The organism is Stenotrophomonas sp. 107298_Sma, from assembly GCF_056480345.1.
In genome coordinates this window covers 891,480-1,113,461 of sequence record NZ_CM151094.1, presented here as the reverse complement: position 1 = coordinate 1,113,461, position 221,982 = coordinate 891,480, and the positions used below count along the sequence as shown (strand labels likewise).

General features: G+C 65.9%; 217 protein-coding genes, 14 tRNA genes and 1 other RNA gene (2 of these 232 running past the window's edge). 108 read left to right on the top strand and 124 right to left on the bottom strand.

Annotated features, from left to right (window positions below; all coding sequences use genetic code 11):
- Both ACZK2G_RS05285 and ACZK2G_RS05280 read right to left on the bottom strand, forming a co-directional pair.
- On the bottom strand, positions 1-776 hold the 5' portion of the coding sequence (locus ACZK2G_RS05285; protein WP_005408369.1) for a PilT/PilU family type 4a pilus ATPase. 367 nt of this gene lie to the left of the window's left edge; only the first 776 of its 1,143 coding nucleotides appear in the window; it begins with the start codon at positions 774-776; its stop codon lies beyond the left edge, outside the window.
- An 84-nt stretch (positions 777-860) separates the two neighbouring features.
- Positions 861-1,898 (bottom strand): type IV pilus twitching motility protein PilT, encoded by a 1,038-nt coding sequence (locus ACZK2G_RS05280; RefSeq protein WP_004147099.1) that lies wholly within the window; start codon positions 1,896-1,898, stop codon positions 861-863.
- Positions 1,899-1,985: 87 nt separating this feature from the next.
- Between ACZK2G_RS05280 and ACZK2G_RS05275 the strand changes: the two genes are divergently transcribed.
- Positions 1,986-2,663 carry a YggS family pyridoxal phosphate-dependent enzyme gene (locus ACZK2G_RS05275; RefSeq protein ID WP_295382330.1) on the top strand — a complete coding sequence of 226 codons (678 nt, stop codon included), beginning with the start codon at positions 1,986-1,988 and terminating at the stop codon, positions 2,661-2,663.
- Between the two features lie 18 nt (positions 2,664-2,681).
- Positions 2,682-3,503: a pyrroline-5-carboxylate reductase gene (proC, locus tag ACZK2G_RS05270; RefSeq protein WP_478474861.1), complete on the top strand. Its 822-nt coding sequence runs from the start codon at positions 2,682-2,684 to the stop codon at positions 3,501-3,503.
- 46 nt (positions 3,504-3,549) lie between these two features.
- Here the strand turns inward: proC and ACZK2G_RS05265 are convergent, their stop codons facing one another.
- Positions 3,550-4,425 carry a LysR family transcriptional regulator gene (locus ACZK2G_RS05265; RefSeq protein ID WP_046982745.1) on the bottom strand — a complete coding sequence of 292 codons (876 nt, stop codon included), beginning with the start codon at positions 4,423-4,425 and terminating at the stop codon, positions 3,550-3,552.
- Between the two features lie 99 nt (positions 4,426-4,524).
- Here ACZK2G_RS05265 and ACZK2G_RS05260 point away from each other — a divergent pair, with 99 nt between their 5' ends.
- Complete coding sequence (locus ACZK2G_RS05260) at positions 4,525-5,127, top strand: short chain dehydrogenase (RefSeq protein WP_046982746.1); 603 nt, start codon at positions 4,525-4,527, stop codon at positions 5,125-5,127.
- Positions 5,128-5,177: 50 nt separating this feature from the next.
- On the opposite strand, the gene soxR is transcribed toward ACZK2G_RS05260, so the two are convergent.
- A complete protein-coding gene (soxR, locus tag ACZK2G_RS05255) occupies positions 5,178-5,612 on the bottom strand; it encodes a redox-sensitive transcriptional activator SoxR (protein WP_046982747.1) in 435 nt (144 codons plus the stop codon).
- 29 nt (positions 5,613-5,641) lie between these two features.
- Between soxR and ACZK2G_RS05250 the strand changes: the two genes are divergently transcribed.
- A complete protein-coding gene (locus tag ACZK2G_RS05250; RefSeq protein ID WP_478474860.1) occupies positions 5,642-7,063 on the top strand; it encodes an MFS transporter in 1,422 nt (473 codons plus the stop codon).
- 46 nt (positions 7,064-7,109) lie between these two features.
- Here the strand turns inward: ACZK2G_RS05250 and ACZK2G_RS05245 are convergent, their stop codons facing one another.
- Both ACZK2G_RS05245 and ACZK2G_RS05240 read right to left on the bottom strand, forming a co-directional pair.
- Positions 7,110-9,134, bottom strand: a complete 2,025-nt coding sequence (locus tag ACZK2G_RS05245) for an esterase/lipase family protein (protein WP_295382339.1) — start codon at positions 9,132-9,134, stop codon at positions 7,110-7,112.
- The gene (locus ACZK2G_RS05240) at positions 9,134-10,108 is read right to left on the bottom strand and encodes an Lnb N-terminal periplasmic domain-containing protein (protein WP_046982750.1); all 975 of its coding nucleotides are present in this window, start codon (positions 10,106-10,108) and stop codon (positions 9,134-9,136) included. Before ACZK2G_RS05240 ends, ACZK2G_RS05245 begins: the two co-directional genes overlap by 1 nt.
- A 171-nt stretch (positions 10,109-10,279) precedes the next feature.
- Between ACZK2G_RS05240 and ACZK2G_RS05235 the strand changes: the two genes are divergently transcribed.
- Entirely contained in the window at positions 10,280-10,684 is a 405-nt protein-coding gene (locus ACZK2G_RS05235; protein WP_478474859.1) for a GFA family protein, read from the top strand.
- A gap of 270 nt (positions 10,685-10,954) precedes the next feature.
- Here the strand turns inward: ACZK2G_RS05235 and ACZK2G_RS05230 are convergent, their stop codons facing one another.
- The gene (locus ACZK2G_RS05230; protein ID WP_478474858.1) at positions 10,955-14,056 is read right to left on the bottom strand and encodes an efflux RND transporter permease subunit; all 3,102 of its coding nucleotides are present in this window, start codon (positions 14,054-14,056) and stop codon (positions 10,955-10,957) included.
- A 4-nt stretch (positions 14,057-14,060) separates the two neighbouring features.
- Entirely contained in the window at positions 14,061-15,239 is a 1,179-nt protein-coding gene (locus ACZK2G_RS05225; protein WP_478474857.1) for an efflux RND transporter periplasmic adaptor subunit, read from the bottom strand.
- Positions 15,240-15,391: 152 nt separating this feature from the next.
- Here ACZK2G_RS05225 and ACZK2G_RS05220 point away from each other — a divergent pair, with 152 nt between their 5' ends.
- The 3 genes from ACZK2G_RS05220 (at position 15,392) to ACZK2G_RS05210 (ending at position 19,627) form a co-directional block, all read left to right on the top strand.
- Positions 15,392-16,075, top strand: a complete 684-nt coding sequence (locus ACZK2G_RS05220) for a response regulator transcription factor (RefSeq protein ID WP_046982754.1) — start codon at positions 15,392-15,394, stop codon at positions 16,073-16,075.
- A complete protein-coding gene (locus ACZK2G_RS05215; RefSeq protein WP_478474855.1) occupies positions 16,053-17,438 on the top strand; it encodes a sensor histidine kinase in 1,386 nt (461 codons plus the stop codon). The genes ACZK2G_RS05220 and ACZK2G_RS05215 overlap by 23 nt, the downstream gene beginning before the upstream one ends.
- Positions 17,439-17,536: 98 nt before the next feature.
- Entirely contained in the window at positions 17,537-19,627 is a 2,091-nt protein-coding gene (locus ACZK2G_RS05210) for a TonB-dependent siderophore receptor (protein ID WP_478474854.1), read from the top strand.
- Between the two features lie 157 nt (positions 19,628-19,784).
- Here ACZK2G_RS05210 and ACZK2G_RS05205 read toward each other — a convergent pair whose 3' ends face one another.
- The 3 genes from ACZK2G_RS05205 to ACZK2G_RS05195 all read right to left on the bottom strand — a co-directional run bounded on the left by ACZK2G_RS05205 (position 19,785) and on the right by ACZK2G_RS05195 (position 22,605).
- Positions 19,785-20,663 carry a LysR family transcriptional regulator gene (locus ACZK2G_RS05205; protein ID WP_253078959.1) on the bottom strand — a complete coding sequence of 293 codons (879 nt, stop codon included), beginning with the start codon at positions 20,661-20,663 and terminating at the stop codon, positions 19,785-19,787.
- A 38-nt stretch (positions 20,664-20,701) separates the two neighbouring features.
- The gene (locus ACZK2G_RS05200; RefSeq protein WP_478474853.1) at positions 20,702-21,583 is read right to left on the bottom strand and encodes an SDR family NAD(P)-dependent oxidoreductase; all 882 of its coding nucleotides are present in this window, start codon (positions 21,581-21,583) and stop codon (positions 20,702-20,704) included.
- A 158-nt stretch (positions 21,584-21,741) separates the two neighbouring features.
- A complete protein-coding gene (locus ACZK2G_RS05195; protein WP_478474852.1) occupies positions 21,742-22,605 on the bottom strand; it encodes a DMT family transporter in 864 nt (287 codons plus the stop codon).
- Positions 22,606-22,736: 131 nt separating this feature from the next.
- Here ACZK2G_RS05195 and ACZK2G_RS05190 point away from each other — a divergent pair, with 131 nt between their 5' ends.
- Both ACZK2G_RS05190 and ACZK2G_RS05185 read left to right on the top strand, forming a co-directional pair.
- Positions 22,737-24,116: an aminotransferase-like domain-containing protein gene (locus ACZK2G_RS05190; RefSeq protein WP_295382351.1), complete on the top strand. Its 1,380-nt coding sequence runs from the start codon at positions 22,737-22,739 to the stop codon at positions 24,114-24,116.
- Positions 24,117-24,214: 98 nt separating this feature from the next.
- On the top strand, positions 24,215-24,889 hold the full coding sequence (locus tag ACZK2G_RS05185) for a class I SAM-dependent methyltransferase (RefSeq protein WP_046982761.1): 675 nt from the start codon (positions 24,215-24,217) through the stop codon (positions 24,887-24,889).
- A gap of 3 nt (positions 24,890-24,892) precedes the next feature.
- On the opposite strand, the gene smqnr is transcribed toward ACZK2G_RS05185, so the two are convergent.
- Positions 24,893-25,540: a SmQnr family pentapeptide repeat protein gene (smqnr, locus tag ACZK2G_RS05180; protein ID WP_136638911.1), complete on the bottom strand. Its 648-nt coding sequence runs from the start codon at positions 25,538-25,540 to the stop codon at positions 24,893-24,895.
- A 160-nt stretch (positions 25,541-25,700) separates the two neighbouring features.
- Here smqnr and ACZK2G_RS05175 point away from each other — a divergent pair, with 160 nt between their 5' ends.
- Together ACZK2G_RS05175 and ACZK2G_RS05170 are read left to right on the top strand one after the other, a co-directional pair.
- Positions 25,701-26,477 (top strand): DeoR/GlpR family DNA-binding transcription regulator, encoded by a 777-nt coding sequence (locus ACZK2G_RS05175; protein ID WP_478474850.1) that lies wholly within the window; start codon positions 25,701-25,703, stop codon positions 26,475-26,477.
- An 11-nt stretch (positions 26,478-26,488) separates the two neighbouring features.
- Positions 26,489-27,622 (top strand): MFS transporter, encoded by a 1,134-nt coding sequence (locus ACZK2G_RS05170; RefSeq protein WP_308517387.1) that lies wholly within the window; start codon positions 26,489-26,491, stop codon positions 27,620-27,622.
- 9 nt (positions 27,623-27,631) lie between these two features.
- Here ACZK2G_RS05170 and ACZK2G_RS05165 read toward each other — a convergent pair whose 3' ends face one another.
- The 5 genes from ACZK2G_RS05165 to ACZK2G_RS05145 all read right to left on the bottom strand — a co-directional run bounded on the left by ACZK2G_RS05165 (position 27,632) and on the right by ACZK2G_RS05145 (position 32,503).
- Positions 27,632-29,131, bottom strand: a complete 1,500-nt coding sequence (locus ACZK2G_RS05165; protein WP_478474849.1) for a PepSY domain-containing protein — start codon at positions 29,129-29,131, stop codon at positions 27,632-27,634.
- An 11-nt stretch (positions 29,132-29,142) separates the two neighbouring features.
- The gene (locus ACZK2G_RS05160) at positions 29,143-31,281 is read right to left on the bottom strand and encodes a TonB-dependent receptor (protein ID WP_478474848.1); all 2,139 of its coding nucleotides are present in this window, start codon (positions 31,279-31,281) and stop codon (positions 29,143-29,145) included.
- 119 nt (positions 31,282-31,400) lie between these two features.
- Positions 31,401-31,796 carry a DUF2946 family protein gene (locus ACZK2G_RS05155; protein ID WP_478475559.1) on the bottom strand — a complete coding sequence of 132 codons (396 nt, stop codon included), beginning with the start codon at positions 31,794-31,796 and terminating at the stop codon, positions 31,401-31,403.
- 216 nt (positions 31,797-32,012) lie between these two features.
- Positions 32,013-32,267 (bottom strand): hypothetical protein, encoded by a 255-nt coding sequence (locus tag ACZK2G_RS05150; RefSeq protein WP_046982767.1) that lies wholly within the window; start codon positions 32,265-32,267, stop codon positions 32,013-32,015.
- 11 nt (positions 32,268-32,278) lie between these two features.
- Positions 32,279-32,503, bottom strand: a complete 225-nt coding sequence (locus tag ACZK2G_RS05145) for a hypothetical protein (protein ID WP_046982768.1) — start codon at positions 32,501-32,503, stop codon at positions 32,279-32,281.
- A 490-nt stretch (positions 32,504-32,993) separates the two neighbouring features.
- Between ACZK2G_RS05145 and ACZK2G_RS05140 the strand changes: the two genes are divergently transcribed.
- The 25 genes from ACZK2G_RS05140 (at position 32,994) to ACZK2G_RS05020 (ending at position 51,815) form a co-directional block, all read left to right on the top strand.
- Positions 32,994-35,330: a VapE domain-containing protein gene (locus tag ACZK2G_RS05140; protein WP_478474846.1), complete on the top strand. Its 2,337-nt coding sequence runs from the start codon at positions 32,994-32,996 to the stop codon at positions 35,328-35,330.
- Complete coding sequence (locus ACZK2G_RS05135) at positions 35,330-35,605, top strand: DUF7696 family protein (RefSeq protein ID WP_478474845.1); 276 nt, start codon at positions 35,330-35,332, stop codon at positions 35,603-35,605. The genes ACZK2G_RS05140 and ACZK2G_RS05135 overlap by 1 nt, the downstream gene beginning before the upstream one ends.
- A gap of 73 nt (positions 35,606-35,678) precedes the next feature.
- Positions 35,679-35,906 carry a hypothetical protein gene (locus ACZK2G_RS05130; protein WP_426354205.1) on the top strand — a complete coding sequence of 76 codons (228 nt, stop codon included), beginning with the start codon at positions 35,679-35,681 and terminating at the stop codon, positions 35,904-35,906.
- Positions 35,907-35,948: 42 nt separating this feature from the next.
- Positions 35,949-36,587, top strand: a complete 639-nt coding sequence (locus ACZK2G_RS05125; RefSeq protein WP_428709577.1) for a deoxynucleotide monophosphate kinase family protein — start codon at positions 35,949-35,951, stop codon at positions 36,585-36,587.
- 168 nt (positions 36,588-36,755) lie between these two features.
- Complete coding sequence (locus tag ACZK2G_RS05120; protein ID WP_478474843.1) at positions 36,756-37,139, top strand: hypothetical protein; 384 nt, start codon at positions 36,756-36,758, stop codon at positions 37,137-37,139.
- 92 nt (positions 37,140-37,231) lie between these two features.
- Positions 37,232-37,399, top strand: a complete 168-nt coding sequence (locus tag ACZK2G_RS05115; RefSeq protein WP_478474842.1) for a hypothetical protein — start codon at positions 37,232-37,234, stop codon at positions 37,397-37,399.
- 96 nt (positions 37,400-37,495) lie between these two features.
- Complete coding sequence (locus ACZK2G_RS05110) at positions 37,496-37,924, top strand: Mor transcription activator family protein (RefSeq protein WP_478474841.1); 429 nt, start codon at positions 37,496-37,498, stop codon at positions 37,922-37,924.
- A complete protein-coding gene (locus tag ACZK2G_RS05105; RefSeq protein ID WP_046982774.1) occupies positions 37,921-38,271 on the top strand; it encodes a hypothetical protein in 351 nt (116 codons plus the stop codon). The genes ACZK2G_RS05110 and ACZK2G_RS05105 overlap by 4 nt, the downstream gene beginning before the upstream one ends.
- Entirely contained in the window at positions 38,268-38,753 is a 486-nt protein-coding gene (locus tag ACZK2G_RS05100; RefSeq protein WP_253078975.1) for a glycoside hydrolase family 24 protein, read from the top strand. Before ACZK2G_RS05105 ends, ACZK2G_RS05100 begins: the two co-directional genes overlap by 4 nt.
- Positions 38,753-39,124, top strand: a complete 372-nt coding sequence (locus ACZK2G_RS05095) for a hypothetical protein (RefSeq protein ID WP_253078976.1) — start codon at positions 38,753-38,755, stop codon at positions 39,122-39,124. Before ACZK2G_RS05100 ends, ACZK2G_RS05095 begins: the two co-directional genes overlap by 1 nt.
- Positions 39,063-39,371, top strand: coding sequence for a hypothetical protein (locus tag ACZK2G_RS05090; RefSeq protein ID WP_253078977.1), 309 nt, complete (start codon positions 39,063-39,065; stop codon positions 39,369-39,371). Before ACZK2G_RS05095 ends, ACZK2G_RS05090 begins: the two co-directional genes overlap by 62 nt.
- Before the next feature lie 116 nt (positions 39,372-39,487).
- Positions 39,488-40,042: a hypothetical protein gene (locus tag ACZK2G_RS05085; protein ID WP_430766454.1), complete on the top strand. Its 555-nt coding sequence runs from the start codon at positions 39,488-39,490 to the stop codon at positions 40,040-40,042.
- Entirely contained in the window at positions 40,039-40,629 is a 591-nt protein-coding gene (locus tag ACZK2G_RS05080) for a phage baseplate assembly protein V (RefSeq protein ID WP_478474838.1), read from the top strand. The genes ACZK2G_RS05085 and ACZK2G_RS05080 overlap by 4 nt, the downstream gene beginning before the upstream one ends.
- Before the next feature lie 52 nt (positions 40,630-40,681).
- On the top strand, positions 40,682-41,020 hold the full coding sequence (locus ACZK2G_RS05075) for a GPW/gp25 family protein (RefSeq protein ID WP_046982780.1): 339 nt from the start codon (positions 40,682-40,684) through the stop codon (positions 41,018-41,020).
- A 2-nt stretch (positions 41,021-41,022) separates the two neighbouring features.
- Entirely contained in the window at positions 41,023-41,919 is an 897-nt protein-coding gene (locus ACZK2G_RS05070) for a baseplate assembly protein (protein ID WP_478474836.1), read from the top strand.
- A complete protein-coding gene (locus ACZK2G_RS05065; protein ID WP_308517376.1) occupies positions 41,912-43,213 on the top strand; it encodes a phage tail protein I in 1,302 nt (433 codons plus the stop codon). Before ACZK2G_RS05070 ends, ACZK2G_RS05065 begins: the two co-directional genes overlap by 8 nt.
- Before the next feature lie 7 nt (positions 43,214-43,220).
- The gene (locus ACZK2G_RS05060) at positions 43,221-44,738 is read left to right on the top strand and encodes a tail fiber protein (RefSeq protein WP_136638925.1); all 1,518 of its coding nucleotides are present in this window, start codon (positions 43,221-43,223) and stop codon (positions 44,736-44,738) included.
- 4 nt (positions 44,739-44,742) lie between these two features.
- Positions 44,743-45,327 carry a hypothetical protein gene (locus ACZK2G_RS05055; RefSeq protein WP_308517374.1) on the top strand — a complete coding sequence of 195 codons (585 nt, stop codon included), beginning with the start codon at positions 44,743-44,745 and terminating at the stop codon, positions 45,325-45,327.
- Between the two features lie 107 nt (positions 45,328-45,434).
- Positions 45,435-46,634 carry a phage tail sheath C-terminal domain-containing protein gene (locus ACZK2G_RS05050; protein WP_046982785.1) on the top strand — a complete coding sequence of 400 codons (1,200 nt, stop codon included), beginning with the start codon at positions 45,435-45,437 and terminating at the stop codon, positions 46,632-46,634.
- 2 nt (positions 46,635-46,636) lie between these two features.
- On the top strand, positions 46,637-47,140 hold the full coding sequence (locus ACZK2G_RS05045) for a phage major tail tube protein (protein WP_046982786.1): 504 nt from the start codon (positions 46,637-46,639) through the stop codon (positions 47,138-47,140).
- A gap of 80 nt (positions 47,141-47,220) precedes the next feature.
- Positions 47,221-47,511: a phage tail assembly protein gene (locus ACZK2G_RS05040; protein WP_106467222.1), complete on the top strand. Its 291-nt coding sequence runs from the start codon at positions 47,221-47,223 to the stop codon at positions 47,509-47,511.
- Positions 47,512-47,631: 120 nt separating this feature from the next.
- A complete protein-coding gene (locus tag ACZK2G_RS05035; RefSeq protein ID WP_046982788.1) occupies positions 47,632-50,082 on the top strand; it encodes a phage tail tape measure protein in 2,451 nt (816 codons plus the stop codon).
- A gap of 2 nt (positions 50,083-50,084) precedes the next feature.
- The gene (locus ACZK2G_RS05030) at positions 50,085-50,552 is read left to right on the top strand and encodes a phage tail protein (protein ID WP_046982789.1); all 468 of its coding nucleotides are present in this window, start codon (positions 50,085-50,087) and stop codon (positions 50,550-50,552) included.
- Positions 50,536-50,751, top strand: coding sequence for a tail protein X (locus tag ACZK2G_RS05025; protein ID WP_046982790.1), 216 nt, complete (start codon positions 50,536-50,538; stop codon positions 50,749-50,751). Before ACZK2G_RS05030 ends, ACZK2G_RS05025 begins: the two co-directional genes overlap by 17 nt.
- On the top strand, positions 50,742-51,815 hold the full coding sequence (locus ACZK2G_RS05020; protein ID WP_136638928.1) for a phage late control D family protein: 1,074 nt from the start codon (positions 50,742-50,744) through the stop codon (positions 51,813-51,815). Before ACZK2G_RS05025 ends, ACZK2G_RS05020 begins: the two co-directional genes overlap by 10 nt.
- A 29-nt stretch (positions 51,816-51,844) precedes the next feature.
- Here ACZK2G_RS05020 and ACZK2G_RS05015 read toward each other — a convergent pair whose 3' ends face one another.
- The gene (locus tag ACZK2G_RS05015) at positions 51,845-52,225 is read right to left on the bottom strand and encodes a tautomerase family protein (RefSeq protein ID WP_136638929.1); all 381 of its coding nucleotides are present in this window, start codon (positions 52,223-52,225) and stop codon (positions 51,845-51,847) included.
- A gap of 166 nt (positions 52,226-52,391) precedes the next feature.
- On the opposite strand from ACZK2G_RS05015, the gene ACZK2G_RS05010 reads away from it, so the two are divergent.
- Positions 52,392-52,550 carry a hypothetical protein gene (locus ACZK2G_RS05010; RefSeq protein ID WP_169050344.1) on the top strand — a complete coding sequence of 53 codons (159 nt, stop codon included), beginning with the start codon at positions 52,392-52,394 and terminating at the stop codon, positions 52,548-52,550.
- A 52-nt stretch (positions 52,551-52,602) separates the two neighbouring features.
- Positions 52,603-53,166 (top strand): hypothetical protein, encoded by a 564-nt coding sequence (locus ACZK2G_RS05005; protein WP_478474833.1) that lies wholly within the window; start codon positions 52,603-52,605, stop codon positions 53,164-53,166.
- Positions 53,167-53,250: 84 nt separating this feature from the next.
- Here the strand turns inward: ACZK2G_RS05005 and ACZK2G_RS05000 are convergent.
- From ACZK2G_RS05000 to ACZK2G_RS04935, 14 genes are all read right to left on the bottom strand, one after another.
- A tRNA-Val gene (locus ACZK2G_RS05000) sits at positions 53,251-53,325 on the bottom strand.
- Positions 53,326-53,437: 112 nt separating this feature from the next.
- The gene (locus ACZK2G_RS04995; RefSeq protein ID WP_046982794.1) at positions 53,438-53,791 is read right to left on the bottom strand and encodes a PilZ domain-containing protein; all 354 of its coding nucleotides are present in this window, start codon (positions 53,789-53,791) and stop codon (positions 53,438-53,440) included.
- Positions 53,788-54,744, bottom strand: a complete 957-nt coding sequence (locus ACZK2G_RS04990; RefSeq protein ID WP_136638931.1) for a DNA polymerase III subunit delta' — start codon at positions 54,742-54,744, stop codon at positions 53,788-53,790. Before ACZK2G_RS04990 ends, ACZK2G_RS04995 begins: the two co-directional genes overlap by 4 nt.
- Positions 54,741-55,406, bottom strand: a complete 666-nt coding sequence (gene tmk / locus ACZK2G_RS04985; RefSeq protein WP_005408317.1) for a dTMP kinase — start codon at positions 55,404-55,406, stop codon at positions 54,741-54,743. The genes ACZK2G_RS04990 and tmk overlap by 4 nt, the downstream gene beginning before the upstream one ends.
- Positions 55,403-56,464 (bottom strand): endolytic transglycosylase MltG, encoded by a 1,062-nt coding sequence (mltG, locus tag ACZK2G_RS04980; protein ID WP_426354221.1) that lies wholly within the window; start codon positions 56,462-56,464, stop codon positions 55,403-55,405. Before mltG ends, tmk begins: the two co-directional genes overlap by 4 nt.
- A 159-nt stretch (positions 56,465-56,623) precedes the next feature.
- Complete coding sequence (locus ACZK2G_RS04975; RefSeq protein ID WP_337302122.1) at positions 56,624-57,988, bottom strand: aminodeoxychorismate synthase component I; 1,365 nt, start codon at positions 57,986-57,988, stop codon at positions 56,624-56,626.
- 92 nt (positions 57,989-58,080) lie between these two features.
- A complete protein-coding gene (gene fabF, locus ACZK2G_RS04970) occupies positions 58,081-59,343 on the bottom strand; it encodes a beta-ketoacyl-ACP synthase II (RefSeq protein WP_004146925.1) in 1,263 nt (420 codons plus the stop codon).
- Between the two features lie 143 nt (positions 59,344-59,486).
- Complete coding sequence (acpP, locus tag ACZK2G_RS04965; RefSeq protein ID WP_012510218.1) at positions 59,487-59,726, bottom strand: acyl carrier protein; 240 nt, start codon at positions 59,724-59,726, stop codon at positions 59,487-59,489.
- A 152-nt stretch (positions 59,727-59,878) separates the two neighbouring features.
- Positions 59,879-60,622, bottom strand: a complete 744-nt coding sequence (fabG, locus tag ACZK2G_RS04960) for a 3-oxoacyl-ACP reductase FabG (protein WP_478474832.1) — start codon at positions 60,620-60,622, stop codon at positions 59,879-59,881.
- A gap of 82 nt (positions 60,623-60,704) precedes the next feature.
- Positions 60,705-61,649: an ACP S-malonyltransferase gene (gene fabD / locus ACZK2G_RS04955; protein WP_046982844.1), complete on the bottom strand. Its 945-nt coding sequence runs from the start codon at positions 61,647-61,649 to the stop codon at positions 60,705-60,707.
- A gap of 168 nt (positions 61,650-61,817) precedes the next feature.
- Positions 61,818-62,600 carry a BUD32 family EKC/KEOPS complex subunit gene (locus ACZK2G_RS04950; RefSeq protein ID WP_046982799.1) on the bottom strand — a complete coding sequence of 261 codons (783 nt, stop codon included), beginning with the start codon at positions 62,598-62,600 and terminating at the stop codon, positions 61,818-61,820.
- Between the two features lie 76 nt (positions 62,601-62,676).
- Positions 62,677-63,654 carry a beta-ketoacyl-ACP synthase III gene (locus tag ACZK2G_RS04945; RefSeq protein ID WP_046982800.1) on the bottom strand — a complete coding sequence of 326 codons (978 nt, stop codon included), beginning with the start codon at positions 63,652-63,654 and terminating at the stop codon, positions 62,677-62,679.
- 91 nt (positions 63,655-63,745) lie between these two features.
- Entirely contained in the window at positions 63,746-63,940 is a 195-nt protein-coding gene (gene rpmF, locus ACZK2G_RS04940) for a 50S ribosomal protein L32 (protein WP_004154640.1), read from the bottom strand.
- Between the two features lie 108 nt (positions 63,941-64,048).
- The gene (locus ACZK2G_RS04935) at positions 64,049-64,558 is read right to left on the bottom strand and encodes a YceD family protein (RefSeq protein WP_046982801.1); all 510 of its coding nucleotides are present in this window, start codon (positions 64,556-64,558) and stop codon (positions 64,049-64,051) included.
- Positions 64,559-64,671: 113 nt separating this feature from the next.
- Here ACZK2G_RS04935 and ACZK2G_RS04930 point away from each other — a divergent pair, with 113 nt between their 5' ends.
- On the top strand, positions 64,672-65,241 hold the full coding sequence (locus tag ACZK2G_RS04930; protein WP_337302124.1) for a Maf family protein: 570 nt from the start codon (positions 64,672-64,674) through the stop codon (positions 65,239-65,241).
- 96 nt (positions 65,242-65,337) lie between these two features.
- Here the strand turns inward: ACZK2G_RS04930 and ACZK2G_RS04925 are convergent, their stop codons facing one another.
- Positions 65,338-67,173, bottom strand: coding sequence for a glycosyltransferase family 39 protein (locus ACZK2G_RS04925; protein WP_136638934.1), 1,836 nt, complete (start codon positions 67,171-67,173; stop codon positions 65,338-65,340).
- 42 nt (positions 67,174-67,215) lie between these two features.
- Between ACZK2G_RS04925 and ACZK2G_RS04920 the strand changes: the two genes are divergently transcribed.
- The 4 genes from ACZK2G_RS04920 to ACZK2G_RS04905 are packed head-to-tail and all read left to right on the top strand — an operon-like array spanning position 67,216 to position 71,582.
- Positions 67,216-68,169, top strand: a complete 954-nt coding sequence (locus tag ACZK2G_RS04920) for an AAA family ATPase (RefSeq protein WP_046982804.1) — start codon at positions 67,216-67,218, stop codon at positions 68,167-68,169.
- Between the two features lie 32 nt (positions 68,170-68,201).
- The gene (locus ACZK2G_RS04915) at positions 68,202-69,116 is read left to right on the top strand and encodes a DUF58 domain-containing protein (RefSeq protein ID WP_046982845.1); all 915 of its coding nucleotides are present in this window, start codon (positions 68,202-68,204) and stop codon (positions 69,114-69,116) included.
- Positions 69,109-71,058: a transglutaminase TgpA family protein gene (locus ACZK2G_RS04910; protein ID WP_478474828.1), complete on the top strand. Its 1,950-nt coding sequence runs from the start codon at positions 69,109-69,111 to the stop codon at positions 71,056-71,058. Before ACZK2G_RS04915 ends, ACZK2G_RS04910 begins: the two co-directional genes overlap by 8 nt.
- On the top strand, positions 71,055-71,582 hold the full coding sequence (locus tag ACZK2G_RS04905; RefSeq protein WP_004154632.1) for a Slp family lipoprotein: 528 nt from the start codon (positions 71,055-71,057) through the stop codon (positions 71,580-71,582). The genes ACZK2G_RS04910 and ACZK2G_RS04905 overlap by 4 nt, the downstream gene beginning before the upstream one ends.
- Positions 71,583-71,662: 80 nt before the next feature.
- On the opposite strand, the gene ACZK2G_RS04900 is transcribed toward ACZK2G_RS04905, so the two are convergent.
- From ACZK2G_RS04900 to dnaX, 4 genes are all read right to left on the bottom strand, one after another.
- Entirely contained in the window at positions 71,663-72,022 is a 360-nt protein-coding gene (locus ACZK2G_RS04900) for a histidine triad nucleotide-binding protein (protein ID WP_046982806.1), read from the bottom strand.
- Positions 72,023-72,089: 67 nt separating this feature from the next.
- Positions 72,090-72,689: a recombination mediator RecR gene (gene recR, locus ACZK2G_RS04895; RefSeq protein ID WP_046982807.1), complete on the bottom strand. Its 600-nt coding sequence runs from the start codon at positions 72,687-72,689 to the stop codon at positions 72,090-72,092.
- A gap of 130 nt (positions 72,690-72,819) precedes the next feature.
- Positions 72,820-73,140 carry a YbaB/EbfC family nucleoid-associated protein gene (locus ACZK2G_RS04890; protein ID WP_004154630.1) on the bottom strand — a complete coding sequence of 107 codons (321 nt, stop codon included), beginning with the start codon at positions 73,138-73,140 and terminating at the stop codon, positions 72,820-72,822.
- 6 nt (positions 73,141-73,146) lie between these two features.
- Positions 73,147-75,204 (bottom strand): DNA polymerase III subunit gamma/tau, encoded by a 2,058-nt coding sequence (gene dnaX, locus ACZK2G_RS04885; RefSeq protein ID WP_447782954.1) that lies wholly within the window; start codon positions 75,202-75,204, stop codon positions 73,147-73,149.
- A 143-nt stretch (positions 75,205-75,347) separates the two neighbouring features.
- On the opposite strand from dnaX, the gene ACZK2G_RS04880 reads away from it, so the two are divergent.
- Positions 75,348-75,440, top strand: a tRNA-Ser gene (locus ACZK2G_RS04880).
- Positions 75,441-76,203: 763 nt separating this feature from the next.
- Here ACZK2G_RS04880 and ACZK2G_RS04875 read toward each other — a convergent pair.
- Positions 76,204-76,986: a hypothetical protein gene (locus ACZK2G_RS04875; protein ID WP_478474825.1), complete on the bottom strand. Its 783-nt coding sequence runs from the start codon at positions 76,984-76,986 to the stop codon at positions 76,204-76,206.
- 790 nt (positions 76,987-77,776) lie between these two features.
- Positions 77,777-78,571 carry an isocitrate lyase/PEP mutase family protein gene (locus ACZK2G_RS04870; protein WP_211195228.1) on the bottom strand — a complete coding sequence of 265 codons (795 nt, stop codon included), beginning with the start codon at positions 78,569-78,571 and terminating at the stop codon, positions 77,777-77,779.
- A gap of 123 nt (positions 78,572-78,694) precedes the next feature.
- Here ACZK2G_RS04870 and ACZK2G_RS04865 point away from each other — a divergent pair, with 123 nt between their 5' ends.
- On the top strand, positions 78,695-79,138 hold the full coding sequence (locus ACZK2G_RS04865) for a GNAT family N-acetyltransferase (protein WP_478474823.1): 444 nt from the start codon (positions 78,695-78,697) through the stop codon (positions 79,136-79,138).
- Positions 79,139-79,193: 55 nt separating this feature from the next.
- Here the strand turns inward: ACZK2G_RS04865 and ACZK2G_RS04860 are convergent, their stop codons facing one another.
- Together ACZK2G_RS04860 and ACZK2G_RS04855 are read right to left on the bottom strand one after the other, a co-directional pair.
- Positions 79,194-90,077 carry an autotransporter-associated beta strand repeat-containing protein gene (locus tag ACZK2G_RS04860; RefSeq protein ID WP_478474821.1) on the bottom strand — a complete coding sequence of 3,628 codons (10,884 nt, stop codon included), beginning with the start codon at positions 90,075-90,077 and terminating at the stop codon, positions 79,194-79,196.
- Positions 90,078-90,435: 358 nt separating this feature from the next.
- Positions 90,436-90,753, bottom strand: a complete 318-nt coding sequence (locus tag ACZK2G_RS04855; RefSeq protein WP_046982829.1) for a DMT family transporter — start codon at positions 90,751-90,753, stop codon at positions 90,436-90,438.
- A gap of 300 nt (positions 90,754-91,053) precedes the next feature.
- Between ACZK2G_RS04855 and ffs the strand changes: the two genes are divergently transcribed.
- Positions 91,054-91,150, top strand: an RNA gene (gene ffs / locus ACZK2G_RS04850) — signal recognition particle sRNA small type.
- Positions 91,151-91,228: 78 nt separating this feature from the next.
- Here the strand turns inward: ffs and ACZK2G_RS04845 are convergent.
- The 3 genes from ACZK2G_RS04845 to ACZK2G_RS04835 are packed head-to-tail and all read right to left on the bottom strand — an operon-like array spanning position 91,229 to position 93,131.
- Complete coding sequence (locus ACZK2G_RS04845; protein WP_478474819.1) at positions 91,229-91,618, bottom strand: nuclear transport factor 2 family protein; 390 nt, start codon at positions 91,616-91,618, stop codon at positions 91,229-91,231.
- Positions 91,615-92,382, bottom strand: a complete 768-nt coding sequence (locus tag ACZK2G_RS04840) for an MBL fold metallo-hydrolase (protein ID WP_136639930.1) — start codon at positions 92,380-92,382, stop codon at positions 91,615-91,617. The genes ACZK2G_RS04845 and ACZK2G_RS04840 overlap by 4 nt, the downstream gene beginning before the upstream one ends.
- Positions 92,382-93,131: a 3-deoxy-D-manno-octulosonic acid kinase gene (locus ACZK2G_RS04835; protein ID WP_046982832.1), complete on the bottom strand. Its 750-nt coding sequence runs from the start codon at positions 93,129-93,131 to the stop codon at positions 92,382-92,384. Before ACZK2G_RS04835 ends, ACZK2G_RS04840 begins: the two co-directional genes overlap by 1 nt.
- Before the next feature lie 20 nt (positions 93,132-93,151).
- Here ACZK2G_RS04835 and ACZK2G_RS04830 point away from each other — a divergent pair, with 20 nt between their 5' ends.
- The gene (locus tag ACZK2G_RS04830) at positions 93,152-94,198 is read left to right on the top strand and encodes a glycosyltransferase family 9 protein (RefSeq protein WP_478474818.1); all 1,047 of its coding nucleotides are present in this window, start codon (positions 93,152-93,154) and stop codon (positions 94,196-94,198) included.
- A 48-nt stretch (positions 94,199-94,246) separates the two neighbouring features.
- On the opposite strand, the gene ACZK2G_RS04825 is transcribed toward ACZK2G_RS04830, so the two are convergent.
- Positions 94,247-94,651 (bottom strand): DUF6165 family protein, encoded by a 405-nt coding sequence (locus tag ACZK2G_RS04825; RefSeq protein ID WP_046982834.1) that lies wholly within the window; start codon positions 94,649-94,651, stop codon positions 94,247-94,249.
- 267 nt (positions 94,652-94,918) lie between these two features.
- Positions 94,919-95,009, bottom strand: a tRNA-Ser gene (locus ACZK2G_RS04820).
- A 166-nt stretch (positions 95,010-95,175) separates the two neighbouring features.
- Here ACZK2G_RS04820 and ACZK2G_RS04815 point away from each other — a divergent pair.
- Entirely contained in the window at positions 95,176-95,880 is a 705-nt protein-coding gene (locus ACZK2G_RS04815; protein WP_046982835.1) for a PP2C family protein-serine/threonine phosphatase, read from the top strand.
- Positions 95,881-95,949: 69 nt separating this feature from the next.
- Here ACZK2G_RS04815 and dnaQ read toward each other — a convergent pair whose 3' ends face one another.
- Genes dnaQ through ACZK2G_RS04800 form a run of 3 tightly spaced genes read right to left on the bottom strand, consistent with a single transcriptional unit; the run spans position 95,950 to position 97,796 of the window.
- Entirely contained in the window at positions 95,950-96,681 is a 732-nt protein-coding gene (dnaQ, locus tag ACZK2G_RS04810) for a DNA polymerase III subunit epsilon (RefSeq protein ID WP_136639929.1), read from the bottom strand.
- A 4-nt stretch (positions 96,682-96,685) separates the two neighbouring features.
- Positions 96,686-97,138: a ribonuclease HI gene (gene rnhA / locus ACZK2G_RS04805; protein ID WP_046982837.1), complete on the bottom strand. Its 453-nt coding sequence runs from the start codon at positions 97,136-97,138 to the stop codon at positions 96,686-96,688.
- A gap of 13 nt (positions 97,139-97,151) precedes the next feature.
- Positions 97,152-97,796 (bottom strand): methyltransferase domain-containing protein, encoded by a 645-nt coding sequence (locus ACZK2G_RS04800; protein ID WP_136639928.1) that lies wholly within the window; start codon positions 97,794-97,796, stop codon positions 97,152-97,154.
- 11 nt (positions 97,797-97,807) lie between these two features.
- On the opposite strand from ACZK2G_RS04800, the gene gloB reads away from it, so the two are divergent.
- Together gloB and ACZK2G_RS04790 are read left to right on the top strand one after the other, a co-directional pair.
- Positions 97,808-98,572 carry a hydroxyacylglutathione hydrolase gene (gene gloB / locus ACZK2G_RS04795; RefSeq protein ID WP_136639927.1) on the top strand — a complete coding sequence of 255 codons (765 nt, stop codon included), beginning with the start codon at positions 97,808-97,810 and terminating at the stop codon, positions 98,570-98,572.
- On the top strand, positions 98,569-99,768 hold the full coding sequence (locus ACZK2G_RS04790) for a lytic transglycosylase domain-containing protein (protein WP_136639926.1): 1,200 nt from the start codon (positions 98,569-98,571) through the stop codon (positions 99,766-99,768). The genes gloB and ACZK2G_RS04790 overlap by 4 nt, the downstream gene beginning before the upstream one ends.
- Positions 99,769-99,978: 210 nt before the next feature.
- Here the strand turns inward: ACZK2G_RS04790 and ACZK2G_RS04785 are convergent, their stop codons facing one another.
- From ACZK2G_RS04785 to ACZK2G_RS04710, 16 genes are all read right to left on the bottom strand, one after another.
- Positions 99,979-101,934, bottom strand: a complete 1,956-nt coding sequence (locus ACZK2G_RS04785) for a peptidyl-prolyl cis-trans isomerase (RefSeq protein ID WP_136640033.1) — start codon at positions 101,932-101,934, stop codon at positions 99,979-99,981.
- Between the two features lie 193 nt (positions 101,935-102,127).
- Positions 102,128-102,204: transfer RNA gene (locus tag ACZK2G_RS04780), tRNA-Asp, on the bottom strand.
- 106 nt (positions 102,205-102,310) lie between these two features.
- A tRNA-Asp gene (locus ACZK2G_RS04775) sits at positions 102,311-102,387 on the bottom strand.
- A gap of 87 nt (positions 102,388-102,474) precedes the next feature.
- Positions 102,475-102,551 (bottom strand) — tRNA-Asp (locus ACZK2G_RS04770).
- Positions 102,552-102,634: 83 nt separating this feature from the next.
- A tRNA-Asp gene (locus tag ACZK2G_RS04765) sits at positions 102,635-102,711 on the bottom strand.
- 26 nt (positions 102,712-102,737) lie between these two features.
- Positions 102,738-102,812 (bottom strand) — tRNA-Val (locus tag ACZK2G_RS04760).
- 11 nt (positions 102,813-102,823) lie between these two features.
- Positions 102,824-103,096 carry an HU family DNA-binding protein gene (locus tag ACZK2G_RS04755; protein WP_004146343.1) on the bottom strand — a complete coding sequence of 91 codons (273 nt, stop codon included), beginning with the start codon at positions 103,094-103,096 and terminating at the stop codon, positions 102,824-102,826.
- Positions 103,097-103,313: 217 nt separating this feature from the next.
- Entirely contained in the window at positions 103,314-105,764 is a 2,451-nt protein-coding gene (lon, locus tag ACZK2G_RS04750) for an endopeptidase La (protein WP_046988260.1), read from the bottom strand.
- Positions 105,765-105,906: 142 nt separating this feature from the next.
- On the bottom strand, positions 105,907-107,196 hold the full coding sequence (gene clpX / locus ACZK2G_RS04745) for an ATP-dependent Clp protease ATP-binding subunit ClpX (protein WP_004146319.1): 1,290 nt from the start codon (positions 107,194-107,196) through the stop codon (positions 105,907-105,909).
- Between the two features lie 126 nt (positions 107,197-107,322).
- The gene (clpP, locus tag ACZK2G_RS04740; protein ID WP_004146318.1) at positions 107,323-107,949 is read right to left on the bottom strand and encodes an ATP-dependent Clp endopeptidase proteolytic subunit ClpP; all 627 of its coding nucleotides are present in this window, start codon (positions 107,947-107,949) and stop codon (positions 107,323-107,325) included.
- 76 nt (positions 107,950-108,025) lie between these two features.
- Positions 108,026-109,321 (bottom strand): trigger factor, encoded by a 1,296-nt coding sequence (gene tig, locus ACZK2G_RS04735; RefSeq protein ID WP_136640032.1) that lies wholly within the window; start codon positions 109,319-109,321, stop codon positions 108,026-108,028.
- Positions 109,322-109,509: 188 nt separating this feature from the next.
- Positions 109,510-109,594 (bottom strand) — tRNA-Leu (locus ACZK2G_RS04730).
- 155 nt (positions 109,595-109,749) lie between these two features.
- Positions 109,750-110,196 carry a hypothetical protein gene (locus ACZK2G_RS04725; RefSeq protein WP_248298526.1) on the bottom strand — a complete coding sequence of 149 codons (447 nt, stop codon included), beginning with the start codon at positions 110,194-110,196 and terminating at the stop codon, positions 109,750-109,752.
- 78 nt (positions 110,197-110,274) lie between these two features.
- Positions 110,275-110,350, bottom strand: a tRNA-Lys gene (locus ACZK2G_RS04720).
- A gap of 197 nt (positions 110,351-110,547) precedes the next feature.
- Positions 110,548-110,623, bottom strand: a tRNA-Lys gene (locus ACZK2G_RS04715).
- Between the two features lie 79 nt (positions 110,624-110,702).
- Positions 110,703-110,779, bottom strand: a tRNA-His gene (locus ACZK2G_RS04710).
- Between the two features lie 704 nt (positions 110,780-111,483).
- Here ACZK2G_RS04710 and ACZK2G_RS04705 point away from each other — a divergent pair.
- Entirely contained in the window at positions 111,484-112,404 is a 921-nt protein-coding gene (locus ACZK2G_RS04705; RefSeq protein ID WP_046988263.1) for a hypothetical protein, read from the top strand.
- A gap of 9 nt (positions 112,405-112,413) precedes the next feature.
- Positions 112,414-112,905, top strand: a complete 492-nt coding sequence (locus ACZK2G_RS04700; RefSeq protein WP_426354248.1) for a hypothetical protein — start codon at positions 112,414-112,416, stop codon at positions 112,903-112,905.
- 142 nt (positions 112,906-113,047) lie between these two features.
- Here ACZK2G_RS04700 and ACZK2G_RS04695 read toward each other — a convergent pair.
- A tRNA-Arg gene (locus ACZK2G_RS04695) sits at positions 113,048-113,124 on the bottom strand.
- A 38-nt stretch (positions 113,125-113,162) separates the two neighbouring features.
- Positions 113,163-113,239 (bottom strand) — tRNA-Pro (locus ACZK2G_RS04690).
- A gap of 180 nt (positions 113,240-113,419) precedes the next feature.
- Here ACZK2G_RS04690 and ACZK2G_RS04685 point away from each other — a divergent pair.
- Entirely contained in the window at positions 113,420-114,178 is a 759-nt protein-coding gene (locus tag ACZK2G_RS04685; RefSeq protein WP_337302129.1) for a Bax inhibitor-1/YccA family protein, read from the top strand.
- Positions 114,179-114,238: 60 nt separating this feature from the next.
- On the opposite strand, the gene ACZK2G_RS04680 is transcribed toward ACZK2G_RS04685, so the two are convergent.
- The 7 genes from ACZK2G_RS04680 to grxC all read right to left on the bottom strand — a co-directional run bounded on the left by ACZK2G_RS04680 (position 114,239) and on the right by grxC (position 119,524).
- Positions 114,239-114,988, bottom strand: a complete 750-nt coding sequence (locus ACZK2G_RS04680; RefSeq protein ID WP_046986961.1) for a sulfite exporter TauE/SafE family protein — start codon at positions 114,986-114,988, stop codon at positions 114,239-114,241.
- A gap of 25 nt (positions 114,989-115,013) precedes the next feature.
- Positions 115,014-115,922, bottom strand: coding sequence for a LysR family transcriptional regulator (locus ACZK2G_RS04675; protein ID WP_253079173.1), 909 nt, complete (start codon positions 115,920-115,922; stop codon positions 115,014-115,016).
- Between the two features lie 53 nt (positions 115,923-115,975).
- Positions 115,976-116,719, bottom strand: coding sequence for a cysteine hydrolase family protein (locus tag ACZK2G_RS04670; protein WP_426354251.1), 744 nt, complete (start codon positions 116,717-116,719; stop codon positions 115,976-115,978).
- Between the two features lie 220 nt (positions 116,720-116,939).
- A complete protein-coding gene (locus ACZK2G_RS04665) occupies positions 116,940-117,341 on the bottom strand; it encodes a hypothetical protein (protein WP_136639745.1) in 402 nt (133 codons plus the stop codon).
- 141 nt (positions 117,342-117,482) lie between these two features.
- A complete protein-coding gene (locus ACZK2G_RS04660; protein ID WP_136639746.1) occupies positions 117,483-118,487 on the bottom strand; it encodes an isocitrate dehydrogenase in 1,005 nt (334 codons plus the stop codon).
- A 357-nt stretch (positions 118,488-118,844) separates the two neighbouring features.
- On the bottom strand, positions 118,845-119,237 hold the full coding sequence (locus ACZK2G_RS04655) for a carboxymuconolactone decarboxylase family protein (RefSeq protein WP_046986956.1): 393 nt from the start codon (positions 119,235-119,237) through the stop codon (positions 118,845-118,847).
- Positions 119,234-119,524 carry a glutaredoxin 3 gene (gene grxC / locus ACZK2G_RS04650; RefSeq protein WP_004146039.1) on the bottom strand — a complete coding sequence of 97 codons (291 nt, stop codon included), beginning with the start codon at positions 119,522-119,524 and terminating at the stop codon, positions 119,234-119,236. The genes ACZK2G_RS04655 and grxC overlap by 4 nt, the downstream gene beginning before the upstream one ends.
- Before the next feature lie 142 nt (positions 119,525-119,666).
- Here grxC and ACZK2G_RS04645 point away from each other — a divergent pair, with 142 nt between their 5' ends.
- The 4 genes from ACZK2G_RS04645 to ppk1 all read left to right on the top strand — a co-directional run bounded on the left by ACZK2G_RS04645 (position 119,667) and on the right by ppk1 (position 125,649).
- Positions 119,667-121,313, top strand: coding sequence for a M48 family metalloprotease (locus tag ACZK2G_RS04645; RefSeq protein WP_046986955.1), 1,647 nt, complete (start codon positions 119,667-119,669; stop codon positions 121,311-121,313).
- 116 nt (positions 121,314-121,429) lie between these two features.
- Positions 121,430-122,119 carry a phosphate regulon transcriptional regulator PhoB gene (gene phoB / locus ACZK2G_RS04640; protein WP_004146035.1) on the top strand — a complete coding sequence of 230 codons (690 nt, stop codon included), beginning with the start codon at positions 121,430-121,432 and terminating at the stop codon, positions 122,117-122,119.
- A 106-nt stretch (positions 122,120-122,225) separates the two neighbouring features.
- Positions 122,226-123,557, top strand: a complete 1,332-nt coding sequence (phoR, locus tag ACZK2G_RS04635; RefSeq protein ID WP_046986954.1) for a phosphate regulon sensor histidine kinase PhoR — start codon at positions 122,226-122,228, stop codon at positions 123,555-123,557.
- 4 nt (positions 123,558-123,561) lie between these two features.
- Positions 123,562-125,649: a polyphosphate kinase 1 gene (gene ppk1 / locus ACZK2G_RS04630; RefSeq protein WP_046986953.1), complete on the top strand. Its 2,088-nt coding sequence runs from the start codon at positions 123,562-123,564 to the stop codon at positions 125,647-125,649.
- Between the two features lie 429 nt (positions 125,650-126,078).
- Here ppk1 and ACZK2G_RS04625 read toward each other — a convergent pair whose 3' ends face one another.
- The 22 genes from ACZK2G_RS04625 to ACZK2G_RS04520 are packed head-to-tail and all read right to left on the bottom strand — an operon-like array spanning position 126,079 to position 137,159.
- Entirely contained in the window at positions 126,079-126,435 is a 357-nt protein-coding gene (locus tag ACZK2G_RS04625) for a Mor transcription activator family protein (RefSeq protein ID WP_158230915.1), read from the bottom strand.
- Positions 126,432-126,896: a regulatory protein GemA gene (locus ACZK2G_RS04620; protein WP_242875610.1), complete on the bottom strand. Its 465-nt coding sequence runs from the start codon at positions 126,894-126,896 to the stop codon at positions 126,432-126,434. Before ACZK2G_RS04620 ends, ACZK2G_RS04625 begins: the two co-directional genes overlap by 4 nt.
- A complete protein-coding gene (locus ACZK2G_RS04615; RefSeq protein ID WP_241900857.1) occupies positions 126,893-127,069 on the bottom strand; it encodes a hypothetical protein in 177 nt (58 codons plus the stop codon). The genes ACZK2G_RS04620 and ACZK2G_RS04615 overlap by 4 nt, the downstream gene beginning before the upstream one ends.
- The gene (locus tag ACZK2G_RS04610; RefSeq protein WP_099605524.1) at positions 127,059-127,685 is read right to left on the bottom strand and encodes a hypothetical protein; all 627 of its coding nucleotides are present in this window, start codon (positions 127,683-127,685) and stop codon (positions 127,059-127,061) included. Before ACZK2G_RS04610 ends, ACZK2G_RS04615 begins: the two co-directional genes overlap by 11 nt.
- On the bottom strand, positions 127,678-128,595 hold the full coding sequence (locus ACZK2G_RS04605; protein WP_099605523.1) for a recombination-associated protein RdgC: 918 nt from the start codon (positions 128,593-128,595) through the stop codon (positions 127,678-127,680). Before ACZK2G_RS04605 ends, ACZK2G_RS04610 begins: the two co-directional genes overlap by 8 nt.
- The gene (locus ACZK2G_RS04600; RefSeq protein WP_099605522.1) at positions 128,582-128,827 is read right to left on the bottom strand and encodes a hypothetical protein; all 246 of its coding nucleotides are present in this window, start codon (positions 128,825-128,827) and stop codon (positions 128,582-128,584) included. The genes ACZK2G_RS04605 and ACZK2G_RS04600 overlap by 14 nt, the downstream gene beginning before the upstream one ends.
- Complete coding sequence (locus ACZK2G_RS04595; RefSeq protein ID WP_478474809.1) at positions 128,827-129,552, bottom strand: hypothetical protein; 726 nt, start codon at positions 129,550-129,552, stop codon at positions 128,827-128,829. Before ACZK2G_RS04595 ends, ACZK2G_RS04600 begins: the two co-directional genes overlap by 1 nt.
- On the bottom strand, positions 129,509-130,120 hold the full coding sequence (locus ACZK2G_RS04590) for a DUF3164 family protein (RefSeq protein ID WP_478474808.1): 612 nt from the start codon (positions 130,118-130,120) through the stop codon (positions 129,509-129,511). Before ACZK2G_RS04590 ends, ACZK2G_RS04595 begins: the two co-directional genes overlap by 44 nt.
- Positions 130,117-130,371, bottom strand: a complete 255-nt coding sequence (locus ACZK2G_RS04585) for a hypothetical protein (RefSeq protein ID WP_099605519.1) — start codon at positions 130,369-130,371, stop codon at positions 130,117-130,119. The genes ACZK2G_RS04590 and ACZK2G_RS04585 overlap by 4 nt, the downstream gene beginning before the upstream one ends.
- Positions 130,371-130,850, bottom strand: coding sequence for a hypothetical protein (locus tag ACZK2G_RS04580; protein ID WP_478474806.1), 480 nt, complete (start codon positions 130,848-130,850; stop codon positions 130,371-130,373). Before ACZK2G_RS04580 ends, ACZK2G_RS04585 begins: the two co-directional genes overlap by 1 nt.
- The gene (locus tag ACZK2G_RS04575; protein ID WP_478474804.1) at positions 130,847-131,068 is read right to left on the bottom strand and encodes a hypothetical protein; all 222 of its coding nucleotides are present in this window, start codon (positions 131,066-131,068) and stop codon (positions 130,847-130,849) included. The genes ACZK2G_RS04580 and ACZK2G_RS04575 overlap by 4 nt, the downstream gene beginning before the upstream one ends.
- Complete coding sequence (locus ACZK2G_RS04570; protein WP_478474802.1) at positions 131,061-131,336, bottom strand: hypothetical protein; 276 nt, start codon at positions 131,334-131,336, stop codon at positions 131,061-131,063. The genes ACZK2G_RS04575 and ACZK2G_RS04570 overlap by 8 nt, the downstream gene beginning before the upstream one ends.
- Positions 131,326-131,715: a hypothetical protein gene (locus tag ACZK2G_RS04565; RefSeq protein WP_478474800.1), complete on the bottom strand. Its 390-nt coding sequence runs from the start codon at positions 131,713-131,715 to the stop codon at positions 131,326-131,328. The genes ACZK2G_RS04570 and ACZK2G_RS04565 overlap by 11 nt, the downstream gene beginning before the upstream one ends.
- Position 131,716: 1 nt before the next feature.
- On the bottom strand, positions 131,717-132,019 hold the full coding sequence (locus ACZK2G_RS04560) for a hypothetical protein (RefSeq protein WP_478474799.1): 303 nt from the start codon (positions 132,017-132,019) through the stop codon (positions 131,717-131,719).
- On the bottom strand, positions 132,019-132,261 hold the full coding sequence (locus tag ACZK2G_RS04555; RefSeq protein ID WP_099605513.1) for a hypothetical protein: 243 nt from the start codon (positions 132,259-132,261) through the stop codon (positions 132,019-132,021). Before ACZK2G_RS04555 ends, ACZK2G_RS04560 begins: the two co-directional genes overlap by 1 nt.
- Positions 132,254-132,490, bottom strand: coding sequence for a hypothetical protein (locus ACZK2G_RS04550; RefSeq protein WP_478474797.1), 237 nt, complete (start codon positions 132,488-132,490; stop codon positions 132,254-132,256). Before ACZK2G_RS04550 ends, ACZK2G_RS04555 begins: the two co-directional genes overlap by 8 nt.
- A 1-nt stretch (position 132,491) precedes the next feature.
- Positions 132,492-133,667, bottom strand: a complete 1,176-nt coding sequence (locus tag ACZK2G_RS04545) for an AAA family ATPase (protein WP_478474795.1) — start codon at positions 133,665-133,667, stop codon at positions 132,492-132,494.
- Positions 133,664-135,478 carry a hypothetical protein gene (locus ACZK2G_RS04540; protein WP_478474793.1) on the bottom strand — a complete coding sequence of 605 codons (1,815 nt, stop codon included), beginning with the start codon at positions 135,476-135,478 and terminating at the stop codon, positions 133,664-133,666. Before ACZK2G_RS04540 ends, ACZK2G_RS04545 begins: the two co-directional genes overlap by 4 nt.
- 1 nt (position 135,479) lies before the next feature.
- Positions 135,480-136,430: a hypothetical protein gene (locus ACZK2G_RS04535; RefSeq protein WP_478474791.1), complete on the bottom strand. Its 951-nt coding sequence runs from the start codon at positions 136,428-136,430 to the stop codon at positions 135,480-135,482.
- Positions 136,430-136,723 (bottom strand): helix-turn-helix domain-containing protein, encoded by a 294-nt coding sequence (locus ACZK2G_RS04530; protein ID WP_049449813.1) that lies wholly within the window; start codon positions 136,721-136,723, stop codon positions 136,430-136,432. The genes ACZK2G_RS04535 and ACZK2G_RS04530 overlap by 1 nt, the downstream gene beginning before the upstream one ends.
- On the bottom strand, positions 136,720-136,953 hold the full coding sequence (locus tag ACZK2G_RS04525; protein WP_478474789.1) for a hypothetical protein: 234 nt from the start codon (positions 136,951-136,953) through the stop codon (positions 136,720-136,722). The genes ACZK2G_RS04530 and ACZK2G_RS04525 overlap by 4 nt, the downstream gene beginning before the upstream one ends.
- The gene (locus tag ACZK2G_RS04520; protein ID WP_024957605.1) at positions 136,950-137,159 is read right to left on the bottom strand and encodes a hypothetical protein; all 210 of its coding nucleotides are present in this window, start codon (positions 137,157-137,159) and stop codon (positions 136,950-136,952) included. The genes ACZK2G_RS04525 and ACZK2G_RS04520 overlap by 4 nt, the downstream gene beginning before the upstream one ends.
- 113 nt (positions 137,160-137,272) lie before the next feature.
- Between ACZK2G_RS04520 and ACZK2G_RS04515 the strand changes: the two genes are divergently transcribed.
- From ACZK2G_RS04515 to lpxH, 38 genes are all read left to right on the top strand, one after another.
- Positions 137,273-137,647 carry a helix-turn-helix domain-containing protein gene (locus ACZK2G_RS04515; protein ID WP_099590020.1) on the top strand — a complete coding sequence of 125 codons (375 nt, stop codon included), beginning with the start codon at positions 137,273-137,275 and terminating at the stop codon, positions 137,645-137,647.
- 102 nt (positions 137,648-137,749) lie between these two features.
- Positions 137,750-138,367 (top strand): hypothetical protein, encoded by a 618-nt coding sequence (locus tag ACZK2G_RS04510; RefSeq protein WP_478474787.1) that lies wholly within the window; start codon positions 137,750-137,752, stop codon positions 138,365-138,367.
- 192 nt (positions 138,368-138,559) lie between these two features.
- Positions 138,560-139,078 carry a lysozyme gene (locus ACZK2G_RS04505; protein WP_478474785.1) on the top strand — a complete coding sequence of 173 codons (519 nt, stop codon included), beginning with the start codon at positions 138,560-138,562 and terminating at the stop codon, positions 139,076-139,078.
- The gene (locus tag ACZK2G_RS04500) at positions 139,078-139,584 is read left to right on the top strand and encodes a lysis system i-spanin subunit Rz (protein WP_478474784.1); all 507 of its coding nucleotides are present in this window, start codon (positions 139,078-139,080) and stop codon (positions 139,582-139,584) included. Before ACZK2G_RS04505 ends, ACZK2G_RS04500 begins: the two co-directional genes overlap by 1 nt.
- 8 nt (positions 139,585-139,592) lie before the next feature.
- Entirely contained in the window at positions 139,593-139,898 is a 306-nt protein-coding gene (locus tag ACZK2G_RS04495) for a hypothetical protein (RefSeq protein ID WP_478473448.1), read from the top strand.
- Complete coding sequence (locus ACZK2G_RS04490; RefSeq protein ID WP_478473449.1) at positions 139,895-140,218, top strand: hypothetical protein; 324 nt, start codon at positions 139,895-139,897, stop codon at positions 140,216-140,218. Before ACZK2G_RS04495 ends, ACZK2G_RS04490 begins: the two co-directional genes overlap by 4 nt.
- A gap of 4 nt (positions 140,219-140,222) precedes the next feature.
- On the top strand, positions 140,223-140,780 hold the full coding sequence (locus ACZK2G_RS04485) for a DUF3486 family protein (protein WP_478474782.1): 558 nt from the start codon (positions 140,223-140,225) through the stop codon (positions 140,778-140,780).
- The gene (locus tag ACZK2G_RS04480; RefSeq protein WP_478474780.1) at positions 140,781-142,517 is read left to right on the top strand and encodes a hypothetical protein; all 1,737 of its coding nucleotides are present in this window, start codon (positions 140,781-140,783) and stop codon (positions 142,515-142,517) included.
- Positions 142,514-144,040, top strand: coding sequence for a DUF935 domain-containing protein (locus ACZK2G_RS04475; RefSeq protein WP_478474779.1), 1,527 nt, complete (start codon positions 142,514-142,516; stop codon positions 144,038-144,040). The genes ACZK2G_RS04480 and ACZK2G_RS04475 overlap by 4 nt, the downstream gene beginning before the upstream one ends.
- A 3-nt stretch (positions 144,041-144,043) precedes the next feature.
- The gene (locus ACZK2G_RS04470) at positions 144,044-145,321 is read left to right on the top strand and encodes a phage head morphogenesis protein (RefSeq protein WP_478474777.1); all 1,278 of its coding nucleotides are present in this window, start codon (positions 144,044-144,046) and stop codon (positions 145,319-145,321) included.
- Positions 145,321-145,890 (top strand): phage virion morphogenesis protein, encoded by a 570-nt coding sequence (locus ACZK2G_RS04465; protein ID WP_478474775.1) that lies wholly within the window; start codon positions 145,321-145,323, stop codon positions 145,888-145,890. The genes ACZK2G_RS04470 and ACZK2G_RS04465 overlap by 1 nt, the downstream gene beginning before the upstream one ends.
- A gap of 296 nt (positions 145,891-146,186) precedes the next feature.
- Entirely contained in the window at positions 146,187-147,392 is a 1,206-nt protein-coding gene (locus ACZK2G_RS04460) for a hypothetical protein (protein WP_478474773.1), read from the top strand.
- A gap of 22 nt (positions 147,393-147,414) precedes the next feature.
- The gene (locus ACZK2G_RS04455; RefSeq protein ID WP_478474771.1) at positions 147,415-147,756 is read left to right on the top strand and encodes a capsid cement protein; all 342 of its coding nucleotides are present in this window, start codon (positions 147,415-147,417) and stop codon (positions 147,754-147,756) included.
- A 25-nt stretch (positions 147,757-147,781) separates the two neighbouring features.
- Positions 147,782-148,726, top strand: a complete 945-nt coding sequence (locus ACZK2G_RS04450) for a major capsid protein (RefSeq protein WP_478474769.1) — start codon at positions 147,782-147,784, stop codon at positions 148,724-148,726.
- A 162-nt stretch (positions 148,727-148,888) separates the two neighbouring features.
- Positions 148,889-149,383, top strand: coding sequence for a hypothetical protein (locus ACZK2G_RS04445; protein WP_478474768.1), 495 nt, complete (start codon positions 148,889-148,891; stop codon positions 149,381-149,383).
- 9 nt (positions 149,384-149,392) lie between these two features.
- Positions 149,393-149,926, top strand: coding sequence for a gp436 family protein (locus ACZK2G_RS04440; RefSeq protein WP_478474767.1), 534 nt, complete (start codon positions 149,393-149,395; stop codon positions 149,924-149,926).
- On the top strand, positions 149,923-150,399 hold the full coding sequence (locus ACZK2G_RS04435; RefSeq protein ID WP_478474766.1) for a phage tail terminator protein: 477 nt from the start codon (positions 149,923-149,925) through the stop codon (positions 150,397-150,399). The genes ACZK2G_RS04440 and ACZK2G_RS04435 overlap by 4 nt, the downstream gene beginning before the upstream one ends.
- Positions 150,396-150,608: a hypothetical protein gene (locus ACZK2G_RS04430; protein ID WP_478474764.1), complete on the top strand. Its 213-nt coding sequence runs from the start codon at positions 150,396-150,398 to the stop codon at positions 150,606-150,608. Before ACZK2G_RS04435 ends, ACZK2G_RS04430 begins: the two co-directional genes overlap by 4 nt.
- A gap of 3 nt (positions 150,609-150,611) precedes the next feature.
- Entirely contained in the window at positions 150,612-151,367 is a 756-nt protein-coding gene (locus ACZK2G_RS04425) for a phage tail tube protein (RefSeq protein WP_164255626.1), read from the top strand.
- Positions 151,367-151,876 (top strand): DUF6631 family protein, encoded by a 510-nt coding sequence (locus ACZK2G_RS04420; protein WP_478473467.1) that lies wholly within the window; start codon positions 151,367-151,369, stop codon positions 151,874-151,876. The genes ACZK2G_RS04425 and ACZK2G_RS04420 overlap by 1 nt, the downstream gene beginning before the upstream one ends.
- Positions 151,877-151,917: 41 nt before the next feature.
- Positions 151,918-152,058 carry a hypothetical protein gene (locus ACZK2G_RS04415; protein ID WP_447384212.1) on the top strand — a complete coding sequence of 47 codons (141 nt, stop codon included), beginning with the start codon at positions 151,918-151,920 and terminating at the stop codon, positions 152,056-152,058.
- Between the two features lie 2 nt (positions 152,059-152,060).
- Positions 152,061-154,406, top strand: coding sequence for a phage tail length tape measure family protein (locus tag ACZK2G_RS04410; protein WP_478474762.1), 2,346 nt, complete (start codon positions 152,061-152,063; stop codon positions 154,404-154,406).
- A gap of 154 nt (positions 154,407-154,560) precedes the next feature.
- Positions 154,561-155,526, top strand: a complete 966-nt coding sequence (locus tag ACZK2G_RS04405) for a hypothetical protein (protein ID WP_478474761.1) — start codon at positions 154,561-154,563, stop codon at positions 155,524-155,526.
- A gap of 2 nt (positions 155,527-155,528) precedes the next feature.
- Positions 155,529-156,503, top strand: a complete 975-nt coding sequence (locus ACZK2G_RS04400) for a hypothetical protein (RefSeq protein ID WP_478474760.1) — start codon at positions 155,529-155,531, stop codon at positions 156,501-156,503.
- Positions 156,504-156,510: 7 nt separating this feature from the next.
- Positions 156,511-157,488, top strand: coding sequence for a hypothetical protein (locus ACZK2G_RS04395; protein ID WP_099605488.1), 978 nt, complete (start codon positions 156,511-156,513; stop codon positions 157,486-157,488).
- Positions 157,488-159,188 (top strand): hypothetical protein, encoded by a 1,701-nt coding sequence (locus tag ACZK2G_RS04390; RefSeq protein WP_478474759.1) that lies wholly within the window; start codon positions 157,488-157,490, stop codon positions 159,186-159,188. Before ACZK2G_RS04395 ends, ACZK2G_RS04390 begins: the two co-directional genes overlap by 1 nt.
- The gene (locus ACZK2G_RS04385) at positions 159,185-159,967 is read left to right on the top strand and encodes a phage BR0599 family protein (protein WP_478474758.1); all 783 of its coding nucleotides are present in this window, start codon (positions 159,185-159,187) and stop codon (positions 159,965-159,967) included. Before ACZK2G_RS04390 ends, ACZK2G_RS04385 begins: the two co-directional genes overlap by 4 nt.
- Positions 159,968-159,978: 11 nt before the next feature.
- Complete coding sequence (locus ACZK2G_RS04380; protein WP_478474757.1) at positions 159,979-160,209, top strand: hypothetical protein; 231 nt, start codon at positions 159,979-159,981, stop codon at positions 160,207-160,209.
- The gene (locus ACZK2G_RS04375) at positions 160,209-160,436 is read left to right on the top strand and encodes a hypothetical protein (RefSeq protein ID WP_478473477.1); all 228 of its coding nucleotides are present in this window, start codon (positions 160,209-160,211) and stop codon (positions 160,434-160,436) included. The genes ACZK2G_RS04380 and ACZK2G_RS04375 overlap by 1 nt, the downstream gene beginning before the upstream one ends.
- A complete protein-coding gene (locus ACZK2G_RS04370; protein WP_478474755.1) occupies positions 160,429-162,687 on the top strand; it encodes a hypothetical protein in 2,259 nt (752 codons plus the stop codon). The genes ACZK2G_RS04375 and ACZK2G_RS04370 overlap by 8 nt, the downstream gene beginning before the upstream one ends.
- Before the next feature lie 5 nt (positions 162,688-162,692).
- Positions 162,693-164,204 (top strand): tail fiber domain-containing protein, encoded by a 1,512-nt coding sequence (locus ACZK2G_RS04365; protein WP_478474754.1) that lies wholly within the window; start codon positions 162,693-162,695, stop codon positions 164,202-164,204.
- A 143-nt stretch (positions 164,205-164,347) separates the two neighbouring features.
- Complete coding sequence (locus ACZK2G_RS04360) at positions 164,348-165,109, top strand: DNA adenine methylase (protein WP_478474752.1); 762 nt, start codon at positions 164,348-164,350, stop codon at positions 165,107-165,109.
- A gap of 246 nt (positions 165,110-165,355) precedes the next feature.
- Positions 165,356-166,882, top strand: a complete 1,527-nt coding sequence (gene ppx / locus ACZK2G_RS04355; RefSeq protein ID WP_046982497.1) for an exopolyphosphatase — start codon at positions 165,356-165,358, stop codon at positions 166,880-166,882.
- A 318-nt stretch (positions 166,883-167,200) separates the two neighbouring features.
- The gene (locus ACZK2G_RS04350) at positions 167,201-170,134 is read left to right on the top strand and encodes a TonB-dependent receptor domain-containing protein (protein WP_253079312.1); all 2,934 of its coding nucleotides are present in this window, start codon (positions 167,201-167,203) and stop codon (positions 170,132-170,134) included.
- A 330-nt stretch (positions 170,135-170,464) separates the two neighbouring features.
- Entirely contained in the window at positions 170,465-173,389 is a 2,925-nt protein-coding gene (locus tag ACZK2G_RS04345; protein WP_046982499.1) for a TonB-dependent receptor domain-containing protein, read from the top strand.
- 144 nt (positions 173,390-173,533) lie between these two features.
- A complete protein-coding gene (locus ACZK2G_RS04340; protein ID WP_046982500.1) occupies positions 173,534-174,679 on the top strand; it encodes a glycosyltransferase family 4 protein in 1,146 nt (381 codons plus the stop codon).
- Entirely contained in the window at positions 174,660-175,199 is a 540-nt protein-coding gene (locus tag ACZK2G_RS04335) for a phosphatase PAP2 family protein (protein WP_478474751.1), read from the top strand. The genes ACZK2G_RS04340 and ACZK2G_RS04335 overlap by 20 nt, the downstream gene beginning before the upstream one ends.
- 160 nt (positions 175,200-175,359) lie before the next feature.
- Positions 175,360-176,106, top strand: coding sequence for a UDP-2,3-diacylglucosamine diphosphatase (gene lpxH / locus ACZK2G_RS04330; RefSeq protein WP_478474750.1), 747 nt, complete (start codon positions 175,360-175,362; stop codon positions 176,104-176,106).
- Positions 176,107-176,193: 87 nt separating this feature from the next.
- On the opposite strand, the gene ACZK2G_RS04325 is transcribed toward lpxH, so the two are convergent.
- Positions 176,194-177,447: a zinc-dependent metalloprotease gene (locus ACZK2G_RS04325; protein ID WP_295382155.1), complete on the bottom strand. Its 1,254-nt coding sequence runs from the start codon at positions 177,445-177,447 to the stop codon at positions 176,194-176,196.
- A gap of 225 nt (positions 177,448-177,672) precedes the next feature.
- Here ACZK2G_RS04325 and ACZK2G_RS04320 point away from each other — a divergent pair, with 225 nt between their 5' ends.
- Positions 177,673-179,130 carry a T6SS phospholipase effector Tle1-like catalytic domain-containing protein gene (locus ACZK2G_RS04320; RefSeq protein ID WP_337302137.1) on the top strand — a complete coding sequence of 486 codons (1,458 nt, stop codon included), beginning with the start codon at positions 177,673-177,675 and terminating at the stop codon, positions 179,128-179,130.
- 70 nt (positions 179,131-179,200) lie between these two features.
- On the opposite strand, the gene ACZK2G_RS04315 is transcribed toward ACZK2G_RS04320, so the two are convergent.
- The 7 genes from ACZK2G_RS04315 to ACZK2G_RS04285 form a co-directional block, all read right to left on the bottom strand.
- Positions 179,201-180,025, bottom strand: a complete 825-nt coding sequence (locus ACZK2G_RS04315) for a ferritin-like domain-containing protein (protein ID WP_337302138.1) — start codon at positions 180,023-180,025, stop codon at positions 179,201-179,203.
- A 9-nt stretch (positions 180,026-180,034) separates the two neighbouring features.
- Positions 180,035-181,501 carry an amidophosphoribosyltransferase gene (gene purF, locus ACZK2G_RS04310; protein WP_012510177.1) on the bottom strand — a complete coding sequence of 489 codons (1,467 nt, stop codon included), beginning with the start codon at positions 181,499-181,501 and terminating at the stop codon, positions 180,035-180,037.
- A gap of 30 nt (positions 181,502-181,531) precedes the next feature.
- The gene (locus ACZK2G_RS04305) at positions 181,532-182,311 is read right to left on the bottom strand and encodes a CvpA family protein (RefSeq protein ID WP_046982505.1); all 780 of its coding nucleotides are present in this window, start codon (positions 182,309-182,311) and stop codon (positions 181,532-181,534) included.
- 46 nt (positions 182,312-182,357) lie between these two features.
- Complete coding sequence (locus ACZK2G_RS04300; RefSeq protein WP_478474749.1) at positions 182,358-183,398, bottom strand: SPOR domain-containing protein; 1,041 nt, start codon at positions 183,396-183,398, stop codon at positions 182,358-182,360.
- 81 nt (positions 183,399-183,479) lie between these two features.
- Positions 183,480-184,751 (bottom strand): bifunctional tetrahydrofolate synthase/dihydrofolate synthase, encoded by a 1,272-nt coding sequence (gene folC / locus ACZK2G_RS04295; protein ID WP_478474748.1) that lies wholly within the window; start codon positions 184,749-184,751, stop codon positions 183,480-183,482.
- A 41-nt stretch (positions 184,752-184,792) separates the two neighbouring features.
- On the bottom strand, positions 184,793-185,437 hold the full coding sequence (locus tag ACZK2G_RS04290; protein WP_010483945.1) for a histidine phosphatase family protein: 645 nt from the start codon (positions 185,435-185,437) through the stop codon (positions 184,793-184,795).
- A gap of 200 nt (positions 185,438-185,637) precedes the next feature.
- Complete coding sequence (locus tag ACZK2G_RS04285; protein WP_253079319.1) at positions 185,638-187,800, bottom strand: S46 family peptidase; 2,163 nt, start codon at positions 187,798-187,800, stop codon at positions 185,638-185,640.
- Between the two features lie 292 nt (positions 187,801-188,092).
- On the opposite strand from ACZK2G_RS04285, the gene tdh reads away from it, so the two are divergent.
- Positions 188,093-189,115 carry an L-threonine 3-dehydrogenase gene (gene tdh, locus ACZK2G_RS04280; protein WP_032952044.1) on the top strand — a complete coding sequence of 341 codons (1,023 nt, stop codon included), beginning with the start codon at positions 188,093-188,095 and terminating at the stop codon, positions 189,113-189,115.
- A 131-nt stretch (positions 189,116-189,246) separates the two neighbouring features.
- Here tdh and ACZK2G_RS04275 read toward each other — a convergent pair whose 3' ends face one another.
- Positions 189,247-189,942 (bottom strand): TorF family putative porin, encoded by a 696-nt coding sequence (locus ACZK2G_RS04275; protein ID WP_136639885.1) that lies wholly within the window; start codon positions 189,940-189,942, stop codon positions 189,247-189,249.
- Between the two features lie 205 nt (positions 189,943-190,147).
- Between ACZK2G_RS04275 and kbl the strand changes: the two genes are divergently transcribed.
- Complete coding sequence (gene kbl, locus ACZK2G_RS04270) at positions 190,148-191,356, top strand: glycine C-acetyltransferase (protein WP_046982510.1); 1,209 nt, start codon at positions 190,148-190,150, stop codon at positions 191,354-191,356.
- Between the two features lie 87 nt (positions 191,357-191,443).
- Here the strand turns inward: kbl and ACZK2G_RS04265 are convergent, their stop codons facing one another.
- The 4 genes from ACZK2G_RS04265 to ACZK2G_RS04250 form a co-directional block, all read right to left on the bottom strand.
- On the bottom strand, positions 191,444-191,779 hold the full coding sequence (locus tag ACZK2G_RS04265) for a hypothetical protein (protein ID WP_005412356.1): 336 nt from the start codon (positions 191,777-191,779) through the stop codon (positions 191,444-191,446).
- 88 nt (positions 191,780-191,867) lie between these two features.
- Entirely contained in the window at positions 191,868-192,674 is an 807-nt protein-coding gene (locus ACZK2G_RS04260) for a pseudouridine synthase (protein ID WP_253079321.1), read from the bottom strand.
- A gap of 20 nt (positions 192,675-192,694) precedes the next feature.
- Positions 192,695-193,213, bottom strand: coding sequence for a hypothetical protein (locus ACZK2G_RS04255; protein WP_046988125.1), 519 nt, complete (start codon positions 193,211-193,213; stop codon positions 192,695-192,697).
- A 229-nt stretch (positions 193,214-193,442) separates the two neighbouring features.
- Positions 193,443-194,534 carry an OmpA family protein gene (locus ACZK2G_RS04250; protein ID WP_046988126.1) on the bottom strand — a complete coding sequence of 364 codons (1,092 nt, stop codon included), beginning with the start codon at positions 194,532-194,534 and terminating at the stop codon, positions 193,443-193,445.
- 357 nt (positions 194,535-194,891) lie between these two features.
- Here ACZK2G_RS04250 and ACZK2G_RS04245 point away from each other — a divergent pair, with 357 nt between their 5' ends.
- The 5 genes from ACZK2G_RS04245 (at position 194,892) to ACZK2G_RS04225 (ending at position 200,304) form a co-directional block, all read left to right on the top strand.
- Entirely contained in the window at positions 194,892-195,911 is a 1,020-nt protein-coding gene (locus ACZK2G_RS04245; protein ID WP_478474746.1) for a zinc-binding alcohol dehydrogenase family protein, read from the top strand.
- A gap of 174 nt (positions 195,912-196,085) precedes the next feature.
- Complete coding sequence (yczE, locus tag ACZK2G_RS04240; RefSeq protein WP_136640046.1) at positions 196,086-196,715, top strand: membrane protein YczE; 630 nt, start codon at positions 196,086-196,088, stop codon at positions 196,713-196,715.
- Positions 196,716-196,821: 106 nt separating this feature from the next.
- Complete coding sequence (locus ACZK2G_RS04235) at positions 196,822-198,852, top strand: FAD-dependent oxidoreductase (RefSeq protein WP_478474744.1); 2,031 nt, start codon at positions 196,822-196,824, stop codon at positions 198,850-198,852.
- 297 nt (positions 198,853-199,149) lie between these two features.
- Positions 199,150-199,608 carry a cell wall hydrolase gene (locus ACZK2G_RS04230; RefSeq protein WP_004145661.1) on the top strand — a complete coding sequence of 153 codons (459 nt, stop codon included), beginning with the start codon at positions 199,150-199,152 and terminating at the stop codon, positions 199,606-199,608.
- An 84-nt stretch (positions 199,609-199,692) separates the two neighbouring features.
- Positions 199,693-200,304, top strand: a complete 612-nt coding sequence (locus ACZK2G_RS04225; RefSeq protein ID WP_136640048.1) for a glutathione S-transferase N-terminal domain-containing protein — start codon at positions 199,693-199,695, stop codon at positions 200,302-200,304.
- A gap of 119 nt (positions 200,305-200,423) precedes the next feature.
- On the opposite strand, the gene ACZK2G_RS04220 is transcribed toward ACZK2G_RS04225, so the two are convergent.
- From ACZK2G_RS04220 to ACZK2G_RS04195, 6 genes are all read right to left on the bottom strand, one after another.
- Positions 200,424-201,479, bottom strand: a complete 1,056-nt coding sequence (locus tag ACZK2G_RS04220) for a suppressor of fused domain protein (RefSeq protein WP_136640049.1) — start codon at positions 201,477-201,479, stop codon at positions 200,424-200,426.
- Positions 201,480-201,524: 45 nt separating this feature from the next.
- Positions 201,525-202,028, bottom strand: a complete 504-nt coding sequence (locus ACZK2G_RS04215; protein ID WP_136640050.1) for a hypothetical protein — start codon at positions 202,026-202,028, stop codon at positions 201,525-201,527.
- Positions 202,029-202,250: 222 nt separating this feature from the next.
- The gene (gene prpE / locus ACZK2G_RS04210) at positions 202,251-204,131 is read right to left on the bottom strand and encodes a propionate--CoA ligase (RefSeq protein WP_136640051.1); all 1,881 of its coding nucleotides are present in this window, start codon (positions 204,129-204,131) and stop codon (positions 202,251-202,253) included.
- A gap of 653 nt (positions 204,132-204,784) precedes the next feature.
- Positions 204,785-205,399, bottom strand: a complete 615-nt coding sequence (locus tag ACZK2G_RS04205; RefSeq protein ID WP_426354266.1) for an RluA family pseudouridine synthase — start codon at positions 205,397-205,399, stop codon at positions 204,785-204,787.
- Positions 205,400-205,491: 92 nt separating this feature from the next.
- Positions 205,492-206,478, bottom strand: a complete 987-nt coding sequence (locus ACZK2G_RS04200) for a malate dehydrogenase (protein ID WP_136639360.1) — start codon at positions 206,476-206,478, stop codon at positions 205,492-205,494.
- Between the two features lie 118 nt (positions 206,479-206,596).
- Positions 206,597-207,088 carry a peptidylprolyl isomerase gene (locus ACZK2G_RS04195; protein ID WP_136639359.1) on the bottom strand — a complete coding sequence of 164 codons (492 nt, stop codon included), beginning with the start codon at positions 207,086-207,088 and terminating at the stop codon, positions 206,597-206,599.
- A 274-nt stretch (positions 207,089-207,362) separates the two neighbouring features.
- Here ACZK2G_RS04195 and typA point away from each other — a divergent pair, with 274 nt between their 5' ends.
- Genes typA through ACZK2G_RS04180 form a run of 3 tightly spaced genes read left to right on the top strand, consistent with a single transcriptional unit; the run spans position 207,363 to position 211,353 of the window.
- Complete coding sequence (gene typA / locus ACZK2G_RS04190; protein WP_012510162.1) at positions 207,363-209,210, top strand: translational GTPase TypA; 1,848 nt, start codon at positions 207,363-207,365, stop codon at positions 209,208-209,210.
- A gap of 11 nt (positions 209,211-209,221) precedes the next feature.
- The gene (locus ACZK2G_RS04185) at positions 209,222-209,689 is read left to right on the top strand and encodes a DUF2127 domain-containing protein (protein WP_012510161.1); all 468 of its coding nucleotides are present in this window, start codon (positions 209,222-209,224) and stop codon (positions 209,687-209,689) included.
- 41 nt (positions 209,690-209,730) lie between these two features.
- The gene (locus tag ACZK2G_RS04180) at positions 209,731-211,353 is read left to right on the top strand and encodes an amidase (RefSeq protein WP_136639358.1); all 1,623 of its coding nucleotides are present in this window, start codon (positions 209,731-209,733) and stop codon (positions 211,351-211,353) included.
- Positions 211,354-211,413: 60 nt separating this feature from the next.
- Here ACZK2G_RS04180 and ACZK2G_RS04175 read toward each other — a convergent pair whose 3' ends face one another.
- Both ACZK2G_RS04175 and ACZK2G_RS04170 read right to left on the bottom strand, forming a co-directional pair.
- Positions 211,414-212,553, bottom strand: a complete 1,140-nt coding sequence (locus ACZK2G_RS04175; RefSeq protein WP_136639357.1) for a mechanosensitive ion channel family protein — start codon at positions 212,551-212,553, stop codon at positions 211,414-211,416.
- A gap of 634 nt (positions 212,554-213,187) precedes the next feature.
- Positions 213,188-214,579 carry a class II 3-deoxy-7-phosphoheptulonate synthase gene (locus tag ACZK2G_RS04170; RefSeq protein ID WP_295379044.1) on the bottom strand — a complete coding sequence of 464 codons (1,392 nt, stop codon included), beginning with the start codon at positions 214,577-214,579 and terminating at the stop codon, positions 213,188-213,190.
- A 221-nt stretch (positions 214,580-214,800) separates the two neighbouring features.
- Here ACZK2G_RS04170 and ACZK2G_RS04165 point away from each other — a divergent pair, with 221 nt between their 5' ends.
- A complete protein-coding gene (locus ACZK2G_RS04165; RefSeq protein WP_136639355.1) occupies positions 214,801-216,927 on the top strand; it encodes a TonB-dependent receptor in 2,127 nt (708 codons plus the stop codon).
- 65 nt (positions 216,928-216,992) lie between these two features.
- Here ACZK2G_RS04165 and ACZK2G_RS04160 read toward each other — a convergent pair whose 3' ends face one another.
- The 7 genes from ACZK2G_RS04160 to secY form a co-directional block, all read right to left on the bottom strand.
- Entirely contained in the window at positions 216,993-217,499 is a 507-nt protein-coding gene (locus tag ACZK2G_RS04160) for a disulfide bond formation protein B (RefSeq protein WP_046983713.1), read from the bottom strand.
- Between the two features lie 260 nt (positions 217,500-217,759).
- Complete coding sequence (rplQ, locus tag ACZK2G_RS04155) at positions 217,760-218,143, bottom strand: 50S ribosomal protein L17 (RefSeq protein WP_004145464.1); 384 nt, start codon at positions 218,141-218,143, stop codon at positions 217,760-217,762.
- A 197-nt stretch (positions 218,144-218,340) separates the two neighbouring features.
- Entirely contained in the window at positions 218,341-219,339 is a 999-nt protein-coding gene (locus ACZK2G_RS04150) for a DNA-directed RNA polymerase subunit alpha (protein WP_004145453.1), read from the bottom strand.
- A 55-nt stretch (positions 219,340-219,394) separates the two neighbouring features.
- Positions 219,395-220,024, bottom strand: coding sequence for a 30S ribosomal protein S4 (gene rpsD / locus ACZK2G_RS04145; protein WP_004145446.1), 630 nt, complete (start codon positions 220,022-220,024; stop codon positions 219,395-219,397).
- A 15-nt stretch (positions 220,025-220,039) separates the two neighbouring features.
- Positions 220,040-220,429 carry a 30S ribosomal protein S11 gene (rpsK, locus tag ACZK2G_RS04140; RefSeq protein ID WP_004145443.1) on the bottom strand — a complete coding sequence of 130 codons (390 nt, stop codon included), beginning with the start codon at positions 220,427-220,429 and terminating at the stop codon, positions 220,040-220,042.
- 11 nt (positions 220,430-220,440) lie between these two features.
- A complete protein-coding gene (rpsM, locus tag ACZK2G_RS04135; protein WP_004145437.1) occupies positions 220,441-220,797 on the bottom strand; it encodes a 30S ribosomal protein S13 in 357 nt (118 codons plus the stop codon).
- A gap of 347 nt (positions 220,798-221,144) precedes the next feature.
- Positions 221,145-221,982: the 3' portion of a preprotein translocase subunit SecY gene (secY, locus tag ACZK2G_RS04130; protein WP_004145436.1), read on the bottom strand. The gene runs 530 nt beyond the window's last position; the window shows 838 of its 1,368 coding nt (coding positions 531-1,368); its start codon lies off the right edge, out of view; its stop codon occupies positions 221,145-221,147.

Genomic DNA, 221,982 nt, shown 5'->3' with positions numbered 1-221,982 from the left:
AACTGGTTGCGACGGTCTTCCGGGAAGAAGTTGACGATGCGGTCCATCGCCTGGTTGGCGTTGTTGGCATGCAGGGTGCACAGCACCAGGTGGCCGGTTTCCGCGAACGCGATGGCGTGGTCCATGCCCTCGCGGGTACGCACCTCGCCGATCATGATCACGTCCGGCGCCTGGCGCAGGGTGTTCTTCAGCGCTGCTTCCCAGCTGTCGGTATCGATGCCGACCTCGCGCTGGGTGATGATGCAGCCCTCGTGCTTGTGCACGAACTCGATCGGATCTTCGATGGTGATGATGTGGCCGGTCGAGTTCTGGTTGCGGTAGCCGATCATCGCCGCCAGCGAGGTCGATTTACCGGTACCGGTGGCGCCGACGAACAGGATGATGCCGCGCTTGGTCATCGCCAGCGTCTTGATGATCGGCGGCAGGCTCAGTTCTTCCACCGTCGGAATGCGCGTCTCGATACGACGCAGCACCATGCCCACCTGGTTGCGCTGGTAGAAGCAGCTGACACGGAAGCGGCCGACACCGGACAGGCCGATGGCGAAGTTGCACTCGTGGGTCTTCTCGAATTCCTCGCGCTGCGCCGGGGTCATCACGTTCAGCACCAGATCGCGGCTCTGCTGCGGGGTCAGTGGTGTCTGCGTGATCGGCGAGATCTTGCCGTTGACCTTCATCGCCGGCGGCATGCCTGCGGTGATGAACAGGTCCGAGGCGCGCTGGTGCGCCATCAGCTTGAGGAACGATGTGAAATCGATGGTGGTGGCAGTGGTGTTCACGAAAGGCTCCAGGAATCGGTCGGTGGAGGGAACATCGCGGGGACAGCCGCGCCTTGCTGCGCGCTGCCCCGCCATTGCCTCGCCTTACTCGAACAGACGCTTGTCCTTGGCGTACTCGCGGGCCTGGTTGCGGGTGATCAGGCTGCGCTTGACCAGGTCCTGCAGGTGCTGGTCCAGGGTCATCATGCCGTACTGCTGGCCGGTCTGGATGGCCGAATACATCTGCGCCACCTTGTCCTCGCGGATCAGGTTGCGGATGGCCGGGGTGCCGACCATGATTTCCCACGCAGCGGTACGACCGCCGCCGACCTTCTTCAGCAGCGCCTGCGAGATCACTGCACGCAGCGACTCGGACAGCATCGAACGCACCATCGGCTTTTCGCCGGCCGGGAACACGTCGATGATGCGGTCGATGGTCTTGGCGGCCGAACTGGTGTGCAGGGTGCCGAACACCAGGTGGCCGGTTTCCGCCGCGGTCAGCGCCAGACGGATGGTTTCCAGGTCACGAAGTTCGCCGACCAGGATGATGTCCGGATCCTCACGCAGTGCCGAGCGCAGCGCTTCGTTGAAGCCATGCGTGTCGCGGTGCACTTCGCGCTGGTTGATCAGGCACTTCTGCGAGGTGTGCACGAATTCGATCGGATCCTCGACGGTGAGGATGTGGCCGTATTCGTTCTTGTTGATGTAGTCGATCATCGCCGCCAGCGTGGTCGACTTGCCCGAACCGGTCGGGCCGGTGACCAGGATCAGGCCCTGCGGCTGCTGGATCACTTCGCGGAACAACGGCGGGCAGGCCAGGTCCTCGAGGGTCAGCACTTCGGACGGAATGGTACGGAACACCGCACCAGCGCCGCGGTTCTGGTTGAACGCATTGACACGGAAGCGCGCCAGCGACGGGATCTCGAAGGAGAAGTCCACTTCGAGGAATTCCTCGTAATCGCGGCGCTGCTTGTCGGACATGATGTCGTACACCAGCGCATGGACCTGCTTGTGGTCCAGGGCTGGGATGTTGATCCGGCGAACGTCGCCGTCCACGCGGATCATCGGCGGCAGGCCTGCAGACAGATGCAGGTCGGACGCTTTGTTCTTTACGGAAAACGCCAACAGCTCGGCGATATCCATGAGCGGCTACTCCCCAATAACGGCTTCGACTGGAAGGATCTTTCCCCGGGCGGCAGTATAGCCTCCTGATTCAACGGAACGCGTTACGTGGCCACTCCCCTGCCCCAGATCCTGAGCAACCTGCATGCCGCCGCCGAGGCCGCTGGCAGGCCCGATCCACGCCTGCTGGCGGTGTCCAAGACCCAGCCGGCCGAGGCCGTGGCCGCGCTGGCCGCACAGGGCCAGCACGCCTTCGGCGAGAACTACGTGCAGGAAGCACTGGCCAAGATGCAGGTGCTGCAGCACCTGGAACTGGAATGGCACCTGATCGGCCACCTGCAGTCGAACAAGGCCGAGGCCGTGGCCAGCCACTTCGACTGGGTACAGAGCGTGGACCGGCCCAAGCTGGTGACCGCACTGGCACGCCATCGCCCGGCCGCGCGCGGCCCGCTGAACGTGCTGGTCCAGGTCAACATCGACGATGAGTCCAGCAAACACGGCTGCGCGCCGGAGGCGGTGGACGCATTGGCCACTGCGATCGCCGCCGAACCCCAGCTGCGCCTGCGTGGCCTGATGGCGATTCCCGCGCCGTGGCCCGAGGCCGAGCGCCGCCGGGATGCATTCGTGCGCATGCGCACACTTTTCCAGTCGCTGGCTGCCCAGCACGCGCACGTCGACACGCTGTCGATGGGCATGAGCAGCGACTACGCCGAGGCCATCGCCGAGGGCGCCACCCTGGTGCGCATCGGCACCGCTCTGTTCGGCGCGCGCCCGCGCCCGGCCTGATATTCCAAGGAGACTTCCATGGCAGCTGATTCCATCACCTTCATCGGCGGCGGCAACATGGCCCGCAGCCTGATCGCCGGCCTGATCCGCCAGGGCGTACCCGCCGCGCACATCCACGTGGCCGAACCGGTGGCCGCATTGCGCGAGTCACTGGCCACCGATTTCGGCGTACAGGTGCACGACAACGCCGCAGATGCTGCCACACAGGGCAATACTTGGCTGCTGGCGGTGAAGCCGCAGGTACTGCGCGATGTGTGCCAGTCGCTGCAGGCGCTGGCGCAGGCGAACCGGCCGCTGGTGGTGTCCATTGCCGCCGGCATCACCAGCGCCCAGCTGGAACGCTGGCTGGGCGGCAACCTGCCGGTGGTGCGCGCGATGCCAAACACCCCGGCCCTGCTCGGCGCCGGTGTGACCGGGCTGTACGCCACGCCATCAGTGGATGCGCAGCAGCACGCGCGCGCCGAACAGGTACTGGCCAGTGCCGGGCGCACGGTGTGGATCGATAGTGAGGCGCTGATGGATTCGGTGACTGCTGTATCCGGCAGCGGGCCGGCCTATGTGTTCCTGCTGGCCGAAGCGATGGAAGCAGCGGGTATCGCCCAGGGCCTGCCTGCAGAAGCAGCGCGCACGCTGGTGGTGCAGACACTGCTGGGTGCTTCGCGCATGCTCGATGAAGCCGGCGAAAGCCCGGCCGAACTGCGCCGCCGAGTGACCTCGCCGAACGGCACCACCCAGGCGGCGATCCAGAGCTTCCAGGCCGGTGGTTTCGAGGCGCTGGTGGACACGGCGCTGCGCGCCGCGCAGGTGCGTGGGCAGGAGCTGTCTGCGGCGAATGATTGATCCAGGTCGGTGCCGACCAACGGTCGGCAACCACCCACGCTTGTGATCAGTCCGCCAATGTGGCCATGACGAAATCGACGAAGCACTGCAGGCGCGGACGCGGCCGTCGATCCGGCAGGTAGATCAGGTGCATCGGCCGCGGTTCCGGCAGGTAGTCGCGCAGCAGGGGCTTCAACCGCCCGGCCGCGATCTCGCCGGCCAGCAGCGCGGTCGGTTGCAGCACCAGCCCTGCGCCGGCCACGGCGGCCTCGCGCAGTGCAACACCATCGTTGCAGGTCAGCCGCGCCTCCCAATCAACCTGTTCACCGTTGGCCAGCTGCCAACCATGGCCGCCGCGCCAGGCCAAATGGCTCAGGCAGTCATGCCCGACCAGATCCCCAGGGGTGTGCGGCGTACCACGCCGACGCAGGTAGGACGGTGCCGCGCACAGGCTCATCGCGTACGGCGGCAACGGCCGCGCCACCACTTCCTGTGACGGCAGCGGCCCAACGCGGATTGCCACGTCGAAGCCGTCCTCGATCAGGTCCACGCGGCGGTTGCTCAGGTCCAGCTCGATGTTCAACTGCGGCTGCGCGCGCAGCAGGCCGGCAAGCTGCGGCGCCAGCACGCAGCTGCCCCAGGTAGTCGGCGCGCTGACCCGCAGCAGGCCACGTGGCTGCACCTGCAGGCCGGCGACATCGGCCTCGGCCTGCTGCACCTGCTCCAGCACCTGCCGGCACCCGGCCAGGTAGGCGCTGCCGGCTTCGGTCAGGCGCTGGCGGCGGGTGTTCCGTTGCAGCAGCGCGGCCCCCAGGTGCGCCTCCAGCTGCTGGATGTACTTGCCCACCATCACCGCCGAAACCTGCAGCTGATTGGCGGCGCCAGTGAAGCTGCCGCGCTCGGCCACCGCGACGAAGGCCTGCATGCAGCGAAGCGTATCCATTGCTAACCCTTAGTTAGGAATCTTCGAAGCATACGCCCCTTACCGAACCCATATGTGAGGGCGCAGACTGCGCTCATCCCCCTCTCGCAAGGAACCGCCATGAAGATTCTCCTTGTGGGTGCCAGCGGCACCCTCGGCCAGGCAGTCGCGCGCCAGCTTGGCCAGCAGCACCAGATCCTGACCGCCGGCCGCAACAGCGGCGATCTGCGCGTCGACCTGACCGACGACGCCAGCGTCGCCGAACTGTTCGCGCGCACCGGCCCGGTCGATGCGGTGATCTCCACCGCCGGCAAGCTGCACTTCGGCCCCCTGCAGGACATGACGCCCGAGCAGTTCAACGTCGGCCTGCAGGACAAACTGCTGGGCCAGGTGCGGCTGGCACTGACCGCGCAGCACCATCTCAGCGCCGGGGGCTCGATCACCCTGACCAGCGGCATCGTCAGCGCACAGCCGATCAGAGATGGCGCCAACGCCACCTCGGTGAATGCCGCGCTGGAAGGCTTCGTGCGTGCCGCTGCGCTGGAACTGCTGCCGCGCGGCCTGCGCATCAACGTGGTCAGCCCGAACGTGCTGATCGAATCGATGGCCGCCTACGGGCCCTACTTCCCCGGCTTTGAAGCGGTGAGCGCACAGCGCGCGGCACTGGCCTTCCAGCGCGCGGTGGAAGGCATCCAGAGCGGCGAGACGATCACGGTCTGGTGATCCGCCGGGCATGGCCCGGCGCTACCCGGAGCCGGGCCCTTTCCCGTGCGTCATTCCCAGCGCATCGGGCCGTCACCGCGTTCGCCGAGGACGTCCCCCGGGTTGGCCAGGCGGCAGTGCTGCAGCGACAGGCAGCCACAGCCGATGCAGCCGGTGAGTTCGTCGCGCAGCAGCTGCAGCATGTGGATGCGCTCCTCCAGTTCGGTGCGCCAGCGTGCGGACAGCTTGGCCCAGTCGGACTTGGTCGGTGCGCGGCCCTCGGGCAGGCTTTCAAAAGCGCGGCCAACGGCTTCCAGTGGCATGCCCACCCGCTGCGCCACGCGGATCACGGCCAGCCGGCGCAGCACGTCACGGCTGTAGCGGCGCTGGTTGCCCGAGGTGCGCAGGCTGCTGATCAGCCCCTTGCGCTCATAGAAATGCAGCGCGGAAATGGCCACGCCACTGCGCTGGGATACCTCGCCAACGCTCAGATCCTGGGACACCATTGCTTGACCTCAACTGCAGTTGAGGTGTCATGCTGCTATCTTCGCCGCCAGTTGACAAGCACGGCCCGCACCTGACCCGTATGACCCCCACTGCCTCTTCCATCGACGCCAGCACGTCGGCCGACACTTCGATCCTGTCAGCACGCTACCGCGCCACCACCGTCGGCATGGTCGCGCTGGTCGCGCTGCACGCCTTCGAGGCGTTGGCGGTAGCCGCAGCCATGCCAACCGTAGCCGAGGCGCTGGATGGCCTGCGCCTGTATGCACTTGCGTTCGGTGGAACGCTGGCCACCAGCGTGATCGGCATGACCCTGGCCGGGCGCTGGGCCGACCGCCAGGGGCCGGCGCGGCCGCTGTGGTATGGGCTGGCCTGCTTCGTGCTGGGCCTGCTGCTGGCCGGCTTCGCGATGCGCATGGGCATGCTGGTGGCGGGCCGACTGCTGCAGGGCCTGGGCGCAGGGGCGATCTCGGTGTCGCTGTATGTGATGGTCGGGCGCAGCTACCCCGAGCACCTGCGGCCAAAGGTATTTGCCGCGTTCTCCGCAGGCTGGGTAGTGCCGTCGATGATCGGCCCGGCACTGAGCGGCCTGATCGTGCAGCACCTCGGCTGGCGTTGGGTGTTCCTGGCGGTGCCGCTGCTGGCGGTCCCGGCCGCGCTGCTGCTGCGCCCGGCACTGGCACGCATGCAATCCACTGATGCTGCCAGCAGCGACGATGGACGCGGCAACGTGGTGCGCTGGGCCGGCGGTGCCTCGCTGGCGGCCCTGCTGCTGTACTTCGGTGGCCAGCAACGCGGCGTGCCGGCCCTGCTCTGCATCGGCGTGGCGCTGCTGGCGCTGCTGTTCTGCGTGCACCGCCTGTTGCCAGCCGGCACGTTGCTGCTGCGCCGCGGCCTGCCCAGCGTGATCGCCCTGCGCGGCATCGCTGCAGCAGCATTCTTCGCCTGCGAGGCCTACCTGCCACTGCTGTTGCAGCGCGAGCGCGGACTCTCGCCCAGCTGGGCCGGTGCCGTGCTCAGCCTCGGTGCGCTGGGCTGGTTCGCGGGCTCCTGGCTGCAGGGCCATCAACAGCGCGGATGGTCGCGCCAGCAGCTGCTCCGCGTGGGCACGCCGCTGATGACGATCGGTATCGCCGCCACCCTGGCGGTGCTGTTCAATGCGGTGCCGTTGCCGGTCGCACTGGTCGGCTGGGCGTTGACCGGCTTCGGCATGGGCATGATCTACGCCAGCCTGTCGGTGCTGACGCTTTCGCTGTCGGCGCCGCATGAGCAGGGCGCCAACACCTCGGCGCTGCAGCTGAGCGAAGCGTTGTCGGTGACCACCGCACTGGCGGTGTCCGGTGCGCTGTTCGCGTTGTTCGTGGAAACCGCACCACACACCGGCTACTTGCTGTGCCTGGTGATTACCTTCGGCCTGGCACTGCTGGCCACGGTGATCGCGCGGCGGGTGTAGCGCCGCCGGACGGATTCCGCCGGGCATGGCCCGGCGACCTCAGCGGTCAGGGTCTCGCGCCGGTCCCCACATCATCGACGTCGCGATGCAGGATGCGCCGCACCTCCAGCACCGCCTGCGGGGTTTCCTGCACGCTGTGGCCGGAAATGATCACCTTCTCGGACAATGCACCCGGCAGGTGCGCGCTCCAGTACGGCACCAGCCCATCATCGGACTTCTCCACCGGCAGCTCCGGCTTGCGCTGGGCGATGATCGAGTGGTACTTCAGGCCGGCTTCAATCGGCAGCTGCGCGGCGGCCTTCACGAACGGGTCGCTGGCCTTGAGGTTGTCGATGCTGTTGGGAATCTTCGGCTTGGCGGTACCGTCGACCTGCTGCTCGGCCTGCGCCAGCGCCAGGAACACATCCTCGAACTTGCCGAGGATGGTCAGCGGCAGCCGCACCAGGCGACCGATCAGGCGCCCGACCTTGTTGCCTGCGATGTCGGTGCCCTGGTGCGGGGCAGCGATGAAGATCGCACGCTCCACGTTCGGCTGTGCCTTGAAATGCAGCAGCGGCCCCAGCTTGTTCTGCACCCGCTTCAACCGTTCACCCTTCAGATCGTAGTTGGCCAGCAGGTCGTTCCACAGTACATCGCCGGAATCGCTCACCAGCAGCCGCGCCAGTACGCCACCCATGCTGTGGCCGATGTAGACCATGTCCTTCGACGCACGCGTGCTGCCATTGGGATCAAAATGCTTCAGCGTGTCGTTGAACGCGTTGGCGATCTCGTACCGGTTCAACGCAATCGGCGCATTGGTCGGGTAGTAGACCTGCCACACCTGGAACTGCTGGCGCAGCTCGGGATCACCCATGATTTCGTTGGCCAGGTTCACCCACGCTTCCGGGCTGCTGGCCAGGCCGTGCAGCATGAAGATGATGCGGCGGTTCGGATCCCACGGCTGCATCAGGTAGATGTGCGGCTCGCCGATGCCCTCGCTCATGCCGAACAGGGTGCGCAGCGACTGCCGGGCGAAGCCACTCTGCGCCAGCCACAGGCCGTAGGCGGCAGTGAAGTTGCCGGCCAGCGGCACCTGCTCGCCGTGCAGGGTGATGCGCTCGGTGGCTTCCGGCGAATAGGCATCGAGCTCGACCCGGCGCGTGCGCATCACGTCTTCCAGGCTGCTGCCTTCGAACCGCAGCAGCGCAGTGACGTTGATTGAGGACATCTCACTGAACTCGGGCACCGAATCGTCATGGCGATGACGGCGGCCACGACGCTCGTCGTTCTCGTCGTCCTGCGTGGTTTCGGCCTTCGGGCCATCCGGCGCGATCACCGGTGCGACCAGCTTCGGCGGATCCATCACCATCACCAGCTCGGCACCGAAGCCATCGCGGCGATAGGTGCTGCGCAGGCCGACAAAGCTGACGGTGCCGGCCGGAACCAGCTGCGCGGGAATGCTCTTCAGACCCAGCTGCTGGTAGTTGGACGCCAGCGACCAGGTGCCAACCGTGATCGGCTTCGTATAGTCCTCGCCGGCCAGTGCAGCGGCACGCGCGCGCACGAACAACACCACTGCCGCCTTTTCGGCCGCGTAGTTGTAGTAGTCACGCACCTGTGTCTGCCGGTCCTCGAAGGCACGATCGGACGGCGAGCGGCCGCTGTAGAACAGGTACGCGTACGCATAGCGCGCGGCCTCCAGCCACGCATCCAGCGCCGCATCGCTCATCGGCGGATCACCGGCAGCGGTCTTCTTCGGCGTCAGCGCCAGCGCGGCCTTCACCCACAACTCGGACAATGCTGACAGGCGCTGTTCGACGTTGAGGTCGTCGGTCATCAGCAGTGTGCTGCGGCAGACCAGGAAGTCCTTCTCGCACTGCGATTCGTCCAGGCCCGCTGCGCTGAGCGTTTCACGCGCGGCCGGGCTGAGCTTGCCGGTGTTGAGCACATCCGCGCGCTTGTTGACCAGCGAATCGCTGGACTTGACCTGCTTGACGGTGACCATCGCGCAGCCGCTGCTTCCCAGCAGCAGGAAGGCGGCGAACAACACCGGCAGCAGGCGCTGCCAGCGGGTCAGAAAGAGTTGGGTCATTACTGCGGGTCCTGCTCGGTGCCGGGCACGCCCTGGCGGATTACGGTGGAGAAATTGGCGCCATCACCGAGATCCAGCGCGCGCTGGGTGATGCGGCCCTTGGCATGCAGTTCGGTGTACGGCACACCCGGCGTGAGCGCACCGACCTCCTGCGCGTACTCGGCCAGGTAACCGGACAGCAGCAGGCGGTAATCCAGCGGCAGGCGCGGTGCGATATGCCGGGCCAGGTCGAAGACGATGGTCGTGCAGTTGCTGGTCAGCGTGTTGTAGAAGCCCGGCTTCGCATCCAGCTCGCGCGCCTGCGCGATATACGCAGCGAACAGTTCCTTCAGCTGCGCGCGGTCCATGCCGTGCAGGCGGTACAGGTAGACATCTTCGCCACGGGCGTTGGTGCGGGTGCGGATGATGTCGGTCTCCTCCGAAGCCACCAGGGTCATCTCGAACTTGCGGAAGAAGCCGCCAAGCGCCGAGAACGACTCACCGCGCTCCTTGCGGATCTCCAGCGAAAACACCACGTGGCGTCCATCCTCGAAGCCGAACGAGATCAGGGTGTGGGCGATCGCCGGGCCCATCCAGTACGACAGCACCAGGTCGGCCGAGCGCAGCTGGTCCAGGTCGTATTCGCGGCGCACCCAATGCGCGTCGTAGTCGGTTTCGCTGCGCCAGGTGAAGTCACGCACGTTGTCCAGCACCACGTGGCGCCCGTCGAAGGACACCACGTGCAGGCGTTGGGCCACGTCATCGGCCCACACGCGGTCCTGGCGCGGGGTCAGCAGCAGCCACCACAGGCCGGCCAGTGCCAGCGATGCCCCGAAGGCCAGGCCCAGTCGGCGCGAGGCACGGCCCCGCGCGACCCGCCACGATGCCCACAGCGCAACCAGCAGCCACAGCACGGCCACGCCGTTGGCCAGCCAACCCGGCCCCGGCAACTGGTAGGCCAGCAGCCCGCTCACCCACAGCGCCAGCAGCACCATGGCACTTCCTGTCATCCAACGTCCTGCGGCTTTCACTGGCATCCTGTCGCGGTCTCGAAGCCGCATAGTTAGCCACAAGCGGGTTCACCGTGGCATCTACGGTCCGTTCAGGCAGGCTGGCGCAGCGTCGGCAGCGGCCCTGCGGTCGCGTTCCATCCCCGAGGAGAAACCATGGGCATCACTTCCGTGGCCGGCGTTCCGGTCCAACCCCTGCACCGCGCCAGCTGTCATTGCGGCACGGTCGAACTGCTGCTGGACCTGCCGGACGGTATTGTCGAACCTCGCCGCTGCGACTGCTCGATGTGCCGGCGCCGCGGCGCCATTGCCGCCAGCGTCACCCGCCAGGGCCTGCAGGTGGTACGTGGGCAGGACCACCTGCAGCTGTACCAGTTCAACACCCATGTGGCCGAGCACTATTTCTGTGGTATCTGCGGCATCTACACCCACCACCGGCGGCGCTCCAACCCCGACCAGTACGGCTACAACGTGGCCTGCCTGGAGGGCATCGACCCGTTCGCGCTGGGCGTGATACCGGTCAACGACGGGGTCAACCACCCGGCCGACCGCCGCACCTAGTGGCGGGTGCGCCGAGGCGGTGCGGCGACCTTCTGCCACGGTGCCATGCCACTGCGCCCGGCGCGCACCGGGCGCTTCAGCCAGGGCCGTCGCGGCGCGGCCTGGGGCTGCGCTTCAACCGGGGCAGGTGACGGCCTGCGGCCAGGCCAGAGATGGTCGAGCAGCCACATGGCGGGTCTCCGTGGGGGACGGGGACCTGTACGCTAGCGATGCCTGGGCAAAGAACCGGTGAGGGCCCTGCGGCAGTCAGATGACAACCGCGGCCCACTCTCAGTGCTGCAGCCGTGATCGTCCCAGACGGCGTACCAGCACGAAGAACAACGGCACCAGCACCACCGCCAGCACAGTGCCGGAGAGCATGCCGCCGATCACGCTCATGCCGATTTCACGGCGGCTGACCGCACCGGCACCGGTGGCCAGCGCCAGCGGTATCACGCCGGCCACGAAGGCCAGTGAGGTCATCACGATCGGGCGCAGGCGCAGGCGCGCGCCCTGCAGTGCCGCTTCCACCGCTGAACTGCCGGCGCGGTAGCGTGCTTCGGCGAACTCAACGATCAGGATCGCGTTCTTCGCCGACAGGCCGATGGTGGTCAGCAGACCGACCTGGAAGTAGATGTCGTTGACGAACCCGGCCGCGGTGGTCGCCAGCACGGTACCGATCACGCCCAGGGGAATCACCAGCACCACCGCCACCGGCACCGTCCAGCTCTCGTAAAGCGCGGCCAGGCACAGGAAGATGAAAGCAATGGAGGCGGTGTACAGCCACAACGTCTGGTTGCTGGCCAGTTGTTCCTGGTAGGACAGGCCACTCCACTGCAGGTCGAACCCGGGTTGATCGGCAACCAGCGCCTGCATGCGCTGCATCGCTTCACCCGAGCTGCGCCCCTCGGCTGCGCTGCCCTGGATCTGCATCGCCGGCAGGCCGTTGAAACGCTGCTGCAGCTGCGGCCCACGCGCCCAGTGGCTGCTGGCAAAGCTGGCGAACGAAGCCATCTGGCCGTTGCCGCCGCGCACGTACCACTGGCCAATGTCGTCGGGCACGCTGCGGTAGGGTTGGTCGCCCTGCATGTAGACACGCTTGACCCGGCCGCGGTCGAGGAAGTCGTTGATGTAGCTGCCACCCCAGGCGGCAGACAGCGTGGAATTGATGTCGGCCTGTGCCAGGCCCAGCGCACTGGCCTGGGCGTGGTCGATGTCCAACCGCAGCTCGGCCTTGTCGCCCAGCCCGTTCAAGCGCACGGAGGTCAGCCCGTCGTCTTCGCCCGCCGCGCGCACCACCTGCTCCTGCGCAGCCTGCAACGCCACGCGTCCGGCCGCGCTGGTGTCCTGCAGCCACAGTTCGAAACCACTGGACTGGCCCAGGCCGCGCACTGCCGGTGGCGCCAGCACGTTGACCTTGGCATCGGGCAGCTTGCGGAAATAGGCATTGGCGCGCGCGATGATCGCCGCTGCGGTGTTGTCGCCCTTGCGCTCGTCCCATGGCTTGAGTGCCAGGAAGCCCTGCCCCGCATTCTGGCCGGTACCGGCGTTGTTGCGACCGACCACCACGAACACCACGTCCAGGTTCTGCTTCTCGTGCTCCATGAAGTAACGGCTGATCTGCTCGCCCAGCGCCTCGGTGCGCGCCATCGGCGTGCCTTCCGGCGTGGAGAACTGGAAGGTCACCTGGCCCTGGTCCTCCACCGGCAGGAAGCCGGTGGGCATGCGTGCGTACAAGGCAATCATGGCGATCACCAGCAGCAGGTAGAACGCCATCCAGCGGCGCGGACGTGACACCACGCCACCGAGCTTGCCCTGGTAGGCCGACTGGCTGCGTTCGACGCCGCGGTTGAACGCGGCGAAGAAGCGCCCCGGTGGCTTCTGCGCCGACGAGGGCTTGAGCAGGGTCGCGCATAGCGCCGGTGTCAGGGTCAGCGCGACCAGCGCCGACAACGCCATGGCCGATGCAATCGTGATCGAGAACTGCCGGTAGATGATGCCGGTGGAACCGCCGAACAGCGCCATCGGCAGGAATACCGCACCGAGCACCACGGTGATGCCGATCAGCGCACCGGTGATCTCGCCCATCGACTTCTCGGTTGCCTCGCGTGGCGGCAGATGCTCTTCGTGGATGATGCGTTCCACGTTCTCCACCACCACGATCGCGTCATCGACCAGCAGGCCGATCGCCAGCACCATCGCGAACAGGGTCAGTGTGTTGATGGTGAATCCGGCAACGGCCAGCACGCCGAAGGTGCCCAGCAGCACCACCGGCACGGTGATCGCCGGGATCAGCGTGGCACGCAGGTTCTGCAGGAACAGGAACATCACCACCACCACCAGCACGATGGCTTCGATGAGGGTATGGATGACTCCCTCGATCGAGACCCGCACGAACGGTGTGCTGTCACGCGGGTAGGCCACCTGCAGGCCGGGCGGGAAAGTCGGCCGCAACCGTTCAATCTCCGCGCGCACCGCGTCGGCAGTGGCCAATGCGTTCGCGCCGGAGGCCAGGGTCACCGAGAAGCCAGCCGCCGGATAACCGTTGAGATAGCTGCTGGTCTGGTAGTTCTCCGCGCCGATCTCGACCCGCGCGACGTCGCCCAGCAGAACCGCCGCACCATTGGGCAACGTGCGCAGGATGATCGCGCGGAACTGCTCGGGGGTCTGCAGGCGCGACTGCGCGGTCACCGTAGCGTTGAGACTCTGCGTCGGGCTGGACGGCATCGCCCCGAGTTCGCCGGCCGTCACCTGGGTGTTCTGCGCCTGGATCGCGCTGCGCACGTCCGATGGCATCAGGTCGTAGGCACGCAGCTTGTGCGGGTCCAGCCACACGCGCATCGCGTAGGCCGAGCCGAACACGTTGATTTCGCCGACACCGGGAATGCGGCTGATCGGGTCCTGCACGTTGCTGACCAGGAAATCGGAAACATCCACCCGCTCCATGCGCCGGCTGGTGTCGTACAGCGAGACCACCATCAGCGAATCGCCCTGCGACTTCGCGACCGTCACACCCTGCTGCTGCACTTCCTGCGGTAGCCGGTTGATCGCCTGGTTGACGCTGTTCTGTACCTGCACCTGGGCGATATCCGGGTTGGCGCTCTGGTCGAAGGTGACCGTGATGCGCGCCTGCCCGGACGAGGAACTGGTGGACGAGAAATACAGCAGATGGTCGATACCCTTGATCTGCTGCTCGATCACCTGGGTGACGCTGTCTTCCACCGTCTGCGCCGAGGCCCCGGTGTAATTGGCGGTGATGTTGACCTGCGGCGGTGCGATGTCCGGGTACTGCTCCACCGGCAGCTGGGTCACCGCGATGGTGCCGAAGGCCATGATGCAGATCGCCAGGACCCAGGCGAATACCGGGCGATGGATGAAGAAGCGCGGCAGCATGCGCTCAGTCCTTCGCGGTGGAAGCTGGCGCAGGCTTCACCCGCACCGTCATGCCATCGGCCAGGCCCTGCGCGCCGGCTACCACCACCTGCTCGCCGGCAGCCAGGCCATCGAGCACCAGCCACTGGTCGCCGATCGCACGCGCGGTGCGGAACAGCCGCAGCCGTGCCTTGCCGTCCTTGTCCACCAGCCATGCCTGCGCCTCACCCTTGGGGCTGCGATCCACCGCAGCCTGTGGCACCAGCAGCGCCTGCTGGCGGGTCCCCTGCCCCACCAGCGCGCGCACGTACATGCCTGGCAGCAGTTGCCCATCGGGGTTGGGGAAACGCGCACGCAGGGTGATGCTGCCGGTTTCCTGCTGCACGTCGATGTCGGCGAACTCCAGCGTCCCCGGCAACGGGTAGTCGGTGCCATCGGACAGGCGCAGCCGTACCGGCGCAGTATCGGCCTGCACACCACCGTCGGCGATGGCGCGGCGTAGTGCCAGATACTCATTGCTGGACTGGGTGATGTCCACGTTCATCGGGTCCATCTGCTGCACCCGTGCCAGTGGATCGGCCTGGCCGGAGGTAACCAGCGCACCCGGCGTGAACAGCGCGCGGCCGATGCGGCCTGCGATCGGCGAGGTCACCGTGGCAAACCCCAGCCGTGTGCTGGCCGTGTCACGCGCGGCCTGTGCGGCCTGCGCGGCGGCGGCGGCCTGCTGGTCGCCGGCCACCGCATCATCCACGTCCTGGCGCGCGGCCAGCTGGTCCTTGCCCAGCGCCTGCATGCGCTGCGCCCGCAGGCGCGCGGTCACCGCAGCGGCCTCGGCAGTTTTCAGGTTGGCCCGCGCCTCGTTCAGCGCAGCCTGGTACAGCGCGGGCTCGATCTGGAACAGCGGCTGCCCGGCCTTCACCCACTGGCCCTGCTCGAACAGGCGCTTCACCAGCACGCCATCGACCTGCGGGCGCACATCCGATTCCTGCGAGGCGACGCTGCGCCCGGGCAGTTCCTGCTGCAGTGCCAGCGGCTGACTGCGCAGGGTCAGCACGGTCACCTCCGGTGCCGTGGCGCCCGGCCTGGGCGCGTCCTTGCCGCAGGCGCTGAGCAGGCCGGCCAGGGCAAGCGCCAACAGCGGCAGGCCCGCGGTTCGCGGCAGCCGCCAGGCGCGGTACGGACGGGAGCGGTTCGGAGGGATCATCGGCTGCAGGTTCCACGCGTGGGGGAGCGTTCGGCGCCGAATATAGAAGACGCGGCGGCACGATCCTGCTAAATCACGCATGAAACATTTTTCATTTGCAGTCGCTGCCCACGATTGCGAGGATGCCCCTGTCCCACTCTGCACACTGGCCCATGCCGCGCGTACTCACCATCGAGGACGATCTTGTCACCGCAGAGGAAATCGCCACTGAACTGCGCAGCCACGGCTTCGACGTGGACCTGGCCAGCGACGGCGGCCGTGGCCTGGCGCTGGCACGTGCAGGCGACTACGCGGTGATCACCCTGGACCGCATGCTGCCCGGCATCGACGGGCTGGCCCTGGTCACCACGCTGCGCCGTGAAGGCATCACCACGCCGGTGCTGATGATCAGCGCGCTGTCGGACGTGGATGAACGCGTGCGTGGCCTGCGCGCCGGTGGCGACGACTACCTGACCAAGCCCTTCGCCTCCGATGAGATGGCTGCACGCGTGGAAGTGCTGATCCGGCGCCAGGGCCCGACTGGCGCCATCGACAACGTACTGCGCGCCGGTGACCTGGAACTGGACCTGATGACCCGTTCGGCGCGACGCGGCGGGCATGAAATCGCGCTGCTGCCGACCGAGTTCAAGCTGCTCGAATTCCTGGTGCGCAACGCCGGCCAGGTGGTCACCCGCACCATGTTGTTCCAGGAAGTCTGGGGCTACCACTTCGATCCGGGCACCAACCTGATCGACGTGCATATCGGCCGCGTGCGCAAACGCATCGAACAACCCGGCCGGCCGCAGCCGATCCTGACCGTACGTGGAACCGGCTATGTCTTCGACGCGCAATCCTGACCATTGGCGCTCATCCAGCAGCCGCCTGCTGGGCCTGTACTGCATCCTGTTCGTGGCCTTGTCCAGCCTGCTGCTGGGGGTGATGTACTGGCGCATCTCGGACTACCTGAACGACCTGACCGAATCGGGCCTGCAGCAGCGCGCCCATCTGTTCATGAGCTTCGACGGGCCGGCGCTGGATGACGCGCTGCGCGACAGCCAGCGCTTCGACCTGCACCAGGTGTATACGTACGGGCTGTTCGACAAGGCCGGCGTGGCGATGGCGGGCCCGCTGACGGCCATCCCCGAAGGACTGCCGCTGGATGGCAACTCGCATCAGGTAGCGGGTTGGACGCTGGTCGATGGCCGCCACGAGAGCGGTGGCAGCGCGCTCGGCGTGGTGACCCGGGATGGCCGGACACTGGTGTTCGTGCGCCAGAACGGCAAGCTGATGGCGGTCAACAGCATCATCCTCGATGCACTGCTGTGGGGCGTGTCACTGACTGTCATCCCCGGGCTTGTGGGCTGGCATCTGCTGCGCCGGCGCCCATTGAAGCGGATCCAACAGATCGAAGCGGCCACCAACCGCATCATTGCCGGCGACCTCGGCCAGCGCCTGCCGGTGTCCAACCGCCGCGATGAAATCGACCGGCTGTCGAGCATCGTCAACGCGATGCTGGAACGCATCGAACAGCTGATGACCGAGGTCAAAGGCGTGTGCGACAGCATCGCGCATGACCTGCGTACACCGCTCACGCGCCTGCGTGCACACCTCTACCGCATGCGCGTGGGCCTGGACGAACACGACCCGCATGCGGACCCGCTGGACAAGGCGCTGGCGGAGACCGACATGCTGATGGCGCGCTTCGCCGCCTTGCTGCGCGTGTCCGAGCTGGAAAGCCACCAGCGCCGTTCGGCCTTCGACGAGGTCGACATCGCCGACCTGCTGCAGGAGCTGCACCAGTTCTACCTGCCGTTGGCCGAAGAGAAGCAACAGGATCTGCAGCTGCAGGTGGCGCCGCAGATCGGGATGCTGCGCGGTGATCGCGAACTGCTGTTCGAAGCGGTGGCCAACCTGCTGTCCAACGCCCTGCAGTTCACGCCTGCGCACGGGCGCATCCTGCTGCGCGCGGTGGAGGACCACGGCGCGCCCCGGATCGATGTGATCGACAACGGGCCGGGCATCCCGCCGCAGGACCGCACCTTGATCTACCAGCGCTTCTTCCGCGGCAGCAGCAGTGCCGGGCAAGGGCCCGGCTTTGGCCTGGGGCTGTCGATCGTGGCCGCCATTGCCGGTCTGCACGGCTTCCGTGTCCGCGCCGGCAGCGCCCCCGACGGCGGCGCCTGGATGAGCATCCGCGGCGCCGCAGACGGCCTGCCCTGAAGCGGGCTCATCACCGGCAAGTGCATTTGGGAATCATTTGTATTTGAGGACGAGCATCCGGATAATCCGCCGTCACCGCCCTTCCCGGATCATTCCCGATGCCCGCCCTGCCGTCGCGTCCGCTGCTGTACACGCTCGCCCTGCCCACCCTGCTGGCCTCGGCCCTCGCCCAGGCCCAGGACAACCCGGCGGCGCGCACCCTGGACAAGGTAACGGTGGTGGCCGAGCGGGCCAGCACCGCGACCAAGACCGACACCGCCCTGACCGAGACGCCGCAGGCAATCAGCGTGGTCACCCAGCAGCTGTTCACCGATCGCGGCGCACACAACCTGCAGGAAGTGCTGCGCTACAGCGCCGGCGTCACCGCCGATGCCTGGGGCCTGGATACCCGCAACGACGCCACCTCGGTGCGCGGGCTGGACCCGGTGCAGTACCAGGATGGCCTGCGCCGCAGCTACGGTTTCAGTCCCCTCGCCCGCCCGGAGATCTACGGCCTGGAACGGGTGGAAGTGCTGCGCGGCCCGTCTTCGGTGCTGTACGGTGCCGGCGCCACAGGCGGCATCATCAATGCGATGAGCAAGCGCCCGACCTTCGGCGCCCTCAACGGCGAGGTCGGCGTGCAGCTCGGCAGTTTCGACCGCAGGCAGCTGCAGGGTGACATCAGCGGCGCATTGAACGATGCCGGCACGCTTGCCGGCCGCTTCGTCGGGCTGGTGCGCGAATCGAACATGCAGACCGATGTATTGAAGGATGACCGCGTCTACCTGGCACCGTCGATCAGCTGGCGCGGCGAACGCAGCACCTTGACCCTGCTGGCCAGCTACCAGCATGACAAGACCGGCTCCAGCCAGCAGTTCCTGCCGCTGGCCGCGACCCTGCTGGCCCCGCCCGGACGCCGCCTCGACCCGTCCACCTTCATCGGCGATCCCGGCTTCGACCGCATCGACTCGCGTGTGTACAGCCTGACCGCGCTGTTCGACCACAGCTTCAACGACATGCTCAGCCTGCGCTCGGCAGTGCGTTACATCGATGGCAGGACCACCCTGCAGCAGATGTACGTGGACAGCTACAGCAATCCGACCAACCCCTTCATCGACGCCGAGCGGCGCGTGGTCAACCGCACCGCCTACGGCACCCGCCCCGACGTGCAGATCTTCAGCGCCGACAATGCACTGCAGTTCGACTTCGCCACCGGTGCCTTCCAGCATCTGCTGCTGGCCGGCGTGGACTACAGCCAGTACAAGGAGCAGCTGCAGCGGCTGGACGCCACCGGCACGCCGATCGACATCTACACCCCGGTATCGGTAGCACCGATCGTGCGTGGCTGGGATCGTCAGCCGGACCAGACCTCCACCCAGCTGGGTGTCTATGTGCAGGACCAGATCCGTTGGGCCGACCGTGTCTCGCTGGTGCTGGGCGCGCGCCGCGACCATGCCCGCTCGAAGACGGAAGGCCAGCCCAGCCAGACCGACAACGCCACCACCTATCGCGCCGGGCTGATCGGCGAACTGGGTGCGGGCGTTTCGCCCTACCTGAGCTACAGCGAATCGTTCCTGCCAGTGTCGGGGCAGGATCTGTTCGGCAGCGCCTTCAAGCCGATGCGCGGCCGCCAGTCCGAGGCCGGCATCAAGTGGCAACCCGCGCGCAACCTGCTGCTGACGCTGGCGGCGTACCGCATCACCGAAACGAATCGCCAGACCAACGATCCGGACAATGTGTTGAATGTGGTGCAGACCGGCCAGATCCGCTCCAAGGGCGTGGAGCTGGAAGGCCAGTTCCAGTTTTCCAACGACCTGACGGTTACCGCCGCCGTTGCGCGCAACGAGGCTGAGGTCAGCCGCAGCAATTTCGCATTGGAAGTGGGCCAGCGCCTCAACGACACCCCGCAGGACCTGGCCTCGGCCTGGGTGTCGAAGGGTTTCCAGCTGGATGATGCCGCACGCCTGCGGCTGGGCCTGGGCGTGCGCCATGTGGGCAATACGGTGTCGCTGGGCAATGGAGGGCGCATCATCACTCCGAGCTACACGCTGGCCGATGCATTGATGGAAGTGCAGGTGACCGACTGGACGATGGCGTTGAACATCACCAACCTCACCGGCAAGCGCTACTACGCGCCGTGCCGCACCTTTGGCGACTGCTTCGCCGGCTACCCGCGCGTGGTGAGCGGCACCATCAGCTATCGGTTCTGATGGCGACCAGCGCGGGCCGCCGCAGCAGCAGGTGCAACAGCACAGCGCAGGCGGCGGTCAGGTCCCGGCGCGTTGGCCTGGCGCACGCCTGCAGGTGTAATCGACGATGCCGTTGCGCATCTGCTCCGCAGCGCTCAGGACCAGCTGATCCACCGGATCAGCGCGCGGCCGCGGCATCCAGGAAATTGCGCAGCACCGGCGACGGTGCTTCCGGCCGCGTGCAGAACTGCAGCGCGAAGCGCGCTGCTTCATCGGCCAACAGCCGATAGACGATTTCCTGCGAACGGAAACTGGCCATGCTGGCCGGCACGATCGCCACGCCGGCGTCAACCGCCACCAGCGACAGCACCGCGTGCATGCCATGCGCTTCCTGCACCACGCGCGGGGTGAATCCTGCCGCGGTGCACAGGCCCAGCACCTGCGCATGAAAGCCGATGCCCTCGCCCGCCGGCCATGAAACGAACAGCTCATCGGCGAGCATCGCCACACTGACCTCTGGTGCGTCGGCCAGCGCATGTGCACGCGGCAGCGCAATCGCGAGGCGGTCGTGGTCGAAGTCGTGAAGTACCAGCTCGGCCGCGGGAATCGGTGGAATCAGCACGCCGACATCGATGCGCTGCTCACGCAGCCACAGCTGCTGCTGGCGCGAGGTCGCTTCCTGCAGATGCAGCTGCACCTGCGGGTACTGCTGGCGGAAGCGGCGGATCAGGCCTGGCAGGCGGCCATACAGCGCACTACCCACATGGCCCACGCGCAGGCTGCCAGACTGCCCGGCGGCGGCTTCGCGCGTGCGCTGCAATGCCTGCTCGGCCTGCTGCAGCGTTGCCCGCGCCTCAACCAGCAAGGTCTGCCCGGCCGTGGTCAGGCCCAGGGTACGATTGCCGCGCACGATCAGTTCACTGCCCAGTTCGTCTTCCAGCCGCCGGATCGCCGCCGTCAGCGGTGGCTGCGACATGTGCAGGCGGGCCGCGGCGCGGTGGAAGTGCAGCTCTTCGGCCACGGCCACGAACTGGCGAAGCAGGCGCAGGTCGATCATCTCGATGCAGGCAGTGGGAACCCGCCTAGAGTACGCCTTCAGCCGCGCACGTCGACGCTGGCGCGGGCGATGGCCGGCCACTGCAGGGCCACCGACTCGATGCTGTCGGCACTGACCGCGCGCAGATCCCGCGGATACGCCACATGCTCGGCCTCCTGCAGGCGCAGTGCGTGGAACTGGCCATTGCTTGCGCGCAGCACCCATCCGCCGTCCTGGCAGCGCGTGGACGCCAGATAGGCCACGCCCTGTGCGACCGCGTCCGGATGCAGCTCGTCGGGCTCGCCGTCGACGCCCCACATGCGGGTCTTCGCCACCGGCGAAACGGCGTTGGCCACGATACCGTGCTCGGCGCCTTCCAGTGCCAGCACATTGACCAGGCCAAGCGCGGCCAGCTTGCCCATCGCGTAAGCGGACAGCCCGCGCTGTGCGTACTGCGGATACAGCGCGCGATCGGACGTGGTGATGACGATGCGCCCACCGCCCGCCGCGCGCATCGCCGGCCACGCCGTCTGCGCCAGCCACAGCGGCGTCTTCGCGGCCAGGCACAGCATCTCCTCCAGCGCCTCGTCCTCGATCGCTTCCAGCGTCTGGTACTCGACCCAGCCGGCGTTGTGGATCAGGAAATCGATACGGCCGTGCTGCTGCAGCAGATCCTGCACCAGCCCGTGGCAACCCGCGCGATGGTCGATGGGATCACTGACGGCCTGCACCGATAGCCCCCGCGCCTGCAACGCTTCGGCACTGTGCTGGATGCGCAGCGGATCGGTACCACGGCCATCGGTGCCGGCACCGACGTCATGCATCACCACATGCGCGCCACGCTCGGCCAGCAGGCGACTGTAGGCCAGGCCCAGTCCACCGGCGGCGCCGGTCACCAGGCCCACCTGGCCTTCGAAGGAAATACGCGAGATCGGCTTCATCCGCACAGCTTCAACCAAACACGCGGGCCGCAGCCAATACCGTTCGCCGCCCTCCACGATACGCGCACGCTATCGTCGAAAAGGGGACGGAGAGGATTAAGGCGTTTCTGGCACAGTGTGGCCAGTTGCGACTTAATCCCCTCCGTCCCCTTTTTCGCTCAGCGGCTGAAGCGGCGCGCGCCTGCCACGCAGATCACCGCGACCACGGTCACCAGCACCATGCTGAGGCTGACCGATTCGTGCAGCAGCAGCGCAGCCAGAGCCAGCCCGAAGAACGGTTGCAGCAGCTGCAGTTGGCCAACCGCGGCAATCCCGCCCTGGGCCAGCCCGCGATACCAGAACAGGAAACCGATCAGCATGCTGAACACCGCCACGTAGCCCAGTGCCCACCACGCCGAAGCACCGACTGCCGCGAACGAGGCCGGGCGCATCAGCACCGCCAACGGCAGCATCACCGGCAGTGCCAGCAGCAGCGCCCAACTGATCACCTGCCAACCGCCAAGGTGACGGGCAAGCCGACCACCTTCGGCATAGCCGAGCCCACACACCACGATTGCCGCCAGCATCAGCAGGTCAGCCTGAAGCGAGGTCTCGATGCCGTTGCGTACCGCATAGCCGACCACGCAGGCACTGCCCAGCAGCGAGAACAACCAGAATGCGGGACGCGGCCGATCGCCACCGCGCAGTACACCGAACACAGCAGTACTCAGCGGCAGCAGGCCGAGGAACACGATGGTGTGTGCCGATGAAGCGTGGCGAAGGGCCAGTGCGGTCAGCAGTGGAAAGCCGACCACCACGCCGAAACTGACCACGGCCAGGCCCGCCAGATCGGTGCGCTGCGGACGCGGCTGGCGCAGCAGCAGCAACAGGCTGACGCCAAGCACGGCGGCGATGGTGGCACGCGCAGCGGTGACGAATCCGGCGTCCAGCTCCAGCACTGCCAGACGGGTTGCCGGCAACGAGCCCGCGAAAATCACCACGCCGATGAAGCCATTGATCCAACCACTCGCCGACCGTTCCACGCCTGTACTCCTGTCGTGCCGGGCAGCACCCGGCGGGATCTCCATGGAAGCACCCGAGACGGCGCGGCCCCAGCTACAATCCAGTACAGTCGCAAGTAACTGTACTGCCCACACTTCCACTACAGTCCGCCATGCCACGCCCCCTCACCCGCATCGAATCCGTCATCCAGGCGGTGCGCACCCGCATCAGCGCGCGCATCGATGGACCCGGCTCGCGCCTGCCCTCGGTCCGTGCACAGGCCAGCGCCATGGGGGTTTCCGTCTCCACCGTGGTCGAGGCCTATGAGCGCCTGGCGGCCGAGGGTGTGATCAGCGCACGCGCAGGCTCGGGCTTCTACGTCAGCGGGCCTGCTGCACCACTCGCCCTTGCCGAAATGGAGCCCCGGCTGGATCGCGCGGTGGACCCGCTGTGGGTGTCGCGGCAATCGCTGGAAACACCGGCCGGCCATCTCAAACCGGGCTGTGGCTGGATGCCCAGCGATTGGCTGTACCACGACGGCATGCGTCGTGGCCTGCGCCGGCTGGCACGCGCCGATGCGTCACAGCTGGTCGACTACGCCGGCCCGCTCGGCCTGCCCGCGCTGCGCCAGCTGCTGCAGCGGCGTTCGGCTGCCGTGGGCATCGATGCGCCCATGGAACAGATCCTGCTGACCGAATCGGGCACCCATGCGGTCGAGCTGATCTGCCGTTTCCTGCTCAAACCCGGCGACTGTGTGCTGGTCGATGACCCCAGCTACTTCAACTACCACGCGTTGCTGAAGGCACACCAGGTGCAGGCGATCGGCGTGCCCTACACTGCCACCGGCCCGGACCTTGAAGCATTCGCACACGCATTGCAGGCGAATTCGCCGCGGCTGTACATCACCAACTCGGGGCTGCACAACCCGACCGGCGCCGTATTGTCGGCCAGCACCGCCCATCGTCTGCTTGGCTTGGCCGAACGCAGCGAGCTGATCATCGTCGAAGACGACATCTTCGCCGACTTCGAGCTGAGCCCCGCGCCACGGCTGGCCGCACTCGATGGGCTGTCACGGGTGATCCACGTCGGCAGCTTCTCCAAAACACTGTCGGCAGCGTCGCGATGCGGCTACATCGCCGCACGCCATGACTGGATCGAAGCGCTGACCGACCTGAAGCTGGCCACCAGTTTCGGCGGTGGACACCTCGCGGCACAATTGATGCACATCGCGCTGACCGACAGCGGCTACCGCCGCCACATGCAGTCGGTGCGTTCGCGGCTGGCCGATGCGCGCCGGCAAACGCAGCGGAAACTGCAGACTCTGGGCATCACGCCGTGGCTGCAGCCGGAAGCCGGCCTGTTCCTGTGGTGCCAGCTGCCAGACGGTCGCGATGCCGCCGCACTGGCCCGGCGATGCCTGCGCGCAGGCATCGTGCTGGCCCCGGGCAATGCCTTCAGCCAGTCGCAGCGCGCGGCCGACTATGTACGTTTCAACGTCTCGCAGTGCCAGGACCCGCGGATCTGGCAGGTGCTGACGCGGGAACTGCGCTGAGCTGGTTGCGAACCGGCCAGCGCAGGCGGGAGCGTCCAGCCGCAAAGGCACTTGCACGGCGCGCTACAGTGGTATGTCCCCTCCGCAGGAATCCGCGCATGTCCACGTTCTCCGACCCGCAGGCGGTGGCCCGCTATGCCGAAGCGCCGCAGCGCCAGGTGCCGGGCTTCCTCGCGTTGCAGCAGATGAGCCGCCTGCTGCTGGCCGAACGCGTCCCGACGGAGGGCCGCGTGCTGGTGCTGGGTGCGGGTGGGGGGCTGGAGCTGAAGGCCTTTGCCGTGGCGCAGCCGGGCTGGCAGTTGCTGGGCGTGGACCCGGCTGCGCCGATGCTGGCCCTGGCCGAGCAGACACTGGGCCCGTTGAACGCACGCGTTGAGCTGCTGGAAGGCTACATCGACGATGCCCCGGACGTGCGCTTCGATGGTGCCAGCTGCCTGCTGACCCTGCACTTCCTCGACGCCACGCAACGCCTGCATACGTTGCGCGAGCTACACAAGCGACTTCGCCAGGGTGCCCCTCTGGTTGTCGCCCACCACAGCGTGCCGCAGGATCCGGTCGGCAAGCTGCGCTGGTTGCAGCGCTACGCGGCGTTCGCGGAAGCCTCGGGGGTTGCCCACGCCGATGCGCAGCGCGCGATCGAAGCGATTGCCGAGCGGCTGCCGCTGCTGGCGCCCGAGCAGGAAGTCGCGCTGCTGCAGGAGGCCGGCTTCGACGACGTGGAGCTGTTCTATGCCGGCTTCAGCTTCAAGGGCTGGGTGGCGTACGCCGGATGAAGCCTACGGCACCACGGTGATACCGATGCGCTGCATCAACAGCGCCACCTGCTGCACGTCCAGCGTGGCGCCACGCAGGTTGGTGCTGCGCAGGTCCAGCTCGCCCAGCTCGGAGTTGGTCAGGTCGCAGTCGGTGAAGTTGGCACTGTTCCAGTCGATACCCTCGAACTGGCCGCCGGACAGGTCCGATCCTGCGAAGCTGGCACCGTTCACGTTGGCGCCGTCCCAGCGGTTCTCCCACAGTTCGCACTTCTCCAGAGTCACCCGCGAGAAATTGGCGTAGCGCAGGTTCGACTTCTTGATGAAGGCGCTGCAGAACCAGCTGCGCGTGGTTATCTGGTTCATGAAGCTGGCGTTGCTGAAATCCGCACCCTGTGCGCGGCACTCGCTGATCTCCAGCCCCAACGCCTTGATGAAACTGAAATGGCACATGCTGATGTCACAGCTGCGGAAACTGGCTTCCTTCAGCGTGGCACCATTGAAGCGGCAGCCGGCGCGGCTGTCGGCATCGTAGAAACTGCAGTTGATGAATTCGGTGGCGGTGAGGTCCGCGCCGGAAAAGTCGCATTCGTGGAACTGCTGGTCGACCACTTTCTGGCCGGTGTACTGGTCCGCGCCGATGCGCAGCTTGCGGTGAACGGTGGGGGACATCGGGGATTCCATGCCGGTGGCCCCGTCATGATGCCGGGCCACGAAGGTGATCCATAGACCCGGACGTGGGCGGGTTCACCGGCAGTCCAGCCGGCGTGCGTCCACCTATCCCGGATCACACGTTGTTGCACGTTAATGCACGAACATGCACACTCCCAGCATGAGTTCCGATCCCAGCCCCCTTCCCGCCCAGCGGACCCAGCTGATCCTCGACGAACTGCGCCAACAGGGCCGTGTGGTGGCCGCTGAACTGGCGCGCCGTTATGCGGTTTCCGAGGATTCGATCCGCCGCGACCTGCGCGAGCTGGCTGCCCAGGGGCTGTGCCAACGCGTCTACGGTGGCGCCGTGCTGCCGCCGCCCAAGGAGCGCCCGCTGCGCGAGCGCCTGACCCGCGACCGTGGCGACAAGGCCGAACTGGCCGCCCGCGTCTGTGCCCTGCTGCAGCCCGGCCAGGTAGTGCTGCTCGATGCAGGCTCGACCAATCTGGCCATCGCCCAGCAGCTGCCAGCCGCCCTCGGTCTGACGGTGATCACCAACGCCCCGCAGATCGCCACCGCCGCCAGCCTGCACGAGGGCACCTCGGTACAGCTGATCGGCGGCCGCCTCGCCCGCGGCGGCGGCGCGGTCGGTGCCGAAGCACTGGCCCAGGTGCAGCGCCTGCGCGCCGACGTGTACCTGCCCGGCCCATGCGCGGTGGATGGCGACACCGGCGTGTGGGCGATGGATGCGGAAGAAGCCACACTGAAGCGCGCGATGGTGGCCTGCAGCAGCCGCGTCATCGTCGCCTCCACCACCGAAAAACTCGGTGCCCGGGGCAACTGGCAGATCGCCAGCCTCGACGAGATCGACGATCTGGTGTTGACCACCTCGGCACCGCCCGCACTGGCCGCGCGCTTCCGCGCCGCCGGTATCGCGGTACACCCCACCCCGCCCTGACCGTACCGCTCATGTCCCTCGCCAACCGCCCACGTGCCGAACAGCACGCGACCCGCGCTGCATTCTTCATTCCCGGTTTCGCCACCGCGTTGTGGGCCACCCTGGTGCCGTTCGCCAAGGCGCGCACCGACATCAACGACGCTACGCTGGGCCTGGTGCTGCTCTGCCTCGGTGCCGGTTCGCTGCTGGCCATGCCGTTGTCCGGCGTGCTGGCCGCACGCCTGGGCTGCCGCCGGGTGATGGTGGCCAGCAGCCTGCTGATCTGCCTGACGGTACCCGGCCTGGCACTCGCCGGTTCGGCCTGGGCGCTGGGAATGGTGCTGTTCGTGTTCGGCGCAGCTGTCGGCGCGATGGACTGCACGATGAACGTGCAGGCCGTCATCGTCGAGCGCGAAGCGCGGCGGGTGATGATGTCCGGCTTCCACGCGTTCTTCAGCATCGGCGGCTTCCTCGGCGCGGCAACGATGACCGTGCTGCTCTCCGCACAGTTGCCGCCACTGGCATCGGTGCTGATCGGTGTCGGCGCCATGCTGCTGGTGATGCTGCTGTCGGCGGCGTACTGGCATAGCGAGCGCATGCCGCACGACACACCGATGCTCGCCATTCCGCACGGCATCGTGCTGTTCATCGGCGTACTCGCCTTCGTCGCCTTCCTTGGCGAAGGCGCGATGCTGGACTGGAGTGCGGTCTTCCTCAGCGATGTGCGCCGCGTCGATGCCAGCATTGCCGGTATCGGCTATGTGACCTTCACTCTGACCATGACCGTCGCACGCCTGTTCGGCGATGCGCTGGTAGCGCGTGTGGGCCGTGAGCGCGCGATCGTGTTTGGCGCCCTGCTCGCCGCCGCGGGCGTGCTGGTGTTGACCCTGGTCACGCCGTGGCAGGCGTCGTTGGTGGGCTATGTGCTGGTCGGCCTCGGCTGCGCCAACATCGCCCCGGCCCTGTTCTCGCTGGCTGGGCACCAGACCCGCATGCCGGGTGCGCTGGCGATTACTGCCGTGTCCACGCTGGGTTTTGCCGGCATCCTTGCTGGCCCGGCACTGATCGGCTTTGCTGCCAACCACTTCGGCCTGATCGCTGCGTTCATCGGCGTCGCCGTGGCGCTGCTGATGGTCGCCATGTCGACGCGCTGGCTGCGGGTGTGACTGGCAGCATCAGCGCCGCCGCACCTTCATCCGCAACCGGCGGTAGCCGATCACCGTGGCCGTCCCGCACAACGCCGTGCCAGCAGCGCTCAGCAGCAGCAACACAGCCAGCCTCGCACCTTCCTGACGCAGCATCGCTGGCAGATCCCAGCTGTGCAGGAAGTAGAACAGCCAGCGCCCCACCCGTTCCCGATGCCCCATCGTCAGCAACGGATCGCCGGTGGCCAGATCGAGATAGACGCGCGTCGCCTCGGCATCGCCGAAGTCCGCCACTGCCACCGGAAAGCGGCGCACCGCCGCACCATTCATGGCCTCCGGTGCACGCGGATAGAAGTACGCATCCGGCGCTTGCTGGACTGCGAAACCCTGCATCGGCACGTCGGACATCGCCCCTGCCTTCTGCCGCAGCCACTCTGCGGGCAACACGCGCGCAACCTGCAACTGCCCTTCAACCTGGGACACGATGCGGGTATCGCCTTGTCCATCCAGCAGCACCGCAAACAGTTCACCACCGATGCGCCGCCACTGGATCTCCACCGGCTTGAACCGCGTAGTGTCGGCCACCGCCAGCAGCGCCGCTGGGGCACCCAATGCGCCATCCACCACCACCGCAGCACCGCGATAGCGTCCACTGTCGATCGCCTCGCGTGTGCTATTGAAAATCCCCAACGGATTCATCGACATCAGCCCACTGAAGATCCAGGTAAACACGAAGGCCGCAGCCACCAATCCGATCAGATGGTGCCAGCGCATCCACGGCTCGACATACGGTGTCTTCGCACCCGAGCGGTAGTGCCCACGGAAACGCCAGCGCCACACACCCACCACGATGCCGCTGACCGCCGCCACCGTGCACAGCGCGGACAACACGATCACCACCCACGTCCACACCGGGTCCACCGACTGCATGCGCAGGAAGTACAACCAGTGCAGCCACGCGCCCACGTAGTTCCAGCGCTGCTGCACCCGTGGTGCATCCAGTACCACTTCGCCGGTGTGCGAGGACACGTACAGGTCTCCCGGCTGTGTACCTCCCACTTCCACCCGGTACAGCGGCCGATGTACGTCCAGTGCACGCGAATGCGTCCAGCGGTCCTCGTCCACCCGCATCGCGCCCACGAACGCCTGGCCGCCGGCGAACTGTGCAGCTGATGCTTCGGCACGCTGTGCCGACACCGGCAGCAGCGCCTGGCCAGTGACGGCTGACCACGCCCCAACGTTGCTTCCCGTGCGCACCACATACGCCGGCGCGCCTCGCAACGTGGTCAGGGCCACGGCCTCCGGCTCGGCCTGCACCGCGGCAGGCAGTACCGACAGCCCCTGCAGGTCGCGGGCGTCCCCCAGCACGGGCAAGGCTGCCAAGCGCTCCCCCGGCGTCAGCTTCGGGTAGCCGATGAACAGCATCACCATGCCGCTGAAAAACCACAGCAGCATCAGCAGGCATCCGCCGATGCCGAGCCAGCGATGCACCAGATAGGTCCAGCGCTTGGCCTTCGATCGCAGCGACATGGTGCGCGTCCTCAGAAGCGATGATCGACGGTGAACTCGACGCGGCGATCCGCGCCCAGCAGCCACTGCGTGCTGGTGTAGTACGCGGTTGCGTAGTACGCCTTGTCGAACACGTTGAACATGCGAGCGGTCAGGCGCGTGCGCGGTGCTGCCTGCCAGGTCAGCGCCAGATCGGTGGTGCTGTAGCCGGGCAATTCCAGCGTGTTGGCATTGTCGGCGTAGCGCTTGCCGACATAGCGCACGCCAGCGCCTGCGCTCCAGTCCGGCAGGAACTGCCAGCTCAGCCATGCGTTCGCCAGCCGCTCGGCCACGTTCGGCGGCACGTTGCCATCACGCGACACCAGTACCGCCGGCGAGCCGGTAGTTTCCAGGAAATCCTCGAACTCGGCCTTCAGCACGGTGGCATTGGCATCGAGCGACCACTTCGGCGCGAAGTTCCAGTTCAACGACGCCTCGATGCCCCGGGAAGTCTGTGCTCCCACCTGCACCCGGCGATCCGGCACCAGCGGGTCGCGGCTGAGCAGGCCAGTCTTGCGGATGCGATACGCGGCCAGCGTCCACTCCCCGCCCTCGAAGGCCTGCTTCAGGCCGACCTCGATCTGCCGCCCCTTGGCCAGGTCGAATGCACCGTTGGCCGGGCTGATCATCAGCAGGCCGCTGACCGGATCCGCCGCCTGCGAGTACTGCGCATACAGGCTCAGCGTCGGCCGAATCGCGAATACCGTACCTGCACGCCAGCCGGTGCTGCTGTAGGTCTTCGAAAACGCGTTCTGGCCGCTGATCAGATCAGTACGATCGATACGTGCACGGTCGTGGCGCAGCCCACCCAGCACCGACCAGCGCTCGCTCAGCGCCAACCGGTCTTCCACGAACAGCGCGAACTGCTCGGCACTGTTGCGGTAGCGCGGCAGGTTCGGCGCATCGCTGGCGAACTGGCCCGGCACCGGATCGAACGGATCGACCGGGCCCGAGCTGCCGGCATAGGTGTTGTTGGTGTGCTTGAAGTGCGCGCGGTTGGTGTCCAGGCCCACCGCGAAGCTGTTCTGCAGGCCACCCGCCGTTCCCTGCACGCGCAGCGTGGAGGTCAGCCCGGTCTGGTCCTGGTTGTGAGTGATCTCGGTATTGCCCGATCGATCGATCAAGCCAGTGGCGCGGTTGTAGACATAGGCCTCGGCATTGCGCCAATCGCGCTGGCTGTCGATCTGGTAGAGGCGCGTGCGCCATTCCACATTCGCGTTCGGCGTCCACAGCGCATCGAACTGGGTCCAGCGATCGCGGTAGCGGATGTCGCTGTCTTCCACGTTGTAGTTGCGGTGGCGCAGCGCCTCCAGCTGTCGCCCCTCGACCAGCGGCGTGCCGAAGTAGCGCATCGGTTTCTGGTAACCCTGCGCGTGGGTAAGGGTCAGCTGCAGGTCCTGGCGCGCCTGCCACAGCAATGCACCGGAGAAAGTGGCATCGCTGTTGCGGCCGCGGTCGACCCAGCCACCGCCGTAGTTCCCGCTCACATCCAGCCGGTAGGCCAGCTCCGGGGTCAGCGCGCCACCGCTGCCGAAGCCCAGGCGCGCGGTGTCTTCGCTGCCCACGGTCACGCTGATCTCGTTCTCGATGGCACCGCGCGAAGGCTTCTTCGGCACGATGTTGATCACGCCGCCAATCGCCCCATCGCCATGGATCACCGAAGCCGGTCCACGCAGCACTTCGATGCGCTCGATCGACCAGGTGTCGAACGGGAAGGTGATGCCCACGCCGCCGTACTGGCGCAGCCCGTCATACAACCGCATCACCGAGGCGCCGTCGGTGAAGCCACGGCTGGACAGTGCACTCAGGCCGTTGCCGGGGTGCGGCATGGCACTGATCGCGCCGGCGCGGCTGATCGCCTCGCTGAGGTTGCTGTCACCACGTTGCTCCAGTTGATCGCGCGAAACGATGGTCAGGCTGGCCGGCGTCTGCAGCACGCTCAGGCCCAGCGCAGAGCCGGCGCTGGCGGCAGAAGACAGTTCACCGCTGCGGGTGTCGACCACGCGCACCGTATCCAACGTGGTGGGGGGAGCCGTGTCGGCGGCAAGCAGGGGAGCGGTGTGCAGCAGCAACGCGCACAGGACAGGCAACGCCGACCTGCGCAGGCGCACGGAGTTGGGGCTCGTTTTCATTTGTTCACGGCATGCAGGGCCGCCCGGTCGGCCGGGCAGCAGAAAGAAATGCGCACGCGGTAGCGCCGGGCCATGCCCGGCGACTTCAATCGAATCGAATGAATGACCGCGTGTTCGGCTCAGACAGCCGCAGCCACCGGCGGTCCCCGTGCACCCAACGTTCCTGCAATCCGCTGCGGCAACGCCCGCACCGCACCACGCAGCGCGCGGCACACCGGTGCCATCGGCGCCAACAGCAACAGCGCTGCCACCAGCAGGGTGATCAGCCGGCCGGCGATCAGGCAGTAATCGCAGTCCACGCCCAACTCATGATCAGCATGTGGATCGACACGTGCCTTTGGCGCGGCCTCACCGTGCTGCATCGCCATCGCGTGATGGTCGTGGTGCCCTTCCATCGCGTGCTGCGCATGCTCTGCGTGCATCGCGCGATTCATGGCTGCCACCGGTGCGGTGGCCGCAACGTGACCACTCGCCAGCCAGCGGCTCACCAGCGGGGCGAGCAGCACCAGCAGCATGGCAAGCCATGCCAGGGCCTGGAACCGGCGGTGGAGAGCAGAACGTCGCACGCCGCCATTCTACGGGGCTGCAGCCAACCTTGGACCACGTTCAGGGTTGCTCCGCAGGTGGTGCGACGTTATGACGCAGCCTCGCTCGCGAGGCGCACTGATCACCCCGGAGGGGACGGAAGGGCGCCCAGCCTGGCCGGCCCCTTCCGCCCCCGATCGGCAACGCTAGAACCGCACCGGCTGCTGCACTGCGCGCTCCAGGAACATGACACCCGCCTGCAGGCTGTTGCGGGCGTTCTCCAACCAGCGCTCCGGGTCGGCCATCGCGAATCGCTCCTGTGCATCCACGTCCCCCGCATCCGCCAGATCGGCCAGCTGCAGATGGATGTGGTTCTCAACCAGGCTCACCAGCATGGCGAGCTCGGCCGACAATCCGGCGATGCGTTCGGTGAAGCCAGCGTCGTTGCTGTTCAGAGACATGTCCCCTGTTCCTATGCGTTGCGGTGTTGATGGATGGCTTCGAAACGCTCGGCACAGGCAGGCCCACAGAACAGCCTGGCCGGATCGTTGTCGAAGTCTTCGCTGCAGTCCGGGTTGTGGCATTCCCCAATGGGCGTGAGAGGGGCAACGCTGCTGGCCCGCGTTGCGTGCTGGGCCAATGCGCGTTGCAGGTGGCGCGCTTCCAGTTCCTGCGCTTCGTCGATGGTGTCCGTCATGCCAGTCGTATTTTATCGAGGGGTGGTCGCACCGAATGAGAACGCTGCGGCGGCAATGCACGACGCGCGCGTTTCATCGGATCGGTGTGCTTCGGCGAGGTCGGTTTCAGGCATGCAGGCTCCTTGTGCATGGACGCCCGGACAGGGCGATTGAGAGAGGAAAAGCGGCCGTGCGGCACGGCGACGCCATCATCGGGAAACCGGTTCTCGCCAACTGCGACGGAACACGCTATGAAGGCGATCTGCGACCGCCATCGCATCTCCCAAGCGAGCTTCCACACCCCGCAAGCAATTGGGGATGAAAGGTAGTGGAAGGGATTGCAAAAGGCGAAGTGATCCGACACCATGATCGCCTCAGCACCTCCCACCACCTACTGACCACCTCGCGTCGGGCAGCCGCCGCATGGCCTGCGCACGGCAGGCAACACACAGCACCCTTGCTGCCACCGGTCGCTGTGAATCGAACCATGTTTCAAGGGGATCCCGCCGAATGCACACACCGCACCCAGCACAGAACGTCGTTCCCGCGTTCCTGCAGGCCATGCATGCACACGGCATCGTGCCGGACGCGCGCGGACGCGATGCACTCAATGCCGACGGCACGCTGGTGCGCTTCCATGTGGAGGGCGATCGCCGCGGCACCCGCAACGGCTGGGCCGTCCTGTTCGGTGACAACGTCCCCGCAGGTGAGTTCGGCAGCTGGCGTACCGGAACCCGCCATGCCTGGTGCGCGAAATCACCGACCACACTGAGCGCAACCGAACAGCGTGCGATCCGCCAGCGCCAGGAACGGGCCCGCGCCGAGCGCGAACAGCAGCAGCGCGAGCGCGAGGATGCAGCAGCCAAGGCCGCCAACGTACTGTGGAACCGTGCCGTGCCTGCCGATGGCAGCCATCCCTATCTCGTGCGCAAGGGCATCCAGGCGCATGGCCTGCGCGTGGCAGCATGGCCGGTACGCAACGGCGACGGGCTGGTGTTCCGTCACATCGACAACGCGCTGCTGGTGCCGGTGATGAACACAGCGGGCCGGATCGTCTCGCTGCAGGCGATCTTTCCTCGCGTGGACCCCGCACTCGCACGCGACAAGGACTTCCTGCCGGGCGGCCGCAAGCAAGGCTGCTTCCACGTCATCGGCAAGCCACAGCCGGGCCACCCCATCGCCATCGCCGAGGGCTATGCCACCGCAGAATCGATCCACCAGGCCACCGGCTGGTGCGTGGTGGTCGCCTGGGACGCGGGCAACCTTGCATCGGTGGCCCGCGCTTGGCGCAATGCCGTGCCCGACGCCACCTTCGTACTCTGCGCCGACAACGACCAATGGACCCGGCAGCCACTGGACAACCCCGGCGTCACCCAGGCCACCCATGCTGCGGCGGAGATCGACGCACGCGTGGTGTGGCCGGAGTTCGCCATTAAGCATGGCGCTGATGACCGCCCCACCGATTTCAACGACCTGCATCTGCGCGAAGGCCTGGAGGTACTACGCGCCCAGCTGCTGCCCCTGCCAGCGACGGCACCGGAGGTATGCCCGGCAGAGAACGAACCGCAGCGGGCGCACGCCGCGCGCTACCTGGTGCCCGGCAATCTGTCCGCGTTCGACACCTTTACTCCGTTCCCGGACATCAGCGCGCGTGGCCGTCCGCTGCCGACCGCGCGCAATCTGGCCGAACTGTGCCGGCGTACCGGGGTGACCGTGCGCTACAACGTCATCCGCAAGGACCTGGAGATCCTGGTACCGGGCCTGCAGGCCACGGTGGACAATGCCAAGGAGGTCGCCGCCGGCGAAGTGATGGACTGCATGCACCGTGCCGGCATGGCCACGGCCAGTTTCGAGACCAACCTGTGCCAGGTGGCCGAGGCAAATCCCTACAACCCGGTCGCCAGCTGGATTACTTCGCAGCCATGGGATGGCCAGTCACGCCTGCAGGACTTCTTCGATACCGTGCAGGAGGCCCAACCGACCCGCATGGCCGATGGCCGCATCCTGAAAGAGGTGTTGATGCGGCGCTGGTTGATTTCCGGTGTGGCCGCGGCGTTCGAACCGGACGGCGTGGTCGCCCGTGGGGTACTTACATTCGTGTCGAAACAGAACCTGGGCAAGACACGCTGGGCGCGGCAGCTGGCACCCGCCGGGCTGCAGCTGATCGCCGACGGCGTGGTGCTTGATCCGGCCAACAAGGACAGCGTCAAGCAGGTCATCTCCAAGTGGATCGTCGAACTGGGTGAGGTCGACGCGACCTTCCGCCGCACCGACATCGCGGCGTTGAAGTCGTTCATCTCGCGCAGCCACGACGAGCTCCGCCGTCCCTATGCGCGCACGGAATCGCGCTATGCGCGGCGCACCATCCTGTTCGCCAGTGTCAACGATGAGCGCTTCCTGCGTGATGCCACCGGCAACAGCCGCTGGTGGACCGTGCATGCCGTGGCACTGGGCGAACCGGCGCGGATCGACATGCAGCAGGTCTGGGCCGAGGCCCACGCGCTGTACTGCAACGGTGAGACCTGGCACCTGTCCAGCGAGGAGCTGGATGCGCTCAATGCCACCAACAGCGAGCACGAACCGATCTCGCCGATCGCCGAGCTGATCGACCGCCACTTCGACTGGTCCCTCCCCGCCGAGCACTGGAGCGCACAGTACCGCGCCACCGAGATCGTCATCGCCGTAGGCATCGACAAGCCGAACCGCCGCGAGGTCAACGAGGCCGCCGCCTACGTGGTCAAGCGTCATGGCGTGCATACCAAAGTGGTGGGCAAGGAGCGCGCCAAGGTCTGGCTGATGCCGCTACGGAAGCTCACCCTCGCCGAACACGCGGCGGGCCCGTTCTGATGCCACGCACCCTCGATGGTCGCGAGGCCGGCACCGACACCACGGACTGGCGACTCGCCTGCGAAGCACGCCGCCTGCTGCAGCTTGGGGGCTACCGCTGCATTGATGCCTGTGGCCGCTGGAGGATGGTCAGCCCGCGCCGGCATCGTCAGCAGTATCTGGAACGTGTGCAGGCAATCCGTGGCCATGCCGAGCGCGACCGTCTTTCGGCGTTGGCACTGCGGATATGGGCCTCCGCCCATCCGGACAATGCACACATGGATAAAAGTAGATGAAAGGTGTTGACTAAGAACATCGCTAAAGGCAAGATGCATGCACCGGCTACGCCACCTTCCAGGAGCACACGCCATGCCTCGCGCCCGACTGCATGCCTTCGAAGGCGAACAGCTGACCGTGCAGCAGATCCATCAACGCGTCCCCATCCTGTCCGAGCGCACCATCCGCGACCACCTGGCGGCTGGCCGTCGCACCCGCTCCGCCATGCTGTGCTTCGATCCGATCGCCGCTGCCGCACGTGGCGGACGCATCACCCAGCGCATGCTTCGCGCCCGCAGTGTGGCCAGCCGCGATTCCTGATCGCCGCCGCGCCTGTCGCATCCTCCCAGGAGTAGATACCGCATGATCCCCACCTCGCTCGACAACGGTCACCGCATGATCGCCGCCACACTGGCCGCATTCCGCGCCGGCCCCGCACTCGGCCGCGTGCCGCTGCGCAGCGCATCACTGGCGCGGCCACCGCTCTATATCGGTATTGCAGGCGGCAAGCGTGCCGGCAAGGACACCCTTGCCAATGGCCTCGCTTCGGCGCTGGCCCTGCCATGCGACAGCTTCGCCGCACCGCTGCGGCAGTTCGTCGCCTCCATCCTCGGGATGTCCCTGCGCGAACTGGACAGCCGCAAGGAGGATGCCATCGACTGGCTCGCCGACCTCACGCCTCGCCACATGATGCAGAGTGCCGGCACTGAATGGGGGCGCGACCGCGTCCACCCGGAGCTGTGGGTGCGCTCGCTGTTCTCGCGACTGCCAGAAGGTGGCCTGGTTCCCGATGTCCGTTTCGCCAGCGAGGCCCAGGCCATTCGTCGCCGCGGGGGCGTCGTGATCCGCGTCGTCCGCCCCGGCCAGCACAGCAGCGACCTGCACGCCAGTGAGCAACCACTGCCGGACGAACTGATCGACATCGAGGTATGCAACGACCGTACGCCAGCCGACCTGGTACGCAATACGCTGGACCAGCTGATGCGCCGCGGGTGGATCTGAACGCATGGCGCAGATGCCTGCATGATGAAGCGCGCAGCGCCTCTTGATCCCGGCCTGATGCCGGCCTGTGGCCCATCATCGGCGAAAATGCGGTAAGGTCGTCCCCCAACACCGACGGCACCTGCCGTCACCCTGCATCCCCAACCGCTTTAGAAAAGAGGAAATGTCATGGAGGTCGAACAGTTCACGTCGACGCGCCAGAAGGCCATCGAATTGTTCAAGTCGCAGCCCAAGGGTGGCAAGGACATCGTGAGCCTGGATGCGATCTTCATTTCGCTGTGCTCGCTGGCCAATGCCCAAACCGGGACCAGCAATGCCCTGCAGCCGCGTACCGCCGCCCGTCCGGGCAGCCAGCAGCCGCCTGCGCCATGGTTCACCGAAACCCTGGCTGCTCTCAAGGGCAAGGGCGAGTCGATCACCGTTGCACGCTTCCTGATGTTCGCCAACCGCTTCCCGGTCAAGCGCATGGACCAGGTCAACGCGGCGCGCTGGCTGCGCGATGCCGGCTACATACCGCGCAAGACCGGCGGCAACCTGGTGTTCGATCTTTGATCCAGCCTGACCTGCAGTCCTGAAGCCCCGGCATCGTCCGGGGCTTTTTCGTTTCAGGGGTCACGCACCATGAGGATGGGCCGTCCTGCGTCATGCTCACCCTGTACCTGCCGCCTGCCCTTGCCCTGCCGTTGTTTTCTCGCGGTGAGGACAAGGAGTACTGCAAAGCGGCAGAAGTCCGGACACAGCGGGACAACCTGAAAAAGCGCTTCAGAAACCTGCACCTGGAGGCACTCATCGATCCTCACCGCCGGCCCTGAACGCCTTCAGCACGTCGCGCTGAAAGTAGATGAAAGGTGTTGACCAAGAGCTCGGGATGGCAACAGTGGATATCCATGCCACTGAACAGTCTTCCCATGAACGCCCTGCCCGACAGCATCCAGACCCTGGCCGAGGTCATCGGCGAATCCGCAGCCCTCACGCTTGTGCGTGCGTGGCCGCCTTCCACCTCCAGTACCACCGGACGCCATCGCGTCATCGTCTACGTCCCCTCCAGGCTGCCCGACCAGCACCGGCTGATCGACATCCTTGGCCTTGAGGTCGCGCAGCGACTGGTTGCTCACTTCGGTGGCGAGCTGCTGTTCCTGGCATCGTGCTTCGCCGCCAGTGCACATGAGCGCCGCGAGCAGATCGCACGCGCGGTGGCCAGCGGCACGCCCCGCGAGCATGTCGCGCGCGAGTTCGGCGTCTCGCAGACCACCATCAAGCGCGCGCTGCGCGGTGCCCGTTCCACGCCGCCACCACCGGTCCACCCGGCCCTGCTCAAGGGGTACGCACGCGCATGAACGAGAGCGACCTGCTGGCCGGCGTGCCGGACTGGGCCAAGTACCTGGGCGGTACCTCCGGCGTGGTGATCGCGGTATCGCTGTGGCTTCGACAATGGCTGTCCTCGGCCAAGGTCGACCGTACCGCCGACGAGGCCACCAGCAACACCCTGCGCACCCTGCAGGAGCAGCTGGCGGCCGAGCGCACGCGTGCCGATGAACTGATGCACGAACGCGAAGCGATGGCCCAGGAGATCGGCCAGCTGCGCGGTGAAGTCAGCGCCCTGCGTGCCCAGGTCACCCAGCAGAGCGTGCAGATAGCTGCGCTGCTGGACCTGGTGCGCAAGCAGCCGGGAGCCGCCGCATGACCGCCGCTGCAGCCAGCGCCCTCGGCGGCACCAACGTCGCCGCGTTCCTGGACATGCTGGCCGTGTCCGAAGGCACCGATATTCCGCGCCAGCGTTCGCGTGACCGTGGCTACGACGTGATCGTCGGTGGCCAGCTGCTCAGCGACTACCGCGATCATCCGCGCGTGCTGGTATCGCTGCCGCGTTACGGCATCAAGTCCAGTGCGGCCGGCCGCTACCAGTTCCTGCGCAGTACCTGGGACGACCTGCGCGCTCGCCTGGCCCTGCCCGATTTCGGGCCGGTGTCCCAGGACCGTGCTGCGGTGGCCCTGCTCAAGCAATGCGGTGCCTACGAACTGGTCCGCCTCGGCCGCTTCGATGCCGCCGTCAGCGCGGCACGGGGGATCTGGGCCTCGCTGCCGGGCGCCGGATATGGGCAGAAGGAGCATGCGCTGGAGACGCTGCGCGCGGCCTATCGCGCCGCCGGTGGGAGCCTTTCCTGATGCCGATCCTGCTCCGGATGCGCATCGCCCTGCTTGCACTGGTCGCCAGCCATGTGGTCTGCGCCTGGCTGGGCTGGACACTGCGCGACCGCAGTGCCGACCGCGCCGTCGCCATGGCGCAGGCGGCGCAGCAGGCCCTGCGCGCCGGCATCGCCCAGGCCGCCCACCAGCAGGACCAGGCCAACGCACGTGCCGGAGCACAGGCCGAATCACAGCACGTCGCCGCACAGGCCGCGCGCAGCCAGCAGTTCAACGCACTGCAACAGGACATCGAGACCCATGCCAAGACCCCTCGCCGTGATCGCGGCAATGCTGACGCTGAGTTCGTGCGCATCTGGCGCGAAGCCAACGCAGGCTCCTCTCAGCATTGATCTGCACATCGCGCCAGCCCAGCTGCGCGCGCCGCGAGCCCTGCCGGACCTGCAGGCCGCGGACGACGATGCGCTGCTGCGCAACCACGTCGCCGTGGCGCGGTACTACCACGAACTGGCTGACCAGCTGCGCGCCCTGCTGTGCAGCCTCGGCAGCCAGCAGGGCTTCACCCTCAATGGCGCGCCACTGGTGAAACCAGCCGGATGTACCGCCGGTGACACCACAGGCGCGCACGGCCCGTACTGAGCCGGCTAAGGCCACGCCTGCAATGCCGCCCCCCCCCGGGTGATGGCAACACTACATGCAGACAGCGCGCGTTGCCCCCGATCGCGCGCGTCCTCCCATTCAACGTACGAGCTGACATGGCGAACGACTCCCAACCTTCCACTCTCGACGCGCTGCATGCCGCTATCGAAGCCGCGATCCGCGCGCGCTTTCCGGGCTTCGCAACCGTCGAGTTCTATCGCGACGCGAGCGCCGAAGGGCCGGTCACGCCGGCCTGCCTGCTGGCACTGACCCGCTGTGATCGCGGCAAGGACAACGACGACGGCAGCGGTCAGCTGCAGGCCGTGCTGCGTTTCGAAGCGCGCATCGTCGTGGCTTCCGCCAATGCAGGCGCAGCGCTGCAGCTGCGCAACGCCGCTGTTGGCCTGGCGAGCTGGCTGCATCAGCTCGGCCGATTCCCAGGCGCACCCAGTGGGGCGATCGAGGTGATCGCCGCGCTGCCCGAGGATCCCGCAACGGCACAGCCCGGGCTTCGCACCTGGGTGGTCGAGTGGTCGTTGCCGGTCGCCCTGGGCAGCAACAGCTGGGAAGAAACCGGTGGCGTGGTGCCGCAGGCCTTCTACAGCTTCGTGCCGGAGATCGGTAGCGATCACCAGGCCCGCTACCAGTCCATCGAGGGAGCGGCACCATGAGCGCCGAACACGCCAGGCTGATCGCCAACCTGTTGATGATCGGCGTCGTGCGCGAGCTGGATGAGGCCAATGGCCGCGTGCGCATTGATGCCGACGGCATGCTCACCGACTGGATTCCCTGGCTGGAGCGGCGTGCCGGGCCCGGCGTGCGCAGCTGGTGTGCACCGGAGCCGGGCGAGCAGGTGGTGCTGGCCTGCCCCTACGGTGATCCAGGCCAGGCGCTGGTGCTGGGCAGCCTGTACCAGGATCGTTTCCCGGCACCGGCCGATTCACGCCTGCGGCAGCGCACTGAATTCGCCGACGGCAGCTTTGTCGAGTACGACCGGGAAACCACCACGCTGACCGTCCACGCCGGCAGTGGCAACGTCATTGTCCACTGCAGCAATGCGCAGGTGATGGCCACGCAATCGGTGCTGCTCGATACGCCGTCGATCAAGGCCACCGGCGACCTCGAGGTTGCCGGCGCGATCACCGCCGGCAAGGACATCAGCACGCCGGCGGAGATCAAGGCCGGCGCCATCGGCCTCAAGGCCCATACGCACACCGCGCAGGGACCGACTGCACCGACCACGCCCGCGCAGCCCTGAACGGCCACGCGTGCAATGCCCTGAAAACCCGCACTCCACGACGATAGAGGCCATGCGAGGAATCGACGCCAACACCGGCAAACCACTGGATGGGCTGGCCCATCTGCATCAATCCGTGCGTGACGTTCTCACCACGCCCCTGGGTTCCCGCGTACTGCGTCGCGAGTATGGCTCGCGCGTATTCGAACTGATCGATGCGCCGACCAACCGCTCGCTGCGCATGGACCTGATCGCGGCCACCGTCGACGCACTCGCGCGATGGGAACCCCGGCTCCACGTCGAGAACGTCGACGTCTCCCTCCCCGCCCCTGGCGTGATGATCCTGGCAGTGACCGGAATCCATCTGCCCGACGGCGAGGCCATCACCATCGAAGGAATCGAGGTTCGCTAACCGTGACATCCGGCTCGTTCACCAGTGTCAATCTCTCCCAGCTGCCCGCACCGGCGGTCATCGAAGTGCTCGATTTCGAGACGTTGTTCGATGAATCACTGACCGCGCTGCAGGCGTTGGATCCCACCTTCGATGCGCTGCTGCCGTCGGACCCGGCCTTCAAGATCCTGGAGGTCTGCACCTACCTGCGCCTGCTCGACCGCCAGCGCGTCAACGATGCGGCGCGCGGCGTGATGCTGGCCTACGCGGTCGGCAGTGACCTGGACCAGCTGGCCGCGATCTTCGGCATCGGCCGCCAGATGCTGGACCCTGGCAAGCCGCAGGAGGGCATCCCGCCGCGTTACGAGAACGATGAGGATTTCCGTCGCCGCATCCAGCTGGGTCCGGAAGGCTTCAGTGTGGCCGGACCGGAAGGCGCCTACATCTTCCACGCGTTGAGCGCGGACCCGCGCGTGCTTGATGCCAGCGCGACCAGCTCCTCGCCCGGCGAGGTGGTGGTATCGGTGCTGTCGCGCGAAGCCGATGGCACTGCCACCCAGGGCCTGCTCGACGCGGTCGAAGCCAAGCTGGGTGCAGCCGATGTGCGTCCGCTGACCGACCACGTGCTGGTGCGTACCGCTGCCATCGTCAACTACATGGTCAGTGCCACGCTCTACACCTTCGCAGGTCCGGATTCGCAGGTCGTGCTGGCGGAAGCGCGCACGCGGCTGGACCGCTACATCGCCGAGTCGCACCGTCTCGGTCGCGACGTCACCCGCTCGGGCCTGTTCGCCGCATTGCATGCTGAGGGCGTGCAGCGCGTGGAGATTGCCAGCCCGGCAGCCGACGTGGTGGTGGACCGTACCCAGGCCACCTACTGCACCGCCGTGACCCTGACCCATGGCGGCAACGATGAGTGATTCCACCACGCGCCTGATCAATGCGCGCCTGCGCGGCGCGGTCGATGGGCACAACCTGCAGTTCCGCCATCCCGGTGGCTCGCTGGCCACCCTGCAATCGGTGTACCGCACCGACTGGCAAGGTCGGATTAAGTTGTCGGATACGCTGCGGCGCAACCTGCAGCGGTTCTCGGGTGCCTTCAGTCACACCTGGTGGAAAGGCTTCCACGTCAAGCCGGCGAACCTGTCGTTCTATCATCCCGCTCCCGATGGCAGCCCCACTGCCTGGTCCTTCCCCGTTTCCGACGCGACCGGGGGTCCGGACCAGAACTTCGCCGGCCTGGTGGACGAGGACAGCAGCATGTTTCCCAATGGTGCCGTGCGCACCATCAGCGTCTGGCTGCGTGCAACCGAGCCATGCGTCATCGACTTCGGCATGCGCACGACCGGCCCAGGCAGGACACGTCTGCAGGTGGGCACCGAGTGGAAGCGCTACAGCTACACCTATGCCGCAACCGCGGATGACGCACCACGGGGCGTGAGCATCGTGCTGGATCGACGGGCAACCGGGAACACCGACCTGAAGCCGGACAGCCGCATCCATCTGTGGGGCGTGCAGGTGGAGGAAGGTCGTGAGGCAACCAGCTACATCCGCACCATGCCAGTGCCGGTGGGTGTGACTGATTACAGCGTGACCAACAACGTGATCACACTCAGCCAGCTGCCCGTGCCCGGCGCGATCATCGACGGCGATGCCCTGGTCAGGGTACCGACCACAGCCAACCTGTTGCCGCCCAACGCCACCCAGGCGGAGCGGGCGCTGGCACGTGCTGCGGTGACTCGTCCCCTGCCGGTGGACATCACCGCACTCTGGGATGCCGATCGCTGCCCCGCCGCGCTGCTGCCGTGGCTGGCCTGGGCGCTGTCCGTCGACGAATGGAAGGCCTACTGGCCGGAGGCAGTGAAGCGTGCACGCGTTCGCGCCGCGATCGCGATCCAGCGCCGCAAAGGCACTTGGGGCAGCGTGCGCGACGTGGTCGCCGCCTTCGGTGGCTCGATCCTGATCCGCGAATGGTGGGAGATGCAGCCGCCCGGCGCGCCACACACCTTCGAAGCGGTGATGACCATCGCCAACCAGGGCGGCGAGACCGCCACCGCCAAGTTCGTCGACGACGTGATCGGCGAGATCACCCGCACCAAGCCGGTGCGTTCGCACTTCACCTTCACCCAGGGCATGCAGGCCAGCACCGGTATCGGTGCGCTTGCCGGCGCCCATGGCACCACCTTCCGCCGCATCCAACTGATCGGAGAGTAAACCCCGCATGCGCTTGAAAATCACCGAAGCCGGCTTCGCCAAGCTGGTCAATCCACCCAATACCGGCACCAGCGCCGTACTGATCACCGAGATCGGCCTGACTTCCACCGCGTTCACGCCGTCGGCCGGGCAGACCACGCTGCCCGGCGAGATCAAGCGCGTCTCGACCTTCGGCGGCAAGGCCGTGGGCGATGACACGTTGCACGTGACCATCCGCGACGACAGCGCAACGGCCTACAGCCTGCGGGGCTTCGGCCTGTACCTGGGCGACGGCACGCTGTTCGCAACCTTCGGCCAGGCCGATCCGATCATGGAGAAGACCGCGGCCTCGATGCTGCTGCTCTCTACCGACATCCGCTTCAGCGAAGTGGATACCGCGCTGATCGAGTTCGGCAATGCCGAATTCATCTACCCGCCCTCCACCACCGAGGTACAGGGCGTGGTCGAGCTGGCCACCTCCACCGAAACCGAGGACGGTGCCGATGCACAACGCGCTGTCACCCCGCGTGGCCTGCGCGCTTTCATCGACAAGCGCTTCGGCGCCAGCGCACCGACCCAGTTCGTGCGCACGCTGTTGTCGGTCGCCACCGATGCCGCGTTCCGTTCCGCTCTGGGCCTGAAATCGGCGGCGCTGAAGGACGAGGGAGCCGACAAGGGCCTGGACGCCGACCTGCTTGATGGCCGGCACGGCACCCACTACCTGGACTGGCGCAACATGACCGGCGTGCCGTCCAGCGTGCACGTGCCCGGCCAGGTGATCCTGTTCGCCGGTGCCACCGCACCGAGCGGCATGCTGCTGTGCAACGGTGCCGCCGTGCTGCGTGCCAGCTATCCGGCACTGTTTGCCGCCATTGGTACCCGCTACGGCGCTGGTGATGGTGCGACCACCTTCAACCTGCCTGCAATGCAGGAAGGTACGGTGGTCACCCACACGCTGAACCCGGACGCTGTCGGCAGCTTCACCCAGGGTGAGGTGATCCGCCACGCCCACAGTGCAAGCACGGCAGCGGCAGGCAACCACAGCCATGCCATTTCGGTAGGTGCAGGCGGTGCCCATTCCCATGGTGCCAGCGCAAGCGCCGTCGGTGACCACGCGCACGGCGCATGGACCGATTCGCAGGGTCACCATGGGCATACCGGTGGCACCTCCTGGATTGGTGATCACCAGCATCTCACCGCATTCGCCGAATCCGGAACCACCTATCCGTGGGGCGCCGACTACAACAATCACGCCGGTTCGCGCGGCAACCTGGACTACGACAACCCCTGGCCGTACACCAGCCCGGCCGGTGGCCACGCGCACAGTTTCACCACCGACGGTGCAGGCGCGCACGGCCACAACATCGGCATGAACGGCGCCGGCGCCCACTCGCACACCATCTCCATCGCCCAGGTGGGTGACCACGGCCATGCCGCTTCGGCTGCCGACGCCGGTTCACACACCCACACCATCGTGGTGGAGAACGCCGGTGGCGACCGCAACCTGCCGGCCGGCCTGCGGATGATCTATTGCATCGCGTACTGAGGACATGAGCTTGCCTACCGAACCGCGCTTCGCGCACTCCTACGATCCCGACACCCGCGCCTACATGGGCAAGGTCCGCCTGCAGCCATCGCCCGATGGTGCATGGAACCTGCCCGACTTCACCGTGGATGTCGCCCCCCGCCAACCTGCAGGCGAGTACCAGGCATTGCGCCTGGCCGACGACGGCACACGCTGGGAAATGGTGGCCGATTTCCGCAACTGCATGCTGTGGGACACGCGCACGGCGATGGCGGTGCCCAATCGCCTCGTGCTCGGCCAGCCATTGCCCCAGGACGTGACCCTTTCGGAACCGTTCAAGCTGGATGGCACCACTGCGCAGTACAACGCCTGGAACGCCAGCCGCCGCGAATGGGCCCTGCTGCCGGATTACAGCACGCGGCCGCTGTGGAACAAGCGTGATGCGAGTTTCGCCACCGCCGTACCCCGCGGCGTTGCGCTGCCGTCCACGGTCACCGACCTTGCACCGCCCCGCGACCGCAGCTACCCGGTCACCTTCGACGAAGCCAGCACGGCGTGGGTGATGGTGGTTGCACCCGAACCCGAAGTGGCGCCGCTGCCGCAACCGTGATGCCGGGCCACGGCTGCAATTAATCCAGCCGCGGCCAGATACGAACATGTACCCATGCGGCGCAGATCGCGACCGCAGCACCCACCCAACCAAGGAAAAAACAACGCATGGCCGAATTTCTGCATGGCGTGCAGGTCGTCAACATCGATGGTGGTTCCCGCTCGATCGCTGTTGCCTCGACCAGCGTCATCGGCATCGTGGGCACCGCGCCCCGCGCCGACAAGAACGCCTTCCCGTACAACACCCCGGTCCTGGTGACCTCGCGTTCGCAGGCCGCAAAGCTGCTCGCAAACGCGGCTACCGAAGTCGATGAAGGTACCCTTCCGGGCCAGCTCGACGCCATCTTTGACCAGTCCAACGCCGTCGTCGTCGTCATCCGCGTCGAGAAGGGCGCCACCGAGAACGACACCCTGGCCAACGTGCTGGGCGGCGTGAACGCGCAGACCGGTGCCTACACCGGCGTACACGCGCTGCTGGCTGCCAAGTCGGTGGTCGGCATCAAGCCGCGCATCCTGGCGGTACCGGGCTTCACCCATACCCACGAAAAGCGCGACACGGAGCTGCTGGCCAACCCGGTCGTAGCCGAACTGCTGGGCATCGCCGACAAGCTGCGCGCGGTGATCATCAAGGACGGCCCGAACAGCAACGACGACGCGGCCAAGAGCACCACCACCCTGACCGGCTCCAAGCGTGTCTACGTGGTCGACCCGGCACTGCTGGTGCAGTCCGGTGATGCCATCGTCACCCGCTACGCCTCCGGTGCCGTGGCCGGCGCCATCGCCCGCAGCGACAACGAACGTGGCTGGTGGGCATCGCCGTCGAACCTGGAGCTCAACGGTGTGGTCGGTACCGCACGTGCGATCGACTTCGGGCTGTCCGATGCGAGCAGCCGCGCGAACCTGCTGAACCAGTCGAACGTGGCGACCATCATCCGCGAAGGTGGCTTCCGCCTGTGGGGCAACCGCACCGCCAGCATCGACGCCAAATGGCAGTTCCTGTGCGTGGTGCGCACTGCCGACATCATCGCCGACAGCCTCGAGGCCGCCCATCTGTGGGCCGTCGACCGCGGCATCAGCAAGACCTACGTCGATGACGTGCGCGAAGGCGTCAATGCCTTCCTGCGCGGCCTGAAGACCCAGGGCGCGATCCTCGGCGGCAACTGCTGGATCGACCCGGAACTGAACGCAGCGGACAGCGTGGCCCAGGGCCGCTTCTACTGGGACTTCGATTTCACTCCGACCTACCCGGGTGAGCAGCTGACCTTCCGCATGCACATGAACAACAACTACGTCTCGGAGATCTTCTAAGCATGGCGCGCAAGATCCGCAAGAACTTCAACTTCTACGTCGACGGCAAGGGTTATGCCGGCAGCGTGATGTCCTTCACCGCTCCCAAGCTGACGCTGAAGACCGAGGACTTCCAGGCCGGCGGCATGCTCGCACCGACCGAAATCGTCCTCGGCCACGAAAAGCTGACTGCCGAAGTGACCTTCGCCTCCGATGACGCGGAGATCATGTCCAAGTTCCACGTCATCGAAAGCAAGGAGTACGGCTTCACCGCCCGCGAGGCGCTGGAAGCCGACGACGGTACGGTCTCCCAGGTCGTGCACAACATGCGCGGCAAGGTGAAGTCGCTGGACCGCGGCGAGACCAAGGTCGGCGAGAAGGGCACGGTCAAGGTCGGCCTGGCGCTGAGCTACTACAAGCTGACCCATGGCGCGCAAGTGGTGCAGGAGATCGACGTGACCAACATGATCGCCCGCCAGGGCGGCGTGGACGCCCTGGCCGGCATCCGCGGTGCACTGGGCATCTGAGCCCACCCCGCACTGAAGTACACGGGGGCGCATCGCGCCCCCGCATCCACCGCACTCCACCGATACCCAGGAACACATCCATGTCCAGCAAGACCAAGACCACCGCCGACACCGTCATCGAGCGCGACGGCTATGCCGAAATCACCCTCTCCCGCCCGCGCCAGGTCAATGGCATGGACACCGCAGTGCTGCGCATGCGCGAGCCGACCGTGGAAGACATGGAGCGCTACCAGGACGACAAGGGCACCGATGCCCAGCGCGAAGTGCGGATGATCGCCAACCTGTGCGAGATCGCACCCGACGACGTGCGCAGGATGCCGCTGCGCGACTACGCCCGCCTGCAGGCCGGTGTCGCGCTTTTTACCACCTGACCCTGCCGCAGATCAGGCAGGGAGCGCTCGCCCTGGCCGGGCATACCGGCTGGGGCCTGGGCGAGATCATGACGCTGCGGGTGTCGAAGTTCATCTGGTGGATACAGGGATTGCCGGTACATGGCGAGTAACGTTCAAACGACAACGATCACGATCGGCGGCTCCGTCTCCAAGTCGCTGCAGGACGCGCTGTCCTTCAGCAGGGATGGCCTGAAGCGCCTTGGCGATGAAGCGGACAAGCTCGAGCGCAAGCTCAATGTCATGGGCAGGTCGAGCAGCCAGTTCGCCCGCATGCGCATTGAAGCCGATGCGCTGCGAGCGTCGCAGGAAGCACTGCAGCGCATCGAAGACAAGCGCACGGCGAATCTCGAGAAGCGCGAGAAACTCGGATCGGCGTTCGGCGATGCACGTGGCATGCTCGGCAATGCCATCACCACGCTGGCCAAGCCGGTGGAGAACGCCGCCGGCTTCGTGCGCGAGAACCAGGCCATCGGCAATGCCGCCAACCTGACCCGCGCCCAGGTCAAGGCACTGGGCGAGACCATCCTGGCCGAGTCCGGGCGCACCTATCAGGGCGCCGGCGAGCTGCAGCGCGCGATCGGCCAGCTGGTCGGCGCCGGCATCGACGCGCAGGCCGCACAGGCCAGCCTCGGTGCGATCGGCCGCACCACCACCGCCACCGGCGAAAGCATCGACGATGTCACCCTTGCTGCGTCCGGCCTGCAGCAGGCGTTGAAGATCGACCCCAGCGGGCTGCAATCGGCGTTGGACGTACTGGTCGTGGCGGGCAAGGATGGCGGTGTCGGCCTGAAGGACATGGCGGGCGCGCTGCCGGTGCTGGGCAGCGCGTTCCAGTCACTGCAGATGCATGGCAATGCGGCCGCAGCCACCATGGGCGCGGCGCTGGATGTCGCCCGCCAGGGTGCCGGTGGCGCCGACGAAGCCGCCGGCAACATGCAGCGCTTCATGGCCAGCATCCTCTCGCCGGACCTGCAGGCCAAGGCAAAGAAGGGCTTCAAGCTGGACCTGCGCAGGATCATCAATGAGGCGCAGAGCACCGGCGGCAATCCGTTCGATGCAGCGATGCAGGGCATCATCCAGGCCACCTCGGGTGACCAGGCGAAGATCGGCAAGCTGTTCGGCGATGCGCAGGCGCAGAACTTCGTGCGCCCGATGATCCAGAACTGGGACGAATACACCCGCATCCGCGACAAGGCCCTCTACGCATCGGCAGGCACCACCGATGCCGGTTTCGCGGCAAAGATCCAGAGCGATCCGGAAAAGATCGAAGGCGCGAAGATCGCCGTCGACAATCTGTCCAAGGCCTTCGGCAGCGCGCTGCTGCCGGCGGTGGGCGAAGCAGCGGTGAAGCTGACCGAGCTGTTGAACGGGGTGACCTCGTTCGTGCAGGAAAACCCGAAGCTGATTGCCAACACCACCCAGGTAGTGGTCGGCATGATGGGCATGCGCACCGCCGTGCTCGGCGTGCGCTATGCCTGGACCTTCCTGCAGGGCCCGATCCTGGCCGTGCAGAAGGCGTTCGAACTGTTCCGCGGCGGCAGCCTGCTGGCCCAGCTGGGGCAGTTCGGACCGACCGCCATGCGCCTGGCGTCCGGCTTCCGCGTGGTGGCCACCGCCGTGGGTGCCATCGGCGGTGGGCCGATCACGCTGGCCATCGCCGCCATCACCGCCGGCGCGTTGCTGGTACGCAAGTACTGGGAACCCATCAAGGCCTTCCTCGGTGGCGTCTGGGACGGTCTCAGTGGCGCGGGCACTGCCGCCATGGGCGAACTGATGCGCGCCGTCGAACCGCTGCGCCCGGCATGGGAAGTCATGAGCGGGTTGATCGGGCAGGCCTGGGATTGGCTGTCGAAGATGCTGGAGCCGGCGCAGTACACCGGCAACGAGCTTTCGCGTGTGGCCGAGATCGGCTCGCTGGTGGGTGAGGCCCTGCTGGCCAACTTCCGCATGGTCATCCAGGTCATCGGGGGCGTGGTGCAGACCGTTGTCTGGCTGGGCGAAACGCTGGGCATCGCTGCCGGCTGGATCACCGTCACGCTCGGCGGTGCCTGGGACGCGATCATGGCGTCGGCAGGCGCGGCCATCGACTGGATCATGGGCAAGCTGCAGCCGTTGCTGGATGGCATCAGCTGGGTGGCAGGCAAAGTGGGCGGTGGCCTGGGCTTCCTCAAGGACAAGGCCGTCGAAGGCGCCGGTATCGCCCTTGACCGCGCAAACGTGGGCAAGGCGGCCTATGGCGCGATGGCAGCCAACGGCGGCGGCGGCATTGGTGACATGGCACGTGTCGCGTACGCGGTCGGCACCAACGACGGCGATGGCCTCAAGCGGCGCATGGCAGACCTCGGCAGCGCGCAGCAGGGGCGACAGGCACCGTCGATGCCCTCGGGCACTCCACGCATGCCCACCACCGTGCAGCAGCAACAGACCAACAACATCACCATCCACCAGCAACCGGGGGAATCCAGCGAGGCACTGGCGCGGCGTACCGCCAATGCATTGCAGCACCAGCAGGCCGTACAGGCCCGCGCCACCCTCGGAGACAGGAACTAAGCATGAAGCGCGAGTTCGTAACCGCAACCCTCGACAAGCTGCTGTCCGGTTTCCAGAGCAACGATTCAGGCAACGCACCCGTGCTGCTGATGCTGGGCGGCTTCAAGTTCAGCCTCAACACTGCGGTGTTCCAGGAGATCCAGCAATCCAACGAGTTCCGTTGGCAGGCACAGGAACGCGTCGGCCAGCTGGCCGCGTTGCAGTACACCGGTCCGGGCCAGGCCACCATGACACTGCCCGGCGTGCTGAACCACGAGTTCCGTGGCAAGGGCAACCAGATGTCGGAGCTGCGCAGGCTGGCCGCACAGGGCAAGCCACAGCGGCTGCTGACCGGCCGTGGTGGCAACCTCGGCCTGTGGGTGATCGACAAGATCGAAGCCACCAGCAAGCACTTCACGCCCGATGGCGACATCCGCCAGCAGACCTTCACCCTCTCCCTGCGGAAGCACAGCCATGGCACGAACGTATAACACCCGCGACGGCGACGTCGTCGACCGCATCGCCTACGTGCTCTACGGCGAGCAATCACCGGCCATCCTGCGCGCGGTGTTCGATGCCAACCCCGGCCTGGCCGCACGCGGCGCGGTACTGCCTGCGGGCCTGGTGATCACCCTGCCGGATGTACAGCGTCCAGCCAATGAACGCTCGGGAGTATCGCTGTGGGATTGAACGTCGAACCGGCCTTCCGTGTGGTGGCCAACAGCGAAGACATCACCGACAAGATCATGTCGCGTTTCAAGTCGCTGCGCATCACGGACGAAACCGGCAACACCGCCGACACGCTGGAGCTGCAGCTGGCTGACCACGATCCGTCCGATCCGATCCAGCTGCCTCCCGTGGGTGCCGAGCTGGAGGCCTTCATCGGCTATGACGGCGAGGTGCGGCGCATGGGCCTGTACATCTGCGATGAAGTGGAAATCTCCGGCTATCCAGGCAGCATGACCCTGCGCGCACGCGCGGCGCCCTTCGAGGCCAGCAAGGGTGGCAAGAACGATCTTCAGACGCAGAAGACGCGCACCTGGAAAAAGGGCACGACGATCGGCGGCATGGTGCAGCGCATGGCGGGCGAGCACGGACTGAGCGCAGCAGTGAGTGAATCGCTGGCGTCGATCGTGCTGCCGCTCACCGTGCAGTCGCAGGAGTCGGACATGAACCTGCTGCTGCGGCTGGGCAAACAGCATGACGCCATCGCCAAGCCGGGCGGCGGACGCCTGATGTTCGTCACCCGCGGCGAATCCACCACGGCCAGTGGCGAGCGCATTCCCGACGTCACCCTTACCCCCGCCGATGGCAGTGCCTACAAGGTCACCATCGCCTCACGCGAGAAGGCCGGGACCACCATCGCCTATTACCGCGATGTACGCGGCGCAAACCGCCAGGAGGTGAAGGTGGGCAGCGGTGAACCGATCGTGCGCCTGCGCATGGCCTACGCCGACCGCGCGACCGCCGAAGCAGCAGCCCGCGCCAAGCAACGCGAACAGGCGCGGCAGACGCGCAAGCTGAGCTACACCCTGCCCGGCCGCCAGACGTTGATGGCCGAAGCCACGGTGGTGATGCAGGGCTTCCGCGACGGCGTGGATGGGCGGTGGCTGGTCAAGCATGCCGAGCACAGCATCGGCAGCGAGGGTTACGTCACCAGCATCCAATGCGAACAGCCCAACAGTGCCGACGCAGTGAAAGCGGCCAGCAGCGCCGCAGCGACCGAGGACGAGCAGGTGGGCAGCGAGGTGTAGATCCACGCCATGCGTGGATGCTCTCCGCATCAAGTCACATACTGCGCCTGCCCATTGCCGAACGACCAGTTCTCTTTCTTCACTTCCACCAGGTTGATGAACACGTCCTCGCGGCGGATGCCCACCGCCGCGTGCAGGCCATCGGCGATGCCGGCGTACAGCGCCTTCTTCTGCTCCAGCGTACGTCCTTCGTTCCAGGTGATCTGGATGCAGATGAAGTCGTCGGTGCGGTCCACGCCCAGGTAACCCGGGTCGTAGATCAGCGTGCCGGGCTCGTGTTCCTGGAAGATCTGGAAGCGATCGTTTTCCGGCACGCCCACCGCGCGCATGGCCTGGTAGATGGTTTCGCCGACGCGTTGCAGGTAGTCGGCGGATTTACCTTTGCGAAGATCGATGCGGGCGAGCGGCATGGTGGCACTCCAGGGCGGATGGGCACGGCAATGGGCTGAGACTACGCCTGCCCGGGGCGGTGGGACAGCGCAGGGATGGAACCCTCTGCCTTCATCCGCGACACATTCCCGCCGGCGTGCGCCGGGTGACGGAGTTGCCATGGCGGCGCCGCTCTGGAGTCGTCATATGCACGGTCGGAGTGGGCGGCTGCAGGCCGCCGACCGCGCGCGTAACGAAGGCGGCCCGGACGAACAGTTGGGCGCCTTCCATACCGACGGGCTGATCGTGGCCGCAGGACAACTGGTGCGCCAGGCACATCACTGCCTCTCCGCCGGCGATGCCTGACCGGCTCGGGTGTGCGCCCGCTACAATCGCGCCGGAAACGCAGGAGGCCGCAATGAACGCCGAACACCTGGAGTACTTCAAGGCCGCACTGGAAGGTCGCGCAAGCGTGGGCTGGAACGTCTGGTTCGCCGCCAACCAGCAGGCGCTGGCACAACAGCTGAGCCGCCCTGCTCTGCTGCGCTTGAAGTTCGGCAAACTGGATGAAGCCGAACGCCTGCTCGCCGCGGCCGGCATCGCGCCCCGCAGTACGGCGGGCAAACGCTACGAGATGTACTGCGCGCAGTTCTCAGCGGACGTGGTGGACGCGAACGGTCGCCCGCTGCCGGCCATCTGGCGCGCGGCGCACGGCGGTGCCATCGGCCTGCTTGCCGATGGGGAGCGTGAGGCCGGCCAGGCCAAGCTGCTCACGGAGTTCCGCCGCGTCCGCAAGCGCGGGCTGCAACAGGCCCACGAATGGTTGGCCGATCTGTGCTTTGAAGGCGAGATGGAACTGACCAGCGGCAATGCCGAGGTGGGCCGTAGTCTGCTGGCGGTGGTGGCGCGCGCTGGCAGCGGCCACGACCTGCTGGATGCAACGGCGATGATCGCGCGCGAGCTGCTGGAGGATCCCGGCTGAAACGGCGATCGCTTCGGCGGGCACTACGGAATCACAGGCAACAAAAAAGCCCCCATTGCTGGAGGCTTCTTTCGTTCTGCAACATGGTGGGCGGTACAGGGATCGAACCTGTGACCCTTGCCGTGTGAAGGCAATGCTCTACCGCTGAGCTAACCGCCCGGTGTTGCTGAGCCGCTCATTATAGGGGCTTTTCAGAGGCCGTCAACACATTTTCACATGGATGTTCACAGGCGTTTTCGGTGTGCGCAGCCGGGCGTGGCCCAGCGCCACCTCACATCGTATGCGTCGGCTTGTCCGAGCCGGTCAGGCCGGCCAGCAGGGTCTCGATCTTGTGGCGCACGCCCTCGCCTTCGGCACCCTCGGCCAACTGCACGCCGATGCCGGCGGTGCGGTTGCCCTGGGCTCCGGCCGGGGTCACCCAGATCACCTTGCCGGCCACCGGCAGGCGTTCGCTGGAATCGGGCAGGGTCAGCAGCAGGAACACCTCGTCGCCCAGGAAGTAACGCTTGGGTGTGGGTACGAAGATGCCGCCGTTCTTCACGAACGGCATGTACGCGCTGTACAGCGCGGCTTTGTCCTTCACGGCCAGGGACAGGATGCCCTGGCGGGCGTTGCTGGCACTCATCGATTTCCCCTTGCGGCAGGCCGCTCGTTCACCTTGTTCCAGGCCAGCAGCAACTCGACCACCGCAAGGTCTGCACGCACCGTGGTGCGCAGCAGGTCGCGGGTGCGGTTGGCCGCATCGAACCAGGCTGCAAGCTTGTGCAATCGCTCCGGCGTGGTCAAGGCATCGGTGCTGGCCTGGGCCAGCGCCAGGTCGGCAGCGAAGCGCAGGCGCAGCGCCGCGTTGTCATCGGCGCACCACTTCTGCGCCAGCTCTACCGCGCCGGTCTTGCCGGCGGCCAGCTGTTCCAGCTCGCGGCCCACTTCGCGGCGCAGGCTCAGGCCATCTTCGCGCAGCCAGTTGTCGGCCTGGCCGGGATGGCCGCGCGCGGCGTCCAGCGCTTCTCGCGCCGACGCTTCGCTGTGGCCCTGCTGCTGCAGCCACGCCAGCGCTTCATCGCGCGGCGGCAGCTTGAATTCCAGGCGTTGGCAGCGGCTGCGCACGGTCTGCGGCAGGCGCGCCGGGTCACTGCTGATCAGCCATAGATAGCGGCCGGACTGTGGCTCTTCCAGCGTCTTCAGCAGTGCGTTGGCGGCGGAACGATTGATGGCATCGGCCGGGTCGACGATCACCACCTGCGCCACCCCGTACTGCGGGGTCAACGCCAGTTTGTTGGTGATCTCGCGCACCTGCTCGATGACGATCTCGGTGCGCAGCTTGTCGCCACTCTTGTTCGGGATGAAGCTGACCAGCTGCAGGTCAGGGTGCGTGCCTGCGGCGATCAGCTGGCGGGTGCGGGTGGCGTGCGCGGCATCGCCGCGCGCCAGCACGTGGTCGGCCAGGGCCAACGCCACCTCGCGCTTGCCCAGCCCGGCCGGGCCACAGATCAGCAGGCCATGGCCGAGCCGATCAGCATCGAGCGCGGCAACCGTCTGTTCGAACGCGCGTTGCTGCCAGGGCGAGAACGTGCTCATGCGCCCTCCCCGTCCTGCAGCCAACGCTCGACACGCGCCACCACATCCGCGGCCACGCGCGCCTGCACCTGGCCAGCGTCGATCAGCGCGAAGCGCTGCGGGTCCTGCTGCGCACGGCTGCGGAACACTTCGCGCACGCGCTGGAAGAAGTCGTCCTGTTCGCTTTCGATGCGGTCCGGCCACAGGTCGCGGCCGTTGGCACGCGCGCGGCCTACCGCCACGTCCACATCCAGCAGCAGGGTCAGTCCCGGCAGCAGGCCCACCGCGCGGCGTTCCAGGTCGGCAATCCACTGCGGGTCGAGGCCACGGCCACCGCCCTGGTAGGCATAGCTGGAATCGGTGAAGCGATCACTCAGCACATAGGCGCCGCGCTGCAGTGCAGGCTGGATCACCTGGCGCACATGCTGCGCGCGTGCAGCGAACACCAGCAGCAGCTCGGCTTCGGCGCTGAGCGGCTCGGCAGCGATTTCGGCATCGGGCTTCAGCACCAGGCCACGGATGCGCTCGGCCAACGGCGTACCGCCCGGTTCGCGGGTCAGTACCACTTCGTGGCCGTGGCTGCGCAGGCAGTCACGGATGGCGTTGATGGCGGTTGTCTTGCCCGCGCCCTCGCCACCTTCCAGGCTGACGAAACGGGGATGGCGAAGCAGCGCGGGACTCATTGCGCCGGGGTCTCCTTGGTGCGTTGCTGGCGCAGCTGCTGCAGGTAGCGGGCTACGGCGGCGTTGTGCTGGTCCAGGCTGGGCGAGAACACGTGCGCGCCACTGCCATCGCCTACGGCGACGAAGTACAGCGCGTCACCTGCGGCCGGCTGTGCAGCCGCCATCAGCGCATCGCGGCTGGGCATGGCGATCGGGGTCGGGGTCAGGCCCGCACGGGTATAGGTGTTGTAAGGCGTATCGGTAGTCAGGTCGCGGCGGCGGATGTTGCCGTCGTACGCAGCACCGATGCCGTAGATCACGGTCGGGTCGGTCTGCAGGCGCATGCCGATCTTCAGGCGACGCATGAACACCCCGGCAATCTGCGGGCGCTCGCTGGCCAGCGCGGTTTCCTTCTCGATGATCGACGCCATGATCAGAAGTTCATAAGGCGTGTTGATCGGCAGGTCCGGCGCACGGCTTTCCCAGGCTTCGTCCAGCGCCTTCTCCATCGCACCGTGGGCGCGCTTGAGCACGTCCAGGTCACTGTCGCCGCGCTGATAGACATAGGTCTCCGGCAGGAAGCGGCCTTCCGGATGCTGGCCGGCGAAACCGAGGCGGTCCATCAGCGCTGCGTCATCAAGGGTGTCGGTGGTGTGCAGCAGCGGTTCGGCACGCTTCAGTGCCGCACGCAGCTGGCGGATATTCCAGCCTTCAATGAGCGTGACGCGATGCTGCAGCACCTTGCCGGCGCGCATGCGCAGCAGCAGCTCACGCGGGGTCAGGTCGCCGCTGAGCGCGTACTCACCCACCTTCAGTTTGCCGGCAGCATCGAGCTGGCGCGCCAGCAGCTGCCACTGCGCGTCCTGGCCCTCGTCCACGCCGGCGTCGCGCAGCTTGCGCAGCACCGTGTTCATGCCGTCGCCACTGGCGATGACCACGCTCTCGGCGGAGGGGGTGATCCGGGTGTCGGCGAACCGGGTCTGCTGGTAGAAGAACCACGCGCCCGCGCCGGCCACGACGGCGGCCAGCACCACCACCAGCGTTACCACGAACAGACACCCGCGCTTGGCTCCCGCCATGGACTACCTCTGAACTCGATTCCGTCGTGCAGGATACCGTGCCGGTGGTGTGGGGTCATGACCGGGGTGGCAGACACCCGCATCCGTGCCGACCAAGGTCGGCACCCATCAAAACCGGAATCGGTAGCGCCGGGCCATGCCCGGCGGGAGGCCCTGCCCTCAGCCCTGCTGGCCCAGCGCGCGCAGCAGGCCACGGGCCTTGGCGCGGGTCTCGTCCAGTTCCTTGTCCGGATCCGAATCGACCACGATGCCGGCGCCGGTACGGAAGCTGACCTCGTGGCCGTCCACTTCGGCGGTGCGGATCAGGATGTTCAGGTCCAGGTCGCCATCGCGGTTCAGCCAGCCGAACGCCCCGGTGTAGGCGCCGCGCGGCACCTGCTCCAGCTCGCCGATGATCTGCATGCAACGCACCTTCGGGCAGCCGGTGATGGTACCGCCAGGGAAGGTGGCGGCGATCACTTCACCCGGGGTCACGTCCGGACGCAGATGGCCGCTGACGTTGCTGACGATGTGGTGCACGTGCGCGTAACTCTCCACGGTCATCAGTTCATCGACCACCACGGTACCAGGCAGGCAGATGCGCCCAAGGTCGTTGCGCTCGAGGTCGATCAGCATCACGTGCTCGGCACGCTCCTTCGGGTGGCCGACCAGCTCCTGGATGCGCGCGGCATCGTCGTCGCCCTCGAAACGTGGACGCGTCCCGGCAATCGGCCGGGTCTGCGCATGGCCGGCGTGCACCGACACCAGCCGTTCCGGCGAGGAACTGACCACGTGCCGGCCGTGCGCACTGAACAGGCCGGCGAACGGTGCGGGGTTGGCACGGCGCAGCTGCGCGTACAACGCCTGCGGGCTGACCGGTGCGGCGAACTGCGCGCTCCAGCGTCGCGACAGGTTCACCTGGAACACGTCGCCGGCACGCAGGTATTCGATCACCCGGCGCACGCCGTCGGTGAAGCGCTGCGGCGCGTCCTCGCCGACCGACTGCGGCGGCAGCCAGCCCTGCCCTGCATCGGGCAGTGCGGCCGAGGCCAGTTCCACCAGCGCATCCAGCAGCGCGTGCTCACCGGCTTCGGCGATGACGAAGCTGGCGTCGTTGTGGTGATCGTGCAGCACCGCCGCCGGGCAACGCAGCGCCAACGCGGTCGGGCGGCCGTCATCGCGTGCACGCGCCGGCAGCACGGTTTCGATCTGGCTGGCCACTTCGTAGTCCAGCATCAACGCCCAGCCGCCGCGGAACGGCAGGCTGTGGCTGCCATCATGCGGCAGCCGTTCGTGCTGCCAGGCACGGTCCAGTGCCTGCAGGAAGCTGCCGGCCTGCACCACGTCGCGCTGATCACGCACCCGGCCATCGGCATCCAGCCGCAGGCAATCGCCCTGCGCGGCCAGCAGAAGGCTCCAGCGGCCCTGGGCGGTGCCCGAGGCAGTGGATTCCATCAGCAGCGGGAAGCGCACCGGGTCGTGCTGCTGCAGGGCCAGCAGGTCGATCGGATGCGGCAGTGGGTGGATCATTGGTGCGTGGGTCATGGCAGCCAGTTCGGGGGTTCAGATGCACGGAAGCCGCCTTGCGGCGGCTCCGTAGAACGTGGAGTCGAGCATGGCTCGACTCTACAACTCGGTCAGACGCGCTTGAAGATCAGCGTGCCGTTGGTGCCGCCGAAGCCGAAGCCATTGGACATCACCACATCGACCTTGGCCTGGCGCGCTTCGTTGGGCACGTAGTCCAGGTCGCAGCCTTCGCCCGGCTGCTGCAGGTTGATGGTCGGCGGAATGACGTTGTCCTGCAGCGCCATCACCGAGAAGATCGCTTCCACGCCGCCGGCAGCGCCCAGCAGGTGGCCGGTCATCGACTTGGTGGAGCTGACCATCATCTTGTAGGCGTGGTCGCCGAAGGCGGTCTTCATCGCCATGGTCTCGCCCAGGTCGCCCAGCGGCGTGGAGGTGCCGTGCGCATTGAGGTAGCCCACCTGCTCCGGGGTCACGCCGGCGTCCTTCATGGCCATGACCATGCAGCGCGCGGCACCTTCGCCGTTCTCGCTTGGCGCGGTCATGTGGTACGCATCGGAGCTGGCGCCGAAGCCGGCCAGTTCGCAATAGATCTTCGCGCCACGCGCCTTGGCGTGCTCATACTCTTCCAGGATCAGGATGCCGGCGCCGTCGCCCAGCACGAAGCCGTCGCGGTCCTTGTCCCACGGGCGCGAGGCCTGTTCCGGGGCGTCATTGCGGGTGCTCATGGCCTTCATCGCGCAGAAGCCGCCCACCGCGGTCGGCGAGGAGCCGCGCTCGGCACCACCGACCACCATCACGTCGGCATCGCCGTACTGGATCATGCGCATCGCGGTACCAATCGAATGGTTCGAGGTCGCGCACGCCGACACCGCCGAGAACGACGGGCCCTTCAGGCCGGTGATGATGCTCAGCTGGCCCGGCAGCATGTTGATGATGGTCTTGGGCACGTAGAAGGGCGAGATCTTCTTGCCCTCGTGGAACTCGATGGTCTGCTCTTCAATGCCGAGCAGGCCGCCGATGCCGGCGCCAACGATGGCACCCATGCGATCGGCATTGGCTTCGGTGATCTCCAGGCCCGAATCATGCAGGGCCATGAACGAGGCACCGAGGCCGTAATGGATGAACGGGTCCATCTTCTTGGCATCCTTGCCGCTGACCCGGAATTTGCCGAACAGTTCGTTGTCGGCGGTGATGTCGAATCCTTTGACCTCACCTGCAATCTTGGTGGTGAACCGATCCAGATAGGCATCAGAAACGTTGGTCAGCGGACCGATGCCCGAACGACCATGGGTGATGCCTTCCCAGCTGCTGGCCAGATCATTGCCCAACGGCGAGACGATACCCAGGCCGGTTACGACGACGCGACGCTTCATTGCTGTTTCTCCTGACCCGGATGGTTTCTACGGGTAACTCGGTTTGCTTCGATGTAATGCCCAAACACACGGGGCCGCAACAGCGGCCCCATGGGGTGCGGTGCGCGGCGAGCCTGAGCCCGCGCGCGCACTGCCGTCTGACATCAGGCCTTGACGTGGGCCTTGACGTAGTCGATGGCGGCCTGGACGGTGCTGATCTTCTCGGCTTCTTCGTCCGGGATCTCGCACTCGAATTCTTCTTCCAGCGCCATCACCAGCTCGACGGTGTCCAGCGAGTCAGCGCCCAGGTCATCGACGAACGATGCGCTGGTGGTGACTTCTTCTTCCTTGACGCCAAGCTGTTCGACGACGATTTTCTTGACGCGTTCTTCGATGGTGCTCATGGGATCTCGCTCCAGATGGAGTTGTGGTTCAAAAGTGGTCGCCATCAAAGGCGATGGCCGTGGGATAGTGTAGTGGAAACCAGCGCGGCCTTGCATCGCAGCAAAAAGCCCAGCAGATCAACCACTTGCGGCGCAATCCCTGCGCCCCTTGCTTACGGCATGTACATGCCACCGTTCACATGGAGGGTTTCGCCGGTGATGTAACCGGCAGCCGGGCCGGCCAGGAAGGCCACCGCATGGGCGATGTCTTCCGGCGAACCCAGGCGTTCGAGGGCGATGTCGTTGATCAGCGCGGTACGCGCTTCCTCCGGCAACGCCTTGGTCATGTCGGTGTCGATGAAGCCAGGAGCGACCACATTGACGGTGACACCGCGTGAACCGATTTCCTTGGCCAGCGACTTGCTGAAGCCGATGATGCCGGCCTTGGCAGCCGCGTAGTTGGCCTGGCCGGCATTGCCGGTCACACCCACCACCGATGCGATGTTGATGATGCGGCCCTTGCGTGCCTTCATCATGCCGCGCATGACCGCCTTGCTGGTGCGGAACACGCTGGTCAGGTTGGTGTCGATGATCGACGCCCAGTCCTCGTCCTTCATGCGCATCAGCAGGTTGTCGCGGGTGATGCCGGCATTGTTGACCAGGATCGAGATCGGGCCGAATTCCTTGGCGATGCCGTCCAGCACGCTGCCCAGTGCGGCAGCGTCGGTCACGTTCAGGGCACGGCCGTGACCACCGTGGGCAGCCAGGCGCTCACCGATCGCGGCAGCGCCGGACTCGGTGGTGGCGGTACCGATGACGGTGGCGCCCTGGGCGGCCAGCAGATCGGCGATGGCGGCACCAATGCCGCGGCTGGCACCGGTGACCAGTGCGATTTCACCCTGCAGGGGCTTGCTCATGATGTTTTCCTCAGGCTGGGACGGCCGCCGCGCCCATGCCGCTTGCAGCGGCGACCGGCACGGTCGGCAGGAACAGGGGCAATCAGGCCGACCACGCCTCGCGGGCGCCTTCGAAGTCGCCCGGAGTGGCCAGCGAGCGGCCGTCAATGGCCTTGTCGATGCGCTTGACCAGGCCGGTCAGCACTTTGCCCGGACCGCACTCGGCAATCTGGGTGATACCGCGGGCGGCAAGTGCCTGCACGCAACCGGTCCACTGCACCGGCTGGTACAGCTGCTGCACCAGCGCGGTACGGATCGCATCCACGCCGTCGTGCACCTTGGCATCGACGTTCTGCACCACCGGCAGCTGCGGCGCCTGCCAGGACAGGCCGGCCATCACTTCGGCCAGGCGGTTGGCAGCTTCACGCATCAACGGGGTATGCGACGGCACGCTGACCGCCAGCTTGACCGCCTTGCGCACGCCCTTCTCGGCCAGCAGCGCCAGCGCACGATCGACCGCATCGGCGTCGCCGCCGATCACGATCTGGCCCGGCGAATTGAAATTGGCCGGCACCACCACCTGGCTGCCCGCGGCTTCGGCACAGACGTCCAGTACCAGCTGGTCCTCGGCGCCGAGCACCGCGGCCATGGCACCGACGCCGGCCGGCGCGGCTTCCTGCATCAGCTGGCCGCGCAGGCGCACCAGGTGCGCACCGTCGTGCAGGCTCAGCGCGCCAGCGGCGACAAGCGCGCTGTACTCACCCAGGCTGTGACCGGCCAGCACCGACGGGCGCGGACCGCCCACGGCATTCCAGACGCGCCACACGCCGATGCTTGCGGCCAGCAGGGCCGGCTGGGTGTATTCGGTACGGTTGAGCATTTCCTCCGGGCCGCCCTGGGACAGTGCCCACAGGTCGACGCCGGCACCATCGGATGCCTCGGTGAAGGCTTCACGCACCTGCGGGTGCAGTTCAGCCAGCTCGGCCAGCATGCCCACAGACTGCGAGCCCTGGCCGGGGAAGACAAAAGCGAGGGTGGATACGGTCACGCGGTCATCCGCTTGTTGCAATCGAAGCGGGCCATGATAAGGGGGAACATGCCGTGTCGTCTGTACGTGCGCGTATGCACGCGTATGGTCCATGGTGGTCGCAGGGCGCTGGAGATCCGCGGTCAGATCCCTTTTCCCATGGAAAAGGGATCTGACCCCAGCCGACGATCAGCAGAACAGCTGCAGGACGTCCAGATCGCCGTCGGCGAGGAAATCCACGCACAGGCCCACCAGCATCAGCACGCCAGCGGTACTGGCTCCATGGGCGATGAAGATCGAATGCGCCAGCGCGCGCGCTGAACGGCCCAGCTTCATGCAGACCCTGGCCAGATTGCGAAGGCGGCCACTGACCACATGCACATGCTCGCGCACCGGTGCCTGAACGTCGCCCATCGCCTCGGCCATCATCGCCTGCAGGCGCTCGGGCCGGTCGGCGTAATACTTGGCGACGCCATAGCCGAACATCAGCCAGTCACGGGCCTGCGCTTCGGACAGATCCATCACTTCCAGCGGATCTTCCTCGAAGTCGATGAAGCCCACGTTCTGGCCGTCCCAGGTGAGATTGCGCGGCAGCGGCTGGCCGAAATAGGCCCCGCGCGCATGCGCCTCGGCAATGGCCAGCATCGCCGCCATCACCAACCGGTCGCGACCAGCCTCGTCGGCTTCGCGCAGGCAGGTATTGAACGAACTGCCGTTGTCGCCGATCACCAGCGCGGCATGACCGGTACCCAGCACATCCGGCACGTTTACTCCCTGCGCCTGCAGTTCAGCCAGGCGACGGGCTTCGGTTTCGCGTGCAGCATCACCGCCGCGATGCGGTGGCGGGCGCAGGGCATCGAGATGGAAACGGCGGGCAACAAAATTGAGCAGGCCCAGAGCCAGCGCCCGGCTTCCCTTGCCGTACTGCTTCAGCCAGGCACGCTGCCCTTCGATGACGATGGGCTCAACCATGACAGGTCCTCCTTAAACGCGTTACGGCCCCAGAGGGGCCGTAACGACAGACTTCACGTTGTCGTAACTTGCACTATCAATAGCGCAGCAGGGCCGAACCCCAGGTGAAGCCGCCACCGAAGGCTTCCAGCAGCAGCAGCTGGCCGCGCTCGACCTTGCCCGAACGCACTGCAGCGTCCAGCGCCAGCGGCACTGAGCCGGACGAGGTATTTCCGTGCTGGTCAACCGTGACCACGACCTGCTCCATCGACATGTCCAGGCGCTTGGCCGTGGCTTCGATGATGCGCAGGTTGGCCTGGTGCGGAATCAGCCAATCCAGGTCGGACTTGTCCAGGCCGTTGGCAGCCAGGGTCTCGTCCACGACCGAGTCCAGCGCCTTGACGGCGTACTTGAACACGTCGTTGCCCTTCATGTTGATGGTGCCACCACCGTTGGTGCCGTCCTTGAACCCGGTCGAGACACCCACCGGGTTCCACAACAGCTCCTTCTTGCTGCCATCGGAATGCAGGTGGGTGCTGAGGATGCCGGTCTCTTCGTCGGCCTTGAGCACGACGGCGCCGGCACCATCACCGAACAGCACGCAGGTGGTGCGATCGTTCCAGTCGACCATGCGGGTCAGTGTTTCGGCGCCGATCACCAGCACGTACCGGCAGTCGCCGGAACGGATGAATTTGTCGGCCACGCCCAGCGCGAACACGAAACCCGAACAGGCCGCGTTGACGTCGAAGGCGGGGCATCCGGCCACACCGAGCTTTGCCTGGATCAGGCACGCGGTGGACGGGAAAATAAGGTCAGGGGTGGTCGTACCGACCACGATCATGTCGAGCTGCGAAGCGTCGATGCCGGCCGCTTCAAGCGCGCGCAGCGCGGCGTTGTAGCCGAGATCGCTGGTGGTTTCGCCTTCGGCCGCGATGTGCCGTTCACGAATGCCGGTGCGCGACTGGATCCACTCATCCGAGGTTTCGACCATTTTTTCCAGGTCGGCGTTGGTCAGGACTTTTTCCGGCAAATAGCTGCCGGTGCCCGCGATCCTCGAATAGATCCGCTTGCTCATCATGTTTCCTGTTGCGCAGGCCGCCGATCACCGGCAAGCCCGGGAAAGAAGGCAAAGGCCGCTGCCCGGAGGCAGCGGCCTTCCCGGCACATCAATCTTCTTCGACGGCCGAGGTCTTGGTCTGGATGACCTTCTTGCCGCGGTAGAAACCATCGGCAGTGATGTGGTGACGCAGATGCACTTCGCCGGTGGTCGGGTCGGTCGACAGCTGCTTGGCGCTCAGGGCGTCATGCGCACGGCGCATACCGCGGCGGGACGGGGTGACACGGGATTTCTGGACAGCCATGGGATTGCTCCAAACTCGGTTCGTTTTTGCTTCGTCGTATCGTCGCGCAGGACGCCAGCGCCCAGCACACTTTCGCTTTCGCCGCAGCCGCCGACGACAATCCGGCTGCTATTGTTTCTTCAAGGCCGCCAACGCCGCAAACGGGTTGGCCTTCTTTGTTTCTTCTTCGCTCGGTGCCCAGTCCTTGTCGACTGCTTCACCATCGGGCGACAGCGGTACCACCGGCACCGCCAGCACCAACTCGTCTTCGACCAGGTCCAGCGGACGCAGCTGGCCATCTTCCGGCACCAGCAACGCCTCGTATTCCTCCGGCAAGGACGATTCCTCGTCCTCGTCGCGGATCAGGCCAAGCCTCTGGGTCACCTTCACCGGCAACAGGAATCGCTGCATGCTGCGCTGACAGGTCAGCGGCAACGCGGTGTCGATGGTCAGTTCCACATAGGATACCCGCAAGATGTCGTCGCGACCGAATTCAAGCGAGTAGGCACACTCACCGTCGGTATCGGCGACCAACCCCTGCAGGCGGGTCAATTCAGCCAGGGAGACCTGGCCGTCGAAGCGCCTTCGCGCTACAACCATCCGCCAGGCATCCAGCGTTTCGGGCACGTTCGCGGACATAAGCCGCTGAATACTAAGGATCGGGGCGGCGGCTGTCAAATGCCCGCCATACAGGACTTGCCGCTGGCGTTGCGGACGGGCCAGACTGCCGCGCCCTGCCCCGGTATTGTCGCATGCCGCTGATCCTAGCCTCCACCTCCCGCTACCGCCGTGAACTGCTGCAACGGCTGGGCCTGCCCTTCGACTGCGCACGCCCGGACGTGGATGAAACCCCGCTGGACGGCGAGGCCCCGCTGGCCCTGGCCATGCGACTGGCGGCCGCCAAGGCCGCCGAGGTGGCCGCCCGTCATCCGGGCGCCTGGGTGATCGGCTCGGATCAGGTGGCGAACCTGAACGACCAGCCGCTGGGCAAGCCTGGCACGGTCGAGGCGGCCTGCGCGCAGCTGAAGGCGATGTCCGGGCACACCGTACACTTTCATACCGCCATCAGTCTCACGTGCAACGGAGAATCCTTCACAGCGACGGACCTGACCGAAGTGCGTTTCCGCGCGCTGGGCGAGGACGAGATCGCTCGCTACGTAGCCGCAGAACAGCCACTGGACTGTGCCGGCAGTTTCAAGTGCGAGGGCCTGGGCATCAGCCTGTTCGAGGCGATCGACAACCGCGACCCGACGGCACTGGTGGGCCTGCCGCTGATCGCGCTGTGCGGGCTGCTGCGCAGAGCGGGATTCGCGGTGCCCTGAACTGTAGAGCCGAGCCATGCTCGACTGCATTTCCCTGGCCACCTGCCCTCTGGAACAGAAGCAGTCGAACATGGCTTGACTCTGCAAAAGCCGGACTCAACGAACCTCGAACGGCTGCTCCTGCCACTCTTCCACGCTGCCATCGTTGCCATGCAGGCGCAGGCCCAGCCAATGCCGGCCCGGTGCCAGAGTGGCGGTATCCAGCGACGCATCGAAGCCCACCGCCGGATGCCGCGGGTCGGTGCTGTCCGGCCAGGTGTGACGTACGTCGAACACACGCCCGTACTGCGCGCTACCGATAGAGCGGCCATCGACCAGCACCTCGACACGCGCCAGGCCGACGCCGTCCTTGAACGCCCAGCCCTTGATGGCAAGCGTGCCCGAAACCTTTTCACCGTTGGATGGCGCATCCAGCCACGCCATCGCCGGGGTCACGCACGGACCCGCCGCGCGCTGTGCCGGCAGGCGGAACAGCAGGAAACGCTGGAAACCATGATCGCTGCTGACCACCCGCGGCGCGGGCAACGGCCCGACCTGCCCGCAGATGGCGTGATAGCGCGCCAGCAGATCGCGGTAACGCTGGTCACTGGGCGACAGCACCAACAGCATCGGCGCCGCACGCTCGCCCTCGTGCAGCAACCCCCACTGCGCCAGCTGCGCGGTGCGGCCGTGCTTGTCGTTGAGCGGATGCGGCAGCACCTCGATATCGCCATTGCCGAGCTGGAAGCCCAGTTCGGCCCCGACCTTGAAGTTGCCGGCCAGCACGCGCGTGCCGGCTGGCATCTGCTGCAGCTCATCGCGCACCGCCACCGCCAGCGGCTGCCAACCGGCGAAGTTGCGCGGGTAGTACTTGCTGCCCGCCAGTTGCTCACGCAGCGAAGGCGTGGATGCCATCAGGTAATAACCGAATGCCAGCACCATGCCGGCGCCAGCCAGCCACCAGCCGGTACGGCGCAGCCAGCGCGGCCAGCCGTTGAGCACCACCGGCACCGCCACCAGCAGCGCGAGATAGCCCGGCAGTGGCCAGTGGAAGCTGATCCGCTCGACGTCGGTGAAGAATCCCAGCAGGAAGATGCCAAGCGTTGATACGCCACCGACCAGGCCGAAGTAACGCCATTGCACGCGCGCGCCGCCACCGCTGCGGGTGCCCGCCAACGCCACCTTCCACATCGCGATGCACAGGATCGGCGTAACCAGCATCGGCTGGATCAGCAGGAACCACAGCCCGGCCCATTCGAAAGTCCAGGGATGGCGCTCAACCACCTGGAACTTCAGCCCGGCATCGTGATTGTCCGCATTCCACGCCAGCAGCGGCAGCCAGGCCAGCACGCCCACTGCAAGCGCCACCCATACGCGTGGATCAGCCAGCATGCGCCGTCCCTGCGGCAGCGCCAGCAAGGCAACAAAGCCCACGCCGATGACGCCGATGAAGCGATAGTGGCTGAGCGCACCGATCATCAGGCCCAGCGCCAGCTTCATCGCCGAAGACGCATCGACGTTGTGCAGCAGGCGCGCACCGGCGTGCAGGCAGATCACGGCCGCCAGTGCCATCGGCACGTCCGGCACCGCCAGCAGTCCCAGCGTGGCCGACAACGGCATCAACAGTGTCAGGCTGCCGGCCTGCCATCCGGCCACGTTGCCGAACCAACGCGTGGCGATGCGCGCCACCAGCAGCGGCAGCAATGCACCAATGGCCAGGAACGGCAGGCGCAACGCCAGGACGTGGTGGCCACCGATCTCCACGCCCAGTCGTGCCAGCCATGCAGTCAACCCGGGCAGATCGGAATAGGCGGCCGCCAGATGCTGGCCTTCCTGCCAGTAGAACGCCTCATCGACAAACAGTGGCAGGCGCGCGGCCACCACCAGCTTGGCCGCTGTGACCAGCGTCCATAACCAGAGAAATATCGTTCGTGCGCGCTGTTCGCCTTGCATCGCTCTATGGATAATCGAGTGGATTCCAGAACTGAGACGATCATGCCAGCTTCGTCCCCCAACCCCAGCATGCTAACCGATCAATTGAGACAGGCCCTGCGGGAGGCACAGGATCAGGTGAATGCACTGGTGCTGGGCAAGGTGCCGGAAGTCAGGCTGGCTTTCGTCGCGCTGTTGTCCGGTGGGCACCTGCTGATCGAGGATCTGCCTGGCCTGGGCAAGACCACGCTGGCACATGCACTGGCCAGCAGCCTCGGCCTCAGCTTCCAGCGCGTGCAGTTCACCTCCGACCTGTTGCCCGCCGATGTACTGGGCGTCTCGGTGTATGAAGCGGGCAGCCGCCAGTTCCAGTTCCATCCCGGCCCGGTGTTCACCCACGTGCTGCTGGCCGACGAGATCAACCGCGCGCCACCGCGCACGCAGAGCGCACTGCTGGAGGCAATGGCCGAGCAGCAGGTCACTCTGGATGGACAGACCCATCCGCTGCCCGATCCGTTCTTCGTGATCGCCACGCAGAATCCGGTGGACCTGTCCGGCACCTTCCCGCTGCCGGATTCGCAGCTGGATCGCTTCCTGCTGCGGCTGGCGATGGGTTACCCCAGTGCACAGGCCGAACGCGAGCTGCTGCGTGGCACCGACCGCCGCGACCTGATCGCACGCGCCGTACCGAAGCTGGACGATACCCAGGTGCGTGCGCTGCGCGATGCGGTCGGCCAGGTGCATGCCAGCGACGCACTCATCGACTACGTGCAGGCGCTGCTGACCCGCAGCCGCCAGCACGCTGGTGTACGCGTCGGCCTGTCACCGCGTGCAGGCCTGGCCCTGCTACGTGCGGCCAAGGCGCATGCGCTGATGCTTGGCCGCAGCCATGTAGTGCCCGAAGACGTGCAGACCCTGTTCGTGGCAGTGGCCGGCCACCGGCTGGTGGCGGAGGCGGAATCCAGCTCGGGGCCGGCACTGGCGCGTGCGATCCTGCAGACCGTCGCGGTGGATTGAACGTGGCCACACGCTGGGCACGACTGCAGCTGATGGCCCGGCCGCGCAGGCCAGAAGCCTTGCCGAAGCGACTGGATCGCCATCGCATCTATGTGTTGCCCACCCGCTTCGGCCTGTTCGTTGCCACCTTGCTGGCCGCCATGCTCCTCGGCGCGCTGAACTACAACAACAATCCAGCGCTGCTGCTGGCCCTGCTGCTGGCGGCAGCGGCCATCGCCAGTGCCATTGCCGCGCACCTGCAGCTGTCCGGCGTGCAGATCGATGCGATCTCCGCCGAGCCGGTGCCGGCCGGGCAACCGCTGCGCCTGCGCGTGGACCTGTCGCTGCGCGATCCGCGCGCGCGCCATGGCCTGCACCTGCAGCTGGGCGACAGCGAAACCTGGACCTCACTGCCGGCACACGGTCGCGGTGAGGTGGAACTGGAGGTACCGAGCGAACGCCGCGGCTGGCTGGAGCTGCCGCGCATCCGCCTGTCCACCACCCAGCCACTGGGCCTGGTGCGGGCGTGGTCGTGGGTGTGGCCGGAACAACCGCTGCTGGTCTATCCACTGGCCGAGACAACCGCACCTGCACTTCCGGAGAGTGGCAACGATCCCCTGCACACGCGTGCCCATGCCAGTGGTGAGGAACTGCATCAGCTACGGCCCTACCGCGCCGGCGACGCGCCACGCAGCATTTCCTGGAAGCACTCGGCACGCCGCGACAGTCTGCTGGTGCGCGAGTACGAAAAGCCGGCCGGCATCGAAGTGGTGCTGGACTGGCGCATGCTGGCACCGCTGGGCCACGAAGCACGCATCGCGCGGCTGGCGCGCTGGGTCGGCATGGCCGAACGCGAGGGCCGCCGCTACACCCTGCTGCTGCCGGCGCACCCGCCGTTCGGGCCCGGCCAGGGCGCGAACCATCACCACCTGTGCCTGCGCGCGCTGGCGCTGATGCCATATGGCTGATCCCCTCGATCAACTGGATCGCAGCACACGTGCCTGGACGTTGGCCTGTGCGGCGCTGGCCCTGCTGCCACTGCTGCTGCAGTTGCCACCGCTGCTGGCGGTGGTGATCGCGATCGCTGCGATATTGACCGCTGCCCTGTCCTGGCGACGCGTGCTGCCGATGCCGATACGCCTGCTGCTGGTGCTGGGCATGCTCGCCGCCATCGTCTGGCAGATGGGCATGGCGCGCCCGGGGCGCGATACCGGCTGCGCCCTGCTGGCGGCGATGCTGGCGATCAAAACCAGCGAACTGCGCAGCCTGCGTGACGCGCGCAGCCTGCTCGGCTTTGCGCTGTTTGCTCCGTTTGCCGCATTCCTGCTCGACCAGGGACCACTGACCACGACCCTGGCCGCCCTGGCCGGTGTCGGCGCCCTGCTTGCACTGCAACGCCTGGCCCAGGATGAAGGCCATGCCGGCCGCCTGCCGTTGCGTGGGCAGCTGCGCAGTGTCGGTCGTCTGCTGGCGATCGGCCTGCCGCTGGCACTGGCCAGCTTCTGGCTGTTCCCGCGCCTGGCAACGCCGCTGTGGGGTGTTCCCGAACGTGCCGTCGGCACGCCGGGGCTGTCCGACAGCATGGAACCCGGCCAATGGCTGGACCTGATGGCCGACGACACCCCGGCGCTGCGTGTGCAGTTCTTCGGTGCCGTACCCGAGCCGACGCAACGCTACTGGCGTGGCCCGGTGCTGACTGCCTTCGATGGCCGGCGCTGGACGCGCGACCGCGCCAGCGCACGGCGGCCTGCGGCAGTCGTCGTTGCCGGTGTGCAGGGCTGGGACTACCAGATCGACTACGAGCCCACCGACCGCCGTCAGCTGGTGGCGCTGGACCTGCCCAGCCGCGCCCCTGCCGGCAGCACGCTGGACGCGGACATGAGCCTGAGCAGCGAGCGCTCGCTGGCCTCGCTGAGCCGCTGGCGACTGCATTCGGCACCACCACAGCACTTCGACAGCACGCTCTCGCCCTACCTCCGGCGCGCGACGCTGCAGCTGCCCGCCGGCTTCAATCCACGCACGGCAACCCTCGCCCAGCAATGGCGGCAGGACGCCGGTGGCGATGACGAAGCCATCGTCCGCCGCGCGCTGCAATGGATCACCACCGATTTCTCCTACACGCTGGAAACGCCCCCGGCAGGACGCGATCCGGTCGACGAGTTCCTGTTCGGCTACAAAGCCGGGTTCTGTGAACACTTCAGCGCCGCCTTCGTGGTGCTGATGCGCGGCGCCGGCGTTCCGGCACGCGTGGTGACCGGCTTCGCCGGCGGCACCCGCAACCGCCTTGGCGACTACTGGATCGTACGGCGGATGGACGCCCACGCCTGGGCCGAGGTATGGCTGCCGCAACGTGGCTGGGTGCGCGTCGATCCCACCGCTGCCGTCGCCCCCGAACGTATTCTCGACACCCTCGACGACCGCCTGCAGGCCGGCACGGACAGCCCGCTGCAACAGCGCTGGCTGCAACTGGGGCAGATGGGCGACTGGCTGCGCCGCGGCTGGAACGATCTGGTGCTGTCCTTCGATGCCCGCCGCCAGCAGCAGCTGCTCAAGCCGCTCGGGCTGGATGACCTGGGGCCGGCACAACTGATAGCCGGCTTCGTGACGGCTGCGTTGATAGCGCTGGCGTGGATGGCCTGGCTGCTGGCCCGCGGCGAACGCGAACGTGATCCGCTGCTGTGCGCCTGGCACCGGCTGGGCCGCCGCTACGCCCGCCTCGGCCTGGCCCGCGAACCGCATGAAACCGCACAGGACTGGGCGCGTCGGGTACATGCCCGCCGCCCCGATCCTGCACTGCTGGCGCTCAGCCAGCGTTTCGACGACGCGCGCTACGCTGGAACTTGCACCGACCTCGCTTCATTATTGCGGGACCTGCGCAGGCATCGCCCGACTTCCGGAGCCTCCCCATGAACACCAAGTTCTTCCTCACCGCTGTGGCCACGCTGGCCCTGTCGGCCTGCGCCACGGCCCCCAAGCCGCTGCAGGGACAGTTCAGCCTGGTCTCCCCGCGCGACTCGGTCGCCACCCAGCAGGTCGGCACGCCCGTCCGTTGGGGCGGCCGCATCATCGAAACCAAGCCCGGCCAGGGCGAGACCTGCTTCCAGATGATCTCGCGCCCGCTCAACGCCAGTGGCCGCCCGAACACCACCTCATCAGACGCCAGCGACGGCCGCTTCATCGCCTGCCGCGCCGGCTTCTACGACCCGGCCGTGTTCGAAGCCGGCCGTGACGTGACCTTCATCGGCAAGATCGACGGCTACCAGAACACCCGCATCGGCGACTATGACTACCGCCTGCCGAAGCTGTCGGCCGATGTGATCTACCTGTGGCCGGAACAGCGCCAGGTCGATGTGGTGCCCTACCCCTACGGCCCGTGGGGCCCGGGCCCGTATGGCCCGTACTGGGGTGGCTATGGACGCTGGGGCTGGTGGTGATCGTCACCGCACAGGCATGACGGAAAAGGCCGCCCTCGGGCGGCCTTTTTTCATCCACGCATGGCATGGATGCCCTGCGCTCAACGCCCCGGCGTACCGAAATGCCCCAGCTGCCCACCGGCCAGCAGGTGCATGTGGATATGGAACACGGTCTGCCCGGCGTCCTCACGGCAGTTCATCACGATGCGGTAGCCGTCCCGTGCGAAGCCTTCGCGGCGCGCATACTCGGCAGCGGCCAGCGCCAGTTTGCCGATCAGGTGCGCCTGCGACGGCTGCAGGTCGTCCAGGGTCGGGATGATCTCGTTCTTCGGAATGAACAGCACGTGCACCGGCGCCTGCGGTGCGATGTCCTTGAAGCCCAGCACCTCGTCATCCTCGTAGACGATGGTGGCCGGGATCTCGCGACGGATGATCTTGCTGAAGAGGGTTTCGTTGCTCATGGTCAGCCTCGGCGGGAATGTCTCCCGCATTGTAGGCCGGCCGCGCCGGACGATGCCCGGCCAGCGCTCAATCGCGGAACTCGCTGCGCGTCCCGAACGCGTGCGACAGCGTGCCGCGATCGACATATTCCAGTTCACCACCCAGCGGCAGCCCCTGCGCCAAACGGCTCGGCTGAACCTTTCGTGCGCGCGCCAGCTGCGCCAGGTAATGCGCGGTGGCCTCGCCCTCGACGGTGGCACTGGTGGCGATGATCAGCTCCCGTACCTCGCCTTCGGCCAGCCGCCGCTCCAGCTGCTCCAGGCCCAGCTCGCGCGGGCCGATGCCATCCAGCGGCGAAAGCCGCCCCTGCAGCACGAAGTACACGCCACGGAAACCGGTAGCGTTCTCGATCGCCAGGCGGTCGGCCGGCGATTCCACCACGCACAGCTGGCTGCGCTCGCGGCTGCCGTTGGCGCAGGTCGGGCACAGCTCGGTTTCACTGAAATCGCGGCACTGTGCGCAATGGCCGATGCGCTCCACCGCCAGCGACAGCGCTTCAGCCAGGCGCTGGCCACCTTCGCGCTCGCGCTCGAGCAGGTGGTAGGCCATCCGCTGCGCGGTCTTCTGGCCAACGCCAGGCAGCACCCGCAGTGCGTCGATCAATTGTTCAAGCAGGGGTGCGGACACGGCAGGGTGCTTCGATCGTGCCGGGCATGCCCGACGGGTATGTGTAGAGTCGAGCTTGCTCGACTGCTGCAGACAGTCGAGCAAGCTCGACTCTGCGGGGTGCCCGCAACAACAGGCACCCCGCTGAAGATCAGAACGGCAGCTTCATGCCTGGCGGCAGCTGCATGCCGGCGGTGGCCGACCCCATCTTCGACTTCGACTCGGCATCGATCTTGTTCGAGGCGTCGTTGAAAGCGGCGGCGATCAGGTCTTCCAGCATCTCCGGGTCGCTGGCCAGCGACGGGTCGATACGCACCTTGCGGCATTCCTTGGCGCCGGTCAGGGTCACGCTGACCATGCCGCCACCGGCGCTGCCGGTCACTTCGATCTTGGCGATTTCTTCCTGGGCCTTCTGCAGGTTTTCCTGCATCTTCTGGGCCTGCTGCATCAGTTGGGCGATGTTGCCGCGCATAGTGTCTTACTCGTCAAAAGAACGGATGGAATCGGAAACAACCCGGGCACCGTGCTGTTGGATCAGCACCTGCACTTCCGGATCGTCCATGAAAACAGCCTCTGCCACCTGCTGCCGCTCGCCACGCTGGCGATCGGCACGCTGGTGCAGGGTCTCGGCCGGAACGTGTTCGGTTTCCACGGTCTCGACCACGATCTTCGGCGCCTGGCCGAGGGCCTTCTCCAGCATCTCGCCCAGCGCAGCCAGCGCGCGCTCCGAGCGCAGGTATTCAAATCCGGGCGAAAGGCCCAGTTTCAAGGTCCCGTGCTGGCAGCTGATGAACGCGGCATTGGCGGCCAACTGCCTCGATGGGCCACTGAGGCCACTGTTGGCGACCAGGTCCAGCCAGTCCTCGGCGCTGGCCAGATCGCTGACACCTTCCAGCGGCGGGGCATCACGCGCCGGCCCCGGCGGTTCGGCCGGCGCGATGGCAATGCCTTCGGCGCGGAACGGACGTTCGGGCTGCGCAGGCTCGCTGGGGACCGCGACGGGAGCCGGCGGCTCATGCCAGGGCGCGACCATCGCCGCATCCGGACCAGCCATCTCGGCCGCCAGCGCCTCGTCACGCGCCCCGGTTTCGTCGGTGGCCCACGGCGGCAGGTCATCACCCGCTTCTGCTTCAGCGGACGGCGGCGCCGCTGCTTCGGCCTTTACCGGCGGCGACGACACGGGCTCTTCCACTGGAACCGGCTCGGGTTCCGGCGTCGGATCCGGCTCCGGTTGCGGGGCCGGCTCAGGTTCGGGTTCAGGCTCGCGCGGCGCAGCCTGCGCCGGAGCGGCCAACTGCGCCACCACGGCCGGGCTTGCCGAAGCGGCGGCAGTCGCCGGCGTCGCTTCATGGGTACCCGCACCGGTGCCGCCACCGGCAGCATTGCCGCCCGACGCATTGCCTGCACCGTCCACCGACTTCGGCACCGGCGGGACCGCCGCGGCCGGGCGGAACGCCAGCATGCGCAGCACGGCCATTTCGAAGCCGGCGCGCGGGCTCGGCGCCAGCGGCAGGTCGCGACGACCATTCAAGGCCATCTGGTACCAGAGCTGCACCACTTCCGGGCGTAGCCGTTCGGCAAAGGCTGTCGCGTCCAGGCCTTCGGCGGCAGCCGCAGCGCCCGGCACCAGCTGCTGCACCTGGATGCGGTGCAGGCCTTCGGCCAGCGCTTCCAGCACGCCACTCCAGTCCGGCGAGAATTCGGCCAGCGCAGCCACCACCTGCAACAGGCGCGGACCATCGCCTTCGGCCAGCGCATCGAGCATCGCTGCCACCTGTGTGCGGTCGACCGTGCCCAGCATGGTGCGCACCACATCCTCGCGCAGCGCGCCGCCGGCGTAGGCGATCGCCTGGTCCAGCAGCGACAGGCCGTCACGCAGGCTGCCGTCGGCGGCCTTGGCCAGCTGCACGATGGCAGTGCTGTCGGCCTCGATCTCCTCGGCAGCCAGGATGCGGGTCATCTGGCCCTGGATCTGGTCCTCATCCAGGCGCTTGAGATTGAACTGCAGGCAGCGGCTGAGCACGGTGACCGGCAGCTTCTGCGGATCGGTGGTGGCCAACAGGAACTTCACGTGTTCCGGCGGCTCTTCCAGCGTCTTCAGCAGCGCGTTGAACGCCGCCTTGGACAGCATGTGCACTTCGTCGATCAGGTAGACCTTGTACTTGCCGCGCGAGGGCATGTACTGCGCGTTCTCGATCACCTCGCGCACGTCATCCACGCCGGTGTTGGAGGCGGCGTCGATTTCCAGCAGGTCGATGTAGCGGCCGGCGTCGATGTCCAGGCAGGCCGCGCACTGGCCGCACGGATCGGCGCTGGTGCCCTGCTCGCAGTTCAGCGACTTGGCGAAGATGCGCGCGATGGTGGTCTTGCCCACGCCGCGGGTGCCGGTGAACAGGAACGCGTGGTGGACCCGGCCGCTGTCCAGTGCGTTGCTGAGCGCACGGACCACGTGTTCCTGGCCCACCAGCTCGGCAAAACGCTTCGGACGCCACTTGCGGGCAAGGACGAGATAGGACATCAGGCCACCGTTTTCCATCGGATGTTCCATTGTGCCATGCCTGTCCAGCCCCCTCGCCTCCCATGGCCATGGATACGCCCTTGATCGGGGTGCTTGTGTCCGGCCGCGCCGCCCGCTAGAATCTGCGCCCCTGCTGAGGCGTTTGCCGATGGCAGGGATCCGGAGAGGTGTCCGAGTGGTTGAAGGAGCACGCCTGGAAAGTGTGTAAGCGTCTAAACCGCGCTTCGGGGGTTCGAATCCCCCTCTCTCCGCCAGATTACGCAAACCCCTGTTAACGCAGGGGTTTTTGCTTTTCTGGGATGACCTCCGGCGGGACACAAATCGGGACACATCTCTCGATGCGCATCCCACACCATCTCGTTCGCGCGCCCTCTGAGCTTTGGTCGTTCCGGCAACGGGTCCCACCGATCTCCAGGCCATCGCGTCTTCAAACGCCGCCTGCGCACGACCGAGCTGGCCGTGGCCCAGCTGCGCCCTGCAACTGACGGCGCGCTATGCCCGGGCTTTCGAGGCGCTGAGAGAGCAACGTATGGGAATCAAGGAAGAGGACATCGACGCGCTGCCAAGCACCTGACCGATGGTGACCCGCTACAGCAGTTGATCTTGAACCGGACCAAGGCGGCAGACGGGACGGTGACCGAGCACTGGCAGATCGACTGGCCTCGCTGCCGCTCGGCTCCCTGTCGGCAAAATGGTAGTGGCGGCGCTCCTGCGCCGCCGGGCTTGCGCAACGGCGAAAACGCGTTAAGCACTAGGGGGGCAAACGTCCTAGCAGCGGCACGCGCCGCCGACAAACTCCTGAAAGCCGCTGGTTACGACACGAGCGGCGAAGCTTGCGCCGAACCATGAAGAAAAAGCGAAAAGCAGCCAATGCCGCCAAGCAAGGGAAGAAGAAGGGAAAAATGCGGAGAGCTCTGGCGCGCTGGTCGATGGCTTACATCGACCAGCACTGCATTATTGCCCATGCCTGCGAAGTCAGGGTGCCCTTAAGAGGGCACCCTGCTGCACCATATACGACTACCCTTGTGGGCGCGGATCAGGCACCTGGTCTCCTGCGAATCCCTTGTAGAGCAAAGACGCTCTCCTGTCGGCAGCCGCCAGCTCCGCAGAGCTGAGACCCATCTTCGCAATCTCGGTCGCTGCTTTGTGGTCGCCCATGATGTAAGCCAAACGGAGATATGCTGCACCATCTACCGCGTTTGGCACTTTCGATTCGCGATACGACTCTGAGATAGCGTAAAGCGCATAGAGGTTGCCCGATAGCACCTGATTTCGGAGCATGACTTGGCCGTCCATGAAGTTTTTCTCCAAGGCAATCCGTTTTCCCAGCACCGCGGCTGCGGTGGAGTCGCCCACTGACGCCTTTTGCTGCAATACATCCAGCGATTCAGATCGAAGCCGCTCGAGTTCAGCCTGCGAAGGATATTGATGCCGAATTAGCCATTCGGCCTCTTCTTGCGATCTTGCTTGCAGAGGGCCGGCGTCACGGCAGTCTCCAGTGCACAAGCGCTGCGCAACCACGGCCGCGTCAAAGCTATGGGATTGACCACCCGTTGAGTGCTGGGACGTGGTAGCGCGTGGTGTCTGTCCCGGAACAGAGTGGGACGACGCGCCGCCTTCTGCCGCCGGTGTCACTGCGCCCTTGTCTGGGGCGGGTTGTTCTGAACAAGCCGTGGCGATGACTGCCAAAATGGCCGTAAACAGAATCGATCTCGCGCGCATTACTTTACCCCACACATGTTTTTCTGGACCTGTGTCCACCATTTTGAGCAGGATGCGTCTTCCGTCACTGCACGCCATTTCTCGCCGATAGAGTTTCGCGTGTCAACGAGCTCGACGATCCCATACGGAACGTAGTTTTCGAGGGGCACGCCAACCTTTCGTTGATGTTCAATGAACCAAATCATGAAATTCTGATTGTCGTTGGCCTCAGCATCGAATGCTTTCAGCATCTCGATACAATACTGTTCCGGCTTGGTCAGCGTTCCCCCGACGCGATACTGACTCGACCCTCTCCCCTCGCCGGGTGCCCGTTGTTCGCAGCGAAGTGGTTAGCCACTAGGAGGCCCTGAGATGACTCATTGAGCAGTCGGGTCCAGCGGGTAGGACCAATTGGAGTAGCTATCCCGCGACCAGCCCTCGGCGACCCAGGCGGCATTCTCTAAAGGCACACGGAGGAGCCCCGGAGCTATCCGTGCATGCTTGGATAGTCCTACAATGCGCCGGGCACAAAACAGGGCACTCCCGGTTTGTGAATGCCAAGCGGTTCAATGGATTGGGTCGGACTCAACTGGATCCCCCTCTCTCCGCCAGATAACTGAAAAAGGCTGCCCCTAGGGGCGGCCTTTTTCAGTTATCTGGCGCGGAACGCGAAGTGCGCTGCGCGCGCTTCGCCCCAAACGTTGCGGTGCAACGTTCGGGCCCCTCCCTTCGCCCGCCTCTCCCCGCCCCTGTCGGGGTAGCCCCTCAACAGAGGGGCTTGTTCCTCCAGCTGCATCAGTAGATCCACACCATGCGTGGATGACTCGGCCCGGTCGAATCGACTATCCGCCCATGCCCCAGCCTCCCGCTGCTCCCGTCCCCAGCACCCTCACCCTTCGCTGAACAGGTGGTTCAAGGCCGCATACCCCGGTGCGCCCTCGGGCATCGCCATCGTGCCGCCGAGAAAATCCGTGGTCGCCGCAACCGTCGCCGCCCATGCGTGCATGAACAACGCGGGCCCTGCACTCAGCCGCCGCACGCCGGCCTGCGACAGCGCAGCAAGCGACGCAATTCCAGGCAGCCACATGAGGTTGAGGGGCAGCGGCACGGCGCTGGCAACCGCATCAGCCTCGTCCAGCGCACGCAGCCCCGGCACAAAGCCGCCGTCGGCACCGGCACGTGCATAGGCCTGCAGCCGATCGATGCTCATCCTGACGGCCTCATCACCTTCAGCCAGGCTGCGCAGATACACATCGGTGCGCGCATTGATGAAAAGCGATCGCCCGCAAAGCGCCGAGCGGATGGCAGTGATCTTGTCCACCAGCGCCGCAGGACTGCCGGCGCCGTCTTCGATGTTGATCCCGACCGCACCCGCCTCCACCAGGCGCAGCACCCGCGCAGCGACCGCATCGGGAACATCGCTGTAGCCGTCCTCGATATCGACCGTGACCGGCAACGAGACCACACGAGCGATTTCGGAAACCCGCTGCAGCAGCGCGGTATCAGGCAGCGCACCGCCATCGGCATAACCGCAGGACCACGCCATCGCAGCACTCGATGTTCCCACCGCGCGAGCGCCCTGCTGCTGGACCAGGCGGGCGCCACCGGCATCCCATACGTTGGGCAGCACGTAAAGATCGGCGCCGTGGTGGAGTTGCACGAAACTGGCGTGAGCGTTGGACATGGAAACTCCTGATGACGGGGACCTGCAGTCTGCCTCCGAACCGGTTTCCGGGCTCGCCATGTTCAGACATCAATGGCACGGACCTCGCGCACAATGTGTCCGCCACCACCCTGACGTTCCTTCATGACACCCCGCCCCTACTGCCGCAGTGACGTAACCGCCTGCCTGTCGATTTTCGACAGCAACGTACCCACCTACTTCGCGCCCGAAGAGCGCAGCGACTTTGAACGCTTCCTGCGTGAGCAGGCAATGGACTGTGCATTCCAGGTCATCGAGCGCGATGGCAGCCTCGTGGCCTGTGGCGGCCTGTCGCGACGCGGTGATGGCAGTGCCGGTTTCTGCTGGGGCATGGTGAAGCGCGCGCTGCACCGGCAGGGGCTGGGGCGCAAACTGGCGCTGGCGCGCCTGCGTCAGGCCGAAACTGATCCAGCCATCAATCGCATCACACTCAGTACCAGCCAGCACACCCAGGGCTTCTACGCCGGTCTGGGCTTCCAGGTGACACGTGTGGTGCCCGATGGCCACGGCGCCGGGATCGACGCCGTGGAAATGGAACGGGTGCTGTAGGCTCCCGCAGCCGGCAGATCCACGCAGGCGTGGATCTGCCGCTGGCATCCCCTGCTCAGAATCCGACGCGCAGGTTGATCTGACCACCAACATCGCGGCGACCATCGCCGTGCTGGCCCTGCACGAACATCGACAGCTGGCTGTTGCGGCCCAGGCCGACCGCCACGCCCAGCTGGCTGACCAGCGCATTGCGTGCCATCACCGCGCTGTACACATCGAACGCGTTGCCACCGACCGCGAAGCGGTTGCGGCTGGCCACGTCGGTATCGCCCGATGCATGCTGCCAGCCGAGGCCGACCGTCAGCTGCGCCGGGAAGCGCTCGCCACTGCCCACGTCCCAGCGCCCACGCACGCCCACGGTGCTGACATTGAGCGTGTCCTTGCCGCCCTCCAGCACCAGCGCAGCACTGCCGCCCTGTTCCACCGCACGATCACTGTCGACCCAGTGCTTGGTGAACTGCACATACGGCTGCAGCTGGGTCCTGCCGCGGGTCCAGGTCCAGCTGCCTTCCACCTGGGCGATGGTCACGTCCGAATCCTGGCGGCTGTACAGGGTCTGGCCCAGCAGCGGCACCTCACGCGTGGTGCGCGTGCGGTAGTCACCGCGCGACGCGCTGCCACCGACCGCGAAGCCGTTGCTCCACTGGCCCTGTGCATACAGGCCGAAGGTGTTGCCACGCAGGCGGGCCCGCGAGCTGCGATCGTACAGGCGCGTATCCAGCCGTTCGTTGCCGGCCGCTGCACCCAGCACCACGTGCTCGCCCAGCTGCCAGTCCACGCCTGCCATCAGCGCATTGCGGTTGGAGCGGATGTCATCGCCGTTGCCGTCACCGTCCTGGCGGAACACCTTGCCACTGCCGGCCAGCCAGGCCGACGCGCGCTCGCCGCGCACGGTCGGAAGCTCGCTGCCCAGACGCTGGCGGATGCCTTCTTCCAGGTAGTTGTCATACAGCAGCACCGCACGGCTGGCCGCATGCACTTCACCGGACAGCTGGTCGAACGCCGCGCGCGCGGTACCCGCGTCATACATCAGCAGCGTGTTGTACAGCCCCAGTGCCGAGCCACTCTGCGGCAGGCTGTCCAGCGCTGCAGCGGTGTTGTACTGGTTGCGCGTCTTCGCCGCCGTGGTGAAGGCCGCGGTCTGCGCCACATCGATCTGCAGATTGGCCGTGTTCGCCGTGTAGACCGGGGTGATGGTCAGGAAGGCCGACGGCGTGGTCGCCGAGGCGAACTGCCCGCTTACGCCACCGCCCGCATTGATCACGGTGTACTGCTGGCCCTGCTGGTAGCTGGTGCTCGGTGAAATGGTGTTCACCTGCACGGTGCTGCCACCCACGCTGGCACTTCCCCCCACCTGCACCGTGTCGCTGCCTGTGGCACCCAGATCGATGCCCAGCGTGCTGCCCGGCGACAGGGTCAGGTTGCCACCCACCGTGATCGTGCCGGTGCCGTTGCCCGCACCGCTGCCATTGCCCGGGCCATTGCCCGGCGATAGCACGCCGCCACTGGATACCGTCACGCCGCCGCCGGTGCCACCGATGGTGCCGGTGCCGGATAGCGTGGTACCGCTGCCAATGGTCCACTGGCCGCCGATATTGCCGGTGACATTCAGGCCACCGCCGGTGACCTGACCGGTGCCGCTGAAACCACCGCTGTTGCCGCCGAGGTTCAGGCCGCCCGGACCTGCCTGCACGATGCTGCCGCCACCGCTGATGGTGCCGCCCAGCGTGGTGGTGCCACCGGTGTTGATGACCAGGCCACCGTTGTTGGTGATGTTGCCGGTGATTGAACCGCTGGCCCCACCGTTGCCCACCTGCACGGTGCCGCCCGCACTGATGGTCGTGCCACCGGTATAGGTGTTGTTCCCGGTAAGCGTAATGGTGCCGTTGCCAGCCTGGGTCAGGCCACCGCTGCCACTGATGGTGCCACCCACGGTGGTGTTGCCACCCACGTTGAACACCAGGCTGCCGTTGTTGCTGATGTTGCCGGCGATCGATCCGCTCGCGCCGCCGTTGCCAACCTGCAGCGTGCCGCCGGTGTTGATGGTGGTGCCGCCGGTATAGGTGTTGTTACCGCCCAGGATCAGCGTGCCGCTGCCGGCCTGGGTCAGGCCGCCGCTGCCACTGATGGCGCCGCCGACGGTGGTGTTGCCACCCACGTTGAACACCAGGCTGCCGTTGTTGGTCACACTGCCGCCGATCGCACCGGTGGCGCCGCCATTGCCGACCTGCAGGGTACCGCCGGCGTTGATGGTGGTCGGGCCGGTATAGGTGTTGTTGCCGGTCACGGTCAGCGTGCCGCTGCCGGCCTGGGTCAGGCCGCCGCTGCCGCTGATGGTGCCGCCCAGCGTGGTGTTGCCGGCCACGTTCGACAGCAGCGTGCCGTTGTTGGTGATGTCACCCACGATCGAACCGGTCGCACCACCATTGCCCAGCTGCAGCGTGCCGCCGGCATTGATGGTGGTACCGCCGGTGTAGGTGTTGTTGCCGGTCAGCAGCAGCGTACCGCTACCAGCCTGGGTCAGGCCGCCACTGCCGCTGATGGTGCCGCCCAGCGCGGTGTTGCCAGCCACGTTGGAAATCAACGCACCATTGTTGGTGATGTCACCAGCGATGGCGCCGGTCGCACCACCGTTGCCGACCTGCAGCGTGCCGCCGGCATTGATGGTGGTGCCGCCGGAGTAGGTGTTGTTGCCGACCAGGGTCAGCACACCGCTACCCGCCTGGGTCAGGCTACCGCTGCCACTGATCGCGCCGCCGACCGTGGTGTTGCCCGCCACGTCGAAGACCAGGCTGCCGTTGTTGGCGACGTTGCCGGTGATGGCGCCAGCCGCGCCGCCATTGCCGACCTGCAGCGTGCCACCGGCGTTGATGGTGGTGCCGCCGGTATAGGTGTTGTTGCCGGTCAGGGTCAGCGTGCCGGCGCCGGCGTGGGTCAGGCCGCCGCTGCCGCTGATGGTGCCATCCAGCGTGGTGTTGCCGGCCACATTGGATACCAGCGCACCGTTGTTGGTGATGTCACCAACAATCGCGCCGGTCGCACCGCCGTTGCCGACCTGCAGCGTGCCGCCGGCATTGATGGTGGTACCGCCGGTGTAGGTGTTGTTTCCGGTCAGCACCAGCGTGCCGCTGCCAGCCTGGGTCAGGCCACCGCTGCCACTGACCACGCCGCCTACGGTTGCGGTGCTGCCCAGGTTGTAGACCAGGCTGCCGTTGTTGGTGATGTCGCCCAGCACCGAGCCGGTGCTGCCACCGTTGCCAATCTGCAGCGTGCTGCCACCATTGATGGTGGTGCCGCCCGTATACACATTGTCGCCGCTCAGGGTCAGCGTGCCGGTGCCGCTCTGCACCAGGCCGCCGGTGCCACTGAGCACACCGCCGAAGGTGGTGCTGCCGTTGTTGCCGCCGGTGGTCAGGGTCGCACCGCCCAGCACCACGCTGGATCCGGTTACGCCGGCCAGGCCTCCGATGCTCTGATTGCCACCGGCACTGATGTCCAACGTGCCGGCGCCGGTCAGGTTGACCGTGCTGGCACCGGACAGGCTGCCACCGGCCGCCACCGCCAATGTGCCGCTGTTGATGGTGGTGGTGCCGGTATAGGTGCTGGCACCGCCCAGGGTGACCGTTGCTGCGCCATCCTTGAGCAGGCCGCCAGCGCCGCTGATCGGGCCGTTCAAGGTCAGCGCGTTGCTGCCGGCCAGAGTCAACGTGCCGCTGGCCAGCTGCACGGTATTGGCCAGCGTCAGCGCGCTGGTGCCGTCCAGACTGGCGTCGCCACCCACGGTCAGCGTGCCGGTTCCCAGTGCAGCGTTGTCGCCCAAGGCAAGGCCACCGGCGTTGAGTGCCACGCCGCCACTGAACGTGTTCGCGCCGGTCAGGGCCTGCACACCCGCCCCGTTCTTCACCAACCCGCCGGTGCCGGTAATGTCACCAGCGAAGGTGGTGTTGCCCACGCCATTGAGGGTCAGTGTGCTGCCGCCGAGCGCGACCGTACTGCCGGCAACACCGGCCAATGATCCGATGCTCTGCGCACCACCGGCAGAAATGTCGAACGCTGTACCGGCATTGGCCAATGTCACCGCGCCATTCGATGCCAGGCTGCCACCGGCGCCAATCGCCAGCGTGCCCGCATTGATGGTGGTGCCTCCGGTGAAGGTATTGGCACCGGTCAGGGTCTGGGTGCCGCTGCCCTCCTTGATCAGCCCACCGGTCCCCCCCACCGAACCACCGAAAGTGCCATTGACGGGACCACCAATGGTCAAGGTGTTGCCGCCCAGATTCACCGTACCGTTGCCGACCAGGGTGCCGAACTGCTGCGTGCCGCTGCCCGCCGACAGGTCGAAGGTCGCGCCCGAAGCCAGGTTGACGATGCCACTGCCATACAGGCTCGCGCCAGCGCCCAATGCCAGCGTACCGGCATTGATGAAGGTGCCACCGGTATAGGTATTGGTACCGTTCAAGATCAGCGTCGCCGCGCCGTCCTTGGTCAGCGAACCAGTGCCGCTCAGGCTGCCGTTGAGGGTGAGGTTGTTGCTGCCGAGTACAGTCAACCCGTTGTTGAGGATGAAGTTGTTGGCCAGCGTCACCGCGGTGTTCGAATCGAGCGTGGCATTACCCCCCACCGTTACCGCGCCGGTGCCCAGTGCAGCATTGTTGCCGACCACCAGGCCGCCGGCATTGAGCGTTACGCCACCACTGAAGGTGCTCGCACCATTGAGCGTCTGCACGCCAGCGCCGTTCTTGATCAAACCACCGTTGCCGCTGATCGCGCCATTGAAGGTGCTGTCCACCGTGCCGCCCAGGCTCAATGAGCTGCCACCGAGGGCCACGGTGCTGCCGGCCACACCTGCAAGCGAGCCGATGCTCTGGTTGCCGGCCGAAATGTCGAGGGTGCCGGAACCGGCCAGGTTCACCGCACCGGTCGACGCCAGGCTGCCACCAGCACCGATAGCCAGCGTGCCGCTGTTGATGGTGGTGCCTCCGGTGTAGGTATTCGCACCGGTCAGGGTCACGGTAGCCGCACCGTTCTTGATCAGGCCACCGGTACCCGAAATCACACCGCCCAGTGTCAGCGCCTGGCTGCCGAGCAGGTCGAGGTTGACACCCGCTGCAAGCCCGATGTTGTTGGCCAGGCTGACGCCTGTCGTTGCATCCAGCGTCGCGTTGCCGCCCACCGTCAGCGCACCAGTGCCGAGCGCAGCGTTGTTGCCGACCATCAGGCCACCGCCGTTGAGTGCAACGCCACCACTGAACAGATTGGCGCCACCCAGCGTGAGGATGCCGGCGCCATTCTTGACCAGGCCGCCGGTGCCGGAAATCGCACCGTCGAACACGCTGTTGCCGATGCCGCCGAGGATCAGCGACTGCGCGCCCAGGCTGACCGTGGAGCCGCTCACGCCGGCCAGCGAACCAATCGTCTGGCTGGCGCCGGACGCCGAGATGTCGAAGCCGGTTCCCGCCGCAGTGAGCGTCACCGCCCCGTCCGCAGCCAGGCTGCCACCCGGACCAATCGCCAGCGTGCCGGCGTTGATGAAGGTGCCGCCGGTATAGGTATTGGTGCCGGTCAGCGTTTCAATGCCCGAACCGACCTTGGTCAGGCCACCCGTGCCAGCAATCGAGCCACTGAACGTGCCATTGGTGGCACCGCCGACTTCGATCGAGTTGGCACCAAGGTTCACCGTACCGTTGCCGACCAGCGTACCGAACACCTGCGTGCCGCTGCCGGCAGACAGATCCAGCGTGGCACCGGTGGCGAGGTTGACGGTACCACTCGCCGCCAGGCTGGCACCGGCACCCAGCGCCAGCGTGCCGGCATTGATGTTGGTGCCACCGGTGTAGGTGTTGATGCCGTTCAAGGTCAGCGTCGCGACGCCATTCTTGGTCAGGCTGCCAGCCCCGGAAAGGACACCGTTGAGTGTCAGCGCATTGCTGCCGAGCACGGTCAGCCCGGCATTGAGCGCGATGTTGTTGGCCAGCGTTGCCAGGCCGGTGGTGTCCAGCGTGGCGGCACCGCCGACGGTCAATGCACCGGTACCCAGCGCCGCATCATTGCCGAGCACCAGCCCGCCTGCGTTGAGCGTCACGCCGCCGCCAAACGTGTTGGCACCGGACAACGTCTGCACGCCCGCGCCCACTTTGACCAGACCGCCGCCGCCACTGATCACGCCATCGAACGCGGCGTTCGTCGCTGTGCCGAAGGTCAGCGAGTTTGCGCCCAGCGCCAGCGTGCTTCCACCCGCACCGTTGAGCGCACCGATGGTCTGGCTGCCACCGGCACCGGAGATATCGAAGCCAGCGCCTGCGCCCAGCGTGACATCACCCGCTGCGGCAAGGCTGCCACCCGCCCCCAGCGCCAGTGTGCCGGCGTTGATGGTGGTACCTCCTGTGTAGGTATTGGTACCGGACAGCGTCAACGTGGTGGCACCGTTCTTGATCAGACTGCCATTGCCGTCGATCACACCCGACAGCGTCAACGCATTGCTGCCCGGCAATGTCAGTGCAACGCCCGAGCCCAGCGTGACTGCATTGCCCAGTGTCACCGCGGCGCCTGCATCCAGCGTGGTACTGGCATTCACCGCCAGCGCGCCGGAACCGAGTGCGCCGTTCGCACCGACCACCAGGCCACCACCGTTCAATGTCAGGCCACCACCGAAGGTATTGGTGTTGTTGAGCGTCAGCAGGCCCGTACCGTTCTTGACCAGGCTGCCGCCACCGGCCAGCACGCCCGCCAGGCTGAGGTCATTGCTGCCTCCCAGCGTCAGCTGCGAACCCGCGCCGAAGTTCACCGCATTGGCCAGATCCAGCGCAGCCGTCGTGTCCAGGCTGACGTTGCCGCCAATGCCCAGCGCCCCAGTACCCAACGCCCCGGCATTGCCGAGGATCAGGCCGCCGGCATCGAGCGCGACGCCGCCACTGAAGGTATTGGCTCCGGACAGCGTCTGCACGCCCGCGCCAGCCTTGATCAATCCACCACTGCCATCGATGAGACCGGCAAAGCTGCCGTTGCCGGCGCCGCCGAAGGTCAGCGTTTGCGTGCCCAGCGCCACATGGCTGCCGGCGATGCCGTTCAATGCACCGATGGTCTGCCCTGCACCCGCCGCGGAGATGTCCAGCGTCGCGCCGGCACCGGCGAGGTCCACCGCACCGGCGGCGGCAAGACTGCCTCCCGCGCCGAGCGCCAGCGTACCGGCGTTGACCGTAGCGCCACCGAGGAAGGTATTGGCACCGGACAGGGTCAGCGTCGAGGCGCCGTTCTTGATCAGGCCACCGGTTCCCCCCACCACGCCGCTCAGGGTGAGATTGTTGCTGCCCGGCAGGGTCAGCGTGTTGGCGCCCAGGTTCACTGCATTGACCAGCGAAACCGGCGCACTCGCATCCAGCGAAACATTGCCGCCGATGTTCAGCGCACCGGTACCCAGTGCACCGCTGGCGCCAACCGACAGGCCGCCCGCGTTCAGCGCCAGGCCACCACTGAAGGTGTTGCTGTTGTTCAACGACAGCACGCCAGTGCCGGTCTTGATCAGGCCACCGGTGCCGGTGATCAGTCCGCCCAGAGCAACATTCTCATTGCTGGTCAGGCTCAGTTGCGCACCGGCGTCGAGATCGATGGCATTGCCCAGGTTCAATGCCACCGTGCTGCCCAGGGTCGCGTTCGCGCCCACGGCAAGCAACCCGGTTCCCAGTGCGCCAGCGTTGCCCAGCATCAGGCCACCGCCGTTGAGCGTCAGCCCACCGGCGAAGTTGTTGGCGCCGTTGAGCGTGAGCGTGCTGGCGCCGTTCTTGACCAGGCCACCGGCTCCGGAAATCACCCCGCCGAGCGTGATCGCCTGCGAACCCGGCAGCGACAGCACAGCCCCACTGCCCAGGGTCACATTGTTGGCCAGGCTCAGCGCCGCGCTGCCGTCAAGCGACGCACTGCCACTCACGTTCAGGGCACCAGTGCCAAGCGCGCCGCCATTGCCAAGCAACAAGCCGCCCGCGTTGAGATTCAGTCCCCCGCTGAAAGTGTTGGTGCCATTCAAGGTCAGCAGCGAGGCACCGTTCTTGGTCAGGCTGCCGGTGCCGGTGATGTTGCCGCCCAACGTGAGGTTCTGGCTGCCCGGCAGGGCCAGCGCCGCACTCAGGTTGATGGCATTGCCGAGGTTCAGTGCGGCCGAGCCATCGAGCGTACCGTTTCCACTGACCGTCAACGCACCGCTGCCGATCGCACTGTTGTTGCCCAGCAGCAGGCCGCCCGCCGCCAGATTAACGCCCCCACTGAAGGTGTTGGCGCCGCTCAGCGTCTGGATGCCCGTGCCCTGCTTGACCAGGCCGCCGGTACCGCCGATCACGCCCGCGAACGTCTGGTTGGTGGCATCACCGAAGGTGAGCGTGCTGCTGCCCAGCGTCACCGTGCTGCCGGCGATACCGGACAGCGCGCCGATGGTCTGGTTGCCGCCGAGCGAGATGTCCAGGTCCGCGCCAACGCCGGTCAGGTTGACCGCACCAGCGGCCGCCAGGCTTCCGCCGCTGCCTACCGCGACCTTGCCGGCATTGATCGCCAGACCGCCGGTGAAGGTATTCGCGCCGCCCAGCGTCAGCGTGGCAGCACCGTTCTTGACCAGGCTGCCGGTACCACCGATGGAGCCGCCCAGCGTCAGTGCATTGCTGCCCAGTACATTGAGCAGGCCACCTGCACCGAGGTTGATGCCATTGCCCACGCTCAGCGCCGCGCTGGCATCGAGCGTTGTCACACCGCCAACATTCAACGTGCCGGTTCCGAGCGCGCCGGCATTGCCCAGGACCAGGCCACCGGCATTGAGCCCCAGCCCACCACCAAAGGTATTTGCACCGTTGAGTGTCAGCGTGGTCGCCCCATTCTTGACCAGGCTGCCGGTGCCGCCGATCACGCCGTTGAACGTCAGCGCCTGGTTGCCGGGCAGATTGAGGATGCTGCCCGCACCCAGGTTGACCGCGTTGGCCAGTGCAAGCGCTCCCGTGGTTCCATCGAGCGTCACGTTGCCGCCGACGCTGAGTGCACCGCTGCCCAGCGCAGCAGCATTGCCCAGCAGCAGGCCGCCGCCGTTTAGCGCGACGCCACCGGTGAAGGTATTGGCACCAGACAGGGTCTGGGTACCCGTACCGACCTTGACCAGCGCGCCACCGACACCGCCGATGACGCCGGAGAAGCTGGTGCTGGTGTTCAGGCCACCAAGGGTGAGGCTGTGCGCGCCGAGGTTGAGCGCACCGGATCCGGCGAGTGAGCCGATGGTCTGGCTGGCCGCAACCGAGAGATCGAGGTTGGTCCCTGCGCTCAGCGAGATCGCACTTGTCGGCGACAGGCTGCCACCGGCGCCCAATGCCAGCGCACCACCGGTGACCGAGAAGGAGCCCGTGAGCAGGTTGGCACCATTCAAGGTGAGCGTACCCGGCCCCGCCTTGACCAGGTTGCCGGCGCCGGAGATCGAACCGTTGAGGCCGAGACTGTTGTTGCCGAGCAGGTTGAGCGTGCCGCCCCCGCTGACGATCAGGTTGTTGCTCAGGTTGAACGCGGCGGTGGTGTCCAGCGACGCCAGACCACCCACGGTGAGGGTGCCTGAGCCGAGAGCACCCGCATTGCCCAGCAGCAGGCCACCGGCATTGAGGTTGACGCCGCCGGAGAACAGGTTCGCGCCGCCGAGGGTGACGATGCCGGTGTTGTTGACCGCCAGGCCGCCAGCGCCTGAAAGCACGCCCCCCAGGCCGAACGCATTGGTTCCACCGAGGGAAAGGTTGCCGCCAAGGTTGAAGGCGTTGGTCAGGTTCAGGCCCGCCGTGGAGGCGGCAATGGCACCGCCGTTGGCCGTGAACAGCCCGGTGCCGAAGGAGGCAGCATTGTTGAAATTGACCAGACCGTCATTGAGCGTCGTGGGCCCGGTTCCGGTCCAGGCTCCCTGCAGGTTCCATGTACCGCTGTTGACGGTCAGCCGCTGGAAGTTGAGGTACTGGTTCCAGCCCAGCGTGGTCTGCGCCCCGCCGGTGCCGGAGCCTGGGCCGGTCGGGCTGTTCTGCAGCACCAGCGTGTTGTTGGCTGCACCAGTACCGACACCTGCGTTGACCGTACCGGCCGCTGCCAGCGAGACCGAGATACCGCCCAGCACATCGATGCCCGCCGACGCCCCGGTCCCAGTTGCCACATTGGACCCGGATACGGCGGTAAAGGTATTCCCCAGCGTGGAATCGCCGAGGTAGACGCTGCCGGTGATCGTGCCGCTGTTGGTCACCGAATTGCCTGCCGCCGATCCGGCGAGACCGACCCGCCCGGTAATCCCTCCGGTATTGCTCAGAACCGTTCGCGCCCCGCCGTAGCTGACGATGGCCGGCGCATCGGCCGTACCGATTCCGCCCAACAGGAAATTCATGTTGACGGTGCCGGCGTTGTTGATCGTGGTGACGCCACTTGCGCCATTCTGCACGGACAGCGCACGCCCACTCGCACCCAACAGGGCGGCGACATCGATGAAGCCCTGCAGGGTGCCGGTCGAAGTGTTGTCGACGGTGATCGTCTGGCCACTCGCATTGCCCAGCACCGCGCCGGAGGCGGCAAAAATACCTACGCTGGTACCGATCGTGCCGTTGTTGGTGAGCTGGATGCCGTTACCGCTCAACGTCATCGAGTTGCCCAGGCCGGCAGTGCTTCCTACATTCGCGCCGGCCGCCACGGTTACATTGACACCATTGGTGGCATCCGCGAAGTTGTTGGTGGTACCCGTGCAGTTGATATTCGGTCCCGGTGTCGAGCAAGCCGCGAACGCCGAACCACTGGCCAGCATGGCAGTCAATGCCACCGCCAACTGGTGCGCCCGCAATCGCGGCACCCGCCCTGCGCAGACCGCGCTTCCGCCGGGATTCTGGGCGACCTCCGAAGCAACCTGCATTACGCCGAGGGCACGATTGAAAACCAGACGGTAAATGCGGTTCATCGGTAAATCTCCATGAAAAGACCGGATGGCACTGCAGGCAGGTTCTTTTGAAGACAATGCGGCCCACCCCGGTTCCCGACATGGGAACAAGGCCTGGCTTCATTAACTTCTGAAAATCTTCACATCTTCACGCGACCGCACCTGGAACAGGCAGGCCAACGCGTCCGTCAAGGCGAAAACTCCCCGATTTCGGATGACGAATGGCGGCACTGTGCGGCCGATGGCGCCAGCGGCATGTGAATCACGCTCGTTATTTTCATGACGCACGTCAAATAAAACGGGAGGACAAAATGGTTTTGCCGAAAATGCATATACCTGCAGCAGGCGGAGATTCCTTTCTCCGCCCAACTAAATGCATTCAGCTGCTCGAGAGTTTCATCAGCACCAGGCCGGAAACGATCAGCAGCGCCGCACCGATCCGCATCGGGCTGACCTGCTCGCCAAGGAACACGATGCCGACCACGAAGGCGCCAACCGCCCCGATGCCCGTCCAGATCGTATAAGCGGTACCCAGCGGCAGGCTGCGCATGGCCACCGCAAGCAGCCAGAAGCTGGCGATCATGCCGATGATGGTGACCACGGTAGGGGTGAGCCTGGTGAAGCCTTCAGACTGCTTCATGGACACGGCCCAGACGATTTCCAGCAGGCCGGCGAACAACAGATAGATCCAGGCCATGACAGCCCTCCTCTTGGTAGGGCCAGGCCGTCCTGGTCATTGATTCCCGATGTGGGGGAGGTCGTTCCTCCTGGCCGGCATTCTAGCAACGCCGGTTGGCCCGGGCCGTTGCCTGCGGTCAGGGGTTACAGCTGATTCAGCGCATGAAGCTGGCGCCGGCGTGCATGCCTGGGCTAGAATACGCGCCTGCCATCGGCCAGCCGATGCGCAGTCCGGCTGTGGTCTCCGGCGCGACGCGCGCTGCTTCCCCTGATCCGCGAACTGGCCGCCTTCTGGGCGGCCAACGTCTCTATGGTGGCCCCGTCGGCCCCTCGCGACGCTAGGTCGAAAATCCCGCCAGGGCCGGAAGGCAGCAACGGTATCGATCGACGCGGGCGCCGAGGTCAGCCGGCGGGGCCACCGCCTTTTCGGGCACTGCCCCACTTCTGGTGGCTGCCAACCTTGGTTGGCGCTCTTCGCCGGGCATGGCCCGGCGCTAACGTGCTTCAGGCGTGCCCTGGTGGAACACCACCCGCCATCCCTGCGCGTGCCGTCGCCACAGCGAACTGCGCAACACCCAGCACTGGGCCTGGCCATCAACGTGGTAGCGGCTGCGGTAGCGCACCTGTGCCAGGCCGTCGGACAGCAGCCACACGGCATAGTCGCCCGATTCAATCTCAACCTCCGCCCGCTCCTGCGGAATCTCCTGCAGCGCAGCGGCACGCCCATAACAGCGGCCGGAACTGCCGATTTCGCTGAAATCCTCGTCCAGCAGCGCCTCCAGGCGCTCGCGGTCACCGCGCACCTGTGACCCGTGCAGGGCGCGCTCCAGCGCCTCCAGTGCGGCAGCCAGCGCCGCATCGGCAGGCCGGCCGGCAGCGCTCACGGCGGGTCCTGGGCCAGGACGTGCGGGGCGGTCGGATTGGCCAGCGGCACGCACTGCCCTGGCTGGGCTACACGGTGTCCACGCGCGGCCAGCGCCTGGCCGTCGGCTTTGCTGGCGTAGTGATAGAGCATCATCCGCGCCTGCAGTTCAGCGCTGTACTCGCGCTCCAGATCATCCACGCCGGTATGCGACGGGTTGCCGTGCAGGCCACAGTCGTGGGCGATCAGCTCATTGTCATCGGCGAAGCGGGCGAGCATTTCCGGAATCGGCCGGGTATCGCCGCTCCAGGTCAGCGCACCCTGCAGGCGCAGGCCATAGGCAGTCTCCGGCCAGTGGTGGCGCACCGGAAACACTTCCAGGCGCACGCCCTCGTGCCAGAACGCATCGCCCACCACGATCAGCTGGAACGCGTCCCAGAAGTTGGCGCCGCCCTCGGCCAGCACGTTCGGGTAATCGCCGATGCGCTTGTGCAGGAGCGGCACCACCGTCGCCGGCACGTACAGGCGCACCTTGCCGCGCCGCTGCCCACTGAAGAAGGTGTCGACGAACAACCGTTCGAAGCCGGCCACGTGATCCAGGTGCACATGGGTGACGAACAGCGCCTGCGGCATGTGCCCGTAGTGGCCCTTGAACGCGGTCAGGCCCTCACCACCACAATCGATGGTCAGCCACGGCCTCCCCTCGCGCTCGATCACCGACATCGGCGAGCCCAGCTCGACCGCCGACGCATTGCCGACGCCGAGGAAACGCAACGACCAGTCCATCAGGTGCCCCGGTTCCAGGCCATGTCATAGGCGCGGCGCAGCCGCATGTAGTCCTTCTGCACGTCTTCCATGCTGCGCTCGCCGCGCAGCTTGACCAGCGAGCGCAGCAGGCGCTTCAGATTGCGCTCGCGCCAGGCGGTGGCCGGGATGCGGATCACCCCGCGGTCGAAGTCGATCAACCAGCCATGACCATTGCCATCGAACAGGATGTTGTGCGCATTGAGGTCGGCATGATCCAGCCCGGCCCGGTGAAAGCGGGCGATCAATCGCCCGGTTTCTTCCCAAGGCGCTCCACGGCCGGCAACCAGCGCGCGATCGGCCAGCGAGCGCACGCCCTCGATCCGCTCCATCAGGATCGCCGCCCGGTAGCGCAGGCCCTCGCGCATGTAGAACGCCGCCAGGGGCCGGGGTACCGGCAGCTTCTTCTCGCGCAATGCGCGCATCAGCCGGAATTCGGCGAAGCTGCGGGTCCGATCGGCGCCGCGCCAGAGGTACTGGTCATGGCTGATTTTCGCCGCCAGGCCGCCGCGCAGGTAGTGGCGCAGGACGCTGGTACCGAACGGCGCATCGATGAACCAGGCGCTTCCACGGCCACCCTCGCCGACCGGCCGGGCCTTGCTGCCCCAGTGCTGGGGCGAGAACAGGTCGGCCTCGGCTTGCCGCAGCCGCTCGCGGTCGAACAGAATGGCCCCGATGCCGCGACCCTCGCGGCATGGCGTCAGCGCTTCATTGGCGTCGAATGCGACCATTTCTTTGAGTCTAACAACACATGGCATCAGCGTCCTCCTCATTGTGCCTCCTGCGCCTGTCCGCACTCGGCGATGTCACCCACGTGGTGCCCTTGGTGCGCACGCTGCAGGCTGCGCGGCCGGACACGCCGATCCACTGGATCATCGACAAGGCCGGTCACAAGCTCCTCGAGGGCCTGCCCGGCGTGACCTTCCATGCCTATGACAAGAAGAGCGGCATGGCCGGCGTCAAGGAGCTGCGCAAGCAGCTGCCGCCGGGTCGCTTCGAGGCACTGCTGCAGATGCAGGTCGCGTTCCGCGCCAACCTGCTGTCGGCGTTCATTCCGGCCGAACGCCGCATCGGCTATGACCGCAGCCGCTCCAAGGACCTGCATGGTCTCTTCATCAACGAACGCATTCCCGACCGCCCCGGCATCCACGTGCTCGACGCCATTGGCAGCTTCTGCGAGCCGATGGGCCTGCGCCAGACCGAGGTCAGCTGGGACCTGGCCGTGCCGCCGGCGGCCTCTGATTGGGCCGCCGCGCAGTGGAAGGACGATGGCCGTCCGGTGCTGATGATCTCGCCGTGCTCCAGCCACGTGCGCCGCAACTGGTACGCCGACCGCTATGCCGCCGTTGCCAGCCACGCCGCACAGCGTGGCTGGAAGGTCGTGTTGTGTGGCGGCCGCAGCGAACTGGAGCGCAGCATGGCCGACGCCATCCTGGCGCAGTTGGATACACCGGCGCTGGACCTGGTCGGCAAGGACACGCTCAAGCAGCTGCCTGCCCTGCTTGCCCGCGCCAACCTGGTGATGACCCCGGATTCGGGCCCGATGCACATCGCCAATGCCATGGGTGCCAAGGTGCTGGGCCTGCACGCGGCCAGCAACCCGCACCGCAGCGGCCCCTACTCGGACCGCCGCTACTGCGTGGACCGCTACGACGACGCCGCGCGCAAGTATCTGGGCAAGCAGGCTGCCGACTTGAAGTGGGGCACCAAGATCGAGTTCGATGACGTGATGGAACTGATCAGCGTCGAAGACGGTATCGCTGCGTTCGAACGCTACGTCGCCGACCACCTGGGGTGAGCGACAGTCGCCATCCACGCATGGCGTGGATCTCCCCTTTGGCCGGGATTACGCGCGCTGCGCGTAATCCTGGTACGACTTCTCTTCCACGTACGCCGAACCGAGCGCCAGGTTGATCGCCTTCTTGATGCGCGCGCGCTCATCGTTGCGCAGGTAGACGCTGCGCGCCAGGTCGATGAAGCCCTGGTCGAACGCCTGCGCCTTCTCCTTCAGGCGGATGTCGTCCTCGATATCCCACAGCTGCTCGTTGACCGCCTTCAGCTCGGCACGCAGCTTGGCGATGTCCTTCACCGCCGCCGGGTGCGCCATCCAGGTCTGCTCCAGCGCCGACAGCTCCTTGCGCACGTTGGCCAGCTTGCCTTCGTCGCTGATGCGCTCGGACTTGATCTGCAGGATCGAGATCTTGTCCAGCAACTCGCCGAAAGAAACGGGGACGAGGATTTCAGCGGTCATGGGGAAAGCTCCAGCAGGTGAGGCAGGCAGTTTAACTCGCAGCTCGCGATGGAATGGGTAGATCCACGCATGGCGTGGATGTACAGATGCATCTGGAGCAACAAGCCCCTCTGTTGAGAGGCTGCCCCGACAGGGGCGGGGAGAGGCAGGCAAAGGGAGGGGCCCATAGGTTGCGCAGCAACGTGTGGGGCGACGCGCAAAGCGCGTCGCGTCCCGCGCCAGATAAAAGAAAAAGGGCCGCCTTTCGGCAGCCCTTTTTCTTTTATCTGGCGGAGAGGGGGGGATTCGAACCCCCGAGGCGCTATAAACGCCTGCCTGATTTCGAGTCAGGTACATTCAACCACTCTGCCACCTCTCCGGGTGGTCCCCGGCGGACCGGGGACGCGCATCATACGAGGAAGTGAGGCCGACGACAAGTCATTACGAACAACCCGATGAAAATTTCCCGGGTGCATGCCTTGCCGGATCCCGGCCACCACCCGATGATGCCCGTCTCCCCCGCAATACCGCGCCCGTTGCCCACCATGATCGAATTCGGACATCTCACCCATCCCGGCATGCGCCGCGAGCTCAACGAGGACACCTACTACGGTGACAGCGAGCTCGGCCTTTGGCTGGTGGCTGATGGCATGGGCGGGCACGCCTGCGGCGAGGTCGCCAGCGCGCTGGCACGCGAGGCCATCGTGCGCGAGATCCGTCGCGGGGCACCGCTGGCGCAGGCCATCCGTACTGCCGATGAAGAGATCATCCGCGCCTCGCGCCGCCGCAACGACACCCTGCCGATGGGCACCACCGTGGTGGCCGCACGCGTGCACGGCAACCGCTATGAAGTGGCGTGGGTCGGCGACAGCCGTGCCTACCTGTGGCGCGACGGCCAGCTGGCCCAGCTCAGCCAGGACCACAGCGTAGTGCAGGAACTGGTCACCCAGGGCAATCTCACCGCCGAACAGGCGCGTGCGCATCCGCACCGCAACGTCGTCACCCAGGCACTGGGCGTGACCGATCCAGCGCATCTGAACGTGGCCACCACCAGCGGCGAACTGCGCCCGGGCATGCAATTGCTCCTGTGCAGTGACGGCCTCACCGAGGAAGTGGACGACCGCGGCATTGCCCGCACCCTCGCCTTCGAGGATGCCAGCGCGCAGGAATGCGTGGATACGCTGGTCGCGGCCGCGCTCGATGGCGGTGGCCGCGACAACATCAGCGTGATCCTGGTGCGCTGCCACTAACCGGTAGATCCACGCCACGCGTGGATACGGCGCTGCCGGCCAGCAGCCGGCACTACCCCATCCCAGGCATTACACGCTGGCAGGCTCTTCCACCTTCGGGCCATCCCACAGCGCGTGGCCGGCCTTCTTGCGCAGCCGCTCCAGGCGTGCGGTGTGCGCTTCCAGTTCCGACGGCGTGGCCACCACGCGCGGGCGCGGCAACAGCTTGCTGGTATCGAAGGCCAGCAATGCCGCACCGGCAGCGCCGGCATCGTCATCGCCCAGCCCGAAACCGATCTCCTCCTGGCCCGAGGTCAGGGCGATGTAGACGTCGCCCAGGATCTGCGCATCGAGCAGGCCGCCGTGCAGTGCGCGGTGCGAATTGTCCACGCCCAGCCGCCTGCACAGCGCATCCAGCGAGTTGCGCTGGCCCGGGAAGCGCTCGCGCGCCATCACCAGGGTATCGATCACGGTGCAGCGGTCGGTGATCTTCCCGTACTGCGGCCCCAGCAATGAAAGCTCGTTGTCGAGGAAGCCCAGGTCGAACGCCGCGTTGTGGATGATCAGCTCGGCGCCATCGATGAACGCCAGGAACTCGTCGGCGATCTGCGCGAAGTCCGGCTTGTCATCAAGGAACTCCAGGGTCAGGCCGGTGACTTCCTGCGCGCCCTGTTCGAACTCGCAGTCCGGCTTGATGTACTGGTGGTAGTTGTTGCCGGTCGGTCGGCGCTTGAACAGCTCCACACAGCCGATTTCAACGATGCGGTTGCCCTTCTTCCATTCCAGGCCGGTGGTTTCGGTATCGAGGATGATCTGACGCATGGGCTCAGTTTACCGGGCTGGAGTCGCGGATCTGGATGGCCGCATTGCGGGCCAGGGTATCCACCCGCTCGTTGTCCGGGTCACCGGAGTGGCCCTTCACCCAGCGCCAGTCGATCTGGTGGCGCAGCGTGGCCGCCTGCAGGCGCTCCCACAGCTCGCGGTTCTTCACCGGGTCGCCGCCAGCGGTCTTCCAGTTCTTGCGGATCCAGCCGGGCAGCCACTGGGTCAGGCCCTGCCGCACATACTGCGAATCGGTGTAGAGCACGATGTTGCACGGCTCGGTCAGCGACTCCAGGCCGGAGATGGCCGCCATCAGCTCCATCCGGTTGTTGGTGGTGTGCGCTTCGCCGCCGCTCAGTTCACGCTCGTGGCCCTTGTAGCGCAGCAGCGCAGCCCAGCCGCCGGGGCCGGGATTGCCAAGGCAGGAACCGTCGGTGTGGATTTCGATGGTTTTCAATACAACTCCAGAATCAGGTAGCAACAGTGCCGTGCCAGCGCACCGGCAGCGGTTTCGGCCCGGGCAGGGCCAGCGTGCGTTTTTCGGCATGGAACAGGCAGGCCGCGCGCAGTGGTGCCCAGCCGCCGGGACGACGGCTGCCGCCGCCCTGCCAGAGCGGACCGAGGTAGCGCATATCGTCGCACTCCAGGCCATGGCGGCCGAGCAGCAGGCGGATCCGCTGCGGCGTGCGCACCACCAGCCCATGCTGGCGCCAGCGCGTGCGGTACGGGCTGAACGGATTGAGGCTGCTCAGCCACAGGTGGCCGCCCGGCATCAGCACGCGTTCGCACTCATCCAGCAGCTGGTCCGCATCGGCCGCGACCACATGCTGCAGAACGATGGCGTTGACGCTCTCATTGGCCAGCGGCAATGGCAGGGCGCAGCGGGTGTCGCCGGCATAGCCCTGCCCCTGCCGGAACAGGCGCAGACCGCGTCCGCCCAGCTGTGCATCGTCCAGCCAGGCCGCACTTGGTGCGATCCACAGCCACGGCTGCGTCGGCAGCACCGACAGCTGCGGCAGCAGCAACTGCCGCTCCAGCACGCGCAATGCCACCGCCGGTTCGCTGTCGAACCACGGGGCCTGGCTCGCTTGACGGGTGCTCTGCAGCGCGGGCATGGTCCAATTCTATGCGACTGACTGCCCTGACCGCATTTGCGGACAACTACATCTGGATGTTGATCGACGACGATGGTGCAGCCGTGGTCGTCGATCCCGGCGATGCTGCGCCGGTGCTCGCGCTGGCCGACCAGGGCCTGCGCGTGGACAGCATCCTGCTCACCCATCACCACGATGACCACATTGGCGGCGTGCCCGCACTGCAGGCGCGTTTTCCCGGTGTGCGGGTAATCGCACCGGCCGAGGAGCGCATCCCGACGGCGACCGAGCGGGTCGGCGAAGGTGAACGCGTTCAGGCACTGGGCCGGATGTTCCACGTACTATCCGTGCCCGGGCATACCCGCAGCCACATCGCGTTTCACACTGCTGAACACCTTTTCAGCGGAGATTCGTTGTTCAGCCTGGGCTGTGGGCGCCTGTTCGAAGGTACGCCGTCCCAGCTGCTGGCATCGATGCTGAAGCTGGGTGCCCTGCCCGCGCAACTGCTGCTGTGTTGCGCTCATGAGTACACCGTGTCAAATGCCGTCTTCGCGCGGCATGTCGACCCCGCCAACGCTGCCCTGTGGCAGCGCCAAGAGGAGGCTTTGGCCATGCGCCGCGATGACCGTTCCACCCTGCCGGTAACCCTGGCCAACGAATTCGACTGCAATCCCTTCCTGCGTGTGCACACGGCGCCGATCCGTGCGTCGGTGTCGGCACACCTGGGCCGTGACGTCGTTGACGACGTCGACGTGATGGCCGGTCTCCGGCATTGGAAAGACGGCTTCCGCGCATGATGCGCCGAAGTCTGCCGCTGGCCCTGGGCCTTGTCCTGGGGCTGGCCGGAACCGCAGGCGCACAGTCGCTGGGCGCCGGCATCAGCCAGAACCTGACCGCCGCTGCGGCGCTGCCGCTGGATCCGTCCGCGCTGCCTGCGCCCTCGGTGCGCAATGGCCAGGAGATCTTCACCAGCTTCCGCGATGGCCTGGCCGAACCCAGCTGCGATGCCGAAGCCACCAGCCCGCGCTGGCAGAAGCAGTTCGCCCACGCGCCGTCCCGCCTGGCCAATCAGGATGACGACGCACTGGTGCTGTTCGGTTATGTGGTTGAAGAACTGCGCAAAGCCAACCTGCCCACCGAATTCGCCCTGATTCCCTTCGTGGAAAGCGGTTACCGGCCCAATGCCCGCAACGGCAGCGGCCCGACCGGCCTGTGGCAGTTCATCGCCACCACCGCACGCAACCATCGCGTGCCGATGGCCAACGGCTATGACGGACGCCTCTCTGCGGTCGATTCGACCCAGGCCGCGGTGCGTTACCTGAAGACCCTGCACGGCATGTTCGGTGGCGACTGGCGCCTGGCAACCATGGCCTACAACGCCGGCGAGTACCGCGTGCTGCAGTCGCTGCGCAAGGCTGGCATGAATGCGCAGAACGCCAAGCCCTCGGCGCTGCCCGGCCTGTCGCCGGTCACCTATGCCTACGTCGAGAAGCTGCATGCCCTGGCCTGCGTGCTGGAAGACGTGGAAGACCAGCCGCGCGTGATGGCCTCGCTGGACCGCACCGTGCCGGTGCTGAAGGACCACACCCTGCCGGCCGGCACCAGCGTCCAGCAATGGGCCGCACAGCGCGCCCTGGACCCGGCCAGGATCGCCCGCCTCAACCCCGCCCTGGCAGGCGGTGGCCGCGCCTCCGGCACCACTCGCGTGCTGGCGCCGGTCTCGGCCACCAATGCGACAGTAGCAGAGGCTGCCACCGCGCTGGTCGCCAGCGCCGTTCCGGTCGCCGCAGCCGCGCCAACGCCCCAGGTGGCCAAGACCGTCGCGGCCATCGCCGACCGTCCGCGCAGCCGTCGCCACACCGTGCGAAATGGCGAGTCTGCCTGGACCATCGCCCGCCGCTACGGCATGCCGGTGAAGGCCCTGCTGTCGCTGAACGGCCTGAGCGGCAGCAGCGTGCTGAAGCCGGGCGCGGTACTGCGCGTCGAAGACTGACGCGCCAGCCAAGCACTCCCTGTAGAGCCGAGCCCACGCTCGGCTTTTTCTTGCGCGGTGCGGCTGCTTCGACATGCTTCTCGTAGAGTCGAGCTTGCTCGAATGCCTCCACATGTGCAGGCGAGCAAGTTCGACTCTACGCACCCACACACCAACAAAAAAAAGGCCCGGCAATGCCGGGCCTTTCTCGCTCCTGCAAACCGATGAGGCTTACAGGTTCGCTTCGGTGGTCTGGATCACGAACTTCTTGCGCATCGCCTCGATGTAGGCCTTGGCTGCGGCCATGCCGTCGATCTGGCTCAGCTGGTCCTTCAGCTGCTTCTGCTGCTCGGCGGTCACTTCCTTGATGTCGCCCGGATTGACCTTGTTCACTGCGAACAGCAGCGCGTGGCCGTTGACGTCAACCTTGCCGTAGCTCGGCTTGCCTTCGGCCGGGACCGGTGCGCTGAAGATCGCGCGATTGATTTCCGGGGTCGGCACCGGCTGGCTGCGCGGCAGGCCCGGCATCGGGCTCAGCTGCAGCTTCTCGCTGGCGGCCAGCGACTGCAGGGTGGCGCCGGCCTTCAGCTTGGCCAGCACGGCGTCGGCCGCCTTGTCGCTGGCCTGGCGCTGGCGGTCGGCGCGGATCGCGGCGATTACCTGCTCGCGGGCCTTGTCCAGCGGCATCGCTTGTTCCGGGGTGTGTGCAGCCACGCGGATGACCACGCTGTGGTTGGTGGCGCCACCCAGGGCGATCGGGTCGCTGGCGGTGCCGTCCTGCACCAGCACGTCGGAGAACGCGGCACGCAGCACGGCCGGATCGGTGGCAATACCGCTGGCGGTGGCACGGGTGATCGGGCCCAGAGTCTGCAGCGGCAGGTTCACTTCCTTGGCCGCAGCGGCCAGATCGCTCGGGCTCTTGTTGATGGCGTCGACCAGGCGACCAGCCAGCTCGTTGAAACCGCGCTCGCCGTCGGCCTTCAGCTGCTCTGCGGCGAGCGTGTCACGCACTTCCTCGAACGACTTGCCTTCGCCACCGCGCACGGCGGCGACCTTGATGACGTGGTAACCGAAGTCGGTCTTCACCGGGCCGATAACGTCCCCCGCCTTGGCGGCGAACAGGGCGTCTTCGAACGGCTTGACCATTGCGCCACGCTCGACCCAGCCCAGGTCACCGCCCTGGTCCTTCGAACCCGGATCTTCCGAGTTGGCCTTGGCCAACGCGGCGAAGTCGGCGCCGGCAGCCTTGGCCTCGGCAGCGATCTTGTTCGCCTTGGCTTCGGCACCGTCACCGGTCAGCAGGATGTGCGAGGCCTGGCGCTGTTCCGGCGAGGTGAACTTCGCCTTCTCGTCTTCATAGCGCTTGCGCAGGGTGGCTTCGTCGGCCGCGGTCGGCGCCGGCAGGTTGCCACCGTTGATCTCGACGTACTCCAGCGACACGCTCTCGGCCTGGCGGAAATCCTTGCCATGGCTGTCGTACCACTGCTTGATCTGCGCGTCGGTGACCGGCGCGGTATCGGCCGGCACTTCCGGCAGCGCAGCCAGCTCGACGTCGCGGGTTTCACCCAGCAGCTTCAGCAGGCGCTCGGTTTCGGCCTGGGTAACGAAGCCGGAGTTCTGCAGGCCGGAAGGAATCACCGACTGCTGCAGGCTCTCACGCACCAGTTCCTGGAACTGGGTGGGGGTACGCGGCGGATTGCCGCCGGCCAGGGCCAGGCGGTAGTTGTTCTCGCTGAACTTGCCGTTCGAATCGAGGAAGGCCGGAATGGTGGTGATGTACTCACGCACCGCGCCATCGCCGATCACGACACCAGCCTGCTCGCCGACCAGGCGCACGACCTGCTCATCGATCAACTGATCGAGCACGGCCATCTTGCTTTCAGTGCTCTCGAACGCGCGCGGGTCGAAGTTCTCGCCCTGCTGCTGGCGCTCACGCATGCGCTCCTGTTCGAAGCGGGTGCGGAAATCCTGCGCACTGATCTCATGGTGCTGCCACAGCATGCGCACCGGCCACCACGACGGGGCCGAACGCCACCAGGTCGGAGGCGCGGAAACCTTGGCCACGTTCTGTGCGCCAACGCCACCGAGATAGCTGTTGTCGATCACGAACAGGAACGGAATCATCAGCAGCCCCAGGATCACAGTGACGATCCAGCCTGAGGTCTTGTCGCGGAGTTTCTGCAGCATGGTGAGGAATCACAAGGCCTGATTGGCGAGCCCGGCAGTGTAACCCGCTTCGTCGCAGGGACCAAAAGCAGCCCCGGCGCGGCCTGCGCCGCATCCTCGCAGCAACCCGCCACTGGCAGATGCATGCCTCGCGTCCGACCGCGCGAACAACACAAAGAAAAAGCCCCCGGCTTGCGCCGAGGGCTTTTAAAGTTGGCGGAGCGGACGGGACTCGAACCCGCGACCTCCGGCGTGACAGGCCAGCATTCTAACCAGCTGAACTACCGCTCCGCGCTTGAACTTTGCAGGCGCCCAGTATATCCGAAGACACCCTGGAAACCCAGCCCGATGAACACTTTTTTCAAAGTTTTTTCACAGGGACTTAAGAATTCTGCAATGGCGGAGCGGACGGGACTCGAACCCGCGACCTCCGGCGTGACAGGCCAGCATTCTAACCAGCTGAACTACCGCTCCGTTCTTGCAAAAAACGTTTCGTCTTCCTCCCGGACCTGCCGGGGAGAAGACAAGGCCCCCAGCTTTCGACTGGGGGCCTCGATGTAATGGCGGAGCGGACGGGACTCGAACCCGCGACCTCCGGCGTGACAGGCCAGCATTCTAACCAGCTGAACTACCGCTCCGCATTGTTACCTTCTTTGTTTTCTGCCGATCTGGACCGGGGAGAAAACAAAGCCTCCAGCTTTTGGCCGGAGGCCTCGTTGAATGGCGGAGCGGACGGGACTCGAACCCGCGACCTCCGGCGTGACAGGCCAGCATTCTAACCAGCTGAACTACCGCTCCACACTCAAACTTTTACCGCGGTGCTGTGGTGGGTGCTGAGGGTTTCGAACCCCCGACCCTCTCCGTGTAAAGGAGACGCTCTACCGCTGAGCTAAGCACCCCAGCGAGCCGCTTAGTTTACAGCATCCTTCAGGGCCTTACCAGCCTTGAACGACGGATTCTTCGAAGCAGCGATCTTGATGGTGTCGCCGGTCTTCGGGTTGCGGCCGGTGCGGGCAGCACGGTCGCGGACCTGGAAGGTACCGAAGCCAACCAGGGTGACCGCATCGCCGTCCTTCAGCGCCTTGGTGACGGCAGCAACGACGGCATCGACAGCGCGGCTGGACTCGGCCTTGGTCAGGTCGGCAGCTTCAGCAACGGCATCGATCAATTCGGTCTTGTTCATTCTTTACAACTCCTTTGGCGGTGGGTTCCGCAGATTCGACAGGGAAGCAACCGCACGCCTTCTGCATGCGGCCGCCATGTGGAAACGGTTCGCTGATTCAGTCATCGCCGACAGCGATCACTCATTCGCGAGTGCTGCTTTTATACCAGTGGCCCTACCCCCACGCAAGCTGGAAAGCCAGCAACGACGCGGGTTTCAAGCCATTGGACAGCGCGCGTCAATGCTTGACGCGCGCGCTTCCACTCGGTTTGGCCTTGCTACGCACCGTGACGCGTTGCGCACTCTTGCGCGCCTTCTTCGGTGCCAGCGGACGCTCCAGCGCCAGGTCCAGGACTTCTTCGATGTACTTCACCGGCACGATCTGCAGATCGCGGGTGACGCTGGCCGGGATGTCGGCCAGGTCCTTGCGGTTCTCTTCGGGGATGATGACGGTGCGGATACCGCCACGCAGTGCGGCCAGCAGCTTCTCCTTCAGGCCACCGATGGCAGTGACGCGACCACGCAGGGTGATCTCGCCGGTCATCGCCACATCGGCACGCACCGGCACCTTGGTCAGCATCGACACCAGCGAGGTGACCATCGCTGCACCGGCGCTGGGGCCGTCCTTCGGCGTGGCGCCATCGGGCACGTGCACGTGCACGTCGTGCTTCTGCAGGAAGTCGCTGTCGATGCCAAAGCCCACCGCACGCGAACGCACCACCGACAGTGCCGCCGACGCCGATTCCTTCATCACGTTGCCGAGCTGGCCGGTCAGGATCAGCTGGCCCTTGCCCGGCACCAGCGTCGATTCGATCTGCAGCAGATCGCCGCCCACCTCGGTCCAGGCCAGGCCGGTAACCAGGCCGATCTCGTTCTCTTCCTCGGCGCGACCGAAGTCGAAGCGACGCACGCCCAGGTACTTGTCCAGGTTCTTGCCGGTCACGCTGACCAGCGCCTTGGACTTCTTCGCGCCCTTCTTCGCCTTCACCGGCTGCGGGCCGGCCAGCGCGATTTCCTTCACCACCTTGCGGCAGATCTTGGCGATCTCGCGCTCCAGGTTGCGCACGCCCGATTCGCGCGTGTAGTAACGCACGATGTCCTGGATGGCATCAGCGCCGATTTCCAGCTCTTCCGGCTTCAGGCCGTTGGCCTTGATCTGCTTGGGCGACAGGTAACGGGTGGCGATGTTGAGCTTCTCATCCTCGGTGTAGCCGGGGATGCGGATCACTTCCATGCGGTCCAGCAGCGGGCCCGGAATGTTGAGTGAGTTCGAGGTGGCCACGAACATCACTTCGGACAGGTCCAGGTCCACTTCCAGGTAGTGGTCGTTGAAGGCGTTGTTCTGCTCCGGATCGAGCACTTCCAGCAGCGCCGACGACGGATCGCCACGGAAGTCCATCGACATCTTGTCGATCTCATCCAGCACGAACAGCGGGTTCTTGCTGCCCACCTTGTTGAGGTTCTGCACGATGCGGCCGGGCATCGAACCGACGTAGGTGCGGCGATGGCCACGGATCTCAGCCTCGTCGCGTACGCCGCCCAGCGACATGCGCACGAACTTGCGGTTGGTGGCCTTGGCGATGGACTGGCCCAGCGAGGTCTTGCCCACGCCCGGCGGACCAACCAGGCACAGGATCGGCCCCTTCATCTGCTTCACCCGCGACTGCACTGCCAGGTACTCAAGGATGCGTTCCTTGACCTTCTCCAGGCCGTAGTGATCGGCGTCCAGGGTGTCCTGCGCGGCCTTCAGGTCCTTGCGCACCTTGCTGCGCTTCTTCCACGGCACGCCCAGCAACCACTCAAGGTAGTTGCGCACCACCGCCGCTTCGGCGGACATCGGCGACATCTGCTTGAGCTTGTTCAGTTCGTTGCGCGCCTTGGCTTCAACAGCCTTCGGCATGCCGGCTTCGGCGATCTTGCGGGCCAGCTCTTCCAGCTCGCCCGGTGCGTCGTCGAGGTCACCCAGTTCCTTCTGGATGGCCTTCATCTGTTCGTTGAGGTAGTACTCGCGCTGGCTCTTCTCCATCTGCGACTTCACGCGGCCGCGGATGCGCTTTTCCATCTGCTGCACGTCGATCTCGCCGTCGACCAGGCCGACCAGCATCTCCAGGCGGTCGCCCACCGCCAGCGTTTCCAGCAGGCGCTGCTTGTCAGACAGGCGCACGCTGATGTGCGCGGCAATGGTGTCGGCCAGACGCGCCGGCTCATCGATGCCGGACAGGGTCTGCAGCAACTCCGGCGGCAGCTTGCGGTTGGTCTTCACGTACTGCTCGAACAACGACATCAGCGAGCGGGCGATCGCCTCGACCTCGCGCGCTTCGCGTTCGTCGGTGGCGTCGATCTCCACGGCCTGGCCATGCAGCGAGCCGTTGCGCTCGTCGACGTGGGTCACCTGCACGCGCGACAGGCCTTCGACCAGCACCTTGATGGTGCCGTCGGGCAGCTTCAGCAGCTGCAGCACCTGCGCCAGCGTACCGACCTGGTAGAGGTCGGCCGCATGCGGGTCATCGGTCTCGGCCGACTTCTGCGCCAGCAGCAGGATGCGCTTGTCCGCTTCCATTGCCTGTTCGAGCGCGTGCATGGACTTGTCACGGCCGACGAACAGCGGGATGACCATGTGCGGGAACACCACTACGTCGCGCAGCGGCAGGACCGGCAGGTCGAGGGTTTCACTTGGGGAACGGGCCATGGGGGCTCCAGGGAAGGGGAAAACCGCCTCCGGGAGGGCATCTTCCGGAGACAAAAAAAGCCGATGGCCCCGTTATGGGGCCATCGGCTTTCAGATGCAAGGCGTTCGTTTAAAATCCTTTCAAATCAAAAACTTGAAAGGATCACTCGGCGCCTGCGGCCTTCTGTTCGGGGGCCGCCGGGGTCTGGTAGATCAGGTACGGCTCGGACTTGTGCTCGATCACCGACTCGTCCACCACCACCTTGCTGACGTTTTCCTGCGACGGCAGGTCGTACATGGTGTCCAGCAGAACCGATTCGACGATGGTGCGCAGGCCACGGGCGCCGGTCTTGCGCTTGAGCGCCTTCCTGGCAATGGCCGACAACGCGTCCGGACGGAACTCCAGCTCGACGTTCTCCATCTCGAACAGCTTCTTGAACTGCTTGGTGATGGCGTTCTTCGGCTCGGTCAGGATCTTGATCAGGGCCGGCTCGTCCAGCTCCTCCAAGGTCGCCACCACCGGCAGGCGGCCGACGAACTCGGGGATCAGGCCGAACTTGATCAGGTCTTCCGGCTCGACTTCAGCCAGCACCTTGCCCACTTCCTGCTTGCGCTCGGCGCTCTTCACCTTGGCGCCGAAGCCGATGCTGCCGACGTCGGTGGAACGGGCCTGGATCACCTTGTCCAGCCCGGCGAACGCGCCGCCGCAGATGAACAGGATGTTCTTGGTGTCCACCTGCAGGAATTCCTGCTGCGGGTGCTTGCGGCCGCCCTGCGGCGGAACGCTGGCCACGGTGCCTTCGATCAGCTTCAACAGGGCCTGCTGCACGCCTTCGCCGGACACATCGCGGGTGATCGACGGGTTCTCGCTCTTGCGCGAGATCTTGTCGATTTCATCGATGTAGACGATGCCCTGCTGTGCCTTCTCGACGTCGTAGTCGCACTTCTGCAGCAGCTTCTGGATGATGTTCTCCACGTCCTCGCCCACGTAACCGGCTTCGGTCAGCGTGGTGGCGTCGGCCATGGTGAACGGCACGTTGAGCAGGCGGGCCAGGGTCTCGGCCAGCAGCGTCTTGCCCGAACCGGTCGGGCCGACCAGCAGGATGTTCGACTTGGCCAGTTCGACCTCGTCGTTCTTCTGCCGGCTTTCGATGCGCTTGTAGTGGTTGTACACAGCCACGGCCAGGGTACGCTTGGCACGGTTCTGGCCGATCACGTACTGGTCGAGGACCTCGAGGATCTCGCGCGGCTTGGGCAGCGAGCTGCGCGCCGACTGCGCCTTTTCCTCAAGTTCCTCACGGATGATGTCGTTGCACAGCTCCACGCATTCATCGCAGATGAACACGCTCGGACCCGCAATCAGCTTGCGCACTTCATGCTGGCTCTTGCCGCAGAAAGAGCAGTAGAGGATCTTGCCGGTGTCCGTGGAACGACCTTGGCGGTCTTCGCTCATGCTTCGCTTACCCAGTTACCCCACCCGCTGAACGGGGGTTCGATTCGAGAATAGCACAGGGCCGGAGGGACACCAGTCCCGCCCGACCCTGCAGGAACGGGACCTCCAGGGCCCCGTGATGATGGCTCAGCCGGCCTGGATCGACTCATCCGGACGACGCTCCAGAACCTGGTCGACCAGACCATAGGCCTGTGCCTCGAACGCGCTCTTGAAGTTGTCGCGCTCGGTGTCGCGGGCGATCGTCTCCAGCGACTGGCCGGTGTGCTTGGCCAGCACTTCGTTCAGGCGCGAACGCAGGGTCAGGATCTCACGCGCGTGGATGTCGATGTCGGTGGCCTGGCCCTGGTAGCCACCCAGCGGCTGGTGGATCATCACGCGCGAGTTCGGCAGCGCATAGCGCTTGCCGGCTTCGCCCGCGGCCAGCAGCAGGGCGCCCATCGAGGCGGCCTGGCCGATGCAGGTGGTGCTCACATTCGGCTTGATGTACTGCATGGTGTCGTAGATCGCCATACCGGCGGTGACCACGCCACCCGGCGAGTTGATGTAGATGTTGATGTCCTTTTCCGGGTTTTCCGATTCCAGGAACAGCAACTGCGCCACCACCACGTTGGCCATGTGATCGTCAATCGGGCCCACCAGGAAGATCAGGCGCTCCTTCAACAGGCGCGAATAGATGTCGTAGGCACGCTCGCCGCGGCTGGTCTGCTCGACCACCATCGGAACCAGGTTCAGGGCTTTGGTTCGGTTGTCCATTACGTGAGGTACCTATCTTGGGGGAAAACAACCCCGCGCCGGGACAGGCGCGGGGCATCCGGTGATCCGCCCGGACTTACTGGCGGATCGCGTCCTGGAACGACAGCTTTTCTTCAGTGTGCTGGGCACGCTCGGCGATCCAGTCGATCACCTGCTCTTCCATCACTCGGTTCTGCAGGCCAGACATCAGCTGGGGGTCGTTGCGGTACATCTCAATGACCTGTTCCGGCTCTTCATAGGTCGAAGCGATCAGGCGCATCGTTTCGTTCAGGCGCTTGGCTTCCAGGCGCAGATCGTTGACGCGGGCCACTTCACCGACCAGCAGACCGACCAGCACGCGCTTGGCGGCAGCATCCTTGAAGCCTTCATGGGCATCGGCCGGGATCTCACCGACGTTCTGGCCATTGCGGCGGATCTGCTCGACCTGCTGGGCCAGCATGGCGCGGGCTTCGTTCTCGACCAGGCGCGGCGGCATCTCCACCGAGGCATAGGCGGCGATCAACTGCTCGCCCACTTCACGGCGCAGGCGGTTCATCAGGGCGCCCTTCAGCTCGCGCTCCAGGTTGGCGCGGATGTCGCTGCGGAACTGCTCGACGTCGCCGCCCTTCACGCCGAAGCTCTTGATGAAGGCTTCGTCTACCGCCGGCACGACCGGCTCGGACACTTCGGCGACCTTGACGGTGACCTGCACGGTTTTGCCAGCCAGCACCGGCACGCGCCAGTCCGCCGGGAACTCGACGTCCAGCGTCTTTTCTTCACCCTTAGCCAGGCCGACCAGGCCCTTTTCGATGGTTTCGAACATCATGCCCTGGCCGAGCACGATCGAACCCTTCTCGGTGCCCTCGGCCGGCAGGCGCTCTTCGCCGGCCTGCGACCAGGTTTCCACCGCGACCAGGTCACCGTCCTGCGCGCCACGGCTGACCGGGGCCCAGGTGCGACGCTGGTTCTGCAGGTTCTCGATCATCTGGTCGATGTCGGCATCGGTGATCTCGGCGCTGTGGCGCACGACGGTCAGCTTGCTGACGTCGATGTCGCCGAAGTCCGGCACCACTTCCACAGTGGCGACGAAGGAGAATTCACCTTCGTCACCCTTGTCGATGCGCGGGCTGCCGACGATGCGCAGGTCGTGCTCGCGCACGGCCGCGTCGAAGGTCTCGCGCAGCAGGCCATCCAGCGCCTCGCCACGGACCTGCGCGCCGAAGCGCTGCTCGATCACCTTGGCCGGCACCTTGCCCGGACGGAAACCCTTGATGCGGGTTGTACGGGCGATTTCGCCCAGGCGGCCGACGATGTGGCTCTGCAGACGGTCTTCCGGCAGCGAGAAGCTCAGGCGGCGTTCCAGGTTGCCGGTGGATTCGATCGAAGCTTGCATGTTGACTCCTGCCACCGGTGGCCCAGGCCCCCGGCTCGATGATTGGGATGAAACGGTTGTAAGGACACGACGTCTGGGACGCGCCTGCTTGCCGCAGCCCTTTAGTTTCGCCCAATTTGGCCTGCACTGCCAGCGCGTGCCGGTCAAGGGGCGCAGATGGCCCAATCAGGGCGGGGACAGGCCGGCACTGGTGCGAAAGGGGGGACTCGAACCCCCACGCCTTGCGACACTGGAACCTAAATCCAGGGCGTCTACCAATTCCGCCACTTTCGCGTGGCCGGCACAGGGATTCATTGTCGCAGGCGGGGCTGGAAAGCGAAAGGCATGACAAAGATGAATGTGCGCCCGTCCCGCAATCCAAGCGCGCAAGGCAGGTCGTGCGACAGCCAGAGGGCCCGGAGGACCGGGGCCATTCCGGGCCCGGCAGGTTACTTCACCGGCGCGACCAGCTCCGCGCCCGCCTTGTCCACTTTGTGTACCTCGACGCCCTGCCCATCGGTCGAATGGCGAATCTCCACATCGGCCGCCGCCGGATCGGCGGGCGTCGCACCCGTTTCACCGGCATGCATGCCAGTTCCGGCCTGCTGCGTGGGAATCGAATCGGTACCGGCCGGCCGCTCGACCGTGCGGGAGGGATCCTGCTCCGGCGTTTCGCTTCTGCCGCAGGCCGACAATGCCATCACCAACAGGCCCGCTCCAACCAGCTTCGTGCTTCGGTTCACTCGCAACATCGACGTGCTCTCCAACATGCGCTTTGCGCGGAACATCCATTGGGAGTGATGCAGCGCGCGCCCGGTGAGATGCAGAGCACAGCATTGAAAACACTGATGACGCATGCAACCCGGTTTCAGGCATCCCTGGTGGATCCACGTCATGCGTGGATGTGCGACTACAGCTGATCGCCCGAGCGCAGGCAAGAAAAAAGCCACTTGGCGGACCAAGTGGCTTTTGTCTGGTGGGCTGTCAAGGATTCGAACCTTGGACCTATTGATTAAGAGTCAACTGCTCTACCAACTGAGCTAACAGCCCGAAATCGGGGCGCGAATTATGACCCGATCCGCTCGGTGGGCGCAAGCACTTTTTTCAACAGCGTTGAAAGCAGCACTACGATCCCGCTCCCGCAGAAGACCCGCACCAGGCGGGACTCCGCAGCGTGTCCGCCATCGAATCGAAGGGGTCACACTTATAAGAAAAAAGCCACCTGGCATGCCAGGTGGCTTCTGTCTTGGTGGGCCGTCAAGGATTCGAACCTTGGACCTATTGATTAAGAGTCAACTGCTCTACCAACTGAGCTAACGGCCCGTGAAACTCAGACGCACATTGTAGCGTGCCTTCTGTTTATTGCAATACCGTGTCGGCTGCGCCGATGCGGTTGAATCAGTGGGGTGGCTGAGGGGATTCGAACCCCCGACCACCGGAATCACAATCCGGTACTCTAACCAACTGAGCTACAGCCACCACTGAAACTTTCGTCCCTGCATCGATACCACTGACACCTGGACTTGATGCGTTGCGACCGGGTGGAACCAGAAGTCCGTCCCCCGAAGCGAGTCCGGCATTTTCCGGGAGCCGCAAGGGAATTGCAAGCACTTCTTCACATTGATGTGCAGGGGCAGGGCCAAGGCTTGCCGTTCTCCCCCACCCCTTGTTCAACCCAACGTTGCCACTGCTGCGTCGGCAGTCACCACACCACACCTGGTGGACGGTGGATCAGAGGGCGGTGCCCATTTGGAGCATCGCGTTGAACGATTCCGCATTGCCGGGAAACGCGGCAAGTGACCGACGACGCACCGCATTGCTCGGGTGTTGATCTTCGACAGAGAAGATGAGGCACCGCGACCCATCGGCGACATCAAACCGCCAACAAGCCGCATGCGCCTGGAAATGACCAGATGCCGCGTGCCATCGCGGTCCTCGATGTTGAGGTCCTACGCACCGATCGCGTCGAACAACGCCTGGAAGCAGCCCAGCCACCCGCTTCGCCTGACTCGCGCCTGCCCGTCTCGCCCGCTTTCGCCGAGTGAACAAAAAGTGAATGAATCGTGAACAAATCCGGAATGGGAATGGGGGAGATCTGTTCATGCAACGTTAGCTGCTGACATGGAACGCGGCGCTCGCGTTTGCAACCATGCCGGTTCCTGCAACGAAGGTGAGATCAGTAAATGAGAAAGCGGCTAATCGGATTCGTCACGCTGGCAGCGGCACTGGCAGTGGCAGCCGTTGCAGTGTCCAGCTATCGGCAGCAGGAGACGGCTGGCACCACACCGCAGGAATCCGACAGCAGCGGAAGCCAGCAAGGCACGCCTGCTCATGGAAAGCAGCTTCCTGCATCACGCGCAACGGCCGCACAGACGCTTGAAAGCGAGAACAAGATTCCTCGGGGCTCGTACAAGGCAGTGGGACCCAAAGCCTACGAAATCGTCAGGGGAAATGAATTCCGCCCTCCTGGTGACGCGCTCGCCCACGTCAAGCAACTGATGCAGCGCTCCGAATCTGGAGATGCCACGGCGACCTACGAAATCTATCGGACCGTCGAGCAATGCCAGACCTTCATCTCCGATCGCGCTGACAACCTGGCCGATTCAGCTGCCAGCGTCGGGGCAGGCAACTGGTTCCTGGAAAGATCCGAGCGAATCCTCAAGGAGTGCGAGTCGCTCGCTCTGGATCAGGACATCTATCACGCCGATTGGCTCTCGAAAGCCGCCGCCATGGGCTCGCAGGAAGCGATGCGCGCCTACTCACTCTCTCCAGAGAAGGCCATCGGTTCGCTTGATGACGCCATCCGTGACCCGGCGAAGCTTGAGGCATGGAAGGAGACAGCCACCGGGTATCTGCGCGAGCTGGAAGCACAGGGGAACGTCAACGTCATCAGCGACATGGCAATGGCCTACACCTACGGCGGCATCGTTCCTGCAGATCCTGTCGCCGCCCTGGCTTACACCCGCGTCCTCAACAGACTGGACCCGCGATTCGCCACAACCAATGACATTGCAACCCGTGAGAAAAACCTGAGCAGCCAACAGAAAGAAACAGCCCGCCTGTCATCCAACGAGATCTTCAAGAACTGTTGCATCCCACGATAAGGACATATTGTGAAAGCTAGACTGATTGGGATTATCCCTTCGCTTGGTAGAAGCTCCATCCCCGCCGTTGCAGGCGTCCTGCTGTTCATGGCGGCAGGGAGTGTTCAAGCGAAAAAGCTTCCTGGCGTCATCAACTGCACCGCCGGGTGCACGCTGGCAACTCCCTATCCGGACCCGGTGACCAACCAGCAGCTTTCCCAAGAGGTTGCAAAGCTCAACGACGGGCGGACAACCGTGTGGACAGCCCAGACCCGAGTCCAGTCAGGCGACGTCCTGACCGTCTGTAACGGCATTTCCTGCGTCAACTACACCTGGCGAAACGGGAAATTCGATTCCGGTGAAGTTATCTCGACCGTTCTTCCGCCCAACTCCCAGGGTGGCGGCGGCGGCGGCGGCGGTGGTGGCAGCGGTGGTGGTGGTGGCAGCGGCCCGATCGGCGGCGGCTGCTACGGCAACTGCGGCGGCGGCAAGGTACGGGTAGGCGAGCTGGAACAGATGTAACCCACCGCACCGCGACACAAAGAAAAAAGGCCAGCGCAGTGCGCTGGCTTTTTTCGTTGCTCGTTCCGCTACGACCAAGCCGCCACACTCACGGAGACGCCGAGTCAAAACGGAGCTGAATTCAGTAAGCCATTGATTTCAATGGCGCGCCCGACAGGAATCGAACCTGTAACCGCCGGCTTAGAAGGCCGGTGCTCTATCCAGTTGAGCTACGGGCGCCCAGACCGAACGGCGTCCAATCCGACATGGCGTGGGATTGGTCGGGGTAGAGGGATTCGAACCCCCGACATCCTGCTCCCAAAGCAGGCGCGCTACCAGACTGCGCTATACCCCGATCTTGCAATCCCCTCGGGCCGTGCCCGGGGAGCTCGCCATTGTCGCCAAGCGCATCGCGAACTGTCAACGCGGGATGTGCAGACCCGAAGCCTGCCACAGCGCCGAAAGCAGTCATCGGCTATGCTCGCGACCATCGGCCGGATGGCCGTCCTGACCTTCATTCGCACGGAGAACACGCATGCGCAGCGGCAACCCGGCTCTTTCCGAGTCCACCTTCCTCGACCTTGCCAGTGGCTCGGTGGTGACCAGCCCCGACCAGGCCATGACCCTCAACGGCACCGTCAACAAGACCGGCTTCCTGCTGCTGTTGACCGTGCTGACCGCCGCCTTCGCCTGGAACCAGACCATCGATGATTACGGCCAGGTCATGGCCGGCGCCAAGCTGTATGCCATGGGCGGCGCCATCGGCGGCCTGGTGCTGGCGCTGATCACCGTGTTCAAGAAGGAATGGTCGCCGGTCACCGCACCGATGTACGCGCTGGTCGAAGGCCTGTTCCTGGGCGCGATCTCGGCGCTGTTCAACGCCAAGTTCCCCGGCATCGTGTTCCAGGCGGTATTGCTGACCTTCGGCACCCTGTTCGCGCTCCTGTTCGCTTACCGCAGCGGCCTGATCAAGGCCACCGAAAACTTCAAGATGGGCGTGGTCGCGGCAACCGGCGGCATCGCCCTGCTCTACCTGGCCTCGTTCGTACTGGGCTTCTTCAACATCAACGTGCCGGTGATCCACGACTCCAGCTGGCTGGGCATCGCCTTCAGCCTGTTCGTGGTGGTCGTGGCCGCGTTGAACCTGGTGCTGGATTTCGACTTCATCGAAACCGGGGTCGCCCAGCGCGCGCCGAAGTACATGGAGTGGTATGGCGCATTCGGCCTGATGGTGACCCTGGTCTGGCTGTATGTGGAGTTCCTGCGCCTGCTGTCGAAGATCCAGCAGCGCTGAGCCGCAACATGCCATAGACGACAAAGGGCGCCTCTCCTGGCGCCCTTTTTCGTTCCTCCCTCAGCGTGCCAGCAGCACCGGCAGCGACGACGCCAGCAACGCGATGCCTGACACGGTCAGCAGGCCCAGCACGACTTGCCGGAAGCGTGCCTCGCTGATGCCGATGTAGACCCGCGCGCCCAACAACGTAGGCACCAGCATGGCCGGTGCCACGATGGCGAAATAGGGCAGCATCTGGCGGTCTACCAGACCACTGCCGACGTAGGTGGCCATGGTCACCGCAAGCATCGCCAGGTTGAAGTTCTGGATGACCGCGCGCTGCTCGTCCTTGCCGAAGCCGCGCAGCGTGCTCCACAGCGTCGGCACCGGGCCGGCAAAGCCACCGATGCCGCTGAGCACGCCACCGGCCATGCCGGCGATCGCGTCCCCGAAACGGCCTCCGACGGTGATCGGCGGCAACGAGCGCGCCATCAGCATCACCGGGCACCACAGCGCCAGGAAGCCACCCAGAAGCGCCTTGAACCAGTTCATATCGAGCTGCGGCAGCACCATCACGCCCAGCGGAATACCAGCCAATCCACCGAGCACGAACGGCAGCAGCAGGCGCAGGTTGAAGCCGCGTCGTACGGTGAACACGGCTACCAGCTGGCCAACCAGCGCGCCGAACACCGACAGCGTGGCCGCCAATCGCGGCTCCAGCCCCCACGCCCAGAACGACATCGCCACCATGCCGAAAGCGAAACCGGACAACCCCTGCACGAATCCGGCGACGATCGCACCGAGCGCGACCAGCAGATACACCGATTCCATCACCACCCTCGCTATGACCGCGCGGCTAACCTGCTGCGCCGATCTGTGCAGCGTAGTGCGCGGCGAGGTGCTCGACCAGCGCGCGCACCTTGGGGGCGAGTGCCCTGGCATGCGGATAGAGCGCGAAGTAGCGGCGCTGGCCTGCATGCCACGCTGGCAACACGCGGATCAGTCGACCGGCGCGCAGGTCTTCCTGCACGGTGAGCGCAGTGAACAGGCTGATGCCCATGCCGGCCAACGCGGCGGCATGCAGCGCCGGCGTGGCATCCACGCGCAGACGCTGGCCGGCCTCGATGCTGGCGCTGGCACCGCGCGGCCCCTGCAACTGCCATGGCGACATCGCAGGCGTAGGACTGAAGCCCAGCAGGGTGTGCTGCCGCAGGTCCGCGGCCTGCCGTGGCAGGCCGTGCCGGGCCAGGTAAGCAGGCGCCGCCACCAGGATGCGTGGACAACTGGCCAGTTCGCGCGCGACCAACTGGCTGTCCGGCAACGAAGCCGCGATGCGCAGCGCCAGGTCGAAGCCGCCGCCGACCACGTCGACCAGCTGGTCATCGGCAGAAAGATCCAGCGTCACCTGCGGGTAGCGCTGAAGGAATGAGGGCAGCCAGTGCGGCAACTCCTGGCTGGCAACCACCTGCGGCACGCTGATCCGCAGCGTGCCACTGGGCTGTGCCTGGCCGGCACGCGCATGCTCGTCCGCTTCCTGCAGCCGATCCAGCAGCGCTGCCGCTTCCCGGTAGTAATCGCGCCCGGCTTCGGTCAGCGACAGCCGGCGGCTGTTGCGATCGAGCAGGCGCACCTGCAGGTGTTCTTCCAGCTGCCGCAGTTGCCGCGACATCGCCGAATGGGTGGTACCCAGGCGCTCGGCGGCAGCAGTGAAGCTGCCTGCGTCGACGATGGCGCGCAGCGCACGCAGGGCGGCGAAGTGATCCATCGGCGGGCGGCTCCACGTGTCGGGGCCCACGGCATGCGGGCCCCACCAGCTTATCAAGCGCGGTCGCCGGCCTTGTGCACCGGCAGCGCCAGGATCGCGTCGGTACTCATGACATCGCCGAAGGTGTCTTCGATCTGCGCCAGCGAGGCGTCATGCAGCGCGCGATGACCGATGCGCTGGCCACCGGCCAGGTCCAGGTCGCGACTGGCGGTTGCATCGGATGACACGATCACCCGGTAACCACGCGGTGCGGCTGCGGCATCGCGGGCGGCACCGGCCACGCAGGCATGGGTCTGCAGGCCAGTGACGATCAGGGTGTCGATGCCGGCATCCTTCAGCACCTGGTCGAGCACGGCCGCCGAGTCACCGGCGAACACGCTGACGTTGTCCTTCTGCACCACGGTCTCGCCCTGGCGCGGCTGCAGATCACGATGGAAGGCGGCGTTGACGCTGCCCTGCGCGAACAGCGGCGCGCCGGCCGGCAGCACATGCTGCACGTGGATCACGCGGATGCCTTGGGCATCGGCAAATTCGACCACCCGCTTCGCCTGGCGCAGCGCCGCCACGCCATCGGGGATGACCATGCGGCCACCGGCAAAGCCCGAGGCGGCACTGGCATCGAAGTACTCGTTCTGGAAGTCGATCACCAGCACGGCGGTCCTGGCCGCATCCAACGAGGTCGCGACCGGTGCGCCCGCCATATGCCGGATGGTGGGATGCGCCGGCTCGGCGGCGGCCAGCGGGGACAGGGTCGCCATGCCGATCAGACTGGCCAGGCCAAAGGTATTGAGGTTCATCGTCGCGCTCCTGTGCGCTGGAAAGTGGACACAGGATGCGGAACGCGGCATGCACGGACCAGCCAGGAAAGCGCACATGATCTGTGCGTTTCTTGCACAGAAAGAAACCCCTGGAACGTCATGCTGTTGGTCTTGTGCACCTTGGTGAACACTTCTCCGCCGGTGCTGCGGGCCAGCCAGAAGGCGTAGCGAGGGTGCGCTACTGGTCAAAAGCACGTGACTACACCGCAGTGCCGTTCAGGCGCAGCACCCAAGCATGCTGACTGCCGACTACGACCTCGGCGTTGTTGTCGCCAGCACGCAAGGCCTGCTCCTGGCCGGACGCGAACTTCACCGGCACGCCGGCCAGGGTGTGCAGTTGCTGCGGCCCGCTCATACTTCCCCAGGTGAGCAACACGTACGGCCCGTGCAGCGAATACACCGGGGAATCGGCAGGAACAGCGAACACCTGCATCCAGCGCGCCTCACTCGGCGTGAGCCGGCGCAGCGGCGCTCCCTCGCGGCTCAGGCGGGACAATGCGCGTTGCGCGCGCGAGGCGGGCCAGAAGTAAACGGAGTACACAGCCACACCGAGCATATAGATCGCAACGGCGACGAGGACCCACCAGGTCGTAGAGGACATGCAGGACTCCTGCGCCCGTAGCAGTTGAGGAGCGAAAACGCAGACAGGCCCGCTTCAACGGGCCTGTCGCGCATTGCATGCATCGGTATCGGTGCACATCGGGAGTCGCGTGCCGCGTCCCGCTGTGCACATCCAGACCGCTTACAGGCGGCTGGCGATCGCCTTGGCGAAGCCCATCGTGTTGCCAGTGCCGCCGAGGTCGCCGGTCAGCGAATCCTTGGCTTCCATGGTGGCCACGATGGCCTTGCGCAGGCGCTCGGCGTTTTCCGGCTGGCCGATATGGTCCAGCATCTGCGCGGCTGCCAGCAGCAGCGCGCACGGATTGGCCTTGCCCTGGCCGGCGATATCCGGCGCGGTGCCGTGCACGGCCTCGAAGATTGCCGCGTCCTTGCCGATGTTGGCACCCGGGGCCAGGCCCAGGCCGCCCACCAGGCCGGCACACAGGTCGGAGATGATGTCGCCGAACAGGTTGGTGGTGACGATCACGTCGAACTGTTCCGGACGCATCACCAGCTGCATGCAGCAGTTGTCGACGATCATTTCCTGGAATTCGATGTCCGGGTACTGGGCGGCGACTTCACGGGCGACGTTCAGGAACAGGCCCGAGGTCGACTTGATGATGTTGGCCTTGTGCACCGCGGTGACCTTCTTGCGGCCGACACTGCGGGCCAGCTCGAAGGCATAGCGCACGATGCGCTCAGAGCCCTTGCGGGTGATGCGGGTGCCGGAGAAGGCGGTCTCGCCATCGGCCGACACTTCCTGGCCTTCAGCCAGGTAGGCGCCTTCGGTGTTCTCACGAACGGTGATCAGGTCGACGTTGTCGAAACGCGACTTGGTGTTCGGGAAGGTATGGGCCGGACGCACGTTGGCGTACAGGTCGAAGTGGCGGCGCAGGCTGACGTTGATCGAGGTGAAGCCACCACCGACCGGGGTGGTCAGCGGGCTCTTCAGCGCGACCTTGTTGCGCGCGATCGATTCCAGGGTCACCGCCGGCATCAGGTCGCCGTGCTTTTCCAGGGCCACCAGGCCGGCGTCGGCGTCTTCGTACTCCAGGCCAGTCTTGAGCTGGTCGAGCACGTACAGGGTGGCGTCCATGATTTCCGGGCCAATGCCGTCGCCGCGGATGACCGTAATTTTCTGCGTCATTGATCGATGTTCCGAACAGGGGGAAAAACGCCGTCCGGACGTGCCCGGAAACGCCGGCGCAAAGGAAGTTTCACCCGCAATTATGCCTGAGCCGGGGCCGAGGTCCCAAATAGACCATGGTCCCACTCCCCGGCTCAGGCAGAATTGCCCACGCGTTCCTCCTCTACCCCCGCCTTCGGCGCGCCCCTCCAACAAGAAGGGGCTCCTGGGTTGTTGGATCGCGGGAAAGGCCCCTCGCCGGTGCGGTAGTGCCGGCCGCTGGCCGGCAACCTCGGCCATGTCGGGTTAACGGGATGCCGGCCAGCGGCCGGCACTACCGGGAGGGCCACAGGGCCCGGTTCCCGGCCCCCGCCAGGCTCAGTGCTCGTGCGCTTCGGGGGCGGCAGCACCGCCTTCGAGCTGGTCGAGGAAGTCGACCGCTCGGCGCAGGTGCGGGATGACGATGGAACCGCCGACCACCAGGCCGACCGAGAAGGTCTCGAAGAACTCTTCGCGGGTCACCCCGGCATCCTTGCACTGGGCTACGTGGTAGCTGATGCAGTCGTCGCAGCGCAGCACCATCGAGGCCACCAGGCCCAGCAGCTCCTTGGTCTTCACATCCAGCGCGCCGGCCTGGTAGGTCTGCGTGTCCAGCGCGAAGAAGCGCCGCACCACCTGGTTCGGTTCGCCCAGGATGCGCTCGTTCATGCGCTTGCGGAAGTCGGTGAACTCGGCGATGCGGTCCTTGCTGCCGTCGTCGGCCGCGCTCATGCCTGGCCCTGCCCGGCCAGCAGCGGCTCGAGCTTGCCTTCACGGTGCAGGGCCATCATGTCGTCGTAGCCGCCCACGTGGACGTCGCCGACGAAGATTTGCGGCACGCTGGTACGGCGGGTCCTGGCCATCATCTTCTCGCGCTCGACCGGATCCAGGTCGATGCGGACCTCGGTCCACTGCTGTCCCTTGCTCTTCAGGAAGTTCTTGGCGGCTACGCAGTACGGGCAGACGGCGGTGGAATAGATGGTGATGGCGGGGGCACCGCCGGCGGTCTGGGCTGTCACGGGAAACTCCACGATGGATCGACGGTCCATATATGGTACCGGTGCGCTGGAATTTCCACGCCACGGCCGCAACACTGTGGATTAACGAATGGTTGCCCCCTGCCCTGCCACGCTTGGTGCGCCCCGCCCGAGGACCTTCTGCTTGCGAGCCCTGCTGCTGACTACCGCCGTCACCCTGGCCCTGGCCATGCCGTTGGCCCAGGCCCAGGAGAAGCTGCCCGACATCGGCTCCTCGGCCGGCGAGCTGCTGACCCCGGCGCGCCAGGCCGAGTACGGCGCGATGATGCTGCGCGAGCTGCGCAACTACGGCTACCTGCTGGACGATCCGCTGGTCAACGACTGGCTGCAGACCATGGGCACCCGGCTCGGCTCCAACAGTGACCAGCCACGCCAGCCCTACACCTTCTTCGTCATGAAGGACCGGCAGATCAATGCCTTCGCCACCCTGGGCGGCTACATCGGGGTCAATGCCGGCCTGGTGCTGACGGCCGAACGCGAAGACGAAGTGGCCGCCGTGCTGTCCCACGAAATCGCCCACGTCACCCAGCAGCACGTGCTGCGCGGGGTCGAGCGCGCGCAGCGCGACCAGATCCCGATCCTGCTCGGCATGCTGGCGGCCGTAGTGGCCGCCCAGGCCAGCAACAGCACCTCCTCGGGCAACGCGACCATGGCCGCGATCAGCTCGGGCATGGGCCTGATGCAGCAGCGCCAGATCAACTACACCCGCTCCAACGAGTCCGAGGCCGACCGCCTCGGCATCCGCACGCTGGCGCGCAGCGGCTACGACGTGGATGCGATGGCCGGCTTCTTCGAGAGGATGTCCGCAGCAATGCGCGGCAACGAGGGCGGCTACAGCGTCCCCGAGTTCCTGCGCACGCACCCGGTCAACATCACCCGCATCAGCGAAGCCAAGGCCCGCGCCGACCAGATGAAGAAGGACACGGTGCTGCTGACCACCAGTACCCCCAGCGGCGAGCGCAAGGAACGGGTGGACCCGGCCGATCCAAGCCTGGCCGAACCGCTGCTGCGTGGAAACAACCCGTTGCTGCCCAGCAGCGTGCTGCGCATTCCGATGGGCCAGCTCAGCCGTGGCGCCAGCGGCGACTTCGATTGGGCACGCGAGCGCCTGCGCGTGCTCAGCGCGGATTCCACCGCTGAGCTGGAGCGCGAGTATGCGGACATGGCCAAACGCCAGAAGGACGGCCTCAACGATGCCCAGCGCTATGGCCAGGCCCTGGCCATGATGCGCGGCGGCCGCAGCGGCGCCACGCAGGCCCGGCAGACGCTGGCGGGCCTGCTGCAGACCCGCCAGGACAACCTGTGGCTGGCGCTGGCGCTGGGTGAGGCCGAACTGCGCGCCGGGCAGACCGCCCAGGCCAACAGCCGCTTCGAGCAGCTGCTGCGCGAACACCCCAACAGCCGCCCGGTGGCGCTGACCTATGCCGAAATCCTGAACGAACAGGGCAACCGCGAGGCCGGCCAGCGCGCTCAGGCCATGTTGCGGCCTCTGCTGTCGCAAAGTGGTAACGATCCGGTCTTCCAGCAGCGTTACGCCCGCGCCAGCGAACTGGCCGGTGACAGCGTGCGGGCCAGCGAGGCCTATGCCGAGGCAGCGTTCCTCAGCGGGCGGCCGGAACAGTCGCTGATGCAGCTGCAGGCGCTCAAGCGCAATCCGGCGCTGGACTATGTGGGGCGGGCCCGGGTGGACGCGCGCATCGAAGCGATCACCCCCACCGTGCTGGAACTGCGCCGGCAGGGCGTGCAGGACCCCGATCTGGACCGCCGCTGAGCGCTGCATGACCGGCCGATGGCACTGAGCGCGGGTTCCGGCCGGTTGGTCACAAACATGTCATCAAACCGTAGTCTACTGGCACCACTCCAGTAACCGAGCCCTACGGTGTCCTCGTGCAGAAACGCATCCTGATCGTCGACGACGAGCCCGCGATCCGTGAAATGGTCGCCTTCGCCCTGCGCAAGGGCGATTACGAACCGGTCCACGCCGGCGACGCCCGCGAGGCCCAGACCGCGATCGCCGATCGCGTTCCGGACCTGATCCTGCTGGACTGGATGCTGCCCGGCACCAGCGGCCTGGACCTTGCCCGCCGCTGGCGCAAGGAGACCCTGACCCGCGAAGTGCCGATCATCATGCTGACTGCCCGTGGCGAAGAGAACGACCGCGTCGGTGGCCTCGAAGCCGGCGTTGACGACTACGTGGTCAAACCATTCTCGGCGCGCGAACTGCTGGCCCGCATCCGCGCGGTCATGCGCCGTGCCCGCGAGGACGACGAGGACGGCAGCGTCGCGGTCGGCCCGATCCGCATCGACGGCGCCGCCCACCGCGTGTTCGCCAACGACCAGCCGGTGCCGATCGGCCCGACCGAATACCGGCTGCTGCACTTCTTCATGACCCATCCGGAACGCGTCTACACCCGCGCCCAGCTGCTGGACCATGTATGGGGCGGCAGCGTGTACGTGGAAGAGCGCACCATCGACGTGCACATCCGCCGCCTGCGCAAGACGCTGGAACCGTTCAACGCCGAGAACATGGTGCAGACCGTGCGCGGCGCTGGTTATCGCTTCTCCACGTCCACCTGAGTCTCGTCGTGCCGGCGCCGCGCACCCGCGGGTGCCGGCACCGGCAACTCTGCTATAACCCTCGGTTCACCCCAGTGAACCGCCGCACTTCAACGACGAGATCGCAATGCCCCGCCACATCCGCTCTGCCTGGTTGAAGACCCTGGCCACTGTCGCCGCGGTACTGCTGTTCTCCGGACTGGTGGGGTGGTTCACGGGCCACCTGTGGTTGTGCATCGCACTGGGCGCGCTGGCGACCCTCACCTGGCACTACTGGCGCCTGCGAACCGTGCTGCGCCGGCTGACCGCGCGCCAGCGCTGGGACACCGCCGAGGAAGGCACCGGCGTCTGGAACGAGCTGGATCGCCTGCTGTACCGCAACCAGGTGGAGATGCGCGTGCGCAAGCGCCGCCTGCTGGACATGCTGCGCAGCTATCGCGCCGCGGCCGCCGCGCTTCCCGATGCGGTGGTGGTGCTGGATCGCAACAGCCAGCGTGTGCAGTGGTTCAACGAGGCCGCCACCGCCCTGCTCGGCCTGCACCATCCCGGCGACCTGGGTGAGGCGCTGGTTGAGCGCCTGCAGCCGATGCCGCTGGCGCACTGGCTGGCCGGCGGCCGCAATGCCGAGCCGATCCTGGATGTTCCCTCGCCGGTCGATCCGGCAATCCGCCTCAACCTGCGCCTGATTCCCTATTCGTCGGATTACTGGCTGCTGATCGCCCGCGACGTCAGCAAGCTGCTGCGCCTGGAACAGGTGCGCCGCGATTTCGTGGCCAACGTTTCACATGAGCTGCGCACGCCGCTCACCGTGGTCCACGGCTACCTGGACATGATGGACCCGGAAGATTTCCCGGGAACCGGACCGATGCTGGAAGAAATGCGCAAGCAGAGCCAGCGCATGGCCCAGCTGGTGGAAGACCTGTTGACCCTGTCGAGGCTGGAGTCGCAGGAGCACAGCGAGGAGGAGACCGTGGCGATGCAGCCGATGCTGGCGACGCTGCGCCGCGAGGCCGAAGCGCACAGCCAGGGCCGCCACCAGATCAGCATCGACGACCTGGCCGGCGTCGACCTGCAGGGCTCGACCAAGGAACTGCACAGCGCGTTCTCCAACCTGGTCACCAATGCCGTGCGCTACACCCCGGCCGAGGGCCGCATCGCGGTCGAGTTCCGTCGCGAAGGCGATGGCGCGGTGCTGGCGGTACGCGACTCCGGCTATGGCATCCCGGCCAGCCACCTGCCGCGCCTGACCGAACGCTTCTACCGTGTCTCCAGCAGCCGTTCGCGCGAAAGCGGCGGTACCGGCCTGGGCCTGTCCATCGTCAAGCACATCCTCGGCCTGCATCACGCACGGCTGGAGATTGAAAGCGAAGTCGGCAAGGGCTCGGTGTTCTCCTGCCATTTCGATGCCGACCACGTGCGCCCGCGCGAGTCCGCCCCCCTGACCTCCATCGAAGAATGACGCCATGAGCAGCCTCGGATCCCTCCCCCTCCCCGTGAGCCCGGACAACGATCCGTTGCGCGACCCGGCGCTGTACATCAACCGCGAACTGTCTCAGCTGGATTTCAACTTCCGTGTGCTGGCGCAGGCGATGGACCCGCAGGTGCCGCTGCTGGAGCGCCTGCGCTTCATGTGCATCTCCTGCACCAACCTCGACGAGTTCTTCGAGATCCGCGCCGCCGCGGTGCGCCATGCGCAGGAATTCGGCCTGCCACCGGCGCCGGATGGAATGAGCCCGCAGGCCATCCTCAACGCCATCCACGACCGCGCCGCGGAACTGGTGGACCAGCAATACCGCTGCTGGAACCAGACACTGCGCCCGGCATTGATGGAGGCCGGCATCGGCGTGCTCGGCCGTCACTCCTGGACGCACCGCCAGAAGCGCTGGCTGCGCGCGTACTTCCGCAACGAGATCATGCCGGTGCTGTCACCGCTGGGCCTGGACCCGGTGCACCCGTTCCCGAAGATCCTCAACAAGTCGCTGAACATCGTGGTGGTGCTGAAGGGTACCGATGCGTTCGGCCGCACAGGCCACCTCGCCATCGTGCGCGCGCCGCGCTCGCTGCCGCGCATCATCCAGCTGCCGGAGAAGCTCGGCGGGCCGCAGAACTTCGTGTTCCTGTCCTCGGTGCTGTCCACCTTCGTCGACGAGCTGTTCCCTGGCCTGGAAGTCCAGGGCGCCTACCAGTTCCGCGTCACGCGCAACTCCGAGCTGGTGGTGGACGAGGAAGAAGTGGAGAACCTGGCGCTGGCCCTGCGCGATGAGCTGGTCGACCGTGGCTACCGCCCGGCGGTGCGGCTGGAGATCGCCCATGACATGCCGCGCGAGATCGTGCGCACCCTGCTGCAGAATTTCGGCCTGACCGAGAACGCGGTGTACCGCATTGACGGCCCGGTCAACCTCAACCGCATCATCCAGCTGTACGACCTGATCGCACAGCCCGACCTGAAGTACCCGCCGATGACCCCGCGCACGTTGCGCGACAGCGACGGCATCTTCGAGACCACGGCCCGCCAGGACCTGCTGCTGCACCACCCGTTCGATGCCTTCACCGCCGTGCTTGACCTGATCAGGCAGGCGGCGATCGACCCCAACGTGCTGGCGATCAAGCAGACCCTGTACCGCACCGGCAAGGATTCGCTGATCGTGGACGCACTGATCCAGGCCGCACGCAACGGCAAGGACGTGACCGTGGTGGTCGAGCTGCGCGCCCGTTTCGATGAAGAGGCCAACCTCGGCCTGGCCGATCGCCTGCAGGAAGCCGGCGTGCAGGTGGTGTATGGCGTGGTCGGCTACAAGACGCACGCCAAGATGCTGCTGATCGTGCGCCGCGAGGGCCGCAAGCTGCGCCGCTACGTGCACCTGGGCACCGGCAACTACCACAGCGGCACTGCCCGGGCGTACACCGACATCAGCCTGATCACCGCCGACGCGGACATCGGCAACGACGTGCACCTGCTGTTCCAGCAGCTGTCCGGGCTGGCCTCGAAGATGAAACTCAAGCGCCTGCTGCAGTCGCCCTTCACCCTGCACACCGGCATCCTCGGCCGCATCGAACGCGAAACGCGCATCGCGGCTGCCGGGCGCCCGGCGCGGATCATCGCCAAGATGAACGCACTGAACGAACCGCAGGTGGTGCGCGCGCTGTACGCCGCCTCGCAGGCCGGTGTGCAGATCGACCTGATCATCCGTGGAGCCTGCACCCTGCGCCCCGGCGTGCCGGGCGTGTCGGACAACATCCGCGTGCGCTCGATCGTCGGCCGCTTCCTCGAGCACAGCCGCGTGTACTGGTTCGGCAACGACGGTGCACCGGAGCTTTACTGCGCCAGCGCCGACTGGCTGGAACGCAACCTGCTGCGTCGGGTCGAGACCTGCTTCCCGATCCTCGACCCGGGACTGGCCAAGCGGGTGTACCGCGAGGTCCTGCAGAACTACCTCGATGACAATCTCAACGCCTGGGACCTGGACGCCGACGGTATCTACCACAAGCGCACCCCGGCCCACGACGAAGCCCCGCATTCTGCGCAGATGGCATTGATGCAGGGGCTCTGACCCGGTAGGTGCCGACCTTGGTCGGCACGTTTGGATTCATCCACGCATGGCGTGGATCTACCGTGTCGACCAAGGTCGACACCCACCAACAGTCGCGCAGAACGCCGTCCCGGCAGATCGCAGAGAACTGTCGAAGGCGGGGTGGGTCCGGTTGCGGGGGCGTGAGCCGCATGGGCCCGAGGCATGCCTCGGGCGGGTTGGGCAGGACGCCCAACCCCGGTCTTGCCGTGTGCGCAGGACTGCGCACACGAGCAAGCGGCGATCGAGCTTACATCGACGTACTTGCAGCGCCCCCGCAACCGGACCCACCCCGCCATCCTGTTCAGGGGTGAGATATATCAGGGGGGGCTGCGAGATATCTAGCCGGAAGAACCCGGAAGAAGGCTGGCAATGGCGGATCGATATGAAAAGCCATTGCGCCTGGTGCAATCAGGGCGCTGAGCGGAACAGGCTCATCTGATTGAGGTTTCGGTCCCGGAAGTTCGCCCTAGCAAGCAGCTTGCGGATCCCTTGCTCAGACATTCTGTATCGCTTCGCCAAGCCTGGAACGGTAGCCCCATTGCGATGGGCGTCCAGTATCTCACGCTCGCGGGGGCTGAGCTTGAATGAGGCGTCCTGGGGGAAGTAGATCGTCTGGCCGCCCCAGTCTTCGGCCAGAGTGTCCGCAACAACCGCGCCGATCTGCTCCGCGAAGTCATCGCCGAGGCCAAGCGCGCGCGCAGCTGTAGCCGCCGCCGAAGCGGCATTGGCCAGCAGCTCGTTACGGCGGGCCTCCATCGACTTCATGCCGAAGGAGCCTCCCGCCGGGCGCGGCGATTGGCGTCGATCTGAAGAGCGGCAATCACTTTGGACAGCTGATCCGGGTTGCACCATTCCAGGCGTCCTACCTTGAACATGTGGCGGGCCACCGAATGTGCATATTCCCACTCACGCCCCGAATCGGCCAGCAGAGCCTCGATCTTGGCCAGCTGAGGGGATAGGTCACCCTTGGGGCGGCCAGCCCAGCGCTTGGCCGCATATGCCGCCTTGGCTGGAATGCCCCCCAGGCGGCGCAGCTCGTTGGCGATCGCATCGAGCTGCCGGCGATCGCACTTGCCGGCGCTGCGCTGGGCAGCCCCGTGCTCCTTGGATACGCGCTCGACCAGGTCGCGGTAGACGTCGTCGGAGAGGCCGAGCTTCTTGGCGCCGGCATGGATCGCGGCCAAGACGCGGTTACGGCCGTCGCCGGCCTTGCGAGTGCGGGTCATGCCTTGCTCCGTACGCCCTGGGCGGCGCTGAGAGCGGTCTGCCATGCCGGCACGTCCTGCCCGGCATGATCCCGCAGCTGCAGCAGGCCGGGCCGGGTCCCAGGCACGATACGGCCACCGGCCTTGAGCACTTCCGCGACCTGGCTCTTCTTCGTCAGCGGATCACGGCGCATCAGTGGTCTCCTCTTCGCTGCCGGTTTCGGTCAGTTCCTGCTGGATCAGCAACAGTGTCCTCGCGCGGCACTCGTTGAAGCCGTCGCGCCATGCCTGACCGGGCGTCAGGTCATCAAGCGGGCCTCCAATCTGTTCGCTCAGCCACATCGGCGGTACACAGTGATGCCGCTCCAGGGCTTTGGTCGGCACAAAGATCGACTGAATCAGCCATGCGTTTTCATCCTCCTTGGCGAAGGCCTCGGCGTCGGTGCGGCGAGCGAAGTGCAGCGCTTCGTCCCTGTCGGCTGTCCACTCGGGACCGAAGTCGCCCCACTTCCGCCAGCGGGTGCCTTGCCCGTCGGCGACTACCCAGCTTTGGGCCGGCGTGGCTCCCATGATGGCGTCATGCAGGTCCAGTGCCTGCTGGTTGTAGCCACTACGGCGCCCGCCGGCGTTATAAGCATCTTCGACGAGGTCAAGTGCTCGCTCATACGGCACAACCATGCTTGCCGGCTGGTATGCGGCAAGGGCCGCATCCACTGCAGCCCTCACTGCCGAGCGTGAGGGACCATTGGCCACGGCACGAGGTGCTGCCTTATAGGCATGCCATGCGGCGTCGTAGATGGTCTCATCCATACTGCACCTCCGCACCGGAAAGCCGGAAGGCCTGTTCCAGCACCTGGAACAGGCGGCGGATCTCGCCGCTCTGCAAGGCGAAGCGGGCATCGAACTCGGCGCGGCGGTCGTCGTCATCGGCCTGCTCCAGCTGCGAGAGCGCACCGTCCAGGAACTTCAGCTTGCGCACCACCAGGTCATCGCCCAGCTCGAAGGACAGCGCGTCCTCCAGCACCAGGGCCAGACGGGTGACCTGCTTACCGGCATCCAGGTGCTTGTCGATCTCGTCGCTGCGCAGCTCCTGGTCGCTGCAGCGCACCTTGGCGCCCCCCTCGACCGGATCGCGCAGCTCGGCGGACTCCCCAAGGGACAAGCCATCCGGCAGGGGCTCACCAGCGATCCAGCCAGTCAGGATCGAGCGCGGTGCGACTTCGGCGTTCAGCGGCATTGCCGGGAAGCTGCCGAGCAGGCCACGGATATCGGACACGAAAGCCTCAGCGACCTTGCGGCTGGAGGTGTCCACGGCCACATAGCCGTTGGCAAGGTCCAAGATGGCGTCGTGGCGGCTGTTCTTGACGAAGGCCTTGGGCAGCAGTTCGTGCAGGATGTCGTCCTTCATGCGCTTGCGCTCACGGCCACCCGGTCGACGCCCCTGTTCCTGTTCCATGACCTGAAGACGGGTCTCCAGCGCACGGTTGACCACCGCGCCGGGCAGGATCTTGTCCTCGCCGCCCACGGTCAGCCAAAGGAAGTCGCCCTGCCGGCAGGACAGGTGCTCCTGCTCCTCGCGGCCGAAGGGGGAAATGAAGCCGCGCGAGTTCATTTCCAGAGGGCCGACCGGCTTCAGCACGCCATACGGCAACACGGATTCGACCTCGGAGAAGTCGGTGCTGGTCGGGAAGCGGAACAGCACCAAGTTACGCATCAGCATCGTCGTCCTCCTCTTCTTCGGCCTGCTCACGCTCGGCGGTGTGGATGGCCTCTTGGCACATGTAGATCAGCTTCAGACAGATGCCCCGATGAGTGCCATCGAGCTTCCCGGCCTGATCGTTGACTTCGAAGAAGGCGACCCCGAGTGCTGCCACAGCGCGCATGCCTGGTTCAGTGGACGCGTCCTGAAGAAGGGTCTCGCAGTTGGGGCGGGTAAGTTGGATCTGACCCATTACACATTCCTCCTGGGATCTACTTGGCAAGGGCCCTGCCACACCAGCACCGGCGGGTGCAGCAGCAGCGCGAGAATGGCATCCAACGCAGCCTGTGCTTGGGCTTCGCACTTCTCGGCCATGCCATGCCCAACCTGGCGAGCAATGGCCGTGGCCACGTTCCGCTTCGTCTGCGGGTCGCGCAGGCCACACACGAAGTAGAGCCCGTCCATGCGCCGGATCGCGTCAGCCGTGGTAGACGCCATCGCACCTAACGCCTGCTGGGCGCACGGGCCGCACATCGGCGATTCCGCCGAGCCGGTGGGCATGTCGCAGTTGACGCACGCGTGGCGCGGGCCGAAGGTGGCCACCTCAACGTCGGTACGGTCTTCGAAGTGCAGCAGGCTCGGCTGGGAGATATGACGCTTCAGGCGCCAAGGGAACACGTCCCCACGCGCTTCGATGTACCGCACCGCCTGGCGGATGGCATAGCGAGCAGCGGTCGCGTCTTCGCCCTGGATGTTGCCGCAGGTGGCATCGAAGAAGCGCAGCCCATCCATCTTTACGGCCGTCGCGTGGATCTCAACGTCAGCCCGTGCAGCCCGGTCGGCGATCTCCACTGCCAGCGCCAAGGTGCTGGCATTCAGTGCACCGCGAACGCCGTCGAAGCGGAAGATGCATGTGTCTCGGATCTTCGGCATGTCAGACCCCCGCCACGTCGAGAGAAATCGGCTGGTACTGGCCACGTGCGTCGCGCTCGTAGAACCGCACATAGGTCTTGCTGCCCACCACAGTCACCGCGTCGCTGATGGCCTTCATCGCCTGCTGCCAGCGCGGATCATCGAACTTGAGGCGATGCAGCGAGAGCACCTCACCGGTCTTGATGCTGCCGTCCTGGCCCACCTTGAAAGCGCTGTTGACCAAGGTGCGCAGTTCGGCGCGAGAGCCTTCAGTCCAGTCGTTCAGGCATTCATCGATGAGGGCCTTGGCGGCCTGCAGGCGCTCATCGAACTGGATGCTGTCCTGGCAGGCGCGCAGGATCTTGTAGCGGCCGTCGTAGGTGTACAGGCTCACATTGCCCTTGTCGCCACCGATCTTGGCGCCGTACTGCTCGCCACTGAGCTGCACGAAGGCCGCAATGTCGGCGAACGTGTCCGCCTTGAAGGTGCGCAGCTCTTCGCGCAGCTGCAGGGCGCGCTGGATCTTCTCCAGCACCAACTGGTCGCGGGCCAGATCGATTGGCTTGATCTGAGCCTCAGGCACCAGCCGACCGTTGCGGTCCTCGCGGTAGCCTTTGGGAATGGATGAGGTCATTGGGCGCCTCCTTGGGCGGCGGGGGTGACAAACGGTTGAGTGGGTCGAAGGACGTCGGGGACGCCTTCGACATGGATAGGGCTGGTGGCTGTGAACCAGTCGGCGCGCCAGCGGCGGGCCGCATCCAGCGAGATGCCAAGCAGGCAGGAGATACGCTTCGGCGTCAGGTGGCGCGGGTTCTGCAGACGGGCCCACAACGCGAAGCGCATTGCGCGCAGGTGGTCGTGGCGCTGGCGGCCGGTGCGTGCCATCACTCCACCCCGCCGAAGATGCGATCGAAGTGGTTGTGCAGCGAATCGACCAGGCGGCCCCCAAGGTAGGGCGGCAGCTCGCCTTCCAGATCTTCTTGTGACTGGCACACGGTGCCGACAGACGGCGTCAGCGGGCCTTTGTCGAAGACTGGGCCTTCGTAGCCGCAAGCAGCTTGCAAGGCCTTCTGCGCCCCTGTCGTGCCCGGCCGGGTGCCGCGTACGCGCTGGGCATGCGCGGCAGCCAGCGACGCCTGGTCGATCTTCCAATCCGGGTTGAGGCGGTAGTCGCGGGCCAACCCGTCACCAACGCGCAGGATCATCCCGCACCGCACCGCCTTGGCAACCGCGTTGGCCACGTAGCCGCGGTACTGGAAGCCATGCTCCATCACCCGGTCGATCAGATCCGCAGAGCGGACCACGCTGGCGCCCAGGGACAGGGCGATGGCGTGCTGCAGCGCGATGCTGGGGATGGCGCTCATGACGCCTCCGCCGGGGCATCACCCTCTTCGAACCGGGTGACCACCGCCGTCGGGGTCGGATCTGGATCCACCCGTGCTACCACGCGTACCACGGCGCGGTGCTTGCCATCGCCCTTGGTCTTCAGCGCGGCCGCACCTAGCACTTCTTCCAAGTCGGCAAAGCCGTCCCCACTGGCCCACTCGGCGGGCACGATCAGGTAGCGTGCATGCTCAGCCATGTGCCACCTCCTGCAGCAGCGGCGGACGCTGGGTCCACTCCAGCTGCACGCCCTGATACTCGGCGGCCATCACACGGTCCTGGCCGCCGCTGCCGTTGGGCTGGCGGCGCTTGAGGTGGCCACCTACCATCGTTGGCGGGCGGTCCAGAATCAGCACGGCACGGCGACCGTTGCTGTGCAGGCCCAAAATCTCGATGCCGGTGTTCTCCAGCTCGCGTGCGGTGTTGACGGCGGCATACAGCACGTCGGAATTGCGTTCATGGTTCATGGTTGGATTCCTCGTCGGTAGCGGGCTTGTCCAGCCCGAGTTGTCCGTACAGATTCGGGAGCGCAACGCGCTTCATCGCGCTGACCTGCTCCAGGGAGGTCATGGCGCGCCCGACCAGGAAGGTGCAGGCGCGGTCCAGTTCGGCCGCACTGGCGGCAAGGTGGTAGCCGTGAGCCGGGTGGGCGCAGATCGGGTGCCCCTCGCGCCGCAGCTGTTCGATGATCTGGCGCAGGCGGCGCTCGTCGGCGGTGCTGGTGCGTGAGGTGATCTGCTGCACCAGGTCGCGTGCGGTGATGCCGTTGACGGCGCCACGACGGCCCTGCAGCTGCAAAAGCACCGTCTGTGGGGACAGCTCTTGCGGTAGCAGGGCCAGCTGCATGTCAGTCGACCCTCCGATCAATGCCAGCGGCGATGGCCAGGTCGACGATCCCGTCGGCATCCAAGTACCAACGGTTGCTGGTGCTGGAGGTGGTGACCTGGATGCCATAGCCGGACACTAGATCGATGCCGTACTCGCAGTTGGTCACCGGATCCAGCATGTACAGCGTGGCCACCGCAGCGTCGTCCAGAAACAGCGGCTTGCATGCGACCACGCCAACAAACCTGCGGTGCTTGGGATGGGCGCTGTGGCTCTTGCGGTTGCGTACTTGGCCGCGGCAGCGCTTGAGGGTCGGGACGGCCATCATTCCTCCTCGTCGTCATCGCCGTCGCGCAGCTGGTCGACCAGTGCACGCAGCTGCTGCAGGGTGAGGCTGTCCAGCAGCGAGGCCATGTTCTGGCCGTCGCGCCACTCGATACCAGCGCGGCGGAACAGGTCGCGGTGCATGACCGTCACCTGCCGATCGGGCAGCTCGGCCTCGCGCAGCAGTTGATGCGCGAAGCCGCGTAGGTACTGCAGTCCATTGGTGGCGGTGCGATCAGTCACGAGCCACTCCCTCGCGCTCAAGCACTTCAGCCGGAACGTGGGCCGTGATGCGCTCCCAGTTGGCGCGCGGCACGATCACCACCTGGAGGATGTCCACGTTGATCGGCTCCGGCTTATCCTGAATCTCGAAGGGAATCAGGATCGCCTGGGTGGCGAACGGCCACACTTCGCCCTGAGGCACCCGCACCATCGCCTCCGCCGCCGGCCAACCTTTGGTTCGGATCGCCATCTCACACCCCCCGCACGACGTCAACGGTGACAGTCGGCACGCCCAGGTCGGCGGCGCGGTTCATTGCGGCGGTCAGCGCGTTCTGCACCGCCAGCGGGTACAGCAGCGAGCCAGCACCGCGCGAAGGAACCAGCTTCGTGCGCAGCGCGTCGATGGCACCTTGTTCCACTACCTTGTCCAGCGGCACCTGGGCACGCTTGAAGCGGTGTGCCAGGTAGGCGCCCAGCTCGTTGTCCAGCGGCGGCAGCGTGATGATCTCGATGCGCTGTACTACTTCGCGTACCTCCGGGTTGTGCTCGGAGAGCTTCACGCCCAACTCGGGCTGACCGATCAGGATCACCGACAGCAGCGGGCGCAGGCCATCCTTCAGCTCGCGGAAGCGCTTGAGGTGCTTCAGCGTCGGCAGCGGCAGGCTGTGGGCCTCTTCGATCACCAGCACGTGACTGTGCCCGGACCGAGCGCTGTCACGCAGCGATTCATGCAGCTGGCGGAAGCGGGCCTCGGGGCTGCTCTTGGGCTTGGCCAGCGGTGCGACGGCGGCCATGATCGCCTCGGCGATGTGGTGGCTGCGCAAGGTCTTGCCCACCGCATCGCTGCCTTCGCTGGCCAGCACGTACGGCTGGATCACAATGATCGCCTGCTCCTCGCGCTGGATGCGATCGACCAGGTCTTCGCGCAGGGTGCTCTTGCCCGCACCGCTCTCGCCGATCACCGCAGCGAAGCCGCCGTGACGGGCTACTTGGTACATGCTCTCGCGGACATAGCGGATATCCGGCGAAAGAAACACCTCTTCGGCGCTGGCCGGGTCAGCGAAAGGATTGGTGGTCAGGCCGAAGTGACGCTTGGCCTGTGGGGTCAATACCTGGAAACGCAGTAGCATGGGATCTTCCTCGTCGTGGATGTCGTTGTCGTTATTGGTGTCTTGCGGTGGGGAAACCGGGGCCGGCGTGTTTCCGCACGTCGGCCCCTCCTTTTCATGCCAGTGGGCGTCGGTTACGCCGTGCTGGGTCAGGCAGGAACTGATGGCAGCGCGCACCGCTGCCGGATCGCAGCTGGTGGGCAGCTGGCCGTGGTTGATCAAGGCATTGAGGGCCGGACGGCTCAGGCCTGCAGCGCTGGCCAGGTCTCCCTGCTTGATGCCGGCATCGGTGAGCAGGCGCTTCAAACGCAGCGTCATGCGGCGCCCCCTTCCAGCAGGCGCAGGCCGCCACGCTCCGGTGTTGCCAGGATCTGCGCCCAGGATTCGACCTGATCCACCGGCAGCCCGTCAGGCCAGCGCTGGGCGGTGCGGGCATAGTGATCCGCCGTCCAGGCCGAACCCGCCGCCTCCAGCAGAGGCTTCAGGCGCATGGCCGCTTCCACATGGTTCAGTGGCGGCAGTTCGGAACGGATGGGCGTGACCGAATCGACCGTGAAGCGAGGGGCTTCCACCACGTCGGGGACCGCGACGTCGACGCGATGACCGCGGCGTGGCAGGTGCTGGATCTCCGGCGCCTGCTGTACTGACTTGTAGGGGTCGATACGGCCACCGAACGGCATTGCCTTGGCCTTGCGCTGGGCTTTGGCTTGCTCATCGGTCTCGGCATCCATCGCCAGGCGCTCGACCCGCTTGCGGTTTGTGTCCGCCGGTGTGTCGGCGTGCGCGCGGTATGTGCCGACAGCCACAGCACCGGTGAACCCGTATGCGTCCGCCTCCAGTGGCTCCATCGTGTACCAGGTGTCGCGGCCAGCGTCGTCGGTGAACAGTGCCTGTGCACCGAATTCGCTGCCGAAGGCATTGCGGGCAACGGTCAGCTTCTGGCCCACGATCACGCCCGGCACGCCGGACACATCAAAGGTCTTGCCCAGGAAGCTGATACGCAGCAGCGGGTTGACCTTGCGCAGTTCCGGGGCGCGAGTGGCCAGCTTCATGCAGTCCTCCGCCGCCGGCACCAAGCGCAGCTGATCGGGCTTGATGGTCATCCACGCCTGGTAGCGCGAGGACTTGTGCCGGGTGTGCTGGGCGGTGGCATTGAAGTTGCGCATCCAGCGCCACGCCGACGCGTTGAGCTGCTCCAAGCTCTGCACGTTGTCGAAGCGAAGGCGGTGCTCGAACTTGCGCTCGATCAGGTCGTTGGTCTTCTCGACTTGGCCCTTCGCCCACGGCTGGCCTGGCTGATTGATCCAGATGCGAATGCCCAGGGCAGCGCACAGGTTCTTGAACATCGCACCCGTATTGGCGCTGCCCGGATCCACCATCACCATCATCGGCGCGCCACAGAACGGATCAGCGGCACCGCGGTACTGCATGGCGTTGATGAAGGTGCGACACAGGTTCTCGCCGCTCTCGGCACCCAGCACGTACTCCACGTAGAAAGTGCCGGTGGTGTGATCGGTGAACACGTAGCGCCAGACACGCTCGTTCTCCACGCGAGCCAAGTTCTTGGGCTTGTTCTTGTAGAACTCGCTCGCCGGCATCGCATGCAGGCCATCCTGCCGCTTGAGGTAATACAGAACGCACAGGCTTGGATCGGCCTGCCACACCTGGTTGGGATGTTCGCTGGCCAGCTGCACCTTCGGTGCGGGCGCCGACAGCTGATCGGGGTGCAAGCGGTTGGTGCGCAAGGCCTTGGCTGCAGAGCTCTCGCTCAGCAGTCGGATCTCGCCGGTACCGGCATCTACAGTCTCGCCGCGCACCATGCCATTGGCGCGGAGCATGTCAATGGCCTCGCCGATGCTGGCCAGGCGCTTGCCGGTGCCGCGACGCGACTCCAGCAACACAGCGGAAATCAGTTCCAGTTCCTGCTGGGTCCAGTCGGAGTTGCCCCGATCGCTGCGGCGCTTGCGAGGCTTCAGCGAACAGGTCAGCTTCGAGACCTGTCGGTACAACGTCTGTACGCTGCAGCCCCATTCGGCGGCATATCGCTCGGCAATGGCGCGCTTCTGGCCGTGCCCAGCGCAGAGCAGGTCAGCGGCGGCCTGCTCGATCAAGCTGGCGCTGAGAGCCATATCAGCCCTCCCGCTTCCAGTCGGCCAGGCGGCGGTCATGAATCACCGTGACGCCCACCTCCTGGTGGTCGCGGACAAGGCGCAGGTCGTTGATCAGGCTGGCGATGATCCCGGCCACCTGCTCATCAACATTGAGGTCGTGCTGCTCGGCGTGCTGCATGAGCGTGATCACTGCACCGCTGAATCCGGCTTCTTCGCTGCCACTGGCGATGGCGATGCGCACTTGGCCGGCCGCCTGTTCCAGCTGGGTCAGCAGCTCCTGGGACTGCTCGTCAGGCGTGGCCTTCTTCCACTTCTTCTGAGCTTTTGCCGTCTTCTCCTCCGCCCTGTTGAGATCGTCGCTCAACTTGGTGATGCGCTGATCCTTTGCGTCCAGGTCGGCGCGCGCGTCGCGGATGGCGGCGCGCAGTTCGTGGAAGGACATGTGCTCCACGTCGTCCAGCGTCAGGCCGTTGGTTTCGCCCTCCGTGGCCAGTTCGGTGAACTGCTCCTCCGGCAGAGAGAGGAGCTCGATAAGACGGCTCTGACTCTTGGTGGCGGCGATCAAATCGTGCGAATTCGCACGATTTGGCAGCGCGGCTACGCGCTTGGAGGCTTCCATCATTCGGCGAGCCTGGGAACCCTCAATTCCCAGTCGATCCAGCATCCCGGACCACTCGCCGTGTGTAGCGCATTCCCTGGCCACGACCAGATAGCGGCCTGCACGCAGGAAGGCCTCGCAGCCGCGCCGCAGTTCGCTCCGGATGGCGTTCTCATAGTGGTCCGGGTGCCACGGGAGGCCGTCACCGAACTGATCCACCACCTCACCCTGGTGTTCGCCCAGGATGACCAACTCCTGGCTGCGGTCGGCCAGATTGCTTGTATCCAGTTCCGGGGTTACAGACTCGGCTTGGGCGAGCGGCTTAGCGCCACGCTTGTTGGGTTGCTTCTCTGCCATTTCGATCCTCGTCATCAGTTGGGGCTACGGCTGTAGCGGTTCTTGAAGTCGTCCAGCTGCCGCTCTTCGCGGAGCACCTCGTCGAGATGTGCCAAGGCGATCTGGACAATTCGGGGGGACAGACGCCAGTTGTCCTGGTCATAGGGGGAGCGCTCGACCAGGCCGTCCTCGGCCAGGCGCTGCAGGTTGCGCAGCGTGGTGCTGGGTGATTCGCCGATGCCATCGGCGATTTGCTTCAGGCGCAGGCCGGAGCGGCTATGCCCAGCGAGGCCGAACAGCAGGCGGGCGAAGATGCTCTGCTCGCTCATGCCGCAGCACCCTGTTGACGGCGTGCCAGCTCCTTCAGGATCCGGACGGCGCGGCGGTCGGCTGCGTCCACGGCACCAGCCAGCGGCAGGGTGTTGGCCAGCGGCTCGTCCGACTCGACGGCCCGCTGCCAGTTGTTGACGGCGGTGGCGTACTGGTCGCGGGCTGAGGCGAGCCGCAGCTCCAGTTCGCGGGTCGGAATCTCATCCAAGGGGCGGCCGGGGGCGTTCATGCCGAGGCACTCAGGCCAGCGGCCTTCAGCAGCCTGCGCCGCAGGGCCTGACCCTTCGGGCCATTCCAGCGCCCGATGAGGACGTCTCGGGCGTTCTGCGGCGGAACGCCGTTCTCCATGCACCAGCCGCGAAGACTGGTGCCCTTGCCAACGAAGGCGGTGCGGACCTTGAGGTGAAGATCCAGGCTGGGGGCGGGTTCGCTCATCGCGTGTATCCTTTGATCCTTGTTCCATTGGTTGGCTGCTCTAAGCGCTGCCAGTGGAAGTAATCATGGTACGGATTTCCGTGCCTGTCAACACATATGGCATGGAATTTCGTATGACTATCGGAACCCGTCTGAAGGCTGAGCGGGAGCGCCTGGGGCTCACGCTGCCCGAGTTCGCAGAACTCGCTGGCGCGAAGAAAAACACGGTGATCGACTGGCAGAGGGACGTATCCAGTCCGCCAGCCGCCAGGCTTGCGGCGCTGGCGGACTCCGGGGTGGATCCGCTTTATGTTTTGACGGGGCTACGCAGCATTGCCCGGCCAGGAATGTCGGAACCCGAAGTCATGCAGTTCAATGAACTGGTAGATACCTTCTGGGCACTTTCCGACACCAGCCGTTCCGTGGCTCTCGGGCTACTGGAGGGACTGCTATTGAAGGACATCAAGGCGGGAGCGTCTCGCGCAGTTCGGAAGCGAACAAGGGCGTAGTGCGAACGTCGTGGCCTCGCCGAGCTTCGATCAACGAAACATCAGGGTTAGTGCCCTGATACCGGTCACCGGGTGACAGTTCATCTGCAGGGAGTTGAATACATGAAAAGCACGGAATTCGCGTCGGCACTGTATGGCAACGAATCTTCCATCAAGCCGAAATCGGCATTGCTTCGCATCGCCTCGAGTGCGCTGCTTGTTCTGGTGCTTTGTGCCGCAAAGGCTACAGTTGGTGCGGACTTCCGTGCCGAACAGCTTGCTCGGCTTGAAGTGGGTAAATCGACACTTCAGGACGCCATAACTGCACTCGGCACGTCGCCTCAGAACTCGCAGATTGGAATTACTGGGTCGGCCGTCTACACGTGGACGTTTGTTGAATCGAAGGTCAACTGGTTCACCGCTCGAGGCAGCGTCGAAACCAAGCAAGTCGTCCTCGTCTTCAATCCTGATGGTTCATTCCAACGCATATCGGATATGCAGGGTGTTGCACTTGATCCACCCACGATGAAGCGCTTGTTCATTGATCCGGCGGCGGACGCCACACGGCGGATCCAAACTGCCCTTGCCGCGCAAGGTCTCACTCAAAATGACGCGCGTGGCGAGCAAAGCCCAACAGCTGCAGGGCACACGGTCGAGCCTGAGTTGGACAGGGTGAAGGGCGAGGTGCCGGCATCTTCCGGTAAGAGCTGGTGGGAAGCACATAAGCCCAAGAGCGAATAGTCTTCGGCTTCTAAGCACATCGTGACGGGTGCCCACCCTCTCACGCGCGCGCGTGAGATTCCTCGAAACCAGTTTCAAAGACGACGCTCAGCCAAACGCTGAAACTCTGCCCATCGGTTTGGCGCGCACTGGCGCACCTGGCCGACGGGCATCCTCGTCTGCCCGTCGGCCATCTTTCCCTGGAGATGGCGCATGGCAGCAGAGCAACCCGGTAACAAGGCACTGCCCATCGCGGGAGGAATGCTGGCGACCATGCTGGCGTTGCTGCTCGGGTTGGTGCAGCCCTTCGAGGGCTACTCGGCCCAGCCCTATCGTGATGTCGTCGGCAAGCTGACGGTCTGCTACGGCCATACGGCCAAGGTAGAACAGCGCACCTACACCCGCGCCGAATGCGAGCGCCTGCTTCAGTCGGACCTCGGCGTCGCCTGGAACACCGTGCAGAGCTGCATCAAGGTGCCGATGACGGACTACCAGGCAGCTGCCCTGACGTCGTTCGCCTTCAACGTCGGTCCCGGTGGCGCTGGGGTCAAGGATGGCCTGTGCTTCCTGCGCAACGGCCAGCAACCGCGCATTCGTGTGTACGCCAATCAGGGGCGCTGGGATCTGGCCTGTGCGCAGCTGAGCCAGTGGGCCAATGCCGGCGGCAAGCCCTACAAGGGTCTGCAGCGTCGCCGCGCGGCTGAGCGCGCGATGTGCGAGGGGCGGTACTGATGCTCCGCGCTCTGACCGCAACGGTTTCCCTGCTGCTGGTGCTCCTGCTGATCGCCATTGCCGCAGCACTTCTCTATCGCGGCAATGCCCTGGACGCGCAGGCCAGCGATGCAAAGGCGCGGCAGCACGTGATCACACTTCAATCGCAGTTGGACAGCGAGCGCAGTGCTCGGGACACCGAGCACACCCAAGCCAAGGCAATGGCTCAGATCGGAGACGAACATGAAACCGAACGGGAGACGTCCGCGTCCATCCCTGCTGCTGTTGTGGCTGGCGTGCGTGCTGGCGATCTCCAGTTGCGCGACGACCTCGCCACCTGTCACACCGCTCGCCTGTCCCAAGCCGTCGCTGGCGCCATCGAACGTGATGCGAGCGCCCAACTACGTCCAGAGATTGCGGGAGCTGCTCTTCAAATCGTCACCGAAGCCGAAGACCACGTCCGCTCCTGCCAGCGCGTCATCGGTGTCCTCACCGGACAACGCCCAGCCGCCGAGGTCGCCCCGTGATCGTTGAGATGCAGCCGATCTACCTGGTGTGGTTTGCCGGTATCGGGCTCAGCCTGCTCGGCGGGCTGATCGCGGGTGGTCGCTGGCTCGTTGCCCAGCTCCAACAGCGCACCGATCAGCAGCTGGCGATCCTGCTCAACGACAGTAAGCGCTGGCGCGACGTCGAGGGCGAGCTCAACAACTTCCGGATCGAAGTGGCCAAAGACTACGTCCGGCGTGAGGACTACGCCCGCGGGCAGAGCGTGATCGAGGCCAAGATCGATGCGGTGGCGAAGGAAATCATGAATATGAAGGACAAGGGGAGCAAGTCGTGAGTCACGGAAATCAGGGCCCGGATCTGGGCAAGTTGCGTCGAGAGCAGCTGCGCTGGCTCATGCTGCTGGTGCTGGATCGCTCTCGCCCCTATCCGATCGGTGAATCGGTTCTGGCCGGCGCCGCTCAGGACATGTACCCGGATGCCACCGCGTTGGAAGTGCGCCGGGAACTGGATTACCTGGACACCCGTCGCCTGATCGAGCTGACCAAATCCCCTTCCGGGCCGTGGTCGGCGGAGCTGACCCGTCACGGTGTGGACATTGTGGAGTACGCCATTGACTGCGGACCGGGCATTGCCCGGCCGGTCAAGTACTGGTGACGCCATGCCTCCCGTGAGCAAGATCGACCTGTTGCCCGAAGAGGTGCGCGACGAACTGGATCGGCGACTGGTCGCCAATGCTTTCGGCGGGAGCATCTCGCTGTCCGAGTGGCTGGGCGAGCAGGGTTACGAGATCAGCAAGACCACCGTCAACGAGCGGGCCAAGCGGCTCAAGCGCCGCCTGGCTTCGATCAGTGCCAGCACCGAGGCAATGAAGCTGGTGGCCGAGCAGGCGCCAGATAGCGCCGCTGAGCGCGGCAGCGCGCTGATGGGCCTGCTGCAGACCGACCTGTTCGAAGCACTGCTGCAGTTCCAGGAGGCGGCCGACCAGGACGATGAGAGCATTTCCCCCGCCGATCGCATTGCGCTGTACAGCAAGGCGGCCAAGGCCATTGCCGAGTTGACCCGCTCTTCCATTGTGCGCGAGAAGTTTGCCGGCGAGATCCGTCAGAAGGCGCTGATCGACGCGGCCAGCCGGGTTGAAGAGGCTGCACGGGCCAAGGGCCTGGACGCCGAGGGCGTGGAATTCTGGCGCAACAGGGTGCTGCATGGAGTCGGCTAAGTGAGCACATTGGGTTCCTTGCCGGATACCGAGCGCGTCCTGGACTGGGATGAGCTGCCTGAGAGCGTGCGCTCAATCTCGGCCAACTTCGATCCGAGCAAGGCCGGTGTGCTGATGGCCCATCAGTCCGAATGGATCCGGATGCAGGAAGGGCTGAATATCGCGGTCTGCGAGAAGGGGCGCCGCACCGGCATCACCTTCGCCCAGGCGCTGAGCGACACTATCACCGCAGCCTCGGCGAAGGACGCCGGCGGCGACAACGTGTGGTACATGGCCGACACCAAGGAAAAGGGTCTGGAGTTCATCGGCTATGTGGCCAAATTCGCGCCGATCATTGCGCAGGGCCAAGCCTCGCGCATCGAGCAGCACATCTTCCAGGACCAGCAGCCAGACGGCACCAGCCGGCAGATCCAGGCATTTCGCGTTCGCTTCGCCAGCGGGTTCCGTATCACGGCACTGTCCTCTCGCCCAGAGAACATCCACGGCCTGCAGGGCGTGGTCGATCTGGACGAAGCGGCGCTGCACAAGGACGTGGCCAAGGTGCTCGAATCGGCCACCGCGCTGCTGATCTGGGGTGGCCGGATCCGCGTGTGGTCCACTCACCGCGGCAAGAAGAACCCGTTCAACCAGCTGGTGCAGGACGTCCAGGCCGGTCGCTACGGCAAGAAGGCCGGGGTCATCCGCATCAGCTTCGATGATGCCGTGTCCAACGGGCTGTACGAGCGGGTTTGCGCCATGCGCGGCAAGGTGGCCACCGCCGAGGGCAAGAAGGAGTGGTACACCGCCATCCGCTCGGCCTATGGCCCGCGCAAGGCCGCCATGCGCGAGGAGCTGGACGTCATCCCGCGCGATGGCGATGGCTCGGCCATCCCCTCGGTCTGGATCGACCGGGCCATGCCCGAGGCTCGGCCTGTGCTGCGCCTGGTCTTCGATGATGATTTCCCCAAGCGCTCGGAGAAGGAGCGCGAGATCTGGTGCGCGGTCTGGATCGCCACCACGCTGCTGCCGGCACTGCGCATTGCGGTCGCAGGCTTCACGGGGCGCTGGGCGATCGGCATGGACTTCGCTCGCCACCGCCACTTTTCCGTGATCACCCCGGCCAAGGTCGGTCAGGACCTGCGCCGCGACGTGCCATTCCTGATCGAGATGGCCAATGCGCCCACCCGCCAGCAGGAGCAGATCCTGTGGGCGCTGTTGGACGCGCTGAAGGAAGGATTCCCTGGCCGCTGGTCGTTCGCTGGCGACGCCACCGGGCCGGGCCAGACCCTGATGGAATACACCGGCGACCGCTACGGCCGGGCCGAGCTCGATGCCGAGACGGGGCGCTACAGCGGCGGCCCGATCCACGAGGTCACCCTGTCGCGGCCGTGGTACAGCGAATGGATGCCCAAGTACATCGCGCTGTTCGAAGACGGCTTCCTCACCCTGCCCAGGGACGCATCGCTGGAGGATGACCACCGCGCCGTGGAGTACGTCGATGGCATCCCGATGGTGCCGCGGCTGGAGCGCAAGGATCTGCAGGATCCCGAGCTGGTGCGTCACGGCGACGGCGCGATCGCAGGCGTACTGATGCAGTTTGCCGCGCTCAACCACGTCACCTCGGTGCCCATCGAGTTTCAGGCCGCTGGCGCCCGCGCCTACATCGGCGATGGCCGGGCGGACGGCGTGGCCACCGTCGTGACTGACGATGCCTTCGGCACCGTCAGCGGCGGCAATGATTTTGGAGGATTCGCATGACCATCGCCCGCCCAGAGATCGGCCGCGAGATCGCCACCACCGCCGATGGCATCGACATCACCCGTGGCTACACCGGGCCGCTGCTGCTGCCCTTTGACAGCGTGTTGCGCAATCGAGGCGGCTATGACCTGCAGATCTACGAGCAGGTGCTGTCCGATCCGGAGGTGAAAACCACCTTCGGCTCGCGCCAGGACTCGGTGGTGGCCTGCGAGTGGCAGGTGGAGCCCGGTGGCGAGAAGCGCATCGATCGCCAGGCCGCGGAGTATCTGCAGGAGCAGCTGCATGGCATCGGCTGGGACAACGTCACCCGCAAGATGCTGTTCGGCGTGTTCTACGGCTATGGCGTGGCCGAGATCCTGTACAAGGTCGACGGCACCCGCATCGGCCTACAGGACATCAAGGTCCGCAACCGCCGGCGCTTCCGTTACGGCAAGGAAGGTGACCTGCGCCTGCTCACCCAGACGGAGATGACGGAGGGCGTGCCGGCACTCGCGCCGTACTTCTGGAACTTCTGCTCCGGTGCCGACCACGACGATGAGCCCTACGGCCTGGGCCTGGCGCACTGGCTTTATTGGCCCGTGCTGTTCAAGCGCAACGGGCTCAAGTTCTGGCTGATCTTCCTCGAGAAGTTCGGCATGCCCACCGCGGTGGGCAAGTACGACAGCGAGGCCACCGATCCGGAGAAGTCCAAGCTGCTGCAGGCCACACGCGCGATCCAGACCGACAGCGGCATCATCATGCCCAAGGGCATGGAGCTGGAGCTGCTGGAGGCCGGGCGTAGTGGCACGGCCGACTACAAAGCCCTGCAGGACTACATGGACGCCACCATCCAGAAGGTAGTGCTGGGCCAGACCGCCAGCACCCGGGGCTCCCCCGGCAAGCTGGGCAACGACCAGCTGCAGCGCGAAGTGCGCCGCGACATCATCACCTCCGATGCCGACCTGGTGTGCGAGTCCTTCAACAAGGGCCCGGCGCGCTGGCTCACCGAATGGAACTTCCCCGGCGCGGCCATCCCGCGGGTCTACCGCGTCACCGAAGAGCCGGAGGATCTGGACGCTACGGCCAGCCGTGACAAGAAGATCCTCGACCTGGGCTACAAGCCCAAACAGGTCTACATGGATCAGACCTACGGCGACAACTACGAGCCTGTCCAGGCGCCGCAGGAGCCGCCTGCGTTACCGACGGCGATCGATGGCGCCCAGTTCGCTGATGTCGGCGGTACTGTGGCCAGCCTGCTGCGCAGGCACTATCCAGCCGCCTTTGCCGACGGTGCGCCGAGGACTCCGGATCCCGCTGTCGACCTGGGCCGGCAGCTCGATCGCCGGCTGTCGCCCATTGGTGCTGGCTGGGTTGAGCAGATCCGCCAGCTGGTCGATGAGGTCGATTCGCTGGAGCAGCTGCGCGACCGCCTGTTCGAGCTGCACCCGAACATGACCCTGGACGACTACGCGTCGGTGATGGCCGATGCGATGACGGCAGCGACGCTGGCTGGTCGTACCGACGTCCAGGGCGCAGGAGACTGACCAATGGCCGGGGTTGCTTACGCCCAACTTCCATTCCAGGAGCAGATCGAGTTCTTCCGTCGCAAGAAGAACGTGCTCACCGAGAGCTACTTGGACGTTTGGGAGTCCGAGCACGACACCAGCTTCATGGTGGCCGGCGCCAATCGTGACGCGCTGCTTGCCGACTTCCGACAGTCTATTGACCGGGTCATCGCCGAAGGCCGCACGCTGGAGCAGTTCCGCGAGGACTTCGACCGCATCGTGGCCACGCATGGCTGGGACTACAACGGCGGCCGGAACTGGCGCTCGCGGGTGATTTACGAGACCAACCTGCGGCAGAGCTACAACGCCGGGCGGTGGGCCCAGCTGCAGCAGCTGATCAAGGTGCGGCCGTTCTGGCGTTACAACCACAACGATGCCGTCGAACATCCGCGTCCGCTGCACGTGTCCTGGAATGGCCTGGTGCTGCGCCACGACGATCCGTGGTGGCGTTACCACTATCCGGCCAACGGCTGGGGCTGCCAGTGCTATGTCGATGCGCTCAACGAGCGCGATCTGCGCCGCTTGGGCAAGGACGGCCCCGACACGGCTCCCGAGATCGTCATGCAGTCGGTGATGGTCGGGCAGCGCAGTCCGGGCGGGCCGCGTACCGTGCTGACGCCAGCAGGCGTCGATCCTGGCTTCGGCTACGCGCCAGGTGCTACGGCCGACCACTGGCCCAGTGGCCGTGGCGGTCCGGCAACACCTCCATCGCTGACCGGGCAACTGACCTCCGCTCTGCAGAACGTGCTGGAAACGGGAGCCCGCCTGCCGCCAGCACCGGCCGCCGCTAGTGCGGCCCAGGCACTGGCGCGGCCGCGCGCCAGGGACGCGCTGCAGGCCGGCTATGCCAGCTGGTTGGCCAGCATTGATGCCGACACAGCACATGCTGCCCGCTACCTGGCCGGCGCGCTGGCTCCCGGGCTGGTGTCGCAGCTGCAGCGTGCCACCGTTCGCCCAGCGACGGCCGCCTTCGCTGTGCTGGCCGAGCAGCTCCCCATCACGCGTCCTGGTGCAGTGGCCATCGCTGCGGCTGAGCTGCCGATCCGCCTGCTCGATGCGGTGGCCATCCTGCTGGACGTGGCCGCCGGCCGCCTGCGCTATGTCCTGGCGGTGGGCCGGCCAGCCTTCATGGTGGTCGACGTGGCCATCTCGGAAACGGGCGTCAGCATCATTCAACCCCAGCTGCAGATGCTGATGCCTTCTGATCTCAAACGCAGCGTCGCCGACGGCACACTGCAGCTGCTGCAGGGAGCGCTCTGATGGCGCGTCTTGAAGTCACCCTGGATACGGCAACGCCCGCACTGGCCGATGCACTGCGCCAGCTGGAGGGCGAAGCACGGCAACTGCTCCTGAAGGACTGGGGCGAGTACCTGCTGAGCTCTACGCGCCGCCGCGGCAAACAGCAGGTCGCCCCATCAGGTCGGAAGTGGCGAGCGCTGTCACCGTCGTACAAGCGCTACAAGCAGCGGAAGCGTCCAGGCCGGCCAATCCTGGAATTCGACTTCCACATGCTCGGTGACATGGCGTCGTGGCAGCTGGATGGAACTGAAGCGATCCTGGTGGGAACCAACGCACCCTATGGCGCAATCCATCAGGGTGGCGGAACGATCAGTCGTCCGGCGCGCTCGACCCGCGTGCATTTGAAGAAGGGAAAAGGCGGAGGTCGTTTCGTCAAAGCCAGCCGCCAGAATGAGCGCTATCGGCGTTGGGTCACGCTGCCTGCCTATACGATCACTATGCCGGCTCGCCCTTGGCTTGGCGTCAGTCGCGAGGATGAGAAGGAGTTGCTGGATATCGCCCAGGATCATGTGAGCGACGCCTTCAAGTAATCATCGCGTAGGAGGCGCTGTGCGCGCCTCTACATGCGACGCGCCACACTCGGACCTGCCCCGGCCCTGCTCGGTGTCTGACACGTCTCTGCGGCGCGCGCCAATGCGTTTTTGTGCGCAGGCTGATCGCCGCATGCGCGATGCGCATCAGCGCTGGATGTTTCTCACGGATGGCCGTCCCAATACGTGAGACGGTACTGCGGGAAAACGGAGGGCATGAGCCAGTCCGTCGCCACCTTCGAAAGTTGGAAACCAGTTTCAAAGACAGTGCGCTCTGACGCGGGAAAACTGGCGGCATGAACCAGCCCGCCGCCACCCTGCAGATCTTCAAAGCCGGCACGCACGTTGCCGAAGACGGCCGTGAGCTGACCTTCAGCGAAGCGGATGTGCAGCAGATCGCCGACAGCTACGACCCGGCGCTGCACGAAGCGCCCATCGTGGTGGGCCATCCCAAGACCGACGATCCGGCCTATGGCTGGGGCAAAGCGCTTCTGGCCAAGGATGGCCTGCTGATGGCCGAACCGCACCAGGTCGATCCTGCCTTCGCGGAGCTGGCCAACAACGGCCGCTTCAAGAAGATCAGCGCGTCGATCTTCATGCCCGATTCGCCGGGCAACCCGACACCGGGCAAGTACTACCTGCGCCACATCGGCTTCCTGGGCGCACAGCCGCCGGCAGTGAAGGGGCTCAAGTCGGCCTCGTTCGCCGACGGCGATGACGCTGCCTGCTTTGCCATGTCGCTGGCCCCGTTGGGCTGGACGCTGACGGATCTGTTCCGTCGCTTCCGCGACTGGCTGATCGATACCCAGGGCCTGGAGACGGCTGACCAGGTCATTCCGGACTGGCAGATCCGCGGCATCGAGAGCAGCACACGCGATGACGAAAACTCGCGCACGTCGGCCCTCTTCGCGTCGCCATTGCTCACCCAGCTTCCGCGCAGCGCCCTGGATGCGCCTGCGCCCGTCCAGGCAACGCCTCTCACTCGTGAACAGGTCAAATCGGAGATCGATCCCATGTCCCAGCAGCACAACGCCGAACAGGCGCAGCGTCAGCAGCAGCTCGACCAGCAGGCTTCCACCCTGGACGCTCGCGAAAAGGCCCTCGCCGCCCGTGAACAGACCGCGCGACGCGAAGACGCGGTGGCGTTCGCCGAAGGCCTGGTGAAGGAAGGCAAGTTGCTGCCGCGCCAGCAGCCGGCCGTGGTGGAACTGCTGTTGGCTCAGCCCAATGGCAAGGAGCCGCTGAACTTCGCCGAGGGCGAAACGACGGTATCCAAGCCGGCCGAATCGGTGCTGCGCGAGCTGCTGACCAGCCTGCCCAAGGCGGTGGACTTCAGTGAGAAGTCCGGTGGAGACGTGCCCAACGCAGCGGTGAGCTTCGCGGCGCCGCCGGGGACGCATGTCGATGCGGGCCGTGCGGATCTCTTCAACAAGGCCAAGGCCTATCAACAGCAGCACCCTGGCACGCCCTGGGCAGCTGCAGTCGCCGCGGTCGGCGGCTGACTCATCTATCCAGGAGCCCACCATGTCCCAGAACATCGCTTTGCTCACTCTGTCCGTGCTGGCCACGGCAGCCCTCACCAACAACCGCTTCGTATCCCCGGCCGGTGGCGTAGCAGCTGCCGGCGGCAACAGCTACGGCGTTACGCGCTCCGATGCCGCGGTCGGGCAGCTTGCTCCGGTTGACGTCCTGGGAACCACCCAGGTCACCGCTGGTGGCGCGATCGCAGCTGGCGCCTCCATCCAGGTGGGCGCAGATGGCAAGGCCATCACTGCCGATGCAGGCAAGGTCGTGGCCCGCGCGGCACCTGGCGCCAAGGCCGCCGCCGACGGCGACGTGCTCGAAGTGATCCTCATCCCGAACTGACCGGCAAGCGCCGCAGGAGATTTACATGTCCGCACAGATGACCCCCGGCCAGGTTCGCGTCGTTGACCCGATCCTCTCCGAACACGCCCGTGGCTACCGCCAGGCGCAGCTCGTGGCCACCTCGCTGTTCCCCTTCGCTGACGTCGCCGCCTACGGCGGCCAGGTGATCGAGTTCGGCAAGGAATCCTTCAAGATCTACAACGCAAAGCGCGCTCCGGGTGCCAACACCAAGCGCATCCGCTTCGGCTATGAGGGCAAGCCGTACGCCATTGTGCCGAGCGCACTGGAAGCGCCGGTGCCGCGTGAGCACATGCGTGATGCAAGCCAGGTGCCGGGCATCAACCTGAGCACCCGCGCCGTGAATACCGTGCTGCGCTCGCTCCTGCTGGAATATGAGGTGGACAGCGCCAAGATCGCCACCACTGCTGCCAACTACGACAACGACCACAAGGTCGCGCTGGCTGGCAACAACGTGTGGTCCAACGCCGCTTCCAATCCGGCGCAGGACGTCGAAACCGGCAAGGAAGCGGTACGTGACAGCATCGGCCTGTATCCCAACACCATGCTGTTGTCAGCGAAGTCGTTCAAGCAGCTCAAGCAGCATCCGAAGCTGATTGATCGCTCGGCCAGTACCGGCATTCGCAAGGTCACCCTGGACCTGCTCAAGCAGATCTTCGAGATCGACAACATTGTCGTCGGCGGCGGTGTGGTGGCCGATGACAACGGCGCATTCGGTGATGTCTGGGGTACTTCGGCTGTCCTGGCCTACGTCAGCCCTGGCGCTGACGTGAACGCCAACGTCGAGGAACCCAGCTACGGCTACGGCTATCGCATCGAAGGCATGCCGCTGGTCGAAGTTCCCTACTGGGACAACAGCGCCAAGAGCTGGATCTACGGCGTCAGCAACGATGCCACGCCTGTTCTGGCCGGTATGGCTGCCGGCTACCTGATTCAGGGCGCCGGTCTGTAATTGGCCGCCGGCGACAGGACGTCGCCGGATTGGCTGTCGCTCATCCGTACAACCCAGCGAGCGGCAACACCAGGCGAACGCGGGACCTGGCCGTGCGCAGCACAGCAAAACCATGCGTGACAGCCGGAGAGCACGGCACCACACCTATTCGGAGATCTTGTCGTGGCCAAGCCCCGCACTGCGCCGCCCAGCGCACCCAAGCCCGTCCAGAACGGCAAGCCGGCCGATGTGCCGGACGTCACGGAAGAGAATGCTGCCGACGCGTCGCCGGCGCAGGACGGCTCGATTCCGGAGGAGGGCCGCGGCGAACTGCAGCCCACCGAGACGGTCGCCTCGAAGACCGATGGCGCTGCCGTCGACCAACCGCCGGGCGATCAGTCTGCAACGGACCAGGATGCCGGCGCCGAGGCGGGTACGCCTTCGGGTGACGCCTCTACCTCTTTCGATGCTGTTGCAACGGGCGACCATTCGACGGATCCCGCGTTGTCCAATGGTCTCTGGCTGTCTGCCTGCTTCGAAGTACTCAGCCCGTTCAAGCACAACGGCGTGGTCGTAAAGCCACCGGCTTGGATCGAGATGAGCTGGGAAGAAGCGCAGGACTACCAGGATGCCGGCGTCCTCGGTATCGAAGCCGCAGACCCGGAAGGCCTGGAGTAACCGGCCGCCATGTCCTACTGCACGCTCGCCCTACTGTCGGCGGCCAAGCTCACCCAGGAACTGGCGCAGGTGGCCACGCCGGAGCGCTATCCGATCGTGGACGATGCGCTGATGGATGCCACGTTGCTCGGCAGGGATCGCAGCGCCTTCGGCCCGGCCGACGTGGCGATCGCCGATGAGGCAGCTGCGCACGTGCAGCGCGCCCTGGACGATGCCGATGGCGTGATCAACGGCTACCTGGTCATGCGCAAACCCAAACCCTATCCGGTGCCGCTGCCGGCGCCGGTACCGGGCATCGTGTCCACCTGGGCGCGATGGATTGCGCGCTACCTGCTGCACAAGGATCGGGTCAACACCGAGGAACGGACTGATCCGGTGGTGCGCGACTACAAGGAAGCCCTGCGCTTTCTGGAGTTGGTACGCGATGGCAAGTTCAGCCTCGGCGCCGATGACCCGCTGCCGGCCCCGAGCGGTGGCGCCCCCGAGGTCTGTGCACCGCCGCGGGAGTTCAGCCACCGCACTCTGCAGGACTACGGCAGGTGAGTACGCAGCCCTTCGACATTGGCTTGGTGCGCGATCGCATCCGTCATGGCGTCAGCGACAAGGATCTGCGTCAGATCCAGGGCAGTGCCGATTACGCCGCCGTCCAGGCGCTGCGCGACTTCCCTGCGCCGTGCTGCTACGTGCTGCTGGCCCGCGAGATGCCGCTGGAGACCAAGACCGGCGCTTCGCTTCCCGGCCAGCAAACGCGCCTGGCGCAGTTGGTCGAAGTGAATTTTGCGGTGGTGACCGTGTGCCGCAATTATCGCGAACAGCGCGGCGCCCAGGTGATCGACGAGCTCCGAATCCTGCTGGGCAAGGTTCGCCAACCGCTGCTGGGCTGGGCGCCGCCCGTTGCCGGTGGCCGTGCCTGTCAGCTCATCGAGGGCAACCTCGAGGACTACGACGCCGCTATCGCGCTGTGGGTCGACGTATGGAAGACCCAAGCCCTTCTTCAACCTGAGATCCCGCGATGACCACCCAGAAGTACACGATCAAGAAGCCGGGCCTGACGCTGTCGCGCAAGCCCATTGCCGCCGGCGAAACAGTGGAGATCCCCGCCGATCTGGTGCCCTGGGCGGTTGAGCAGGGCTTCATCGACGCTCCCGACACCGATTCCACCTCCAACACGTCGCGCAAGGCCAACAGCCTGCCGGCCGCTGCCATCGCCCAGGAGGCGAAGTAAGCCATGTCCAAGACCGAATATTTCTCGTTCCAAGGCCGCGTGTATCTGGGCCTGCGTAATGCTGACGGCAGCCGTGCGCCGGCGCGCTGGGTGTATGACGGCAGCGTCCTGGAGCTGGCCATGTCCAGCACCCGTGAAAACAAGAAGGAGAGCTGGTCGGGTGTGCGCGGCGTGGCCGCCACCATGACCACCGAGCGCACCCTGGGCGTAAGGCTGACGTTGGGTCAGATCAACACCGAAAACCTGGCGCTGGCCACCGACGGCACGCGTTTGGACCTGGCGTCGGGCTCGGCCGCCAACGAAGCCATCGGTGCCGTCAAGCCGGGCGACGTGGTCGCGCTGGAGTACGCCGCGATCAGTACGCTGGTGCTGGAGGGTGGCACGCCGGCGGCACCGCTGGTGCTCGACACCGACTACACCGTCAATCTCGCTACCGGCATCATCACCTTCCTGACCACCAAGACCGCGGTGGTCGCCAAGACCTACCAGTACGCCGCACACAGCGTGGTCAAGGTGCTCGAGAGCAGCAAGTCGGAGTACTACGCACTGTTCGACGCCGTCAACAGTGTCGACGGTGCCACCCAGCGCGTCCGCGCCGACGTGAACCGCATTTCGTTCCCGGCGGCTGAATCCCTGCCGCTGATCAACGATACCTTCGGTGAGATCGTGCTCAATGGCGAGGCCAAGATCGATCCGGTCCGCCAGTCCGATCCACGATTCGGCCTGTACGCCCGCGTCATGCTGGTGGATGCGGCCTGATGGCCACCCGAATCGGTAACCAGGCCGAGGTGCCCTCCGGATCCGGTGCGCCGGAACCGGAGGGCATTGCCGACGAACTGGACATCCTGGCCGCGCAGCAGCAGCGCCAGGTCGGCGGCAAGACCATCATCGTGCGCGAGTACGGATTCTTCGAAGGTGCCCGGATCCTGCCGGCCGCCGCGCCGCTGCTGGCCGACCTGCAGCCGCTCTTCGAGGGGCGCGACGCACCTTCAATGCTGGAGGTCACCGATGTGCTGCTCTCGCACCCTGACCTGATTCGGCACCTTCTGGCCTGCGCCATCGCCCCTGCATCGGGTGAGGTCCAGGATGCTGCCGCCGAGGTGCGGGCGCAGGAAGCGTGGCTGGAAACGCTCAATGAAACCGATGGCGAGCAGATGCTGCTGCTGTGGTGGCAGGCCAATGGAAATTTTTTGCTGCGCCGGCTGCTGCGCAACGCCGTCGGCAAAAAGGTGAGCCAGTCGGCTACGGACGCGTCTTCACCGACCTGATCTGTGCTGGCTACGGGCGCTGCTTTGCAGATATCGGTCGGATGACGCAGCGCCAGATCCTGCTCGCTTGGGAGCATGTCCAAGCCCAGCAGCGGCGAGCGCGGCGGGAGCGCATTACCGACACCAGCGCTGCCTATGCCGGGGGTGATCCGGCGACCACCTTGCTGAAGGAACTGGAGTAACAATGGCCGCCACCCGCAACCTTGAACTGGCGATGCGCATCGCCCTGGACATCGAGCAGGCCCAGAAAGCCCTGCCGGTGCTGCAGCGCGGGCTGGCCTCGGTCAAGGATGCGGGCACTGCCGCTGGCGCCGGTCTGGAGGCGGCCACGAAAGGCGCCGACAAGGCCGCCAGCGCACTGGATCAGACCAGCCGCAGCAGTGCTGAGGCCGCCAATCGCGTTCGCACCGCCGGTGGGGCTGTGCGCCAGACAGTGGCCGATGAGATCCGCTCGATCTCCGAGCTGGATGCTCGCCTGCAGCAGGGCGCGGCCAGCATGTCCGAGCTGGCCGATACCGAGGCCATGCTCGATCGGGTCATGGCGCGAGGGCTGATCACCCACGAGGACTACAACAACGCGCTCAAGACCCTGGATAAGCAGGAAGCATCGCTGAGCCGCACTGAGCAGCAGCGTCAGCGCTCCTTGGAAGGCGTCATGGGCCGCTACGACAGTGCCTCGGCCAAGCTGCAGAAGCTCGAGCGCGATGAGCGCGAGCTCCAGTCGGCGGTGGATGCCGGCCGCATCAGCCGCGAGCAGTACAACCGTGCCCTGGCCGGCATCAATATCCAACGCAATGCTGTCAACCTGGCCGAAGCCAACAGCCGTGGGCGCGGGCCGGGTGCCATCTCGGCCGGTCAGTACCAGATGGCCATGCGCCAGCTGCCGGCGCAGATCACCGATATCACTACCAGCATCGTCAGCGGCATGCCGATCTGGATGGTGGCCATCCAGCAGGGCGGCCAGCTGAAGGATTCCTTTGGCGGGGTGGTGCCGGCCGCGCGTGCGCTGGCTGGTGCCATCACCCCCACCGTGGCTGTGGTCGGTGGCCTGGCCGTGGCGGTCGGCGGCCTGGCGCTGGCGTGGAAGCAAGCGGTTGATGAAGAGATGGCGTTCCAGCGAGCGCTGATCGTCACCAACAACCATGCCGCCACCAGCACTGCCAAACTGCAGGGCCGGCGCGATCAGCTCACCGGCCTCCAGGGCGTTTCCCGCGGCACCGCTGCTGAGGCGCTGACGAAGGTGGCGCAGACCGGTCGCTTCACCGGCGAGCAGTTCGAGCTGGTCGCGCGCAGCGCAGCCAGGATGCAGGCCTCTGCCGGCCAGGCCATCGACACCACCGTCGCCAAGTTCCTGACCCTGAAGAAGGATCCGGTCGAGGGCCTGCTGGCGCTGACCGAGTCGGAGAACTTCCTGACCGCAGCCCAGTTGGCGCGGGTGCGTGCCCTGGTCAAGGAGGGCAACCAGCAGGAGGCCGTGGCCGAGGCGATCAAGATCTACTCCGATCGCCTCGATGAGGTCGCGGCACAAAGCGATGAAACGATGCCGGCGCTCGCCCGCGGCTGGCGGGACGTCAAGAAGGACGTCAGCGGCGCCTGGGGCGCCCTGGGCGACTTCACCAACGCGGTTGTGCAGCTGGCGGGCGAATGGGGCGTGCTCGCCAAGCTGCCGCGGCTTTCCGATCTTCTGGGCATGGGCGTGGTCGGCAGCACGCTGGCCAAGAACTTTGATCTTCCTTCTTTCGCTGACCTGACCGGCAAGATGGCCGCCCGCATCCGAGCGGCTTCGGCAACCAATGCGCCCGTGAAGGTGCAGATGGCTGGCATTTATGCGCCTATTACGCCGGAGGAAGAGAAAGCGAGGGAGGAGTTTGAACGACTGCGCCTGAGCAACCTGAGCAAGGCGAAGAAGCTTGAAGAAGAGATCGTCAAGATCTGGGCGCTGGGCAAGGCCGGCCGATTGGATGACAAGGCCATCAAGAGTCTGGAGGCAGAGGCTCGAGCACGCTACGCCGAAAGCCTTCCCAAGAAGCCGAAGGGTCCCAAGACCGAAGCCCAGAAGGATGAGGCAGCGGCGCAGCGCGAACTGGAGCGTCTGAAGCAAGAGATCGAGCTGGTCGGCACGCTGGATGAAACCCGCAAGAAGGCCACCAAGACCGCAGAGATCGAGGCTGCCATCAAGGAAGGGAACTTCCAGAACGCATCGGCAAAGACCAAGCAGGAGCTGCTGGACACTGCCAAGCAGCTGGACTCCGATCGCCTTCGCGTAGAGGCGGCAAAGAAGCTGCTGGAAGTGCAGGATCAGATCGCCAACCTCGAAGGCCGCGGCCCCGACGCGCAGCAGGCCAAGAGCCTGCGCGAGCTGGAGGTCACGCGCCGGCAGATGGTCGAGGCCGGCAACCAGACGGGTGTGGAGCAGGTCGACCGTGCAAAGGAGCTGGTGCGCCTGACAGCGGACCTGCAGAAGATGCAGGAGACCTACAACCGCGCGATGGGCGAAATGGGCTTGGCCCAGCAGCGCATCCAGGGTTGAGCTGCAGGCGGGGCTGATCACCGAGGCGCAGGCCCGCCAGAAGCTGGTAGATCTGTCCCGGCAGCAACTGTCCGCCCTGGGCGATCTTCCCGATCGCATGCGGGCAACGGCTGAAGCACTGAACAACCCCGAGGCGCTGCAGGCGGCTGAGCAGATGGCCGTCAAGCTGAAGGAGATGGCCGCCACCACCAACCTGCTGCAGCAGAACGTGCGCACCACGTTCCAAGGTGCATTCCGTGATGCCCTGATGTCGCTGGCCAACGGCAACGCCACCCTGGGCGATATCGTACGCAGCTTCTTCCAGTCCATCGCCAGTGGCCTGGCTGGGTACGTGGCCGATGAGCTGTCAGCCAAGCTGGCGTCGACGCTAACCGGCAAGCTGTTCGACAAGGGCGCTGAAGTCGGTACGCAAGCCGCAGCCGCGACCGCAACTCAGGCCTCAGCGGCCGCCTTGTCTTCTGCGGGCGGCGTGGTCTCTGCCGGCGCCACTGCCGTAACTGGGAGCGCGTCGGCATTGGCGGGTGCGGGCGGCGGCCTTATCACCGGTGCAGGAGCCCTGACTGCGGCCGCCATCCAGCTGCAGGTGGCGGCATCTGCGTTGGCAGCCGCAAACGCAGCCGGCGGAATCGTGGGTGGCTTGGCAGGTCTCGCAGGAGGGGGCAGCGCGGCAGGCAAAGTGACTGTTGGCGCAATGACACCAATCCTGCGTGCGTCGGGCGGCCCTGTCAGTGGTCCCGGCAGCAGCACCAGCGACAGCATCGCGGCCTGGCTCTCCAATGGTGAGTTCGTCGCCCGCGCCAAGGTCGTCTCCCAGCCGGGCGCACTGGCGTTCCTGCATGCGTTCAACGCGGAGGGCATGAGCGCCGTGCGTCGCTGGGGTGCTTATGCCTTCGCCGATGGCGGCTTGGTCAGCCAGATGCCCACGCTGCAACGCTCGCCCGTGTTCAACACAGTGGCCGCGGCGCCTACGAGCTCACCGGCCCAACTGGGCCTGCGCCTGATCAACCAAGTGTCGCCGGGTCTGTTCGAGGACTACATGGACGATCCAGGCAGCGACAAAACCATCATCAACAAGATCAGCCGCAACGCTGCGGCGATCCGCCAAGCACTGGAACTCTGACTATGGCCTGGGTAACCGACACCGCCGCCAACATCACCGACCTCATGACCCGGCTGCGGGACTTCCTGACCTCCAATGCCGCTCTGGTGGCGGCGAACCAGCAGTGGCAGGTGGTGGGCGGCGTGGCCAGCGGCCCGATCGCGGCCAACGATTTCGTATCGCTGAAGGGTCGAGGGCTGGCGGGCGAGGATGAGATCTACCTCTCGCTGCAGGCATGGGTGGTTCCGGCTAGCGCCTACTACAACATGGCGGTCATCGGCCATACCGGCTACAACCCGGCCCAGCCGCGTCTGGATCCTCCTGGCTCCAATTCAAACCCGGTCGCACTGCTGGGCGTCAACTCGCCGATCAAATACTGGTTCGTTGCCAATGGCCGTTGCTTCAAGGTCATCACGCGAATCAACGGTCGTTACGACGCGATCTATGCCGGCTTGATCCTGCCCGAGCATCTGCCTGGCGATTGGAGTTACCCGCTTTTCATCGGTGGATCGTGCCTGGGCAGGGACTTCTTGGCCTCCTCCGACAGTTTCGAGCATTCCAACTTCTGGAGTGCCAATGCTGACGGCACCGACAACAACAACCCCAGCCAGGCGTACCTGTTCTCGCCCATGCAGGCTTGGGTGCCTATCCGCAACCTCTCGCGGAATGGCTCTCAGGCCACTGGGCGCATGACCCTGCCGTGGGCAAAGGCGGTCTGCAACCAGAACGTGCGCAACTGTCTGGACGGCCAGCGGTGGGTGCAGCGCGGCCAGTTGGCGGGCTTCGCGTGGGGAGGCAGCCTCACCGACAGGAGTTTTCCCTACAACCAGATGCCCGAGAAGGGGCAGTTCTACGGCGACTTTGACGGTGTTTTCTACACGCCTTCCTTCGGTGCAACGGCGGAGCAAATTGCCACGGTGGGAGGTGTAGACCATCTGCTGGTGCCCAACGTGTACCGCACTGGCTCTGGCGAGTTCGCAGCGTTTTCCTTGGAGTGAAGTAGAGATGGCCTACGCCGAATTCAGCAACGTTCCCAATGTGCAGACCCTGATTGATCTGGTCGTGCAGTTTGCACAGGCCAATGGCTGGACCGTTGAACGCAACACTCTGACAGGTGCCAATCGAACCGCCACCGTTCGCATTCCCGGCGTGTCCGACTACGTGCACCTGTTCAACACCGACCAGCTGAGCCTGCAGTCGCGCCTCTCGATCGGATACAACGGCGCGCTCGATCCCAATTCGCAGCCGCTGCAGTCTCCCCGAGCCGTGTCGACACGCGACCTGGTCGGTCCGTTCCCGCGTGTGAAGCTGTTCGCCAATGGCACCGCGATCCATGCTGCCATTGCCCAGGCCACTGCCGGCGAGTATCGCCACCATGTGTTCGGAGTTCTTGCCAAGGCCGGCGCCTACGACGGTGGCACCTATGTGGATGGCACGTACTGGCCACTGAACACCAGCTCCAGCGGTGTGATCAGCACCAGCACTCCCACGGTGGTGCCGTTCGGATACAACTCCAATGGGCTCGGTTGCGGACAGGTGCGGGCCGACTCTGTCGAGGATGGGCGAAGCAACAGCTACCACATGATCTGCAACACCTACGGTGGCTCACTCGGCACCGAGGGCCAGGCCGGTAGCGGGGTTGGACCCAGCTACCAGGGCTCGTCCAGCGACGTCACGCTCGATCACCTCTGGCTGGGCCGGGCGCTGGGCAATGCCGACGAGAACGTCTTCTCCGGCCGCAGCATCCTTCACCCTATCCAGCTGTGGGTTCGCCGGGCTGGGACGACACCCAACCTGTCCCCGATCGGCGAGGTGATTGGCCTTCGGGCGTGCTACCTGGAGAAGCTGGAGCCCGAGCAGGAGATCACGATCGGCGATGAGACCTGGGTCGTGTTTCCCTGGGTGCGGAAGCTGACGATGGTCAGCGGCTCGGGCCAGTCTCCGGCCAGTAACGCCTATGGCTGGGCAATCCGGAAGTCCTGATGGCGCTGCTCCTGTCCACCTCCATCAGCACTGGCCCGAGCTGGCGAAGCCAGAACCTGGGCATCGCGCGCACCCGCATTCCCGTGCCATTTCGTGGCGCGCTGGCCAGCGCTCGCCTTCTGGCCGGTCCGGCGCGTGAGTCCACAATTGTTGAGCCCGAACAGCGCACGGCGGGGCCTGCGTTGCGCACCTCGTTCGACGACTGGTACTACCGCATCCACACGTTGCCGCTGCGCATCGACCTGGGCAACCTGGTGACCAACCAGGTGCGATTCGTGCAGGTTTGGAATGCCTACCTGCAGCCGCAAACGCTGGCCTCGGTCGTCCTGGAGAACGGAGAGGGCGTCGAACTGGTGGGGCCTGGCACACCGCCGTTGCCCTTCGCGCCGCTGCAGTTGCGCCGGTGGCAGCTGTCGATCACGACCGAGGGGCCGCCGGTCATTGCGGCTACGCTGTCTTACGACTTCGTGGCGCTTGGGCGGCGCACCGTCACGATCACCGGCAATCGCATGTCGGCATGGATGCTGCCGCCAGACTGGTCCCGGCCGGTGTCGGAAACTCTGGCGTGGGCAACCGATGTGCAGCAGGCGGCCGATGGCGCTGAGGCTCGCTTCCCGCTGCGAGGCTCCCCGCGACGCTCGTGGGAGTTCAGCGTTCTGGCCGATCGCCGTGAGCGCCAGGTGCTGGAACACGCGCTGTTCGACTGGTCGGCGCGCACCTGGGCACTGCCCATCTGGAATGACGTGTCCTGGCTGCAGTCGCGCCTGGCGCTCGGCGTGCAATCCATTCCGGTGCCGGCCGCCACACAGCGGGACTACCGGCAGGGCGGTCTGGCGATGCTGTGGCAAGACGTCACCACCTATGAACTGGTCGAGGTTGCCGGCATCGCCGGCAACGCCCTGCAGCTGGCTCGGCCCACGGCCAACGCCTGGGCGCCGGGCACGCGGGTGTTGCCCTGCAGGACGGCGCGTCTTGCGGAGACGCCCAGCCTGGAGCGCCTGACCGACCAGGCTATTCGCTCCACCGTGCGCCTGACGTCTGTGGAAACCTGCGACTGGCCAGCCGTAGCACCGGCGGCCACCTATCGCGGTCGACCAGTGCTCGAGCAGCGTCCGGATCTGGACCAGGCGCCAACCGCCGAATTCGGCAGGCAGCTGGTGGTGATCGACGGCGATATCGGTCCGGTCACGATCGATGACATCACCGGCAAGGCATGGCCAGTCCAGTCCCATGCCTGGCAGACCTGGGGCCGCACCGAGCAGGTGAACCTGCGCAGCCTGCTGTACTGGCTGCAGGGGCGCGTGGCGTCGCTGTGGGTGCCATCCTGGGCCGATGACCTAGAGCTGGTCGAGCCGGCCTTGGCCACCTCCGGTGGCATCGTGGTGGCGTGGGCGGGCGTGTCCCGCTTTGGGCGCGCTCAGCCAGGCCGCCGGCATCTTCGTATCGAGCTGTTCAATGGTCAGGTGCTTTACCGCCAGCTGGTCCAGGCCACGGAACTCGACGCCCAGCGTGAATTCCTGCAGCTGGACGTACCCCACGGGATCGCCCTGCAGCCGAGCGCCATTCGCTTGATCAGCTGGATGGTACTGGCCCGTCTCAGCTCCGACACCGTCGAGCTGTCCCACGAAACCGATGGCGAGGGTGTGGCGCGTTGCCGCGTGTCCTTCGCCGGCATTGGCGCTGAGGAGAGCGAACCGTGAGCGTGTTTTCCCGCCATGTAGAGCTGTACGAGTTCGGCCGCGGATCTCAGCGCTGGCGCTACACCTCCAGCGATAGCGCAGAGGTCTACGACTCGCAGCAGTTCACTGCCGTGGCCATCAAGCGCGGCCGTCTGGGTCAGTCGGCGCAGGAGGCTCGGTCGAATCTGGAGGTGACCGTGCCGCTGTCGCTGCCCCTGGCATCGGTGCTTCGCCCGTTCCCGCCGACCGAGCGCATTACGGTGCGCTGGCGCAGGGTGCGCAAGAGCGATGGCGTCATCCGCGACACCTGGAATGGTGTACTGAGCGATTTCACCGAGCGTCAGAACGACCTGGTGCTGACCTGCCAGAGCAACATCGGCGCAGCCGCCACCAATGGCCTGCGCCGCTGCTGGCAAGGGCCGTGCCCCTTTGCGCTGTTCGATGAGGACTGTGGGCTCAATCCAGAGGCGTTCCGGATCGATGGCGTGTTGTCAGCCGCCTCCACGCAGACGGTCACGTCCAATGCCTTTGCTGCCAAGCCGGATGGCTGGTTCGTGGGCGGCTTCATCAAGTGGAAAAGGGGCGCTGCTACCGAGTACCGCTTTGTCGTCGGTCATGTCGGGCCCGTACTGACCCTGCTGACCGCCGCGCCGCTTGCTGCGGGCGAGCTGGTTTCGGCTTACCCCGGCTGCGGCCACGCGCTATCGGTGTGCCACGAAAAGTTCAACAACGCGCTCAACTACGGCGGTCAGCACACCATCCCGAAGAAGAATCCCTTCGGCCCGGCCCCCATTTTCTGAGGAGATAGAGCATGTGGTTTCAGATAGCCGCGTTGGTGGTTTCGCTGGTCATGAGCGTGGTGTTCCGTGCGAAGCCGGCCGTGCCCAAGCCAGCGGCGCTGGAGGACTTCAACGTGCCCACCGTCGAGGATGGTCGCGAGTGCGCAATGATCTTCGGCACGAACTGGATCGATGACCCCAACGTGCTGTTCTACGGGGATCTGCGCACTACGCCGATCAAGGTCAAGGGCGGTAAGAAGTAATGGGCGGCCCCGTTCTGGTCACCGTTGAGCACGCGCGCGCCGCCAAGCTGGGCGAGCACAGCGGGGTGCTGTGCGCTGCCGGCATCCGTACGTGGATGGACCGGCATGGACTGGATCTGCGCCAGTTCCTGGACGAAGGCTTGCCGGTAGAGCAGTTCGAAGCCCTGGACGATGCCTTCGCCCGGCGCCTGGCCGCGATCGCCCGCGAGGAGGCCAGCCGTGGGTAGTGGCAAGAAGCAGACCGTCGGCTATCGCTACTACATGGGCATCTACTTTGGCGAATGCCTGGGTCCGGTGGATGCGCTGCGGGAAATCCGCGTCGGCGATCGCACCGTCTGGGACGGCAGCGCACAGACGGTGTGGACCAAGATCTTCGGTATGAATGTGCCCCGCACGGTGCCGGCCACGGGCCCGATCACCACCTCGCGATCCATCACGATTCTCGCCCCCGAGGTGTTCGGCGGTGACAAGGGTGAAGGCGGGATTGTCGGCACGCTGGAGGTGCGCATGGGCGAGCCCACGCAGATGCCCAGCACCTACCTTCAGTCATTGGTGCCTGGGCCTTGGCCGGCGGCGCGCGGCCTGTTTACCACCGTGTTCAATGGCCAGGTGTCGGCCATGAACCCCTACATCAAGAACTGGACCAAGAAGGTCTCCCGCTGGAAGCAAGGGTGGAAGAACGGTGTATGGCGAGGCGACCTGGTGCAGATCGATGAGGGCATGAATCCGGCCCACATCATCTATCAGGTCCGTACCGAGGGTATGGGCCACCCGGTCGACGTAATCAACGAGGCCAGCTTCCTCGCCGCAGCCCAGGTGCTGAAGGCTGAAGGGTTTGGCCTGTGCTTGAAGTGGTCCAAGTCGGTCCCTGCCGGTGAGTTCATGGACATGGTGTGCGACCACATCGGCGGCATGCGCATCGAGGACACGTTGACGGGGTTGACCGAGCTGGTCCTGGTGCGCCCGGACTACGATCCGGCTGCACTGGCAGAGATTGGTCCTGGCCAGATCATCGAGCTGATGGAGTGGCAACAGCCGATGCTGGACAACAGCGTCAACGAGATCACGGTGGTCTATCGCGATATCGCCACCAATAAGGACGCTGCGGTCACCTATCAGAATCTCGCCAGCGTGCAGGCCCAGGGCAGAGTGGTCAGCAGCCGGAAGAACTACCCAGGCCTGTGGAACGCCACGCTGGCCGGCCGCGTCGCGGCGCGCGAGGTGGCGGCGGTGAGCAGTCTGCCCTGCAGGGTGAAGATCCGGGTGCGGCGCGATGCTGGCCCCTTCAAGCGTGGCCAGGTGCGCGCCCTGTCGTGGCCACGGCGCGGCGTAGCGCGCATGCCGGTGCGGATCCTGGACGTGGACGAAGGCACGCAGACCGAGACGGCCGTGGTGCTGACTGTTGGCCAGGACGTTGCCGGCATGGCCGCCGCCAGTTACATCCAGCCCTCAGATAGCGCCTGGGTCGAGCCGGACACCAAACCCAAGCCGGTCACGGTGCAGCGCCTGCAGGAGGCCAGCTATCGCGACCTGGCCACTACGCTCGGGGCGCCGGATCTCGCTGCCTTGTCGCCGGACGTCGGCTACCTGACTTCGATCGGCGTGCGGCCTTCCTCGGTGGCATTCGGCTACACGCTGCAGACCCGACTGGGCAACGCTGCTTTCGCCGAGGCGGGTACGGCCGACTTCGCCCCCACCGGCCTACTGATCACCGCAATGACGGCCACCACCACGGCCATCGCCCTGTCCGCCGGCGTCAGCCTGGACATGATTGAGGTCGGCACCGAGGCGCTGATCGATGATGAACTGGTCCGGGTGGTATCGATCGACCCGGTGGCGGCGACGCTGACCGTGGCCCGTGGCTGCGTGGACACCGTGCCGGTGCCCCATGCCGTGGGTGCGCGGGTGTGGTTCACCGACGAATACGTCGGATTCGATGGCCGCGAGTACCTGGCCAACGAATCGCCCCAGGCGAAGCTGATCACCCGCACCAGCCAGGGTGAACTGAACCCGGATCTGGCCACAACGATAGGGCTGGTGCTGCAGCGCAGACAGATCCGGCCGTACCCGCCCGGCCGCTTGCTCTTGCAGGGCGAGGCCTATCCGCCGGAGGTGTGGACCTTCGGCACCGAGCTGACGGTGCAGTGGGCGCACCGCGATCGCCTCCTGCAGGCCGACCAGCTGGTCGACACGACGCAGGGCAACATCGGGCCGGAGCCTGGCACCACCTACACCGTCCGCTGGTACCTCGCCGGGGCATTGGTGCGGACGCAGGCCGCCATCAGCGGCACGACCGACACCTACACGCCGCCCGCCGGCAGCGGTGGAAAGCAGATCCGTGTCGAAGTCGAAGCCATCCGTGATGGCTACCGCAGCTGGCAGATCCAGCAGCACACCTTCCTGTACCGCGCGCAGCTGGTGACCGAGGCAGGCGATCGCTTGGTCACCGAAGCGGGCGACCCCCTGATTCTGGAGTAACGAAAATGGTCGACGTCAAGATTCCTGCCCTGCCGGCAGCCGCCCCCCTCACCGGCGCGGAGTTGTTCCCTGCGGTCCAAGGTGGCGCCACTGTCAAGGTGCTGGTGAGTGCAGTCCGCGCGGGTCTCGCGGCGGACGACAACGTCGTTCACCGTACTGGTGACGAGATCATTGGCGGTGCCAAGACATTCACCTCTATTGGCACCTGGAACCTCTCCAACAACGGCCGGATCATCTATGGTGAGCCCGGTGGCGACTCGGCGGGGATATCGCTCTTCCGTGGTGATTGGGCCGCAGGGGCTGCGCGCCGTTCAGACATTCGTGCCCGTGCCGGCGATCTGCTACTGGGTTGCGGAGCGGCGCCCGACAATTCGGCTCCCGTCAACTGGGTCAGTATCGGGCCGACGCACCTACGGCCGACCATCCCTGGAATCTTTAGCCTGGGCACGAGTGGTAACGCGTGGCTCAATGCGTTCACCGCTGAGCTGACTTTGACGGGAGACGAAGCGGCCAAAGCGCGCAGTCGTAGCAGCCTCGGAGCGGTTGGCCTGGCAGGGAATGAAACGATTGCGGGCAGCAAGACGTTCTCTGGCGCATCCCTTTTCACGGGATCGATCACCCAGCGCACCGGCACTATCGGGGGCGTGGAGATCCAGTCGCCGACGGGTCTTCCAGGCATTGTTGGTCGCAACGGGGACCCAGCGGACGTCAACAACCAGTATCGCCACGACATCCACTTCGGGGCTGGTTTCGTGCGCATGCTGGTCAGCACCGCCGTAGGGTCGACCGCTCCCGCCGGTGGCTGGCGTATGGACACGCACTTCTACCCGATGCAGAACAACACTATGTCGTGCGGTACGCCATCCAATCTCTGGACTCAGGTGTGCGCGACCAATGGCACGATCAGTACGTCGGACGAACGCTTGAAGACGCCTCTCTTGCCCATGACGGACGCGGAGGAGGCCGCCTTTCTGGAAATCAGCGAGCTGCCAATGAAGTGGCAGTGGCTCGCGCGTGTTGCAGAAGAGGGTGATGCTGCGCGCTGGCACGCAGGCCCCTCCGTCCAAGCGGCAATCGCGATCATGAAGAAGCACGGTCTGGAGGCCTTCATCTACGGTGCATTCTGCTACGACTCATGGTCGGCCCAAGACGAGGTGTGGAGGGAGTGGCCCGCTGAAGAAGCCGAAGTCATCGAATGGCCGGCGGTGCCAGAGCTTTGGACGGACATCCCTGCAGAAGTCGATGACGCCGGCGAGGTCATCGTGCCTGCACGGCGTGAACTGATCCATGCGGCCACGCCAGCGGGGCGAGTCGTTTTGAAGGAAGCAATCGAGGCAGGGCGCGAACTAGTCCAGCCTGCTGTTGCCGCCGGAGACCGCTACAGCTTCCGCGTATCTGAACTGCACGCGTGGATTCTGGCCGCGATGGCACGTAGGGATCGCCGCGAGCGAGAGGCGGCCGAGCTGCACCTGGCCAGCATCGAGCAGCGCTTGGCTGCCCTTGAGTCGATGAAGTAAGTGAAGACAGGGCGCCGGGTAGGCAGCTGCAACTGCGTACCCGGCGCCGCAACACACGCGTACAGCCCGCGTGCTATTGGCCGAGGCCCTGCTCCCCGCGCGGGGGAGACAAGCCTCGCCCAAACCCATCGCAGAGGCTGAGAATGAAGACGACCACGCTGTTCCCCTGGCCGGGCGGGAAGACCCGCCTGCTACCGCACCTGCTGCCTCTGGTAGCCGAAACCTCCCACCGTACCTATGTCGAGGCCTTCGCCGGCGGCGGTGCTCTTCTGTTCGCGAGAGAGCCGGCCAAGGCCGAGGTGCTCAATGACTGCCACGGCGAGCTGGTGCGCCTCTACCGGGTGGTAGCCAACCACCTTGAGGAGTTCGTCCGGCAGTTCAAATGGGCCCTGACGAGCCGGGAAATGTTCCGCTGGTGCCAACTCCAGCACCCAGGCACTCTCACCGATATCCAGCGAGCTGCGCGCTTCTACTACCTGCAGCGACTGGCTTGGGGTGGCAAGGCGACTGGCCAGACCCCAGGGTTCGGCCGGGGCGGCAAGGGCCTCAATCTGCTGCGCATCGAAGAGGATCTGAGCGCCGCGCACCTCCGGCTTCACAAGGTCACCGTCGAGCATCTCGCCTGGCAGCAGTGCATGGCCAAGTACGATGCCGCCGACACCCTGTTCTTCCTGGATCCTCCGTACTGGGAGACCGAAGGGTATGGCGCTCCCTTTGGGATGGAGCAGTACCAGGAGCTGGCACGCCAGATGGCGGGGCTGCGGGGCACGGCGATCCTGACGATCAATGACCATCCGGCCATGCGAGACGTGTTCGGCCAGTTCAGGTGCCGAGTGGTGCCGATCCGGTACACGATCGGCCGGCAGGCGGTACAACGGCGGGAGTTGATCTACACGACCTGGTAGTCCGGCCGGGGCACGGGGCGGTTTCCGCCCCGTGCAATTTCATTCCCGTGGGCGCAACATTGGCGCCCGACCGTTTATCTCACGTCTGGCGGGCGAATTATCGCGCGCCGTTACACCATCCCACGGATAGCCCGCCGTTGCCGTTGATTCGGCAGGTGCAGGACGCAGCCCTGCCGCCCCCTCCTCTTCCAAAATGTGAAGGCCGCGCGGTGACGAGCACACCGCCCCTTCGGCTAACATTCGTCCATGCCGCATACCACCACGACTCCGCCCGCATTGCAGGATGGCGACCTGCTGGCCGCCATCGACCTTGGCTCCAATAGTTTCCACATGGTCATCGCGCGCTACACGCTCGGCCAGCTGCGGGTGATCGACCGCCTGCGCGAAACGGTGCGCATGGCCGATGGCCTGGATGGCAAGGGTGGACTTTCCGCCGCCGCGCGGCAGCGCGCGCTGGAGTGCCTGGCCCGTTTCGGCCAACGCATCCGCAATGTGCCGCCGCACCAGGTACGCGCGCTGGCCACCAATACCGTGCGCCAGCTGCGCTCGCCGCAATCGTTCCTGGTTCCGGCCGAGACCGCGCTCGGGCATGCGATCGAAGTGGTCAGCGGCCGAGAAGAGGCGCGCCTGATCTATCTTGGCGTGGCCCACGCGCAGCCACCCAAGCCCGGCCAGCGCCGGCTGGTGATCGACATCGGCGGCGGCTCCACCGAGTTCATCATCGGCATGGGCATGCAGACCCTGGAGCGCGAAAGCCTGCAGGCCGGCTGCATCGCCAGCACCCGTCGTTTCTTCCCGGGCGGCAAGCTCAGCAAGAAGCGCTGGAAAGATGCGCTGGCCGAGATCGGCCGCGAGTTCCAGCCCTTTGCCAGCAAGTACCGCGCCCTGGGCTGGCAGGAAGCATTGGGCTCATCGGGTACGCACAAGGCAATCAGCGAAATCTGCGCGACGATGAAGCTGAGCAAGGGCGCGATCACCGCCGAAGCCCTGCCGCAGCTGCGCGACGAACTGCTGAAAGCCAAGAAGATCGACGACATCGAGCTCCCGGGCCTGTCCAGCGATCGCCGCCCGATCATCGCCGGCGGCATCCTGGTGCTGGAGGCTGCCTTCCAGGCGCTGGGCCTGCAGAAGCTGCTGGTCAGCAAGGCGGCGATGCGCGAAGGCATCCTCTACGACATCGTCGGCCGCGCCGGCGAGAACGACCTGCGCGACGAATCGGTCACCGCGCTGACCCAGCGCTATGGCATCGACACGGTGCAGGCCGACCGTGTGCAGGACACCGCGCTGTCGCTGCTGGAGCAGGTACAGGAGCGCTGGAAGCTCGACGCCGACGATGCGCGCATGCTTGGCTGGGCCGCGCGCCTGCACGAGCTGGGGCTGATGATCGCCCACAGCGGTTACCACGTGCATGGCAGCTACGTGCTGGAGAACTCGGATATCGCCGGCTTCTCGCGGCAGGAACAGCAGATGCTGGCCGCGCTGGTGCGCAGCCACCGTCGCAGCGTGACCAAGACCGCCTTCGATGCCCTGCCCGAGCGACTGCTGCTGACCGCACGCCGGCTGGCCGCGCTGCTGCGCCTGGCAGTGCTGCTCAACCGTGCCCACGAAGACGACCCTATGCCGGTGCTGGAGCTGACCGCCGACGACAACCGGCTGTCGCTGATCGTGCCGCAGGCATTCATCGATGCGCGCCCGCTGCTGCGCGCCGACCTGATCGGCGAAACCGACGGCATCGCCGGCCTGGGCATCCAGTTCCGTCCGTTCGTGGCTTGATCGAGGGGGGTTGGCCTCGGGTCTATGTGGACCGTGCTCGGGGCCGAATCCGTCACACTTTGCGCAATCTGGCCTCTTTTTTTGTTGCGATGCAGCGACCTCGAACGACTGCGCGTCAGGCCCGCTTCGCGTAAGTCGATGCTTTTGTTCATTTTTTGTGAAAAGAAGCGGCGTATCGCGAAATAATTGGATACGAAGTCTTTACAGATCATTAACCAACGAGACTACTATCAGGTCACCGGCTCAGTCCTTGGACCCGCCGGCTTCTTCGACGCCCACTTTGGCGTCTTTTGCACGACCTGAGAGAGAGAGCTCGCCATGACTTCACGCACCACCGCACTGGGGCAGGCCATCCGCTATGCCCTGGCAACCACCGCAGCGCTAGCTTCGCTGCCTGCGTTCGCCCAGGACGGCAGCGGCGCCACTCCCACCAACCTCGACCGCATCGAGATCACCGGTTCGCGCATCCGCCAGGTGGACGTGGAAACCGCCCAGCCGGTGTTCGCGATCACCCGTTCGGCCATCGAGCAGCAGGGCTTCAGCTCGGTCGCCGACATCCTGCAGAACGTCACTGCGATGGGCAGCCCGGCGATCAGCCGCGCCAACGCGCTGACTGCCGGTGAGAATGCGGGTGGTTCGTACATCGACATGCGCAACCTGGGCACCCAGCGCACGCTGGTGCTGATCAACGGCAAGCGCCTGGGCATCAGCACCTCGGGCTACCAGGACATCTCCACGATCCCGGTCTCGGCCGTGGAGCGCATCGAAGTACTGAAGGATGGCGCGTCGGCCATCTACGGTTCCGATGCCATGTCCGGCGTGGTCAACATCATCACCCGCTCCAATGTCACCGGTGTGACGGCCAACGTCTACCACGGCCAGTACAGCCAGGGCGATGGCGCGCGCGACCGCTTCGACGTGGTGGCCGGCTGGAACAACGATCGCATCTCGCTGACCCTGGCCGCTGAACACTCCGAAGAAAAGTCGGTGTGGGCACGCGACCGCTGGTTCAGTGAGTACGGCATCACCGACCGCCATGCCGACAACCTGACCAACTGGACCACCATCAGCCAGTGGGGCCAGTTCACCGGCCTGAAGGGCGGCCCGGGCTGCAAGGTGGCTGCCGGTTGCAACTACTCGCTCAACCGTGGCGCCGACCCGACCAACCCGGCCAACTACCACCTCACCGATCCGTCTGCTTTCACCGGCGATGTCAGCAACGCCAACGAGCAGATGCACGTGAACTATCCGCTGAAGCGCGACTCGGTGTACTTCGACGGCCGCTTCAAGATCACCGACAACGTCAACTTCCGCGCCGAGCTGGGCTACAACAAGCGCGAAGCAACCCGCCAGATCGCCGGCTACCCGCTGCAGTCGAGCACCCCGGGTATCGGCTCGATGTCGGTTGACAGCTACTTCAACCCGTTCGGCAACCAGCACGGCTACGCCAACCCGACCGCCGTGGCCTGGAACCGCCGCACCTGGGAAGTGCCGCGCGTGACCACCAGCGAGTTGAAGACCTACCGCGCGGTAGCTTCGTTCGACGGTTCGTTCGAGATTGGTGAGCGCTTCTTCGACTGGGAAGTGGGCTACCAGTACAATCGCAACGAGTTGGAATCGACCGCCACCGGCAACCTGCACAAGGGCCGCGTCGCCGCCGGCGTAGGCCCGTCGTACTACAACGCCGCCACCGGCAAGGTCGAGTGTGGCCGCCCGGGCGCGCCGATCGCCAACTGCATGCCGTGGAACCCGCTGGTGCCGTACGGCAAGATCGATCCGAACGGCATCGATGGCAATGCGGCTCTGCAGCAGTGGCTGTTCCCGCCGGAGGTCACCACCGGCAAGACCACCAGCAAGAACTTCTTCGCCAACATCGCCGGTTCCATCGTGACCCTGCCGGCCGGCGACCTGGGCTTCGCGTTCGGTGTCGAAAGCCGCAAGGAATCGGGCCAGTACCGCCCGGATCCGCTGGCGCAGACCGGTGCCACCACCAACCTGGCCGCTGGCCCGACCGGTGGCGACTACAAGGTCAGTGAGGCGTACCTGGAAATCAACGTGCCGGTGCTGGCCGACCTGCCGGGTGCGAAGGAACTGACCTTCAACGGCGCGACCCGCTTCTCCGATTACGACACCTTCGGCAACACGCTCAACAGCAAGTTCGGCTTCAAGTGGAAGCCGTTTGATTCGCTGCTGGTCCGTGGCACCTGGGCCGAGGGCTTCCGCGCCCCGACCATCAACGACCTGTACGGCGGTGGTTCGGAAACCTTCGCCCAGTTCAGCGATCCCTGCGACGTCCAGTTCGGTTCGTCCAAGACCAGTGCCGAAGTGCGTGCCCGCTGTGCGCGTGACATCGCCAATGCCGACACTTTCCGCCAGCTGAAGCAGGGCAACCAGGCTGTCACCACCGCCACCGACGCCACCCCGGTGCCGTTCGTGTCCGGCTCGGATCCGAAGCTGACCCCGGAAACCTCGACCAGCAAGACGCTGGGCCTGGTCTGGAGCCCGAGCTTCATCAAGAACTTCAACGCCTCGCTGGACTGGTGGAAGATCCGTATCGACAACACGATCGTGTCCGATACCCCGACCCAGATCCTGATCGACTGCTATGAGCAGGGCGTTGCTGCTCGCTGCGCCCGCTTTACCCGTGACACCTCGACGGGTCCGACCGCCGGCATCGTCAACAAGCTGACCTTCGGTAGCCGCAACTCCGGCTTCATGGAGACCGAAGGTTACGACCTGGACCTGAACTACCGCCTGGATACCAGCGTCGGCAAGTTCAACGCCGGCTGGGCCACCACCTATGTCAGCAAGAGCATCTACCGCTCGACCAACGACACCACGGTGGTGCCGACTGTTTCCAACGGCATCGGCAGCAACTTCCGCGTCCGTTCGAACCTGGTGCTGGGCTGGGATCTGGGCAACTTCGGCGTGAGCTGGACCGCGCGCTACTACTCCGGCGTGAAGGAACAGTGCGTGGACATCCGTTCGTACCCGGGTGAATGCTCGGATCCGAACGTCTACGCCCCGTGGTACAAGGGTGCACGCAACTACAACGAGCGTGGCTCGGTCACCTTCCACGATGTGCAGTTCCGCTACTCGCTGCCGTGGGATGCAACCGTCTCGGTCGGTGCCAACAACGTGTTCGAGAAGTACGGCCCGGTCATGTACAGCAAGCCGAACTCGGCCTTCTCGTACTACGGCGGTTACGACATCGGTCGCTTCGTCTACATGAAGTACCAGCAGCGCTTCTGATCCATCGCGCGGCAATGCACCACGACCACGGCCCTTCGGGGCCGTGGTTTTTTTGTTTCTGCGCAGGTTGACGTGTTTGACAGGCTCGGCCTCCTTCGCTGCGTCTCCATCGCGGCAATCCCGGAATGGCGGTGACGCGTCATCGAACAGCGCAGCCACCTGATTCGCATCGACTTTGTGCAGATGCGTCAGCCTCGCCGATTGCAGATTCGTACCTTTCCCATACCTCTCTCATCGGGCCTTCACTAGCGTCGAGTCTCCACCGTCTGCGGTGGTATTTGCGCCGTCCGCTTTGGCAGCGCACCGAAGACCTAGAAGAGAGAGAGACCCATGACCATCCGTACTCCCGAACTGGGGTTGGCGATCCGTCGCGCGCTTGCGATGACCGCAGCCACTGCGCTCGCCGTTCCTGCATTCGCCCAGCACGCGCCGGACGCCACCACGCTCGATCGCATCGAGATCACCGGCTCGCGCATCCGCCAGGTCGACCTGGAAACCGCGCAACCGGTGCTGACCATCAGCCGTGCCGACATCGAGCGGCAGGGCTTCAATTCCGTCGCCGACATCCTGCAGAACCTGACCGCGACCGGCAGCCCTGCCCTCAGCCGTGCCAGCCCGCTCAGCGCGGGCGAGGCCTCTGGTGGCAGCTACGTGGACATGCGCGGCCTCGGCCCGCAGCGCACCCTGGTGCTGGTCAATGGCAAGCGCCTGGGCATGACCACCTCCGGCTACCAGGACATCTCCAGCATTCCTGCCGCTGCCGTGGAGCGCATGGAAGTCCTCAAGGATGGCGCCTCGGCCATCTACGGTTCCGATGCGATGGCCGGCGTGGTCAACATCATCACCCGCCGCAACGTCGAGGGCGTGACCGCCAGCGTCTACCACGGCCAGTACAGCGAGGGCGACGGCGCCCGCACCCAGTACGACGTGGTGGCCGGCTGGTCCAATGACCGCGCCTCGATCAGCGTCGCCGCCGAGCATGTCGAAGAAAAGGGCGTGTGGGCAAAGGACCGTGGCTTCAGTGCCTACACCTACACTGATCGCCATCCGGACGACGGCTGGACCACGGTCGGCCAGTGGGGCCGCATCACCGGCTTCAAGGGCCCGGGCTGCAGCAACAGCCGTGGCTGCAGCTATTCGCTCGACCGTGGCAGCCAGCCGGGCGGTCCGGACAGCTTCCATCTCAGCGACAACACGCCGTTCACCGGCGACGTCAGCAACAGCAACGAGCAGATGCACGTGCAGACGCCGATCAAGCGCGACTCGATCTTCGTCGACGCACGCATGGATCTCAATGACCAGGTCCGCTTCAACACCCAGCTGGCCTACAACCGGCGCACCACCACCCGCCAGATCGCGGGCTATCCGTTCCAGTCCGCTGCCGCCGGCATCACGCCGATGTCCGCCGACAGCTGGTTCAATCCGTTCGGCAGCCACCATGGCTATGAAAGCCCCAGCGACGTGCACTGGAACCGCCGCACGTGGGAGATTCCACGCGTCAGCACCAGCGAACTGACCACCTGGCAGGGCGTTGCAGCATTTGAAGGCAACTTCGCGTTCGGCGGTCGCGAATTCGACTGGGAAGCAGGCTACCAGTACAACCGCAGTGAACTGAGCCAGCGCGCCACCGGCAACCTGCACAAGCAGCGCGTTGCCGATGCCACCGGCCCCTCGTTCTACAACCCGGCAACCGGCAAGGTCGAATGCGGTACGCCGGAGGCGCCGATTGCCGGCTGCAAGCCCTGGAACCCGCTGGTTCCGTATGGCCAGGATGATCCCTATGGCCTGACCGGCAATCCGGAACTGCAGGACTGGCTGTTCCCGGAAGAACTCACCCGTGGCCGTACCACCACCCGCAACCTGTTCGCCAGCCTCAGCGGCAGCCTCGCCACGTTGCCGGCCGGTGAGCTGGGCTTCGCCGTCGGTGCCGAGAGCCGTCGCGAAGATGGACGTTTCATCCCCGATGCACTGGCACAGACCGGCGCCACCACCAACCTGGCCTCAGGTCCTACCGGCGGCGGCTATCGTGTCGACGAGGCGTACCTGGAGCTGAGCGTGCCGGTGCTGCGTGACCTGGCCGGTGCACGTGAGCTGAGCCTGAGCGCTGCGACTCGCTACTCGGACTACACCACCTTCGGCGGTACCCTCAACAGCAAGTTCGGCTTCACCTGGAAGCCGATCGACCAGTTGCTGGTCCGCGGCACCTGGGCCCAGGGCTTCCGCGCACCGACCATTTCCAACCTGTACGGCGGTGGCTCGGAGACCTTCACCACCGGCTTCCGTGACCCCTGCGACACCGTATACGGCGCTGCGGCCAGCAGTCCGGAAGTGCGTGCACGCTGCGCCGCCGACATTGCCAATGCGGACAGCTACCGCCAGCTCGGCCAGGGCAATGAACCGATCACCGGCAGCAGTGGGCAGACTCCCCTGCCCTTCACCAACGGCTCCAATCCCAACCTGAAGCCCGAGACCTCGACCAGCCGTACGCTGGGCCTGGTCTGGAGCCCGACGTTCGCCGAAGGGCTGAACATCGCCCTGGACTGGTGGAAGATCCGCATCGACAACACCATCGTCGCCGACCACCCCAACGACATCCTTCGCGACTGCTACGAGCTGGGCATTGCCGAGCGCTGCGGCAGCTTCACCCGCGATCCGGAGCTGGGCATCGTCAACAAGCTCAACTATGGCAGCCGCAACAGCGGCTTCCGCCAGGCCGAAGGCTATGACCTGGAGGTCGGCCACAAGATCGAAACGTCCTGGGGCACGCTGAGCGCCGACTGGAAAACCACCTATGTGGTTGCTGCGGAAGAACGGACCACCAACGAGGTCGATGTACCGCCGATTCCCAGCAATGGCATCGCCACCAATGGGGGCATCGGCTTCCGCGTGCGTTCCAACGCGTCATTGGGCTGGGAGCGTGGCGACTTCGGCCTCACATGGAGCCTGCGCTATTTCTCCGCAGTGAAGGAACGCTGCCTGGGCCTGGCGGACTATCCGAACGAGTGCTCGCACCCGAACCAGCGCGCACCGTGGTTCAGTGGCACGCGCGACTACAACCGCCGCGGATCGGTCACCTTCCACGACGTGCAGGCCCGCTACAACCTGCCATGGGACGCCACTGTTTCAATCGGCGCCAACAACGTGTTCGGCCGCCAGGGCCCGGTCATGTACAGCCAGCCGAGTTCCAATTTCTCCTACTACGGTGGTTTTGACATCGGCCGTTTCATCTACATGAAATACCAGCAGCGCTTCTGATCCACCACACGGCGTGAGCTGTTACGCCACGGCCCTTCGGGGCCGTGGCGTCGCGCGTCCAGGCCTGCGTCATCTGGCGGTCGCAAAGCGGTCATATCGGCTACATCGCCAGGACCGAGCATGCCGGAAACCCGGAGGCCCGCCATGCGCTATGCCATCGTCACCGAGACCTATCCGCCGGAAGTGAATGGCGTTGCCCTCACCGTGCAGGGCCTGGAACAGGGGCTACGCGCATCGGGGCATGACATCGACCTGATCCGGCCACGCCAGGCCAGCGAAGCGCTGGATTCAGCACCCGGCACCCTGCTGGTCCCGGGTGCAGCGCTGCCGCGCTACCCCGGCCTGCGCTTCGGCCTGCCCGCACCGATCCGGCTCGGCCGCCACTGGCAGCAGCAACGCCCGGATGCAGTGTACGTCGCCACTGAAGGCCCGCTGGGCTGGTCGGCACTGCGCACCGCGCGCCGCCTCGGCATCCCGGTCGCCAGTGGCTTCCACACCCGCTTTGACGAGTACCTGCCCGACTACGGCGTGGCCTGGCTGCAGGCAGCGGCAATGCGCTGGATGCGTCGCTTCCACAACCAGGCCGATGCGACCCTGGTGCCAACCCGCGAGCTGCAGCAGTTCCTCGGCGAACAGGGCTTCGAACGCGTGCGCCTGCTGGCGCGCGCAGTCGACAGCCAGCAGTTCGATCCGAGCCGTCGTGACCCTGCGCTGCGCGAGGAATGGGGTGTGGACGGCAACGGCCTGGTAGCGATCTACGTCGGGCGTATCGCCGCAGAAAAGAACCTCGGCCTGGCGGTGAAGGCGTTCCGCAGGCTGCAGCAGATCCGGCCGAAGGCACGCTTCGTGTGGGTCGGCGATGGCCCGGCCCGCGAGAAGCTCGCGCATGAAAACCCCGACTTCATTTTCTGTGGCATCCAGCGCGGAGATGCCCTGGCACGGCACTTCGCCAGCGGCGATCTGTTTCTGTTTCCCAGCCGCAGCGAGACTTTTGGCAACGTGACCCTGGAAAGCATGGCCAGCGGCCTGGCAACCGTGGCCTTCGACTACGGTGCCGCCCGCGAGTACCTGCGCAACGGCGAGAACGGCGCAGCGGTGGATAACGACGAGCAGTTCATTGAAGCGGCCGTGCAACTGGCCGCTGATGATGCGCAGCGCCACGCACTGGGCAGCAATGCCGCGCAGGCGATGAAACGCCTGCATCCACAGCAGGTGGTGGCCGAGTTCGATGCCCTGCTGGCCGAGCTGGCCCAGTCGCGGAGGAGCGGCCATGCGCACCACGCCGCTTGAACTGCTGGCCGGCCGCGAAGCACGGCTGTGCCGGCGGGCCAACCACTACTGCCGGCGCCGCCGCGTGCGCCGCCTGTTCTCGGTCATCAGCCGGCTCGGCGATGGCGTGTTCTGGTATGTACTGATGGGCGCGCTGGTGCTGCTCGATGGCTTCGATGGCCTGCGCGCCTCGGTGCACATGGCAGCCACCGGCCTGGCCGCGCTGCTGCTGTACAAGAGCCTCAAGCGCTGGATCCGGCGCCCGCGCCCGTACGCCGCCGACCTCCGCATTCGCGCCTGGGTGGCACCGCTGGACGAATTCAGCTTCCCCTCCGGACACACCCTGCACGCAGTGTCGTTCACCATCGTCGCACTGGCCTACTATCCGTGGCTGGCACCGCTGCTGGTGCCGTTCACCGTCGGTGTGGCGCTGTCGCGCGTGGTGCTGGGCCTGCACTACCCCAGCGATGTCCTCGCTGCCACCGGCATCGCCGCGTTGCTGGCCGCGGCCAGCCTGGCTTGGTTGCCGCTGCCGGTGTGACGTGCTTTCCGCCGGGCATGGCCCGGCGCCACCGGTCAGCACGCGATTCCCGGGCAACGCCGCGCCAGGCCCAGCGAGCGCAGCAGCCCCTTGGTAGCGCCGGGCCGTGTCCGGCGAGCGCAGCGGCATCCCCGGCGGGCGGATGCCCTAGAATGCAGGCATGACCACGCTGTTCATTTCCGACCTGCACCTGGACCCCAGCCGTCCGGAGATCACCGACCTGTTCCTGCGCTTCCTGCGCGAGCAGGCGCCCACCGCCGATGCGCTTTACATCCTCGGCGACCTGTTCGAAGCCTGGATCGGCGACGACACCCCCTCGCCCGCCGCCGATGCGGTGGCCGATGCGTTGAAGGTGCTGACCGACAGCGGCGTGCCCGCATACTTCATCCGTGGCAACCGCGATTTCCTGCTCGGCGAGGACTACGCACGCCGCGCCGGCCTGCGCATCCTGCCCGACCCGTGCGTGATCGAGCTGTACGGCCGCCCGGTGCTGCTGCAGCACGGTGACCTGCTGTGCACCGATGACATCCCCTACCAGCAGTTCCGCGCACAGACGCGCGACCCCGCATTCCAGGCGCAGTTCCTGTCACAGCCGCTGGCCGCGCGCATCGCGTTCGCACAGAAGGCACGCGACGCCAGCCAGGCCCGCCAGTCGGAAATGAAGCAGGGCGATCGTGCGCAGTTCGAGACCGTGACCGACGTGGCCCCGGCCGAAGTCGATGCCACCTTCGTGCGCCATGGGGTGGACACCATGATCCACGGCCATACTCATCGCCCGGCCATCCATGCACTGCAGGTCGGTGGCCGTGCCTGCACCCGCATCGTGCTGGGCGACTGGTACGAACAGGGTTCGGTGCTGCGCGTGGACACCAATGGCTGGACCCTGGACACGCTCAGCCGCGAATGATGGATCGCAGGGTGCCAACCAAGGTTGGCATCTACCAGAGCAGGTGCACGCGCCCTGGTAGACGCCGACCTTGGCCGGCGCCTGGACTCAGCGGAAGGCCGCGATGGTGGCCTTGGTGTTGACCAGCACACGCTGGTTGTCGGCACTGCTGGCGATGCCCATCGGCACACCGTTGTAGCTGATGTTCGGATTGGACCAGTAGTTCAGCCGCGGGCAGCCGGCCGAGCAGTCATAGGCCATGATCGTGCGCCAGCGCGATCCGCTCGCCGGCTCATAACGATAGCCGTGGCCATAGGCGTACGGTGACGTGCTCGGATCACTGGCGATGTCGTGCCGTGCGCTCTGCAGGTGGCCGATTTCATGAGCGAACGAGTAGTAGCCCGTGGCGCAATCCCAGTACACCGCGGCAAACGCGGTCGATGCGGTGGAACCGATACCCGAAGCCAACCCGCAGTAGCTGGTGTTGTTGATCAGCAGTACACCGACGTCGGCAGCGGTGTTGTTGCGGCTGCTATGGATGCTGTCCATGTAGCCGTCGCTGGTGTTGCGGAAGCGGGTCAGGTCGGTGGTGAAGTTGCCGGACTCGGTGTAGCTGGTGGTCTCGTAGCCGGCCAGCTGCATGGTGATGCCCACGTTGCTGTTGACGTAGCCCTGGTTGGATTCGGCTACCGCCAGTTGCACCAGCGACTGCATGTTGCCGCCATAGGCTGCGACGGCGGCATTGGTCGCCACCACCAGCACGCGGATGGTCGCCGGCGTACCGGACGAAGCCTGCGCGATGCCGATGCGATCGTTGTCGCCCATCGGAATCTTCGGCAGCTGGTTGTAGTCGGCCGGATGGTCGGCCGGCATGCGCGACTCGTCCACTTCCACCAGCACATGGCGGTTACCCAGCGGACGCAGCCGGTAGAGCTTGCCGTCCTTGCGGATTGAACCGGTGATGGTGTTGCCCGAACGCACCAGGATCACTGAATTGCCAGGATCATCCTGGCCGTTCGAAGTGGCAGCGGTCAGCCGGTCGGAGGGCGAGCGGAACTGCCCATACCAGATGCTGCCGCCATCGGGCAGCGACTCGACCTTGCTGCGTAGTGCCTGTACGCGCTGGCCGAGCAGTTCGAACTCCAGCTGCGGCTGCGCGGTGGCAGCAGCATCGACACGCACTTCCTGTACCGTCGCTGTGGACGGGGTGGCGAGCAGCTTGCCCAGCGCGGGCTCACTGTTTGCCGATGCCCGGCTGATGACCGTCACCGGCTCGAACAACGGTGCGGCGTGCGCGGCCGCCGCCACCGACAAACCCAACACCAGGCCACCTGCCGCTTTGCCAATCGATCTGGACAACATTGCGTCGCTCCTTGAATGATGTGAACAGCGTTGATGCAGCACGCCCGGGTTTGCCGGGTCTGGCCATCTGGCCTGCGCGGGTCGTGTGAATTCAATAGAAGATGGGAATGAAAATCAGGAAGTGTGATCGACCGCATCTGCGTTCAGTCAGGTCAAAAGCGTCACTACACTTCGCCAACACATCGCTTTCGCGCTACCGCGACGCAGCCACGACGGGGAATGCACATGGCACCATCGCAGGACACGGACGAAGATGTCGGCTTGCTGCGGATCGGCCTGTTCTTCGATGGCACCCGCAACAACGCACACAATCTGGAACGCGGCCGCCCGCAGCTGCCACAGCCGCGCCCGGCCCAGCTCCGCGCCGATGACGATTCGACCTACCAGAGCCGGCTGACCAGCAGCTACGACAACGGCCTGACCAACATCGCCCGCCTGCAGCAGCTGTACCCGGATAGTCGCCGCGATACGCTGGCGACTGCATCGCTGTCGATCTATGTGGAAGGCGTCGGCACCCGCGATGATGCAGACGACGACCTGATCGGCCTGGCCTTCGGTATCGGCGCCAGCGGCGTGCGGGCCAAAGTGCAACGCGCGCTGCAGGTGCTGCTGCCGGCCGCGCTGGGCGAACTGGCCACACGCTGGCAGCAGCCGCTGCGCCGCGTGCAGCTCGACCTGTTCGGCTATTCGCGCGGTGCCGCCGCTGCACGTGATCTCGCCAACCAGTTGCAGGCCTGGGACAACGCACGCTGGCGGCAACTGCTGCAGTCGTCCGGCCTGTCCTGTACCGGTGACTTCGCTGCCGCAACACCGGCACTGCGCTTCATCGGCCTGTTCGACACCGTGGTTGCAGTCAATGGTGGCCGCGCCGACGAACAGCCACGGCTCGCGCTGCGTACCGGCATCGCCGGTCAGGTGCTGCAGTTGAGCGCACGCGACGAACACCGCCAGCACTATCCGCTCACCAGCGTGGCCCCTCCCTTCACCGAAATCGCACTGCCGGGCGTGCACGCCAACATCGGCGGTGGCTACAACCAGATCGAAGAAGGCCCCAAGCTGCTCAGTCGTCCGCGTCGGCAGCAGCTGCGTCGCACGGCCATTGCCGATTACCAGATACCGCCCCTGACGGTGCTGCAGGCAACCACCGCCTATGCCGAAGCGCAGGCCGATGCCGAGCGCTGGCGGCAGCAGCTGGGCGCGGACCAGAAGGAAGTGTGGGTCGATGTCTGGCACCAGTGGCAGCAGCAGCGTCGAGCAGGCAGCCGCAGCGTCCTGCTGTCACCGGTGCTGTACGTGACTGCTGCCGTGGTGCTGCGCCGGCGCATCGACTGGCGGTACCAGCTGATTGCGCTGCAGGTGATGCAGCAGCACGCACGCGATGCCGGCGTTCAGTGGCGTGCCGATGCAGCCGATGTTCCAGGCTGGGCGCTCCCCTCCGCGCTGCTGCCGATTGCACGGCGACTGGTCGCCGGGCAGACGCTGACCCCGACCCAGGAGTCGCTGCTGAGGCGGCGCTATCTGATGCAGTCGGCGCACTGGAATTTCGATGCACTGGGCGATACCGCACTGACCTATGCCGCCGATGCCGGGGTGAGCGAACTGCCCTACCGGCCAGGGCCCGGCCTGTTCTACATCAACCGGCCGACGGTGGATGGCAGGCGCGTGGTGTTGCCGAACGGGTGAAGCAAAAAAAGGGACGGAGGGGATCAGGTCGTTTGTGCCTCAAACGACCTGATCCCCTCCGTCCCTTTTTTCAGCCGGCCTGCTCGACCAGGTTGGCCAGTTCGTCGGCATCGAAGCCGGCCAGCAGTCGCGCCTCCAGGTTGAAGGGGCCATACAGATAGCCGCCAGCGTATTCGACCAGCAGCTCCTTGAAGCGTGCGCGCGGCTCGATACCGGCACGGTCGCAATACCAGCGGAACCAGCGCGAACCCGCAGCGACGTGCGCCACTTCCTCACGCAGGATCACCTCCAGCACATCGGCGGTTTCAGCGTCACCGACATTGCGCAGTTTCTCGATCATGCCCGGAGTCACGTCCAGGCCACGTGCTTCCAGTACCCGCGGCACCAATGCCATGCGTGCCAGGCCGTCATGCGCAGTCTTTTCGCACATCTCCCACAAGCCGTTGTGCGCGGGGAAATCGGCGTAATCATGGCCGTGGGCCTGCAGGCGTTCGCGCAGCAGCATGAAGTGCCGGGATTCGTCGTCGGCACAACTCACCCAATCGGCAAGGAACGCCGACGGCAGGCCACGGAAGCGATACACCGCATCCCAGGCCAGGTCGATCGCGTTGAGTTCGATGTGGGCGATGGCATGGATGAAGGCAGCGCGCCCTTCCACGCCGCCCAGCCCGCGCCGCGGCACTTCGCGCGGATGCACCAGTACCAGCTGCGCCGGCCGGCCCGGCATGCGGATCGGCTCGGGCGGCGGCGCATCGGCCGCCACCTTCAGGCGGCCAGCACGGAACGCGGCCGCATAAGCCTGGGTCAGCGCAACCTTGCGCAGCGCGTCGGCTTCCGCCAGGCACTGCTGCGCGGCACGCAGCAGATCGCCACCGACGTCGGGCACGTCAATCACGCCTGGACCTCAGGCGCGGCGCTTGTGCTTGGCGTCATCCGAACGCAGTTGCTGGATGCGCTCGAAGTAGCCCGGCTCGATGCCGGTCGGGTAATGGCCATTGAAGCAGGACGAATCGAAGTTGCGCAGCGCCGGGTTGCCCTCGCTCACTGCCGCTTCCATGTCTTCCAGGTCCTGGTAGATCAGCCAGTCACAGCCCAGGTGGGCTTCGATCTCTTCCACGGTACGGTTATGCGCGACCAGCTCTTCGGCCGCCGGCATGTCGATGCCGTAGATGTTCGGGTAACGCACCGGCGGTGCCGCACTGGCCAGGTAGACCTTGCGTGCGCCCGCATCACGGGCCATCTGCACGATCTGCTGGCTGGTGGTGCCACGCACGATCGAGTCGTCCACCAGCAGCACCACGCGGTTGCGGAACTCCAGGTGGATCGGGTTGAGTTTGCGGCGCACCGACTTCACCCGCTCACCCTGGCCCGGCATGATGAAGGTGCGGCCGATGTAGCGGTTCTTGATGAAGCCTTCGCGGTACTTCACCCCAAGCACGTTGGAGATCTCCAGCGCGGCATCGCGCGAGGTATCCGGGATCGGGATGATGGTGTCGATGTCGTGGTCCGGGCGCAGGCGCAGGATCTTCTCGCCCAGCTTGATGCCCATGCGCATGCGCGCCTTGTGCACCGAGACGTTGTCGATCATCGAATCCGGGCGCGCGAAGTACACGTATTCGAAGATGCACGGGGTGTGCTCGGCCGGCTCGGCACAGATCTCCGAGAACAGCTCGCCACGCGCGGTGATCACCAGCGCTTCGCCCGGCTGCACATCGCGCACGCGCTGGAAGCCCAGCACGTCCAGCGCAGCCGATTCGGAAGCGACGATGTACTCGTCACCCTCGGCGTGGCTGCGCTTGCCCAGCACCAGCGGACGGATGCCATGCGGATCGCGGAAGGCGACCAGGCCCAGGCCCAGCACCACGCTGACCACCGCATAACCGCCCTTGCAGCGACGGTGCACGCCGGCCACCGCGCGGATCGCGGCTTCCGGGCTGAGCTGGCGCTGCTGCTCCAGTTCGTAGGCGAACACGTTCAGCAGCACTTCGCTGTCCGAATCGGTGTTGACGTTGCGGCGGTCCTGCTCGAACACCTGCTGGCGCAGCGCCTCGGTGTTGATCAGGTTGCCGTTGTGGGCCAGCGCGATGCCGTAGGGCGAATTCACATAGAACGGCTGTGCCTCGTCCATGCCTTCCGAGCCGGCGGTCGGGTAACGCACATGGGCGATGCCGACGCTGCCTTCCAGGGTGGACATCGTGCGTGCATCGAACACATCGCGGACCAGGCCCGTGGCCTTCTGCACCCGCAGGCGGCTGCCATTGACGGTGGCGATGCCCGCCGCATCCTGGCCGCGATGCTGGAGAACGGTCAAGCCGTCATACAACTGCCCGGCGACGTTCTGGTTGCCGACGATTCCGACGATGCCACACATGGTGCGAGGTCTCCGCTGGGCTGTGCCCAGTTACAAGGAAGGTGGCCGTACCTGGCCGCGGTGGTCGCCGCGCGCGCGGTCGACATTGGCCGGATCGCCCGGCTCGATACTGTCCGGCAGTGCTGGGGCGTCCGGACGCACTTCGGCCGGATCGTAGGAATCGCCCTGTTCCGCTTTCGCAGGCCGCAGCCATCCGCTGCCTGCCACTACCTGATTGAGGATGCCATTATCGCCTGCCGCGCCCGGCTTTCCCAACCCGGCGCCTGCGTTCTTGCCCAACTCCATCAATGCAGATGGGGACAGCGCGTCGGTCGGCAAGGCCTTGGGCAGCAGATCGGCCCCGGGAACCTCCCAGTGCGGCAGCTTGCTGTTCATCCAGGCCACGGTGGGGTTCAGCAGTGGGCGCACCGCCGAACGCTGCCAGGAGGGCTCGGCGGTCAGCGGAGTGAAACTGCCCAGCAGCAGCAGGATCGCGGCGATCAGGCCGCCACGGACAACGCCCAGCACGCCGCCCAGCAGGCGGTCCAGGCTGGTCAGCATGCTGCGATGGACCATGGCCTTGATGACCATGCCGATCACCGCGACCACGATCATCACGCCGATGCCGACGCCCAGGTAGCCACCGACGAAGTGCTCGCCGCCCGGTGCGGCCGGTGCGGCCCACCAGTGGGCCGCGTCATTGCCGAAGGCGAAGGCGGCCCACGCGGCCAACAGCCACGACAGGGTGCCGATGACGATGCCGACGAAGCCGCGCAGCATCCCCAGCAGGGCCGAGGCGGCGATCACGATCAGCAGCACCACGTCGATCATGGCGCCCCGCTCCTTCGGCGGCGCTGGCAACGGGGCTGCGCGTGGGTCATGGGTGCGGTCGCACCATGCCGGCCACGCCGACCTTGGCGGCGACCTGCGCCTTCAGCTGTTCGGCGTCGGCGCGGTTGGCCACCGGTCCGACGCGGACACGATGCAGGGTGCCCTTGTCGGTACGCACCTGCTCGACGAAGGCGCTGAAGCCAGCGGCGCGGACCTTGTCGCGCAGGGCATTGGCATCGTTGGCCTGGCCGAACGCGCCCAGCTGCACCGCGAAGCCGACGCCACTGGCGGCCGGGGCTGCAGGCGTGGCCGGCGTCGTCGTCGGCTTGCTGGCCGCGGTTTCCGGCTTGGGCTCAGGCTTGGCTTCCGGCTTCGGTGCCGGCTTCGGCGGCTCCGGCTTGGCCACCGGGGTGGTGGTGGCAGTCGGCGTGCTCGGCGGCAGGCTTTCGCTGCGCACCGGATTGCCATTGGCCGAGGGTGCGGTGGCTGCCGCCGGGGTGCTCGCACTCGCCGGCGCAGGCGCCGGAGTGGCGGCAACTGCGGCGTTGCCGCCCGTCGCCGCATCCAGAGCAATAACCTCAGCCTTCACATCCGCACGGATCTTCACCGCCTGCAGCCGGGCCGCCTCGGCCTGGGCACGGTCGGCATACGGCCCGACCCGCACGCGCCATGCCTGGCGGCCGTTGATGGTGGCGCTCTCAGCGAAGCCCGGCAGCTGCGAACGCTTCAGGTAGGCAATCACCGCATCGGCGTCGGCCTTGCTGCCGTAGGCACCGAAGGTGACCGCGTAGTTGCCGGCGGCCACCGCAGGCGAGGTGTCCACGGTCGGCGGCGTGGCCGGTGCGGCAGCATCCGGCAGCGGCTTGGTCTGGCCGGTCTGCAGGCCGGTGGCACCGCCCGCCGGCGCAACCAGCGGCAGTTCGCGGGTTTCGAACTGGCCATCGGCTGGCGCATCCGGCGCGGCGATCGGCACATTGGCCACGCCACTGTCCGGGGCCGGCCCCTTGACCAGCATCGGCAGGAAAATCACGGCCAGCGCTACCAGCACGATGGCACCAATCAGACGCTGTTTCAGAGGCGTATCCACGTGAGGCAGGCAACTGTCCGGGGGTTGCGGTCGATTATACGGGTGCCGGACCGGACGGCGTCGGCGTTGGCTGAACGTGGATCAGGCCGGGTCCTGCAGCCACTGCAGGGCCGCGGCGGCGGTGTGGAACGAGCCGAACACCAGCACCCGGTCACCGCGCTTGGCCTGGGCCAGCACCTGCGCCAGCGCTTGTTCGACGCTGTCGGACAGCTGTGCGGCAGCGGCAGCGGTATCGGCCAGGCGCGCCTGCAGCTGCGCCGCGCTCTGCCCACGCGGGCCGTCCAGGCCGGCCAGGGTCCACTCGCCCACCACGTCCTGCAGTGCCTGCACCACGCCCAGCGCGTCCTTGTCCTGCAGCGCGGCGTACACCGCCAGGGTGCGCCCAGGTACCGCCTCGGCCTTCAGCGCGCGCGCCAGCTGGCCGGCGGCCTGCGGGTTGTGGCCCACGTCCACGCGGATCTGCACGCCGTCACGCTCGAACGCCTGCAGGCGGCCGGCGATGCGGGCGGCGGCCACGCCTTCGGCCCACGCGGCGCGCGGCACCGGCTTGTCCAGCGCACGCAGTGCAGCGATCGCAGCACCGGCATTGGCCAGCTGGATCGGCCCGGCCAGCGCCGGGGTCGGCAGCTCCAGACGGGTACCGACATCGCGCCAGCGCCAGCGCTGGGCATCGATCGGCTCGTAGAAGTAGTCGCTGCCGCCGCGGATCGCGTTGGCACCCACCAGGTAGGCACGCGCCAGCACGCTTGATGGCGGATCGGTCTCACCCAGGATCACCGGCTTCCAGCCGCGGATGATGCCGGCCTTCTCGGTACCGATGGCTTCGCGGTCATCGCCCAGCCATTCGGCGTGATCGATGTCCACGGTGGTGATCACCGATACATCGGCGTCGACGATGTTGACCGCGTCCAGGCGGCCACCGAGGCCCACTTCCAGCACGGCCAGATCCAGCCCGGCGTCGGCAAACAGCTGCAGCGCAGCGAGCGTGCCGTACTCGAAATAGGTCAGCGTGGTGTCACCGCGCGCCGCTTCGACGGCATTGAACGCAGCAACCAGCGCCGCATCGTCGACATCCTGGCCATCGATGCGTACACGTTCGTTGTAGCGCAGCAGGTGCGGCGAGGTGTAGGCGCCGACCTTCCAGCCGGCAGCACGCGCGATGGACTCGATGAAGGCCACGGTGGACCCCTTGCCGTTGGTGCCACCGACCACGATGGTGCGCCCGGCCGGTGCACCCAGGCCCATCGCGGTGGCAACGGTGCGCACGCGCTCCAGTCCCATGTCGACGCTCGCCGGGTGCTGGCGTTCAATGTAATCCAGCCAATCGGCCAGGGTGGTCGGGGTGTTCGTCACGGCAGTGCTTCCAGCAGGTACAGGTGGTTCGGTGTGGCGGGTCAGAGTGCGCGGTGCTTGGCTTCGCCGAAGAACGGCGTGTGGTGGGCGCAGTCGTTCAGGCGCACCACTTCCAGGCTGTCCAGATCGGCGCCTTCGAGCAGGTTGAGCGTGGTCGGCGCCTGGCGGAAGGTCCACAGGCGGGAAATCGGCAGGCCCAGCACCTTGCACAGGATCACGCGGTTGACCGCGTCATGGGCAACCACCAGCAGCGTGTCGTGCTCGCCGAGACCTTCGGTGGCACGGGCCAGGCCACGCCAGCTGCGTTCCAGCACCAGGCGCAGCGATTCGCCGCCGGGCATCAGCACGGTATCGGGCTCCTCGCGCCAGGCCTGCAGGCGCGACGGGTCCTTCTCGTTGATCTCACTGGCGAGCAGGCCTTCCCACTCACCGTGCGCGATTTCCTGCAGCTCCGGCTCGGTCAGCAGCATGTCGGCACGCGCGGCGCCAAGCGCCAGCTGCGCGGTGCGCTGGGCGCGCGACAGCGGCGAGGCCACCGCACGGGTGATGTCGACCGAAGCCAGGCGGGCACCGAGGGCCTGGGCCTGAGCTTCGCCGATCGGCGAAAGCGGAATATCGATCTGGCCCTGGTAGCGGCCTTCGGCGTTCCACGGCGTTTCACCGTGGCGGGCAAGCAGGATGCGCATGCGTGCAAGGGGTCCTGGGGGGAGGAGGTTTCCGCGTTTCGTTCACATCCTGTGAAGTCCACGGAACAGGGATGATACCTGTTCGGCGGACCCGGCCGGGCCGGGCACGAAAAAACCCCGCGACGTAGGTCGCGGGGTTTCGGAAACTCCGGCTATCTGGTCGAGGTTGCCGGCCAGCGGCCGGCACTACCGCAACCGGTTCATTTCGCCAGGTTCAGTTCCTTCAGCAGCTGCGGCGCCGGCGCCACCTCCTGCATGATCCACTGCATGTAGCGGCTGTCCACGGCGATCATGCGGGTCATCACCGGGTCGAACACCCAGTTGGAGCTGACCGATTCCCAGTTGCCGTCGAATGCCAGGCCCACCAGCTTGCCGTTGGCATCCAGCACCGGCGAACCCGAGTTGCCGCCGGTAATGTCCAGGTTGGACAGGAAGTTCACCGGCACCGAACCAATGCGCTTGTCTTCCAGGCCGCCGTAACGCTTGGCCTTGACCGCATCGAGCAGCGCCTTCGGCGAATCAAACGGATCTTCACCGGTTTCCTTCGCCGCCACGCCTTCCAGGGTGGTGAACGGGGTGTACTTCACGCCGTCCTTGCCGTACCCCATGACGTTGCCGAAGGTGATGCGCAGCGACAGGTTGGCATCCGGATAGACGAACTCGCCCTGGCTCTTCTTGTAATCGGCCACCGCCTGCAGGTACAGCGGACGTGCGGTCAGCGATTCGCCTTCGCGGATCTTCTTCTGCTCTTCCTGCTTCAGCAGCGCCGGCATGACCGCAACGGCGTACTGGATGGCCGGATCGTTGCTGGCTTCGAACGCAGCGCGGTCGGCCTTGAACCACTTCAGGCGGGTGTCCAGGCTGCCCAGCTCGGTGCCGCCCAGCTTGGCCACCAGCGACTTCACCGCAGCGGCATCGCTGCCGGCAAGCCACTTGTTCAGCACTTCGTTGTCGCGCTGCGCGGCCGGCAGAGCCACGTACTGGTCCAGCCAGTAGGCCTGCAACTGCTGGTCCATCTTCGCCACGTAGCGGCGATCCATCTGCTTCAGTCCGCCTTCGATGGTGGTCAGGTCGCGTTCCTGGTAACCAGCTTCGCGTTCGGCATCCGGCTTGCTGCGCTCGATCGACAGGCGGTACAGGGTGATCGCCGCGCCGACGGCCGAGGTGTTGTTGAACTGACCGACGAACAGGTCGCGTTCGCGGGTGGACTTGCTGGTATCCAGATGCTTGAGCAGCTGCGCGTGTGCGGCCAGGGCCGGCTTGCCGGCAGCACCCTGCTTCTTCAGCCAGGCCAGCACGGCGGCTTCTTCAGCCTGCTTCTGGCCGGCGGCGTCGATGCGCTTGAAGCCTTCCAGCTGGCCCAGGTAGTTCTTGGCCACGTTGTTCATGCTGGCGGCAGTGGCGGCGTACTTCACCTTGACGTCGGCGTCGGCCTTGCCGGCATCGGCGATCATCTTCAGCACTGCGTTGTAGTGCTTGGCGATGGTCGGGTAGGTGAAGCTGGCGGTTTCGTTGAACTCGCCGGCCAGTGCGTAGCGGTTGGTGCGGCCCGGGTAGCCGGCCACCATCACGAAGTCGTCGGCACCCAGCGGCTGGTCGGCGAACTTCAGGAAGTGCTTGGGCTGGTACGGCACGTTGTCGGCGGCGAAGGCGGCCGGCTTGCCATCCTTGCCTACATAGGCGCGGTAGAACGAGAAATCACCGGTGTGGCGCGGCCACATCCAGTTGTCGACGTCGCCACCGAACTTGCCGACGCTGCCCGGGGGCGCGTAGACCAGGCGCACGTCCTTGATTTCCATGTTGCGGAACAGGCGGTAGGTGTTGCCACCGGAGAAACTGTACAGGCGGCAGCGGAAGCCGGCGTCGGCTTCACAGGCGGCGACCTGTGCCTTGTCGAAGGCGTCCAACGCGCGGCTGCGGGCCAGCGGGTCGTTGCCGGCGGCAGCGATGGCGGCCTTGGCCTGGGTGGTGACGTCGGTGATCTGGTCGAGCACGAACACGCGGGCGTTCGGGCCGGCGCTCAGTTCATCCTTCAGGGTCGGCGCGTTGAAGCCGTCCTTGATCAGGTTCTTCTGCGCAGTCGAATTCAGCTGGATGGCGCCATAAGCGCAGTGGTGGTTGGTGACCACCAGGCCCTGCGGCGAGACGAAGCTGGCGGTGCAGCCACCGAGGGCGACGACCGCGCCCATCGGGTCGCCGGTCAGGTTGGACAGCTGTTCCGGGGACAGCTTCAGGCCGGCCTTCTGCAGCGGGCCGGCGATTTCCGGCAGCTGCTGCGGCACCCACATGCCTTCAGCGGCATGGGCGACCTGGGCCAGCCCGAGGCTGGCGACGATGGAGAATGCAAGCAGGTTCGAGCGCATGGAGCGGCCCCTGGTAGTGGAACCTTCGATTGTAGCCCGCCGCCCTGCCCCGCCCCGAACCCCGGAAGTCATGGACCTGGCTCACCGATGCCCCGGTAGCAGCCAACCTTGGTTGGCACCCGCGCATCCACCGGGCATGGCCCGGCGAGCACAGCGGCCACGTTCGAAACGCCCGCCAGCACACGCCTTTCGTTCCGCCACTGCACCCGCAGCGCAACATGGGAATTCCGCGCGGGCCTCTATAATCCGCGTTTTCCCCCTGATGAGTTCCACCCCGATGGCGCAGCAAACGATGAAGGCCCTGGTCAAGCGCGAAGCAGCCAAGGGCATCTGGATGGAAGAGGTTCCGGTGCCGACTCCGGGACCCAACCAGGTCCTGATCAAGCTGGAAAAGACCGCGATCTGCGGTACCGACCTGCACATCTACCTGTGGGACGAATGGAGCCAGCGCACGATCAAGCCGGGCCTGACCATCGGCCATGAGTTCGTCGGCCGCATTGCCGAGATCGGCCCGGGCGTGACCGGCTACGAGATCGGCCAGCGCGTCTCGGCCGAAGGCCACATCGTCTGCGGCCATTGCCGCAACTGCCGTGGCGGCCGCCCGCACCTGTGCCCGAACACCGTCGGCATCGGCGTCAACGTCAACGGCGCGTTCGCCGAATACATGGTGATGCCGGCCAGCAACCTGTGGCCGATCCCGGACCAGATTCCGTCCGAGCTGGCCGCGTTCTTCGATCCGTACGGCAACGCCGCGCACTGCGCGCTGGAGTTCAACGTGATCGGTGAAGACGTGCTGATCACTGGCGCTGGCCCGATTGGCATCATCGCCGCAGGCATCTGCAAGCACATCGGCGCACGCAACGTGGTGGTCACCGACGTCAACGATTTCCGCCTGAAGCTGGCCGCCGACATGGGCGCCACCCGCGTGGTCAACGTCGCCAACACCTCGTTGAAGGACGTGATGAAGGAACTGCACATGGAGGGCTTCGACGTGGGCCTGGAAATGAGCGGCAACCCGCGTGCGTTCAACGACATGCTCGACTGCATGTACCACGGCGGCAAGATCGCCATGCTCGGCATCATGCCCAAGGGCGCCGGCTGCGACTGGGACAAGATCATCTTCAAGGGCCTGACCGTGCAGGGCATCTACGGCCGCAAGATGTACGAGACCTGGTACAAGATGACCCAGCTGGTGCTGTCCGGCTTCCCGCTCGGCAAGGTGATGACCCACCAGCTGCCGATCGACGACTTCCAGAAGGGCTTCGACCTGATGGAAGAAGGCAAGGCCGGCAAGGTTGTTTTGAGCTGGAATTGACCCTTCGCCGCGCGCGATGAGTGGGTGCCGAGCTTGCTCGGCACACCTTGAAATTGAAAAAGGCGCCCGATGGGCGCCTTTTTCGTAAAGCGTGCCAGGCAAGCCTGGCACCTACCGTAACGCCTGCGGCGTTACTTACCGATGGCCACGCTCAGCATCACGCGGCTGTGGGCCAGCTTGCCGGAGTTGTCGCGGCCGTTGCCGTCGGTGCCGTAGTAGCCCAGGCCGACCTTGGCCATCCCGAACTGGCGCTCAACGCCGACATTCCAGTCGGTGTAATCCTTGGCGATGCCGTCTTCAAACGTGCTGCGGCCGACATTGGCATTCAGGGTGAAGTCCTTCGGCAGGCCCCAGCTGCCACCCAGGCCGAAGTACCAGCCATCGGTGCTGCTGTTCCATACATCGTTGGTGTAGGCCACCGTCAGCTTGTAGGTGTCATCCAGCGTGGTGGTGGTGATCAGCTCGTTGTAGTTCTGGTGGCTGGACTTCAGGTAGGTATAGCGGTTCAGCAGTACGTCGAAGTTGACGCGCTCGGTGACGTCCACGCCGTAGCCGATCAGGTAGTCGACCTCGGTCTTCGGATCACCTGCACCGAAGTCCACGCCCGAGCCCCAGACGCCGGCATACAGGCCGACCGGGCTGGTGTAGGTGAAGCCAGCCTGCAAGGTCGGATCCTCATCGGTCTGCGACACACCACGGAACAGGTAATCGGAAACAGCGGTGACGTTCCAGCTGTACGGCGATTCGTTTTCCTGGGCGCTGGCGGCGAACGGGGCGGCCAGGGTCAGGGCAGCGGCAATGGCGAGGCAGGCACGGGCGTGCGTCATGAGCGTCTCCGGTGGGGGCGGTGGCGTGGAAGGCAGGAGCGGGCGTAGCGGCCGGAGCCCGACAGCTCCGGTTCACGAATTCTTAACCAGTTTGCTATTGCGATGCAACATGTGCCGGCCGTGGCGATGCTCCATCCGGGCCGGTTGGCGAGCGGCGATGCCCGGTAGAATCAGTGGTTTCCCCGTTCAGAGCCGTGCCCACGCCATGACCGACGCCTCCTCCGCCCTGACCCGCCACTATGCCGAGGAACTGGACGCCATCCGCGCCCAGGGCCTGTTCAAGTCCGAGCGGATCATCACCAGCCCGCAGTCGGCCGAGATCACCCTCGATGACGGCCGCACGGTGCTGAACTTCTGCGCCAACAACTACCTGGGCCTGGCCGATCATCCGGACCTGATCCAGGCGGCCAAGGACGCACTGGACAGCCACGGCTTCGGCATGGCCTCGGTGCGCTTCATCTGCGGCACCCAGGACCTGCACAAGCAGCTGGAAAAGCAGATCGCCGAGTTCTTCGGCAAGCAGGACACCATCCTGTACGCGGCCTGCTTCGATGCCAACGGCGGCCTGTTCGAGCCGCTGCTCGGCGAGAACGACGCGATCATTTCCGACGCGCTGAACCATGCCTCGATCATCGACGGCGTGCGCCTGTGCAAGGCCAAGCGCTTCCGCTATGCCAACTGCGACATGGCCGACCTGGAAGCGCAGCTGCAGGCCGCGGATGCCGCCGGCTGCAAGACCAAGCTGATCACCACCGACGGCGTGTTCTCGATGGACGGCTTCATCGCCCCGCTGGACGAGATCACCGCACTGGCGAAGAAGTACAACGCGCTGGTGCACATCGATGAGTGCCACGCCACTGGCTTCCTCGGCGCCACCGGCCGTGGCTCGGCCGAAGTGAAGGGCGTGCTGGAGAAGATCGACATCATCACCGGCACCCTGGGCAAGGCCATGGGCGGTGCGCTGGGTGGTTTCACCTGCGCCAGCGCCGAAGTGATCGAACTGCTGCGCCAGCGCTCGCGTCCCTACCTGTTCTCCAACTCGCTGCCGCCGCACGTGGTTGCTGCCGGCATCAAGGCATTCGAGATGCTGGCCGCCGCCGATGACCTGCGCGGCGCCCTGGCCGAGAACACCGCTTACTTCCGCGAAAAGATGACCGCCGCCGGATTCGACGTGAAGCCGGGCGTGCACCCGATCAGCCCGGTGATGCTGTACGACGCACCGCTTGCACAGAAGTTCGCCGAGCGCCTGCTTGAGGAAGGCATCTATGCGATCGGCTTCTTCTTCCCGGTGGTGCCCAAGGGCCAGGCCCGCATCCGTACCCAGATCAGCGCCGCGCATACGCGTGCGCACCTGGATCGCGCCATCGATGCGTTCACCCGCATCGGCGTCGAGCTGGGCGTGATCAAGGGTTGATCATGGCCGGGGTCGGATCCCTTTCCTGCGGAAAGGGCTCTGACCCATCGGTCAAGGCGTGTCGACCAAGGTCGACACCCACAGGCGTCATTTCTTTTTCTTCTTGCCCTTCGGCTCGTCCTTGCTGGCCACCACCACCGGCTTGGCAGCGGCATCCTGGCCGTTGCCCTTGGCAACGCGGATGCCGTTGGCCTTCATCCAGGCATCGAACTCGTCGGCGGTCATCTTCTTGTCGCCGTTGCTCATCAGGAAGCGGTAGCTGCCGCGACCGTCCAGTTCCGGGGTCTTCACTTCCACCACCGGGGTTTCGGCAGGCGTTTCCGCCTTGGCCACTTTCTTGTGGCCGCCACAGGCCGTGAGCAGCACCATCGGCAGCAGCAGGCCTGCGCAGCGCAGGGTTTGGTTGAGGGTCGGGTGGTACATGGTGGGCAGGCTCCGTTCGGGAAATTCAACAACCAGGCGCCCCCTACGCCTGGAACGGTGACCGGCAGTTGCCGGCCGCAGGCGATGATCAGCCTGTTGCAGCGGCCCCCAGCCGCTGCTGGTCGCTGACCTCAAGCACCCGCCACTGGCCCTTGCCGAGATCGCCGAGCGTGAGCTCTCCGATCGCAACCCGGACCAGGCGCAGCACCTGCAGGTCGAAGGCCGCCAACAGGCGACGGATATGGCGGTTGCGACCCTCGTCGAGGACCACCTCCAGCCACGCGGTCTTGTCGCCGCTGCGCAGCACGCGCACGGCCAGGGCGACCAGGAATTCGCCCTCGTCTTCGACACCGGCGCGCAGCGCGGCCAGGGTGTCCTGGTCGGGCAGGCGGTCCACCTGCACGTGATAGGTCTTCTGCGGCCCGGTCTCCGGATCGGTCAGATGCGCCGCCCACTGCGGATCATTGCTGAACAACAGCAGGCCTTCACTGGCCTTGTCGAGGCGCCCGACCGGTGCGATCCACGGCAGGCCGGCACCATCGAAACAACGGTAGACCGTGTCACGTCCACGCTCGTCCTGTGCGGTAGTGACCACGCCCCGTGGCTTGTTGAGCATCAGGTACAGGCGCTGCGGCGCAGCCATCGGCTGGCCGTCGACCTCGATCAGCGGTGCCGGGCTGGCAATTGGAAATTCAGGATCACGGACGATGCGGCCAGAGACGCGTACCCGCCCTTCGGCGATCCAGCGCGCGGCCTCGCTGCGCGAGCACACGCCGGCCTTGGACAGCACGCGCGCCAGGCCATGGCGCACACCACTGGAGGCGTTCGGGTTCGCACGCCCACGCGGGGCGTGGGAGCGGGCGGCGGGGGCGGCAGGTGGGCGGCGCGTGCGCAAGCCTCTGCTCCCCGCGTCGCTTACTTCTTGTCGACCGGCTTGGTCTCAGCCGGTACTTCGGCTGCGGCCGGGGTGGCTGCCGGGGTCGCTGCCGGAGCCGGACGCGCCTTGACCACGCGCACACCACGCGCCTTCATCCAGGCGTCGAACTCCTCGGCGGTCATGCGCTTGCCGTTCTGGCTCATGTCGAAGCGCCACGGCGTATTGTCGAACTCGGTCTGCGGCTTGTAGGCGGCCGGATCGTTCGGCTTCACCGCTGGTGCACTCGGAATGGCCTTGGCGATGTTCTGGCAACCATCAATGCGCAGACGCTGCAGCACCTGGTCCAGCGACTGCGACGGATCGTAGTTGCCGCTCAGCACGCCGGCCGGCATGCCCAGCTGGTTGCCACGGATGTACAGCTCGTCAGCCACCGGTGCGATGGTCGTGGCCGGCAACGGCAGCGGCGAGGCGCTGGTGTTGACCGAGCAATCGACCGCAGCGTGGGCGGCGGGAACCAGGGCCAGCGCCAGGACGGCGGCCGATGCAGAGCGCAGCATGAAGGGCATCCAGGAAAGGAAGTGACGCGGCGAGTTTAGCAATGCCGCGACAGCTTTCAAGCGCCACTTTCAATGAATACGGCAACTCATTGGTTCTAGAAGAAAATTACCGACGAACGGTTGGCCGTCAGCGGGCGACTTCGGGGGGGCCGGACAGTCCAGGCCGCAGAAACAACAAGACCCGGCCGAAGCCGGGTCCTGCTGTGTCCTACTGGCAGAGCGTCAGAACTTAGTTCTGGACGTTCAGCTCGGTACGACGGTTCTTGGCGCGACCTTCCGGGTTGTCCGAACCATCCGGGTTGGTGTTCGGGGCAATCGGACGGCTCTCGCCGTAGCCGATCGGGCCGACCAGGCGACCGGCGTCAACGCCGTTCTTGGTCAGGTAGTTGTACACGGCGGTAGCACGACGCTCCGACAGCTTCTGGTTGTAAGCGTCGGTACCCTTCGAGTCGGTGTGACCGGCGACTTCAACGCGCAGATCCGGGTAACGCTTCAGGATCTCGGTGGCTTCGCTCAGGATCGCCACGGCGTCCGGACGCAGGTTCGACTTGTCGAAGTCGAAGTTGACGCCCTTCAGGTCGATGGAGACCGGCACCGGGCAACCGTCCGGACCGATGGTCTGACCCGGCTGCGAGTTCGGGCACTTGTCGTCGCAGTTGTTGACGCCGTCACCGTCGTCATCCAGGTCGGCGCAGCTCGGGGCAACCGGAGCCGGAGCCGGCACAGCTGCCACCGGGGCCGGGCCCAGCGGGATCACGACGCCGACCGAAGCCAGCACGTCACCGAACCAGTCTTCCTTCGGAGCGGCAACGCTCTGGTCGTCGAAGTCAGCGCGGTAGGCCACTTCGGCGCGGACAGCAACGCGCTTCTCGAAGGTGGTCTGCAGGCCGACGCCCAGCTTGGCGGCAACGTTGCCGTCCTTACGCTGGCGCGGACCATTGGCATTCAGCGCCGGGTACTCTTCTTCCGACTTCTGGTAGCCCAGGCCACCGACGATGTACGGGTTCCAGCCGCGGCCTTCCTTGATGAAGTGGCGACGCAGGTCCAGCGAGACGCCGTACTGCGACCAGTTCAGGTCCTTGTTCGAATCGAAGTTCGGGTTCTGATAGTTCAGCTCACCGTCCAGCGACCAGTTCGGGCTGATGAACTTGCCCAGGCCCAGGGTCACGAACGGAGCGTCATTGGTCAGACGGTCGCTGTCCTGGAAGTTGAAGCCGGCCGAACCGGTCAGGTACCAGCGGTCATCGAACTCCTGCGCGGAAGCAGCCTGGGCGAAAGCCAGACCGCCCAGCAGCGCGGCAGTAAGGATCTTCTTGTTCATTGAGTACAGCTCCTATTTCGGGGGTATGAAACCGGTAGAGGCATGGGCCAGCACTACTGCGTCGAAGCTCGACAGCCGATTCAGCACGCCACCGCCGCGAACATTATGCTCAGGCGGGTGAAGGTCATGTTAACAGTCCCGTAACATGTGAAGTGTTGTGCCCGACCCTCCACCGGTCCGACGTTGAAACCCTATACAGGATGATGAAAATCCGCAAGACCCTCACGCTGCAAGGGTTTGACGGGGTTTAAGTGCGAAAAGCGACATTCTTCGCCACACACTGCATCACGCGATTCAGCGCGTTTGCGGAAAGGTGAGGAACCTTATGATGCAGATACGAACCCAGCCGGAGCCGAGATGAAAGCCGTCGCCCTGACTCGTGAATCCGCCCCCGCCCTGCACGATATTCATCTGCCTCCACCGCTGCCTCCGGGCGGCCGCGACCTGTTGGTGCGGGTCGAGGCGGTCTCGGTCAACCCCGTCGACAGCAAGCAGCGCGCCGCCACCGATCCGGCCACGCTCGACGCCCCCCGCGTCCTCGGCTGGGACGCCGCCGGCGTGGTCGAGGCGATCGGCGACGAGGCCAGCCTGTTCGCCTCCGGTGACGAGGTCTACTACGCCGGTGATGTCACCCGCCCAGGCTGCAACGCGCAGTACCAGCTGGTGGATGAGCGCCTGGTCGCACGCAAGCCGACCACCCTCGACTTCGCCGAGGCCGCCGCATTGCCACTGACCACCCTCACCGCATGGGAACTGCTGTTCGAGCGGATGCCCCTGCGGCTGGATGACCGTCGCCAATCCGGCCAGCACCTGCTGGTGATCGGCGGCGCAGGTGGCGTCGGCTCGATGGCGATCCAGCTGGCCCGTCACGCAGGCTTCGAGGTGATCGCCACCGCATCCCGCGAGGCCTCGATCGACTGGTGCCGGCGAATGGGTGCCCAGCACGTGATCGACCACCGGCAACCGCTGCTGCCACAACTGCAGGCACTGGGCATCGATGCGGTGCAGGTCGCACTCAACCTGGCCGACACTGATCACTATTGGGACGAACTGGGCCTGCTGCTGGCGCCGCAGGGACATGTCGGCCTCATCGTCGAACCGCGCGGCCCGCTGCGTATCGGCGATCCCTACAAAGCCAAGTGCATCGGCATCCACTGGGAATTCATGTTCGCGCGCTCGCGCTTCGCCACGGCCGACCGCATCGAGCAGCACCGCATCCTCAGTCGCGCAGCCAGCATGATCGATGCCGGCCAGCTGCGTGGCACGCTCAGCGAGACGCTGGGCACGATCAATGCGGCGAATCTGGACATCGCGCATCAGCGCCTGGCCAGCGGACGCACGCTCGGCAAGCTGGCACTGGTGGGCTGGGGCGAGTGAGCGGTCGGGTAGGAACGCGTCCACACTCGGCTTTGCTCGAATGCTGATGTAGAGCTGAGCCCATGCTCGGCTGTGCGGCCCGCCTGTGGCGGTGGATTGGCCTGCATCTGTATCTATTGAATCAACGGAATCGGGATTACGGTGGAAACAGATTCCCCTCCCCCCGAGACCGCCATGCCCACCGCTCTGCCCCTGCGCCTGCTGCAACTGATCATCGGCCTGTTCCTGTACGGCTTCGGTGCCTCGCTGATGATCCGCGCCGCCATCGGCGTGGCGCCCTGGGATGTACTGTCGCAGGGCATCGCCGCGCAGACGCCGCTGTCCTTCGGCCTGGCCACCAACGTGATCGGCGCACTGGTGCTGCTGCTGTGGTGGCCGCTGCGGCAGAAGCCGGGCGTGGGAACCGTGCTCAACGTAATGCTGATCGGTCCCTCGGCCCAGTTCGGGCTGTGGCTGCTGCCGCCAGCAGTCGGCCTCGGCTGGCAGCTCGCGATGTTCTGCGCCGGCATGCTGCTGGTCGCGCTGGCCACCGGCCTGTACATCGGTGCCAAGCTCGGCCCGGGCCCGCGCGATGGCCTGATGACCGGCCTGCACGCCCGCACTGGCTGGCCGATCTGGAAGGTGCGCAGCCTGATCGAGGGCAGCGTGCTGCTGCTGGGCTGGTGGCTGGGCGGCAATGTCGGCCTGGGTACGCTGGCCTTCGCCCTGCTGATCGGCCCGCTGTGCGGGGTGACGCTGGGCTGGTTCGGGATTGGTCGTCCCGCGGTAGTGCCGGCCGCTGGCCGGCAGCCGCAGTCCCCCTGAGCTACCCCGAATGCCGGCCAGCGGCCGGCACTACCCAAAGGCCGGCCCTTGCCCCGGCCGCCGTTTCGCGGCACCCTTCGCGCTTCCGTACGCAAGCGTATCGACCATGTCGCCAGCCAACGAAAGCGCCTATCCCCATCTGTTCGCCCCGCTGGACCTGGGCTTCACCCAGCTGCGCAACCGCGTATTGATGGGCTCGATGCACACCGGCCTGGAAGATCGCGCCCGCGACTTCCCGCGGCTGGCGGCCTACTTTGCCGAGCGCGCCGAGGGCGGCGTCGGCCTGATCGTCACCGGCGGCTTCGCGCCGAACGTGGTCGGCTGGCTGAAGCCATTCGGCGGCAAACTGTCCTGGCCCTGGGAAGTGCGCCCGCACCGGCAGCTCACCGCTGCCGCGCACCAGCATGGCGCGAAGATCTGCCTGCAGCTGCTGCATGCCGGCCGCTATGCCTACCACCCGCTGTCGGTAGCACCGTCGAAGCTGAAGGCGCCGATCAACCCGTTCACCCCGCGCGCGCTGTCGGCCGGTGGTGTCGAACGCCATATCGCCGACTACGCACGCAGCGCGAAGCTGGCCCGCGAGGCCGGCTATGACGGCGTCGAAGTGATGGGCTCGGAGGGTTACCTCATCAACGAGTTCATCGCCCCGCGTACCAACAAGCGCGCTGATCAATGGGGCGGCGACGCACGCCAGCGCATGCGCTTCGCAGTGGAAATCGTGCGCCGCATCCGCGAAGCCTGCGGCCCGGACTTCATCATCATCTACCGCCTGTCGCTGGTCGACCTGGTGGAAGACGGCAGCAACTGGGACGAGATCGTGCAGCAGGCGCAGGCCATCGAGGCTGCCGGTGCGACCATCATCAACTCCGGCATCGGCTGGCACGAAGCGCGCATTCCGACCATCGCCACCTCGGTACCGCGCGCGGCCTTCGCCGGGGTTACCGCCAAGCTCAAGCCGCACGTAAAGCTGCCGCTGGTGGCGACCAACCGCATCAACATGCCCGACGTGGCCGAGCGCATCCTGGCCGGCGGCGGCGCCGACATGGTGTCGCTGGCGCGGCCGCTGCTGGCCGACCCGCAGTGGCCGAACAAGGCGCGTGCCGGCCGTGCCGAGGCGATCAACACCTGCATCGCCTGCAACCAGGCCTGCCTGGACCATGTGTTCGAGAACAAGCTGGCCAGCTGCCTGGTCAATCCGCGTGCCGCACACGAGACCGAGCTGGTCTACCACCCCACTGCCGCGCCGAAGAAGATCGCCGTGGTCGGCGCCGGCCCGGCCGGCCTGGCCTGCGCCACCGTCGCTGCCCAGCGCGGCCACCAGGTGACCCTGTTCGATGCCAACGACGAGATCGGCGGCCAGTTCAACGTGGCCAAGCGCATCCCGGGCAAGGAAGAATTCCACGAGACCCTGCGCTATTTCCGCCACACGCTGGGCGAGACTGGCGTGCAGCTGCGCCTCGGCACCCGCGCCGATGCCGCCAATCTGGCCGGCTTCGACGAGGTGGTGCTGGCCACGGGAATCACCCCGCGCAGGGTCGACTTCCCCGGTGCCGACCACGCCAAGGTGGTGAACTACCTGGACGTGCTGCTGGGCCGTGTCGAAGTCGGCGCCAATGCGGCGATCATCGGCGCCGGCGGCATCGGCTTCGACGTCGGCGAGTTCCTCAGCCATTCGGGCGAGTCGCCGTCGCTGGACCCGCAGCGCTGGATGGCCGAATGGGGCGTGGACGCCACCTTCGAGGCCCGCGGCTCGCTGGCGCGGCCGCAGACCGAGGCGTCGCCGCGCCGGTTGTGGCTGCTGCAGCGCAGCCCGGGCAAGCCCGGCGCGCGGTTGGGCAAGACCACCGGCTGGATCCACCGGGCCACACTGAAGGCCAAGGGCGTACGCATGCTCGGCGGCGTCGAGTACCTGGGCGTGGACGACGAAGGCCTGCGCATCCGCGTTGAAGGCAGCGAACAACTGCTGCCGGTCGATCACGTGGTGATCTGCGCCGGCCAGGAACCGAACCGCACGCTGCAGGCCGAACTGCAGGCCGCCGGCATCAACGCACAGTTGATCGGCGGCGCGGATGTGGCCGCCGAACTGGATGCGAAGCGGGCGATCGACCAGGGCAGCCGGGTCGCCGCTGCGCTTTGATGAGTACCTGAATGGGGGGCGGAATGTGATTTCCGTCACCCCTGCCGAACCTGAATGTCAAGCCGGGCGATTCACGATGCGTTCGGCTATCCCCCCCTACCTTGCGCCATCTTTCCGCTCACCAGCCAGTTTCCGGTGAGCCGGCGCGGCCCCCTCGATCGGTACTGATCGTTCTTTTGGGGCTGCCCACGGGGCGGCCCCGATGGCCGCCTCCCCATGACGCCAAGTCGTACCCCGCCTCCTGTCGCGCCCGCGGCCGGAACCGGAGCGTGCGGCCCATACGGAGCAAGGAGTTATATGAAACTGGCCTGGATTCTCTGGCTGTCGCAGTTGTTGCCGCAGCCGGCCGCTGATTCATTGTGTTTGAGCACCACCGTGTACCTGGAAGCCCGCGACCAGACCCTGCGTGGCCAACAGGCCGTGGCCGAGGTTGCCCTGCGCCGCCTCGACAGCGGCCTGTGGGGTGACTCGATGTGCCAGGTGGTGACCGCGCGCAAGCAGTTCGCACCGACCATCGTCTCCCCCGGCACCCAGCTGGGGAACGACGCGGCCTGGAGCGAGGCGATGAACGTGGCCTTCGACGCCGAGCGCAACTGGGCGCTGCCGGCCGGCGAGCGCCGCGAGATCGTGCCCGGTGCCAGTCACTTCGCCGCGCTGGCCATCGCCAGCCCGAACTGGCGCAACGCCTACCAGGTGGCCACCATCGGCGATCACACCTTCTATAAGGTGCAGAACCTCAAGCCACGGCAGTCGTAACGATCCGTGCTGGCGGCAGCGTTGCCGCCCGCCGCCAGGCTCTGGGATAGTGGGTGCTTCCCGCACGCATCACCTGGAGTTCCCATGAAGCTGTACAGCAAGCCCGGTGCCTGTTCCACCGCCGACCACATCGCCCTGCAATGGACCGGCCAGCCGTTCGAGGTTGAACTGCTGAACAAGGACACCCTGAAGGGTCCGGAATTCCTCAAGATCAATCCGGCCGGCGCGGTACCCGCGCTGGTCGATGGCGACTTCGTGCTGCTGCAGAACGCGGCAATCATGGGCTACATCGCTGACAGCTTCCCGCAGGCCGGCCTCGGCGGCGACGGTAGTCCGCGCCAGCGCGCCGAAGCCACCCGCTGGCTCGCCTTCGTCAACTCCGATGTGCATCCGGCGTTCTCGCCGCTGTTCGCGCCGGGCAAGTTCATTGCCGACGAAAGCCAGTTCGATGCGATCCGCGCCGCCGCACACAAGCGCCTGCGTGGCCTGTTCGAGACCGCCGACAAGCAGCTGTCCGACAAGCCGTGGCTCGCCGGCTTCCGCAGCTTCGCCGATCCGTACTTCTACATCACCCTGCGCTGGGCCGCCGGTACCAAGGTCGATCTGTCCGGCCTGGACAACCTTGCCGCCTACAAAGCGCGCATGGATGCCGATCCGGGCGTGCAGGCCGTGCTGAAGGCCGAAGGCCTGGCCTGACCCTGGTCAGGGGTCAGAGCCGTTCGCGTGGCGAGCGGATCCGGCCCCAGAGGCCCCGAGGCGGGGTCGGAACCGTCTGCGCAGCAGGCGGCTCTGACCCATCGGCTCCATCGACCCGATCAGCCGATCTGGCGGATCACTTCGCCCTTGGCATCGCGCAGGTAGGTCGGCACCACTTCGATGCGCAGCGCCGCCGCCACCGGGTAGATACCGCGCTCGGCACGCACGCCCGCCAGCGCCTGCAGTCCCGGCTCATCCAGTGCCCAGCGCGCGCTGTCGGCGGACACGTCGCCGACGTCACTGCGCCCGGCCGGAATGAATTCCCACTGCCGCTCGCGGCTGACCAGTTCCAGCGATTTGCCATGGCGCAGGCGCAGCGGCAGCAGTTCGCACACGCTGGCGACCTGGCCGGCCCCCAGCACCAGGGTAGTGATGCCCGCCTCCTGCCGCCAATCCAGTGTCTCGATGAACAACATGCCGGTACTGGAGCCCTCGCGCTCGCTGCCGGCCCTCACCTGCTGCGCCAACCCCGCATCGTCCAGCAGGTTGCCGCGGTGCAGGTCGCTGATCCACAGCGGCATCGCCGGCTGCAGCACCTGCAGCACACCGCGCGTCGACCAGCGTTTGACCGCCTCCATTTCTTCGTCGGTCAACCCGACCAGCTGCAGGAACTGCAGATGACCATTGGCGGTATCACGCGCGGGAAGCTGCGGGTCGGCGATGAAGGCGAGGTGGCACAACCGCGTGTCGGTCTCCAGCGCAATCGGACCATTGGCATTGAGGTGGTGACCGTCCTCGAACACATTGCCGCTGCCGAACACATAGCGCGCCAGGTTCTGCAGCAGGTTCATCGGCCACACCGGCGGCTCACTGCCTGTGGTCTCGCCGGTGCTCGCAGCCAGGCGGAACGTCAGTTCGAAGCCATAACCGCTGTTGGCGGCATCGCTGCTCTCCTTGGCGTACAGCTCGGAGAATCCATAGGTGATGTAGTGCCAGTGCGGGACCGGCGCATCCGCCCAGTACACGCTGATGCCATCGAGGGGATCCTGGCCACCCAGCGTGTATGGCAATGCAGTGCCGTAATGCCGCGGTTCCTGGCCGGCATGCAACGGCGCAAGCGCGGCGTTGATCGCGTCCCAGCCTGGGGTGTCGGTGTCGTCGTGGTCGTCCTGCACGGGAGACTCCTTGTGGGAAGTGAACCGGTCACTTTACGCGGTGGCTCAGGCCTGCACGACCTCGCCACCGTCATTCACCACGGCCGCCTGGGTTTCCTGCCACCAGCGCTGGGCCAGCGCCGGGCTGCGCGCCTTGCCCACCGCCGCCAGCAGTTCCGGGCACAAGCGCTCCAGCGCCAGCGCATCGGTGCAGCGTTCTATCTTCAACTGCATGAAGTAGCCCTTCAGGCCCAGGTGGCGGCGCACGGCCTCGCTCATCGCGTCGTACAGCTGCTGGTACAGCGCCGGATCCTGTTCGCGCCCGGTGCTGATGCCACGCAGCGGTGTCACCTCGGCACTTCCGCCGATCACTTCGATCAGGCCCTGTGCGGCCAGCTGCTCCAGTGCATCGGGTGGTGCGCGCAGGCCTTCGAACAGGCCGCGCAGTTCGGTGTCATCGCGATGGCCGTCAACCATCAGCAGGATCGAACGCAGTGCCGCCGGCAGGCGCCGGCCACGGTCCTCTATTTCCTGACGGCCAGCAGCCGTCTTGGCGTGCAGCAATGCCATTGCCTCCCCCTCCCTCGATGCGCAATGCCGGCGCACCCTTGCGGGCACGCCCCCCTGTGTGCCATCCCCGGACGGGGCGCGCCTTCCCCGGCGCGCGCCGCGTGTTGCAGGTCGATGACAGTCCGAGCTTAGCGCATGTTCTGGGCGCGGAGGGTAGTGCCGGCCGCTGGCCGGCAACCCCATGATTCCCGAGGTTGCCGGCCAGCGCCCGGCACTACCGGATCAGCGGCCCAGCGCGCGGCGGATCTCCTCCAGCGCTCCGGGGTCATCCAGCGTCGACAGGTCGCCCGGGTCGCGCTGCTCGGCCAGCGCCTGCAGCGAACGCCGCAGCAGCTTGCCCGAGCGGGTCTTGGGCAACGCGTTGACCACGTGCACATGCGCCGGGCGTGCAACCGCACCGAGCGATGCGGTCACCGTGGCCATCATCTCGGCCACCACCGGCGCCGGATCCTCACCATCGAGGCCCTGCTTGAGGGTGACGAACACCAGCGGCACCTGCCCCTTCAGCTCATCCTTGACCCCGATCACGGCGGCCTCGGCCACACGCGGATGGCTGGAGATGGCTTCTTCAATCTCGCGCGTACCCAACCGGTGACCGGCCACGTTGATCACATCGTCGGTGCGGCCGAGGATGAAGGTGTAGCCATCGTCATCGCGGATCGCCCAGTCCAGTGAGCTGTACAGCAGCTCCTTGAAGTGGCTGAAATAGCTCTGCAGGAAGCGGCTGTCGTCGTTCCACACCGTGCTCATGCAGCCCGGCGGCAATGGAGGGGTCATCACCAGCACGCCCTTCTGCCCCGGCGCCACTTCTTCGCCGGTGTTCTCGTCGATCACCTTCATGCGGTAACCGAGATTGGGGAAGCCCGGCGAACCGAACCGGACCGGCTTCATCTCCAGGCCCGGCAGCAGGGTCAGCGCCGGCCAGCCGGTTTCGGTCTGCCAGTAGTTGTCGATGATCGGCTTGCCAAGCGCCTCGCTGATCCAGTGCGCGGTCGGTTCATCCAGCGGCTCGCCGGCCAGGAACAGGTACTTCAGTGCGCCCAGGTCGTGGCGATGGATGAAGTCCGCGTCGTGCTTCTTCAGCACGCGGATGGCGGTGGGCGAAGAGAACATCGTGCGCACGTTGTACTGCTCGCACAGCGCCCACCAGATGCCCGGATCCGGGTTGGTCGGCAGCCCTTCGTACAGCAGCGAGGTGCAGCCACCGATCAGCGGGCCGTACACGTTGTAGGAATGGCCGACCGCCCAGCCGACATCGGAGGTGGAGAACATCACCTGCCCTGGCCGGCAGTCGAACACGGTCTCCATCGACTGCGCCATCGCCACCGCATAGCCGCCGACATCGCGTTGCACGCCCTTCGGCTTGCCGGTGGTGCCGGAGGTGTACAGCAGGTAGCTCGGCTCGCTTGATTCCAGCCACTGTACCGGCACATCGGTTTCGCCGAGTTGCGCATGCAGGGTGGCGTATTCCACATCGCGCCCCGCCACACGCGGTTCTGCCGGGTCCAGCCCACGCGACACGATCAACACATGTGGCGGCGGATTACTGGCCTCGGCACAGGCCGCGTCGACCATCGCCTTGTACGGAATCAGCTTGCCGCCGCGCATGCCGGCATCGGCGGCGATCAGCAGTTTGGGCTTGGCATCGTCGATGCGCAGCGCCAGGTTGTGCGCGGCGAAGCCGCCGAACACCACCGAGTGCACCGCACCGATGCGCGCGCAGGCGAGCATGGCAAATACCGCTTCGGCCATGTTCGGCATGTAGATCACCACGCGGTCACCGTGACCGACGCCCAGGTGCCTGAGCACGGCGGCGAAGTCGTTCACTTCGCGATACAGCTGGCGATAGGTGATCTCGCGGGTGCTGTTGGTCTCGGTGGAGATGGCGACCAACGCCAGCTGGTCGGCGCGGTCGGCCAGGTGGCGGTCGACGGCGTTGTAGCAGAGATTGGTTTCGCCACCGACGAACCAGCGCCGGAACGGCGGATTGCTGTAGTCGAGCACCTGCTGCGGCGGTTTGTGCCAATGGATGCGCTTGGCTTCCTCGCCCCAGAAGGCCTCCGGCTCGTCGATCGAGCGACGGTAGGTTTCCTCGTAGTTCATGACGCAGCCCTCCCAGACAAAGTCATGGGTTCGAGGATAGTCCGGCGCTGCCGCGCGGGCCGCCCTACCTTGGTAGGGGGTGTGTTGCCGGCAGGGCTGCGCCCTGCACCCGCCGAAGCAACGGCAACGGCAATGGCAACTGCAACAGCCGAAGCAACAGCAATGGCAGATTCCGGGTTTGGCGGGGAGGGGGCAGATGGCGGGGGACGCTGCAAGTACGTCCCTGTAAGCTCGGTCGCGCCATCCATGGCGCTCACGCCCCCGCCATCTGCCCCCTCCCCGCCTCCGACAATTTCCCGCTGCTGTTGGGCTGCTGTTGGTAGCTGTCGACCTTGGTCGACACGTAGATCCACGCCATGCGTGGATGCTTTTCGATGAATTGTCGAAATATTCGATTCCGATGGATTTGATCCACGCAAAGCGCGGACAGACCTCCGTCACCGGAGATCTGTCGAAGGCGGGGCGGTGCGGGTTGGCAGGACCGTTGGCGCCATGGATGGCGCCATCGAGCCCCCATGGATGGGTTAACGGCGTGTCCTGCCAACCCACACCGCCCCGCCCAACACGCAGAAAACCAGAGCTGCCTTGGCTTTTGGCATTGCTTCGGTTCGTAGCAGGGTGCAGGGCGCAGCCCTGCCGAACACCCTACCCTTCTAGAACGGAGTCGCAGACTCGAACGCGAGCACCTCGCCTGTCACCGGATGAGTGAACTGCAGCTTCCGTGCATGCAGGCACACGCGCTGCGCTGCCTCTGCGCCATACAGCACGTCACCAACGATGGGATGGCCGAGACTGGCCATGTGCAGGCGCAGCTGATGGCTGCGGCCAGTGATCGGTTCCAATTCCACGCGGGTGCGCTGCGCTTCAACATCACGGGCAAGTACACGCCAGCGTGTCAGCGCCGGCTTGCCGCGTTCGTGGTCGACCATCTGCTTCGGCCGGTTCGGCCAGTCCACGATCAGCGGCAGATCCACCTCACCGGCTTCGGCGTCCAGCTCCCCCTGCACGATCGCTTCGTAGCGCTTGCCGACCTGGCGCTGTTCGAACTGCATCGACAACGCCGCCTGCATGTCCTTGCCACGCGCATGCAGCAGCAGGCCCGAGGTCACCTGGTCCAGGCGGTGCACGGTCAGCGCGTCCGGGTACAGCGCCTGCAGCCGTGCGATCACGCAGTCCTGGTTCTCGGCGCTGCGACCGGGCACGGACAGCAGTCCGGCCGGCTTCTCGGCCACCAGCAGCGTGTCGTCGATGTAATGCAGATGGATCATGTCGTTGCCAGGTGCTCCATACGAAAACGGGGAAGCCGAAGCCTCCCCGTTTCATTTCAGGCAGTGCCGGCAAGCTGCCGGCACAGACCGCATCAGCCCAGCAGGTGGGCGACGCCGGAGCGCTCTTCTTCCAGCTCGGCCAGGGTCTTGTCGATGTACTTCTGGCTGAAGTCGTCGATCGGCAGATCCTTGACCAGGGTGTACTTGCCGTTCTCGGTGGTCACCGCGAAGCCGAAGATCACGCCTTCCGGAATACCGTAGGAACCGTCGGACGGCACGCCCATGGTGACCCACTTGCCGTTGCTGCCCAGCACCCAGTCACGCACGTGGTCGATGGCTGCGTTGGCCGCCGAAGCCGCCGAGGACGAGCCACGGGCTTCGATGATCGCCGCGCCGCGCTTGCCCACGGTCGGGATGAAGGTGTTGGCGTTCCATTCCTGGTCATTGATCGCATCGGCGATCGACGCACCATCGGCGGTGGCGAAACGGTAGTCCGGGTACATGGTCGGGCTGTGGTTGCCCCACACGACCAGCTTTTCCATGCCACCGACCGGCTTGCCCAGCTTGGCCGACAGCTGGCTCAGGGCGCGGTTGTGGTCCAGGCGCAGCATGGCGGTGAAGTTTTCCGGCTTCAGGTCCGGGGCCGACTTCATGGCGATGTAGGCATTGGTGTTGGCCGGGTTGCCTACCACCAGCACCTTCACGTCACGGCTGGCGACCTTGTTCAGCGCCGCGCCCTGGGCGGTGAAGATCTTGGCGTTTTCCAGCAGCAGGTCCTTGCGCTCCATGCCCGGGCCGCGCGGACGCGCGCCAACCAGCAGGGCGATGTCAGCGTCCTTGAAGGCCACTTCGGCGTCGTCGGTACCGACCATGCCGGCCAGCAGCGGGAAAGCGCAGTCTTCCAGCTCCATCATCACGCCCTTCAGGGCGGCCTGGGCCTTGTCGACCGGCAGTTCCAGCAGCTGCAGGATGACCGGCTGGTCCTTGCCCAGCATTTCGCCGGAGGCGATGCGGAACAGCAGGGCATAACCGATCTGGCCGGCGGCGCCGGTCACGGCAACACGAACGGGTGCTTTCATGGGGGTTTCCTCTTGCTTGCAAGCGTTTGATGGAACGCCGCGGGCGTGGCCGAGCAGGCCTGGCGGGCGGCGGGGAACAGGGAAACGGCCACCGATGGGTGGCCGTTTCGAAGGGGGATCAGGCGGCGAGGAGCTTGTTCCACTCCGCGACGCGGTCGGCCTGTGCGGCGAGCACGGCGTCGGTATCGCCTTCCAGGGTGATCGAATGGATCACGTCACCCTGCTTGACCGAATCGACGATGGCCTGGCCTTCCAGGACCTTGCCGAACACGGTGTGGCGGCCGTCCAGCCAATCGGTCTTGATGTGGGTGATGAAGAACTGGCTGCCGTTGGTGTTCGGGCCGGCGTTGGCCATCGACAGCGAGCCGACTTCGTGCTTCACGCCGTTCTTCTCGTCCTCGAACTTGTAGCCCGGGCCACCGGTGCCACGACCCTGCGGGCAACCGCCCTGGATCATGAAGTCGGCGATCACGCGGTGGAAGATCAGGCCGTCATAGAAGCCGTGCTTGACCAGGTTCACGAAGTTGGCAACGGTCAGCGGCGCCTTGTCAGCGAACAGCTCGACCTTGATCGGGCCCTGGGTGGTGTCGAAAGTGGCGATGAGGGACATGAAGATCCTTGATGCAGAGGGGAATGCGTCTAGCCACCTAGTTTACACCCGCCTCGTGGCGACGGCGGCTTCGACCATGGGCGCAGATCCCTGCTTCAGCCTCCGGAAGGGGGAGGCCAGACCTACGGCCCCCAGGCCCCGGCCCAGCTTGGGGGACACCCAGCTGAATGGGCACCATGACCGATGTGAAATCCGGGTTTTCGCCAATCGTCAACTTCGACGTATAATGTTGGACTTCTTTTTCCAAATCCGGCGCCGACTGGCCCCCTTTCGTATGTCCATCGAAAATCTTCGCAACATCGCCATCGTCGCCCACGTCGACCATGGCAAGACCACCCTGGTCGACCAGCTGCTGAAGCAGTCCGGCACCCTGTCCGAGCGTACCGTCCTCGCCGAGCGCGTGATGGACAGCAACGACCAGGAAAAGGAACGCGGCATCACCATCCTGGCCAAGAACACGGCCATCACCTGGGAAGACAAGAAGACCGGTATCAAGAACCGGATCAACATCGTCGACACCCCCGGACACGCCGACTTCGGCGGTGAGGTCGAGCGCGTGCTGTCGATGGTCGACACCGTGCTGATCCTCGTCGACGCGATGGACGGCCCGATGCCGCAGACCCGCTTCGTCACCCAGAAGGCCTTCGCGATGGGCTTCAAGCCGATCGTCGTGGTCAACAAGGTCGACCGCCCGGGCTCGCGTCCGGAGTGGGTGATCGACCAGGTGTTCGACCTGTTCGACAAGCTCGGCGCCACCAATGAGCAGCTCGACTTCCCGATCGTCTACGCCTCGGCCCTGAACGGCTACGCTGGCCTGGAAGACACCGTGCGCGACGGCGACATGACCCCGCTGTACGAAGCAATCATGCAGCACGCGCCGAAGCCGGAAGTCGATCCGGAAGGCCCGTTCCAGATGCGCATCAGCCAGCTGGACTACAACAACTTCGTGGGCGTGATCGGCATCGGCCGCATCCAGCGCGGCACCCTGAAGAAGAACATGCAGGTCGCGGTCATCGACCGTGAAGGCAAGAAGCGCAACGGCAAGGTGCTGCAGGTGCTGGGCTTCCTGGGCCTGGAGCGCATCGAGCAGGATTCGGCCGAGGCCGGTGACATCGTCGCCATCTCGGGCATCCAGGAGCTGACCATCTCCGACACCCTGTGCGCCCCGGACACCCCGGAAGCGCTGCCGGCACTGACCGTCGACGAGCCGACCATCTCGATGACCTTCCAGGTCAACAACTCGCCGTTCGCCGGTAACAAGGACCTGTCCGGTGGCAAGTTCCTGACCAGCCGCCAGATCAAGGACCGTCTGGACCGTGAAAAGGTCCACAACGTCGCGCTGAAGGTTGAACAGCTGGAAGATGCCGACAAGTTCCTGGTCTCCGGCCGTGGCGAACTGCACCTGTCGGTGCTGATCGAGAACATGCGTCGTGAAGGCTACGAGCTGGCCGTGTCGCGCCCGGAAGTGATCATCAAGCAGATCGACGGCCAGGCCATGGAGCCGATCGAGCAGCTGGTGGTGGACATCGAAGAAATCCACCAGGGCGGCGTGATGGAAAAGCTGGGCACCCGCAAGGGCCAGCTGAAGAACATGGAATCGGACGGCAAGGGCCGTGTGCGCCTTGAGTACCAGATCCCGGCCCGTGGCCTGATCGGTTTCCAGAACGAGTTCAAGACCCTCACCCAGGGTTCGGGCCTGCTGTTCCATGTCTTCGACCACTACGGTCCGAAGGAGCAGGGCGCGATCGCCAAGCGCATCAACGGCGTGATGATCGCCAATGCGCCGGGCGCCACGCCGGCCTACTCGCTGGGCCCGCTGCAGGAGCGCGGCAAGCTCTTCGCCGCTGAAGGCGACAACGTGTATGAAGGCCAGCTGGTCGGTATCCACTCCAAGGACAACGACCTGACCGTCAACGCGATCAAGACCAAGCCGCTGACCAACATGCGCGCTTCGGGCAAGGACGATGCGATCCAGCTGACCCCGGCGATCAAGTACTCGCTGGAACAGGCCCTGGACTTCATCGAAGACGACGAGCTGGTCGAGATCACCCCCAAGGAGATCCGCCTGCGCAAGAAGTTCCTGACCGAAAGCGACCGCAAGAAGGCTTCGCGCGGCGGCTGAGCCAGCACCCCGTGAACCAGAGCGGCTACAACCCGGATCCACACCGGCATCCGGGTCTGCACGTCATCGCCTTGCTCGAAGCGAGCAAGGCGATGCTGGCGCTGTTGGCCGCAACCGGGCTGGAAGTGCTCGGACCGCAGCCGCTGCGGCACGGCATCATGGCCCTGATCCGGCGCTTCAGCCTGGATCCGGACCATGGCACCCTGCCCTCGCTGCTGCACATGATCAGCCCCGACGCGGTGCACCTGGCCGCGGCGGGGATGATCGGTTACGGCCTGCTGCATCTGGTTGAAGCCTGGGGCCTGTGGCGTGCCAAGGCCTGGGCCTCCTGGCTGGGCTGCCTGACCGCTTCGCTGTACCTGCCGTTCGATATCTTCGCGATCATCCGCCATCCTGGCTGGCCCTCGTGGACGATCCTGGCGATCAACCTGATCGTGGTCTACGTGCTGGCCCGCGACCTGCGCAAGCGCCGCCGCTGAGCTCCGGCTACACTGGGGATTGGAGCCGACCAAGCCGCCCCATGCGCCCGTCCTTGCCGCCCCTCCTGATCTGCCTGCTCGCTGCGCTGCCTGCGCTGCTTGTCGCTGCCTGCAGCCCGGCCACGCCCAGCGCCCACGCCGCCGAACCTGCCAGCCGCAACGTGCCATTCCCCTACGCCGAAACCGATGTCGCCGACCTGCAGGCGCGGATGACCGCCGGCGAACTGGACAGCACCACCCTCACCCAGGCCTACCTGCAGCGCATCGCCGCGCTGGACCGTGCCGGCCCCCGACTGCGCGCGGTGATCGAACTCAACCCGGATGCACTGAAGGAAGCCGCCGAACGCGATCGCGAGCGTCGTGACGGTCGCCTGCGCGGCCCGCTGCACGGCATCCCAGTCGTGCTGAAGGACAACATCAACGCCGCGCCGATGGCCACCACGGCCGGCTCGCTGGCGCTGCAGGGCTTCCGCCCGGACGACGCCTATCTGGTACGTCGCCTGCGCGAGGCCGGTGCCGTGGTGCTGGGCAAGACCAACCTCAGCGAATGGGCCAATTTCCGCGGCAATGATTCGGTGTCCGGCTGGAGCGCGCGCGGCGGCCAGACCCGCAATCCCTACCGCCTCAGCCATTCGCCCTGCGGCTCCAGCAGCGGCAGCGCAGTGGCCGTAGCCGCCAACCTCGCCAGCGTGGCGATCGGCACCGAAACCGACGGCAGCATCGTCTGCCCGGCTGCGGTCAATGGCGTGGTCGGCCTGAAGCCGACGGTCGGCCTGGTCAGCCGCGACGGCATCATCCCGATTTCCTTCAGCCAGGACACCGCCGGGCCGATGACACGCAGCGTCGCCGATGCCGCCGCCGTGCTGACCGCCATTGCCGGTCGCGATGACGCCGACCCGGCCACCGCAACCATGCCTGGCCGCGCGGTCTACGACTACACCGCGCGCCTGGACCCGCAGGGCCTGCGTGGCAAGCGCATCGGCCTGCTGCAGACGCCCCTGCTGAAGTACCGCGGCATGCCGCCACTGATCGAACAGGCCACCACCGAGCTGCGCCGCGCCGGCGCAGTGGTGGTGCCGGTGGAACTGCCCAACCAGGGCGCCTGGGCCGAGGCCGAACGCAGCGTGCTGCTGTACGAGTTCAAGGCCGGCCTGGAGCGCTACCTCAGCACCCATCGCGCGCCGCTGCGCAGCCTTGCCGAACTGATCGCCTTCAACCAGGCACACAGCAAGCAGGAACTGGGCCTGTTCGGCCAGGAACTGCTGGTTGAGGCAGATGCCACCGCCGGCCTGGCCGACCCGGCCTACATCCGCGCGCGGACCGATGCGCGCCGCCTGGCCGGCCCGGAAGGCATCGATGCCGCCCTCGCCGCCCATCAGCTCGATGCACTGGTGGCACCGACCACGGGCGTGGCGTGGCCGATCCGCAGTGACGGCGACGACTTCCCTGGCGAGAGCTACAGCGTTGCCGCCGTAGCCGGCTATCCCAGCCTCAGCGTGCCGATGGGGCAGATCGATCGCCTTCCGGTCGGCCTGCTGTTCATGGGTACCGCCTGGAGCGAACCGAAGCTGATCGAGATGGCCTATGCCTACGAACAGCGCACCCGCGCACGACGGCCGCCGCACTTCGATACTGACGCGCTGATCGACGCTGGCGAGCCTTGATCGGCGTGGTAGTGCCGGCCGCTGGCCAGCAGATCCCGGGGCGCCGGCCAGCGGCCGGCACTACCGATCCGCAGGCTCCTCCGGCACGATCGCCGCCTCACCATCTTCCGCACCCGGCGACCGTACATCCGCGGTGCGTGCGCGAGGTCCTCGCGGCATGTCCAGTTCGTCTTCGTGCTGCACGCGCGCACGCACCTGCGGCAACGACTGCGGATGCTCGCGCGCCAGGAAATCCAGCATCCGCTCTCGTACCAGGCAGCGCAGGTCGAAGGCATCACCGGAACTGCGTGCGCTGACCAGCAGGCGGACCTGGATTGCCCGTTCGCTGGTTTCGGTTACCTGGGTCACGCAGACCCGCCCATCCCACAGCGCCTCACCACGGCAGATGCGCTCCAGCTCGGTGCGGATCGCCGCGATCGGGGCGCGGTAGTCCAGCCACAGGAACGCCGTGCCGAGCAGATCGGCGCTGCGCCGCGTCCAATTCTGGAACGGGTTCTCGATGAACCAGGTCAGCGGCACCACCATGCGTCGCTCATCCCAGATGCGGACCACGACGTAGCTGCTGCCGATCTCCTCGATACGGCCCCACTCGCCTTCGACGATCACCACGTCATCCAGCCGGATCGGCTGCGTCACCGCAATCTGCAGGCCAGCGATCAGGTTGCCGAACACCGGCTTGGCCGCGATGCCGGCCACCAGGCCGATCAGGCCTGCCGATGCCAGCAGCGCGGTGCCGATCTTCTGCACCATCGGGAACGTCAGCAGTACCAGCGACGCGCCCAGCACGATGATGCCGCCCATCAGCACACGGCTGAGCACCCGCGTCTGGGTCTGGATGCGGCGCGCCTCCAGGTTGTCGGAGACATCGATGGGATGGCTGCGCAGGATCGCGCGCTCGCCCGCCGCAACGCCCCGAACCAGCAACCAGATGAAGCAGGCAGTCAGGGCGATGTGCAGCACGCGCAGCAGTTGATCGAGCGTGTGTTCCGGCAATGGCGTGGCCTGCAGCGCCGGCACCAGCAACAGCAGGGGCAGTGCAAGGGCCAGCGGCGGTCCGATCACCCGGCCAATGCGCGCGCGGCGCCGGTCACGCCCGCGCAGGCGGCGGTACAGTGCCAGTACGACCCAAGCGCCCAGGCCACCGACCACCAAAGCGGTTCCGATCGGCCACAGATACTGCTGCAGGTGTTGCCATATCACTGCGCATTCTCGCTGTCTGCATCAAGGAGCCAGCGTGGCGCATGCACCATGAGCGCGATGTCAGCCGTTCGTAAGCAGAATGTAGGCGGAGGTATTCGGCAGGGCTGCGCCCTGCACCCGCGGTAGTGCCGGCCGCTGGCCGGCAACCTCAACAGCAACAGCAAAAGCAAAGGCCGGTTTACTGCGGGATGGCAGGGTGGGGCCGGTTGCGGGGGACGCCGTGAATCCGTCCCTGGAGGCTTGGGCGCGCCATCCATGGCGCTTACACCCCCGCAACCGGCCCCACCCCGCCTTCGACAATTTCCCGCCGCTGTTGGTGGGTGTCGACCTTGGTCGACACGTAGATCCACGCCATGCGTGGATGCTCTTCAAATTCAATTCGAAATATTCGATTCCGATGGAGATTCATCCACGCATGGCGTGAATCCAACAGACACCGGAAAACTGTCGAAGGCGGGGCGGTGTCGGATTGCGGGGTGTCAGCCGCATGGATGCGGCTGCCAAGCCTACAGGGACGTACTTGCGGCGTCCCCGCACTCCGACACCGCCCCGCCAACCCACGGATAGCCCGCTTTTGACGTTGACGTTGCTCTGGCCTCCGGCAGGTGCAGGGCGCAGCCCTGCCGAAACACACTTACCGCACTTGTTCCTGTTTGCGCACGATCGCCATCGCGATCTCCAGCGACTGCTCGTAGTTCAACCGCGGGTCCACCGTCGAACGATAGGCGCGCTCCAGGTCACGCTCGGTCAGCTCACGCGCGCCACCGGTGCACTCGGTCACGTCTTCGCCGGTCAGCTCCAGGTGCACGCCGCCCAGGCGCGTGCCTGCGGCCGCATGCAGATCGAACGACATCTCCACTTCGCCACGCACGTTGTCGAAGCGCCGCGTCTTGAAGCCGTTGGCGGTGCTCTCGGTGTTGCCATGCATCGCATCGCACACCCACAGCACGCGACGACCGTCGCGCTTGACCGCATCCAGCAGCGGCGGCAGCTTCTGCGCGATCTGCGACGCCCCCATGCGATGGATGAAGCTCAGGCGGCCCGGCTCGTCATGCGGATTGAGCACGTCGATCAGGCGCAGCAGCTGGTCCGGGGTTACCGACGGGCCCACCTTGATCGCAATCGGGTTGCGCACGCCACGCAGGTATTCCACGTGCGCGCCATCGAGTGCGGCCGTGCGCATGCCGATCCACGGATAGTGCGTGCTCAGGTTCAACCAGCCCTGCTGGCGCGGCACCTGGCGGGTCAGCGCCTGCTCGTAGGGCAGCAGCAACGCTTCGTGCGAGGTGTAGAAATCGATGCGGTTGAGGTTGTGCACGCGGGCCCCGGCCAGGGTCTCCATGAAGTGCACCGCATCACCGATCGACGCCACCATCTTCTGGTACTCGGCGGCCAGCGGCGAATGGCTCACCCATTCCAGGTTCCAGTACTCGGGGTGGTGCAGGTCGGCGAAACCGCCGTCGATCAGCGCACGCACGAAGTTCATGGTCATCGCCGAGTGCGCGTGGGCCTGCAGCATCCGCTTCGGATCCGGCAGCCGCGCCGCTTCGGTGAAGGCCGGCGCGTTGATGACATCACCGCGATAGCTGGGCAGGGTCAGGCCATCACGGGTTTCGGTATCGGCCGAACGCGGCTTGGCGTACTGGCCGGCAAAGCGGCCGACGCGGATAACCGGCTGGCGCAGGCCGTGCACCAGCACCAGGCTCATCTGCAACAGCACCTTCAACCGGTTGGAGATGGTTCCCGACTCGCAGTCGCTGAAATTCTCGGCGCAGTCCCCGCCCTGCAGCAGGAAGCGCTTGCCCTCCTGGGCGTCGGCCAGCTGCTGCTTCAGCGCCAGGATCTCCCAGGAGGTCACCAGCGGCGGCAGCCGCTTCAGCTCGTGCAGGGCCGCGTCCAGCGCCACCGGATCGGGATAGGTCGGCATCTGCAGCGCGGTCTTGCCACGCCAGCTCTCCGGCGACCAGGCAGCGCCAGCGGCGGTCGCAGCGGGTTCGGGGACGGGCGGAACGGCGGACAGGCTCATTGCAGACTTCCGGGGTGGGGGGCCGCCATGGTCGCATCGCCAGCTGCTGCCGCAAAGGCCCAACCGGTCCGGCGCGGCCGCCTGAACGGCAGAGAAAGGCCGACGCGAGCAGCCAGATCGAGCATGGTCAGCCGCCCGGGACAAGCGCATGATTTGTTACGGAGTAACACTCTCATGTCATGGATCGGCCCCTTCCACGCCCTGCCATCACTCTTCCCATCATGAAGCCCTCGCCCCTCGCTACCGGCATCACCTTCGCCCTGGCCCTGGCCAGCCTGCCCGCCTTCGCGGCCTCCACCGATGACGACAGAACCTCGGTCAAGGACCTGGATACGGTCACCGTCAGTGCTCAGCTCGACCAGGCCCGCAACGCCCTGTCACCGGACATCGGCAGCAGCCAGTACCAGATCACCGCCGAGGACATCCAGAAGCAGCCGCTGGGCGCTTCCGCCCCGCTCAGCCAAGTGCTGCTGCAGGCCCCGGGCGTGGTCCAGGACTCCTACGGCGGCGTGCACGTGCGCGGCGACCACGCCAACCTGCAGTACCGCATCAACGGCGTACTGCTGCCCGAATCGATCTCCGGCTTCGGCCAGACCCTGGATGCGCGCACCATCAAGAGCATCCGCCTGATGGACGGCGCGCTGCCGGCGCAGTTTGGTGAGCGTACTGCTGCGGTGGTCGACATCACTACCCGCAGTGGCGCCGAGCTGGGCAACGGCGGCAGCGCCGGGCTGACCGCGGGCTCATTCGGCAAGGTCAATCCGAATGCCTCCTGGTGGGGCTCACAGGGGCGCTGGAGCTGGTTCCTGACCGGCAACTACGACCAGAACGAGGTCGGCCTGGAGAACCCGACCAACTCACGCAGGCCGCTCCACGACGACACCCACCAGGGCAAGGCGTTCGCCGACCTCACTTATCTGGTCAACGAGAACACCCGCCTGAGCGTGTTCGCCGGCTTCGCCAACAACCGTTTCCAGATTCCGGTCAACCCCGGCCAGACGCCACAGTTCGGCTACCTGGACACCACCACCTTCGACTCCAGCCAGCTGGATGAGACCCAGCGCGAGACCACCCGCTTCGGCATGCTGGTGCTGCAAGGCACGTTGGGCAGCACCGCCTACCAGCTGTCCGCCGGCCAGCGCTACAGCGATGTCGGCTTCAATCCCGACGTGGCCGGCGACCTGGTGTTCAGTGGCGTCGCCTCGCAGGTCCAGCGCAGCAACCGCGCCAACACCCTGCAGGCCGATTTCTCGACGCCACTGGGCGACAACCACACCCTGCGCTACGGCCTGTACGGCAACTACGAGAACGCGCGGGCCAGCAACGACAGCTGGGTGTTCCCGGTCGGCGCCGACGGCCAGCAGTCCAGCACCACGCCACGGCTGATTCCCGATCGCAGCGCGTTCCACGCCAGTACGCTGGCGCTGTACGTGCAGGACGAATGGAAGATCGGCGACGACTGGACCGTGAACTACGGGCTGCGTGGCGACCACTACAAGGCCTTTGGCCACACCGAGGGCCAGCTCAGCCCACGCGTGGGTGTGGTCTGGAATGCCAGCAGCAGCACCACCGTGCACGCCGGCTACTCGCGCTACTTCACGCCACCGGCCAGTGAACTGATCGCCAGCAGCGACATCGCCCTGTACGACGGCACCAGCAACCAGCAGTCCAGCGCAGGCAACAGCACGCCACTGGCCGAACGCAGCGACTACTACGACATCGGCGTCTCCCAGCAGCTGGGCGAGCACCTGACCCTGGGCCTGGACGCGTACGACCGCCGTGTTGCGCGGCTGCAGGATGAAGGCCAGTTCGGCGCCGCGTACATCTATTCGACGTTCAACTACCGCCGCGGCCACATCCGTGGCCTGGAGTTCAGTGCCGACTACAGCAACGGCCCGTTCAGCGCCTACGTCAATGCCGCCCTGAGCAAGGCGATCGGCACCGACGTCATCACCGGCCAGTACAACCTCGATCCCGAGGCGCTGGCCTACGTGGCCAACCACTGGATCCACCTGGACCACGACCAGAAGCTGACGTCGTCAGGCGGCTTCAGCTACGCCTTCGCCGGCCACAACCGGATCGGTGCCAACTACGTGTTCGGCAGCGGGTTGCGTTCGGATGTCGAGGGCGTCCCCAACGGTGGAGAGCTGCCGTCATACCTGCAGGTGAACCTCAGTGCAGGACATGACTTCAATGCCGACAGCGGCCATCCACTGCACGTGCAGCTGGCGGTGATCAACGCACTGGACCGCAGCTACCAGCTGCGCGATGGCGGTGGCGTGGGCGTCTTCGCACCACAGTGGGGGCCGCGCCGCGGCGCCTACCTGAGCCTGCAGCAGGACTTCTGAGGTAGTGCCGGCCGCTGGCCGGCATTCCCACGGTGTGCCGGCCAGCGGCCGGCACTAACCTGCTTTCAGCGCTTGACCTTGCGCAGCGACACCACCAGTGCCCACAGCGCCAGCAGCACGAACCACACGCCCGACCACATCGGCATGGTCAGGCCCAGGAAGGTCCAGTCGATGTTGCCGCAGTTGCCGGTACCGGTCAGCACCGTGCGGAACACTTCCAGCGGCCCCATGGTCTCGCTCAGAAAGCTCAGCGGCGGGCCACAGGTGGCGCCCATTTCCGGCGGCAGCATCTGCACGTAGACGTGGCGGGCAGCGATGCCGACGCCCACCGCCGCGGCAATGAAAGCCAGCACGCCATAGGTCGCGCGGCCAGCGCGGTTGGACGGCCCGTGCAGTGCACCGATCAGGAACAGCAGGCCGAGTGCGGCGAACGCCAGGCGTTGGAAGATGCACAGCGGACACGGCTCCAGCCCCATCTTCAGCTGCAGGAAGATCGCGTAGCCAAGCAGGCCCGCGCAGATCAGGAAGCCCAGGAAGAACTGGGCGCGGAAGGGCCAGCGCAATGGATTCATCGTCAACGCTCAAACGGATCAGGCGCCAAGCGTAACCGAGAGTGCGCGCCATTCGAACCGCTGCAGGTGACGCCTGTCGGAACGGTATGGGTCAGACGCTCTTTGCGAACGCAAAGGGCCCGGACCCGCTGTGCTACGGGCATGGGGTCAGAGCCCTTTCCTGCGGAAAGGGATCCGCCCCCTGGAAGAGATCCGACACCTGGAAACGCAAAAGCCCGGCAGAGGCCGGGCTTTCGCTGTGTCGCGTTGGAGCGGTCCGATTACTCGGCCACTGCCTCGGCCACGACCGGACGGTCAACCAGCTCGACGTAGGCCATCGGCGCGTTGTCGCCGGCGCGGAAGCCGCACTTCAGCAGGCGCAGGTAGCCGCCCGGACGATTCGCGTAGCGCGGGCCCAGGATGGTGAACAGGTTGCCCACGGCTTCGTTGTCGCGCAGACGGGCGAAGGCCAGACGGCGGTTGGCGACGGAGTCGACCTTGGCCAGGGTGATCAGCGGCTCGGCAACGCGGCGCAGTTCCTTGGCCTTCGGCAGGGTGGTCTTGATCAGCTCGTGCTTGAACAGCGAGGCGGCCATGTTCTTGAACATCGCTTCGCGGTGGGCGCTGGTACGGCTGAACTTACGGCCAGACTTCTGGTGACGCATGGTGATATTCCTTGGTTAATGATGTGGCTGTGCGGATCGTTGTCGCCTTCATGGCGTTGCTGCGCGGACTGCGGTTGGTCCTGGCCATCCATCCTGGACGACCTGCCCGCGAACCTTCGTTCGTCGTGGCGGTGTTGCCTGGGTGCAATGGCCCCGCCGTTGCCGACGGGGCCATGCGGTCTTGCAGAAAGGCGTTATCAGCCCAGCATGCCGTGGCTGGCGACGCCGGCCGGCGGCCAGTTCTCCAGCTTCATGCCGAGTGACAGGCCACGCTGGGCCAGCACTTCCTTGATTTCGGTGAGCGACTTCTTGCCCAGGTTCGGGGTCTTCAGCAGCTCCACTTCGGTCTTCTGGATCAGATCGCCGATGTAGTAGATGCTTTCGGCCTTCAGGCAGTTGGCCGAACGCACGGTCAGCTCCAGATCGTCGATCGGGCGCAGCAGCACCGGATCCACGCCGTTGTTGGCCGGCTTCGCCGCACCGCGGTCGCGGTGGGTGAAGTCACCGAACACCGACAGCTGGTCGCTGAGGATGTCGGCGGCGGTGCGCACGGCTTCCTCGGCATCGATGGTGCCGTTGGTCTCGATATCGATGACCAGCTTGTCCAGGTCGGTACGCTGCTCGACGCGGGCCGCTTCCACGGCATAGGCGACGCGGCGAACCGGCGAGAACGAGGCATCCAGGACCAGACGGCCGATGGCACGGGTTTCTTCGTCCGGACGACGACGCGCGGCAGCCGGCTGGTAGCCGAAACCACGTTCGATCTTCAGACGCATGTTGACTGCCGTGTCCTTGGTCAGGTGGCAGATGACATGGTCGCCGTTCAGGATCTCCACATTGTGGTCGACCTTGATATCGGCAGCGGTGACAACGCCCGGGCCCTGCTTGGACAGGGACAGGGTGGCGCTGTCGCCGGAGTGCATACGGATGGCCACGTCCTTCAGGTTCAGCAGGACTTCGAGCACGTCCTCCTGCAGACCCTCGACCGTGGTGTACTCATGCAACACGCCGTCGATTTCGACTTCCGTGATGGCGAAGCCCGGGATGGACGACAGCAGCACGCGACGCAGGGCATTACCCAGCGTATGCCCGTAACCCCGCTCCAAAGGTTCGATAACGACCTTTGCACGGGTGTCGGTAAGGCGTTCGATCTGCGGACCGCGAGGACGCAGAACCTGGTTGGCGGTAACCGTCATGTTGCGGGTTCTCCTAGTGAACCCCCGGCCGTCGCCGGGGGCTCTCCAATGTGAATTACTTCGAATACAGCTCGACGATCAGCGCTTCGTTGATGTCCGCAGGCAGATCCGAACGATCCGGAACAGCCTTGAAGATGCCGGTGAACTTACCGGAATCCACTTCAACCCACGACGGGCTCAGGTCATGCTGGGCGGCGACGGTCAGGGCTTCCTGGACGCGCAGCTGCTTGGCAGCCTTTTCAGACAGGGCGATGGCGTCGCCAGCCTTGACCTGGTACGAAGCCAGGTTGACCGACTTGCCATTCACGGTGACGCCGCGGTGCGACACCAGCTGACGGGCAGCCGGACGGGTCACGGCGAAGCCCATGCGGTAGACGACATTGTCCAGGCGGGTTTCCAGCAGCTGCAGGAGGTTCTCGCCGGTGTTGCCCTTCTTGGTCGAGGCCTTCTTGTAGTAGTTGCGGAACTGACGCTCCAGCAGGCCGTAGATACGCTTGACCTTCTGCTTTTCACGCAGCTGGGTGGCGTAGTCGGACAGCTTGCCCTTGCGGGCAGTGGCGCCGTGCTGGCCGGGCTTCTGCTCCAGCTTGCACTTGGAGTCCAGCGCACGCGCCGGGCTCTTCAGGGACAGGTCGGCGCCTTCGCGACGGGCGAGCTTACAGGTAGGACCGATATAACGAGCCATTTCTTATCGCTCCCTTTAGACGCGACGCTTCTTCGGCGGACGGCACCCGTTGTGCGGGATGGGCGTCACGTCGATGATGTTGGTGATCTTGTAGCCGACGTTGTTCAACGAACGCACGGCCGACTCACGGCCCGGACCCGGACCCTTGATGCGGACTTCCAGCGACTTCACGCCGTAGTCCAGCGCAGCACGACCGGCCTTTTCGGCAGCCACCTGGGCAGCGAACGGGGTCGACTTGCGCGAACCGCGGAAGCCAGCGCCACCGGAGGTCGCCCACGACAGAGCATTGCCCTGGCGGTCGGTGATGGTCACGATGGTGTTGTTGAACGAAGCGTGGACGTGGGCGACGCCGTCGGTGACGACGCGCTTGATCTTCTTCTTGGTTTTAGCAGCGGGCTTAGCCATTTATAGGTCCCTTACTTCCTGATCGCCTTGCGCGGGCCCTTGCGGGTGCGGGCGTTGGTACGGGTGCGCTGGCCACGCAGCGGCAGGCCGCGACGGTGACGCAGGCCGCGGTAGCAGCCCAGGTCCATCAGGCGCTTGATCGCGATGCCGATTTCACGGCGCAGATCGCCTTCCACGATGTACTTGCCGACTTCGGCGCGCAGGCGCTCGATTTCCGGCTCCGACAGATCGCGGATCTTGGTGGTCGAAGCAACGCCTGCGACTTCGCAGACCTTCTTCGAACGGGTACGGCCGATGCCGTAAATGCTTTGCAACCCGACCCAGACGTGCTTCTGGGCTGGCAGGTTGACGCCTGCAATACGCGCCATGACGCGGTTCTCCAGCTGAGTGATGGCCGACAGCGCGCCTCGGGCACGCCAATCCGGCAGGATGGATCAAAAAAGTGAACTAGCGATACTAACAAGGTTCCGGTTTACATGGAAGCCCGTGAAACCATTGGTTTCATGAACCCGGCCTGGGGAGTGTGCCCAGGCTCCGGCGCCGGATGGGGTTGATCCTGGGGTTTCCCCCGGGGTCGCCCGCGCTACTCCAGCGCGGGACCACCTCATCACACCCCCACCCGGAACCGCTGCGGGGGCCGCCCTTCGTTTGTGTGGCCGGAGTCCGCGAAGCGGAGGGACCATCACGTCAGGAAGACGAAAGTATAACAGGCCAATCAGCCGCGGGCAAAACCGCCGCGGTTGCCGCCCTTCAGGTTGGCCTTCTTCAACAGGCTCTCGTACTGGTGCGACATCAGGTGCGCCTGCACCTGGGCAATGAAGTCCATCACCACCACCACCACGATCAGCAGCGACGTGCCGCCGAAGTAGAACGAGGCGTTCAGCTGCGTGCGCATCAGTTCCGGCAGCAGGCAGACGATCACCAGGTAAGCCGAGCCGGCCGCGGTCAGGCGGGTCAGCACGCCATCGATGTAATCAGCAGTGGCCTTGCCCGGACGGATGCCCGGAATCAGCGCACCCGACTTCTTCAGGTTGTCGGCGGTTTCCTGCGAGTTGAACACCAGCGCGGTGTAGAAGAACGCGAAACCGGTGATCAGAGCGGCGAACACGATCATGTGCAGCGGCTCGCCCGGACCGAGGGCGTTGGCCACCTTCTGCAGGATCTGGCCGGTGCTGCTCTGGTTCGCAGCCTGGCCGGACCACATCGCCAGGGTGGCCGGGAAGGCCAGCAGGCTCGAGGCGAAGATCGCCGGGATGACGCCGGCCATGTTGAGCTTCAGCGGCAGGAACGAGGTCTGGTTCATGTACGCGTTGCGACCGCCCTGGCGGCGCGCGTAGTTCACCGTGATCCGGCGCTGGCCACGCTCGACGAACACCACGAAGAAGGTGAAGGCGAGCACGACGATGGCGATCAGCAGCAGCTGGATGAACTGGATGTTGCCGTCGCGGTAGGCGTCGAAGGTGTGGATGACCGCACCCGGCAGGCCGGCCACGATACCGGCGAAGATGATCAGCGACACGCCGTTGCCGATGCCGCGCTCGGTGACCTGCTCA

Excerpts from the sequence above, each read along its gene's own strand:
- ACZK2G_RS05280 (WP_004147099.1), bottom strand. The coding sequence starts at position 1,898 with ATGGATATCGCCGAGCTGTTGGCGTTTTCCGTAAAGAACAAAGCGTCC.
- proC (WP_478474861.1), top strand. The coding sequence starts at position 2,682 with ATGGCAGCTGATTCCATCACCTTCATCGGCGGCGGCAACATGGCCCGC.
- ACZK2G_RS05265 (WP_046982745.1), bottom strand. The coding sequence starts at position 4,425 with ATGGATACGCTTCGCTGCATGCAGGCCTTCGTCGCGGTGGCCGAGCGC.
- ACZK2G_RS05260 (WP_046982746.1), top strand. The coding sequence starts at position 4,525 with ATGAAGATTCTCCTTGTGGGTGCCAGCGGCACCCTCGGCCAGGCAGTC.
- soxR (WP_046982747.1), bottom strand. The coding sequence starts at position 5,612 with ATGGTGTCCCAGGATCTGAGCGTTGGCGAGGTATCCCAGCGCAGTGGC.
- ACZK2G_RS05250 (WP_478474860.1), top strand. The coding sequence starts at position 5,642 with ATGCTGCTATCTTCGCCGCCAGTTGACAAGCACGGCCCGCACCTGACC.
- ACZK2G_RS05245 (WP_295382339.1), bottom strand. The coding sequence starts at position 9,134 with ATGACCCAACTCTTTCTGACCCGCTGGCAGCGCCTGCTGCCGGTGTTG.
- ACZK2G_RS05240 (WP_046982750.1), bottom strand. The coding sequence starts at position 10,108 with ATGGTGCTGCTGGCGCTGTGGGTGAGCGGGCTGCTGGCCTACCAGTTG.
- ACZK2G_RS05235 (WP_478474859.1), top strand. The coding sequence starts at position 10,280 with ATGGGCATCACTTCCGTGGCCGGCGTTCCGGTCCAACCCCTGCACCGC.
- ACZK2G_RS05230 (WP_478474858.1), bottom strand. The coding sequence starts at position 14,056 with ATGCTGCCGCGCTTCTTCATCCATCGCCCGGTATTCGCCTGGGTCCTG.
- ACZK2G_RS05225 (WP_478474857.1), bottom strand. The coding sequence starts at position 15,239 with ATGATCCCTCCGAACCGCTCCCGTCCGTACCGCGCCTGGCGGCTGCCG.
- ACZK2G_RS05220 (WP_046982754.1), top strand. The coding sequence starts at position 15,392 with ATGCCGCGCGTACTCACCATCGAGGACGATCTTGTCACCGCAGAGGAA.
- ACZK2G_RS05215 (WP_478474855.1), top strand. The coding sequence starts at position 16,053 with ATGTCTTCGACGCGCAATCCTGACCATTGGCGCTCATCCAGCAGCCGC.
- ACZK2G_RS05210 (WP_478474854.1), top strand. The coding sequence starts at position 17,537 with ATGCCCGCCCTGCCGTCGCGTCCGCTGCTGTACACGCTCGCCCTGCCC.
- ACZK2G_RS05205 (WP_253078959.1), bottom strand. The coding sequence starts at position 20,663 with ATGATCGACCTGCGCCTGCTTCGCCAGTTCGTGGCCGTGGCCGAAGAG.
- ACZK2G_RS05200 (WP_478474853.1), bottom strand. The coding sequence starts at position 21,583 with ATGAAGCCGATCTCGCGTATTTCCTTCGAAGGCCAGGTGGGCCTGGTG.
- ACZK2G_RS05190 (WP_295382351.1), top strand. The coding sequence starts at position 22,737 with ATGCCACGCCCCCTCACCCGCATCGAATCCGTCATCCAGGCGGTGCGC.
- ACZK2G_RS05185 (WP_046982761.1), top strand. The coding sequence starts at position 24,215 with ATGTCCACGTTCTCCGACCCGCAGGCGGTGGCCCGCTATGCCGAAGCG.
- smqnr (WP_136638911.1), bottom strand. The coding sequence starts at position 25,540 with ATGTCCCCCACCGTTCACCGCAAGCTGCGCATCGGCGCGGACCAGTAC.
- ACZK2G_RS05175 (WP_478474850.1), top strand. The coding sequence starts at position 25,701 with ATGAGTTCCGATCCCAGCCCCCTTCCCGCCCAGCGGACCCAGCTGATC.
- ACZK2G_RS05170 (WP_308517387.1), top strand. The coding sequence starts at position 26,489 with ATGTCCCTCGCCAACCGCCCACGTGCCGAACAGCACGCGACCCGCGCT.
- ACZK2G_RS05165 (WP_478474849.1), bottom strand. The coding sequence starts at position 29,131 with ATGTCGCTGCGATCGAAGGCCAAGCGCTGGACCTATCTGGTGCATCGC.
- ACZK2G_RS05160 (WP_478474848.1), bottom strand. The coding sequence starts at position 31,281 with ATGAAAACGAGCCCCAACTCCGTGCGCCTGCGCAGGTCGGCGTTGCCT.
- ACZK2G_RS05155 (WP_478475559.1), bottom strand. The coding sequence starts at position 31,796 with ATGCTGCTGGTGCTGCTCGCCCCGCTGGTGAGCCGCTGGCTGGCGAGT.
- ACZK2G_RS05150 (WP_046982767.1), bottom strand. The coding sequence starts at position 32,267 with ATGTCTCTGAACAGCAACGACGCTGGCTTCACCGAACGCATCGCCGGA.
- ACZK2G_RS05145 (WP_046982768.1), bottom strand. The coding sequence starts at position 32,503 with ATGACGGACACCATCGACGAAGCGCAGGAACTGGAAGCGCGCCACCTG.
- ACZK2G_RS05140 (WP_478474846.1), top strand. The coding sequence starts at position 32,994 with ATGCACACACCGCACCCAGCACAGAACGTCGTTCCCGCGTTCCTGCAG.
- ACZK2G_RS05135 (WP_478474845.1), top strand. The coding sequence starts at position 35,330 with ATGCCACGCACCCTCGATGGTCGCGAGGCCGGCACCGACACCACGGAC.
- ACZK2G_RS05130 (WP_426354205.1), top strand. The coding sequence starts at position 35,679 with ATGCCTCGCGCCCGACTGCATGCCTTCGAAGGCGAACAGCTGACCGTG.
- ACZK2G_RS05125 (WP_428709577.1), top strand. The coding sequence starts at position 35,949 with ATGATCCCCACCTCGCTCGACAACGGTCACCGCATGATCGCCGCCACA.
- ACZK2G_RS05120 (WP_478474843.1), top strand. The coding sequence starts at position 36,756 with ATGGAGGTCGAACAGTTCACGTCGACGCGCCAGAAGGCCATCGAATTG.
- ACZK2G_RS05115 (WP_478474842.1), top strand. The coding sequence starts at position 37,232 with ATGCTCACCCTGTACCTGCCGCCTGCCCTTGCCCTGCCGTTGTTTTCT.
- ACZK2G_RS05110 (WP_478474841.1), top strand. The coding sequence starts at position 37,496 with ATGAACGCCCTGCCCGACAGCATCCAGACCCTGGCCGAGGTCATCGGC.
- ACZK2G_RS05105 (WP_046982774.1), top strand. The coding sequence starts at position 37,921 with ATGAACGAGAGCGACCTGCTGGCCGGCGTGCCGGACTGGGCCAAGTAC.
- ACZK2G_RS05100 (WP_253078975.1), top strand. The coding sequence starts at position 38,268 with ATGACCGCCGCTGCAGCCAGCGCCCTCGGCGGCACCAACGTCGCCGCG.
- ACZK2G_RS05095 (WP_253078976.1), top strand. The coding sequence starts at position 38,753 with ATGCCGATCCTGCTCCGGATGCGCATCGCCCTGCTTGCACTGGTCGCC.
- ACZK2G_RS05090 (WP_253078977.1), top strand. The coding sequence starts at position 39,063 with ATGCTGACGCTGAGTTCGTGCGCATCTGGCGCGAAGCCAACGCAGGCT.
- ACZK2G_RS05085 (WP_430766454.1), top strand. The coding sequence starts at position 39,488 with ATGGCGAACGACTCCCAACCTTCCACTCTCGACGCGCTGCATGCCGCT.
- ACZK2G_RS05080 (WP_478474838.1), top strand. The coding sequence starts at position 40,039 with ATGAGCGCCGAACACGCCAGGCTGATCGCCAACCTGTTGATGATCGGC.
- ACZK2G_RS05075 (WP_046982780.1), top strand. The coding sequence starts at position 40,682 with ATGCGAGGAATCGACGCCAACACCGGCAAACCACTGGATGGGCTGGCC.
- ACZK2G_RS05065 (WP_308517376.1), top strand. The coding sequence starts at position 41,912 with ATGAGTGATTCCACCACGCGCCTGATCAATGCGCGCCTGCGCGGCGCG.
- ACZK2G_RS05060 (WP_136638925.1), top strand. The coding sequence starts at position 43,221 with ATGCGCTTGAAAATCACCGAAGCCGGCTTCGCCAAGCTGGTCAATCCA.
- ACZK2G_RS05055 (WP_308517374.1), top strand. The coding sequence starts at position 44,743 with ATGAGCTTGCCTACCGAACCGCGCTTCGCGCACTCCTACGATCCCGAC.
- ACZK2G_RS05050 (WP_046982785.1), top strand. The coding sequence starts at position 45,435 with ATGGCCGAATTTCTGCATGGCGTGCAGGTCGTCAACATCGATGGTGGT.
- ACZK2G_RS05045 (WP_046982786.1), top strand. The coding sequence starts at position 46,637 with ATGGCGCGCAAGATCCGCAAGAACTTCAACTTCTACGTCGACGGCAAG.
- ACZK2G_RS05040 (WP_106467222.1), top strand. The coding sequence starts at position 47,221 with ATGTCCAGCAAGACCAAGACCACCGCCGACACCGTCATCGAGCGCGAC.
- ACZK2G_RS05035 (WP_046982788.1), top strand. The coding sequence starts at position 47,632 with ATGGCGAGTAACGTTCAAACGACAACGATCACGATCGGCGGCTCCGTC.
- ACZK2G_RS05030 (WP_046982789.1), top strand. The coding sequence starts at position 50,085 with ATGAAGCGCGAGTTCGTAACCGCAACCCTCGACAAGCTGCTGTCCGGT.
- ACZK2G_RS05025 (WP_046982790.1), top strand. The coding sequence starts at position 50,536 with ATGGCACGAACGTATAACACCCGCGACGGCGACGTCGTCGACCGCATC.
- ACZK2G_RS05015 (WP_136638929.1), bottom strand. The coding sequence starts at position 52,225 with ATGCCGCTCGCCCGCATCGATCTTCGCAAAGGTAAATCCGCCGACTAC.
- ACZK2G_RS05010 (WP_169050344.1), top strand. The coding sequence starts at position 52,392 with ATGCACGGTCGGAGTGGGCGGCTGCAGGCCGCCGACCGCGCGCGTAAC.
- ACZK2G_RS05005 (WP_478474833.1), top strand. The coding sequence starts at position 52,603 with ATGAACGCCGAACACCTGGAGTACTTCAAGGCCGCACTGGAAGGTCGC.
- ACZK2G_RS04995 (WP_046982794.1), bottom strand. The coding sequence starts at position 53,791 with ATGAGTGCCAGCAACGCCCGCCAGGGCATCCTGTCCCTGGCCGTGAAG.
- ACZK2G_RS04990 (WP_136638931.1), bottom strand. The coding sequence starts at position 54,744 with ATGAGCACGTTCTCGCCCTGGCAGCAACGCGCGTTCGAACAGACGGTT.
- tmk (WP_005408317.1), bottom strand. The coding sequence starts at position 55,406 with ATGAGTCCCGCGCTGCTTCGCCATCCCCGTTTCGTCAGCCTGGAAGGT.
- mltG (WP_426354221.1), bottom strand. The coding sequence starts at position 56,464 with ATGGCGGGAGCCAAGCGCGGGTGTCTGTTCGTGGTAACGCTGGTGGTG.
- ACZK2G_RS04975 (WP_337302122.1), bottom strand. The coding sequence starts at position 57,988 with ATGACCCACGCACCAATGATCCACCCACTGCCGCATCCGATCGACCTG.
- fabF (WP_004146925.1), bottom strand. The coding sequence starts at position 59,343 with ATGAAGCGTCGCGTCGTCGTAACCGGCCTGGGTATCGTCTCGCCGTTG.
- acpP (WP_012510218.1), bottom strand. The coding sequence starts at position 59,726 with ATGAGCACCATCGAAGAACGCGTCAAGAAAATCGTCGTCGAACAGCTT.
- fabG (WP_478474832.1), bottom strand. The coding sequence starts at position 60,622 with ATGAGCAAGCCCCTGCAGGGTGAAATCGCACTGGTCACCGGTGCCAGC.
- ACZK2G_RS04950 (WP_046982799.1), bottom strand. The coding sequence starts at position 62,600 with ATGGTTGAGCCCATCGTCATCGAAGGGCAGCGTGCCTGGCTGAAGCAG.
- ACZK2G_RS04945 (WP_046982800.1), bottom strand. The coding sequence starts at position 63,654 with ATGAGCAAGCGGATCTATTCGAGGATCGCGGGCACCGGCAGCTATTTG.
- rpmF (WP_004154640.1), bottom strand. The coding sequence starts at position 63,940 with ATGGCTGTCCAGAAATCCCGTGTCACCCCGTCCCGCCGCGGTATGCGC.
- ACZK2G_RS04935 (WP_046982801.1), bottom strand. The coding sequence starts at position 64,558 with ATGTCCGCGAACGTGCCCGAAACGCTGGATGCCTGGCGGATGGTTGTA.
- ACZK2G_RS04930 (WP_337302124.1), top strand. The coding sequence starts at position 64,672 with ATGCCGCTGATCCTAGCCTCCACCTCCCGCTACCGCCGTGAACTGCTG.
- ACZK2G_RS04925 (WP_136638934.1), bottom strand. The coding sequence starts at position 67,173 with ATGCAAGGCGAACAGCGCGCACGAACGATATTTCTCTGGTTATGGACG.
- ACZK2G_RS04920 (WP_046982804.1), top strand. The coding sequence starts at position 67,216 with ATGCCAGCTTCGTCCCCCAACCCCAGCATGCTAACCGATCAATTGAGA.
- ACZK2G_RS04915 (WP_046982845.1), top strand. The coding sequence starts at position 68,202 with ATGGCCCGGCCGCGCAGGCCAGAAGCCTTGCCGAAGCGACTGGATCGC.
- ACZK2G_RS04910 (WP_478474828.1), top strand. The coding sequence starts at position 69,109 with ATGGCTGATCCCCTCGATCAACTGGATCGCAGCACACGTGCCTGGACG.
- ACZK2G_RS04905 (WP_004154632.1), top strand. The coding sequence starts at position 71,055 with ATGAACACCAAGTTCTTCCTCACCGCTGTGGCCACGCTGGCCCTGTCG.
- ACZK2G_RS04900 (WP_046982806.1), bottom strand. The coding sequence starts at position 72,022 with ATGAGCAACGAAACCCTCTTCAGCAAGATCATCCGTCGCGAGATCCCG.
- ACZK2G_RS04890 (WP_004154630.1), bottom strand. The coding sequence starts at position 73,140 with ATGCGCGGCAACATCGCCCAACTGATGCAGCAGGCCCAGAAGATGCAG.
- dnaX (WP_447782954.1), bottom strand. The coding sequence starts at position 75,204 with ATGGAAAACGGTGGCCTGATGTCCTATCTCGTCCTTGCCCGCAAGTGG.
- ACZK2G_RS04875 (WP_478474825.1), bottom strand. The coding sequence starts at position 76,986 with ATGGCGTGCAGTGACGGAAGACGCATCCTGCTCAAAATGGTGGACACA.
- ACZK2G_RS04870 (WP_211195228.1), bottom strand. The coding sequence starts at position 78,571 with ATGTCCAACGCTCACGCCAGTTTCGTGCAACTCCACCACGGCGCCGAT.
- ACZK2G_RS04865 (WP_478474823.1), top strand. The coding sequence starts at position 78,695 with ATGACACCCCGCCCCTACTGCCGCAGTGACGTAACCGCCTGCCTGTCG.
- ACZK2G_RS04860 (WP_478474821.1), bottom strand. The coding sequence starts at position 90,077 with ATGAACCGCATTTACCGTCTGGTTTTCAATCGTGCCCTCGGCGTAATG.
- ACZK2G_RS04855 (WP_046982829.1), bottom strand. The coding sequence starts at position 90,753 with ATGGCCTGGATCTATCTGTTGTTCGCCGGCCTGCTGGAAATCGTCTGG.
- ACZK2G_RS04840 (WP_136639930.1), bottom strand. The coding sequence starts at position 92,382 with ATGGACTGGTCGTTGCGTTTCCTCGGCGTCGGCAATGCGTCGGCGGTC.
- ACZK2G_RS04835 (WP_046982832.1), bottom strand. The coding sequence starts at position 93,131 with ATGGTCGCATTCGACGCCAATGAAGCGCTGACGCCATGCCGCGAGGGT.
- ACZK2G_RS04830 (WP_478474818.1), top strand. The coding sequence starts at position 93,152 with ATGGCATCAGCGTCCTCCTCATTGTGCCTCCTGCGCCTGTCCGCACTC.
- ACZK2G_RS04825 (WP_046982834.1), bottom strand. The coding sequence starts at position 94,651 with ATGACCGCTGAAATCCTCGTCCCCGTTTCTTTCGGCGAGTTGCTGGAC.
- ACZK2G_RS04815 (WP_046982835.1), top strand. The coding sequence starts at position 95,176 with ATGATCGAATTCGGACATCTCACCCATCCCGGCATGCGCCGCGAGCTC.
- dnaQ (WP_136639929.1), bottom strand. The coding sequence starts at position 96,681 with ATGCGTCAGATCATCCTCGATACCGAAACCACCGGCCTGGAATGGAAG.
- ACZK2G_RS04800 (WP_136639928.1), bottom strand. The coding sequence starts at position 97,796 with ATGCCCGCGCTGCAGAGCACCCGTCAAGCGAGCCAGGCCCCGTGGTTC.
- gloB (WP_136639927.1), top strand. The coding sequence starts at position 97,808 with ATGCGACTGACTGCCCTGACCGCATTTGCGGACAACTACATCTGGATG.
- ACZK2G_RS04790 (WP_136639926.1), top strand. The coding sequence starts at position 98,569 with ATGATGCGCCGAAGTCTGCCGCTGGCCCTGGGCCTTGTCCTGGGGCTG.
- ACZK2G_RS04785 (WP_136640033.1), bottom strand. The coding sequence starts at position 101,934 with ATGCTGCAGAAACTCCGCGACAAGACCTCAGGCTGGATCGTCACTGTG.
- ACZK2G_RS04755 (WP_004146343.1), bottom strand. The coding sequence starts at position 103,096 with ATGAACAAGACCGAATTGATCGATGCCGTTGCTGAAGCTGCCGACCTG.
- lon (WP_046988260.1), bottom strand. The coding sequence starts at position 105,764 with ATGGCCCGTTCCCCAAGTGAAACCCTCGACCTGCCGGTCCTGCCGCTG.
- clpX (WP_004146319.1), bottom strand. The coding sequence starts at position 107,196 with ATGAGCGAAGACCGCCAAGGTCGTTCCACGGACACCGGCAAGATCCTC.
- clpP (WP_004146318.1), bottom strand. The coding sequence starts at position 107,949 with ATGGACAACCGAACCAAAGCCCTGAACCTGGTTCCGATGGTGGTCGAG.
- tig (WP_136640032.1), bottom strand. The coding sequence starts at position 109,321 with ATGCAAGCTTCGATCGAATCCACCGGCAACCTGGAACGCCGCCTGAGC.
- ACZK2G_RS04725 (WP_248298526.1), bottom strand. The coding sequence starts at position 110,196 with ATGACGTGGATCCACCAGGGATGCCTGAAACCGGGTTGCATGCGTCAT.
- ACZK2G_RS04705 (WP_046988263.1), top strand. The coding sequence starts at position 111,484 with ATGAGAAAGCGGCTAATCGGATTCGTCACGCTGGCAGCGGCACTGGCA.
- ACZK2G_RS04685 (WP_337302129.1), top strand. The coding sequence starts at position 113,420 with ATGCGCAGCGGCAACCCGGCTCTTTCCGAGTCCACCTTCCTCGACCTT.
- ACZK2G_RS04680 (WP_046986961.1), bottom strand. The coding sequence starts at position 114,988 with ATGGAATCGGTGTATCTGCTGGTCGCGCTCGGTGCGATCGTCGCCGGA.
- ACZK2G_RS04675 (WP_253079173.1), bottom strand. The coding sequence starts at position 115,922 with ATGGATCACTTCGCCGCCCTGCGTGCGCTGCGCGCCATCGTCGACGCA.
- ACZK2G_RS04670 (WP_426354251.1), bottom strand. The coding sequence starts at position 116,719 with ATGAACCTCAATACCTTTGGCCTGGCCAGTCTGATCGGCATGGCGACC.
- ACZK2G_RS04665 (WP_136639745.1), bottom strand. The coding sequence starts at position 117,341 with ATGTCCTCTACGACCTGGTGGGTCCTCGTCGCCGTTGCGATCTATATG.
- ACZK2G_RS04660 (WP_136639746.1), bottom strand. The coding sequence starts at position 118,487 with ATGACGCAGAAAATTACGGTCATCCGCGGCGACGGCATTGGCCCGGAA.
- ACZK2G_RS04655 (WP_046986956.1), bottom strand. The coding sequence starts at position 119,237 with ATGAGCGCGGCCGACGACGGCAGCAAGGACCGCATCGCCGAGTTCACC.
- phoR (WP_046986954.1), top strand. The coding sequence starts at position 122,226 with ATGCCCCGCCACATCCGCTCTGCCTGGTTGAAGACCCTGGCCACTGTC.
- ppk1 (WP_046986953.1), top strand. The coding sequence starts at position 123,562 with ATGAGCAGCCTCGGATCCCTCCCCCTCCCCGTGAGCCCGGACAACGAT.
- ACZK2G_RS04625 (WP_158230915.1), bottom strand. The coding sequence starts at position 126,435 with ATGAAGTCGATGGAGGCCCGCCGTAACGAGCTGCTGGCCAATGCCGCT.
- ACZK2G_RS04620 (WP_242875610.1), bottom strand. The coding sequence starts at position 126,896 with ATGACCCGCACTCGCAAGGCCGGCGACGGCCGTAACCGCGTCTTGGCC.
- ACZK2G_RS04615 (WP_241900857.1), bottom strand. The coding sequence starts at position 127,069 with ATGCGCCGTGATCCGCTGACGAAGAAGAGCCAGGTCGCGGAAGTGCTC.
- ACZK2G_RS04610 (WP_099605524.1), bottom strand. The coding sequence starts at position 127,685 with ATGGATGAGACCATCTACGACGCCGCATGGCATGCCTATAAGGCAGCA.
- ACZK2G_RS04605 (WP_099605523.1), bottom strand. The coding sequence starts at position 128,595 with ATGCTGATGCGTAACTTGGTGCTGTTCCGCTTCCCGACCAGCACCGAC.
- ACZK2G_RS04600 (WP_099605522.1), bottom strand. The coding sequence starts at position 128,827 with ATGGGTCAGATCCAACTTACCCGCCCCAACTGCGAGACCCTTCTTCAG.
- ACZK2G_RS04590 (WP_478474808.1), bottom strand. The coding sequence starts at position 130,120 with ATGACCTCATCCATTCCCAAAGGCTACCGCGAGGACCGCAACGGTCGG.
- ACZK2G_RS04585 (WP_099605519.1), bottom strand. The coding sequence starts at position 130,371 with ATGGCACGCACCGGCCGCCAGCGCCACGACCACCTGCGCGCAATGCGC.
- ACZK2G_RS04580 (WP_478474806.1), bottom strand. The coding sequence starts at position 130,850 with ATGAGCGCCATCCCCAGCATCGCGCTGCAGCACGCCATCGCCCTGTCC.
- ACZK2G_RS04575 (WP_478474804.1), bottom strand. The coding sequence starts at position 131,068 with ATGGCTGAGCATGCACGCTACCTGATCGTGCCCGCCGAGTGGGCCAGT.
- ACZK2G_RS04570 (WP_478474802.1), bottom strand. The coding sequence starts at position 131,336 with ATGAACCATGAACGCAATTCCGACGTGCTGTATGCCGCCGTCAACACC.
- ACZK2G_RS04565 (WP_478474800.1), bottom strand. The coding sequence starts at position 131,715 with ATGCAGCTGGCCCTGCTACCGCAAGAGCTGTCCCCACAGACGGTGCTT.
- ACZK2G_RS04560 (WP_478474799.1), bottom strand. The coding sequence starts at position 132,019 with ATGGCCGTCCCGACCCTCAAGCGCTGCCGCGGCCAAGTACGCAACCGC.
- ACZK2G_RS04550 (WP_478474797.1), bottom strand. The coding sequence starts at position 132,490 with ATGGCGATCCGAACCAAAGGTTGGCCGGCGGCGGAGGCGATGGTGCGG.
- ACZK2G_RS04545 (WP_478474795.1), bottom strand. The coding sequence starts at position 133,667 with ATGACGCTGCGTTTGAAGCGCCTGCTCACCGATGCCGGCATCAAGCAG.
- ACZK2G_RS04540 (WP_478474793.1), bottom strand. The coding sequence starts at position 135,478 with ATGGCTCTCAGCGCCAGCTTGATCGAGCAGGCCGCCGCTGACCTGCTC.
- ACZK2G_RS04535 (WP_478474791.1), bottom strand. The coding sequence starts at position 136,430 with ATGACGAGGATCGAAATGGCAGAGAAGCAACCCAACAAGCGTGGCGCT.
- ACZK2G_RS04530 (WP_049449813.1), bottom strand. The coding sequence starts at position 136,723 with ATGAGCGAGCAGAGCATCTTCGCCCGCCTGCTGTTCGGCCTCGCTGGG.
- ACZK2G_RS04525 (WP_478474789.1), bottom strand. The coding sequence starts at position 136,953 with ATGAACGCCCCCGGCCGCCCCTTGGATGAGATTCCGACCCGCGAACTG.
- ACZK2G_RS04520 (WP_024957605.1), bottom strand. The coding sequence starts at position 137,159 with ATGAGCGAACCCGCCCCCAGCCTGGATCTTCACCTCAAGGTCCGCACC.
- ACZK2G_RS04515 (WP_099590020.1), top strand. The coding sequence starts at position 137,273 with ATGACTATCGGAACCCGTCTGAAGGCTGAGCGGGAGCGCCTGGGGCTC.
- ACZK2G_RS04510 (WP_478474787.1), top strand. The coding sequence starts at position 137,750 with ATGAAAAGCACGGAATTCGCGTCGGCACTGTATGGCAACGAATCTTCC.
- ACZK2G_RS04505 (WP_478474785.1), top strand. The coding sequence starts at position 138,560 with ATGGCAGCAGAGCAACCCGGTAACAAGGCACTGCCCATCGCGGGAGGA.
- ACZK2G_RS04500 (WP_478474784.1), top strand. The coding sequence starts at position 139,078 with ATGCTCCGCGCTCTGACCGCAACGGTTTCCCTGCTGCTGGTGCTCCTG.
- ACZK2G_RS04495 (WP_478473448.1), top strand. The coding sequence starts at position 139,593 with ATGCAGCCGATCTACCTGGTGTGGTTTGCCGGTATCGGGCTCAGCCTG.
- ACZK2G_RS04485 (WP_478474782.1), top strand. The coding sequence starts at position 140,223 with ATGCCTCCCGTGAGCAAGATCGACCTGTTGCCCGAAGAGGTGCGCGAC.
- ACZK2G_RS04475 (WP_478474779.1), top strand. The coding sequence starts at position 142,514 with ATGACCATCGCCCGCCCAGAGATCGGCCGCGAGATCGCCACCACCGCC.
- ACZK2G_RS04470 (WP_478474777.1), top strand. The coding sequence starts at position 144,044 with ATGGCCGGGGTTGCTTACGCCCAACTTCCATTCCAGGAGCAGATCGAG.
- ACZK2G_RS04465 (WP_478474775.1), top strand. The coding sequence starts at position 145,321 with ATGGCGCGTCTTGAAGTCACCCTGGATACGGCAACGCCCGCACTGGCC.
- ACZK2G_RS04460 (WP_478474773.1), top strand. The coding sequence starts at position 146,187 with ATGAACCAGCCCGCCGCCACCCTGCAGATCTTCAAAGCCGGCACGCAC.
- ACZK2G_RS04455 (WP_478474771.1), top strand. The coding sequence starts at position 147,415 with ATGTCCCAGAACATCGCTTTGCTCACTCTGTCCGTGCTGGCCACGGCA.
- ACZK2G_RS04450 (WP_478474769.1), top strand. The coding sequence starts at position 147,782 with ATGTCCGCACAGATGACCCCCGGCCAGGTTCGCGTCGTTGACCCGATC.
- ACZK2G_RS04440 (WP_478474767.1), top strand. The coding sequence starts at position 149,393 with ATGTCCTACTGCACGCTCGCCCTACTGTCGGCGGCCAAGCTCACCCAG.
- ACZK2G_RS04430 (WP_478474764.1), top strand. The coding sequence starts at position 150,396 with ATGACCACCCAGAAGTACACGATCAAGAAGCCGGGCCTGACGCTGTCG.
- ACZK2G_RS04425 (WP_164255626.1), top strand. The coding sequence starts at position 150,612 with ATGTCCAAGACCGAATATTTCTCGTTCCAAGGCCGCGTGTATCTGGGC.
- ACZK2G_RS04420 (WP_478473467.1), top strand. The coding sequence starts at position 151,367 with ATGGCCACCCGAATCGGTAACCAGGCCGAGGTGCCCTCCGGATCCGGT.
- ACZK2G_RS04415 (WP_447384212.1), top strand. The coding sequence starts at position 151,918 with ATGACGCAGCGCCAGATCCTGCTCGCTTGGGAGCATGTCCAAGCCCAG.
- ACZK2G_RS04410 (WP_478474762.1), top strand. The coding sequence starts at position 152,061 with ATGGCCGCCACCCGCAACCTTGAACTGGCGATGCGCATCGCCCTGGAC.
- ACZK2G_RS04405 (WP_478474761.1), top strand. The coding sequence starts at position 154,561 with ATGGCCGTCAAGCTGAAGGAGATGGCCGCCACCACCAACCTGCTGCAG.
- ACZK2G_RS04400 (WP_478474760.1), top strand. The coding sequence starts at position 155,529 with ATGGCCTGGGTAACCGACACCGCCGCCAACATCACCGACCTCATGACC.
- ACZK2G_RS04395 (WP_099605488.1), top strand. The coding sequence starts at position 156,511 with ATGGCCTACGCCGAATTCAGCAACGTTCCCAATGTGCAGACCCTGATT.
- ACZK2G_RS04390 (WP_478474759.1), top strand. The coding sequence starts at position 157,488 with ATGGCGCTGCTCCTGTCCACCTCCATCAGCACTGGCCCGAGCTGGCGA.
- ACZK2G_RS04380 (WP_478474757.1), top strand. The coding sequence starts at position 159,979 with ATGTGGTTTCAGATAGCCGCGTTGGTGGTTTCGCTGGTCATGAGCGTG.
- ACZK2G_RS04375 (WP_478473477.1), top strand. The coding sequence starts at position 160,209 with ATGGGCGGCCCCGTTCTGGTCACCGTTGAGCACGCGCGCGCCGCCAAG.
- ACZK2G_RS04365 (WP_478474754.1), top strand. The coding sequence starts at position 162,693 with ATGGTCGACGTCAAGATTCCTGCCCTGCCGGCAGCCGCCCCCCTCACC.
- ACZK2G_RS04360 (WP_478474752.1), top strand. The coding sequence starts at position 164,348 with ATGAAGACGACCACGCTGTTCCCCTGGCCGGGCGGGAAGACCCGCCTG.
- ppx (WP_046982497.1), top strand. The coding sequence starts at position 165,356 with ATGCCGCATACCACCACGACTCCGCCCGCATTGCAGGATGGCGACCTG.
- ACZK2G_RS04350 (WP_253079312.1), top strand. The coding sequence starts at position 167,201 with ATGACTTCACGCACCACCGCACTGGGGCAGGCCATCCGCTATGCCCTG.
- ACZK2G_RS04345 (WP_046982499.1), top strand. The coding sequence starts at position 170,465 with ATGACCATCCGTACTCCCGAACTGGGGTTGGCGATCCGTCGCGCGCTT.
- ACZK2G_RS04340 (WP_046982500.1), top strand. The coding sequence starts at position 173,534 with ATGCGCTATGCCATCGTCACCGAGACCTATCCGCCGGAAGTGAATGGC.
- ACZK2G_RS04335 (WP_478474751.1), top strand. The coding sequence starts at position 174,660 with ATGCGCACCACGCCGCTTGAACTGCTGGCCGGCCGCGAAGCACGGCTG.
- lpxH (WP_478474750.1), top strand. The coding sequence starts at position 175,360 with ATGACCACGCTGTTCATTTCCGACCTGCACCTGGACCCCAGCCGTCCG.
- ACZK2G_RS04325 (WP_295382155.1), bottom strand. The coding sequence starts at position 177,447 with ATGTTGTCCAGATCGATTGGCAAAGCGGCAGGTGGCCTGGTGTTGGGT.
- ACZK2G_RS04320 (WP_337302137.1), top strand. The coding sequence starts at position 177,673 with ATGGCACCATCGCAGGACACGGACGAAGATGTCGGCTTGCTGCGGATC.
- purF (WP_012510177.1), bottom strand. The coding sequence starts at position 181,501 with ATGTGTGGCATCGTCGGAATCGTCGGCAACCAGAACGTCGCCGGGCAG.
- ACZK2G_RS04305 (WP_046982505.1), bottom strand. The coding sequence starts at position 182,311 with ATGATCGACGTGGTGCTGCTGATCGTGATCGCCGCCTCGGCCCTGCTG.
- ACZK2G_RS04290 (WP_010483945.1), bottom strand. The coding sequence starts at position 185,437 with ATGCGCATCCTGCTTGCCCGCCACGGTGAAACGCCGTGGAACGCCGAA.
- ACZK2G_RS04285 (WP_253079319.1), bottom strand. The coding sequence starts at position 187,800 with ATGCGCTCGAACCTGCTTGCATTCTCCATCGTCGCCAGCCTCGGGCTG.
- tdh (WP_032952044.1), top strand. The coding sequence starts at position 188,093 with ATGAAGGCCCTGGTCAAGCGCGAAGCAGCCAAGGGCATCTGGATGGAA.
- ACZK2G_RS04275 (WP_136639885.1), bottom strand. The coding sequence starts at position 189,942 with ATGACGCACGCCCGTGCCTGCCTCGCCATTGCCGCTGCCCTGACCCTG.
- kbl (WP_046982510.1), top strand. The coding sequence starts at position 190,148 with ATGACCGACGCCTCCTCCGCCCTGACCCGCCACTATGCCGAGGAACTG.
- ACZK2G_RS04265 (WP_005412356.1), bottom strand. The coding sequence starts at position 191,779 with ATGTACCACCCGACCCTCAACCAAACCCTGCGCTGCGCAGGCCTGCTG.
- ACZK2G_RS04255 (WP_046988125.1), bottom strand. The coding sequence starts at position 193,213 with ATGCTGCGCTCTGCATCGGCCGCCGTCCTGGCGCTGGCCCTGGTTCCC.
- ACZK2G_RS04250 (WP_046988126.1), bottom strand. The coding sequence starts at position 194,534 with ATGAACAAGAAGATCCTTACTGCCGCGCTGCTGGGCGGTCTGGCTTTC.
- ACZK2G_RS04245 (WP_478474746.1), top strand. The coding sequence starts at position 194,892 with ATGAAAGCCGTCGCCCTGACTCGTGAATCCGCCCCCGCCCTGCACGAT.
- yczE (WP_136640046.1), top strand. The coding sequence starts at position 196,086 with ATGCCCACCGCTCTGCCCCTGCGCCTGCTGCAACTGATCATCGGCCTG.
- ACZK2G_RS04235 (WP_478474744.1), top strand. The coding sequence starts at position 196,822 with ATGTCGCCAGCCAACGAAAGCGCCTATCCCCATCTGTTCGCCCCGCTG.
- ACZK2G_RS04230 (WP_004145661.1), top strand. The coding sequence starts at position 199,150 with ATGAAACTGGCCTGGATTCTCTGGCTGTCGCAGTTGTTGCCGCAGCCG.
- ACZK2G_RS04225 (WP_136640048.1), top strand. The coding sequence starts at position 199,693 with ATGAAGCTGTACAGCAAGCCCGGTGCCTGTTCCACCGCCGACCACATC.
- ACZK2G_RS04215 (WP_136640050.1), bottom strand. The coding sequence starts at position 202,028 with ATGGCATTGCTGCACGCCAAGACGGCTGCTGGCCGTCAGGAAATAGAG.
- prpE (WP_136640051.1), bottom strand. The coding sequence starts at position 204,131 with ATGAACTACGAGGAAACCTACCGTCGCTCGATCGACGAGCCGGAGGCC.
- ACZK2G_RS04205 (WP_426354266.1), bottom strand. The coding sequence starts at position 205,399 with ATGATCCATCTGCATTACATCGACGACACGCTGCTGGTGGCCGAGAAG.
- ACZK2G_RS04200 (WP_136639360.1), bottom strand. The coding sequence starts at position 206,478 with ATGAAAGCACCCGTTCGTGTTGCCGTGACCGGCGCCGCCGGCCAGATC.
- ACZK2G_RS04195 (WP_136639359.1), bottom strand. The coding sequence starts at position 207,088 with ATGTCCCTCATCGCCACTTTCGACACCACCCAGGGCCCGATCAAGGTC.
- typA (WP_012510162.1), top strand. The coding sequence starts at position 207,363 with ATGTCCATCGAAAATCTTCGCAACATCGCCATCGTCGCCCACGTCGAC.
- ACZK2G_RS04180 (WP_136639358.1), top strand. The coding sequence starts at position 209,731 with ATGCGCCCGTCCTTGCCGCCCCTCCTGATCTGCCTGCTCGCTGCGCTG.
- ACZK2G_RS04170 (WP_295379044.1), bottom strand. The coding sequence starts at position 214,579 with ATGAGCCTGTCCGCCGTTCCGCCCGTCCCCGAACCCGCTGCGACCGCC.
- ACZK2G_RS04165 (WP_136639355.1), top strand. The coding sequence starts at position 214,801 with ATGAAGCCCTCGCCCCTCGCTACCGGCATCACCTTCGCCCTGGCCCTG.
- ACZK2G_RS04160 (WP_046983713.1), bottom strand. The coding sequence starts at position 217,499 with ATGAATCCATTGCGCTGGCCCTTCCGCGCCCAGTTCTTCCTGGGCTTC.
- rplQ (WP_004145464.1), bottom strand. The coding sequence starts at position 218,143 with ATGCGTCACCAGAAGTCTGGCCGTAAGTTCAGCCGTACCAGCGCCCAC.
- ACZK2G_RS04150 (WP_004145453.1), bottom strand. The coding sequence starts at position 219,339 with ATGACGGTTACCGCCAACCAGGTTCTGCGTCCTCGCGGTCCGCAGATC.
- rpsD (WP_004145446.1), bottom strand. The coding sequence starts at position 220,024 with ATGGCTCGTTATATCGGTCCTACCTGTAAGCTCGCCCGTCGCGAAGGC.
- rpsK (WP_004145443.1), bottom strand. The coding sequence starts at position 220,429 with ATGGCTAAGCCCGCTGCTAAAACCAAGAAGAAGATCAAGCGCGTCGTC.
- rpsM (WP_004145437.1), bottom strand. The coding sequence starts at position 220,797 with ATGGCGCGTATTGCAGGCGTCAACCTGCCAGCCCAGAAGCACGTCTGG.